Source organism: Thermococcus marinus, assembly GCF_055389025.1.
This window is the reverse complement of sequence record NZ_AP042417.1, coordinates 663,137-877,227: the sequence shown is the minus strand read 5'-3', so window position 1 is coordinate 877,227 and position 214,091 is coordinate 663,137. Positions and strand designations below refer to the sequence as shown.

Annotated in this window: 243 protein-coding genes, 13 tRNA genes and 2 pseudogenes (2 of these 258 running past the window's edge); 87 read left to right on the top strand and 171 right to left on the bottom strand. The window is 54.3% G+C overall.

Annotated features, from left to right (window positions below; genetic code table 11):
• From dnaG to ACZ5ER_RS04705, 16 genes are all read right to left on the bottom strand, one after another.
• Nucleotides 1-655 carry the 5' portion of a DNA primase DnaG gene (gene dnaG, locus ACZ5ER_RS04780; RefSeq protein WP_050002852.1) on the bottom strand. 740 nt of this gene lie to the left of the window's left edge, so only the first 655 of its 1,395 coding nucleotides appear in the window; it begins with the start codon at nucleotides 653-655; the stop codon falls past the left edge of the window.
• Complete coding sequence (locus tag ACZ5ER_RS04775; RefSeq protein WP_464934909.1) at nucleotides 652-1,053, bottom strand: toprim domain-containing protein; 402 nt, start codon at nucleotides 1,051-1,053, stop codon at nucleotides 652-654. Before ACZ5ER_RS04775 ends, dnaG begins: the two co-directional genes overlap by 4 nt.
• A 74-nt stretch (nucleotides 1,054-1,127) precedes the next feature.
• A complete protein-coding gene (locus tag ACZ5ER_RS04770; RefSeq protein ID WP_050002850.1) occupies nucleotides 1,128-2,402 on the bottom strand; it encodes a TIGR04013 family B12-binding domain/radical SAM domain-containing protein in 1,275 nt (424 codons plus the stop codon).
• 70 nt (nucleotides 2,403-2,472) lie between these two features.
• A complete protein-coding gene (hpkA, locus tag ACZ5ER_RS04765; RefSeq protein ID WP_050002849.1) occupies nucleotides 2,473-2,676 on the bottom strand; it encodes an archaeal histone HpkA in 204 nt (67 codons plus the stop codon).
• Between the two features lie 275 nt (nucleotides 2,677-2,951).
• On the bottom strand, nucleotides 2,952-3,431 hold the full coding sequence (dcd, locus tag ACZ5ER_RS04760) for a dCTP deaminase (RefSeq protein ID WP_464934908.1): 480 nt from the start codon (nucleotides 3,429-3,431) through the stop codon (nucleotides 2,952-2,954).
• A 1,118-nt stretch (nucleotides 3,432-4,549) separates the two neighbouring features.
• Nucleotides 4,550-4,627, bottom strand: a tRNA-Arg gene (locus tag ACZ5ER_RS04755).
• Nucleotides 4,628-4,809: 182 nt separating this feature from the next.
• Entirely contained in the window at nucleotides 4,810-5,130 is a 321-nt protein-coding gene (rpl12p, locus tag ACZ5ER_RS04750) for a 50S ribosomal protein P1 (RefSeq protein ID WP_050002847.1), read from the bottom strand.
• 76 nt (nucleotides 5,131-5,206) lie between these two features.
• The gene (locus ACZ5ER_RS04745; RefSeq protein ID WP_050002846.1) at nucleotides 5,207-6,226 is read right to left on the bottom strand and encodes a 50S ribosomal protein L10; all 1,020 of its coding nucleotides are present in this window, start codon (nucleotides 6,224-6,226) and stop codon (nucleotides 5,207-5,209) included.
• Nucleotides 6,227-6,231: 5 nt separating this feature from the next.
• On the bottom strand, nucleotides 6,232-6,882 hold the full coding sequence (locus tag ACZ5ER_RS04740) for a 50S ribosomal protein L1 (RefSeq protein WP_050002845.1): 651 nt from the start codon (nucleotides 6,880-6,882) through the stop codon (nucleotides 6,232-6,234).
• 79 nt (nucleotides 6,883-6,961) lie between these two features.
• A complete protein-coding gene (locus ACZ5ER_RS04735; RefSeq protein ID WP_050002844.1) occupies nucleotides 6,962-7,453 on the bottom strand; it encodes a 50S ribosomal protein L11 in 492 nt (163 codons plus the stop codon).
• A gap of 34 nt (nucleotides 7,454-7,487) precedes the next feature.
• Nucleotides 7,488-7,946 (bottom strand): transcription elongation factor Spt5, encoded by a 459-nt coding sequence (locus ACZ5ER_RS04730; protein WP_050002843.1) that lies wholly within the window; start codon nucleotides 7,944-7,946, stop codon nucleotides 7,488-7,490.
• 10 nt (nucleotides 7,947-7,956) lie between these two features.
• Nucleotides 7,957-8,142 carry a protein translocase SEC61 complex subunit gamma gene (locus tag ACZ5ER_RS04725; protein ID WP_050002842.1) on the bottom strand — a complete coding sequence of 62 codons (186 nt, stop codon included), beginning with the start codon at nucleotides 8,140-8,142 and terminating at the stop codon, nucleotides 7,957-7,959.
• A 30-nt stretch (nucleotides 8,143-8,172) separates the two neighbouring features.
• Entirely contained in the window at nucleotides 8,173-9,297 is a 1,125-nt protein-coding gene (gene ftsZ, locus ACZ5ER_RS04720; RefSeq protein ID WP_050002841.1) for a cell division protein FtsZ, read from the bottom strand.
• Between the two features lie 114 nt (nucleotides 9,298-9,411).
• Entirely contained in the window at nucleotides 9,412-10,230 is an 819-nt protein-coding gene (locus ACZ5ER_RS04715; protein ID WP_464934906.1) for a D-aminoacyl-tRNA deacylase, read from the bottom strand.
• A gap of 178 nt (nucleotides 10,231-10,408) precedes the next feature.
• Nucleotides 10,409-10,606: a class III signal peptide-containing protein gene (locus ACZ5ER_RS04710; RefSeq protein WP_227738774.1), complete on the bottom strand. Its 198-nt coding sequence runs from the start codon at nucleotides 10,604-10,606 to the stop codon at nucleotides 10,409-10,411.
• A gap of 72 nt (nucleotides 10,607-10,678) precedes the next feature.
• On the bottom strand, nucleotides 10,679-11,887 hold the full coding sequence (locus tag ACZ5ER_RS04705) for a hypothetical protein (protein ID WP_050002839.1): 1,209 nt from the start codon (nucleotides 11,885-11,887) through the stop codon (nucleotides 10,679-10,681).
• A 58-nt stretch (nucleotides 11,888-11,945) separates the two neighbouring features.
• On the opposite strand from ACZ5ER_RS04705, the gene ACZ5ER_RS04700 reads away from it, so the two are divergent.
• Together ACZ5ER_RS04700 and ACZ5ER_RS04695 are read left to right on the top strand one after the other, a co-directional pair.
• Nucleotides 11,946-12,542: an RNA ligase partner protein gene (locus ACZ5ER_RS04700; protein WP_050003942.1), complete on the top strand. Its 597-nt coding sequence runs from the start codon at nucleotides 11,946-11,948 to the stop codon at nucleotides 12,540-12,542.
• Between the two features lie 31 nt (nucleotides 12,543-12,573).
• Nucleotides 12,574-12,650 (top strand) — tRNA-Thr (locus ACZ5ER_RS04695).
• Nucleotides 12,651-13,348: 698 nt separating this feature from the next.
• On the opposite strand, the gene ACZ5ER_RS04690 is transcribed toward ACZ5ER_RS04695, so the two are convergent.
• The 6 genes from ACZ5ER_RS04690 to psmB all read right to left on the bottom strand — a co-directional run bounded on the left by ACZ5ER_RS04690 (nucleotide 13,349) and on the right by psmB (nucleotide 17,455).
• Nucleotides 13,349-13,426 (bottom strand) — tRNA-Pro (locus ACZ5ER_RS04690).
• Nucleotides 13,427-13,621: 195 nt separating this feature from the next.
• Nucleotides 13,622-13,709, bottom strand: a tRNA-Leu gene (locus ACZ5ER_RS04685).
• A 52-nt stretch (nucleotides 13,710-13,761) separates the two neighbouring features.
• The gene (gene rpiA, locus ACZ5ER_RS04680; protein WP_050002838.1) at nucleotides 13,762-14,451 is read right to left on the bottom strand and encodes a ribose-5-phosphate isomerase RpiA; all 690 of its coding nucleotides are present in this window, start codon (nucleotides 14,449-14,451) and stop codon (nucleotides 13,762-13,764) included.
• Nucleotides 14,452-14,455: 4 nt separating this feature from the next.
• A complete protein-coding gene (locus ACZ5ER_RS04675; protein WP_464934904.1) occupies nucleotides 14,456-14,839 on the bottom strand; it encodes a hypothetical protein in 384 nt (127 codons plus the stop codon).
• Between the two features lie 50 nt (nucleotides 14,840-14,889).
• Nucleotides 14,890-16,836, bottom strand: coding sequence for a beta-CASP ribonuclease aCPSF1 (locus tag ACZ5ER_RS04670; protein WP_464934902.1), 1,947 nt, complete (start codon nucleotides 16,834-16,836; stop codon nucleotides 14,890-14,892).
• A gap of 10 nt (nucleotides 16,837-16,846) precedes the next feature.
• Nucleotides 16,847-17,455: an archaeal proteasome endopeptidase complex subunit beta gene (psmB, locus tag ACZ5ER_RS04665; RefSeq protein WP_050002835.1), complete on the bottom strand. Its 609-nt coding sequence runs from the start codon at nucleotides 17,453-17,455 to the stop codon at nucleotides 16,847-16,849.
• A gap of 103 nt (nucleotides 17,456-17,558) precedes the next feature.
• Here psmB and ACZ5ER_RS04660 point away from each other — a divergent pair, with 103 nt between their 5' ends.
• Nucleotides 17,559-18,734, top strand: coding sequence for a hypothetical protein (locus ACZ5ER_RS04660; protein WP_464935102.1), 1,176 nt, complete (start codon nucleotides 17,559-17,561; stop codon nucleotides 18,732-18,734).
• On the opposite strand, the gene ACZ5ER_RS04655 is transcribed toward ACZ5ER_RS04660, so the two are convergent.
• Nucleotides 18,731-19,309, bottom strand: coding sequence for a thermonuclease family protein (locus ACZ5ER_RS04655; protein WP_464934901.1), 579 nt, complete (start codon nucleotides 19,307-19,309; stop codon nucleotides 18,731-18,733). The genes ACZ5ER_RS04660 and ACZ5ER_RS04655 overlap by 4 nt on opposite strands.
• Before the next feature lie 90 nt (nucleotides 19,310-19,399).
• Complete coding sequence (gdhA, locus tag ACZ5ER_RS04650) at nucleotides 19,400-20,665, bottom strand: glutamate dehydrogenase (protein WP_050002832.1); 1,266 nt, start codon at nucleotides 20,663-20,665, stop codon at nucleotides 19,400-19,402.
• 659 nt (nucleotides 20,666-21,324) lie between these two features.
• Between gdhA and ACZ5ER_RS04645 the strand changes: the two genes are divergently transcribed.
• Both ACZ5ER_RS04645 and ACZ5ER_RS04640 read left to right on the top strand, forming a co-directional pair.
• A complete protein-coding gene (locus ACZ5ER_RS04645; protein WP_394297637.1) occupies nucleotides 21,325-22,833 on the top strand; it encodes a sodium-dependent transporter in 1,509 nt (502 codons plus the stop codon).
• 150 nt (nucleotides 22,834-22,983) lie between these two features.
• Nucleotides 22,984-23,718, top strand: a complete 735-nt coding sequence (locus ACZ5ER_RS04640; protein WP_050002830.1) for a 30S ribosomal protein S20 — start codon at nucleotides 22,984-22,986, stop codon at nucleotides 23,716-23,718.
• 12 nt (nucleotides 23,719-23,730) lie between these two features.
• Here the strand turns inward: ACZ5ER_RS04640 and ACZ5ER_RS04635 are convergent, their stop codons facing one another.
• Both ACZ5ER_RS04635 and ACZ5ER_RS04630 read right to left on the bottom strand, forming a co-directional pair.
• A complete protein-coding gene (locus tag ACZ5ER_RS04635) occupies nucleotides 23,731-24,048 on the bottom strand; it encodes a P-II family nitrogen regulator (protein WP_050002829.1) in 318 nt (105 codons plus the stop codon).
• 60 nt (nucleotides 24,049-24,108) lie between these two features.
• Nucleotides 24,109-26,130, bottom strand: a complete 2,022-nt coding sequence (locus tag ACZ5ER_RS04630) for a 1,4-alpha-glucan branching protein (RefSeq protein WP_464934900.1) — start codon at nucleotides 26,128-26,130, stop codon at nucleotides 24,109-24,111.
• A 130-nt stretch (nucleotides 26,131-26,260) separates the two neighbouring features.
• Between ACZ5ER_RS04630 and ACZ5ER_RS04625 the strand changes: the two genes are divergently transcribed.
• Both ACZ5ER_RS04625 and rqcH read left to right on the top strand, forming a co-directional pair.
• Nucleotides 26,261-26,521, top strand: a complete 261-nt coding sequence (locus tag ACZ5ER_RS04625) for a hypothetical protein (RefSeq protein ID WP_464934898.1) — start codon at nucleotides 26,261-26,263, stop codon at nucleotides 26,519-26,521.
• A gap of 39 nt (nucleotides 26,522-26,560) precedes the next feature.
• Complete coding sequence (rqcH, locus tag ACZ5ER_RS04620; protein WP_464934897.1) at nucleotides 26,561-28,513, top strand: ribosome rescue protein RqcH; 1,953 nt, start codon at nucleotides 26,561-26,563, stop codon at nucleotides 28,511-28,513.
• Here rqcH and nikR read toward each other — a convergent pair.
• Nucleotides 28,510-28,926, bottom strand: coding sequence for a nickel-responsive transcriptional regulator NikR (gene nikR, locus ACZ5ER_RS04615; RefSeq protein WP_042693005.1), 417 nt, complete (start codon nucleotides 28,924-28,926; stop codon nucleotides 28,510-28,512). The genes rqcH and nikR overlap by 4 nt on opposite strands.
• Before the next feature lie 81 nt (nucleotides 28,927-29,007).
• On the opposite strand from nikR, the gene ACZ5ER_RS04610 reads away from it, so the two are divergent.
• The 3 genes from ACZ5ER_RS04610 (at nucleotide 29,008) to ACZ5ER_RS04600 (ending at nucleotide 30,111) form a co-directional block, all read left to right on the top strand.
• Nucleotides 29,008-29,451: a hypothetical protein gene (locus ACZ5ER_RS04610; RefSeq protein ID WP_050002825.1), complete on the top strand. Its 444-nt coding sequence runs from the start codon at nucleotides 29,008-29,010 to the stop codon at nucleotides 29,449-29,451.
• Between the two features lie 137 nt (nucleotides 29,452-29,588).
• Nucleotides 29,589-29,795: a hypothetical protein gene (locus ACZ5ER_RS04605; protein ID WP_050002824.1), complete on the top strand. Its 207-nt coding sequence runs from the start codon at nucleotides 29,589-29,591 to the stop codon at nucleotides 29,793-29,795.
• 67 nt (nucleotides 29,796-29,862) lie between these two features.
• The gene (locus ACZ5ER_RS04600; RefSeq protein ID WP_050002823.1) at nucleotides 29,863-30,111 is read left to right on the top strand and encodes a hypothetical protein; all 249 of its coding nucleotides are present in this window, start codon (nucleotides 29,863-29,865) and stop codon (nucleotides 30,109-30,111) included.
• A gap of 9 nt (nucleotides 30,112-30,120) precedes the next feature.
• Here ACZ5ER_RS04600 and ACZ5ER_RS04595 read toward each other — a convergent pair whose 3' ends face one another.
• Complete coding sequence (locus ACZ5ER_RS04595; RefSeq protein WP_464934896.1) at nucleotides 30,121-31,122, bottom strand: TIGR00341 family protein; 1,002 nt, start codon at nucleotides 31,120-31,122, stop codon at nucleotides 30,121-30,123.
• Nucleotides 31,123-31,239: 117 nt separating this feature from the next.
• Here ACZ5ER_RS04595 and ACZ5ER_RS04590 point away from each other — a divergent pair, with 117 nt between their 5' ends.
• Both ACZ5ER_RS04590 and ACZ5ER_RS04585 read left to right on the top strand, forming a co-directional pair.
• A complete protein-coding gene (locus ACZ5ER_RS04590; protein WP_464934894.1) occupies nucleotides 31,240-32,586 on the top strand; it encodes a hypothetical protein in 1,347 nt (448 codons plus the stop codon).
• A 248-nt stretch (nucleotides 32,587-32,834) separates the two neighbouring features.
• On the top strand, nucleotides 32,835-34,160 hold the full coding sequence (locus ACZ5ER_RS04585) for a TrpB-like pyridoxal phosphate-dependent enzyme (RefSeq protein ID WP_464934893.1): 1,326 nt from the start codon (nucleotides 32,835-32,837) through the stop codon (nucleotides 34,158-34,160).
• Here the strand turns inward: ACZ5ER_RS04585 and asd are convergent.
• The 12 genes from asd to ACZ5ER_RS04525 all read right to left on the bottom strand — a co-directional run bounded on the left by asd (nucleotide 34,136) and on the right by ACZ5ER_RS04525 (nucleotide 46,028).
• Entirely contained in the window at nucleotides 34,136-35,182 is a 1,047-nt protein-coding gene (asd, locus tag ACZ5ER_RS04580) for an aspartate-semialdehyde dehydrogenase (protein WP_464935101.1), read from the bottom strand. The two genes, ACZ5ER_RS04585 and asd, sit on opposite strands and share 25 nt — an antisense overlap.
• Before the next feature lie 9 nt (nucleotides 35,183-35,191).
• Complete coding sequence (locus ACZ5ER_RS04575; RefSeq protein WP_464934892.1) at nucleotides 35,192-36,067, bottom strand: homoserine kinase; 876 nt, start codon at nucleotides 36,065-36,067, stop codon at nucleotides 35,192-35,194.
• Nucleotides 36,067-37,134 carry an aspartate kinase gene (locus ACZ5ER_RS04570; RefSeq protein ID WP_464934891.1) on the bottom strand — a complete coding sequence of 356 codons (1,068 nt, stop codon included), beginning with the start codon at nucleotides 37,132-37,134 and terminating at the stop codon, nucleotides 36,067-36,069. The genes ACZ5ER_RS04575 and ACZ5ER_RS04570 overlap by 1 nt, the downstream gene beginning before the upstream one ends.
• On the bottom strand, nucleotides 37,134-38,144 hold the full coding sequence (locus ACZ5ER_RS04565; protein ID WP_050002816.1) for a methionine synthase: 1,011 nt from the start codon (nucleotides 38,142-38,144) through the stop codon (nucleotides 37,134-37,136). Before ACZ5ER_RS04565 ends, ACZ5ER_RS04570 begins: the two co-directional genes overlap by 1 nt.
• Before the next feature lies 1 nt (nucleotide 38,145).
• Nucleotides 38,146-39,075 (bottom strand): uroporphyrinogen decarboxylase/cobalamine-independent methonine synthase family protein, encoded by a 930-nt coding sequence (locus ACZ5ER_RS04560; RefSeq protein WP_050002815.1) that lies wholly within the window; start codon nucleotides 39,073-39,075, stop codon nucleotides 38,146-38,148.
• Entirely contained in the window at nucleotides 39,072-40,130 is a 1,059-nt protein-coding gene (locus ACZ5ER_RS04555) for a methylenetetrahydrofolate reductase C-terminal domain-containing protein (protein ID WP_464934890.1), read from the bottom strand. Before ACZ5ER_RS04555 ends, ACZ5ER_RS04560 begins: the two co-directional genes overlap by 4 nt.
• Complete coding sequence (locus tag ACZ5ER_RS04550) at nucleotides 40,130-41,227, bottom strand: cystathionine gamma-synthase family protein (RefSeq protein ID WP_050002813.1); 1,098 nt, start codon at nucleotides 41,225-41,227, stop codon at nucleotides 40,130-40,132. Before ACZ5ER_RS04550 ends, ACZ5ER_RS04555 begins: the two co-directional genes overlap by 1 nt.
• A 223-nt stretch (nucleotides 41,228-41,450) precedes the next feature.
• Nucleotides 41,451-42,110: a Ribonuclease P protein component 3 gene (locus ACZ5ER_RS04545; protein ID WP_050002812.1), complete on the bottom strand. Its 660-nt coding sequence runs from the start codon at nucleotides 42,108-42,110 to the stop codon at nucleotides 41,451-41,453.
• Nucleotides 42,107-42,568, bottom strand: a complete 462-nt coding sequence (locus ACZ5ER_RS04540) for an RNA-binding protein (RefSeq protein WP_464935100.1) — start codon at nucleotides 42,566-42,568, stop codon at nucleotides 42,107-42,109. Before ACZ5ER_RS04540 ends, ACZ5ER_RS04545 begins: the two co-directional genes overlap by 4 nt.
• Before the next feature lie 354 nt (nucleotides 42,569-42,922).
• The gene (locus ACZ5ER_RS04535) at nucleotides 42,923-44,362 is read right to left on the bottom strand and encodes a hypothetical protein (protein WP_464934889.1); all 1,440 of its coding nucleotides are present in this window, start codon (nucleotides 44,360-44,362) and stop codon (nucleotides 42,923-42,925) included.
• The gene (locus tag ACZ5ER_RS04530; RefSeq protein WP_464934888.1) at nucleotides 44,347-45,228 is read right to left on the bottom strand and encodes a hypothetical protein; all 882 of its coding nucleotides are present in this window, start codon (nucleotides 45,226-45,228) and stop codon (nucleotides 44,347-44,349) included. Before ACZ5ER_RS04530 ends, ACZ5ER_RS04535 begins: the two co-directional genes overlap by 16 nt.
• A gap of 215 nt (nucleotides 45,229-45,443) precedes the next feature.
• Nucleotides 45,444-46,028, bottom strand: coding sequence for a 50S ribosomal protein L15e (locus ACZ5ER_RS04525; protein WP_050002808.1), 585 nt, complete (start codon nucleotides 46,026-46,028; stop codon nucleotides 45,444-45,446).
• 119 nt (nucleotides 46,029-46,147) lie between these two features.
• Here ACZ5ER_RS04525 and ACZ5ER_RS04520 point away from each other — a divergent pair, with 119 nt between their 5' ends.
• From ACZ5ER_RS04520 to ACZ5ER_RS04500, 5 genes are all read left to right on the top strand, one after another.
• Nucleotides 46,148-46,795, top strand: a complete 648-nt coding sequence (locus ACZ5ER_RS04520; protein ID WP_464934887.1) for a phosphatase PAP2 family protein — start codon at nucleotides 46,148-46,150, stop codon at nucleotides 46,793-46,795.
• Nucleotides 46,796-46,820: 25 nt separating this feature from the next.
• Nucleotides 46,821-47,891: a M24 family metallopeptidase gene (locus ACZ5ER_RS04515; protein ID WP_050002806.1), complete on the top strand. Its 1,071-nt coding sequence runs from the start codon at nucleotides 46,821-46,823 to the stop codon at nucleotides 47,889-47,891.
• Between the two features lie 431 nt (nucleotides 47,892-48,322).
• On the top strand, nucleotides 48,323-50,038 hold the full coding sequence (locus tag ACZ5ER_RS04510; protein WP_464934886.1) for an MGH1-like glycoside hydrolase domain-containing protein: 1,716 nt from the start codon (nucleotides 48,323-48,325) through the stop codon (nucleotides 50,036-50,038).
• 373 nt (nucleotides 50,039-50,411) lie between these two features.
• The gene (leuS, locus tag ACZ5ER_RS04505; RefSeq protein WP_464934885.1) at nucleotides 50,412-53,315 is read left to right on the top strand and encodes a leucine--tRNA ligase; all 2,904 of its coding nucleotides are present in this window, start codon (nucleotides 50,412-50,414) and stop codon (nucleotides 53,313-53,315) included.
• Between the two features lie 120 nt (nucleotides 53,316-53,435).
• Nucleotides 53,436-54,239: a class I SAM-dependent methyltransferase gene (locus ACZ5ER_RS04500; RefSeq protein WP_464934884.1), complete on the top strand. Its 804-nt coding sequence runs from the start codon at nucleotides 53,436-53,438 to the stop codon at nucleotides 54,237-54,239.
• Between the two features lie 19 nt (nucleotides 54,240-54,258).
• On the opposite strand, the gene ACZ5ER_RS04495 is transcribed toward ACZ5ER_RS04500, so the two are convergent.
• The 11 genes from ACZ5ER_RS04495 to ACZ5ER_RS04445 all read right to left on the bottom strand — a co-directional run bounded on the left by ACZ5ER_RS04495 (nucleotide 54,259) and on the right by ACZ5ER_RS04445 (nucleotide 64,075).
• Nucleotides 54,259-54,678 (bottom strand): hypothetical protein, encoded by a 420-nt coding sequence (locus ACZ5ER_RS04495; RefSeq protein WP_464934882.1) that lies wholly within the window; start codon nucleotides 54,676-54,678, stop codon nucleotides 54,259-54,261.
• Nucleotides 54,679-54,714: 36 nt separating this feature from the next.
• Nucleotides 54,715-55,329 carry a DUF3267 domain-containing protein gene (locus ACZ5ER_RS04490; protein WP_464934881.1) on the bottom strand — a complete coding sequence of 205 codons (615 nt, stop codon included), beginning with the start codon at nucleotides 55,327-55,329 and terminating at the stop codon, nucleotides 54,715-54,717.
• Nucleotides 55,329-56,360: a polyprenyl synthetase family protein gene (locus ACZ5ER_RS04485; protein ID WP_464934880.1), complete on the bottom strand. Its 1,032-nt coding sequence runs from the start codon at nucleotides 56,358-56,360 to the stop codon at nucleotides 55,329-55,331. The genes ACZ5ER_RS04490 and ACZ5ER_RS04485 overlap by 1 nt, the downstream gene beginning before the upstream one ends.
• A gap of 67 nt (nucleotides 56,361-56,427) precedes the next feature.
• Nucleotides 56,428-57,774, bottom strand: a complete 1,347-nt coding sequence (locus tag ACZ5ER_RS04480; protein ID WP_050002799.1) for an RNase J family beta-CASP ribonuclease — start codon at nucleotides 57,772-57,774, stop codon at nucleotides 56,428-56,430.
• Between the two features lie 139 nt (nucleotides 57,775-57,913).
• Nucleotides 57,914-59,032 carry a type 2 isopentenyl-diphosphate Delta-isomerase gene (fni, locus tag ACZ5ER_RS04475; protein WP_050002798.1) on the bottom strand — a complete coding sequence of 373 codons (1,119 nt, stop codon included), beginning with the start codon at nucleotides 59,030-59,032 and terminating at the stop codon, nucleotides 57,914-57,916.
• A gap of 32 nt (nucleotides 59,033-59,064) precedes the next feature.
• Nucleotides 59,065-59,817, bottom strand: coding sequence for a hypothetical protein (locus tag ACZ5ER_RS04470; RefSeq protein ID WP_464934879.1), 753 nt, complete (start codon nucleotides 59,815-59,817; stop codon nucleotides 59,065-59,067).
• 41 nt (nucleotides 59,818-59,858) lie between these two features.
• Entirely contained in the window at nucleotides 59,859-60,650 is a 792-nt protein-coding gene (locus tag ACZ5ER_RS04465; RefSeq protein WP_050002796.1) for an isopentenyl phosphate kinase, read from the bottom strand.
• A complete protein-coding gene (locus tag ACZ5ER_RS04460; RefSeq protein WP_050002795.1) occupies nucleotides 60,647-61,651 on the bottom strand; it encodes a mevalonate kinase in 1,005 nt (334 codons plus the stop codon). The genes ACZ5ER_RS04465 and ACZ5ER_RS04460 overlap by 4 nt, the downstream gene beginning before the upstream one ends.
• A 49-nt stretch (nucleotides 61,652-61,700) precedes the next feature.
• Nucleotides 61,701-62,075 carry a type VII toxin-antitoxin system MntA family adenylyltransferase antitoxin gene (gene mntA / locus ACZ5ER_RS04455; RefSeq protein ID WP_464934878.1) on the bottom strand — a complete coding sequence of 125 codons (375 nt, stop codon included), beginning with the start codon at nucleotides 62,073-62,075 and terminating at the stop codon, nucleotides 61,701-61,703.
• 37 nt (nucleotides 62,076-62,112) lie between these two features.
• On the bottom strand, nucleotides 62,113-62,988 hold the full coding sequence (locus ACZ5ER_RS04450; protein ID WP_464935099.1) for an MEMO1 family protein: 876 nt from the start codon (nucleotides 62,986-62,988) through the stop codon (nucleotides 62,113-62,115).
• A gap of 34 nt (nucleotides 62,989-63,022) precedes the next feature.
• Entirely contained in the window at nucleotides 63,023-64,075 is a 1,053-nt protein-coding gene (locus ACZ5ER_RS04445) for a pyridoxal-phosphate dependent enzyme (protein WP_464934877.1), read from the bottom strand.
• Between the two features lie 62 nt (nucleotides 64,076-64,137).
• Here ACZ5ER_RS04445 and udp point away from each other — a divergent pair, with 62 nt between their 5' ends.
• Nucleotides 64,138-64,971: a uridine phosphorylase gene (gene udp / locus ACZ5ER_RS04440; protein ID WP_464934875.1), complete on the top strand. Its 834-nt coding sequence runs from the start codon at nucleotides 64,138-64,140 to the stop codon at nucleotides 64,969-64,971.
• Between the two features lies 1 nt (nucleotide 64,972).
• A complete protein-coding gene (locus ACZ5ER_RS04435) occupies nucleotides 64,973-66,040 on the top strand; it encodes a hypothetical protein (RefSeq protein WP_464934874.1) in 1,068 nt (355 codons plus the stop codon).
• 111 nt (nucleotides 66,041-66,151) lie between these two features.
• Here ACZ5ER_RS04435 and ACZ5ER_RS04430 read toward each other — a convergent pair.
• Nucleotides 66,152-66,229: transfer RNA gene (locus ACZ5ER_RS04430), tRNA-Arg, on the bottom strand.
• Nucleotides 66,230-66,340: 111 nt separating this feature from the next.
• Here ACZ5ER_RS04430 and ACZ5ER_RS04425 point away from each other — a divergent pair.
• Together ACZ5ER_RS04425 and ACZ5ER_RS04420 are read left to right on the top strand one after the other, a co-directional pair.
• A tRNA-Gly gene (locus ACZ5ER_RS04425) sits at nucleotides 66,341-66,417 on the top strand.
• A gap of 462 nt (nucleotides 66,418-66,879) precedes the next feature.
• Complete coding sequence (locus tag ACZ5ER_RS04420; protein WP_464934873.1) at nucleotides 66,880-68,361, top strand: TROVE domain-containing protein; 1,482 nt, start codon at nucleotides 66,880-66,882, stop codon at nucleotides 68,359-68,361.
• A 23-nt stretch (nucleotides 68,362-68,384) separates the two neighbouring features.
• Here the strand turns inward: ACZ5ER_RS04420 and ACZ5ER_RS04415 are convergent, their stop codons facing one another.
• From ACZ5ER_RS04415 to ACZ5ER_RS04395, 5 genes are all read right to left on the bottom strand, one after another.
• Nucleotides 68,385-69,722 (bottom strand): NAD(P)/FAD-dependent oxidoreductase, encoded by a 1,338-nt coding sequence (locus ACZ5ER_RS04415; protein WP_464934872.1) that lies wholly within the window; start codon nucleotides 69,720-69,722, stop codon nucleotides 68,385-68,387.
• 106 nt (nucleotides 69,723-69,828) lie between these two features.
• Nucleotides 69,829-70,632, bottom strand: coding sequence for an S-methyl-5'-thioadenosine phosphorylase (gene mtnP / locus ACZ5ER_RS04410; protein ID WP_050002787.1), 804 nt, complete (start codon nucleotides 70,630-70,632; stop codon nucleotides 69,829-69,831).
• Nucleotides 70,633-70,674: 42 nt separating this feature from the next.
• The gene (locus ACZ5ER_RS04405; protein ID WP_464934871.1) at nucleotides 70,675-71,976 is read right to left on the bottom strand and encodes a hypothetical protein; all 1,302 of its coding nucleotides are present in this window, start codon (nucleotides 71,974-71,976) and stop codon (nucleotides 70,675-70,677) included.
• Between the two features lie 81 nt (nucleotides 71,977-72,057).
• The gene (locus ACZ5ER_RS04400; RefSeq protein WP_050002785.1) at nucleotides 72,058-72,267 is read right to left on the bottom strand and encodes a hypothetical protein; all 210 of its coding nucleotides are present in this window, start codon (nucleotides 72,265-72,267) and stop codon (nucleotides 72,058-72,060) included.
• Nucleotides 72,268-72,345: 78 nt separating this feature from the next.
• Nucleotides 72,346-73,200, bottom strand: a complete 855-nt coding sequence (locus ACZ5ER_RS04395; protein ID WP_050002784.1) for a damage-control phosphatase — start codon at nucleotides 73,198-73,200, stop codon at nucleotides 72,346-72,348.
• A gap of 421 nt (nucleotides 73,201-73,621) precedes the next feature.
• Here ACZ5ER_RS04395 and ACZ5ER_RS04390 point away from each other — a divergent pair, with 421 nt between their 5' ends.
• Genes ACZ5ER_RS04390 through ACZ5ER_RS04370 form a run of 5 tightly spaced genes read left to right on the top strand, consistent with a single transcriptional unit; the run spans nucleotide 73,622 to nucleotide 76,801 of the window.
• Nucleotides 73,622-74,968: a signal recognition particle protein Srp54 gene (locus ACZ5ER_RS04390; protein ID WP_050002783.1), complete on the top strand. Its 1,347-nt coding sequence runs from the start codon at nucleotides 73,622-73,624 to the stop codon at nucleotides 74,966-74,968.
• A complete protein-coding gene (locus ACZ5ER_RS04385) occupies nucleotides 74,965-75,213 on the top strand; it encodes an Lrp/AsnC family transcriptional regulator (RefSeq protein WP_050002782.1) in 249 nt (82 codons plus the stop codon). Before ACZ5ER_RS04390 ends, ACZ5ER_RS04385 begins: the two co-directional genes overlap by 4 nt.
• Nucleotides 75,210-75,698: a YkgJ family cysteine cluster protein gene (locus ACZ5ER_RS04380; RefSeq protein ID WP_050002781.1), complete on the top strand. Its 489-nt coding sequence runs from the start codon at nucleotides 75,210-75,212 to the stop codon at nucleotides 75,696-75,698. Before ACZ5ER_RS04385 ends, ACZ5ER_RS04380 begins: the two co-directional genes overlap by 4 nt.
• A gap of 55 nt (nucleotides 75,699-75,753) precedes the next feature.
• A complete protein-coding gene (locus ACZ5ER_RS04375) occupies nucleotides 75,754-76,470 on the top strand; it encodes a phosphoribosyltransferase family protein (RefSeq protein WP_050002780.1) in 717 nt (238 codons plus the stop codon).
• A 1-nt stretch (nucleotide 76,471) separates the two neighbouring features.
• Nucleotides 76,472-76,801 carry a hypothetical protein gene (locus ACZ5ER_RS04370; RefSeq protein WP_050002779.1) on the top strand — a complete coding sequence of 110 codons (330 nt, stop codon included), beginning with the start codon at nucleotides 76,472-76,474 and terminating at the stop codon, nucleotides 76,799-76,801.
• Here ACZ5ER_RS04370 and ACZ5ER_RS04365 read toward each other — a convergent pair.
• On the bottom strand, nucleotides 76,784-77,233 hold the full coding sequence (locus ACZ5ER_RS04365; RefSeq protein ID WP_050002778.1) for an Lrp/AsnC family transcriptional regulator: 450 nt from the start codon (nucleotides 77,231-77,233) through the stop codon (nucleotides 76,784-76,786). The two genes, ACZ5ER_RS04370 and ACZ5ER_RS04365, sit on opposite strands and share 18 nt — an antisense overlap.
• Nucleotides 77,234-77,300: 67 nt before the next feature.
• Between ACZ5ER_RS04365 and ACZ5ER_RS04360 the strand changes: the two genes are divergently transcribed.
• The 3 genes from ACZ5ER_RS04360 (at nucleotide 77,301) to ACZ5ER_RS04350 (ending at nucleotide 78,661) form a co-directional block, all read left to right on the top strand.
• Nucleotides 77,301-77,378 (top strand) — tRNA-Arg (locus ACZ5ER_RS04360).
• Between the two features lie 294 nt (nucleotides 77,379-77,672).
• The gene (locus ACZ5ER_RS04355; protein WP_265100834.1) at nucleotides 77,673-77,795 is read left to right on the top strand and encodes a hypothetical protein; all 123 of its coding nucleotides are present in this window, start codon (nucleotides 77,673-77,675) and stop codon (nucleotides 77,793-77,795) included.
• A 104-nt stretch (nucleotides 77,796-77,899) separates the two neighbouring features.
• Nucleotides 77,900-78,661 (top strand): metallophosphoesterase, encoded by a 762-nt coding sequence (locus ACZ5ER_RS04350; protein WP_050002777.1) that lies wholly within the window; start codon nucleotides 77,900-77,902, stop codon nucleotides 78,659-78,661.
• Here the strand turns inward: ACZ5ER_RS04350 and ACZ5ER_RS04345 are convergent.
• Together ACZ5ER_RS04345 and ACZ5ER_RS04340 are read right to left on the bottom strand one after the other, a co-directional pair.
• Nucleotides 78,633-79,955: a lipopolysaccharide biosynthesis protein gene (locus ACZ5ER_RS04345; protein WP_464934870.1), complete on the bottom strand. Its 1,323-nt coding sequence runs from the start codon at nucleotides 79,953-79,955 to the stop codon at nucleotides 78,633-78,635. The genes ACZ5ER_RS04350 and ACZ5ER_RS04345 overlap by 29 nt on opposite strands.
• Before the next feature lie 25 nt (nucleotides 79,956-79,980).
• On the bottom strand, nucleotides 79,981-80,280 hold the full coding sequence (locus tag ACZ5ER_RS04340; protein ID WP_050002775.1) for an FUN14 domain-containing protein: 300 nt from the start codon (nucleotides 80,278-80,280) through the stop codon (nucleotides 79,981-79,983).
• Between the two features lie 107 nt (nucleotides 80,281-80,387).
• Between ACZ5ER_RS04340 and ACZ5ER_RS04335 the strand changes: the two genes are divergently transcribed.
• Nucleotides 80,388-80,717: a PadR family transcriptional regulator gene (locus ACZ5ER_RS04335; protein ID WP_050002774.1), complete on the top strand. Its 330-nt coding sequence runs from the start codon at nucleotides 80,388-80,390 to the stop codon at nucleotides 80,715-80,717.
• On the opposite strand, the gene ACZ5ER_RS04330 is transcribed toward ACZ5ER_RS04335, so the two are convergent.
• The 57 genes from ACZ5ER_RS04330 to dph5 form a co-directional block, all read right to left on the bottom strand.
• On the bottom strand, nucleotides 80,718-80,873 hold the full coding sequence (locus ACZ5ER_RS04330) for a 50S ribosomal protein L40e (RefSeq protein WP_014122450.1): 156 nt from the start codon (nucleotides 80,871-80,873) through the stop codon (nucleotides 80,718-80,720). It abuts the gene before it with no gap.
• A gap of 56 nt (nucleotides 80,874-80,929) precedes the next feature.
• A tRNA-Leu gene (locus tag ACZ5ER_RS04325) sits at nucleotides 80,930-81,017 on the bottom strand.
• 39 nt (nucleotides 81,018-81,056) lie between these two features.
• Nucleotides 81,057-81,662: a 30S ribosomal protein S2 gene (gene rpsB, locus ACZ5ER_RS04320; RefSeq protein WP_050002773.1), complete on the bottom strand. Its 606-nt coding sequence runs from the start codon at nucleotides 81,660-81,662 to the stop codon at nucleotides 81,057-81,059.
• A 15-nt stretch (nucleotides 81,663-81,677) separates the two neighbouring features.
• On the bottom strand, nucleotides 81,678-82,703 hold the full coding sequence (locus ACZ5ER_RS04315) for a hypothetical protein (RefSeq protein WP_050002772.1): 1,026 nt from the start codon (nucleotides 82,701-82,703) through the stop codon (nucleotides 81,678-81,680).
• A gap of 6 nt (nucleotides 82,704-82,709) precedes the next feature.
• Complete coding sequence (locus ACZ5ER_RS04310) at nucleotides 82,710-82,883, bottom strand: DNA-directed RNA polymerase subunit K (protein WP_050002771.1); 174 nt, start codon at nucleotides 82,881-82,883, stop codon at nucleotides 82,710-82,712.
• Nucleotides 82,884-82,941: 58 nt separating this feature from the next.
• A tRNA-Pro gene (locus ACZ5ER_RS04305) sits at nucleotides 82,942-83,019 on the bottom strand.
• Nucleotides 83,020-83,037: 18 nt separating this feature from the next.
• Entirely contained in the window at nucleotides 83,038-83,235 is a 198-nt protein-coding gene (locus ACZ5ER_RS04300; RefSeq protein ID WP_050002770.1) for a DNA-directed RNA polymerase subunit N, read from the bottom strand.
• 35 nt (nucleotides 83,236-83,270) lie between these two features.
• Nucleotides 83,271-83,678 (bottom strand): 30S ribosomal protein S9, encoded by a 408-nt coding sequence (locus ACZ5ER_RS04295; protein WP_050002769.1) that lies wholly within the window; start codon nucleotides 83,676-83,678, stop codon nucleotides 83,271-83,273.
• A 10-nt stretch (nucleotides 83,679-83,688) separates the two neighbouring features.
• On the bottom strand, nucleotides 83,689-84,117 hold the full coding sequence (gene rplM, locus ACZ5ER_RS04290; RefSeq protein WP_050002768.1) for a 50S ribosomal protein L13: 429 nt from the start codon (nucleotides 84,115-84,117) through the stop codon (nucleotides 83,689-83,691).
• Between the two features lie 6 nt (nucleotides 84,118-84,123).
• On the bottom strand, nucleotides 84,124-84,489 hold the full coding sequence (locus tag ACZ5ER_RS04285) for a 50S ribosomal protein L18e (RefSeq protein ID WP_050002767.1): 366 nt from the start codon (nucleotides 84,487-84,489) through the stop codon (nucleotides 84,124-84,126).
• Between the two features lie 60 nt (nucleotides 84,490-84,549).
• Nucleotides 84,550-84,637 (bottom strand) — tRNA-Leu (locus ACZ5ER_RS04280).
• A gap of 1 nt (nucleotide 84,638) precedes the next feature.
• Complete coding sequence (locus ACZ5ER_RS04275; protein WP_464934867.1) at nucleotides 84,639-85,421, bottom strand: DNA-directed RNA polymerase subunit D; 783 nt, start codon at nucleotides 85,419-85,421, stop codon at nucleotides 84,639-84,641.
• A 29-nt stretch (nucleotides 85,422-85,450) separates the two neighbouring features.
• A complete protein-coding gene (locus ACZ5ER_RS04270) occupies nucleotides 85,451-85,873 on the bottom strand; it encodes a 30S ribosomal protein S11 (protein WP_050002765.1) in 423 nt (140 codons plus the stop codon).
• Entirely contained in the window at nucleotides 85,870-86,412 is a 543-nt protein-coding gene (locus tag ACZ5ER_RS04265; protein WP_050002764.1) for a 30S ribosomal protein S4, read from the bottom strand. The genes ACZ5ER_RS04270 and ACZ5ER_RS04265 overlap by 4 nt, the downstream gene beginning before the upstream one ends.
• A 10-nt stretch (nucleotides 86,413-86,422) precedes the next feature.
• The gene (locus ACZ5ER_RS04260; RefSeq protein WP_050003941.1) at nucleotides 86,423-86,872 is read right to left on the bottom strand and encodes a 30S ribosomal protein S13; all 450 of its coding nucleotides are present in this window, start codon (nucleotides 86,870-86,872) and stop codon (nucleotides 86,423-86,425) included.
• 43 nt (nucleotides 86,873-86,915) lie between these two features.
• Nucleotides 86,916-87,002: transfer RNA gene (locus ACZ5ER_RS04255), tRNA-Ser, on the bottom strand.
• Nucleotides 86,988-87,575 (bottom strand): class I SAM-dependent methyltransferase, encoded by a 588-nt coding sequence (locus ACZ5ER_RS04250; protein WP_464934866.1) that lies wholly within the window; start codon nucleotides 87,573-87,575, stop codon nucleotides 86,988-86,990. The genes ACZ5ER_RS04255 and ACZ5ER_RS04250 overlap by 15 nt, the downstream gene beginning before the upstream one ends.
• Before the next feature lie 243 nt (nucleotides 87,576-87,818).
• Complete coding sequence (locus ACZ5ER_RS04245; RefSeq protein ID WP_050002763.1) at nucleotides 87,819-88,487, bottom strand: hypothetical protein; 669 nt, start codon at nucleotides 88,485-88,487, stop codon at nucleotides 87,819-87,821.
• Between the two features lie 96 nt (nucleotides 88,488-88,583).
• Nucleotides 88,584-89,309 (bottom strand): ABC transporter ATP-binding protein, encoded by a 726-nt coding sequence (locus tag ACZ5ER_RS04240; protein ID WP_464934865.1) that lies wholly within the window; start codon nucleotides 89,307-89,309, stop codon nucleotides 88,584-88,586.
• On the bottom strand, nucleotides 89,306-89,749 hold the full coding sequence (locus ACZ5ER_RS04235) for a hypothetical protein (protein WP_050002762.1): 444 nt from the start codon (nucleotides 89,747-89,749) through the stop codon (nucleotides 89,306-89,308). The genes ACZ5ER_RS04240 and ACZ5ER_RS04235 overlap by 4 nt, the downstream gene beginning before the upstream one ends.
• Nucleotides 89,746-90,459, bottom strand: a complete 714-nt coding sequence (locus ACZ5ER_RS04230; RefSeq protein ID WP_050002761.1) for an ABC transporter permease — start codon at nucleotides 90,457-90,459, stop codon at nucleotides 89,746-89,748. Before ACZ5ER_RS04230 ends, ACZ5ER_RS04235 begins: the two co-directional genes overlap by 4 nt.
• Nucleotides 90,456-91,526, bottom strand: a complete 1,071-nt coding sequence (locus ACZ5ER_RS04225; protein WP_464934864.1) for a hypothetical protein — start codon at nucleotides 91,524-91,526, stop codon at nucleotides 90,456-90,458. The genes ACZ5ER_RS04230 and ACZ5ER_RS04225 overlap by 4 nt, the downstream gene beginning before the upstream one ends.
• 1,081 nt (nucleotides 91,527-92,607) lie before the next feature.
• A complete protein-coding gene (locus ACZ5ER_RS04220; protein ID WP_464935098.1) occupies nucleotides 92,608-93,612 on the bottom strand; it encodes an RNA-guided pseudouridylation complex pseudouridine synthase subunit Cbf5 in 1,005 nt (334 codons plus the stop codon).
• Between the two features lie 89 nt (nucleotides 93,613-93,701).
• On the bottom strand, nucleotides 93,702-93,872 hold the full coding sequence (locus tag ACZ5ER_RS04215; RefSeq protein ID WP_144244822.1) for a type II toxin-antitoxin system HicB family antitoxin: 171 nt from the start codon (nucleotides 93,870-93,872) through the stop codon (nucleotides 93,702-93,704).
• Nucleotides 93,873-94,015: 143 nt separating this feature from the next.
• Nucleotides 94,016-94,267 carry a 50S ribosomal protein L14e gene (locus ACZ5ER_RS04210; protein ID WP_050002758.1) on the bottom strand — a complete coding sequence of 84 codons (252 nt, stop codon included), beginning with the start codon at nucleotides 94,265-94,267 and terminating at the stop codon, nucleotides 94,016-94,018.
• A 13-nt stretch (nucleotides 94,268-94,280) separates the two neighbouring features.
• Nucleotides 94,281-94,847 carry a (d)CMP kinase gene (gene cmk, locus ACZ5ER_RS04205; RefSeq protein ID WP_050002757.1) on the bottom strand — a complete coding sequence of 189 codons (567 nt, stop codon included), beginning with the start codon at nucleotides 94,845-94,847 and terminating at the stop codon, nucleotides 94,281-94,283.
• Between the two features lie 10 nt (nucleotides 94,848-94,857).
• The gene (locus tag ACZ5ER_RS04200) at nucleotides 94,858-95,130 is read right to left on the bottom strand and encodes a 50S ribosomal protein L34e (protein ID WP_050002756.1); all 273 of its coding nucleotides are present in this window, start codon (nucleotides 95,128-95,130) and stop codon (nucleotides 94,858-94,860) included.
• Between the two features lie 42 nt (nucleotides 95,131-95,172).
• Nucleotides 95,173-95,697 carry a DUF106 domain-containing protein gene (locus ACZ5ER_RS04195; RefSeq protein WP_050002755.1) on the bottom strand — a complete coding sequence of 175 codons (525 nt, stop codon included), beginning with the start codon at nucleotides 95,695-95,697 and terminating at the stop codon, nucleotides 95,173-95,175.
• Nucleotides 95,690-96,280, bottom strand: a complete 591-nt coding sequence (locus ACZ5ER_RS04190; RefSeq protein ID WP_050002754.1) for an adenylate kinase — start codon at nucleotides 96,278-96,280, stop codon at nucleotides 95,690-95,692. Before ACZ5ER_RS04190 ends, ACZ5ER_RS04195 begins: the two co-directional genes overlap by 8 nt.
• A gap of 70 nt (nucleotides 96,281-96,350) precedes the next feature.
• Entirely contained in the window at nucleotides 96,351-97,802 is a 1,452-nt protein-coding gene (gene secY / locus ACZ5ER_RS04185; protein ID WP_050002753.1) for a preprotein translocase subunit SecY, read from the bottom strand.
• Between the two features lie 29 nt (nucleotides 97,803-97,831).
• Nucleotides 97,832-98,278 carry an uL15m family ribosomal protein gene (locus ACZ5ER_RS04180; protein ID WP_464934862.1) on the bottom strand — a complete coding sequence of 149 codons (447 nt, stop codon included), beginning with the start codon at nucleotides 98,276-98,278 and terminating at the stop codon, nucleotides 97,832-97,834.
• Nucleotides 98,279-98,289: 11 nt separating this feature from the next.
• Nucleotides 98,290-98,757 carry a 50S ribosomal protein L30 gene (locus ACZ5ER_RS04175; protein WP_050002751.1) on the bottom strand — a complete coding sequence of 156 codons (468 nt, stop codon included), beginning with the start codon at nucleotides 98,755-98,757 and terminating at the stop codon, nucleotides 98,290-98,292.
• A gap of 11 nt (nucleotides 98,758-98,768) precedes the next feature.
• Nucleotides 98,769-99,476 (bottom strand): 30S ribosomal protein S5, encoded by a 708-nt coding sequence (rpsE, locus tag ACZ5ER_RS04170; protein ID WP_050002750.1) that lies wholly within the window; start codon nucleotides 99,474-99,476, stop codon nucleotides 98,769-98,771.
• Nucleotides 99,473-100,078, bottom strand: a complete 606-nt coding sequence (locus ACZ5ER_RS04165; RefSeq protein ID WP_050002749.1) for a 50S ribosomal protein L18 — start codon at nucleotides 100,076-100,078, stop codon at nucleotides 99,473-99,475. Before ACZ5ER_RS04165 ends, rpsE begins: the two co-directional genes overlap by 4 nt.
• 10 nt (nucleotides 100,079-100,088) lie before the next feature.
• A complete protein-coding gene (locus ACZ5ER_RS04160) occupies nucleotides 100,089-100,541 on the bottom strand; it encodes a 50S ribosomal protein L19e (protein ID WP_174412694.1) in 453 nt (150 codons plus the stop codon).
• Nucleotides 100,541-100,924, bottom strand: a complete 384-nt coding sequence (locus tag ACZ5ER_RS04155) for a 50S ribosomal protein L32e (RefSeq protein WP_050002747.1) — start codon at nucleotides 100,922-100,924, stop codon at nucleotides 100,541-100,543. The genes ACZ5ER_RS04160 and ACZ5ER_RS04155 overlap by 1 nt, the downstream gene beginning before the upstream one ends.
• Nucleotides 100,925-100,934: 10 nt before the next feature.
• Nucleotides 100,935-101,489, bottom strand: a complete 555-nt coding sequence (locus ACZ5ER_RS04150) for a 50S ribosomal protein L6 (RefSeq protein ID WP_050002746.1) — start codon at nucleotides 101,487-101,489, stop codon at nucleotides 100,935-100,937.
• Nucleotides 101,490-101,499: 10 nt separating this feature from the next.
• Complete coding sequence (locus tag ACZ5ER_RS04145; RefSeq protein ID WP_050002745.1) at nucleotides 101,500-101,892, bottom strand: 30S ribosomal protein S8; 393 nt, start codon at nucleotides 101,890-101,892, stop codon at nucleotides 101,500-101,502.
• An 11-nt stretch (nucleotides 101,893-101,903) separates the two neighbouring features.
• Nucleotides 101,904-102,074 carry a 30S ribosomal protein S14 gene (locus ACZ5ER_RS04140; protein ID WP_011250478.1) on the bottom strand — a complete coding sequence of 57 codons (171 nt, stop codon included), beginning with the start codon at nucleotides 102,072-102,074 and terminating at the stop codon, nucleotides 101,904-101,906.
• A 1-nt stretch (nucleotide 102,075) separates the two neighbouring features.
• Nucleotides 102,076-102,627: a 50S ribosomal protein L5 gene (locus tag ACZ5ER_RS04135; protein ID WP_050002744.1), complete on the bottom strand. Its 552-nt coding sequence runs from the start codon at nucleotides 102,625-102,627 to the stop codon at nucleotides 102,076-102,078.
• A gap of 11 nt (nucleotides 102,628-102,638) precedes the next feature.
• Nucleotides 102,639-103,370, bottom strand: a complete 732-nt coding sequence (locus ACZ5ER_RS04130) for a 30S ribosomal protein S4e (protein WP_464934860.1) — start codon at nucleotides 103,368-103,370, stop codon at nucleotides 102,639-102,641.
• On the bottom strand, nucleotides 103,370-103,735 hold the full coding sequence (gene rplX / locus ACZ5ER_RS04125) for a 50S ribosomal protein L24 (protein WP_050002742.1): 366 nt from the start codon (nucleotides 103,733-103,735) through the stop codon (nucleotides 103,370-103,372). The genes ACZ5ER_RS04130 and rplX overlap by 1 nt, the downstream gene beginning before the upstream one ends.
• Before the next feature lie 10 nt (nucleotides 103,736-103,745).
• Nucleotides 103,746-104,171 (bottom strand): 50S ribosomal protein L14, encoded by a 426-nt coding sequence (locus ACZ5ER_RS04120; RefSeq protein ID WP_011250482.1) that lies wholly within the window; start codon nucleotides 104,169-104,171, stop codon nucleotides 103,746-103,748.
• A gap of 4 nt (nucleotides 104,172-104,175) precedes the next feature.
• Nucleotides 104,176-104,520: a 30S ribosomal protein S17 gene (locus tag ACZ5ER_RS04115; RefSeq protein WP_050002741.1), complete on the bottom strand. Its 345-nt coding sequence runs from the start codon at nucleotides 104,518-104,520 to the stop codon at nucleotides 104,176-104,178.
• The gene (locus tag ACZ5ER_RS04110) at nucleotides 104,517-104,894 is read right to left on the bottom strand and encodes a ribonuclease P protein component 1 (RefSeq protein WP_464934859.1); all 378 of its coding nucleotides are present in this window, start codon (nucleotides 104,892-104,894) and stop codon (nucleotides 104,517-104,519) included. Before ACZ5ER_RS04110 ends, ACZ5ER_RS04115 begins: the two co-directional genes overlap by 4 nt.
• On the bottom strand, nucleotides 104,780-105,046 hold the full coding sequence (gene yciH, locus ACZ5ER_RS04105) for a stress response translation initiation inhibitor YciH (protein ID WP_464935097.1): 267 nt from the start codon (nucleotides 105,044-105,046) through the stop codon (nucleotides 104,780-104,782). Before yciH ends, ACZ5ER_RS04110 begins: the two co-directional genes overlap by 115 nt.
• Nucleotides 105,047-105,082: 36 nt before the next feature.
• On the bottom strand, nucleotides 105,083-105,283 hold the full coding sequence (gene rpmC, locus ACZ5ER_RS04100) for a 50S ribosomal protein L29 (protein WP_050002738.1): 201 nt from the start codon (nucleotides 105,281-105,283) through the stop codon (nucleotides 105,083-105,085).
• Nucleotides 105,270-105,899: a 30S ribosomal protein S3 gene (locus tag ACZ5ER_RS04095; protein WP_050002737.1), complete on the bottom strand. Its 630-nt coding sequence runs from the start codon at nucleotides 105,897-105,899 to the stop codon at nucleotides 105,270-105,272. Before ACZ5ER_RS04095 ends, rpmC begins: the two co-directional genes overlap by 14 nt.
• Before the next feature lie 5 nt (nucleotides 105,900-105,904).
• Nucleotides 105,905-106,375 (bottom strand): 50S ribosomal protein L22, encoded by a 471-nt coding sequence (gene rplV / locus ACZ5ER_RS04090; RefSeq protein ID WP_050002736.1) that lies wholly within the window; start codon nucleotides 106,373-106,375, stop codon nucleotides 105,905-105,907.
• A 10-nt stretch (nucleotides 106,376-106,385) separates the two neighbouring features.
• Complete coding sequence (locus ACZ5ER_RS04085; RefSeq protein ID WP_050002735.1) at nucleotides 106,386-106,787, bottom strand: 30S ribosomal protein S19; 402 nt, start codon at nucleotides 106,785-106,787, stop codon at nucleotides 106,386-106,388.
• Between the two features lie 2 nt (nucleotides 106,788-106,789).
• Nucleotides 106,790-107,509 carry a 50S ribosomal protein L2 gene (locus ACZ5ER_RS04080; RefSeq protein ID WP_042692804.1) on the bottom strand — a complete coding sequence of 240 codons (720 nt, stop codon included), beginning with the start codon at nucleotides 107,507-107,509 and terminating at the stop codon, nucleotides 106,790-106,792.
• An 11-nt stretch (nucleotides 107,510-107,520) separates the two neighbouring features.
• Nucleotides 107,521-107,781 carry a 50S ribosomal protein L23 gene (locus ACZ5ER_RS04075; RefSeq protein WP_050002734.1) on the bottom strand — a complete coding sequence of 87 codons (261 nt, stop codon included), beginning with the start codon at nucleotides 107,779-107,781 and terminating at the stop codon, nucleotides 107,521-107,523.
• 6 nt (nucleotides 107,782-107,787) lie between these two features.
• Nucleotides 107,788-108,555 carry a 50S ribosomal protein L4 gene (rpl4p, locus tag ACZ5ER_RS04070; protein ID WP_050002733.1) on the bottom strand — a complete coding sequence of 256 codons (768 nt, stop codon included), beginning with the start codon at nucleotides 108,553-108,555 and terminating at the stop codon, nucleotides 107,788-107,790.
• A gap of 10 nt (nucleotides 108,556-108,565) precedes the next feature.
• Nucleotides 108,566-109,606: a 50S ribosomal protein L3 gene (locus ACZ5ER_RS04065; RefSeq protein ID WP_050002732.1), complete on the bottom strand. Its 1,041-nt coding sequence runs from the start codon at nucleotides 109,604-109,606 to the stop codon at nucleotides 108,566-108,568.
• A gap of 1 nt (nucleotide 109,607) precedes the next feature.
• Nucleotides 109,608-110,375 (bottom strand): putative RNA uridine N3 methyltransferase, encoded by a 768-nt coding sequence (locus ACZ5ER_RS04060; RefSeq protein WP_050002731.1) that lies wholly within the window; start codon nucleotides 110,373-110,375, stop codon nucleotides 109,608-109,610.
• 437 nt (nucleotides 110,376-110,812) lie between these two features.
• Nucleotides 110,813-110,890 (bottom strand) — tRNA-Val (locus ACZ5ER_RS04055).
• 40 nt (nucleotides 110,891-110,930) lie between these two features.
• A complete protein-coding gene (gene dph5, locus ACZ5ER_RS04050; RefSeq protein WP_464935096.1) occupies nucleotides 110,931-111,725 on the bottom strand; it encodes a diphthine synthase in 795 nt (264 codons plus the stop codon).
• 140 nt (nucleotides 111,726-111,865) lie between these two features.
• Between dph5 and ACZ5ER_RS04045 the strand changes: the two genes are divergently transcribed.
• Nucleotides 111,866-112,252: a metal-dependent transcriptional regulator gene (locus ACZ5ER_RS04045; protein ID WP_050003939.1), complete on the top strand. Its 387-nt coding sequence runs from the start codon at nucleotides 111,866-111,868 to the stop codon at nucleotides 112,250-112,252.
• A 76-nt stretch (nucleotides 112,253-112,328) separates the two neighbouring features.
• On the opposite strand, the gene ACZ5ER_RS04040 is transcribed toward ACZ5ER_RS04045, so the two are convergent.
• The 3 genes from ACZ5ER_RS04040 to ACZ5ER_RS04030 form a co-directional block, all read right to left on the bottom strand.
• On the bottom strand, nucleotides 112,329-113,702 hold the full coding sequence (locus ACZ5ER_RS04040) for an NCS2 family permease (protein ID WP_050002729.1): 1,374 nt from the start codon (nucleotides 113,700-113,702) through the stop codon (nucleotides 112,329-112,331).
• An 84-nt stretch (nucleotides 113,703-113,786) separates the two neighbouring features.
• A complete protein-coding gene (locus ACZ5ER_RS04035; protein ID WP_464934858.1) occupies nucleotides 113,787-114,791 on the bottom strand; it encodes an ABC transporter ATP-binding protein in 1,005 nt (334 codons plus the stop codon).
• The gene (locus tag ACZ5ER_RS04030; RefSeq protein WP_464934857.1) at nucleotides 114,785-116,410 is read right to left on the bottom strand and encodes an ABC transporter permease; all 1,626 of its coding nucleotides are present in this window, start codon (nucleotides 116,408-116,410) and stop codon (nucleotides 114,785-114,787) included. Before ACZ5ER_RS04030 ends, ACZ5ER_RS04035 begins: the two co-directional genes overlap by 7 nt.
• Nucleotides 116,411-116,494: 84 nt before the next feature.
• On the opposite strand from ACZ5ER_RS04030, the gene ACZ5ER_RS04025 reads away from it, so the two are divergent.
• The 4 genes from ACZ5ER_RS04025 to ACZ5ER_RS04010 all read left to right on the top strand — a co-directional run bounded on the left by ACZ5ER_RS04025 (nucleotide 116,495) and on the right by ACZ5ER_RS04010 (nucleotide 120,130).
• The gene (locus tag ACZ5ER_RS04025) at nucleotides 116,495-117,550 is read left to right on the top strand and encodes a DmpA family aminopeptidase (protein WP_050002727.1); all 1,056 of its coding nucleotides are present in this window, start codon (nucleotides 116,495-116,497) and stop codon (nucleotides 117,548-117,550) included.
• Nucleotides 117,551-117,670: 120 nt separating this feature from the next.
• Nucleotides 117,671-119,278, top strand: a complete 1,608-nt coding sequence (locus ACZ5ER_RS04020; RefSeq protein WP_050002726.1) for a B12-binding domain-containing radical SAM protein — start codon at nucleotides 117,671-117,673, stop codon at nucleotides 119,276-119,278.
• An 81-nt stretch (nucleotides 119,279-119,359) separates the two neighbouring features.
• On the top strand, nucleotides 119,360-119,587 hold the full coding sequence (locus tag ACZ5ER_RS04015) for an Lrp/AsnC ligand binding domain-containing protein (protein WP_050002725.1): 228 nt from the start codon (nucleotides 119,360-119,362) through the stop codon (nucleotides 119,585-119,587).
• A gap of 3 nt (nucleotides 119,588-119,590) precedes the next feature.
• Nucleotides 119,591-120,130, top strand: coding sequence for a GbsR/MarR family transcriptional regulator (locus tag ACZ5ER_RS04010; protein ID WP_050002724.1), 540 nt, complete (start codon nucleotides 119,591-119,593; stop codon nucleotides 120,128-120,130).
• A gap of 40 nt (nucleotides 120,131-120,170) precedes the next feature.
• Here the strand turns inward: ACZ5ER_RS04010 and ACZ5ER_RS04005 are convergent, their stop codons facing one another.
• Nucleotides 120,171-121,016, bottom strand: a complete 846-nt coding sequence (locus ACZ5ER_RS04005) for a deoxyribonuclease IV (RefSeq protein WP_050002723.1) — start codon at nucleotides 121,014-121,016, stop codon at nucleotides 120,171-120,173.
• A 136-nt stretch (nucleotides 121,017-121,152) separates the two neighbouring features.
• Between ACZ5ER_RS04005 and ACZ5ER_RS04000 the strand changes: the two are divergent.
• Nucleotides 121,153-122,460 (top strand): annotated as a pseudogene (locus ACZ5ER_RS04000) (RNA-guided endonuclease InsQ/TnpB family protein).
• Between the two features lie 10 nt (nucleotides 122,461-122,470).
• Here ACZ5ER_RS04000 and ACZ5ER_RS03995 read toward each other — a convergent pair.
• The 3 genes from ACZ5ER_RS03995 to ACZ5ER_RS03985 are packed head-to-tail and all read right to left on the bottom strand — an operon-like array spanning nucleotide 122,471 to nucleotide 124,968.
• Nucleotides 122,471-123,547 carry a hypothetical protein gene (locus tag ACZ5ER_RS03995; RefSeq protein ID WP_464934856.1) on the bottom strand — a complete coding sequence of 359 codons (1,077 nt, stop codon included), beginning with the start codon at nucleotides 123,545-123,547 and terminating at the stop codon, nucleotides 122,471-122,473.
• Nucleotides 123,501-124,667: a DUF373 family protein gene (locus ACZ5ER_RS03990; RefSeq protein ID WP_464934855.1), complete on the bottom strand. Its 1,167-nt coding sequence runs from the start codon at nucleotides 124,665-124,667 to the stop codon at nucleotides 123,501-123,503. The genes ACZ5ER_RS03995 and ACZ5ER_RS03990 overlap by 47 nt, the downstream gene beginning before the upstream one ends.
• The gene (locus ACZ5ER_RS03985; RefSeq protein WP_050002720.1) at nucleotides 124,642-124,968 is read right to left on the bottom strand and encodes an MTH1187 family thiamine-binding protein; all 327 of its coding nucleotides are present in this window, start codon (nucleotides 124,966-124,968) and stop codon (nucleotides 124,642-124,644) included. Before ACZ5ER_RS03985 ends, ACZ5ER_RS03990 begins: the two co-directional genes overlap by 26 nt.
• Nucleotides 124,969-125,063: 95 nt before the next feature.
• Between ACZ5ER_RS03985 and ACZ5ER_RS03980 the strand changes: the two genes are divergently transcribed.
• The gene (locus tag ACZ5ER_RS03980; RefSeq protein WP_050002719.1) at nucleotides 125,064-125,681 is read left to right on the top strand and encodes a TIGR00296 family protein; all 618 of its coding nucleotides are present in this window, start codon (nucleotides 125,064-125,066) and stop codon (nucleotides 125,679-125,681) included.
• Here ACZ5ER_RS03980 and ACZ5ER_RS03975 read toward each other — a convergent pair.
• Complete coding sequence (locus ACZ5ER_RS03975) at nucleotides 125,678-127,033, bottom strand: RsmB/NOP family class I SAM-dependent RNA methyltransferase (RefSeq protein ID WP_464934853.1); 1,356 nt, start codon at nucleotides 127,031-127,033, stop codon at nucleotides 125,678-125,680. The genes ACZ5ER_RS03980 and ACZ5ER_RS03975 overlap by 4 nt on opposite strands.
• An 80-nt stretch (nucleotides 127,034-127,113) precedes the next feature.
• Between ACZ5ER_RS03975 and ACZ5ER_RS03970 the strand changes: the two genes are divergently transcribed.
• Both ACZ5ER_RS03970 and ACZ5ER_RS03965 read left to right on the top strand, forming a co-directional pair.
• A complete protein-coding gene (locus ACZ5ER_RS03970) occupies nucleotides 127,114-127,383 on the top strand; it encodes a hypothetical protein (RefSeq protein ID WP_050002717.1) in 270 nt (89 codons plus the stop codon).
• Entirely contained in the window at nucleotides 127,380-131,318 is a 3,939-nt protein-coding gene (locus tag ACZ5ER_RS03965) for a DNA polymerase domain-containing protein (RefSeq protein WP_464934852.1), read from the top strand. The genes ACZ5ER_RS03970 and ACZ5ER_RS03965 overlap by 4 nt, the downstream gene beginning before the upstream one ends.
• Nucleotides 131,319-131,331: 13 nt before the next feature.
• On the opposite strand, the gene ACZ5ER_RS03960 is transcribed toward ACZ5ER_RS03965, so the two are convergent.
• From ACZ5ER_RS03960 to ACZ5ER_RS03945, 4 genes are all read right to left on the bottom strand, one after another.
• Complete coding sequence (locus ACZ5ER_RS03960) at nucleotides 131,332-132,033, bottom strand: HAD family hydrolase (RefSeq protein ID WP_464935095.1); 702 nt, start codon at nucleotides 132,031-132,033, stop codon at nucleotides 131,332-131,334.
• A gap of 40 nt (nucleotides 132,034-132,073) precedes the next feature.
• Nucleotides 132,074-133,102, bottom strand: a complete 1,029-nt coding sequence (locus tag ACZ5ER_RS03955) for a DUF3226 domain-containing protein (RefSeq protein ID WP_050002714.1) — start codon at nucleotides 133,100-133,102, stop codon at nucleotides 132,074-132,076.
• The gene (locus ACZ5ER_RS03950) at nucleotides 133,103-133,642 is read right to left on the bottom strand and encodes a DUF2391 family protein (RefSeq protein WP_169741389.1); all 540 of its coding nucleotides are present in this window, start codon (nucleotides 133,640-133,642) and stop codon (nucleotides 133,103-133,105) included.
• Between the two features lie 84 nt (nucleotides 133,643-133,726).
• The gene (locus tag ACZ5ER_RS03945) at nucleotides 133,727-135,955 is read right to left on the bottom strand and encodes a methyl-accepting chemotaxis protein (protein WP_464934851.1); all 2,229 of its coding nucleotides are present in this window, start codon (nucleotides 135,953-135,955) and stop codon (nucleotides 133,727-133,729) included.
• Between the two features lie 173 nt (nucleotides 135,956-136,128).
• Here ACZ5ER_RS03945 and ACZ5ER_RS03940 point away from each other — a divergent pair, with 173 nt between their 5' ends.
• From ACZ5ER_RS03940 to ACZ5ER_RS03930, 3 genes are all read left to right on the top strand, one after another.
• The gene (locus ACZ5ER_RS03940; protein WP_464934850.1) at nucleotides 136,129-138,351 is read left to right on the top strand and encodes an OB-fold nucleic acid binding domain-containing protein; all 2,223 of its coding nucleotides are present in this window, start codon (nucleotides 136,129-136,131) and stop codon (nucleotides 138,349-138,351) included.
• Between the two features lie 47 nt (nucleotides 138,352-138,398).
• Entirely contained in the window at nucleotides 138,399-138,653 is a 255-nt protein-coding gene (locus ACZ5ER_RS03935; protein ID WP_050002710.1) for a hypothetical protein, read from the top strand.
• Nucleotides 138,654-138,761: 108 nt separating this feature from the next.
• Nucleotides 138,762-138,974: a hypothetical protein gene (locus ACZ5ER_RS03930; RefSeq protein ID WP_050002709.1), complete on the top strand. Its 213-nt coding sequence runs from the start codon at nucleotides 138,762-138,764 to the stop codon at nucleotides 138,972-138,974.
• Here ACZ5ER_RS03930 and ACZ5ER_RS03925 read toward each other — a convergent pair.
• From ACZ5ER_RS03925 to ACZ5ER_RS03910, 4 genes are all read right to left on the bottom strand, one after another.
• Entirely contained in the window at nucleotides 138,958-139,944 is a 987-nt protein-coding gene (locus ACZ5ER_RS03925; RefSeq protein WP_464935093.1) for an asparaginase, read from the bottom strand. The two genes, ACZ5ER_RS03930 and ACZ5ER_RS03925, sit on opposite strands and share 17 nt — an antisense overlap.
• 87 nt (nucleotides 139,945-140,031) lie before the next feature.
• On the bottom strand, nucleotides 140,032-141,198 hold the full coding sequence (locus tag ACZ5ER_RS03920) for an MFS transporter (RefSeq protein WP_050002707.1): 1,167 nt from the start codon (nucleotides 141,196-141,198) through the stop codon (nucleotides 140,032-140,034).
• 2 nt (nucleotides 141,199-141,200) lie between these two features.
• Nucleotides 141,201-141,488, bottom strand: a complete 288-nt coding sequence (locus ACZ5ER_RS03915; protein ID WP_050002706.1) for a PadR family transcriptional regulator — start codon at nucleotides 141,486-141,488, stop codon at nucleotides 141,201-141,203.
• Between the two features lie 49 nt (nucleotides 141,489-141,537).
• On the bottom strand, nucleotides 141,538-141,954 hold the full coding sequence (locus ACZ5ER_RS03910; protein ID WP_464935092.1) for a PaaI family thioesterase: 417 nt from the start codon (nucleotides 141,952-141,954) through the stop codon (nucleotides 141,538-141,540).
• Nucleotides 141,955-142,005: 51 nt separating this feature from the next.
• Here ACZ5ER_RS03910 and ACZ5ER_RS03905 point away from each other — a divergent pair, with 51 nt between their 5' ends.
• The gene (locus ACZ5ER_RS03905) at nucleotides 142,006-142,404 is read left to right on the top strand and encodes a DUF2240 family protein (RefSeq protein WP_464935091.1); all 399 of its coding nucleotides are present in this window, start codon (nucleotides 142,006-142,008) and stop codon (nucleotides 142,402-142,404) included.
• 49 nt (nucleotides 142,405-142,453) lie between these two features.
• A complete protein-coding gene (locus ACZ5ER_RS03900) occupies nucleotides 142,454-142,990 on the top strand; it encodes a nicotinamidase (RefSeq protein ID WP_050002703.1) in 537 nt (178 codons plus the stop codon).
• Here ACZ5ER_RS03900 and ACZ5ER_RS03895 read toward each other — a convergent pair.
• Nucleotides 142,926-143,963 carry an AI-2E family transporter gene (locus ACZ5ER_RS03895; RefSeq protein WP_464934849.1) on the bottom strand — a complete coding sequence of 346 codons (1,038 nt, stop codon included), beginning with the start codon at nucleotides 143,961-143,963 and terminating at the stop codon, nucleotides 142,926-142,928. The two genes, ACZ5ER_RS03900 and ACZ5ER_RS03895, sit on opposite strands and share 65 nt — an antisense overlap.
• Nucleotides 143,964-144,010: 47 nt before the next feature.
• On the opposite strand from ACZ5ER_RS03895, the gene ACZ5ER_RS03890 reads away from it, so the two are divergent.
• Nucleotides 144,011-144,328 (top strand): hypothetical protein, encoded by a 318-nt coding sequence (locus ACZ5ER_RS03890; protein WP_050002701.1) that lies wholly within the window; start codon nucleotides 144,011-144,013, stop codon nucleotides 144,326-144,328.
• Between the two features lie 6 nt (nucleotides 144,329-144,334).
• Here the strand turns inward: ACZ5ER_RS03890 and ACZ5ER_RS03885 are convergent, their stop codons facing one another.
• Nucleotides 144,335-144,709, bottom strand: a complete 375-nt coding sequence (locus tag ACZ5ER_RS03885) for a hypothetical protein (RefSeq protein ID WP_050002700.1) — start codon at nucleotides 144,707-144,709, stop codon at nucleotides 144,335-144,337.
• Nucleotides 144,710-144,774: 65 nt separating this feature from the next.
• On the opposite strand from ACZ5ER_RS03885, the gene ACZ5ER_RS03880 reads away from it, so the two are divergent.
• Together ACZ5ER_RS03880 and ACZ5ER_RS03875 are read left to right on the top strand one after the other, a co-directional pair.
• Nucleotides 144,775-145,458, top strand: coding sequence for a DUF4152 family protein (locus ACZ5ER_RS03880; RefSeq protein WP_464934848.1), 684 nt, complete (start codon nucleotides 144,775-144,777; stop codon nucleotides 145,456-145,458).
• Between the two features lie 21 nt (nucleotides 145,459-145,479).
• Nucleotides 145,480-145,713, top strand: a complete 234-nt coding sequence (locus ACZ5ER_RS03875; RefSeq protein WP_050002698.1) for a hypothetical protein — start codon at nucleotides 145,480-145,482, stop codon at nucleotides 145,711-145,713.
• Nucleotides 145,714-145,779: 66 nt separating this feature from the next.
• On the opposite strand, the gene ACZ5ER_RS03870 is transcribed toward ACZ5ER_RS03875, so the two are convergent.
• The 4 genes from ACZ5ER_RS03870 to ACZ5ER_RS03855 form a co-directional block, all read right to left on the bottom strand.
• Nucleotides 145,780-147,153, bottom strand: a complete 1,374-nt coding sequence (locus ACZ5ER_RS03870) for a hypothetical protein (RefSeq protein ID WP_050002697.1) — start codon at nucleotides 147,151-147,153, stop codon at nucleotides 145,780-145,782.
• 11 nt (nucleotides 147,154-147,164) lie between these two features.
• On the bottom strand, nucleotides 147,165-148,085 hold the full coding sequence (locus ACZ5ER_RS03865; RefSeq protein ID WP_050002696.1) for a DUF4855 domain-containing protein: 921 nt from the start codon (nucleotides 148,083-148,085) through the stop codon (nucleotides 147,165-147,167).
• A gap of 110 nt (nucleotides 148,086-148,195) precedes the next feature.
• Nucleotides 148,196-150,100 carry an indolepyruvate ferredoxin oxidoreductase subunit alpha gene (gene iorA / locus ACZ5ER_RS03860; RefSeq protein ID WP_464934847.1) on the bottom strand — a complete coding sequence of 635 codons (1,905 nt, stop codon included), beginning with the start codon at nucleotides 150,098-150,100 and terminating at the stop codon, nucleotides 148,196-148,198.
• 87 nt (nucleotides 150,101-150,187) lie between these two features.
• Nucleotides 150,188-150,445, bottom strand: a complete 258-nt coding sequence (locus ACZ5ER_RS03855; RefSeq protein ID WP_464935090.1) for a hypothetical protein — start codon at nucleotides 150,443-150,445, stop codon at nucleotides 150,188-150,190.
• A 92-nt stretch (nucleotides 150,446-150,537) separates the two neighbouring features.
• Here ACZ5ER_RS03855 and ACZ5ER_RS03850 point away from each other — a divergent pair, with 92 nt between their 5' ends.
• Nucleotides 150,538-150,825, top strand: a complete 288-nt coding sequence (locus tag ACZ5ER_RS03850; RefSeq protein WP_050002693.1) for a hypothetical protein — start codon at nucleotides 150,538-150,540, stop codon at nucleotides 150,823-150,825.
• A 9-nt stretch (nucleotides 150,826-150,834) separates the two neighbouring features.
• On the top strand, nucleotides 150,835-151,152 hold the full coding sequence (locus tag ACZ5ER_RS03845) for a nucleotide pyrophosphohydrolase (RefSeq protein WP_050002692.1): 318 nt from the start codon (nucleotides 150,835-150,837) through the stop codon (nucleotides 151,150-151,152).
• Here ACZ5ER_RS03845 and ACZ5ER_RS03840 read toward each other — a convergent pair.
• Complete coding sequence (locus ACZ5ER_RS03840; RefSeq protein ID WP_050002691.1) at nucleotides 151,142-151,591, bottom strand: HIT family protein; 450 nt, start codon at nucleotides 151,589-151,591, stop codon at nucleotides 151,142-151,144. The genes ACZ5ER_RS03845 and ACZ5ER_RS03840 overlap by 11 nt on opposite strands.
• A gap of 54 nt (nucleotides 151,592-151,645) precedes the next feature.
• Here ACZ5ER_RS03840 and ACZ5ER_RS03835 point away from each other — a divergent pair, with 54 nt between their 5' ends.
• From ACZ5ER_RS03835 to ACZ5ER_RS03795, 9 genes are all read left to right on the top strand, one after another.
• Entirely contained in the window at nucleotides 151,646-151,870 is a 225-nt protein-coding gene (locus ACZ5ER_RS03835) for a hypothetical protein (protein ID WP_050002690.1), read from the top strand.
• Between the two features lie 52 nt (nucleotides 151,871-151,922).
• On the top strand, nucleotides 151,923-152,705 hold the full coding sequence (psmA, locus tag ACZ5ER_RS03830) for an archaeal proteasome endopeptidase complex subunit alpha (RefSeq protein ID WP_050002689.1): 783 nt from the start codon (nucleotides 151,923-151,925) through the stop codon (nucleotides 152,703-152,705).
• Nucleotides 152,706-152,716: 11 nt separating this feature from the next.
• Entirely contained in the window at nucleotides 152,717-153,427 is a 711-nt protein-coding gene (locus ACZ5ER_RS03825) for a ribosome assembly factor SBDS (RefSeq protein WP_050002688.1), read from the top strand.
• Nucleotides 153,424-154,197 (top strand): exosome complex RNA-binding protein Rrp4, encoded by a 774-nt coding sequence (gene rrp4 / locus ACZ5ER_RS03820; RefSeq protein ID WP_050002687.1) that lies wholly within the window; start codon nucleotides 153,424-153,426, stop codon nucleotides 154,195-154,197. The genes ACZ5ER_RS03825 and rrp4 overlap by 4 nt, the downstream gene beginning before the upstream one ends.
• On the top strand, nucleotides 154,181-154,930 hold the full coding sequence (gene rrp41 / locus ACZ5ER_RS03815) for an exosome complex exonuclease Rrp41 (protein WP_050002686.1): 750 nt from the start codon (nucleotides 154,181-154,183) through the stop codon (nucleotides 154,928-154,930). Before rrp4 ends, rrp41 begins: the two co-directional genes overlap by 17 nt.
• Nucleotides 154,923-155,741 carry an exosome complex protein Rrp42 gene (gene rrp42 / locus ACZ5ER_RS03810; RefSeq protein ID WP_050002685.1) on the top strand — a complete coding sequence of 273 codons (819 nt, stop codon included), beginning with the start codon at nucleotides 154,923-154,925 and terminating at the stop codon, nucleotides 155,739-155,741. Before rrp41 ends, rrp42 begins: the two co-directional genes overlap by 8 nt.
• Before the next feature lie 21 nt (nucleotides 155,742-155,762).
• Complete coding sequence (locus ACZ5ER_RS03805; RefSeq protein WP_464934846.1) at nucleotides 155,763-156,050, top strand: hypothetical protein; 288 nt, start codon at nucleotides 155,763-155,765, stop codon at nucleotides 156,048-156,050.
• A 51-nt stretch (nucleotides 156,051-156,101) separates the two neighbouring features.
• Nucleotides 156,102-156,500: a cell division protein SepF gene (locus tag ACZ5ER_RS03800; RefSeq protein ID WP_050002683.1), complete on the top strand. Its 399-nt coding sequence runs from the start codon at nucleotides 156,102-156,104 to the stop codon at nucleotides 156,498-156,500.
• 62 nt (nucleotides 156,501-156,562) lie between these two features.
• Nucleotides 156,563-157,279 carry a ZPR1 zinc finger domain-containing protein gene (locus ACZ5ER_RS03795; protein WP_464935089.1) on the top strand — a complete coding sequence of 239 codons (717 nt, stop codon included), beginning with the start codon at nucleotides 156,563-156,565 and terminating at the stop codon, nucleotides 157,277-157,279.
• On the opposite strand, the gene ACZ5ER_RS03790 is transcribed toward ACZ5ER_RS03795, so the two are convergent.
• A complete protein-coding gene (locus ACZ5ER_RS03790; RefSeq protein ID WP_050002681.1) occupies nucleotides 157,270-157,794 on the bottom strand; it encodes an ASCH domain-containing protein in 525 nt (174 codons plus the stop codon). The two genes, ACZ5ER_RS03795 and ACZ5ER_RS03790, sit on opposite strands and share 10 nt — an antisense overlap.
• A gap of 91 nt (nucleotides 157,795-157,885) precedes the next feature.
• Between ACZ5ER_RS03790 and ACZ5ER_RS03785 the strand changes: the two genes are divergently transcribed.
• Entirely contained in the window at nucleotides 157,886-158,299 is a 414-nt protein-coding gene (locus tag ACZ5ER_RS03785; protein WP_464934845.1) for a hypothetical protein, read from the top strand.
• Here ACZ5ER_RS03785 and ACZ5ER_RS03780 read toward each other — a convergent pair.
• From ACZ5ER_RS03780 to ACZ5ER_RS03740, 9 genes are all read right to left on the bottom strand, one after another.
• Nucleotides 158,291-159,289, bottom strand: a complete 999-nt coding sequence (locus ACZ5ER_RS03780; protein ID WP_464934844.1) for a homoserine dehydrogenase — start codon at nucleotides 159,287-159,289, stop codon at nucleotides 158,291-158,293. The genes ACZ5ER_RS03785 and ACZ5ER_RS03780 overlap by 9 nt on opposite strands.
• A gap of 36 nt (nucleotides 159,290-159,325) precedes the next feature.
• A complete protein-coding gene (locus ACZ5ER_RS03775; RefSeq protein WP_050002679.1) occupies nucleotides 159,326-160,168 on the bottom strand; it encodes a CBS domain-containing protein in 843 nt (280 codons plus the stop codon).
• Between the two features lie 347 nt (nucleotides 160,169-160,515).
• Nucleotides 160,516-161,655: a sodium ion-translocating decarboxylase subunit beta gene (locus tag ACZ5ER_RS03770; protein WP_050002678.1), complete on the bottom strand. Its 1,140-nt coding sequence runs from the start codon at nucleotides 161,653-161,655 to the stop codon at nucleotides 160,516-160,518.
• Between the two features lie 6 nt (nucleotides 161,656-161,661).
• Nucleotides 161,662-162,120 carry a biotin/lipoyl-containing protein gene (locus tag ACZ5ER_RS03765; RefSeq protein ID WP_464935088.1) on the bottom strand — a complete coding sequence of 153 codons (459 nt, stop codon included), beginning with the start codon at nucleotides 162,118-162,120 and terminating at the stop codon, nucleotides 161,662-161,664.
• Nucleotides 162,121-162,122: 2 nt separating this feature from the next.
• Nucleotides 162,123-162,506: an OadG family protein gene (locus tag ACZ5ER_RS03760; protein WP_050002676.1), complete on the bottom strand. Its 384-nt coding sequence runs from the start codon at nucleotides 162,504-162,506 to the stop codon at nucleotides 162,123-162,125.
• A gap of 9 nt (nucleotides 162,507-162,515) precedes the next feature.
• Nucleotides 162,516-164,084, bottom strand: coding sequence for a carboxyl transferase domain-containing protein (locus ACZ5ER_RS03755; protein ID WP_050002675.1), 1,569 nt, complete (start codon nucleotides 164,082-164,084; stop codon nucleotides 162,516-162,518).
• Between the two features lie 122 nt (nucleotides 164,085-164,206).
• On the bottom strand, nucleotides 164,207-164,635 hold the full coding sequence (locus ACZ5ER_RS03750) for a translation initiation factor IF-2 subunit beta (protein ID WP_464934842.1): 429 nt from the start codon (nucleotides 164,633-164,635) through the stop codon (nucleotides 164,207-164,209).
• 45 nt (nucleotides 164,636-164,680) lie between these two features.
• A complete protein-coding gene (locus ACZ5ER_RS03745; RefSeq protein WP_464934841.1) occupies nucleotides 164,681-169,147 on the bottom strand; it encodes an LAGLIDADG family homing endonuclease in 4,467 nt (1,488 codons plus the stop codon).
• Nucleotides 169,147-169,641, bottom strand: a complete 495-nt coding sequence (locus ACZ5ER_RS03740; RefSeq protein WP_050002673.1) for a hypothetical protein — start codon at nucleotides 169,639-169,641, stop codon at nucleotides 169,147-169,149. Before ACZ5ER_RS03740 ends, ACZ5ER_RS03745 begins: the two co-directional genes overlap by 1 nt.
• Nucleotides 169,642-169,831: 190 nt before the next feature.
• Between ACZ5ER_RS03740 and ACZ5ER_RS03735 the strand changes: the two genes are divergently transcribed.
• Entirely contained in the window at nucleotides 169,832-170,344 is a 513-nt protein-coding gene (locus tag ACZ5ER_RS03735; protein WP_464935087.1) for a metallophosphoesterase, read from the top strand.
• A 13-nt stretch (nucleotides 170,345-170,357) separates the two neighbouring features.
• The gene (locus ACZ5ER_RS03730) at nucleotides 170,358-171,200 is read left to right on the top strand and encodes a hypothetical protein (RefSeq protein ID WP_464934840.1); all 843 of its coding nucleotides are present in this window, start codon (nucleotides 170,358-170,360) and stop codon (nucleotides 171,198-171,200) included.
• On the opposite strand, the gene ACZ5ER_RS03725 is transcribed toward ACZ5ER_RS03730, so the two are convergent.
• The gene (locus ACZ5ER_RS03725) at nucleotides 171,181-171,771 is read right to left on the bottom strand and encodes a hypothetical protein (protein ID WP_050002670.1); all 591 of its coding nucleotides are present in this window, start codon (nucleotides 171,769-171,771) and stop codon (nucleotides 171,181-171,183) included. The two genes, ACZ5ER_RS03730 and ACZ5ER_RS03725, sit on opposite strands and share 20 nt — an antisense overlap.
• Before the next feature lie 90 nt (nucleotides 171,772-171,861).
• Here ACZ5ER_RS03725 and rtcA point away from each other — a divergent pair, with 90 nt between their 5' ends.
• Nucleotides 171,862-172,890, top strand: a complete 1,029-nt coding sequence (gene rtcA, locus ACZ5ER_RS03720; RefSeq protein ID WP_464935086.1) for an RNA 3'-terminal phosphate cyclase — start codon at nucleotides 171,862-171,864, stop codon at nucleotides 172,888-172,890.
• On the opposite strand, the gene ACZ5ER_RS03715 is transcribed toward rtcA, so the two are convergent.
• The 5 genes and pseudogenes from ACZ5ER_RS03715 to ACZ5ER_RS03695 form a co-directional block, all read right to left on the bottom strand.
• Entirely contained in the window at nucleotides 172,887-173,735 is an 849-nt protein-coding gene (locus ACZ5ER_RS03715; protein WP_464934839.1) for a TatD family hydrolase, read from the bottom strand. The genes rtcA and ACZ5ER_RS03715 overlap by 4 nt on opposite strands.
• Before the next feature lie 9 nt (nucleotides 173,736-173,744).
• Nucleotides 173,745-174,059 (bottom strand): tRNA-binding protein Pbp11, encoded by a 315-nt coding sequence (gene pbp11, locus ACZ5ER_RS03710; RefSeq protein WP_227738771.1) that lies wholly within the window; start codon nucleotides 174,057-174,059, stop codon nucleotides 173,745-173,747.
• Nucleotides 174,056-174,760, bottom strand: a complete 705-nt coding sequence (locus ACZ5ER_RS03705; protein ID WP_050002667.1) for a DUF257 family protein — start codon at nucleotides 174,758-174,760, stop codon at nucleotides 174,056-174,058. Before ACZ5ER_RS03705 ends, pbp11 begins: the two co-directional genes overlap by 4 nt.
• Nucleotides 174,760-175,431: a DUF257 family protein gene (locus ACZ5ER_RS03700; RefSeq protein ID WP_050002666.1), complete on the bottom strand. Its 672-nt coding sequence runs from the start codon at nucleotides 175,429-175,431 to the stop codon at nucleotides 174,760-174,762. The genes ACZ5ER_RS03705 and ACZ5ER_RS03700 overlap by 1 nt, the downstream gene beginning before the upstream one ends.
• 82 nt (nucleotides 175,432-175,513) lie before the next feature.
• Nucleotides 175,514-176,265 (bottom strand): annotated as a pseudogene (locus ACZ5ER_RS03695) (nickel-dependent hydrogenase large subunit); the annotation flags it as partial.
• A gap of 127 nt (nucleotides 176,266-176,392) precedes the next feature.
• On the opposite strand from ACZ5ER_RS03695, the gene nuoE reads away from it, so the two are divergent.
• The 3 genes from nuoE to ACZ5ER_RS03680 are packed head-to-tail and all read left to right on the top strand — an operon-like array spanning nucleotide 176,393 to nucleotide 181,506.
• Entirely contained in the window at nucleotides 176,393-176,857 is a 465-nt protein-coding gene (gene nuoE, locus ACZ5ER_RS03690) for an NADH-quinone oxidoreductase subunit NuoE (protein WP_050002665.1), read from the top strand.
• Nucleotides 176,850-178,652, top strand: a complete 1,803-nt coding sequence (gene nuoF, locus ACZ5ER_RS03685) for an NADH-quinone oxidoreductase subunit NuoF (protein ID WP_464934838.1) — start codon at nucleotides 176,850-176,852, stop codon at nucleotides 178,650-178,652. Before nuoE ends, nuoF begins: the two co-directional genes overlap by 8 nt.
• A 1-nt stretch (nucleotide 178,653) precedes the next feature.
• A complete protein-coding gene (locus ACZ5ER_RS03680) occupies nucleotides 178,654-181,506 on the top strand; it encodes an NAD(P)-binding protein (RefSeq protein WP_464934837.1) in 2,853 nt (950 codons plus the stop codon).
• A 165-nt stretch (nucleotides 181,507-181,671) separates the two neighbouring features.
• Here ACZ5ER_RS03680 and ACZ5ER_RS03675 read toward each other — a convergent pair whose 3' ends face one another.
• The 3 genes from ACZ5ER_RS03675 to ACZ5ER_RS03665 all read right to left on the bottom strand — a co-directional run bounded on the left by ACZ5ER_RS03675 (nucleotide 181,672) and on the right by ACZ5ER_RS03665 (nucleotide 184,073).
• Nucleotides 181,672-182,367 (bottom strand): DUF257 family protein, encoded by a 696-nt coding sequence (locus ACZ5ER_RS03675; protein ID WP_464934836.1) that lies wholly within the window; start codon nucleotides 182,365-182,367, stop codon nucleotides 181,672-181,674.
• Nucleotides 182,354-183,025: a DUF257 family protein gene (locus ACZ5ER_RS03670; RefSeq protein ID WP_050002661.1), complete on the bottom strand. Its 672-nt coding sequence runs from the start codon at nucleotides 183,023-183,025 to the stop codon at nucleotides 182,354-182,356. Before ACZ5ER_RS03670 ends, ACZ5ER_RS03675 begins: the two co-directional genes overlap by 14 nt.
• A 145-nt stretch (nucleotides 183,026-183,170) precedes the next feature.
• Nucleotides 183,171-184,073, bottom strand: a complete 903-nt coding sequence (locus ACZ5ER_RS03665) for an asparagine synthetase A (protein ID WP_464934835.1) — start codon at nucleotides 184,071-184,073, stop codon at nucleotides 183,171-183,173.
• 212 nt (nucleotides 184,074-184,285) lie between these two features.
• Here ACZ5ER_RS03665 and ACZ5ER_RS03660 point away from each other — a divergent pair, with 212 nt between their 5' ends.
• On the top strand, nucleotides 184,286-185,665 hold the full coding sequence (locus ACZ5ER_RS03660) for an ATP-binding protein (protein ID WP_050002659.1): 1,380 nt from the start codon (nucleotides 184,286-184,288) through the stop codon (nucleotides 185,663-185,665).
• 32 nt (nucleotides 185,666-185,697) lie between these two features.
• A complete protein-coding gene (locus ACZ5ER_RS03655) occupies nucleotides 185,698-186,279 on the top strand; it encodes a P-loop NTPase family protein (protein WP_464934834.1) in 582 nt (193 codons plus the stop codon).
• Here the strand turns inward: ACZ5ER_RS03655 and ACZ5ER_RS03650 are convergent, their stop codons facing one another.
• Complete coding sequence (locus tag ACZ5ER_RS03650) at nucleotides 186,280-187,017, bottom strand: hypothetical protein (protein ID WP_050002657.1); 738 nt, start codon at nucleotides 187,015-187,017, stop codon at nucleotides 186,280-186,282.
• A gap of 19 nt (nucleotides 187,018-187,036) precedes the next feature.
• A complete protein-coding gene (locus ACZ5ER_RS03645) occupies nucleotides 187,037-188,191 on the bottom strand; it encodes a pyridoxal-phosphate-dependent aminotransferase family protein (protein ID WP_464934833.1) in 1,155 nt (384 codons plus the stop codon).
• A gap of 162 nt (nucleotides 188,192-188,353) precedes the next feature.
• Between ACZ5ER_RS03645 and ACZ5ER_RS03640 the strand changes: the two genes are divergently transcribed.
• The 11 genes from ACZ5ER_RS03640 (at nucleotide 188,354) to ACZ5ER_RS03590 (ending at nucleotide 196,812) form a co-directional block, all read left to right on the top strand.
• Nucleotides 188,354-189,511 (top strand): MFS transporter, encoded by a 1,158-nt coding sequence (locus ACZ5ER_RS03640; protein ID WP_464934832.1) that lies wholly within the window; start codon nucleotides 188,354-188,356, stop codon nucleotides 189,509-189,511.
• An 83-nt stretch (nucleotides 189,512-189,594) separates the two neighbouring features.
• Nucleotides 189,595-191,022: a hypothetical protein gene (locus ACZ5ER_RS03635; protein ID WP_464934831.1), complete on the top strand. Its 1,428-nt coding sequence runs from the start codon at nucleotides 189,595-189,597 to the stop codon at nucleotides 191,020-191,022.
• 7 nt (nucleotides 191,023-191,029) lie between these two features.
• On the top strand, nucleotides 191,030-192,238 hold the full coding sequence (locus ACZ5ER_RS03630; RefSeq protein ID WP_050002653.1) for a hypothetical protein: 1,209 nt from the start codon (nucleotides 191,030-191,032) through the stop codon (nucleotides 192,236-192,238).
• Nucleotides 192,239-192,341: 103 nt separating this feature from the next.
• Nucleotides 192,342-192,539 carry a hypothetical protein gene (locus ACZ5ER_RS03625; protein ID WP_227738770.1) on the top strand — a complete coding sequence of 66 codons (198 nt, stop codon included), beginning with the start codon at nucleotides 192,342-192,344 and terminating at the stop codon, nucleotides 192,537-192,539.
• Nucleotides 192,540-192,544: 5 nt separating this feature from the next.
• Nucleotides 192,545-193,141, top strand: a complete 597-nt coding sequence (locus ACZ5ER_RS03620) for a hypothetical protein (protein WP_227738769.1) — start codon at nucleotides 192,545-192,547, stop codon at nucleotides 193,139-193,141.
• A gap of 15 nt (nucleotides 193,142-193,156) precedes the next feature.
• Nucleotides 193,157-193,489 carry a hypothetical protein gene (locus tag ACZ5ER_RS03615; protein WP_050002650.1) on the top strand — a complete coding sequence of 111 codons (333 nt, stop codon included), beginning with the start codon at nucleotides 193,157-193,159 and terminating at the stop codon, nucleotides 193,487-193,489.
• A gap of 49 nt (nucleotides 193,490-193,538) precedes the next feature.
• Nucleotides 193,539-194,057 carry a hypothetical protein gene (locus ACZ5ER_RS03610; protein WP_464934830.1) on the top strand — a complete coding sequence of 173 codons (519 nt, stop codon included), beginning with the start codon at nucleotides 193,539-193,541 and terminating at the stop codon, nucleotides 194,055-194,057.
• Nucleotides 194,058-194,090: 33 nt separating this feature from the next.
• Entirely contained in the window at nucleotides 194,091-194,360 is a 270-nt protein-coding gene (locus tag ACZ5ER_RS03605) for a hypothetical protein (protein ID WP_464934829.1), read from the top strand.
• Nucleotides 194,354-194,812 (top strand): hypothetical protein, encoded by a 459-nt coding sequence (locus ACZ5ER_RS03600; RefSeq protein ID WP_464934828.1) that lies wholly within the window; start codon nucleotides 194,354-194,356, stop codon nucleotides 194,810-194,812. Before ACZ5ER_RS03605 ends, ACZ5ER_RS03600 begins: the two co-directional genes overlap by 7 nt.
• Nucleotides 194,813-195,006: 194 nt before the next feature.
• Nucleotides 195,007-195,555, top strand: coding sequence for a 50S ribosomal protein L16 (locus tag ACZ5ER_RS03595; protein WP_050002648.1), 549 nt, complete (start codon nucleotides 195,007-195,009; stop codon nucleotides 195,553-195,555).
• Nucleotides 195,556-195,669: 114 nt separating this feature from the next.
• Nucleotides 195,670-196,812, top strand: a complete 1,143-nt coding sequence (locus tag ACZ5ER_RS03590) for an RNA ligase (protein WP_050002647.1) — start codon at nucleotides 195,670-195,672, stop codon at nucleotides 196,810-196,812.
• A gap of 101 nt (nucleotides 196,813-196,913) precedes the next feature.
• Here ACZ5ER_RS03590 and ACZ5ER_RS03585 read toward each other — a convergent pair whose 3' ends face one another.
• Both ACZ5ER_RS03585 and ACZ5ER_RS03580 read right to left on the bottom strand, forming a co-directional pair.
• On the bottom strand, nucleotides 196,914-197,996 hold the full coding sequence (locus tag ACZ5ER_RS03585) for an AAA family ATPase (RefSeq protein ID WP_050002646.1): 1,083 nt from the start codon (nucleotides 197,994-197,996) through the stop codon (nucleotides 196,914-196,916).
• A 1,400-nt stretch (nucleotides 197,997-199,396) separates the two neighbouring features.
• Nucleotides 199,397-199,474 (bottom strand) — tRNA-Arg (locus tag ACZ5ER_RS03580).
• A gap of 91 nt (nucleotides 199,475-199,565) precedes the next feature.
• Here ACZ5ER_RS03580 and ACZ5ER_RS03575 point away from each other — a divergent pair.
• From ACZ5ER_RS03575 to ACZ5ER_RS03565, 3 genes are read left to right on the top strand one after another with little or no spacing between them, the layout of a single operon-like run.
• Complete coding sequence (locus tag ACZ5ER_RS03575; RefSeq protein WP_050001990.1) at nucleotides 199,566-199,934, top strand: BlaI/MecI/CopY family transcriptional regulator; 369 nt, start codon at nucleotides 199,566-199,568, stop codon at nucleotides 199,932-199,934.
• Between the two features lie 6 nt (nucleotides 199,935-199,940).
• The gene (locus tag ACZ5ER_RS03570) at nucleotides 199,941-200,723 is read left to right on the top strand and encodes a M48 family metallopeptidase (RefSeq protein ID WP_464934827.1); all 783 of its coding nucleotides are present in this window, start codon (nucleotides 199,941-199,943) and stop codon (nucleotides 200,721-200,723) included.
• Between the two features lies 1 nt (nucleotide 200,724).
• On the top strand, nucleotides 200,725-201,258 hold the full coding sequence (locus ACZ5ER_RS03565) for a deoxycytidylate deaminase (protein ID WP_464934826.1): 534 nt from the start codon (nucleotides 200,725-200,727) through the stop codon (nucleotides 201,256-201,258).
• Here ACZ5ER_RS03565 and ACZ5ER_RS03560 read toward each other — a convergent pair.
• Nucleotides 201,202-201,618, bottom strand: coding sequence for a DUF2304 family protein (locus ACZ5ER_RS03560; RefSeq protein ID WP_464935085.1), 417 nt, complete (start codon nucleotides 201,616-201,618; stop codon nucleotides 201,202-201,204). The two genes, ACZ5ER_RS03565 and ACZ5ER_RS03560, sit on opposite strands and share 57 nt — an antisense overlap.
• A 5-nt stretch (nucleotides 201,619-201,623) precedes the next feature.
• Nucleotides 201,624-202,946: a glycosyltransferase gene (locus ACZ5ER_RS03555; protein ID WP_464934825.1), complete on the bottom strand. Its 1,323-nt coding sequence runs from the start codon at nucleotides 202,944-202,946 to the stop codon at nucleotides 201,624-201,626.
• Between the two features lie 53 nt (nucleotides 202,947-202,999).
• Here ACZ5ER_RS03555 and ACZ5ER_RS03550 point away from each other — a divergent pair, with 53 nt between their 5' ends.
• Entirely contained in the window at nucleotides 203,000-203,896 is an 897-nt protein-coding gene (locus tag ACZ5ER_RS03550) for an MraY family glycosyltransferase (RefSeq protein ID WP_464935084.1), read from the top strand.
• On the opposite strand, the gene cas6 is transcribed toward ACZ5ER_RS03550, so the two are convergent.
• Nucleotides 203,853-204,602 carry a CRISPR-associated endoribonuclease Cas6 gene (gene cas6 / locus ACZ5ER_RS03545; RefSeq protein WP_050001996.1) on the bottom strand — a complete coding sequence of 250 codons (750 nt, stop codon included), beginning with the start codon at nucleotides 204,600-204,602 and terminating at the stop codon, nucleotides 203,853-203,855. The genes ACZ5ER_RS03550 and cas6 overlap by 44 nt on opposite strands.
• Before the next feature lie 209 nt (nucleotides 204,603-204,811).
• Here cas6 and ACZ5ER_RS03540 point away from each other — a divergent pair, with 209 nt between their 5' ends.
• Genes ACZ5ER_RS03540 through ACZ5ER_RS03530 form a run of 3 tightly spaced genes read left to right on the top strand, consistent with a single transcriptional unit; the run spans nucleotide 204,812 to nucleotide 207,432 of the window.
• Nucleotides 204,812-206,002 (top strand): proteasome-activating nucleotidase, encoded by a 1,191-nt coding sequence (locus ACZ5ER_RS03540; RefSeq protein ID WP_050001997.1) that lies wholly within the window; start codon nucleotides 204,812-204,814, stop codon nucleotides 206,000-206,002.
• A 34-nt stretch (nucleotides 206,003-206,036) separates the two neighbouring features.
• Complete coding sequence (locus ACZ5ER_RS03535; protein WP_464934824.1) at nucleotides 206,037-206,966, top strand: RIO1 family regulatory kinase/ATPase domain-containing protein; 930 nt, start codon at nucleotides 206,037-206,039, stop codon at nucleotides 206,964-206,966.
• Complete coding sequence (locus ACZ5ER_RS03530; protein WP_050001999.1) at nucleotides 206,959-207,432, top strand: tetratricopeptide repeat protein; 474 nt, start codon at nucleotides 206,959-206,961, stop codon at nucleotides 207,430-207,432. The genes ACZ5ER_RS03535 and ACZ5ER_RS03530 overlap by 8 nt, the downstream gene beginning before the upstream one ends.
• Here the strand turns inward: ACZ5ER_RS03530 and ACZ5ER_RS03525 are convergent.
• Genes ACZ5ER_RS03525 through ACZ5ER_RS03510 form a run of 4 tightly spaced genes read right to left on the bottom strand, consistent with a single transcriptional unit; the run spans nucleotide 207,401 to nucleotide 211,389 of the window.
• Complete coding sequence (locus ACZ5ER_RS03525) at nucleotides 207,401-208,339, bottom strand: radical SAM protein (protein WP_464934823.1); 939 nt, start codon at nucleotides 208,337-208,339, stop codon at nucleotides 207,401-207,403. The two genes, ACZ5ER_RS03530 and ACZ5ER_RS03525, sit on opposite strands and share 32 nt — an antisense overlap.
• Nucleotides 208,329-209,498, bottom strand: a complete 1,170-nt coding sequence (locus ACZ5ER_RS03520) for an MFS transporter (protein ID WP_464934822.1) — start codon at nucleotides 209,496-209,498, stop codon at nucleotides 208,329-208,331. Before ACZ5ER_RS03520 ends, ACZ5ER_RS03525 begins: the two co-directional genes overlap by 11 nt.
• Entirely contained in the window at nucleotides 209,498-210,418 is a 921-nt protein-coding gene (locus tag ACZ5ER_RS03515) for an isoaspartyl peptidase/L-asparaginase family protein (RefSeq protein ID WP_464935083.1), read from the bottom strand. Before ACZ5ER_RS03515 ends, ACZ5ER_RS03520 begins: the two co-directional genes overlap by 1 nt.
• A 59-nt stretch (nucleotides 210,419-210,477) precedes the next feature.
• Nucleotides 210,478-211,389, bottom strand: coding sequence for a PhoU domain-containing protein (locus ACZ5ER_RS03510; protein ID WP_464934820.1), 912 nt, complete (start codon nucleotides 211,387-211,389; stop codon nucleotides 210,478-210,480).
• 84 nt (nucleotides 211,390-211,473) lie between these two features.
• Here ACZ5ER_RS03510 and ACZ5ER_RS03505 point away from each other — a divergent pair, with 84 nt between their 5' ends.
• Nucleotides 211,474-212,640 carry an MFS transporter gene (locus ACZ5ER_RS03505; RefSeq protein ID WP_464934819.1) on the top strand — a complete coding sequence of 389 codons (1,167 nt, stop codon included), beginning with the start codon at nucleotides 211,474-211,476 and terminating at the stop codon, nucleotides 212,638-212,640.
• Nucleotides 212,641-212,671: 31 nt separating this feature from the next.
• On the opposite strand, the gene ACZ5ER_RS03500 is transcribed toward ACZ5ER_RS03505, so the two are convergent.
• A complete protein-coding gene (locus tag ACZ5ER_RS03500; protein WP_464935082.1) occupies nucleotides 212,672-213,256 on the bottom strand; it encodes an indolepyruvate oxidoreductase subunit beta in 585 nt (194 codons plus the stop codon).
• Nucleotides 213,257-213,441: 185 nt separating this feature from the next.
• On the opposite strand from ACZ5ER_RS03500, the gene ACZ5ER_RS03495 reads away from it, so the two are divergent.
• Nucleotides 213,442-214,091 carry the 5' portion of a class I SAM-dependent methyltransferase gene (locus ACZ5ER_RS03495; RefSeq protein WP_464934818.1) on the top strand. 37 nt of this gene lie beyond the right edge of the window, so only the first 650 of its 687 coding nucleotides appear in the window; it begins with the start codon at nucleotides 213,442-213,444; the stop codon falls past the right edge of the window.

Here is a 214,091-nt window from a genome sequence, read left to right as displayed (position 1 = left end):
TCTTTATGCCGTGCTTGAGCAGGTTCAGCACGTCGGCCCTACCCTCAACAACTATGATGGAGTCCGAGAACGGGACGTGGGGCCCAGCGGGAAGCTTTTCCGGACCGTATTCGATGAGCTCCTTGGCGCGAACGGCCTTCTTGACTTCCTCGGTGAGCTCCTGGGTCTCCGGAATCTCCTGCTCCATGAGGGTTTCGAGTATCTCCTTGGCCCTCTCGATGATGTACTTCCTCTTGGTCGCCCTGACGTCCTCTATGCGGAGAACCCTTATCTTGGCCTCGGCCGGACCAACGCGGTCGATGGTTTCAAGCGCCGCGGCGAGGATTGCCGTCTCGACCCTGTCGAGGCTCGATGGGACGGTAATGGTTCCGTAGGTCTTGCCGGCCTTGTTGTGGACTTCAACGCGTATCCTGCCGATCCTTCCGGTCTTCTGGAGCTCCCTCAGGTCGAGGTCGTCTCCTAGAAGACCCTCAGTCTGTCCAAAAATAGCACCGACAACATCAGGCCTTTCGACGATGCCGTTAGCCTCAAATTCAGCATAGATGACGTACTTGGTCGTTCCGAATTCGTCCTTTCCTGACATAAAACCACCCTCTTTAGCCTTTTTTCGTTTTTCAGCCAAAACCTGCTGGAGCACCGTCTTCTTCCTTTTCATCTAGTTCCCTCCAGCCGGGGGTCAGAAACGGAGATTACCCTCAAATAGAGGCCATAGAGATCCTCGACGCCCTTGATGTCCTTCTTCACCAGCTTCCTGAGCTCCTTCCACGTCTCTATGTCCACCCTGCAGGGATAGCCGGCCAAGTAGTTCAGGAGCTTCTTGGCCAGCTCCTCCCCCTTCCTGTCAAAGTCGGTAAGTATCTTGACTTCGCCGTAGGATGAGGCGATGAGTGCGACTTCCGCCAGAGGCAGACGGGAGAGCCTAATTATCTCCGCTCTGACCCCCAAATTTCTTAGAGCCACCTCGTCTCGCATGCCCTCAACGATGAGGGCCCCTTCAAACTCTCGCAGTTCGTCTATAAGCTCCAGGAATCTTTTATAGTTTTCGGCGTACATGACGCCCCGTCATCGGATACTCCCTGAAGTTAAAAGCTTTTGGGTTGCGGTTCCAATGCCAGAGAATTCCAGACTCAACAGACCGAAACCACGCGCCCGTGGTAGCTCATCGGCTCCTCGTAGAACTCCTCGATGAGTTTTTGGAGCCTTCTCGACAGTTCTATCTGTTTGCCCCACGAGCCCTCAATTTTGCCCTTCGCCGCCATCCGGCCGAGGAACTTCTTCATCTCTTCGCTCAGCGGGCTTGGCTTACAGCGCGCCCAGGGCGTTCCGGGTAGAGGCATGAAGTAGTGGGCGCGAACCTTGCCGCCCTTTCTCATGACCCACTTCATGAGCTCGATGCTTTTCCTCTGGCTTTCAGGGGTCTCGTTGGGCAGACCCACGATGAAATCAACCACAGGCTCGAAGCCGTACTCAACCATGTACTCCACGGCCCGCTGGACGTGCTCGACCCTGTGGAGCCTGTGCATGGCTTTGAGCATGGCATCGTCCCCGCTCTGGGCCCCTATGGCCAGCCTCCTGTTGTCTGCATAGTTGATGAGAAGCTCCAGCGTCTCCGGGATGACGAACTCCGGGCGAACCTCGCTTGGGAACGTGCCGTAGTAGAGCCTTCTGCCATCTTTCCGAAGGGACTGGAGGGCCTTGAGCAGGGCCTCGAGCTTGTTGAGCCTGAGTATCGCCCCAGGACTGCCGTAGGCGAAGGCGTTAGGGGTTATGTAGCGCATGTCCCTCATTCTGCGGGAGTACTTTACGATTTGGTCTATCGGCCTGTGCCTCATTCTGAAGCCCTTGATGTATGGCGTCTGGCAGTAGTAGCAGCGGAAAGGACAGCCCCTGCTTATCTCTATCGGAGAAATCAGCCTGACGCTCTCCGGATACGGAGGAAAACGCCAGAAGTCCTCGACTTTCGCGAAGCCGGTAAAGGTAAACTCCCCGTTGAGATAGAATGCGAGACCCTTCACCTTGGCAAGCTCGGGGGTTATTCTGTAGTTTGTCCTCTTCAGGGTCGTTAGGAGCTGGTATATTACCTCTTCCCCCTCCCCAATGACCACTATGTCAAAGCCAAGGGCGTTAAGGGTATGCTTTGGCATCGCTATGGCGTGGTATCCCCCCGCAACAAGAAGGGCACCCTTCTCCTTCAACATTTTGACTTCTTCAGGCAGAGAGCCCCATATCTCCTCAGTGAAGAATGAGTAGAGAACCGCCTTTGGCTTTGCCTTTAGAATTTCTTTAAAGTCCTTGGTGATTAAGAGCTCACTTAAATCAAAGCCCTGACTCTCAAGGGCGCCGAGAAGGTGGACGAATGCGTTGTGGTTGCGCCTTGTCATCCTGACTGCTATTTCGGGCATGTTGAAAAGCGCGAAAAGAGGCCTTAAAACGCTAACGGTCTAGAAAGGGGTAGAAAAGCCAAAAAGGCCTTCAGGCCTTGATGGCGAGCTTGATGTCCTCGGCCTTGACGGTCTTCCTGCCAGCGTGCCTGGCAAAGTCGTTGGCCCTCTTGGCAAGCTCGATAGCGTACTCCTCAAGGTACTCGGCGAGGACCTTGGCAGCCTCCTCGCTGACCCTCTCAGCGCCGGCCTTCCTTATAAGCCTGTCAATCGGAGCAATTGGAAGCTCAGCCATCCACAACACCTCCTCAATGGGTTTTTCAGTGCTTTTTAAGAGGCTCAAAATATATAAACCTTTCGGAAAAAGGGCCTATCCTGCCCCCAAATCTAGCGTGAACCTAAATATACATGCCGTTTGGACGTGGAAAATTGGAAAATAGCCACAGGGATATTAGAATTCACAACAATTGCCAAATAGAGTGAAAAAGACACCACCCAGGTCATGCCATAAAAACGCCATCGGAACTGCTCACGGAGAGCATAAATATGAAAAAAATGCCTCAGCAGAGATTACACTTTCTCCGCTTTTTTCCTCTTGGAGAGGGCAATTCTAACGCTTCCCTGGTAACTTCCCCGATAGGGATTCTTGGCAGGCCCTTCGAGACGAATAAAGGCAATCTGGACGAAGCGCTCGCCGTAATGAAGCTCTACAGGCTCATCAGAGGAGTTATAGATTGCCAGCGTCAGATTCCCGTCCCAGCCAGGGTCAACCCAGGCGAATGACCCGATGAGGCCTTCCCTGGCGAGACTGCTCCTGAGCTTCATATCGCCCATAACGTCGTCAGGAAGCTTAATTCTCTCCAGAGTCAGGACGAGAGCGTGGGTCTTGGGTGGAATCACGACTTTTCCATCTTCCTCAACGTCGATCAGCTTTCCATTCAAATAAGCCTCCTTCCCGACGCGCAGGTCATAGCCAGCCGGCTGGAGGGACTCCTCACTGAAGGGCTCGATTAAAATCTCCTTCCTTATCTTCCAGTCAGGGAGCATCATCACAGACCACCGCTGAAGATTTAAGGGGAGAGTATAAAAACAATCCTGCCGATGATGAGCGGTTGGCCCGGCACCGAGGGGTGCGGAGGGCCACCACTTCTGAGGCCAGGAAACTTTTCTGGCGAAAAGTTTCATCAAAGTTCGTGATTCCTTTTGAAATGCTGTTTGTTGAGTGGATTTCTTCCTGAGTTGTTTTCTTGGAGAGTGAATCCCTTTGAGTGCACCTTTTAAGGGGTTCAAGCCTTTTTGCGCTCCTTTGGAGTGCGGTTCAAGCAGAACCCGCGTGGAAGACTCTAATCCAATGAATTCAAACTTTCAATGGCGGGCTTGAGTTTGAAATCCCCTTACAAAGGGAGCTTTAACGAGGAATCACGAGCTTTTGGTGAAGCTTTTTTCAAAAGCCTCCTGTACTCTCAAACCCCTGGAGTGGAGCTTCGTCTCATAACCCCAAAAAGTTGCCTGTGCGACGTTGAGCTTTGCTCGACGCGGAGGGACGACAGCCCGCAGAGTTTGACTAAGGTTCGTGATTCTTCTTTGGGGGCATAATTTGGAGAGTTTGCACTCTCAAGATGTGGTATTTTCAAGAGTAAACCCGCACGAGAAAGCTTCCAAAAGTAGGGAATTAATTCACAATCTACAAAAGCCGTTAAAAGCGCAAACACTCCCAAAACGCCCCGGTAAAAGAATCACAAACTTCGATGAAACTTTGTGCAGATAAAGTTTGGGGGGTGTGGGGGAGTTAGCTCCCCGGAGGTTTGGAAGAAAACGGGGTTGTGGGGCGAAGCCCCACTCCGGGGGTTTGAGAGTACAGGAAGCTTTTGGAAAAAGCTTCACCAAAAGTTCGTAGCTCTCCCCATAAGGCCGTAATGCAGGATTTTTACCCCCTCACAATCCCCTGTTCCCAAAGAGAACACAGTTATACAGGCTTTGTCAGAGGGTTTGCTCTCCTCCCGACGCCCTTCGGGCGTCTATTCCAACGTTAAACCAACAATAAGGGAGCAATTTAAGAAGTTCTCATTTCCAAGACCACATATCCAAGAGAAAATCACTGTGAAATTTGAACTTTCAGGAAGGAGCTACGAACTTTGATGAAACTTTTGCTTGGCAAAAGTTTCTTATGGCGGGCCGGGCGGGATTCGAACCCGCGACCTTCGGCTCCGAAGGCCGACGCCCCATCCAGGCTAGGCCACCGGCCCGTCCCCCTGATTGGTTTGGCTCATCAAACATAAACCTTGCGGTCTCCAAAGTCCCGCAGGCCAGTTAAGATTATTCTACTCCAATCCACACACCCAGAAATTTTGGCATTTTTAGTCTCCAAGAACCGCGAGAAAAGTTGTAAGAACGTCCGCCCAAAGGCGGACAAAAGGAGGAAAGGGGTTCAGCCGAAGAGGGCACCGAGACCGGCGAGGGCCTCCTCCTCGCTGGCCTCTTCCTCTTCCTCCTCTTCCTCCTCCTGGGCCTGCTCGGCACCGCCCTCGGCGGGAGCCGGAGCGGCGGCAACGGCGACCGGGGCGGCGACCGGCATGGCGGCCTTCTCGATGACCTCGTCGATGTTGACGCCCTCAAGGGCGGCAACGAGAGCCTTTATCCTAGCCTCGTCCGGGGTAACTCCAGCGGCCTCAAGGACGGCCTTGAGGTTCTCCTCGGTTATCTCCTTACCAGCGGCGTGGAGCAGCAGAGCGGCATACACGTACTCCATTTTTTGCACCTCCAATCATCTTCATTTTTTATTCATTTTCACGTGGAGTTTTCAGGATACGAGGGAAATTGAAAGTTCAGCCGAAGAGGGCGCCCAGCCCAGCGAGCGCATCCTCCTCGGATGCCTCCTCTTCCTCCTCTTCTTCGGCCTCCTCAACCTTCTCCTCGGTTGGCTGAGGGGCCGCGGCAACGGCCACTTGGGCCTGAGCGTTTAAAAGTTCTTTGGTCTTCTCGTCGAGCAGGTCCTCAGGCAGCTGCTGTGCTATGAGCAGGACAGCGCGCAGAGCCCTGCCAAAGACCTCCTCGACGGTCTCTGGGGTGATGTAGCCAGCCTCCACAGCGACGTTCTTCGCGCCGAGGAAGGCCTTCTGGATGATGGCCTCGATAGTCTGCTTGGTCGGATACGCAGTGTTGACGGACAGGTTGAAGGCGTGCATGTAGGCCTTCTGGAGCATGTTGATGTATTCCTGCTCGTCTATCGCAAGGACGTCCGGAGTGTAGACGATACCGTCCTCGTAGGCGGCGAGGAGGTTGAGACCCACCTCGAGGGGCTCAATACCAAGGGCGTTAAGGATTCTCGCGAGCTGTTCGGTTATGACCTCGCCCGCCTTAAGGACAGTGTAATCCTTCTGGATGCTGACCTTACCCTTCTCAATCCTCGCCGGGATTCCAAGGGCCTGCATCTCACCGACGAGCGGGCCCGGCGGGATTGAAGTCGGCCCAGCTGGGATGACCACGTCCTTGGGAACCACAGCTCCAGGCTTGGCCGGAGCCGGAGTCTTGCTCTCCTCGAGGAACTTGTAGAGCTTGAACGGGTTCATCTCGGTGGCCAGTATGGCGGCTCCGCCTTCGATGTAGTCGGCGAGCTTTTCGAGTTCGGGCTTGTTCAGCTCCTGGGCCGCCCTCTTTATGGCCAGCTCGATGAGGGTGTTCCTGCTAACCCTGAGGAGGGCCTTCCCGCGGAGTTTGTCACGCATCTTGCTGAGCGGGTAAGCTGGGACACCGGCCACATCAACGAGGGCGATCACTGGATAGCTTTTGATAATCTTGGTGAGCTCCTCAACTTCCTTCTTCTTCCACTCGGCTACGTGGGCCATCTCCCTCACCTCTCAACCTTAACGGCCGGGCCCATTGTGGTCTTCACGTACACTGACTTCACCTGGTTCTCGCCGCGCTCAAGCTTGTTGATGATGGCGTTGAGAACTGCCTCGGCGTTCTCAGCGAGCTTCTCGTCGTCCATGTTCTCGGTTCCGATCGGAGCGTGAACCACCGGGTTGTTCTTGAGCTGTATCCTGACGGTTCTCTTGAGCCTTCCAACTATCGGCTCAAGGTTGGTCATTGTCGGCGGAACGACCTGCGGCATCTTGTTCCTCGGACCGAGGTACCTACCGAGGTACTTACCTATCTTTGGCATCAACGGTGCAGCAGCTATGAAGAAGTCGTAGCGCTTGGCCAGTTTTCTCGCTTCCCTCGGGCTCTTTGCAAGCTCCTCAAGCTGCTCTCCACTAATCACATCAAGCCCGAGCTTTTTAGCCGCTTCAGCCACGGCACCATCAGCGATGACCGCGATTTTGGGCTCCTTCCCGCGACCGTGAGGCAGTACAACCTCAAGCTTAAACCTGTTCTCCGGCTTGCGGAGGTCTATATCCTTGAGGTTGACTGCTATCTCGACGGTCTGTGTGAAGTTGCGCGGCTTAGCCCGGGCCTTCGCCTCCTTCACCGCTTCCACGAGTTTCTGCCTGTCGAAGGCCATTTACAGCCCTCCCTTTTGTTTTCGATTTGAGCCGAAAAAGTCAAAGATGCCTAAAAGGAGGGATTTTTAAAGTTTTCCCTCACTCCTCGGCTTTCTCAAAAAGCTCGTCGTAAACGCCCTCGTCAATTTCCCTCTGAACTTCCCGGGGGTCCTTGCCTTCGACGGTAACGCCCATGCTGAGGGCGGTACCGATGACTTCTTTCGCTGCAGCCTTGAGGTTCGGTGCGAGCATCTGGTCAATCTTCATCTTGGCTATCTTGATGACCTGCTCCATTGTGAGGTTTCCGACCGGGGTGTGGCCGGCCTCGCTTGAGCCCTTCGGGATTCCAAGCTCCTTCTTGATGAGCTGGCTGGTCGGCGGGATACCGACCTCAATCCTGAAGGTCTTTTTCTTGGGATCCTCAACGATAATCTTGACGGGAACCTGCATTCCCTCGAATTCCTTGGTGGCCTTGTTTATCTCGTCAACGACCTGCTTAACGTTCAGTCCAAGGGGACCGATTGCCGGACCAAGCGGGGGTCCAGGGGTAGCCTTTCCACCTTCAACGAGGACTTCGACAACCTGTGCCATTCATCTCACCACCTTCACTTTTGTCTCGAACCTGTCACTCCTTCTGGCGTTTGCTTATAAGTCTAACGTATTCGCCCCTAACCGTGACCGGTATCGGGACGATTGAGCCGATGAGCTCAACGACTATCTCGTCCTTGGCCTCATCAACTCTGACGACCTTGGCCTTCTCGCCCTTGAACGGGCCGGCTATGAGCTCAACGATGTCGCCAGGCTCGAAGCCGCTTACGGCAGGCTTCTCTTCGAGGAAGTGCTCGATCTCATGGAAGGGAATTTCCCCGGGGAGAACACGCTTGGCGTGGCGGATTCCCCTTATGGCCTCGTCCACTGTGCTCTTGTCAGGAGCCTCAACAAAGATGTAGCCCTTGACCTTGCTCGGCGCGAGTATCGCCTGAATCGGAATGTTGTACGTTTTGGCCTTACTGTACACTAGGTTTGCCGTCGTTGTTTCCTGACCAACGGTAACGCTGACTGTGAATATCTTCCCCTCAGCCATGGCGCAACCCTCACGAACCGGTGACGAAGTAGCCAACTATTCTGATGAGCATCCCAATTAGGCCTATTAAGATCATTCCAATGCCCGTAATTTTGACAGCCATCTTGAACTCCTTCATTCCAGGCTTTCTTGTAACCAGGAGCACTCTCTTCGACTCTGACAGGAAGTCCCTTATCTTCTCGACGGCACTTGCCACTTCTTTCACCCCTCTAAAAGTTTAAAGGAGTCAAAGCTCGTCAAGGTCGAGCTTGATGGTCTTCTTCTCCTCTTCCCCGAAGTACGGTCTCTCTTCTTCCTCCTCAGCAACCGAGTAGGGGGAGCTGACGCCCGTAACAACGAGGAGGATTCTAATCATCTTGCCGAGCTCCTCGTCGAGCTGGATACCCCAGATAACCTGGGCCTCCGGGTCGAGCTTGCTGGTGACTAGCTCTATAATCTGCTGGGCCTCCTCGAGCTTGACGTCGCTTCCGCTGATGCTTATCAGAGCGCCCTTGGCACCGCTGATGTCAACGTCGAGGAGCGGGCTGTTAAGGGCCTGCTGGGCGGCCTCCAAAGCCCTCTTCTCGCTGTCGCTCTCACCGATACCGATCATTGCAACGCCGCCGTCCTTCATGACTGCCCTAACGTCGTTGAAGTCGAGGTTGACGAGACCCGGCTTGGTGATGAGCTCGGTGATACCCTTGACGGCCTGGACGAGTATCTCGTCGGCGACCTTGAAGGCCATGTGGATTGGGAGGTTCGGTGCGACTTCCATGAGCTTGTCGTTCGGGATGACGATAACGGTGTCGGTGTTCTTCCTGAGCCTCTCAAGGCCGTACTCGGCGTTCTTGATGCGCCTTATTCCCTCAACGGTGAACGGGAGCGTAACAACCGCAACGGTAAGGGCACCCATCTTCTTAGCAATCTCAGCGACCACAGGGGCCGCACCGGTTCCGGTTCCACCACCGAGACCGCAGGTTATGAAGACCATGTCAGCCCCTTCGAGGGCCTCCCTTATCTCCCTCTCGCTCTCCTTTGCGGCTTCCTCACCCATCTTGGGGTTGTTGCCTGCCCCAAGGCCCCTTGTGAGCTCCTTTCCGATGAGTATCTTCTGGTGAGCCTTAATTTTCAGCAAGTCCTGAGCATCAGTATTGATTGCAATTATCTTGGCACCCTCTATTCCAACTTGCATCATTCTGTTAACGGTGTTACAGCCGGCACCGCCGACACCGACAACGTATATCTTGGCCTGAATCTGCTCAAGGAGCTTCTTAAGCTCTTCATCTATGTCCGACCGGGGCTGAACCTCTGGAGCGGCCTTGGGCTGGGCCGCAGAGGTTCTCTCAAGGGCATCTTCAATCAGCTTCAGCATCTTTTCACCCTCCGAAGAGTTTAACACCCTTGGGAGTTTGAGATGGAGAGTATATAAACTTAGCTAACCCGAAACTGAACTTAACTGACCGACTATATCTTTAAAGGTTTCGGCTCAGTCACGAATGAACTCAAGTCCAAGTTCCTCCGCCAGGGAACGGGCCAGCTGTCTGGTCTCACCTTTACTCCCCTTCCAGTCCACGTATATCGCCTCAACTTTCTCAGCGGTTCTCTCAATCGCCTTCAACAGCATCTCCCTGGAGAGAGGGTGGACGTACTTCGGTGCAATGTGACCAAAGGCCATGTCCCCTTCAAGGGCACGCTTGGTCTGCTTGGGCGCGTAATGGCCACCGCCAATTCCAATGGCTGTCTTAAACTTAGCATCTTTGTAGTTTTCAAGGACGTAAACAATCGTCTCGGCTATTATTTCACCGGCCCGGTCGTTCACCCATTCCTCCTCACTTGAGCCAATCTCGATGAAAAAGCTCGGCACATCGAGCTCACTCGGCCCGTGGTGCGTTGCTTCGTAGCAGACTGTCCAGCCGAGGTCGTTGAGCTCGTTCATCTTGAGGAGGGCAAGCTTCATCGCGCTGGGGACTGCAACGGCAAGGCTTTCGTCCTTTCCCCCGTACATAGCGCTGCCCCAGTTGCCGGTAACGTGGGTCGTCAGCGCGGGGAGCTTCTGTTTGCTGGAGTGCCGGGAGGCAAAAGCTATGAGTTCCGGCCTGAAGCCGAGCTGGGTTTCTATGGCCCTGTCGAGGTTGTCGTAGTAAATCATCTCCTCATTGGTAGTCAAGATTAAAGTATCCCCCTTCTTATAGATCTGATTGCCGTCGAAAACCAGCTCAGTCTCTTTGAACCCAAAGTTCTCGACGAGCTTTTCTTTTATGTTCATCGAGGCTTTGTCGATTTTTGTTGTCATGATGACTTTCATGACTTTCCACCAGGGCGGGGTTTTGGGGAGAAGTTTAAAACGTTGTGGAACTTAAAAGCCTGAAAAGCTTTGGTGCAGATCTAACATTCAACCATTTTAACATTGACAGAGGACGTGCATACCGTTTCGACAGAAAAGCCTCCCTGAGACAAACTGCAGGAGTGCGAACATAAGCTACTCAGCTCTGATTATTGGTCATGTTCCGAAGCAGTTCAAGCACTTCTTCACTGGCTCTGTCTATCTGCTCGGCGGCTGTTTGACTTGTCCTTCGCAGGAGTCTAATAGTGATAAGCACAACAACCAACGCAACGGCTATCATAAACAGGTACTCTATTGCGGCCTGGGCCCGCCTCATGGGTATCACCCCCTCTTCCATGCCGATTAAATAACTTAAGGTTAATAAACATTTCGAGTGCTCTAAAATAGTAGAAAAAGAGGCATTCGGATATCAGTACAGCATAACCTCAAATCCAAGCTCACTGAGCAAATCGGCCAGCTCTTCGGGGTCAACGTAGGCCAAGAGATGGTGGTTTCCGAGCGTCCCATCAAGGAACTCTGGAGCATCATCAATCTTGAGCTTAACCTGCGTCCGGCACCGGTTCTCAAGGTGCTCGTTGCCGGCGACCTCGACTCCCGCAACAACGGCACGCCTTCCGCGAATCTTGAAGAGGGCCGCCTTCCCGGTGGGGAACTCCACGTCAACACCGACGCCCATGCCGCTCTCAAAGTGGCTCCTGAGCCTGTACTTCCACAGCAGGGGCGCAGTACAGTGGGCTATTGTGATGTGGTTCTCCCCAAAGTCCGCAACGTTGCCCATGAATGCGGGCTTGTCGAAGTACTTCCTGATGATGTACATTCCGAGAAGGGAGTTTAGCTCCCCCTCGCAACCTGCGGGAATACCTTCAGCGTTGAACATGGCAAGCGCCAGACACGGGGTTGCCTTAAGCTTGCCTATGAGGTCAAAACAGCCTATTGTGAAGCCGTCGAGCCGGTAGTCGTGCAGGATTTCTTTGATAGCAAGGTACATCTTACCGGCCTTTGTTAAGGCCTCTTTCCCTGGCTCTTTTATTTCGCTTGCCCTCTCAAAGATTTCCTCAACGACCTTCCAGCCCTCTTCATCTGGCACTTTGTCGTAGTACTCGTAGAACTTCTTGAGGCTAATCTTCGTATACGGTAGGTCAAACTTCTCGTTGACCAGCCAGGGGGAAATCCTGCCGATGAGGCCGAGTCTGGCCCTGAGGAACGGCTCCAGCGTCTCAAGGGAGTCGTCATAGGCAAGGAGCGCGGCCTTGAGCTCGTCCATAGTCTTGACTAGGGTGGAGGGAACGAGCCTCTCGCGGAGGAACTCCCTGATTTCAATCCCCGCGGCGGTGGAGTTGTTGAACGGGTCGCCGAAGATGACGGTGGGTCTCCTGAAGACGAAAAACTCCTTGAGGAAGCCCTCAGTGCCTCCTGTCAGAGGATACAGAACGAGTGCATCAACTTCGTTGAAGTTGAGCTCCCCTTTGGCCTCCTTGAAGTCACCTTTTGAGCTCAAAACGAAGCCCCCAACGACCTCAAAGTCCTTCGCAAGGGCCGTCAGAAACTCTGAGACTCTCTTCTCAAAGGCCTTGGGATTTGCAAGTTCACTAACCCCAAAGACGACGCCTACTTTCATGCTTTCACCCAACCTTTTAAAGTTCAAGCCCTAAATAATCTTGTGGTGGCAGATGACCCTGAAGTTCGTCCTTGACACGAGCATATTCGTCAACCCCGAAATCCGGAAGGACTTCGGGGACAGCCCTACCGAGGCCATGAAGGGCTTCCTGAAATACGCGGAGAAGCTCTTCGGAAAAGTCGAGTTCTACATGCCCCCCGGGATCTACCGGGAAGTCATGCATTTCGTCGGTGAGGACGAGCTTCTTCCAGAGGTCGAGCTGTACATCATCAAAAAGCCCCCCAACGTCCATGACATTAAAATCCCCGCCTTTGTAGTTTACGAGCTGATAGACGACATAAGGCGCAGGATTGATAAGGGACTCCGGGTCGCCGAGAAGGCCGTGCGCGAGAGCGTCATTGAGACAGACAACGTGGACAAAATAATCCAGAAGCTCAGGAGGAACTACCGCAAGGCCCTCCGGGAGGGGATAGTGGACAGCAAGGAAGACTTCGAGCTAATCCTGCTCGCAAAGGAGCTGGACGCCACCATAGTCTCGGCCGACGTCGGAATACTGACGTGGGCGCAGAAGATGGGCATCAAGTGGATTGACGCGCCGGCATTTAAAGACGTCCTTGAAGGTCTCGTCGAGAAGTTGGGAGGGAAAAATTTATAAAGGCTGTCTCCATCGTATCAACGTCACGACTGCCCCGGTGGCTCAGCCTGGTGGAGCGGCCGCTTGGTAAGCGGCAGGTCGCGGGTTCAAACCCCGCCCGGGGCTCCATTCTCACAAACTTCGCCTGCGCGAAGTTTGATCAAGGCTCGTGATTCTTTTCTGGAGTGTTGTTCTGGAGAAAGTTTGCGCTTTCAAGGGGGACTTTTTGCAGGGAATTCCTTATTGCAAATAACAACCCGAGAATGGGGTTTCTTCTTGGAAGCGCTCCGGAGGAGCGCGAGTGAGGTAAACCCCTTACGCAGGGTCTTTGAGCATTTAATTCTAAGCTCCTAGGACACTGGGGAAGTGCAAACACTCACAAGGAACTTCTTTAGGGAATCACTAACTTTCCCCCACAAAGTTTGACCAATTCCCCAAAGGGCAACTCAAACTGAGTAATTCTAAGAAGCACCCAATCTTCCCGCCATCCGTCAAGACATTCGGACGATAGTGAGAACTGCATTGAAGCTTCTGGAGAAAGGTTCACCAAAAGTTTGTAGCTCCTTCCACAAAGGCAGTAATGCAAGATTTTACTCAAAACAAGTTCTTGCTCCAAGGAGAAGGCATTTAGGCCAGCCTTACCAGAGGGTTTACTTCCTTCATGACGCCCTTCGGGCGTCTATTCCAACGTTAAACCAACAATAAGGGAGCAATTTAAGAAGTTCTCACTTAAAGAGCAATTATCTAACGAGAAAAGCATTCAAAATTTGAACCCTCAAAAGGAGCTACGAACTTTGATGAAACTTTTGCTTGGCAAAAGTTTCTTGTGGTGGGGCCGCCGGGATTTGAACCCGGGTCACGGGCTCCCAAAGCCCGCAGGATGGGCCAAGCTACCCTACGGCCCCAGCGGTAGGTGCATCACGAGTTGCCTTATTAAGTTTTTCGCTTGGGAAATGAGATGCCCCATTTAGATGCATGGCAACCCCGAGCATACTGCAGAACCTCTGTTCAGGGGGAGTCTTGCAGGATATCTACAAAAAACCACTAAGCAAAATGCCACAATCCAGTCAGCATACAACAAACCACCACAAAACAAAAGCTGGTGCGGGGGCGGGGATTTGAACCCCGGAACCCCTACGGGAGTGGATCTTGAGTCCACCGCCTTTGACCAGGCTCGGCAACCCCCGCGCTCGCGGGACTCCCGAAGAAGTGAAAAAGGGCTGAGTTTATAAACCTTGCTTCAGCGCTCCATCCTCTTGACTCCATCCTTCGTGCCGACGAGGACAAGGTCAGCTATGTCCGCGAAGATACCGTTCTCGACGACGCCTGGAATGTTGTTGAGCTCTATCTCAAGGTCGAGCGGGTCTTCTATGCGGTGGAACTTGGCGTCAAGGATAAAGTTGCCGTTGTCGGTGACGACCGGCCCGTCCTTCTTTTCGGCCATCCTGAGCTGGGCGGTAGCGTTAAAGACTTCCAGCTCCTCCGCTATGGCGCGCCAAGCAACGGGAACCACCTCGATGGGCACGGGCATCTTCTGACCGAGCCACTCGACGAGCTTGGTCTCGTCAACGAGGACGACGAACATTCCGGCTCTGTACTCGATGATTTTCTCCATGGTCAACGCGGCACCGCGTCCCTTGATGAGGTTCATCTGCGGGTCAACCTCGTCCGCTCCGTCAACCGCTATGTCTATCGCGTCAACCTCGTCGAGGCCCACAACCGGAACGCCGGCTTCAAGGGCCAAAAGCCTCGCCTGGTATGATGTAGGGACGCCGTAGACCTCCTCAAGTTCACCGTCCATGATGAGCTTTCCGAGGTACTTAATGAAGTACGCAGTTGTTGAGCCCGTGCCGAGGCCAACGACCATTTCGTCCTCGATGAACTTGAGGGCCTCTTTAGCGACGGCCTTCTTCATTTCCTCAACGTTCATACAATCACCCCACTACGTTAAACACGCATTTTATCCCAGCGGTTCCGTTTTGAACGACCTGATAGAGGAGGCTCTGGTTTGAGTAGCAAACCGGCTGGAAGTCAGTGGCCACTGAGTAGCTGAGCATCGTGAAGTAGAGCCAGAACAACAGCCAGCCCCAGAAGGCCTTCTTGAGTATCGCCCGCTCCTCTGGAACGTCCGGCGGAAGCTCCTTGATCACTGCCATGACGAACTTGTCAACCAGGAAGTACAGCAGAAAGCCCAGTATCCATGCGCTTCTGTTGTACGATGCCAGGACTCCACTAATTATGCCGGTGATAATGCCCCACAGGTAGACTGCGAACGAGAACTTGTACTCTATCTTCACGTCCTCCCACCTAAGGGCCATCTCGGGAGAGAGATTTAAAACATTATCGAAAGCGAAAAGAAAAGAGGGCGTCACTTAAGCCTTATGGCGTCGAGGTTGTTGGGTGCGCGCGTGCTTATGCCGAACTTCCTGTGTATGCTGGAGCTGAGGTCGAGGCACTTGTGGGCCTCGCCGTGGACGGTGATTATCCTTTCCGGCCTCGGCCTGACGCGGGCGACGTAGCTTATAAGTTCTCTCCTGTCCGCGTGGCCGGAGAAGCCGTCTATCGTGTGGACCTCCATGTTGACCTGAACGACCTCCGTCCTGCCGTCCTCGCCGATGAGCGGTATCTCGCGCAGACCTCTCTGCACCTGCCTTCCGAGCGTGCCCTCAGCCTGGTAGCTGACGAAGATGATGCTATTCTTCGGGTCGGGGGCAAGCTGTTTGAAGTACTCGACGCTCGGTCCGCCGACGAGCATGCCCGAGGTGGCTATGATTATCGCGGGCTCCCCGCTGTCTATGATGTCCTGCCTCTCGCGCGAGTTGGCGACGGGTTTGAATATCGGGTTGAGGAACGGGTTGTATCCCTCGTGGAATATCTGCTCGCGGAGGCTCTTGCTGAGGTACTCCGGGTAAGCTGTGTGGATTGCGGTAGCTTCCCAAATCATTCCGTCGAGGTAAATCGGAACTTCTATTCCCCCGACGCGCGCGTACTCCTCGAGAACCATCATTATCTCCTGGGCCCTTCCAACGGCCATCGCCGGGATGAGCACCTTTCCACCGCGCTTGATGGTTTCTCTTATAACCTCTATGAGCTTCTTCTCGGCCTCCTCACGAGGCATCTGATAGTCGTTGCTTCCGCCGTAGGTGGACTCCATGACCAGGGTCTCAAGGCGCGGGAACCTGCTCACGGCGGGCTCGAAGAGCCTGGTCGGAATGAACTTGAAGTCTCCGGTTACGGCTATGTTGTGGAGTCCATTGCCTATGTGGAGGTGGACAATGGCTGAACCGAGTATGTGACCAGCGTTGTGGAGGGTCAGCCTTATGTCGGGGGCTATGTCCCTGACCTCGCCATAGTCGAGGGTTATGGTGTGCTTTATAACCTCCTTTATGTCCCTTGGTCTGTACAGGGGCTCGACGCCGTTCATGTGCTGAATCTCAATGAAGTCCTGCTGGAGGAGGGTCATCAGGTCCCTCGTCGGGGGAGTGGTGTAAATCGGCCCGTCGAAGAGCTTGTAGCGGAAGAGGTAAGGTAGCATTCCGCTGTGGTCGAGGTGGGCGTGGGTTATGATTATCGCGTCAAGAAGGCCCTCGTCAAGGACGTAGCGGAATTCTGGAGCGTCGAAGTGCGGAAACGCTTTGAGCGGGTCCCTCATAGCCGCAATGTTCACACCGAAGTCAACGAGGACGTAGCTCTCATCGGTCTGAACCAAGAGAGCGCTCCTTCCAACCTCGCGGAAGCCACCCAAACCGGTAATCCTGATCCACCTGCTCTTGTACTCGGACTTGCGGTAGATGTTCCTGCCCACCTGCCTGAGGAACTTCCTCCTGTCCTTGCTCTCGGTCTGGAGAATCTGCCTTATCGAGTAAATCGTCTGGCTCTGGAGCGGGGGCGTCCTAACGACCTTAGGCGCCCAGTGGACTTTCTGCGTGATGAGGCGAAGGGTCTCACCGTTCTTTCCGATAACGAGGCCCGGCTTCTTGGCCTCTATAAGAACCTCACCCACAGAAGGGTCAAAGCTGATGTTGGTAATCTCGGCCTCCTCGGGGACAAGTTCCTTAATCATCTCTTCAGCTTTCTCAGGCGGGATAAGGATGTCCGGATCCGGACGCACGCTTATCCTCTTCTTCAGAACCTTTGCGAGGTTCCTGATGAGCTCGCCGTCCTTCATTATTGCCTCGGGGTTCTTGGTGTATATGACGAGCTCTGGCCCTTCGAACTCAACCTCTGTAATCTTGGCGTTTGGTGGAACCATCTGTGCTATGACTTCGCGAATCTCCTTGAGTATCTCGTCAACGTATGTTTCCCTCCGAATCAAGGCCATCACCTCAGAAAAGTGCTCTAAGCTCCTCCTCGCTCCATTCACGGTAGCCTTCCCTGGTGACAGTCACGAGGGTAACGCCACCACCCGTGAAGACGTCCCTCCTCGTTGAGGCCTGGATCGCCTTAAGGGCGAGCCTTATCCCGTCTTCTAATGACACGTCATCGCGGTAGTTCTCCTCCAGGATTGAGAAGGCAAACTCCATACCCGAACCGGCGGCGGTGAACTTATCCTCTGTAACGCCACCGGCCATGTCTATCGAGTAGAGACCCGGTTTCTCGTCGTAACCGGCGACCAGAAACCAGCCGTAGTAAGGCATGAAGCGGTTCCCGTGCAGTATGTTCGACGTTAGGGTGGCGAGGGCCTTGACGCTCATCTCTTTCCCAACACGCGCCCGGTAGAGCTTCGCCTCAGCCCTTAGAAGCCTTACAAGACTCAGTATGTCCCCAACACTCCCCGCCCCTGCCAGGGCAAGGTGGTCATCTATCTGGAAGACCTTCGTAACGCTCTCTGAAAGCACCATGTTGCCGAGCGATGCCCTCCTGTCCGCCGCTAAAACTACACCGTCCTTGCAAACTACTCCGACGGTAGTGGTTCCCTTTAGTTTCTCAGTCAATTACAACACCCCTGGAGTTGGTTTTTAGAATAGAAGAACCTCTGAACCCCGCTTGGAGAAAGAGTATTTAAAGGTTTCGCCCCACGTACAATAGGTGGTTGCCATGGAAAACATAGAAAAAGAGGTAATTTTGCTGACGGGCCCGCCTCTCAACGGGCGCGACGAATACCTGAACGAGGCCCTTGAAAAGGCCAGCGGGGAGAGCTACGCCTACTACCACGTCTTCGAATACCTCAGGGAGGTAGGGAAGGAGAGAGGTGTCAAGATAACCCGCAAGAACGTCCTCGACTTCGCGATAAACCACCAGGATTTGATGAATGAGATTCGCGACGAGGCCTTCGAGAGAATCAGACGGGAGATAGACGAGAGCGACAAAAGGTTCCACCTCGTTTCGACGCCAAGTCTCTTCCGCTGGGGGAGCGGGAGCGTCATAGGGTTCACCCTCAGCAACCTCAAGCTCCTCAAACCGGACAGGGTCATCATCGTCCTCGACGACGTGCTCTCGGTCAGGAGGAGGATAATCAACGACCCGGAGTGGTTCGAGCGCTTCGGCAACGACCCGAACAACATAAAGCTTACCACTCTTGTAATGTGGCGTGAAGATGCAATAAACCACGTGAAAACATTAGTCCACGAGCTCAAGAAGGAGGGAATAAACGTCCGCTACGTCCTCCAGTTCGGCATAAGGCACCCACCGGAGGTTTTCCTCGACCTGCTGTTCAGGGAGAAAGAGAAGCCCCTCGTCTACCTCAGCTATCCGATGACCGGCCACGAGGAGGAGTACTACCACCGCGTTCGGGGCTTCTACGACAAGCTGAGTGAGCACTTTACCGTTCTCGACCCCGGAGCTTTAGACGACTGGTGGGTCGTCGCCGAGTACGACAACCAAGTGGCGAAGAACCCGAACGTGAAGAAAATCAGGATAAAGCACCTCCTTGACGGGAACGAGGTGGACGAGCTCGACAGGGAAGATATTGAGCAAGCCACAGAGATACTCAGGAGACAGCTCGTCGAGAGGGACTTTAACCTCGTAGATGTCAGCAGGGCCATAGCGGTCTACCACTACGCGGAGGGCGTCTCCGCCGGGGTCGTCAGCGAGATGGCCGAGGCCTACAGAACGCTCGCGGCGATATACCTTTACTACCCGTTCAAGAGGCGCCCGAGCCCGTTCATGGAGTTCTACGGCATGCAGAACCCGTCGAGGAGGACGATGTTCAAAAATGAAGACGAGATGATAAGGGCAATGGTTGAAGAGAGAGACTACTGGACGAAGGGCTAACCGCACGCCCCCCAGAGGCCCAGTCCGTTTTCCATTGCCTCCTGCTGGTATCTCAGATACTCTTCTTTTTTCTCAAACGTCCCCTCGACGTAAACGCGGGCGTAGCCCCTCTTTATCAGCTCGGCAGTGAAATCGGTGCCGTTTGTGAGATAGACATAGGCCAAGAGCCTCCCGTAGTATCCCCTTCTAGGGGAGATTGGGTCAAAGACTAGGTAAACGTTCTTGTGCTCTATAGCGTCTTTCGTGAACTGTTTGGCCCTCAGGCCCCATACCTTCAGACACCGCAAATCGGTTATGTTGCCGTATTCGTAGGGCCTGTTTCTTTCCTCCTCAGTCTCGGGGGTATCAACCCCCAGAAACCTCACTTTCTCTTCGGTCCCATTGGAAAACCTGACCCAGGCTGTGTCCCCATCAACCACCCTAGTGACGTAAGCGGGAACCCACGAAGAGTTCGTGGGAGTGAAACTCTGGGACGGGGACGTTGATGAGTAATCACTTGGCTGTGAGAAGATGCAGCCCGAAACAACCACGATTATTATGGACAGCAACAGGACTATCTGCCGCTTATCTTTCATACCACCACCAGAAAAGCCGAGAAAATGCCCGTTATAAAGTTTCGTCTACCATCCAAAAAGGATATGAACAGAAAAGTAAGGGAGAAGAAATCACTTCTTCACCCATCCGCGGTGTTTCATAGCCTCGTAGACCCTCTGGACGGAGACGACGTAGGCGGCGTCACGCATGTGGATGTTCTTCTCCTTGTGGGTGTTGAAGACGTCCCAGAAGGCCTTGGTCATCTTGTCGTCGAGCCTCTTCCTGGTCTCCTCGACCGTCCAGTAGAATCCGTTGACGTTCTGCACCCACTCGAAGTAGCTGACGGTGACACCACCGGCGTTACAGAGGAAGTCCGGGATCTGGAGAATACCCTTCTCGTAGAGTATCTCGTCGGCCTCCGGGGTGACCGGACCGTTGGCAACCTCGGCGACAATCTTGGCCTTGACCTTGTCGGCGTTGTCCTTGGTGATGACGCCCTCAATGGCGCTCGGGGCGAGGATGTCAACCTCGAGCTCGAGGAGCTCTTCGTTGGTGATGTTGGTGGCGCCTGGGAAGTCCTTAACTGAGCCGTGCTCCTTCTTCCACTTGAGGACCTCGTCAGCAGACGGGAGTCCGTCCGGGTTGTAGATGCCGCCCTTGCTGTCGCTTACGGCGACGACCTTCATGCCGAACTCCTCGCTCATTATCTTGTGGAGGTAGTAGCCGGCGTTACCGTAACCCTGGATGGCGATGGTCTTGCCCTTGAGGTCGTCCCAGCCGAGGGCCTTGGCGGCCTCACGGATCGTGAAGGCGGCACCACGGGCGGTAGCGTCCATCCTGGCGACGATACCGCCAACTCCCGGCGGCTTACCGGTGATAACACCGAAGGCCGGGCCCTTGCGCCTCATTATGGTCTCGTACTCGTCCATCATCCAGGCCATTATCTTCGGGTTGGTATAAACGTCCGGGGCCGGGATGTCGGTCCACGGGCCGATGACGTCGTAGACGGCCCTTATGTAGGAGCGAGCAAGCCTCTCCTGCTCCCTCTCGCTGAGCTTCTTCGGGTCAACGATGATACCACCCTTACCGCCACCGTACGGAAGGTCAACGACAGCGACCTTCCAGGTCATCCAGGTGGCGAGAGCCTTAACGGTGCTGAGGGTCTCGGCCGGGTGCCACCTTATACCACCCTTGGTCGGGCCGCGGGCCCAGTTGTGCTGAACGCGGAAACCGGTGAAAACCTTAACAGAACCATCGTCCATCTCAACGGGGACGCTGACCTCAACAATCCTCATGGGCCTCTTGAGCCACTCAAGGGCCTCGTCACTTATGTCCATGAACTGGGCAGCCCTCTCGAGCTGCTTAACGGCCATCTCAAACGGGTCAATCTCGACCATTCATATCACCTCAGGTTTCGCTAATTTGCGATATCCCCTACGACCTTTGCATATATAAACCTTTCGATAAAGGAGGCAGGAGAAGGCTTAGTTTTCAACATAAAGTTACTCTCTCAAATTTTCGGAGAAATAAAAAGAGCTCCCAAAATTTTTGGCCAAAAAGAACGATGTACATCCAAGATTTTATGAACATTGATGAACATTGGAATGCAACGAAGAAGAAAAATAAACCCTCAGCGAGAAGTCGGTCATCATCCCGTCAGCTCACTCTCGTTCCAATCATCGGGCGGGGTTTATGTCCGGGGAGACGTTATAAAAACCCTTCTATTCCCATTTCTTTTGTCACATGTTCAATTTATGCATTGACACATTGACGATATCTTATTTAAATCCCCTGCCACAATGACTCACGATGACCAGAGGTAACTCGACATCACCGAAAAAATGACGAGAGCCCTCCAAAATTATTTTACGGAAACGTAAATCGTCTTTCGTCGAAAAGCGCTCTCAAAAAGCTTTTTATACCTTGAAAGCCCTTATACATAAGTGTCCCTATTTGGGACATTCAACTGCAATTCAATACAATATGCAGTCCGAGGTGATTAAAAGTGGAGCAGGCAAGGGATCAATGGGCGACCAAGATTGGTTTGATTTTAGCGATGGCAGGAAATGCCGTCGGTCTTGGTAACTTTGTAAGGTTTCCAACTCAGGTTGCCCAGAATGGTGGCGGCGCCTTTATGGTGCCGTACTTCGTAGCACTGTTCCTCCTTGGAATTCCAGTGATGTGGATTGAATGGGTAGCTGGTCGCTATGGTGGCAAGTATGGCCACGGTACCCTCGGCCCAACCTACTACCTCATGGCCAGGGAAAGTGTCAAGCCGAAGACAGCGTTCATCTTTGGTATAATCAGCGGAATGCTGGCATTTTCACTGACGGTCCTCATGAACAGCTACTACCTCCACATCGTTGGCTGGTCAGCGGCATACTCATACTTCAGCGTGACAGGGGCCTACTTCGGCCAGAACCCGGGAGACTTCTTCAGCAGCTACCTCAGCAACTATGGCCAGGTTATGCTGTTCTGGGGCGTAACAGTTGTCCTCCTTGCAATAGCAGTCGGACAGGGTGTTAGCAAGGGTATCGAGCGCTGGGTCAAGGTTATGATGCCGTTGCTCTACGTCTTTGCGATCATAATGATCGGCTACGTTTTCGTCCTTGGCTCACCAGTAGACCCCAACTGGAGCACCATTGACGGATTCAGGTTCATCTGGACCCCCAACTGGGCGTACCTCAAAGACCACTTCGCGGCCGTTATGCTTGCCGCAACAGGACAGATATTCTTCACGCTCTCGCTCGGTATGGGTATCATCCAGAACTACGCCAGCTACCTCGGTCCGGATGACGACGTTGCTCTCAGCGGTCTTGCAACGGTTTCCCTGAACGAGTTCGCAGAGGTAGTCCTCGGTGGCTCACTAGCCATCCCCCTGGCAACGGCCTACGCCCCCAAGATCGTCCCGCCAGAGGTTCTCCAGCAGGGCAAGACTGAGGCCCTCTCATGGATAGGCGAGGAGTTCGGCCTTGGATTCTCATACACCAGCCTGCCGAACGTCTTCGTCAGCATGGGAGACATAGGAAGGATCTTCGGAGCAATGTGGTTCCTCCTCCTCTGGTTCGCTGGTTTCACCTCAGCTATAGCCATGTACAACTACCTCGCCGCCCTCCTCGAAGAGGACCTCAACATCAACAGAAAAGTCGGAACCTGGATAGTGTTCGTAATCTACCTCATAGCAGGCCTTCCCGTCGTCTTCATCGACGGCTACATGGATCAGGTCGATGCGTGGGTCAGCTTCCAGCTCACACTGCTGGCACTCTTTGACGTTATAGTTGCGGTGTGGCTCTTCAAGCCGGACAACTTCTGGGAGGAGCTCCACAAGGGAGCCTACATGAAGGTTCCAGAGTGGTACAAGCCAATAATTCTCTACATAGCCCCAATACTCCTCCTGATACCGCTCGTCGGAATGGTCACCACCCTTGTAGGGGCTACACTCGAGTGGCCGGCCAGGATTGCAATAATCATCATGTGGATCATCGGTGCAGTAGAGAGCTACTACTCCATCAAGAAGAAGTACGGCGAGGAGCTCGAGAAGAACGAGGTCATAATAAAGGTTTGAGGTGGTGACGATGGAAAGCTGGGCAATCTACATGTTGCTGGCATGGCTGGTAATATTTGCCATGATGGGCTGGAGCATCAGCAGGCTCCTCAAGGCGGAACAGGGGCAAGTATCTTAAACCTTTTTTCTTTCTCTTTTGGGGGTGTATAAGTGAAAAGCGAAAAGATACTTCTTGAAACTGCCGAAGTCCTTGAATCAACTATTGAAAGGGTTGAGAGGCTAAGCAGCTTAAACGAAAAGGAAAAGGCCAGGGTCAAAGAGGCCCTCAGAGAAGCCGCGAAGAACCTCCGCGAGCTTGCTTCCCAGGTCGAAAATGACAACGAGGAGCTCGCCGAGTTCTTCTACAAGAAGGCCAAGGAGCTAAAAGTGATGAGCACAGACAAAAACATAGAAAAGGAGGGCAAAAAGAACTACCTGAAGGCCGTAAGCAAAACCCTCCTGTATTCCCGCTCAGCGAAGTACGACTTCAAGCCGGGAGAACTAGCCGAGCTAAAGAAGGTATACAGGAAGTACATCTTCGGCATGACGTCGTTCTTCGTGCTCACCGGCGCTTACCTTAACCCGTTCCTTGCGGTAACAGCCCTAATCCTTGCAATCCCAATAATCCTCTCAATGCTCTCCCTCCAGAGGAGGGGCTACACCGGGCTTCTCTTGGCGTATTCCGCGATGCCGATTCCCATTATCGCCGGTGTTATGGTACTGCGCTACAGTCTCGCCAGCCTCATTGACCCACAGAAAGTCCAGGAAATAGCAGAGGCCCTCGGAAAGAGCACTACCTTCGCGCAAGGATACCTCACCTTTCTGATAATCCTCGCGGCGGTTGAGCTCTACCTGCTGGGAAGCGCGTTGGTAGGTCTCTACAAGCACAGGCACGCCTTCCTCTGAAAAGAAAAGCAGTCAATAGAGGGCCTCGTTCCCCCTTTCTCCCGTTCTTATCCTTATCGCGTCCTCAACGGGCAGTACGAATATCTTACCGTCGCCCGGTGTCCCGCTCCTTGCGCTCATGATGATGACGTCAATCACATTCTCAAGGTCTTCGTCCTTGACGACGAGCTCAATCTTTATCTTCGGGAGAAGGTCATAGGGCGGGACTCCACCCTGGACTCCCCTGCCCTGAACCGGATAAGCAGTTAGAGGCACGATGCCGACCTGCTTGAGGGCGTTCTTTACCCGCTCAAAATCGTTCCCCTTAATAATCGCCTCTACCTTCTTCATGGCAACCACATAAATAATTTGTTAAAAGTCCAAAAAAGACTTTCGAAAGGAAAAGAAAACTCAGGAAATCTGGGCCAGAAACTTCCTCAATCTCTTGATGGAGATGCGGGTCTTTCTGGCCAGCTCCCCAAGGTCGGCCTTAAGAAGGTCTTCGGGCGTCTTTACGCCGGCATCGTTCAGCTTTGCGAGCGTTTTGGGGCCGATGCCCTTGATGTCTATGAGACTTTTCACTTTCGGTGTCGGTTTTTCTCCAGATTCGGGCTTTTTGGTCTTTTTTGGATCCCTATCAAGTCTCTTAGTGAGCCTTGTGTCAACTCTCTCCCTCAGAGGAACCTTTGGCCTTCTCCTCTTCACAAAGGCCAAAGATGTCGCGTAGAACCTCCCACCGTCCCTCAGCACTTCAGCGTCTTCTTCCTTTTCACCGGACTCTTCCGGCGGAACTTCGGGGGGCTCCACAAACTCCTCAAGCTCGGGTGGGTTCTCGCTCACATAGTAGGAAACCACAACCGGCCTGAATGCGTTGTCCCTCTCCTCAAGTTCCTCAAGGAGCTTAACGTCGAAGCTTCCGGTCTTCACGTACTTCACGAGCTCATTTGCCAGCCTGTGGAAGTCCCTGCTGTGTATAAGGACTCTTCTCTTCCCGTATTCCTTCGCCTGCCCGGTAGTTATAAGGAACTGCCAGTCGCTTGCCTCAAGTATCAGAAGCTCCCTCGCGAGCTGTTCGAGGATTCTGTCGGCGGTTCCCTCCCTTCCGTAGTACCTGCTCGCCAGCGCCACCATTCTCTCCTCGGCGCGGTAGACGTGGTCCCAGGTCCATCTGGTCTCCTCGTTCCACCACGTCGAGTGGTCTGCGTTGGCCCCCCAAGAGCCCTCAGGAAGCTCGACCTCGTACCTCTCTCCCGCATAGTTGTCAAGGAAAGCCGAGATGGTCGTGGTGACTATTCCCCTCTCTGCCATCAGCTCAAGGACCCTGCCGAGCCACCTGACGCCCTCGAACCACCAGTGGCCGAAGAGCTCGGTGTCGTAGGGGGCGATAATTATCCCCTTCTCCCCAAACTTCTCCTCGTGGGCCTCTAGCAAAGTGCTTACCAGCCAGACGAAGTGCCTCGCGTGCTCCTCCACGCGCTCCATAGCCTTGTCAGGGTCGTAGAACTCCTTCCGGCCAAGGTCAACGTCCTTACCGGTAACGCGCCAGTACTGGCCGCCGCTCTTCGGGGCCTTCCTGTGGAACTCCCTGTACCAGAAGTCGCCGGGGTAGCCGTAGTGCGCGCTCCAGACCTGGTGGCCCGTCTCCCTGTTGCGGGCAAATACAGCAACCTTAGAGCCCTTAATCCAGTAGGGCCTCAGCGTGCTCTTCTCTCCCTTGTAGAGCGGAATCTCACCGTAGCCCCTTGTCACCGGACCCTCATCGATCAGATTGCTCTCCACGAAGAAGTATTCGAGGCTGAACTCCTCAAGGAACTTTTCTATGCCCCGCCTCTTAACCTTCCGCCCGTCGGGGAGCTCCCACTCTCCGGCCGGCCGGTAGGCGCACTCCGGCAGCCATATCCCCCTCGGCCTCCTGCCGAAGTGCTTCTCGTAAGTGGCGACTCCATTGGCGAGCTGAGCCCTTATCGCCTCGTCCCTGGCCAGGAGGGGGAGGTAGCCGTGGGTCGCGGCGGAGGTTATTACCTCTATGTAACCGGCGTCCTGAAACTCCCGGAACTTGCCGATGATGTCTCCATTTATGGCCTTCCAGTAGTCGTAAACCTTTCTGAAGTGGTCAAGGGAAGCCTTAACAGCCTTTTCATCGTACTTGCCTGATTTTAGATCCGCCTCAGTCGCCTTGATTTTCCTGAGGAGGTACTTTTCAAACTCGGCCTTGATGTAGTCGTCGGCAAGCTGTTCCGCCAGTACGGGCGTTATGTTGATTACGAGCTGGAACCGAACTCCTGCGGAGCGGAGGCGCTCAAACTCCATCAGAAGGGGCAGATAGGTCTCAGCCATTGCCTCGTAGAGCCATTCCTCCCCAAAGGGCCACTTCCCGTGCTTTCTAACGTACGGGATGTGGGTGTGGAGGACGAACGTGAAGTAGCCTTTCATTTAGTATCACCCAGAGTGTTATCAAGCGGGGAGTATTTAACTTTATCCGGAACAGGGATGTCACAATGACCAGCATTGTTCATGGAAAACGTTTTATCTTCAGGTTCTAAAAACTAAAATTGGTGGTTTTATGGCGGCGATAGATGTAAGGGAAGCCGAAAGCGGTTTCATTGCGGGTGCCCTGGCAATCGTTCTCCTCGGAACGATTTTAGAAATCCTAACTTCCTCCATGAGCGCCTTCTCAAAGCTCGCCTACGTGCTTTACAACACCGGCATCGTCGGGCTCTCCTTTGGACTGCTGAGCGAGGCCATTGAGGGTGACAAAAACGACGCAATCAGGGCGGCCTTCGCGATTGCAGGGGCGTTAGTCCTGCTGGCCCTGAGGCTTTAACCTTTTAACCCCCACCCTCTACTCTTTTCGGGTGAGAGAATGAAGGAAGAGATGAGCTCAGTCGATATTCGGTACGTCGTGAGAGAGCTCCAGTGGCTGGTCGGTTCTCGCGTTGATAAGGTCTATCACGACGGCGACGAGATAAGGATTAAGCTCCGCACGAAGGAAGGGAGGGCGGATTTAATCCTGCAGGCCGGCAAGAGGTTCCACCTCACGAGCTACGTCAAGGAGGCCCCGAAACAGCCGTCGAGCTTCACCATGCTCCTCAGGAAGCACCTAGGCGGGGGCTTCATAGACGCGATAGAACAGCACCAGTTCGACAGGATTGTCAAGATTAGGGTTGGTGATTACACGCTCATCGGCGAGCTCTTCAGGAGGGGAAACATCGTCCTCGTTGATTCCGAGAACAGAATTGTTGCCGCTCTCCGCTATGAGGAGTACAAAGACAGGGCGATAAAGCCGAAGGCGGAGTACAAGTTTCCACCTGCCAGGGAAAACCCGCTTGAGGTCTCTTTCGAGCGCTTTCTTGAACTGATGAGGGAAGATGAGGAGCTTGAGCTCGTCCGTGCTTTAGCCAGGAAGCTCAACATGGGCGGCATGTATGCGGAGGAGATTTCCCTCAGGGCGGGCTTCGAGAAGACGACGCCGGTGAAGGAGCTGAGCGATGAGGATTTGAAGACGGTTTACGAGGCTATGATGAGAACGTTCAACGACGAGCCGAGGCCGAACATCGTCTACAAGGACGGCAGCATGCACGACGTCGTTCCGATAGAGCTGAAAATCTACGAGGGCCTTGAGAAGCGCTATTTTAAAACCTTCAGCGAGGCCCTTGACGAGTACTTTGGAAAGCTCACCATCGAGAAGGCAAAAATCGAGCAGACGAAGAAGCTTGAGTCAAAGAAAAGACAACTTCTTGCAACCCTCAGAAAGCAGGAGGAGATGCTCAAGGGCTTCGAAAAGGCCATGAACGAGAACCAGGAGATAGGCGACCTGATCTACGCGAACTACGCCCTCGTAGAGAAACTTCTCGAAGAGTTCAGGAAAGCAACTGAAAAGCTCGGCTGGGACGAGTTCAAGAAGCGCATAGAGGAGGGCAAGAAGGCCGGAAACAGGGTCGCACTGATGGTAAAATCCATCGACCCGAAAGAAAAATCAGTCACGATTGAGCTGGAAGGAAAGAAGGTCAAGCTCTACCTCAACAAAAGCATAGGCGAGAACGCCGAGCTCTACTACGAGAAGGCCAAAAAGTTCCGCCACAAGTACGAGGGAGCTCTGAAGGCCTACGAGGACACGAAGAGGAAGCTCGACGAGGTCGAGAAGCTCATCGAGGAGGAGATGAAGAAGGAACTGAACGTGAAGAAAATCGAGAGGAGAAAGAAGAAGTGGTTCGAGAAGTTCCGCTGGTTTGTCTCAAGTGAGGGCTTTCTGGTTTTGGCGGGAAAGGACGCGAGCACAAACGAAACCCTGATAAAGAAGCACATGGCCGAGAACGACCTCTACTGCCACGCCGACGTTTACGGAGCGCCACACGTGGTCATCAAGGACGGACAGAAGGCAGGAGAGAAGACCATCTTCGAGGCCTGCCAGTTCGCGGTCTCGATGAGCAGGGCTTGGGGTCAGGGCCTTTACGGAGCCGACGCTTACTGGGCCCATCCAAATCAGGTTACGAAGCAGGCCCCCAGCGGTGAGTACCTCGGGAAGGGCGCCTTCATGGTCTACGGAAAGAGAAACTGGCTTCGCGGGCTTCCACTCAAGCTGGCGGTGGGAGTTATAAACTACGAAGGCGAGGATTACGTCGTTTGCGCGCCCGTTGACGCGATTAAGGCCCACACGAACAAGTACATCATTATAAGGCCGGGAAAGCTCAAGAAGGGCGAGCTCGTCAAGAAGATACGCGGAATCCTTGAGAAGTGGGGCTACAAGGTCAGGGAAGAAGACCTCAACGCAATCCTTCCTCCGGGAGGTGGAGAAATAGTTGAGGTGGTGGGTTAGACCAGCTCCTTTCCAGTTCCGGTCATCACGAGCTTGCCGTGCTTGACCCCCTTGAGGCTCAGGAGCCTGTCCGCTATCTCTTTTATTCTGCTCGCCTTTCCCTTCACTATGACGACCTCAAGGCAGTTGTGCTCGTCCATGTGGACGTGAATGCTGGAAACTATTTCATCAAGGTAGTCGTGCTGGAGGTCGAGGAGCTCTTTAACGACGTCCGCCTCGTCGTGGTTGTAGAGCATCGTTATCGTCCCGGCAACCTCCGCGTCTCCGGTTTCCCACTCGTGCCTGATTATGAAGTCTCTCATCAAGTCCCTTATAGCCTCGCTCCTGTTCACGTAGCCCTTCTCCTCGATTATCCTGTCGAACTTCTCAAGAAGCTCCTCGGGCACGGAGACGCCAAAACGGACGACCTTCATAACACCACCTCACAAAACTATAGCACGGGAGTTATAAACCTGTCCCAAAAGCCTTTTATTCGGCCGGGGATATCCCCTAGCATGAGGGACGAACTCTATTCGATAGCAAGGAGCGAGTTCGCGGAAGATTTAATCTTCGAAATCGGGGACAGGTCAGTCGTGCTATCAATAAAGGGCCTGCTGATAGCCAGGGCGGATAGAGAGGGCTACAACTTCTCGTTCTTCGAGGTGACCGAGACCGAAACCGTGCTCGCCGTCCAGGTTAAGGGGTTCATCGTCTACATAGCCATAGAGAGCGACGAAGAGCTCGACGAGGAGGAATACGCCGGGGTCGGGAAGGCGCTCCTGGAGCACCTGACGCCGAAGATCGCCCTGCTCGTGACGAAGGCCGAAAAGGAGTACCGGGGGAAGGCGGACATACTCCTCGACGACGGCATGTCTCCGGAGCTGAAGGAGTTCTTCTACTCAATCCTCGCGAAGCACCGCCAGGGCAAGAGCCCCTACGAGCAGACCGAGGTTGCATGATGCGAAGGATCAATGGCCATTTTTGTCCCACGATTCATTTTATTCCATCACGGCACACTTTAAAACAGCACTGAATTTTTTGGCACGCAGAAGCTTTTTATCTATCCTCAAACATATAAATTTTATGGTGATTCCCTATGGACGACGAACCGCCTTCGCGGTCGGTGGAGATGGAAGTTCTCAAAGCGTTTCTGACGTCGAAAGATGAAAAAGAGTTTTCCGAGAACGTGAACACTGCCCTTGAAAGCTTCTCGGCCCTTGTAGATGAGATAACAGGGGTCAAAGGAAAAGCCCCCAGGATAATCCCGGTCAGAACATGGGACGAGGCCCCCTCGGAGGGTTAACCCTTCACGACGGGGAGGAGGTCAGCAGCTCACCTTTGACGCCGTTTCACTCTGGACACTGCTAACAATGAAGACCGTGACCTACGGGATAGTCAGCGAGAAAACCCTCGCAAAAGGCGTCGCCGAGTTCCTCCTCGAAGACCCCGAGATAAACGTCGGAGTTTTCCACGCAAGGGGCACGGACATAGCCCGGCTGATTGACTACAAACGCGGAAAGGATTTGGTGGAGATGGCGTTGCAGGTCACAGATGCGGTTCTCATGGCAAGTTCATACCCAAGACTCGACGAGATGGACAGCTGGAAGATGTTCCGCTGAGCCTCTCCCTCACTTCATTATTTCCAAGAGGGCGAGTGCAACAAGCATAACTGCCAGCACCAGCATCGTCCTTTTTGTATACAGTTTTGCGGCCCTCTTCTCATAGTAGCTCCTGGGGGAGACGTTGAGGACGTAGAGTCCAATGAGCGAGCCGCTGAGGAGACCAAGGACGTTCTCAACGGTGAGACAGAGGGAGCCAAAGAAGACTCCCCGCCAGCCCATTGCGAGGGAAATTCCAATGACAGTCGTCGGCGGAACCAGCGCCGCAGCTATTGAAACACCCGCCAGAATCTCCGGGATTTTACTCACTATCGCAACTATCCCCGCGTAGCCGAGGATTATCGCAAGGACGATGTAAACGAGGCCGGAATCACCACGGGCCAGTATCTCACCGGTCGGCTCCGAGGGCATTGCTCCCGCAAACCTCAGTGCAATGGCCATAAGGAGAGCGGACAGGAATATGACACCGATAAGCTTCAGAATTGAGGCCACTGCATCGAGGGCATCTCTGCCCCTGCCCATGACGACGTTGAGCGAGAACCCGTAGAGGGGGCCGAGAATCGGCGAGAGTAGCATGGCGGAGATTATCATCACCACGTTATCGTTGATCAGACCGAAGAGAGCTATTATCGAGGCAACGGCGCCGAGCGTGAGCTGTATGGGGTCAACCCTGGCCTGCCTGTTGGCGTTCTCGATGAGGCCCTCTATCGCCGCCAGGCTCCACTGTCCCTTGAGCTTCTTGAGTGATTTAACGGAGTTTTCGTACTTCACGGACTTCCCGGTGACCGGTGCCCACGTTATCGATGAATGGGCCCGCCTCAAGTCTACCGCTTTCATGAGCTCGTCGGCGACGTCGTTAATCACAAAATCGGGCACCAGGGCGGTGAACTTGAGCACTCCCTTTCCGTTCCCCTGAACTTCTTCCGCGTAGAACTGGAGGTTCCACTTTGTCAGGACTTCCCGGACTTTCTCCCCCTCACTCCCGTCGCAGTAGAGTTCCAGCCTGAGCATAGCTCACCCTATGGACTAAGCTTCCATGGCTAATAACCCTTGTGGAACACTTCAAAATAATTTGAAGCGATTGTAAACCTTATAACTCCAGCCGTCGTAGAAAATAAAGGGGTGTGTATGAGGGAGTTCGCCGTCTCCGTAGGGGCCTCAGCCCTCATATCGTTTTTCGCCTGGATAGCGGTTCAGCTCCACCACCTCATCGGCGTCATTCTGTTCATCTCCGCCTTCCTCGTTCCACCCATTCTCTTTCGGGGATACTACACGAAACGGCCCCGCATGCTCGTGCCGTTTTTTGCGGTCTCGTTCGTTTTGGTGATTCTACTGACACCTCCCCCGGTGACGGGCCCGAACGTCGAGTTTGGTCTCCACTTTGTCACTGGTTGTTGGGGGAGAGAGGGCAATACCTGGCCACTGAGCGGTGGGGAGCTCGCTTACTCATGTAACAAGCCCTTTGCAGGCTCAACAATCAGCATCAATGGGGTCGCTTGGAAGTCGGCAATAGTCGAGCTCCCCCTCATCGGCCACTTTGTTACCCTCCACGAACCGCGGGAGAAGGCTGACAATGCCTACCGCGAGGCCACGGAACGCGTCGAATCGGAGGGATACCTCAAGCTTGTGGAGGATTACGGAACGTATTCCCACATCCTGAGAGACGCCCTCTTCGCCAAGGGCGAGGAATGCATATATCTGGTCGAAACAAGGATTCTCGGCGGCGGTCTTGCGGTAGTCTCGGCAAGAGGCCCCTGCAGGGGCGTCAAGAGGTTTGCACTCCGCTGGCACGACGACTACCTCTGGAACGCCAGCGAGCCGCCAATCCTTGAGAGATACCGCTTCAACTGGAGCTCAAGCGGGAGCGTCAGAGTTGGAAAGCTCGACCTATCTGACTGGCCCGGCGAGTGGGTTAAGAACACCTACAAGGCCATAGAAATCGAGCTCAAAGGAACCGGATACGTCAAGAGGGCGGAGGGAGAAAGCGGGGACTGCAGGTGGTCTCTCTGGACGAGGGGTGAAAAGTCGCACTACGTCTCCCTGAGGGGGAAGGAAATCCTCGTTATAAGCGGGGAAACCAGAAAAGTTGAGAACTCCGCGGAGAAGATTTCGCCCTGTGGAACGAAGAACGCCCGCGAAGTCCACGAGCCGACGCCTGAAGAGGTGCTCAACTCCGTAATTAAGGAACTCAACGGGAGCTTTGTCGTGAAACCTGTCGGAGAACCCGCGCTCTGGGCCCTCGCTGGAAAAGAGTTTTTGACATCTGTGGGTGAGAAGAACGTCAGCGTGACCCTTCTCGTGTACGGAATTCGCGGACAGTGCGACTACGCCCGCTACCTGCTCGACACTTCCAACAAGGAAACGACTTCCATTTGCCTCGAACGCGATGGATACTTTGTCGCCGTGGCAGTTAAAGGGGAAGCTAAAGACGTGAGCTTCGTCTTATCATCAATAAAACGACCGAAAAGAACTTAAGACAGTCCAATCCCCATACTTCGATGCACCATGATTGCCAGGAGTGATTGTTTTTGGCTTTGACGGGTTCCCCTTCGAGATGAGTGTTAGTCCAAAAACTTCTGGGCGGGATTGTTTTTGGCGCTGAGCTGAGGAGGGGTTGCTTTTGGCAGTTCTGAAAGTCCTCTCATCACAGGCCTAGTCCTCACGCTCTTATTCCCTCGCCTTTTGGGACTTCTCAAAACCCTAAAACCGGAGGAGGTGGTAGAATGAAAGCCGTTCTAGCCGATTCTAAGATACCAAAGAGGTGGTACAACATACTGCCCGACCTTCCGGAGCCTTTAGCACCGCCCCTCGACCCGGAGACAGACGAGCCGATGGAGCCGGAGAAGCTGTTGAGAATTTTCGCTGAGGAGCTCGTGAAGCAGGAGATGAGCACGGAAAGGCACATTGAGATTCCGAAGGAAGTCAGGGAGCTCTACGCCAAGATTGGAAGGCCGACACCACTTTTCCGCGCGACAAACCTCGAGAAGGTTCTCGGAACGCCCGCGAGGATTTACTTCAAGTACGAGGGGGCAACCGTAACCGGGAGCCACAAGATAAACACGGCCTTAGCCCAGGCCTACTACGCTAAAGAGCAGGGCATCGAAAGGCTCGTAACTGAAACTGGAGCCGGCCAGTGGGGGACTGCTTTGAGCCTCGCCGGGGCGCTTCTCGGTCTGAAAGTCCGCGTTTACATGGCGCGCGCGAGCTACCAGCAGAAACCCTACAGGAAGACGATAATGCGCCTCTATGGAGCCGAAATCTATCCAAGTCCAAGCGACAGGACGGAGATCGGGAGGAAGTTCCTCGCAGAAGACCCGAACCACCCCGGTGGGCTTGGAATAGTGATAAGCGAGGCCATTGAGGACGTTTTAAAGGACGAAAAAGCCCGCTACGCCCTCGGAAGCGTTCTCAATCATGTGCTCATGCACCAGACCGTTATAGGCCTCGAAGCCCAGGAGCAGATGAAGGAGTTCGAGGAGCCGGACGTTATAGTCGGGTGCGTCGGAGGGGGAAGCAACTTCGCGGGATTAGCATATCCCTTCGTGAGGGACGTTCTGAGCGGTAAAAAAGAGTACGAGTTCATAGCGGTCGAGCCGAGGGGCGCCCCAAGCATGACGCGCGGGGTTTACAAGTACGACTTCGGCGACTCCGGCGGTTACACTCCAAAGATGAAGATGCACACACTCGGCCACACCTACTATGTTCCGCCGATTCACGCTGGAGGGCTTCGCTACCACGGTTTAGCTCCAACGCTGAGTGTCCTGATAAATCATGGCATCGTCAAGCCAGTCGCTTACCACCAGAACGAGGTCTTCCAAGCTGCCGAGCTGTTCGCGAAGACGGAGGGAATAATCCCCGCCCCGGAGAGCTCACACGCCATAAAGGCTGCCATAGACAGGGCGTTGAAAGCGAAGGAGGAAGGAAAGGCGGAGGTAGTACTTTTCAACCTGAGCGGTCACGGTCTGCTCGACCTGAAGGGCTACGAAGATTACCTTGATGGAAGGCTCCAGGATTATGAGCCGGACTACTTTCCGGCGCTGGAAGGCTGAGCTTTTCCTTTTTTTCTCATAATGTATCCAAGCTTCACAGCCAGCTCCGCGTTGAGCAGAGAGCCTCCCGCCGCCCCGCGGACGAGGTTGTGACCGGTAACAACGTACTTGAAGACCCGGCCGCTTTTCTCCAGCCGCCCCACGGCAACGGTCAGCCCCCTGCCCCGATCCCTGTGGAGCCTCGGCTGGGGCACTTCCGTGTAGATAAGGGGCTTCTCGTAGCTCGGAAGGCCGAGCCTCCCAAGAGGGTCAAACGACTCAAAGGCTTCCCTCACGTCTTCTACGCTCCCGCGAGCAAGCTCTACAAAGACCGCCTCAGTGTGGCCGTGCAGAACCGGAACGCGCGTCGCTATTGCGGAGACTTCAAAGGGCGCCGGCTCTATCTTTCCACCCTTTATCCGCCCGAGGATTTTTCTGCTCTCGTTCTCAATCTTCCACTCCTCACCGCTTATGAATGGAATCACGTTGTCGTGAACTGCCAGCGCGGGGAGGCCCGAGAAGCCGGCACCGCTCACCGCCTGCATCGTGGCCACGTGGACTCTTCGTATCCCGAACTCCCGAAGTGGAGCGAGGGAGACCGTCAGAACCGCGGTGGAGCAGTTTGGGTTCGTCACTATGAAGCCCTCCCAGCCCCGCCTCTCGCGCTGAACCTCAACGAGCCCCAGGTGGTCGGGGTTGACCTCGGGGACGAGTATCGGCACGTCCTCATCGTAGCGGTGTGCCCTCGCGTTGGTGAAGACCGGGATTTCCTCCGCGAGCTTTTCTTCAACCTCCCGCGAGAGGGAAGCGGGAAGGGCGTTGAAGACGAGGTCAACGCCGGGGTCTTCAAGGAACTCCCCAAGGGAGACTATTTCGAGCCCCCTGAACTCGTCCGGGGAGTCCTCAACGACCTCACCGTAGGGCCTCCCCGCAGAGCGCTCCGACGCGACGAGTTTCTCGACCCTGAACCAGGGATGACCTTCAAGGAGCCTCACGAACGTTCTTCCAACCATTCCCGTCGCACCAAGGACGGCGACCTTCACGGGCATCACCTACCACACTGCTCCAACACCTGCCCTCGTAACGTAGACGTCCGAAGCAACACCCATCTCCGCAAAAGCCCCCACAACGGCCTCACCTATGTCCTCCGGATCCTCCCCAAGCGCGAACACTGCGGGGCCTGAGCCCGAGACCGAAAGCCCGTACGCCCCCGCTTCGAGGGCCGCTTCCCTAACCCGGTCGTACCACGGCATGAGCCTCTTCCGGTACGGAAGCGCCACCGGGTCGTCAAGGAGGCGGCCCACGGCGGGAAGGTCCCCCTCCCTAAGCGCCAGAACGAGGGAGCTGGCGAGTGAGATGGCCCTGACGGCGGTATCCAGCGGGACGCTCCCCGGGAGAACCTCTCTGGCCTTTCTGGTGGGGATTTTGAGGTGCGGGAGGACGATGACAACGTCGAAGTCCACGGGAACCCTCATCACTTGGAGGGGCGCGGTTGACGTTATGAGCGTGAAGTCCCCGTAGTAGGCGGGAACAACGTTGTCGGCGTGGGCGCTTCCCGCGGCGTGCCTCTCGCCTTCCATTGCCGCCCTCAGGATAAGGCGCTCGTCCTCGACGCCCAGCGTCCTGGCAGCCGCCAGGGCCCCCGCGAGGGACGAGGCCCCGGAGCTTCCAAGGCCACCGGCAGGAGGTACACCCTTCCTGAGCTCCAGTTTGAGCGCAAGCTCCTCCCCGACGAGAGAAGCCAGGGCCTTCGCGGAGACCACCGCGACGTTTCTGCCATCTGAGGGGACACTGAACCCATTAACTCTCACCTCCCACTCGTCGGACTCCCTGAAGGTGAGCTCGTCATAGGGAGCCCCAACACCGACGCCGAACACGTCGAACCCCGGCCCGAAGTTCGCTATGCTCGCGTGGACGCGGACGCGCATTACACCACCTCCAGAGGCACTGGTCTCCTCGCACCCAGCAGGTTCCAGTGGAGGGAGTTCAGGAAGCCTCCAAGGGAGCGGCCCTCAACCCAGAAGGACACGACCCTTACACCGTCAATCTCGAAGGTCTCGCCGCTGTACCCGTAAACCGCATCCGCCCCAACGACCGAGACCCTGAAAAGGCCGTCATCTCCCGTGTACGTTATAATCGGCATCCCAGAGTCGGAGGTGCCCACGATTGTGGAGAAGACCCAGTCCTCGGTTCTCCCGATAAGCAGGGGGACTCCAAACTCGGTAGCGCCTGGGTGCAGTGCCCTCATTCCAAGGGCGGAGGCCACCCTCACCTTTTCCTTCGAGACAAACGGCACTGGACGGGCAAAGGGAACCCTCCGGGGGTCGGCGGTGTAGATTCCATCAACATCGCCCATTATTAGAACAGCGTCCGCGCCTATCGCCTCCCCCAGGACGGAGGCCGTGTAGTCGCTTCCGTTCCTCCCAAGGGTAGTCCTGTAGCCGCGGTAGCCACCGACGAAACCCGGCACCACGGCCACAAACCCCTCCTCTACGGCCTCCCTCACCTGGGCGCTCCGGGACAGGGTCCCCCTCAGGCTGACCCTGGCGTTTCCGAAGTTGCCGTCCGTAGCTATGACCTCCCACGGGGCGAAAATGACAACGGGCACGCCCCTCGCGGAGAGGGCTTCTGCGAAGGCCCTCGCGGAGAGCAGCTCGCCGAATGATAGCACGTGGTCGAGAAAGGCCCTCTCGCCGGGGAACGAGCCCCTTGACCTAACGGCCTCCTTCAGCTCCCTGAAGAAGGGAGAAAAAATGGAGGGGTCAAGGCCGTGCGCCCTCGCGAATTCCCTGTGCCTCTGGATTATCCCATCGAGGCCCTCTCCGGTTTTTGCCAGCCTGATGAGGGCGTCGGTAACCCCTTTCAGAGCGGAGACGACCACGGCCACCTCTCCCGCATTCCACAGGCGGGCGGCGAAGGAGACCGCCGAGTCAAAATGACCCGCCACCGAGCTCCCACCGAACTTGACCACGAGCCTCTTTCCGGAGCAGAGCATCAGGCGGACCTCCTGAAGGGGATTGTTTCCCTCCCAGCCCTCTTAAGCTCCCGCCTGACTATCTCAACGCCCCTGACCATGTTCACGAGCTTCTGGTACGCTATCCTCCTGTCGAGGAGCTTCAGTCCGCAGTCTGGGTTTACGTACAGCCGCTCAGGCTCGACGTACCCCATGACCTTTCTGATTGCCCTCGCGACCTCTTCGGGACTCTCAACGCGCGGGTTGTGCACGTCAACGACACCGAAACCAAGCTCCCCGTGGGTGAGCTTCCTCAGGAACTCCATGTCGCGGAAGCCCCTGTTGGCGAACTCAAGGGCAAACTGGGAGACGTTAATCTCATCGAAGTAGTCGGCGAGGAGGTTGTAGTTGGAGTAGCAGACGTGGAGTCCAAACTTCATGTTAACGCCCTTCACGGCCCTGTTGATAGCCTCAACCGCTATCGGAACCTCGTCGGGGTGGTTGAGCATCGCGGGTTCGTCGAGCTGAATGAACTTCGCCCCCTCCCTCTCAAGGAGCTTGAATTCCTTGTTGAGTATCCCCGCGAGCTCAAAGGCCAGCTCTTCCTTGCTCGAATAGTACTCGTTGAAGCTCCACTCGGCTATCGTGTACGGGCCGGTTATCGGGACTTTGACGACTTCCCTCGTGGTGTTGGCCTTAATCCAGCGGAACTCGTCGAGCACAAGGGGCTCGCTGTACTCAAGCTTTGAGACGGCCGCCGCCTTGTTGAAGTAGGCGTTGCCCCAGACCCTCACCGGGCCGTAGAACTTGAAGCCCGATATCCTGGCCGTAAAGTGCTCGGTCATCTCGCTTCTGCCCATCTCACCGTCCCAGGGGATGTCTATACCGGCCCTCTCGTGCTCCCTCAGTACGGCAACGCTCGCGTCCCTTATCGCCTCCCTGAAGTCCTCCTCCTGGAGCCTGCCGAGCTCGTAGAGGCTGTATATCCTGAGGAGCCACCTCGGTTTTGGATAGCTCCCTATGACGCTTGTGGGAAGGATTGGAAGTTCCACCTCACTCACCTCCGAGCTTTCCAAGGAGCTTCAGCTTCCTCCATGCGACGCTCTCCGGGAGGAAGTCGAGGAGCGTGTTCGGAGTGACGTAAAGCTCCCGATACCTCCTGAGGAACGGTTTGAGCTTGTCCACGAGCCTGTCACGCCGCTCCATCTTCGTCTTCCTCGCGTCCACTATTCCAAGGGCGGGCCGTCCCTGGAACCTCTCCGGAACCGAGCCCTCAACGAGGTCAAAGTTTACGATTACACCCTCCGGCAGAACGCGCGGGGTTCCGAAGTAGGTAACCACCCACAGCTCCTTCCTGCGGGAGAGGTCTTCTATAAGCCTCTTCGCGGTTTCTCTGGACACGGAATCGCTCTTCTCCCTCGTGGCCCTTGAGAGCTCGGCCGCCAGGACGGGCTCCTGGAGTTCAACGAGCCCGACCGGCAGCTCCTTTATGAGCTCGGCCAGGACTCCGGCGTAGGCCTCGGCCAGCTCGTCAAGGCTCTTGTAGGCCTCGTTTATGGAGTGGTACGCCAGGGTCACTGGGCCGGGCAAAACCGCCTTGAGGGTGGCCTCAGGGTAGACCTCCTCTTTTATTCCAAGCGCCGTGTTGAGCCACTCAGGAATCGGGTTCTCCCTCAGCGAGAGCTCGCCCCTAACCACCGGGGAGCGGTAGAAGAAGTTGTTCTCGTAGAACTTGAAGAGCCCGTTGACCTCAACGCCGTCTATGAACCCTATCAGCGGGTTGAATATGTCGTCCCAGCGGTAGAGGCCGTCGGTGATTACCTTTATGCCTGCATCCTTCAGCTTTACAAACGCACGCCTTGTGTGCTCCACGTAGGCCTCCTCAAGCTTCTCCTCGCTAAGCCTGCCTATTGAGTACTGCTCTATCTTCTTTGCCAGTGAAACAGGCCTCGGAAGGCTACCAATCAGAGCGGGGACTATCATTCCAACACCTCCTTGACCAGTTCTCTTGCCTCGCCCCAGAGCTCGACCCACTCATCGGCGGTCCTCGAAACCACAATCAGGTTGATTCCCCCTTTCACGTCGAGCGCCTTGACCTCCTCAAGGAGCCCCTCAAACGTGTCGTCTCCCGTTGGAATGCCCATTCTTTCGAGGAAGGGCTTCATATCCTGCCGCAGGGGGTAGACTAGGGAGACGACGACCGGAACGTCAGATTCGTAGACCCTTCTGACTTTTTCAAGCACCTCTGAGACCGCCCAGACGCTTTCCTTCCTCGCGACCACCTGGGTGAAGAAGACCTCCACACCCGCGATTAGCTTCCTGAGGAGCCTCCTCGCCTCGACCCTCGGCCGGTAGTGCGGGTTCATCGCCCCCGCGACTATCGGACGGCCCCCCACCGGAACGCGCTCCCCTGGGGGAAGCACACCGGCAAAGACTATCCTTGCAAGCCTGATCAGGTTGGCCGAGTCCAGGTCAAAGACCGGCCTGCTGGGCATTGAAAGGCCTGGCCAGTCGCCCGTCGTGAGCAGAACCGCCTCGAAGCCGAAGACATGGGCGGTCCTGAGCTCCGACGCCAGCGCCGACAGGTTCCTGTCCTTGGCTGTTATGTGAGGCATCACGCCGAGGCAGGGGGCAACGTCCTTCAGGCGGGTGCCGAAGGCCACCGGGTCGAAGTGCGGGTAGCCGAGCGGGTTGTCGGGCACGGTAAAGAGGTCGGCCTCCACCGCGGCGGCGAGCCTGCGTATGTCCCCCTCCGAGCGTACTGCCCTGACCGGGAACTCCACCGTGAGCACCTTGCCGCGGGTGACCTTCTCCCAGAGGGACGAGTCCGCGGGCCCTGGGTCGGAGTCAACCAGCCTCTCCAGCTGGGCCAGGAGGGGGTGCTCGTCAAAGAGCATCTCCTGCTCAAGCGGGGATAGGCGCTCGATTACGCCCTTCCAAGGGCAGGGTTCCCCGGTTGCTTCGCACCTCCCCTCAACAACTCCCCCGCAGGGGCCGTTGAGGAGCTTCTTTGGACAAGTGTACACCCTGAGCTCCATCACCTCCCCAACGCTCTGTCAATGTCTTCTATCAGCTCGTCGACATCTTCAATGCCGATTGATAGACGCACAAGGTCGTCTGTGATTCCGAGAAGCTCCCTCCGCTCCGGGGGCATTGTTTTGGCCGCGCTCATGACGGGGTAGGAAGCAATGCTTTCAACGCCCCCAAGTGAGGGGGACGGGAATATCTTTCTCAGGGAGCGGAGAAAGCCCACCGCACCCCCCTTTCCGCCCGCGTGCTTGAAAGAGACCACACCACCGTAGAGGGGCCTCTCAAAGAGCCTCCGCGCGGTTTCGTGGTGGGGGTCTTCCTTAAGGCCGGGATAGTGCACCTCCCGCACCCTGGGGTGCTCGCTCAGGAACTCGGCCACTGCAAGTGCGTTTCTGCTCAGCCTCTCAAAGCGGACTTCAAGGGTCTTCATACCCCTCACGACGAGCCACGCATCCAATGGCTGGATTATTGAGCCCAGCCTCCTGCGCCAGTGCCAGAGTCCGGAGACGTCAAGGCTCCCGAGGACTATCGCCCCTCCAAGGACGTCGTTGTGGCCGGCGATGTACTTCGTGAGGCTGTGGACGACCCCGTCGGCGCCTGCCTTGAGCGGGTGGAAGACTGTAGGCGAGAATGTGTTGTCAACGACGACCTTCGCCCCAACTTCCCGCGCCCTCTTTATGACTTCGGGGACGTCTATCACCTTCAGCGTAGGGTTTGTCACCGTTTCAAGGAGCACGAGAGACGTGTTCTCCCCAATCGCCTCGGCTATGGCCTCTGCACTCGGATAGGCAAGTTTGACCCGAACCCCGAACTTGCCGAGCTCCTCCGCAAGCTGAACCGTCGTGCCGTAGGCCTCCATCGGGACGACGACCTCGCTTCCCGCTGAAAGCTGGGACAGGTAGAGGCAGCTTATTGCCCCCATTCCGCTGTTGAAAGCCAGGGCATCGCGCCCGCCCTCAAGCAGGGAGACGCTCTTTTCGAGAACCCTGACGGTGGGGTTCTCTTCCCTGCTGTACTTCAGGTCAAAGCCCCTGTCTGAGAGCTCCGTTTCACCTGCCTGCCTGAACACCGCCGTAACGTAGACCGGCTCGTGGAGGGGTCTCATGCAATCACCGACACAGAATAAGGGGCCCAATTTATATATTTTTTGACATATTCTTAGACACTAAATATTCTTGATAGTTATACAACTTTGAAAAGTCACAGAAAAGACAAGTCAAGCTTTCTTTTCCCACTGGATTTTAACACACAAATGCCAAAATTAGAAATAATTTCTGCCAAAATTGCAATTTGGTGATGAAGGCATGAGAAGCAGAATCCGCCCCGGCTCAGACCCCGGATAAAATCTTCCTCGGATGGAAGTTCAGGCTCGCCCTGGCCTCCGGAATTTCCATTCCTATGTTTATTCCAAGGCTCATCAAGTCCCTCGGCCCGCGGACTTCCCATTTGCTCTCCGCCGAGCTGGTGATGAACCGGGGCACGCGGTACTTCCTGACGAGCTCCCAGGCCTTTGCCATGAAGCGAAGCATCAGCGCCCGCTCATACGGGCCAGCCCGCAAAAGCGGGGAGAGCGAAAACCCTATGGCAACGCCCCTTCTCCCGGCCATTCCCGCTAAAGTGTGGTCGAAGCCGTAGTCCCTCCTGCCGAGCCAGGGGCTTATAAGGGCATCTGCCTTGGCCTCTATTGCCATCCTGTTGACCCTCATGTCCCCGCCCTGAACGTAGAGCAGGGCCTTCAGGTTTCTGCTCTTGAACTCGCGCACGAGGCTCGGCTTTTTGGTGACCAACAGGACGGCCACCTTCCCGTAGGCCTTCCTCAGCTCCCGGAGCTCCTCCTTGAGCGAGTCCCAGTCGGGCTCGCGGTCGAGGACGAGCTTTTTGGTGAAGACCACCTCGTCAAACCACTCGCTGGCCAGCTCGTAGGCTTCCTCGCTTCTCACGTCCATCTCGATGAAGTAGTCCCTTGAAAACGAGACTTCCTCGCTCATTCCCCGTCCTCCAGCCACTCCCTGACTGACTTAACGACGGCCTCTTTCCTCATCGGAAAGGCCTTGACCTTTATCTTGACCTGAATCGTGTCGCCGCCCTCGTCTATCTCGGGCTCGCCGAGGTACGCCTTCTGCTTGTTGAAGCGGACGTAGAGCGTCCCCTCTTCGCCAACCTTCTCCTCAAGGTTCTCAAGGATGTAGCGCTTTGCTTCCTCGTCAAGGAGCTCCTTGAAGTGCCTGAGGAAAGCCCTCACAGCTTTGCTCCTCTTTATCTCGACGTTAACGACCTTAATCGGGTTCCCGAAAAAGCCCTCCGTCTCAAGGATGTCGAAGTGAATGTCCTCGTCGTCGATTTCCTCGGGAATGAACGTCCCTATCGCCTCAAGAACCTTGTCCTCATCTTCAGTTGCCTGGATGAACGTGGTAATCCTGACGTGGTGCGCCTTTATCTTCCCCATCGCTCTCACCGGGGAGAATTGGAACGGTCGCTTTAAAAGGTAACTCCCAAAAATTGTCAGGCACCAGTTACTAAGAAAGAGAGCCTTCTCAAGAAGTCTCTCTCGTCAGAGTTGGGGAGGTATTCTCGTAATCCCCAAGCCAAACGATCCCCTAAAGGAACTCGAAGAGCCGGTAAAGAAACTCCCCAACTTAACACTCACAGAGCTAAAGAGGGAGATAACAAGCTCAGACAAAGCCTTCGACAGAGTGGAATCAAGAGGACAAAGCTCGAAAGTTCGGAATAATGACAAATCCTGATAGGGACTCCTAAGAGAGGACATTCACATACCCTTTGCACTTAAATAAGTGCAACGTTATCTTCTTTTTCTCAGGGAAACTAGCAAGACAATTATAACAGCAAGAGTGATCAGAGTAAAGGGTGTTGAAGATCCATTACTACCCGAATTTCGGGATAGCACTGAAAGCATTTCCGGGGTTATGTCGCTGAATTTGCCATTTTTAAAGAAATATGCTCTGTTTTCATTAAATACCACCACCTCCCCACAGCAAAATGATAACTTGTACCCATGATTTTTAAGGGCACTTGGAAGGTCAATATCCTCTCCTGATGTGAGATCCACCATGTCAGTGGAATTAAAAAGAAAGACTGAATTTTCCCCAGAGGCCACAAGCATGCTTCCAGACTTAACTTTTAGCGCTGGGAATCCCTTTAGCTCCCCCGTATTGACCACTCTAATGTAGTCATTTCTAACTTTTAGGGAACTGAGGGGAACGAGTGAAAAATTCTCGAATTCAAATAGAGTGAGCAGAACGCGGGTTCCCCTGTTGGCAGGGCTTCTAGAAAGGATATAACTCCTATTGAGGGCCGTTACTGGATAGAGGGTTGCATAACCTCCAAATGTATGTATCTTAATGAAATCGGTACCGTTAAATAACCAGACAATAGAAACCGAATCATTACGCGGATCTCTGTCAAAAAGTACCGGTTTTCCGATCCACACCTTGGGAGGATACGGCCCTTCCCCCAGTTCTCTTTCTCCAAATTTCTGGTTGTAGAGTAGAACCAATGAAGAGTTCCCGATGGCAAATACCCAAACCCACCCTTCATCCGCGGATACGGTAATCAAGGTTTTGCTCCCATTAATTGCCAAGCCCACCAAATATATGCCCGTTTTGCTGAAGTTGTACTTATCGAGTAGCTTCCCGCTTTCATCGACCAGGTATGCAAGAGATCCTTCCACGAGCCAAGCGTTAAGTGCTGGAATCCATGTCGCCGGCCCGGAGACGTTCAATGGGATGAGATTTTCGCCCTTCAGGAGGTAGTTCTCAGAGATGAAATAACATTCTCCAGTATTAAGGTCGTCGTTGGAGCCCTGCATTATAAACGTCAGGAAGTACTCCCTCCCATTCCACTCAATTTCTAAATCGTTATCAGTACACAGACTTCCTCCAGTGAAAGTTTTAATAAGCTTGAGCCTGCCTTCGCGATACGTGTAAAGCTCGACAGTCCCTCGTTCCCCTCTCTGGAGAATCCAGTATTCGCCGTTCCAGTGTCGCACTTGATAGCGACTTAAGGTAAAGTTAAGCCGTTCGGCTTCGAAGGAGTGACCATTGTAAACTATACTGTAGAGCTCCTCAGAGGTCCCATTAAAGACCAAAAAAGCAATCCTGTCCTCAGTAGAATAGGCATCCAGAATTTTCAGGTCGTCACCCTTACCCAATGCTGGGATAGACCCGATGAGTAGGAATAGAAACAAAACAAGTAACTTTTTAGAATCTACCACTCTGGACATTGGTCCCTCACTTCATTAATATTACTTATGTTAGCATTGTAGTAGTATGCTCTTTGAGACCATATAAATCCAGTAGCTCTTCTTTGAGCTTCGAGGTAATCACATGCTTTATTTATTAATTCTGGATATAAGTTGATGTCTCCATCAACTTCCATTTCTATATATCCATTAGGAATACTCCATATCCAATTCAAGATCTCAACTAGTGCATCAATACCGTTCTTTAAATATGGATAATCACTGGGAGATCCTTTCAAAGTTCCATTGTAATATTCCTTCCATCTCTGATAATAATGAGGCTGAACAAAAACAAATGTAAAGTACTCTGCCAATAATTTTATGTTAGTGTTATCAAGATTCAGTTTATCATGAACATATGGTATCCAAATGAATTGTTGCCATTTGTTTTTAATATAATCGGAGATTTCTTGAATATCCTCTTCATAAACAATCCCATCACTAACCTGCCAGGGATATTCAAGATACCAATAGAACCCCACTTGGTAGCCACTCGTGTTATTGTATACTCCATCAACCCATCCTTTCCAATATTGGACTCCTCTAACTCCCCGGACCTTACTCTCGTCAATGAGAACCGGAATCACAACTAGATAATCAATTCCCCTCAATATTGAATCTACCCATCTTCCAAGGGATGCTCCATCTCGATATCCATCATTGTAAGAATATCCACTATACGGGATATTACCATAGAGCAAGTTCCCATTTTCATCTTTTGCAGAAGAGTGTAATGCTACTACATAGGTGAAGCCTCTATCTTCCAACTGAGATGGTGTCCCTGCAGAGGAAAACGCTTCATAACTACCATTTTGTGGCTTAAAATACCACAGTCCATATGTTACCATAATATCACCTCAATTTATAGTTCTTAATTGTGACTATTTAAACTTATTGGTTATTTACACTATTATTAGTACTAATAAAATTTTATCTTGTTACTCTGGTTAGTTTGGCCATAATATTACTTATGATAAAATCCCACAAATAGCACACCTCCCAAAGATGCCCAATACATTAATCAGCAATCGAAGATTGACAATAACAGAAAGAAGATGGAAAATCACTTGCCCTTACCCTTGTTGGCCCTCACGCTGGGCCTGACCTTTTCGGCACCCTTACCCTTGTTCCTCAGGCCGCGGCTCTTCCTGCCGGCGCTGGTGAGTCCGCGGAAGACCCTACCCTTGTGGGGCTTGAGGGCAATCCAGGCTATCTTCGGGTCGCTCTTTATGACCGGGTGGTGCGGGTCGACCATTATGACCTCAAACCACTTGTACATTCCGTCCTCGCCAACCCAGTAGGAGTTGAGAACCTCGAGGTTCGGGAACTTTCTCGCGGCCTTCTCCTCGGCTATCCACTGGAGGCTCTTCTTCGGCGAGTACTTGACCATACCCATCTTGCTCGGCTTCCTTCCGCCCTTCCAGCGGGGCCTCTTCCTTCCCCCTCTTCTAACCCTAACGCGAACGATGACGTAGCCCTGCTTGGCCTGGTAGCCGAGCGAACGGGCGCGGTCAAGCCTCGTCGGCCTCTCAACGCGAACGACAACGGGCTCTCTCCTCCACTTAACCATCCTCTTCTTGAGGAGCTCTCCCACGTAGCTCTTCTTGGGGCTCTTCCAGGCTTCCCTAATGTACTTGTACATTCCCATCTCTTTCACCTCTTCCCTGTTTGTGGTTCTCCGCAGAGCGGAACATCCCGCGGGCGAACCCGCCCAGTCGGTCGAGTTTCGAGGGTTAGTTTTTAAGGGTTGCGGATTAACTGGATATGATGGTCAGAGAAAAACTCAGACGCCTCGTCCCGTTCATTATCGTTTATATCTCCTGGTACGCCTACGCCCTGGTTTACCCGTACATAGGTCGCTGGAGCGTTGATATACTCCCGCACTTCCTCAAGCTCCCGCTGACGTCATACCACTTCGAGTACTCCCTCGTCAGCTGGACGGTCTCACACAGGGCATTCCACGCCTTCATGAGGGCGATTTACAGGGCGGGCTTTGCAGGCAGCTTCTGGTTGCTGGCGCTCTATTTTGTCCTCACCCAGCAGGAGAAAGCCAGACGGCTCGCCACCAGGTTCGCACTCGGCTTCGGGATACTGGCAATATCCTTCCTGATATTCCACGTCCACGCCCCCCATGTCGTCTACGTCCTCCCGGAACGCTACGCGCCCAACGACTGGACGGCAAGACCGGAGTTCGTCTTCCCGTCGCCCCACTGCACACTGGCGTTCATAGGCCTGTTTTCGGTTCTGGAGACAAAAAGAAAGGACGCAATACCCCTGGCAATCTTTCTTGCGCTCGTCCCACCCTCGACGGTTTTCCTTGGGGAGCACTGGGTATGGGACGCAGTGGCAGGCCTTCTCGTGGCACTTGCCGCGGTAGAGATTGAGAAAGATGGCAGAAAATTGTTTAAGGCCTGAAGAGAAATAACTAAAAGGTGGTCGTATGCGGATCGAGAAGTTCGCAAAAGTAATGAAAGAGAGAGACTTCGATGGGGCGCTTATAAGTCCCGGCTCGAACTTTTACTATCTGACTGGCATTAGAATCCACGAAGCAGGCGAGAGGCCGACCATTCTCGCAGTAAACCCGAAAGGGGACTTCCACATCCTCGCACCGAGCCTCTACGAGAACGTTATTGAGGACGTTCCTGTTACGTTCTGGCGCGACGGGGAGAACCCCTATGCAAAGCTCGCAACGATTATGCACGACCTGAGCCTGAGCGATGGAAAACTCCTGATTGAGAACACAATGCGCGCAGACTGGCTCATAGAAATCAGCAGAACTGTCAGAATGAGGCCTTATCCCCTCAGCATCGTTATGAAGGAACTGAGAATGCGAAAAGACGACGATGAAATCAGGCTCATGGAGAGGGCGGCAAAGGTCGTAGACGAGGTTTTCAACGAAATCCTGAGCTGGGATTTGGTTGGGATGACTGAGAGAGAGCTCGCCCTAAAGATAGAGCTCGCTATAAGGGAACGCTCGGACGGAATCTCCTTCGAGCCGATAGTCGCTTCCGGTGAGAACGGTGCCAATCCCCACCACGAGCCGGGGGACAGAAAACTACGGAAAGGAGACATGGTGGTGCTCGACTACGGTGCAAAATGGAAGGGCTACTGCTCGGACATAACGAGGACGATAGCCCTCGGACAGCCAGATGAAAAGCTCATCAAGATTTACGAGGTTGTCTGGGAGGCTCAGGAAAACGCGTTTCAGACCGTAAGGGAAGGAGTAAAGGCAAAGGAAGTTGACAGGGCCGCGCGGGACACGATAGCAAGGGCCGGCTACGGCAAATACTTCACCCACAGAACCGGGCACGGTCTTGGCCTGGACGTCCACGAGGAGCCGTACATCGGCCCCACCGAGGAGACAGTCCTCGAAAACGGCATGACTTTCACAATAGAGCCCGGCATCTACGTCCCCAGTCTCGGAGGTGTCAGGATAGAGGACGACGTTGTTGTATTGAGTGGTAGGGGAAAGAGGCTAACAAAGGCGGAGCGGGAGCTAATAGTGCTTTGAACCAGTGGCCAGGAAGCGGCCGAATGCACTACTCAACACATTCTCCATTTCTCAATGCACTTTTGTATCCATTGATACTTGTTTTCAGTCACAAAAATTTAAGAAGCGATAGCCCTCCCCGCCGGAGAGGTGAGAGCAATGGTGAGTCTCAGAGAGGTCGTCAGGAAAAAGATCATCGAGGGCAAAATCGGTCTTGAGGACGTCCCGATACTGCTCCTGTGCGGGCTGGGCTCGTGCATGGACAGGAAGAGATGAGGGATTTCTTTATTTTTTTATCCCTTAAAGCCTGAAAACGGCTGTTTTGGTATCGCATCAGTGCCTTTCTGCACCTACTTAAGAAGCCGTGAGCATGCTGTTTAACAGCCTCACGACGGCCATGGTGCCGAAAAACCTTTTATACTCCCCAAGATACACACTACGGGTGAAACGGCGTGCTCACGGCTTCTTATAGCCACGAAATCGCGATTCTAAACGAAATTTCGGGGGAAGCGGACTACATAGCCTACGATACAATTTTTCTGCGGGGCGTCGGGGTTTCCATTGAGGGGGCAAAGCTCCTTGACGTGTCAGGAGGGGAGGGCATAACCGCAGTTTACCGGGCCGGAAAGTGCTACGTCATCAGGAGAATAACAACCGGAAACGGCTACCATGAGGGGGTGCTCGTCTTCAACCCCACCCATTCCCCGGTTGAACTGGACGTAGCGTTCAGCTACTCCACGCCTTTTGAGGACATCCTTGAAGCTGACTGGGGGAGAGTCGAGAGGCACCCGCTCCAGGAGGGCAACACCCTAGTCTGGAAGGGGGCCGACGGCAGGGTGCGGCGGCTGAAGATAGAGGAGAAGAGCGGAAAGATAGCCGTCGCGCCGAGGAGCACCGAGACATGCTTCCTGCGGGCAACACCTTCGGTCGAGGGCGGCTACCCCATAGCCCCTCCGCTCCCGGCTGGTATAAAGCTCGACTTCCTCGTTCCAAGGGCAGAACCCTACATCGGGGGCATGGCGGCGAGAGACCTTGAGCGCCTCCTCGTGAGGGTGGACGGGAACCTCTTTCCGCTTGCCGGAATCCCGTACTTCGCCGCCATCTTCGGCAGGGACAGCCTGTGGACTTCGTTATTCCTCCTCGATGTATTCCCAGAGCTTGCGCGCGGCGTCCTCCTGACCCTGACCAGACTCCAGGGAAGGAAATGGGACGAGAGGAGCGAGGAGGAGCCCGGAAAGATACCCCACGAGTACAGGTTCGGGGAGCTGTGCCAGGCCGGCAGAATCCCGTTCTCCCCCTATTACGGGAGCGTTGACTCCACCCCCCTCTACGTAGCCCTGGCCGGCGAGTACCTGACAAGGACAGGGGACAGGGGGACAGTACGCACGCTCAGGGAGAGCCTGACCTCGGCGGTTGGCTGGATACTCCGCAGGCTTGGGGAGGGGGAAGGCTACATACGCTACGGGAGGGGCCTCCTTGAGAACCAGGGCTGGAAGGACTGGAAGGGGAGCATACCGGACGAGAGCGGGGAGCAGGCAGTCCACCCAATCGCGCTCGTGGAGGTGCAGGCCTACGCATACTGGGCGCTCAGGCTCGCGGGGGAGCTTGAGCTCACCGACCTTGATGGGGAGATGCTCCTGAAGACGGCCAGGGAGCTGAGGGAGAGGTTCAACAGGGACTTCTGGACGGGTGAATACTACGCACTCGCCATAGACGGGAGGGGCAGGGCCATAGGGGTCGCCTCCTCAAACATGGGACACGTCCTCATAACCGGGATAGCAGACCGCATAGACGAGACCGCGGAGAGGCTGTTCAGGCCGAACCTGTTTTCTGGCCTTGGGGTGCGGACGCTCGGCACGGAGGAGAGGGCCTACAACCCGATGAGCTACCACAACGGGAGCGTGTGGCCCCACGACAACGCCATTATATGCCTCGGCCTCCTCAGGGCAGGAAAGGTGGGGGAGGCCAAGGCGCTCGCCAGGGCGCAGGTGAAGGCCTTCCGGGCGCTCGGAAAGATACCCGAGCTTTTTGCAGGCTTCAGCGAACCGGTGCCAGTTCCGTACGCAAACTGCCCGCAGGCGTGGAGCGCCGCCGGTGCGCTCGCGATGCTGAGGGTACTGGGAGGTGGAAGAAAGGTAAAATTCAGAGAACAGCGGGTTCGAGCCTAAGTTCGGGCTGGTGGAAGTAGGGGCGAACTTCCGGAGAATCCCCAGGGAGAGCGCCCGCTTCTACGGCACAGTCGCGCGGGAGAAGAGGTTGAAGCTGAACCCCGTGGAAGAGCCCACCTTTTAGGCTCGGCCTCTGTTTTTGGATTTCTTCTGCTTCTTCTTTATACTTTACCTCAACATGCCCCGATGCAGCCCGCTCCGCCCAGCCAGGATTCCAAAAGATTTAAATATCAAAAACCCTACTCGCTCCGATGCCAATGAGGGGGGAGTGTCTTCTCCACCGCTGGTTGCAAAGCGCCTGATTTCCTGAAAGACTCCCCTATTCTGGAGTATCGCTCATGCTCTTTTGAAAAAATTCTGAGGAGGTATGGCCATGGCTGAGCTTAACTTCAAGGCCATTGAGGAGAAGTGGCAGAAGCGCTGGCTTGAGGAGAGGGTTTTCGAGCCCGACAGAAACGCGAAGCCCAAGGAGAAGAAATTCTACATAACGGTAGCGTTTCCCTACCTTTCGGGACACCTCCACGTCGGCCACGCGAGGACCTACACGATTCCCGACGTCATAGCGCGCTTCAAGAGGATGCAGGGCTACAACGTGCTGTTTCCAATGGCGTGGCACATCACGGGAGCTCCAATAGTGGGCATAGCAGAGCGCATAAAGAACCGCGACCCGAAGACCATACACATCTACCGCGACGTCTACAAGGTTCCCGAGGATATTCTCTGGAAGTTCGAGGACCCGAAGGAAATCGTCAAGTACTTCATGAAGGCCGCGAAGGAGACCTTCATCAGGGCAGGCTTCTCCGTTGACTGGACGCGCGAGTTCCACACCACCTCACTCTTCCCGCCCTTCAGCAAGTTCGTGGAGTGGCAGTTCTGGACGCTAAAGGACATGGGGCTGGTCGTTAAGGGTGCCCACCGCGTCCGCTGGGACCCCGTTGTTGGAACCCCCCTCGGCGACCACGACATAATGGAGGGTGAGGACGTCCAGATTCTCGAATACGTGATAATCAAGTTCATCCTGGAGGAGAACGGCGAGAAAATCTACCTCCCGGCCGCGACGCTCAGGCCCGAGACGGTTTACGGCGTAACCAACATGTGGCTGAATCCAAACGCCACGTACGTCAAGGCAAAGGTCAAGCGCGGCGATAAAGTTGAGACATGGATAATCAGCAAGGAGGCCGCTTACAAGCTCTCCTTCCAGGACAGGGAGATTGAGGTCATAGAGGAGTTCAAGGGCGAGAAGCTCATCGGCAAGTACGTTAAGAACCCAGTAACGGGCGACGAGGTCATTATCCTTCCTGCAGAGTTCATTGACCCGGACAACGCGACGGGAGTAGTCATGAGTGTTCCAGCGCATGCTCCCTTTGACCACATAGCCCTCGAAGACCTGAAGAAGGAAACCGAACTGCTCCTCAAGTTCGACATCGACCCGCGCGTCTTAGAGGACATCACTTACATCTCGCTGATAGAGCTTGAGGGCTACGGCGAGTTTCCAGCTGTTGAGGAGGCTGAGAAACTCGGCGTGAAGAGCCAGAGGGACAAGGAGAAGCTCGAAGAGGCCACAAAGAACATCTACAAGGCCGAGTACCACAAGGGAGTATTCAAGATTGAGCCCTACAAAGGCAAGCCCGTCCAGGAGGTCAAAGAGCTCATTGCAAAGGAGCTCCAGGAAAAGGGAATAGCGGAGATAATGTACGAGTTCGCGGAGAAGCCCGTCATCTCGCGCTTCGGCAACCAGGCCGTCATCAAGATAATCCACGACCAGTGGTTCATAGACTACGGGAACCCCGAGTGGAAGGAGAAGGCGAGGGAAGCGCTCGCCAGCATGACGATTTACCCTGAGAGCAGGCGCGCGCAGTTCGAGGCCGTTATAGACTGGCTCGACAAGAAGGCCTGTGCCAGAAAGGTCGGCCTCGGAACGCCCCTGCCCTGGGACCCGGAGTGGGTAATCGAGAGCCTGAGCGACTCGACAATCTACATGGCCTACTACACGATAAGCAGGCACATAAACAAGCTCCGCGAGGAGGGCAGACTCGATCCCGAGAAGCTCACGAGGGAGTTCTTCGACTACATCTTCCGCGAGGACTTCAGCGAGGAGAAGGAGAAGGAGCTTGCCGAGAAGACTGGAATTCCAGCCGAGATAATCCACGAGATGAAGGAGGAGTTCGAGTACTGGTACCCGCTCGATTGGCGCTGTTCAGCTAAAGACCTCATTCCGAACCACCTGACGTTCTTCATATTCAACCACACGGCCATATTCAAGAGGGAGCACTGGCCGAAGGGCATAGCTGTGAACGGCTTCGGAACGCTCGAGGGCCAGAAGATGAGCAAGAGCAAGGGCAACGTGCTGAACTTCATAGATGCCATAGAGGAGAATGGGGCAGATGTTGTGAGGCTCTACATAATGGGCCTTGCCGAGCACGACAGCGACTTCGACTGGCGCAGGAAGGAGGTCGGAAAGCTCCGCAGACAGGTCGAGCGCTTCTACGAGCTGATAAGCGAGTTCTCAAGCTATGAAGCCAAAGAGGGCGTCGAGCTCAAAGCCATTGACCGCTGGATGCTCCACCGCCTTAACAAGGCCATCGAGGGAACCACCAAGGCCCTTGAGGAGTTCAGGACGAGGACTGCCGTCCAGTGGGCGTTCTACACGGTTCTCAACGACCTGCGCTGGTACATGCGCAGAACCGAGGGCAGGGACGACGAGGCAAAGCGCTTCGTCCTTAGAAAACTCGCCGACGTCTGGGTCAGGCTGATGGCACCGTTCACACCGCACATCAGCGAGGAGCTCTGGGAGAAGCTTGGAGGAGAGGGCTTCGTGAGCCTGGCGAAGTGGCCAGAGCCAGTCCCCGAGTGGTGGGACGAGACTGTTGAAGCGGAGGAAGAGTTCGTCAAGGCCTTCATCGAGGACGTCAAGGAGATAATCCGCGTTGCGAAGATAGAGAACCCGAGCAGGGTTTACGTCTACACAGCCCCCGAGTGGAAGTGGAAGGTCGTTGAGGTCGTTGCCGAGAAGAGGGACTTCAAGTCGGCGATGGCGGAGCTCATGAAGGACCCGGAGATGAGGAAGCACGGCAAGGAGATAAGCAAGCTGATACAGAGGCTCATCAAGGAGAGGGCCTTCGAGGTCAAGAGAATAGACGAGGAAAAGGCGCTGAGGGAGGCCAAGGACTTCATAGAGAAGGAGCTCGGCGTCGAGCTGATAATCAACCCCGAGGAGGACAGGGGAGGAAAGAAGAAGCAGGCGATGCCGCTGAAGCCCGCTGTGTTTGTGGAGTGAGGGACTATTCTCTTTTCATTTTAAAAATTCAGTCCAGCTATCAATTCGTCCTCGACTTATAAGACCTTTTCTCCGAAAACGCCTTAAATAGAAGGCCTTTAACCATTTTTGGTGTTTTCCATGCCCGTTAGCGAAGAAACTTTCAAGAAAGGCGTCCTTTCAAAAATCCCACCCCGGAACGAGCCACCTTTACCACCCGACTGGCTTCACACGGAGATGCTCGAACGCCTCCGCGTCCTCAGGTTCGCTCCCATCAGGGAGGGAATGAACGTCCTCGAAGTTGGCTGCGGTGCCCACGCGCTAACCACAGTACCTCTGGCGTATTTGGTCGGAGAAACCGGGAGGGTAGTCACGATTGACCGCTCCCGCTGGAGCTTCTTCGAGGAGATAACAGCTTCAGCAGGCTTAAAGCACAGGATAATCCCGCTCAAGGTTGATGCAAGGGAGCTTCCGTTCCCGTTCAGAGCCTTCGACTTGGCGGTTCTCGTCCATGGGGTCAGGAGCTTAAAGAGTGAAGAAACCATGGTGAAGGTCATCTCGGAGATGCTCCGAGTCTCGGAGCTAGTATTTATCGCGGAGAGCCTCCCTGTGGCGAACAACGAGCGACAGAGGGCGCACCTCGAACTCTACAACCTGCGCGAGGAAATCTTTGAGGCGCTGTTCGGCGAGAAGGACGACCTCCACTACCCGACGCTTGAAAAGCTCATCGAACTCGTTGAGCAGGCTGGAGGGAGAGTAATCAAGAGCGGGACCTTCGAGCCTAAGTTGCCTCACTACCTCGCATATATTCCTCGCGAGTACGTAGAGAGGGTAGAAGACGAGGAAAAGCGCGCCGAGCTTTTGAGAAGGTGGGAAAAAGCCTATGGAAAGTGGAAGGCCGGAGCAGATCACCCGCCGGTTGGATGGCTGATTGCAAAGCGCTGAAAAGAGAAAACCAGAAACATCAGGCCGAGAGGTTGCCGTCCCGCCCCCACAGGGATAGCTCGAAAAGACTTCCAAGTAGGCCGAGAAGAATAGCCGGTAGCAGGAGGAAGAGCAGCACTATCATAAACCCGTCGCCATCGGTGGGGCCCGATGCAGGCGCTTCAATGAAGGAAGCCACGAACCTTATCAGTACCAGCAGGGCAGCGAGAACGACTGGAACCGCAATTAGAGAAGTCTTTGCGAGTTCTCTCGGCTTAACGCCGAGCCTAAAGGCAACGAATGCAACAAACAGTGAGCCCAGCAGGAGTCCTGTTAAGTAGAGTGCAAGCGGAAGGAGCCCCCTAGCATCAATCCCGAGGAGGAAGCCTGCCAAAAACGACAGGAGCACTATCAAAAAGGACAATTCAGTAACTTTTAAGACGTCGCGCATATTCCCCACCAAGCGAAGTATGAATGTCCACCTATTTAAAAGTATCTACGGACTGTTCTCGACAACGACCTCGACCCGGGCGCGGGCGATGACTACGAGCAGTACCGCAAGGAAGACAACCTTGAGGGCCTTTGAAAACCATCGAGGATAGGGCTTCAGCGTGCCCGAGTTAGAAACGAGCGTATCACCGCGGTCAAAGACCTCAGCATCTGGGGGAAGTCCGAGGAGCGCGAGGGTAACGATGAAGTCCCCTGCCATTCCCACGGTGTTGAAGATGTAAACGAGGGCCCAGAAGTCGGAGCGGAGTAGCCACGCGAGGGCGAGCAATATGAGAGATAAGGAAAGCGGCGCAAGGGTAACTGCAATAGAGCGTCTCGCAGTTAGAGGTGTTTCAACCACGGTGTAGGGCGCGACGATGAGCTTTCCAAAGGTCGTGACGCCGAACCTCACCCTCGCACTGAAGAGCCTGGCAACGAGCGCGTGAAGGCCCTCGTGGAAAGGTATTACGACGACCCAGGGAAGGACGAGGTAGTAGACAAAATCCCAGAGCGAGCCTACCGAAACTTCAACCCATGGAACCGTAAAGGCAGAACCTATGAGGAGCAGAAGAGAGAAGGTAAGGAAGTCAGAGGAATAATCGGAGAGCCGGAACTCTCCCATTAGAACTCCCTCTCGACGAGGAACTCGGCGAGGAGTTCAAGGTCTTTCCTCGCCTCGCTCTCGGGGAGGACTTTCAGGGCCTCGTTGGCCTCCCTCACGAGGTTCTTTGCGTAGTTGGCCGCGTAGTCTATGCTGCCGTACTTCCTGAGGAGTTCGATGGCCCTCTCGACTTCCTCCTTGACTTTCTCGTCGTGAATGAGAGCGTCACCCTTAGCATCGCCCGCGTACTTGCCGAAGACCTTTAGGAACTCGGCCTTGTCCTCCTCGCTCGCGTGCTGGAAGAAGTGGCTGACTATGAGCGTCTTCTTGCCCTTCCTTATGTCGCTCCCGACGGGCTTTCCAAGCTTCTCCTCGTCGGCTATCAAATCGAGCACGTCGTCCCATATCTGGAAGGCAATCCCAACGTTCCTTCCCCACTTCGAGAGAGCCTGAATGTACTCCTCATTGTCAGTCCCGACTATTGCACCTATCGTTGCCGAGCCGTCGAAGAGGGCGCCCGTCTTCCCGCTGATCATCTTGAGGTATTCCTCAACGGTGACTTCTTCCCTCGTCTCGAACTCTATGTCAAGGGCCTGTCCCTCGCAGAGCTCGTTGGAGGTCTTCACGAGGACATCTAGGATTCTCGCCTTCTTCTCTGGGCTTACTTCTGCCCTGGCTACCGCCTCGAAGGCCTTACTGAAGAGCAGGTCGCCGGCCAGAATTGCCATGTTGACGCCCCATAGCTTGTGGACGGTGGGCCTTCCGCGCCTGAGCTCGTCCATGTCCATGATGTCGTCGTGAACCAGCGAATAGTTGTGGATGAACTCGACCGCGGCAGCCGGATAGAGGGCTTTCTCTGGGTCGCCGCCGACGGCCTCGGCCGCGCGGAGAACAACAAAAGGCCTGACGCGCTTTCCGCCGGCGAGAGGGTAGTGCCTCGCCGCCTCGTAGAGCGTCTTCGGCTCCTTCTCAGGGATAAGTTCAAAGATAACGGCATCAACGTCCTTGGCCTTGGCTTTAACCCGTGCAAACAGCTCATCGTACTTGCCCATCTTATCACCCCGTGAGCGATGAAAGCAACCAAAGGGAAAAAGTGGTAAGTCTTTATCAGCTTTGCCCTCACGGAATCTCGACGACGTAGCCGTTCCTCGAAACGAAGACGTCCTTTCCAATCATGTAGCCCTCTTCTTCTGCGAGCTCCGCGTAGTGGGTGAGCATCCTGAACTCGCCGTGGGCGGGGACGATGTTTTCCGGGTTGAGGAGCCTTATGAGGTAGCGGTGGTCTTCCCTGCTGGCGTGACCGGACACGTGGAGGTCCTTAATCATTCTCACACCGCGCATCTTGAGCTTCGTTTCGAGCTTGTAGCGCTGGGCGTAGTTGAGCGGGTTCGGTATCGTTCCAGCGGAGAACACTACCGTGTCGTCCTTGCCGATGTCGTAGAGCTCGCCGTCCGCCATTCTGGTTAGAACAGCCCCTGGCTCACCCTGATGGCCCGTAACGATGAGCAGGTAGTTCTCCCTTGCCTGGGAAACCTCCTTGAGGACTTTTCTGACGGCGTTGGGGCTCCTAACTGCCCTTGCCCCTTTCATCTTTATGAGTCCAAGCTGTTTGGCTATGCCAGTGTACTTCGCCAGGGAGCGACCGACCAAAACGGCCTGCCTGCCCATCTTATTGGCTATCCATATCAGCTCCTGGAGGCGGAAGATGTGGCTCGCGAAGGTGGTTGCTATCAATCCCTTCTCGTCCATGCCCTCGTAGAGGAAGAAGTCCTCGAGGAGCATTTGAGCCACTGCCTCGCTTGGTGTTTTTGTTGGCTCGGAGACGCGCGTTGATTCCGCGATGAGAACCTTAACGCCCTCTTTTCCAAGTTCCCTGAGCCTCTTGTAGTCGGGCCTTTCACCGAGCGGGTTGTTGTTGTCGAACTTGAAGTCGCCGGTGTGGATGACAACACCCTCCGGGGTGTGGATTGCCACCATAGAAGCCTGGGGAATAGAGTGAGTGATGCGTATGAACTCGATGGCGAGGTTTTCGCTAACCTGGACGATTTCGCCGAACTGGGTCTCGTACATCGGGTTCTTGACCTCAAAGTACTCCTCGCTCTTGACTTCACCCTTGGCGAGCCTAATAGTGTAGGGAGTCCCGTAAATGGGTGTATCGGGATAGTGGGGGGCCAGCTTCGCTATAGCCCCAATGTGGTCGAGGTGGCCGTGGGTGAGGGTAATCGCAACGACCTTCCGGTTGCCCTTATTCTTCCAGAGAATCCTGTCGTCGGGAATCGCGCCGAGCCTCTGAAGCTCCTTGTCGGAGAACTTCTGGATGCTCGTGTCCTCGTGAATCATTACCCTGTCGAGCATTATACCCATATCTATTATCACAACTTCCTCACGCTTGCCGTCGGAGTAGGCAACGGCGGTCATGTTCTTACCGACTTCTTCGTAACCGCTGATTGTGTAGACCTTTATCATCTCAATCAACCTCCCGCCCCGGGCCCCTCCTGAGGCGCGGGGCTGCGTTGGGCATTACTCTGAACGAGGGTTTAAAAAGGTGTGCATTTGCTTAGAGAAAAAGAAACATAGAAAGGTGGCAAAGAAACGGCCGAGAATGTCACCTCCTCCTGAGGTATGCTGGCAGGTCAATCCTCTGCTCAAGCCACTCCCTCGTGAAGCCCGTTATAACGAGCGGGACCCTTCTCAGCTCCTCGACGTTTCTTGCCCCAACGAGGAACATGGCGTTCCTTATCTCCTCGATGTAGCGCCTCAGGACTTTTATCACGCCCTCGACGTCGCCCTTGACGGCGGGCTTGAGGAGCGGCAGGGCTACGCCCGCGAAGGTAGCGCCCATTGCAAGGGCCTTGGCCATTGTTATCCCGTCGCGCATTCCGCCAGTGGCTATAATCGGCAGGTCGGTGGCGTAGCGAACCTCTGCGACGCTTATCGCGGTCTTTATGCCCCAGTCCCAAAACTTGAGCGCGAGGTTTCGTCCCATTTCGTCCTTTGCGCGATAGTACTCGACGGCGCTCCAGCTCGTCCCGCCGAGACCGCCGACGTCTATTGCATCAATCCCAATGCTCTCAAGCCTCACAGCGACTTCTTTGGAAACCCCCGCACCGGTCTCCTTCGCTATTAGCGGGTAGGGGAACTCGGCCTTGAGCTCTGCCAGAGCTTTTAAAACGCCCCGGTACTGGGTGTCACCCTCGGGCTGGACGCTCTCCTGGAGCGGGTTGAGGTGTATGGCAAGGGCATCGGCCTGAATCGTCTCGACGGCCTTCAGCGCCTCCTCAATGCCATAGCGGTCGGGCATTGTCTCGGCGAACTGAGGTGCACCGAGGTTGCCGACGAGAAAGACGTCCGGGGCAACATCGCGAACGTAGTAGCTCTCCCAGGTCTCCGGGTTCCTTATCATGGCCCTCTGGCTGCCGACACCCATCGGGATGTTCAGCTCCTGGGCAGCCTTAGCAAGGGTCTTGTTTATCTTTCCGGCCAGCTGTGAACCCCTCGTCCCACCGGTCATTCCGGCTATGAAAATCGGGTAATCAAACTTCCGACCAAGGAACTCGACGCTCATGTCAATTTCGCCCTTGTCTATCTCGGGAAGGCTCATGTGGACGAGGTGCACGTCCTCAAAACCGTTTGAAACGTGGGCCTGAACGTTCCTCTTCAGGCAGTGTTCGATGTGCTCAAACTTTCGAATGATGGTGAGCTCCTCCTTGTCAAAAACCTTCATTAAGACCACCGGGAAAGAGAAGACGAAAAAAGTTAAGAGGTTTTGGGTGGGCAGACGGTGACGTTCACGGTTTTCACGACCAGCCACCCCTTCGGTTCATCAATCCAGTTGCCCAGGTAGCGGGCGTTCACGGCCGAGCTGAGGAAGTTCGGCACTTCAGATGCCCCGATTGTGAGGTTAAACCTCGACCTGAAACCGGGAAGTATGGGGAATCCTTTGCCAAAGTCAACTGAGAGGGGGAGCACGAGGTCCCGGTAGTCCCCTTTACCCATACTGTGGAAGTAAATTACATCGAGGGTGATGTTGTTGCAGGTTCCGTAGTAGGTTACCAGTTTAAGTTCGATTTTTCCGGACTGAACCGTTGACGGAAAATCGATGGGAACTACAAAGACTCTCAATTTAGCCTGAGCGCTCCCATTGGAAGCTAAGACCTGGAACGGGTGGTAAATAATCGTGAGATTCCTCGGGCTTTCACCGTTCAATGCCACGGACAGGTTTTCGGCATCACCCAGCACAAGCCACGAGCCCTCGCCGTCCTCCACCCAGCCTGGATAAACCAGAATAACCGCGTCCCTTCCGCCGGCGAGAGTTCTAACTATGCTTCCACCTTGGAGTTCCCATTCAACAATAACGGTGTTGTTCTCCGACTGAACGCTTAGGTTCAGGTTCTCAGGAGATGCATCGAAAGCACTCAGGTAGCCACTGGAAGATGCCTTCTGAAGCCCCCAGAGAGCGAGGATAAAGAGCACTACGAAGGCTAAAGTCTTACGCAACATAGTTATCAAAGTTACCAATGTCAAAGAAAAATAAAAAGATTTTGTCCCTGCTAAGGCACAATCCTCGTCCCGAAGCCATCTCCCCTAATCGCTCCGCTCAGCCTCCCGGGAACGAGGCCGTTGACGAACCAGACCTCGGAAAAGCGCGCTATCTCTTTTGCTTCCTTCAGCTTGTTTATTATCCCGCCGGTCACGTCAGTCCCGGCTGAACCGGAGATGCGCTTTATGATGTGGTCAATGTTGTCCGCAGGAATCTCCTGGAGGAGTGTGCCCTCCCCGGGAACCCCGTCGTAAATCCCGTCAACGCTCATCAGGAAAACAACCTTTTTCGGGGTAAAGAGCTTGGTGAGGTACGTGACTATCTGGTCCCCGGATAGTATGTCTATTCCTTTCATGAGGTCAACGGCCACGTCGCCGAAGAGGACGGGAATAAAGTCGGTCTCGATAAGCTTCCGTATGGGCTCAACGTCCCCGTAAACAACCCTGTCCGAGTCCATGAGGAAAACGGAGGAGCTTGAGACGGAAACCGCCGGAAGACCGGCATTAATGAACGTCTCGACGATTTTCATGTTCGCCCTGAGCATGGCGTGGTGGGTGAGAGAGAACCCCTTCTTGCGCCAGAACAGGGCCGCCTCCGAAAGCCCGGTAAGGCCCTCCCTTATGCGGTACTCCTTGGCATAGGGGTGCCCGAAGCTCCCGCCGCCGTGGACGATTATAAAGTCCTCCTCGGGGTAAAAATCCTTAATCTCCCCTGCTATTGAGCGGACGACGTTCTCCCTGAAGTTCTCGGGCTCGCCCCTTTTGTCGCTGAAGACACTGCCACCAATCTTGACGATTATCACGGAATCACCTCCTCTATCCTGAGGCCCTCCCTGCTTATCTCGGTTATCATCGGCGTCCCGCCGGCTATGGTTATGGCGGTCGCGACTTCCCTCTGCCTGCCGGGCGCGAGGGCGTACATACAGCCTCCGCCACCTGCACCAGTTATCTTTGCCCCGAGGGCCCCCGCAGTCCTGGCCGCATAGACGAGCTCGCTGAGCTTCTTGGTCGAGACGCCGAGCGCGTCGAGGAGGCCGTGGTTGATGTTCATCAGCTTCCCGAGCCTCTCGAAGCGCACCTCCTCGTCGAGGTCGGAGAGCAGGATTTCCCTGGCCTTCTCAACGACCTTGCCCATCGAGAGGAGTATCGGCTCTATTATCTCAGGAATTTCTTCCTTCGTCTTCCTCACCATCGCAACGAGCTCCTTCGTCGAACCGCTAGAACCGGTGTAGCCAACAACTATTGGGAGCTCCATAAAGGGCAGGTGCTCGAACTTCCCCTTCTCGTAGTGGATAAAGCCGCCTATTGCTGAGACGGTTGGGTCAATGCCACTCGAAGCGCCCTGGACGAGGAGCTCAACCCTGTGGCCGAGCTTCCCTATCTCCTCCCTTGTCAGCTCAAGGCCGAGGAGCTTTGAGACTGCGCCAATTGTAGCGACGGCTACGGCTGCTGATGAACCGAGGCCCGCCCCGACGGGAATCTGGGATGTTATCGAGACGGTTATTCCCCTGTCTCTCCTGTCTGCCTCCTCCCTAACCAGCTCTATTGCCTGACGGACGTAGCTCAGAACCTCTGCGGCCTTTCCGTAGTCGCTCTCAAAGTAAATCTCGTCCTCGGAGAAGGACACAGTAAGACCGGGAACGCGTATGTCCTTGGCCTCTATCTTTATCGCACCTTTCTCGTTGAACTCTGCCCAGACATAGGTTCTGAGATTTATTGCGGCCGCTATAGCGGGCTTTCCGTAGACCACGCTGTGCTCGCCGAAGAGGATAATTTTAGCCGGGGCAGATGCTAAAACCCTCATCTTCGACCCTCCAGGAATTTTTCGATTTTGGAGCGTATAAGCTCGACCCTCATTCTATCGCCTCCAGACCGAGGTAGTCGTAATAATAGCGTTTGAAGTCCTCCCACTCCTTTAGCGTTTCATAGGCAAGGTCGTAGAGAACAGTCCCGTCCCTGCAGAAGAGAACCTTCCCCCTGAGGCACTCCCTCTTTAAATAAACTGGGAGGAGCTGGAACACCTGAACGTCGTATTTGTCGGACAGATACCCAAGAACGAGTTCCCTGAACCTAAAGGCCTCTTTGGGGCTTCCCTCGTAGTAAACGCACAGGTCTATATCGCTGTCCTTCCCCGCCTCACCACGCGCCTGGGAGCCGAAGAGAATGATGAACTTAACCCTCTCCCCGCCGAGCTCAAGGATTTTTCTCACGGCCTCTTCCAGTTTCATGTATAAAAATGGAAAAATCCCCTTATGGCCTTTTCGTTCACTTCCTCATCACGATGCTCGCGTAGCCAACTATAGCCTCAGTGCTCCTGCTTACCTCAAAGCTCGTCGTGTAGTGGAGGAGCTCCGCTTCAAGAGCCCCGGCAAGGCGAGAGTAAACTATCGCCGTCCCAACAGCCCCGGGCCCGCACATCGTATGGTTCATCTCGCGGAGCTCTCTAAACAGGCCGTCAACGTCGAAGTCGAGGATTCTCCTTATCAGCCTGAAGTCCCACTCCTTTATCCTGTGCGGAAGCTCATCGGCCTTCGCCCTGAACGGAACGTAGCCGTAGACCGGCCCGTAGTGCATGAAGTCCGTGCTCGCTACGACGACTACATCCCTGCCGAGCTCTTCACTGGCCTCGAAGATAGCCTTTCCGAGGGCCTTCGAAACGTCCTCGTCCTGGATTCCAAGGGTTATGGGGACTATCCTAACGTCTTTGCCGGCCAGCTCGCTGAGGTACTGAATGAAGGGCATCTGCACCTCAATGGAGTGCTCGTATTTGTGGGCGAGCTCATCGAGGTCGGCTATTCCGGAAAGCTTCGCTATTGCCTTGGCCATTTCAGCGTCAACTTCTATGCTCCCGAGCGGTGTCAGCCACTCGCCCTCAGGATAGACAGCTATCGGCGAACCGCGGCCCGTGTGGTTCGGCCCGAGTATTACAAAGGTCTCAGGAAGGCCGTCCTCAAAGATGGCCTTGTATGTCCTCGACGCGGTGTAGCCCGAGAAGACGTAGCCAGCGTGAGGCGCTACTCCGGCAGTTATCCTCCTCTCGCTCCCCTCTTCTCCAAGGTCACTGAAGAACTCCTCCAGCATCTCGATGAGCGCCTCGTCAGATGGATAGAAGCTTCCCGCGGCTGCCGGATACCTTATCACCGCCACCACCTCCAAAATTAGTTGGTGCAGGAGTTTAAATACCTTGGGTTAGTTTAAGCCCCGACCCCGTCAGGGGCAGGACTGCCCTTTCACCCCGCTTGATTTCGCCCATTTCAATGAGCTTCCAGAGGGCCGAGAGCACAACCGCTGAGGTCGGCTCAACGAGGAAGCCGTGCCTCTTGAGCCAGTTGAGCGCACCCATCGTTTCGAGCTCGTTGATGCTCACGCAGAGCCCGTCCGTTTCCCGGAGTACCCGCTTCATCTCATCAAGCCTCGGCGGTTCTGGAATCGCTATCCCCTCCGCGAGGGCGTTTCTGGCATGGGAGCGCCCGCAGAGGCTCTCGTAGCCGGAGGCCTGAACCGCAACGAGTCTCGGAAGTCCCTCAATTTCGCCCGTGGCCTTCAGCTCGGAAAAGCCCTTCCAGAGGCCGAGGAAGAGGGTTCCACTCCCGGCAGGAGACAAGACCCAGTCCGGGACGCCGACCTGCTCGTAAATTTCAAAGGCTATCGTCTTGGTGCCCTCCAGGAAGTAGGGGTTGAGCCAGTGGGAAACGTAGGTGATTCCGCTCCGCTCGGAGAACTCGGCCGTGCGCTCGTGGACGGTCATCCTGTCGCCTTCGACGTAGTGAACCACGGCACCGAGTTGCTGAAGGAGCGAGAGCTTGCCGGGGCTCGTGTCGTAGGAGACGAAGGTGTGCACCTTGATTCCCGCGGAGAGGCCGTAGAGGGCAAGGCTCAGAGCGGCGTTACCGGAGCTGTCGAGCACAACTTCACTGATGCCTTCTTCGAGTAGCTTTGAGACCGTGACCCACGCCCCCCTGTCCTTGAAGGAACCGCTCGGCTGGAGGTATTCCAGCTTGAAAATCGCTTTAACGCCGTTTATTTCCATCTCACTGACTGGAGTTATCGTTGGGACGGGGATTACATAGTTCTCGATGGGCAGATGGGTGAGGTAGCGCCTTGCATCGAGAAACGGCTCCGGAGTGAAGGTCTCTGGAGGTCTCTCGACGAGAAGTGTCCCACCGCACTCGCAGGTTAAGCGAAATGCCTCAGGATATGTCCTTCCACACCGGGAACAGCGCAGCATACCATCACCTTTTTTAGGGCTGGTATTGAACATATGACACCGGACTTAAAAAGGTGGTCGCCATGGGAGAGAAGTTCGTATCCGCTGAGAGGCCCCAGACTGAGGAGGGTTACCAGTACCACATAGCCTGCAAGCCCGGCGACGTTGCGCGCTACGTCCTCCTGCCGGGCGACCCCGAGAGGGTGCCCAAGATAAGCTCTCTCTGGGACGAGGCCAGGGAAATAGCCTTCCACCGCGAGTACAGGACGCACACCGGGAAGTACAAGGGCGTGCCGATAAGCGTCACCTCAACCGGAATAGGCGGGCCTTCAACCGCCATAGCGATAGAGGAGCTCGCCGCCATCGGGGCTGACACGTTCATAAGGGTCGGCTCCACCGGTGCAATCCAGCCGGGAATAGAAATCGGCGACCTGATAATAGCCAAGGCGGCTGTGAGGCTTGAGGGCACCTCAAAGCAGTATGTGCGCGTCGAGTACCCAGCTAGCGCAGACCTCGAGGTCACCCTCGCGTTGATCGAGGCCGCCGAGACCCTCGGCGTGCGCTACCACCTCGGAATCACGGCCTCGACGGACAGCTTCTACCTCGGCCAGGGCAGGCCGGGTCTTAACGGATACTTCCCGAGCTTCGCGAGGAACATAATAGACGACCTGAGGCAGGCCAGGGTCACCAACTTCGAGATGGAGGCCGCTACCCTATACACGCTCGCCAACATCTACGGACTCAGAGCCGGCTGTGTCTGTGCGGTCTTCGCTAACCGCATCACCAACGAGTTCGGCAAGGCCGGAGAGAAGGAAGCGGCCCTGGTTGCCAGCGAGGCCGTGAAAATACTCGCCGAGTGGGACGAGGAGAAGGAGAAAGCCGGTAAGAAGGTCTGGTTCCCCGGGCTGAGGGGTTGAAATGGACGAGAGGCTCCTGCTCGTCAGAAAACTCCTCAGCGAGGGGGACGTTGCCGGGGCGCGGAAAGAGGCGGAGCGCATAGACGACCCCTACTGGCGCTCCTATGCGCTGAGGTGGGTCGCCGAGGCGCTGGCCGGTGAGCCCGAGAGGGCCCTTGAAGTCGCCCAGTCCATAGAGGAGCCGTCAATCCAGGACGAAACGCTCCGCTCCCTCGCCTATATTTTTTCCAAGAACGAAAAGTTCAAAGAGGCTATCGAAACCGCGCGGAAAATCAAAAACCAGTTTTTGAGAAAGAAGGCGCTTAGAGCCGTCAGCAACTTTCTGGCGAAGGCAATAGCCATGAAAGGCGTCGAGCTCCGCCTGAGCGACCTAAGGCTCGATGAAAGGGACCTCGAGGACCTCAAACCTCTCCCCTACGGTATCGTTTACAAGGACGGCAAGCTGATGCCAGGCTCAGTTCTCCACAGAATTAAAGGGGAAGTCGCAGGTGGGGTGCTCGACAGGTCGGAGGAAGGACCAAAAAGAGGACCTCCAAAGCCCAAGTTCGAAATAAAGGACTCCAGACCCGAAGAGTACGTTGTAGACTACATAGAGAAGCTCCTTGAAAAGGGTGAGCTGGAGGATGCCGAGAGGCTTGCTAGGGGGCTTCCGGAGCCGTTCAGGAGCTATTACCTGGAGGAAATCGGCGTGAGGCTCCTCGAAGCCGGGGACGAGGTCAGGGCGGAGGAGATGTTCCGGGAGCTCGAAGTCTCCGACGTTTTGGGGGCGTTGCTCGCAAGGAGACACCTTGACAGCCCGGAGAGGGTACTAAAGTACCTCGAAAAGACCCACAACCCGGCGACAAGGTTGATGGTCGCATACGAGGTTACTAAGAAGAGGGGCATTGACCCCGATTTTCTGCGGAACGTCCTGATATGGGCGGCGGACGAGTGGAAGAGGGGAAGGATACTGAAGTTTCTCGCCTTTGAGATGCTGAGGGAAGCCAAGAAGACGGGGAACGATGAGCTAAGAAAGACTGCCAGAAACCTCTTCGAGCTGGGGAAGCAGCTGGAATGGAGCTCCGCCTGAGGCACCACCAAAATTTCTGCTGGCTTCTGGAAACTCACTGGCTTAAGAAGGCACTACCCACCTTTGGACAAAGTGCCACTAAAAGCCATGAGAAAAGCCTGATAAAAATTTTGGCGCCCCGGCGGGGATTTGAACCCCGGACCTCGAGGTCCGCAGCCTCGCGCCCTATCCAGACTAGGCCACCGGGGCACTGCCCGCTAACCCTTCTCGAAAACGCTTTATAAATTTAACCGTTGTCCAGAACCGAAAAATTTATAAAGGGTCCGCAGTTGAGTTAGTAACGGGTCTGATGGGGCGGATGCGGTGGTAGTCTAGCCTGGCTAGGACAGCGGCCTGCCACGCCGCTGGCCCGGGTTCAAATCCCGGCCACCGCACCAAACTTCGTTTTTGGACGGGGTTTCACCACACCTTTCTTAAGACGCCGATGCCTCAAAGATGCAATGTTTGTATAAATGTTTGTCCTACAGGAAGTTCCGCCTGGGCGTCTGGAAGCACGAGGGGAAATTCTACCCAGCCAAAAGCTCCGCATAGTGTACCGTGCCTGCAACTGACTCCCCCAGCCCCGAAGGGTGAGGTTTTCAAAAGAAAAATGCAACTTTTAGATTCAACCCACGAAGGAATATTTGTTCGACAAATTAACACTTAAAATTTCAAAGCGTGAATGCTGTTCGTCTATTGCCTTATTACTTTTCGACACAGTAAAACTTATAAAGTCCGCGACCAAAGGCACTACGGCGGGAGTGCAGGCGGGGGATACTTCGCTTAGCTCGTGGCGCCGGTCAGGGGCCGGTGGGGGACGTTCCCCCTCCCCCGCCGATTTTCTCCGCCGAGGTGATACTGTGAAGTTCAACACCCGTGCCAATGTTCTCAACTTCGAAGGGGGAAGAAGTTACCGCCCAAGCCCGGAGCTTGAGCTCTTCCTCAGGGTCGCAAGCAACTTCGTCAGGGAACCAAAATTCTACACCGAGCCAGACGAGGATTTCAGGGGTCTTCTCAAGGCGTTTGAGCGCGCAATAACGACAAATCCCGAATACGTCGCCAAGCTCATAGTCTACGCCCGCGAAGAAATGTTTCTCCGCTCCCTCCCGGCACTCGGAACCGTCCTCCTCGCCAACCACGAAAAGTACAAAGGCACGGGCATACCAAGAAAAGTCGGTGAGAGAGTCCTCACGAGGCCGGATATGCTCACGGAAGTCCTAGCCATACAGTTCGCCCTCTACGGGAAGCCGATCCCCAACAGCCTCAAGAAGGCCATAAGGAACAGCTTCACCCACTTCGACACATACCAGCTCGCCAAGTACCGTTGCGACAACTGCAAGGTCAAACTCAAGGACGCCCTCCTGCTCACCCACCCAAAGCCGAAGAACAAGGAGCAGGAAGAGGCCTTCAAGGCGCTAATCGAGGGCAGGCTCAAGAACACCCGCACGTGGGAAGCCGAAGTCTCCACCCAGGGCTCTACAACCGAGACCTGGAACGAAGTGCTCGACGAGTTCATCAAGTATAAGCAGGTCTTCGCCCTCCTCAGGAACCTCCGCAACCTCATAAAAAACGAGGTAGACAAAGAGAAGTTCAAGAAGGCAATGGAAATACTCGCCGACCCGAGGGAAATGCGCAGGGCAAAAGTCTACCCGTACAGGTATCTCACTGCGTATCAAATACTCAGAAAAATGAAAGTAAGCTCCCCAACCCAGGCCGAACTCAGGGATACCGCGCTCAATGCAATAAGGAAGGCCATAGAAGAAAGTACCGCAATGCTCCCGGACTTTGATGGAAGAAACCTAGTCCTCGTGGACGTGAGCGGTTCAATGGACTTCTGGCTCAGCAGGAGGAGTGCGGTGACTCTGAAGATGTTGGCGGCGTTCTACGGCGCAATACTCGCCAAGAAATACGACACGATCATAGGCGTCTTCGCCGACGACTATCGCTGGATACCCAATGGGGGAAGTGTCTTCGAGACGGCGGATACCATACTCAAGAGCAACGTCGGCTATGCGACCTACGCCTACAGGCCAGTGAGAAGTATCCTTGAGAGGGGAGAGTACTTCGACAGAATGTTCGTGTTCACGGACATGGTCGTCTATTCCGATAGATGGGGCGCTAACGACTTCCAGAGGGCCGTTGCCGAATACAGAAAAAGAATAAACCCCGAACTCAGGGTAATCACGTGGGACCTCGCAGGCTATGGCCAGGTTTATCTAGAAGACAGTGACATAAGGAACATATACATCGGCGGCTTCACGGAGAAGGTCTTTGACCTCGTGAAGTACCTAGAAAACGGAAATAGAATAGCAGAAGTAATAAACGAAAGGGTGTCCCTCTGAGGCCCCCTCGGATATTTTTATCATTATGTCCTCAACTTCGCCAGCGCGTCCTCTGCAGCCTTGAGTATCTGGTAGCCGACGGGTGAAGCCGTGAGGAGCGGGTGCGTCGCTATCTGGAGGGTGTAGAGTTCGCTGGCCGTGAGGCGCTTCTGTATCGCAAGGGCCAAGATGTTTATCATCTCGCCGACGCTCTTGCCTCCCGCTATCTGCGCCCCGAGTATCGCGCCCCTGTCGCGGGAGAATATGAGCTTCACCGTGACCATTGAAGTGTCCGGGAACTTCGCGGGGTGCCTGTCTGGGCCTGATGCCCTGCCGACTATGACCTCAAAGCCCTCTTTCTTCGCGGTTTCTTCGGTCATACCCGCCGCGGCCAGGGTGAGGCCAGCCACGTGAGTCGAGTAGGCACCTATCGTCCTCCTGTTCTCCCTGACGATCTGGAGCTTGAAGAGGTTCGCACCGGCTATCCTTGCTTCGAAGGTGGCGGTTGAGGCGAGCATGAGCGGGTAGGGCTTGCCTGTGAAGAAGTCCCTGTGCTCTACACAGTCGCCGACCGCGAATATGTCGGGGTGGGAAGTCCTCATGTACTCGTCAGTCCAGATGCCGTAGCGGGTGACCTTCAGGCCTGCCTTGACTGCAAGATCGACGTTCGGCCTGTAGCCGGTTGAGAGGATTACAAGGTCCGCTGGAATCTCGCTCCCGTCGAGGAGCCTGACCTTCTCGACCTTTCCATCGCCGAGGAACCTCTCGACCTGCCCGTAAACGACATTGATGCCGACCTCTCTCAGCCTCTTTTCAATCATCTCGCTGAACTCGGGGTCAAAGGAGCTCCTCAGCAGTCTGCTCCTGACAACGAGGGTAACGTCCTTGCCGAGCTTCCTTATCTCGTCGCCGACCTCAAGGGCTATGAAGCCTCCTCCAACGATGACGATTTTCTCGGCCTCTTTCACCCTCTCGCGGAGCTTCTTCAGGTATTCGTAGTCCTTGGGGACGGTGTATATCCCATCGAGGTCAACGCCCGGAAAGTCCGGTTTGGCCGGCCTCGAACCGGTCGCCAGAACCAGCTTCTCCCAGGCTATTTCCTTTCCGGACTTGGTCCTAACGACCTTTTTCGTGGGGTCAATCTCGGTGACCTCGTCCACAAGTATGTCCACACCGAGGGGCTCCAGGAACTTCTCGACGGGGAGGATGTCATCATCAACGCTCTTCAGAGTCCCGAAGATGTAGGGGATTCCGCAGGGAATCATTCCCACTTTTTCCTTCTTGATGACGAGGACGCTCTTGTCGGGGTAGAACTTCTTGGCCGCCATGGCCGCTGTGAGTCCTCCCGCGGAGGCACCAATAATTACGACATCGTACCTCATTTTGCACCACCACAAGAATTAGAGGCATTTGACTATTAAACGCTTTCTTTAACCCTTGGTTTTAAACATAGGCACTTTTGGGGCGAGAAATGGAGAAAAAAGGGCATCACTCACCGGTTGCGCCCTTGAGAGCGTCCTTACATGGGCAGCGGCGCTCCTTTGGAATGTGCTCGACTGCCTTCATAAGGAGGAGCTTTATCTCCTCGCTCTTCTGCGCCATCAGCTCTACGACCTCGGTGTGAGTCAGCTTTTCCCTGCTTATTCCGGCGGCGTAGTTGGTCACGATGGCAACGCTGGCGTAGCACATCTCAAGCTCCCTCGCGAGAGCGGCTTCCGGGCACTGGGTCATGCCAACGACGTCCGCACCGAGTATCTTGAGCGCCCTTATCTCCGCCCTCGTCTCGAAGCGCGGTCCCTCCATGCAGGCGTAGGTTCCGGTCGGGTGGTAGGTGAAGCCGAGCTCCTTGGCAGCTGTGATGAGGGCCTTCCTGAGCTCCGGGCAGTAGGGGTCGGTGAAGTCAACGTGGGCGACGAACTTCCTGTCGTGGGGGCTATCTTCACCGTCGTAGAATGTGTAGTGCCGGGTCTTCGTGAAGTCCATGAGCTGGTCGAGGACAACGAAGTCGCCCGGCTTCATGTCGAGGTTGAGGGAACCGACTGCAGAAGTCGAAAGAATCCTCTCGACGCCGAGCTCGTGGAGCGCCCAGATGTTGGCGTGATAGTTTATCTTGTGGGGCGGGACGCTGTGCTTTTCCCCGTGCCTCGGCAGGAACGCTATCTCCTCCCCCTTGTAGGTGCCTATCTTGACCTTGACGCTCCCGTAGGGTGTCTCCACCGTCTCTTCCCTGATGTTCTCAAGCAGTTTCGGGTCGTAGACACCTGAACCGCCAATAATTGCTATCCTCGGCATGGTATCACCTGAAAAGAAAAATCAAGAGGGGTTTTAAAAACGTTAGCTACCCTCCCAGAGCTTCCGCTGTGCCTCGGCACGTTCCTCAATGTCCTCTTTGACCTCCCCTCCAACGTGAATCTCAAGGATTTTGGCGAGGATTTCACTGAGGAGCCACGAGCCCCAGCGCGGGTCTTTTACTTCAAGCGCCGCATCTATGGCCCCGTCAATGTCGCTCTCCTTAAGCTTCTCCACCGCTATACTTCCAAACGCCAGGGAGCGGAGGTATGGGTCAAGGACTTTTGAGGCAAACTCCGCGGCGTCCTCATATGCATGGAGCTTTGAGAGGTAGCGAACCACCTTGACGATTAGCTTTTCGCTATCGGTTTCTGAGCCAATCCTCTTTACCAGCTCACGGCACTCGCGATCAGGCCGTCTCTCGAGAAGGGCATCGAGAATGAAGTTCATGGCGAGCTCCTTCTCGTCCCCTACAAGGCCGTCGAGCAACCTCTCCAGAAGCTCCGGCCTGTCCAGAATCGCCAGGACTATGGACTCAAGGAGTTCGGGATGAAGTTCGCGGGGGACTCTTGAGAGGACTTCCACCACAAAGTCTATTTCCCCCTGAGACGCCACACCCACGAGGAAAGACGTTAGCGCCTCAAAGCCAACACTCGATGAGATGCTCAGGGCCACGTCCACGAACTTCTCGTAAGTCCCCTCAGGAACCTCGGCCTTCTTCAGGTGGACAGCAACGGTTTTCATAGCTTCTCCGAGCCAGTAATCGCTCTTGAACTCTGAGAGCACGCGGATTGCAGTGCCAAACTCCTCACGCTTGAGGTGCTCCTTCAAAACTTCGTACGCCGCTATCGAGTGCCAGGGCTCGTCCTCAATAAGCTCAAGTATAAGCCGTGCCTTTCTCAGGCTGTCCTTTTCTATGTAGCGGTGAAGGATTTTAAGAAGAGCGTCGTTCCGCTTTATGCTGTTCTCTATCTCCTTCGCATAAAAGAAAGCGTCGTCGGTTCTACCGAGCTCAAGGAGCCTGCGGACGAGTTCTCCGAGCATGTCGTCTTTCAGAGGCTGGGGGAATGTTTTAATGGACTCATACGCCTGGACGAACGTCTTGCTGGCACTCCTTGACCCGGTTTTTCCGAGGTACGTGGCAACTTCAATGAGAGCCCTCACGAGGAGGAGCGGGTTATCTATTGAAGCAACTGCCTTGAGGGCCCGGGTAAACGCGTCCTTGTAACGGGGGTTCTTGGCCCTGTGCATGTAGTACCCGATTCTAGCGTACGTTATTGCCCTGAGATAGGGGTCTTTAATACTCCTTGTCAGGTAAAGAACCTCGTTATACAGCTCAGCCGACATACTCCCACCCGGTTGAATAAAAGCGAACTCATATTTATGACTTCCGGCCAAAGTTAGAAACGGTTAAGGCAAAAAACGAAATCATCCCATTTCATCGTAGACGATGCCAACAACCTCTCCGTCGTCAAGGGACACGAAGCTTACCTTAGTCTTCTTGCCAGTTTTGGGGTCCACAACAACAAAATCGGGGCTTACTAGGTACTTGCTCGACGGTATCTTCCAGACGTCACCGTAGTGGACCTTCATCTCCTTCAAAAACCTATCAACGTCACGCTTCAGCACAGTTGTCATAGCTATCACCATTATTACCTACAACTTCAAAGTATAAAAAGCTTTCTGATAGACATTCGTTAAAAATAATATCGACAATCAGCGAAGAAGAGGGTTGAAACAGAGGAGAGAGCCAATGGGGACTCCAATTTCCCTCGCTATAGGGGGACACTTTGCCTTGAGGAGGAAGAAAATCCTGGGGTCACCAGTCTCGCTAAGGGTCTCGAAGTTTGCCTGTCCCTTGGCTATGATGACATCGGCAGAACGGAAGATTTCAAGGAACGTCTCCGAGACGTGGTCCAAGGGGGCACCGGGCAGTCTTGAGCCCGTTGAGACAACCTCGGCAACCTCACCGAAACCAGCCTCAACCAGGTCGTCAACTGTGGCGTCGTTTATTATTGGTTCCTCTTTACCCGCAACGATAATCCGGAGGTTCGGAAAGTTCTCCCTCAGCTTCTCAATGAACAGCCTGTCGAAATATATCTCACCGCAGTTGTCCACGAGGTAGAGAAGGGTTTTAGCACACTTTAATCTATCAAAGAGCTCATTGCTGTGGTCTATTGCAAGAGATTCACTCACAACTTGCTTTATGTCGTCCTCAAGCTTTTGGGGGTCGTATCCGACAGAAAAGTCCACGACGTTCCCTGCTATCGCGAGCTTCAGCGCAGTCCCGAGGTCTGAATCCCTGAAGTGCCCCACGAGTTCTCTGGCAATCTCGTTTGAGAGCCGCTTGTACTTCTGAAACGGATCGTCGTTTCCGATTGCTTTGTAAAGGTCGAGGAAAAGCAGTCCCCCGGCAACTGCTGGAATCGAGTCCTTTGAAAACAGCTCTGAGGCCCGCCTCAGCGAAAACAGCATTGCGTCCCTGCGGGAATACTCTTCAAAAAGACCCATCTCCACAATCTTCTGGCACTGGTTTATTGCACAAGCAATGCACTCGTGGTGAATCCTCATAGCATCACCAGGAAAAATAAGGAGGGCATTTAAAAATATTCACTGAGGCCTCTCGAGGTAGTCAAACTCGTCCGGAACGGACCTGACCTTCTTCTTTTTCTCGCGCGTGAGCAGGTACTCATAGATGGTGAACATTGACATCGGCCACATCATCTCTCTCACCTCCTTTTTGTCATCTCCATGATGTTCTGGGTTTTTTTGGGTTTAAAAAGATTTTCAGCGCCGATTTCAGCAGGAATGACCTCATCAGAGCCATACTCTCGCAAAAAATGCCGGAGGGCTTTCTTTGGGCTTCAATGAACAACACTGTTCAAAGAAAAATGGTTAAATCGGAGTTCTTTTGAAAAATGGACACATTAATACGCTGAATTCACACCCAACCGTTTATAAACTCCCCTGTCCTCATAGTAACGGTGGTGAGATGGCGCTAGAAAAACTTGGAAAGGCCCTTAACAACGCCCTCAGAAAGCTGGCACGCGCGGGGACCGTTGATGAAGCGATGATTAAGGAGATAGTTAGAGACATACAGAGGGCGCTCCTCCAGGCAGATGTAAACGTCAAGCTCGTCCTCCAGCTCACAAAGGCAATACAGAAGAGGGCCCTTGAGGAAGAGCCCCCCGCCGGGGTCAGCAGGAAGGAGCACATAATCAAGATAGTCTATGAAGAGCTCACAAAGTTCCTCGGAACCGAGGCAAAGCCCCTTGAGATAAAGGAGAAGCCAACCATCATTCTAACCGTCGGTATCCAGGGTTCTGGAAAGACCACGAGCGTTGCGAAGCTGGCGAGACACCTCCAGAAGAGGGGCTACAAGGTAGGCGTCGTGTGTTCAGACACGTGGCGTCCCGGTGCATACCACCAGCTCAGACAGCTCCTCGACCCCTATGGAATAGAGGTCTTTGGAGACCCCGAGGAGAAAGACGCCGTCAAGCTTGCCCGCGAGGGAGTTGAGCACTTCCGCGAGAGGGGCGTTGATGTAATCATCGTTGACTCTGCCGGAAGGCACAAGGAAGAGAAAGGACTCATCGAGGAGATGAGGCAGATAAGCGAGGCCATAAAGCCCCACGAGGTCATTCTCGTAATAGACGGAACCATCGGCCAGCAGGCTTACAACCAGGCGCTGGCCTTCAAGGAGGCAACGCCGATAGGCTCGATAATCGTTACGAAGCTCGACGGAAGCGCCAAGGGCGGTGGAGCCCTCTCGGCCGTTGCCGCGACGGGGGCCCCGATAAAGTTCATCGGTGTCGGTGAGAGGATAGACGACCTTGAGCCATTCGACCCCAAGCGCTTTGTGTCGAGGCTCCTTGGGCTTGGGGACATCCAGGGCCTCCTTGAGAAGATAGAAGAGCTCCAGAAACAGCAGGAGTTCAAGGAAGAGGACGTCGAGAAGTTCCTCAGGGGCAAGTTCAACCTCAAGGACATGTACGCCCAGCTGGAGGCCATGCAGAAGATGGGCCCACTGAAGCAGATACTCCAGATGATTCCTGGACTCGGCTACTCCCTGCCCGACGACGTCGTAAAGGTGGGAGAGGAGAAGCTCAAGCGCTACCGTGTCATAATGGACTCGATGACTGAGGAAGAACTTGAGAACCCGGATATAATCAACTATTCCCGCATAAAGAGGATTGCCCGCGGTTCCGGAACCAGCACGGCTGAAGTCAGGGAGCTGCTGAATCAGTACAATCAAATGAAGAAGATGTTCAAGAGCATGAACAAGAGGAAGCTGGCCAAGATGGCCAGGAAGTTCAACCTCGGGGGGTTTGGGGTATGATCGAGGCCTTCGTCCTCGTTGTTGTTAAGCCCGGAAACGAGGAAAAAGTCTACGAGCAGGTTAAGAAGAACCCGCGCGTCAAGGAGGTATACCGCGTCTACGGGGAGTACGACATAATCCTCCGCGTCGAGGTTCCCACAATGGAGGAGCTTGACAGATTCCACGACGAGACCCTCAGGAGAATTCCCGACATAGAGATGACCGAGACGCTGATAGCGAGCACTTACCGGGGGGTGAATGGGTGAAGAAGTGGGTCGCGACTATAGACCTCGAAACCCTCGAGGTCGAGTCCGACCCCTCCTTCAAATTTAAGTGCGTTGAAGGGTGCGGGATCTGTTGTGAAAGGCTCGAAATTCCCCTGAGGGACGAGGACATTGTGGCAATCGAGGAGCTCGGCTACAACGTCTGGGAATTCGTGGACTACGAGAAGCTTTTCTACCGGGGGGACAAGTTCCTCGGCTACGCCCTCAAGAAGAGGTCCTTCGATGACGCGTGTGTCTTCCTCGACCCAGAGACAAAGAGGTGCCGTATTTACGGCCACCGCCCCCTCGCATGCAGGCTCTACCCCTTCATCTTTGTCAAGCACGGAAAGAAGATGGAAATCTACGTCAAAGAGGACTCCTTCTGTCCAGGGTTAAACCACCCCGAGGGCCAGCCTATAACTAAGGAATTCCTCCTGCAAGAATACGGCGATGTGATACAAAGTTACAGACAGAAAGTCCTGGGATGACCGAAACTTATTTATACATTTTTTTGTTAAACAGGGGGCACGCGGAGGTGATAAGATGAGCCAGCTAAAGTCCGTCCAGGAGAAGCTTAGACTCATCAGGGTGCTGAGGCTCCTCAAGAAGAGCTACACCTACGAAGAGTTATCCAAAATAACCGGACTGCCCATAACCGTCCTGAACAGGTACGTCAGGGGCAAGGTTCTGCCCAGCGCCGAGAGGACAAGGGAACTGCTAAAGCTCCTCACGCCGTACATAAACATTGAGGAAGAAGTCAAGAAGAGGATAAAGTTCGACGAGAGGGGCTTCTTCGACAACATGCCCGTGCTCAGCGACACAGCCCTGATGAGCCTCATAGCTGAGGAAGTGGCGGGGAGGTACTTCGACAGGGACGTTGACAAGGTGCTGACAGCCGCAACCGACGGTATTGCCCTCGGCGTCCACATAGCGAGAGAGCTCGGCGTTGACGTAGTCTACGCCAAGAAGAAGAAGGAAGTCGGTGTCGAGAAGTTCTACGAGGTCAGCTACGTTCCGAGCGCGTCTGGAACCGTCATGACCCTCTACCTGCCCCAGTGGGCGCTCAGGAAGGGGGAGAACGTCCTCATCGTTGACGACGTTATAAGGAGCGGAGAGACACAGAGGGCGCTCGTGGAGATGGCCCACCAGGCGGGGGCAAAGCCCGTGGGAATGTTCTTCCTCGTGAGCGTCGGGGACATCGTTGAGAAGCTCCGGGAGGAGTATGATTTCCCTGTTGAAAGCCTCATAAGGTTGGGTTGATATGAAGGGCTTCGTATACAACGCCGAGGGGCTGAGCCTACCGATAGAGTTCACCCCCGGCGTTCCTTTCAAATTTGAGTGCACGGAAGAGGAGTGCGGCAAGAAAATCGTTCTGGAAGGGACAGTCGTTGAAGTCGAGAGCACCGAGTTCAGCAGGGTTCTCGAAGAGGTCGTCAGGGACAATCCCGAATTCAAAAAGATTGAGGAAATAACTGCCAGAAAGTACGTTTTCAGGGGAAAGGTAAACGGAAGGGAAGTGGAGCTCCCGGTCGAGAGCTTCGAGGACTTTGCAAGGCGCTTTCTCGAAGAGGTCTTAGTCTTCAAGGGCTAACCTCGGTTCTTCCTTTACGACCTGCATTGCAACGCTCGTGTTCGTTTTTTCCACGCCGTCGAGGGAAAGGAGCCACTTGACGAAGCGGTTCATGTCCTCCCTGTCCCGGAACTTTGCGATAACGAAGATATCAAACTCACCGGTTATGTCGTAGACCATCATCGCCCGGCTCTTCTCGGCGATTTTCCGCTCTATCTCCTGTATCTTCTTGCCCTGCGCCTTGACCCCAATGAGGGCAGTCAGCCCAAAGCCGAGCTTCTCGTAGTCTAGGACGGGGGCATAGCCTTTTATGACCCCGTTCTCTTCCAGCTTTTTGATGCGGTTGTAAACGGTGCCGACGGCAACGTCAAGCTCCCTGGCTATCTCCCTGAACGAGAGGCGGGCATTCTTCTGGAGTAGCGAGATTATCTTGATGTCCAGCTCATCGACCATGCACCTCACCACCCAAAGTAAACCGTAAACTTTAAATACCCTTCTCCGCGATGGAATAGCGGGCAGTGGACCGGTAGCCTAGCCAGGATAGGGCGGCGGCCTCCTAAGCCGCAGGTCCGGGGTTCGAAGCCCCGCCGGTCCGCCATTACAGCCCTTGCTTGCGCAAGCGCTGGCGGAAAAGATGTGCCTTTCTCGAGCGTGTCCTTGTTTCAAGCAAGTTTCCCTCTATTTGCTCCCTTGATTAGTTTTTCACTTAAGAATGCGCGCCCTTCGGGCGCCGAAAACAAAGTCGAAACTACTCAAGAGGGCTTCATTTAGTGTCAAACCCCAGTCAAATTGCACTCGAACAGTGCACAACTGACCTTCTGCCTAAAAGAGAAAGAGTATTTTCGCCAGCATTTCCCAAAGGCTGAGCGCGAAGTTTGACAAACGAGTTCCATTGAGCAGGTACATCAAGATTCAAAAACAAAAGGAGGTGATAGAGGACGCACTCCTGCTCTACCTTGAGAGCATGCACAGAGAGAGGAAGGCCAAGAAAAAGAAAAAGCTCCTCTCCCTCTGACCAAACCTTTTCTCACGTCCACTTTGGTCGGCTGACCCCCGAAACATTTAAATACCTTGAAGTTTTTAGTTTCTTTAGGTAAGAAAAAATGGGGGTGGTGGATTATGGTGTACGTGGCGGTTCTTGCTAACATAAACGGGAACCTTCCAGCACTTGCGAAAGCCCTTGAGAAAATCGAAGAGCTCAAAGAGGAGGGTTATGAGATTGAGAAGTACTACGTCCTTGGAAACGTCGTCGGTCTGTTCCCGTACCCGAAGGAGGTTCTCGACACGCTTGACGACCTCATCAGGAACAACGTCGTTAAAGTCATCCGCGGTGAGTTCGACCAGGCCATAGCCGCGAGCGACCCGCACGCCGAGGGACCTGACTACATTGACAGGCTCAACTACCTGGACTACACCAAGAAGGCCCTCAAGTACACCTGGAAGAAGCTCGGTCACGAGGGCAGGGAGTTCATAAGGGACCTGCCGATTTACCTCGTGGACAGGATTGGCAAAAACGACATCTTCGGCGTCTACGGAAGCCCACTCAATCCGTTCGAGGGCCAGGTTCTTCCTGACCAGCCAACCAGCTACTACGAGGCCATAATGAGGCCGGTTAAGGAGTACGAGATACTCTTCGTCGCATCACCCAGGTATCCGGTCAACGCGATGACGAGGTACGGAAGGGTAATCTGCCCCGGAAGCATAGGCTACCCGCCCGGCAAGAACCACAAGGCGACCTTTGCCCTGGTGGACGTGGACACCCTCCACACCAAGTTCATCGAAGTTGACTACGAGGACGAGAAGAAGCTCATAGAGGAGAAAATCAGAAGTGAGGGCCTCCCGGAGGAGCTCATTAAGGTTCTCTACCACGGGAAGGTCTGATAAGCCCCACAATTTCTTTTATCGTTTTCCACTCGTAGGCGAGGAAGGCTGCAAAGCCAGGGAGCAGAGCGTAGCTTGACACAAAGACAGAGGACTGGAGGAGGAGCCCCACAACAAGGTGCGCATAGATGCGTGGGGACACGTTCAAGAGTCTAGAAGCGTTGATTGCAGTCCCAACTAAAATCGCCCCATAGCCCATGAGAAGGCCGACCATTACTCCTTCTGCACCCGTTTTTGGGATTAATGCATACCACGAAGCTAGGGCAACGAGGGCGCCCAGTGTAGATATTACAGTCCCGGTTTTGACGTAAGCTGTCGAGTTCAAAGCGACTATGCTCGGGTTGTAGGCGATGTAAACTTCCACGGCCATCAGGGCGATGTAAAAAGAGGGCCCAACGTCAAAATTGAAGACCAGCTCCAGCAGTTTTCTGCCGACAATCATCAGGACAAAAACCGCCGAAACCGTCACAAAGGACAGGAAAACGGTTGTCTTTTCGGCGAGCTCTTTAACGTATGACTCATCACCTTCCCCATGCTTGTATGAGAACAGGGGCATTATAGCAGACTGGAGAACCTGCGGGAGGTAAGTAAGCAGAAAAGCCGTGGAGAGAACCGCGGAAACGACTCCAGCCACTTCAGCATTTCCGAGAATCTCCGCCATGAAATACGGGCCCTGGACAAGAAAAATCCCCGAGAGAGTCCCCAAGAAAGAGTACGCGGAATACGATGCCAGAAGCAACAGGTGGCTTAAATCAGGTTTTCCAAAGTAGCCGAAATGCAGCAGGTATGCGAAGGCTATAACCGTAACAGTGCCCAGGAACAGCAGGTAAGGAGCAAAGAGGTCAGGTAAGAAGAGCCCAACGATGAACCCTACAAATGCGACCAGGATTGCATAGGCGTAGTGTTCTCCCCTGTGGATGCCGTAGAGGAAGCTCCTAAGGGTAAGCTGGACCGCCCTAAACGTTGAGAGTAGGGCGAGGTGCGGGCTGTATGGAAGGAGGGTTAGACCCGCGAGAGGTAAGAGAAAAGAAGGCAAAGCCAGCGAGCGAACTTCATTTTCCCTGCCACTTCCCAGGAACTCCGACGCATACTTCCCCAGAGCAACGGCGAAGAAGCTGAGCGGGATAGCCACTAAGAAAGCCTTGGAAATCAGGGCGTTCGCAAGGCCGAGCTCCTCAACACCAAAACGCCGTGAAACCACAGCGCTGTACAGAAACCTAGTTATTCCCATAATCCCGAGGGCAATGACCGACGCCACCGAATGCCTCACGAGAATCCTTTTTTCGTATTTCATGGAAATAGAGAAAAGCTAAGGCATTTTAACCTTTTTTGAAGCCGAGGTAAAACCCCGCAACAAACGCACTGGTGCCCGGGAGTATACCAAGAACCTTCTGGCCAAGGCTCGTTACCTGCTGAGTGACGTCCCCCGCTAGGTTAAAGAGCTTATCGGTGTTTATCGTTATGACGCCCTTCTGCTGGAGGTAGAACAGGCTCACGATGTAGGCACCGATTATAGCAATCACTAGCTTCATGAACTTTTTGAGCGCATAGCCCGTGATAAAGCCGACAAGTGCCCCAATGCCCATATCACCAAACATGGCACCCGTGTTGAACTCCATAGTCATCCCCTGAGAAGTTCTTAGAACAGTATAGTAAAAAAACCTTTCCCAAAAGACTTAAATTATACGCCTTCAAAATATTTACAGGACATAAAACAGGTGGGAACATGACGACGCCGATAGAGAGGTTGAAGAATAAGATAACGAAAGAAGTCCTCTGGCTATACATCCTCCGCCTCCTCCAGGAGAGGCCCATGTACGCCTACGAGCTCAAGGAAAGGATAAAGGAGGCCTTTGAGTTCGAGCCCGCAACGGTCAGCTCCTACGTCGTGCTCTACAAGCTTGAGAAGGAGGGCTACGTCACCGCTGAGTGGCAGGAGAGCGAAACGGGGAAGCCTGCGAGAAAGTACTACAAGCTAACGCCGAAGGGAGAGGAGCTCCTAAAAGAGGGAATAGAGTTTTTAGAAAAAACGCTGAAAAAGTTGAAGAAAACCTAATCAGCGTCCGCCACCGCGCGGTTCTCTGGCCTTGGGGCGGAGCCCCTTGTATCCGCACTTTCTGCACTTCTTTGCGCCCCACGGGTTGGTGGCGCCGCAACGCATGCAGATAAGCTTCCTGAAGATTCTTGCTTCAGCTTCGGGGAATCTCGCCATCTCAACCACCTCAATGACATTGACGGGTTTGGTTCATCAGGGAACTTTTAAAGGTTTGGTGCGGGGGACGGGATTCGAACCCGCGAAGCCCTACGGCACCGGATCTTAAGTCCGGCCCCTTTGGCCAGGCTCGGGCACCCCCGCGCGAGGGGAAATACAGGGGGAAAGTTAAAAACCTTCCCCTCAGGTCCTCACAATCCTCATCTCGAAGTCCTCAACCGGAATCTTGAAGTCCTCCCTGCTCTCGATTTCCTTCCTGTTGTAGAGTATCTCCCTGGCGAGTATCCAGTAGATAAGCGCGAGGGCCTTCCTACCCTTGTTGTTGGTCGGGATAGCGACGTCAACGTAGCTGAGGAAGTTCTCGGTGTCAACGAGGGCAACTATCGGTATTCCAATCTCAACGGCCTCCTTCATGGCCTGGTGGTCGGCCCTCGGGTCGGTGACTATGATGACGTCGGGCTCGAAGAAGTTCTTGACCTGCGGGTTGGTCATGGTTCCGGGAAGGAAACGGCCGGGGATCGCCTTTGCACCGGTAACCTCGCCGAACTTCTTAACCGGCTTCTGGCCGTAGAGCCTGACGCTAACGGCGAGGATGCTCTCCGGGTCGAACTTGGCAAGGAACTTGCCGGCAACGCGGAGCCTCTCATCGGTCTTCCTAACGTCGAGGACGTAGAGGCCGTCCTGCCTGACGCGGTAGATAAACTTCTTCATGTCCTGGGTCTTCTGCTGGGTGCCGATGTGGACACCCGCTGCCAGATACTGGTCGAGTGGAACGAGATACTCCTCCATTTCCTTCACACCTCCTCATCCTTCAAAGGTTATTATCCTACCCCTTTCACCCAAATCTTCGGCTATTCTTATCAGCTCGTTAAGCCTGGCGATGGAGTTTGAGTGGAGTACCATCGCCGGGCAACGGAAGCCCACCGCGAGGTGGGCGAGGGCCTCATCGGAGGACTCGTAGCGAGCCTCCGAGAGGATTGGGACTATTCTCTCCGACTTGGCGTCATTTATAAGGTTGTATAAGTCGGTGAGCGTACCCAGGTTTATGGGCTTTATGGACAGCGCGTTGTAGTAGCGCCTGTCGAGTATGTCCTTCTCGCGGAAGAGGTATTCTCCATCAACGAAGACGCCATGAGTCCCAGCTATGAGCTCAAGGAAGAGCTCCTCACTTCCGATGGGCTTTATGTAGGCGACGTTGTTGTCCTCGACCGTTGAGAGGACAGTTTCCATGTCGAGCTCCTTTTTCTGGACGAGCCCGAGGGCAACCTCAAGGCCGAGCTCGTCAGTGGCCTTTTCGGTGGCCTTCGAGTAGGCCTCAACGGTGTTGCCCTCAACGTTCTCAAGGACGCTGTTGAATGCGTCAACGACGTCGGTAATCTCCATCAAGTCGCGAACCATGACGTAGTAGTCGAACTCCTCACCGCGACCGAGCTCGAGGATTGGAACTGGCAACTCGGTGGTGAAGGTTCCCCCGAGGTAGCTGTAGAGGGGGAGGTTCTTCTCGCTGGCGGCGGCCTTTGCAGTCGCTATCGAAACCGCCAGCGCGGTGTTTGCTCCAATGTGACCGAAGTTCTCGGTCCCGTCTATCTCCCACAGGTAGCTGTCTATTAACTCCTGCTCGGTGGCGTCGAACCCTATCAGCTCGGGCCCGATAATCTCGTCAACCTCGCTCACAGCCCTGTGTGCCTCGGCTATGTAGAGGCTCGGGTTCTCGTCTATCGGTGAGGCAAACCGCCCAAAGCCCGAGCTGGTTATGACGTCCACCTCAACCGAATACTTGCCCCCCTTGAGGACAGCAACCCTGCCGATTACGTTCTCTATCACCGTCATCTTTCATCAGCTCGGCCTTATTACGGTGAGCGGGATTATTCCCTTCTCAAACTCCATGAGGGCCGCCTGGAGGGGAGTTATTCCCTCGGGAACGTCTATCAGCACGGGAGCTCCCATGGCTATCTGCAGCGCTCTCGCACCGATGATACGGGCCTTCTCAAAGCGGGTGTACTGGAACATACTCTACCACCCCTTCTTCCATACCTTCAAGAGAGGTTTTTTCAGTGAGATTAAATGTTGGTGGGGCCGCCGGGATTTGAACCCGGGTCTCCGGCACCCCAAGCCGGGAGGATAGACCAAGCTACCCCACGGCCCCGCCCAGAATTGCGGTTTTTTAGTAGACTCTATACACCATTACCTGGTCGATGAGCTCCACGTGGCTGAGGAGCGTTCTCCTGCAGCAGTACCTCTCGACGCCGAGGTCGTCGAGGACCTTGGCGGGGTCTTCCCCGGCCTCAACCCTCTTCTTGAACTCGTAGTACTTGTCGGCCAGCACCTTTCCGCAGGTGAAGCACCTGACGGGGACTATCATCTTTCATACACCCCAAATTGTTAAAGGGAGAGAGTTCAACGGTAGGACTTCTGCCTCTTGGCCCTTGGGCCCTTGGTGGAGCGATTGGGCTTGTGGGGCTCGGTCCTCCTGCTGTCGCCAACGAGCATAGTCCTGTCGTACTTCATAAACTTTTCCTTCAGGTTCATGTCGTTGGTCCACTCAACGAGGGCCCTGGCTATGGCGACGCGCGCGGCCTCGGCCTGGCCCATGAAGCCTCCGCCCTCGACCTTGACGTCGATGTCAACCTTGCCCACAATCTCCTCACCAGCAAGGATGAGCGGCTCCATGATGGTGAAGCGCGCTATCTCGGGCTCGATTATCTCGACGGGCTTGTGGTTGATTCTCACCCTTCCCTTTCCTTCCCTTATGGTGGCCCTCGCTATAGCGGTTTTCCTCTTTCCAGCAGTCTGGATGACCCTCATCTTTCTCACCTCAGAACTTTCCACCGAGGAACTTAGCCACTTCACCAACGGTGACGTACTTCGGCGTGGCAAGCCTCGACATGTGGGCCTCGCTTATGGTCTCAAGCTCCTTGCCCTCGAACTCCTTGGGAACGCCGACGTAGACCTTAAGCCTCTTGAAGGCCTTCCTCCCGCGGTCGGTCTTCCAGGGGAGCATGCCCCTGACGGTTCTCCTGACTATCTCGTCGCTCCTCTTCGGGTAGAACGGACCCCTCCTCGGGTTGGTCCTGGTTCTGAGCTCGGTCCTCTGCTTGTACTTGGCGAAGATGTCCTCACGGTTTCCGGTGATGACGGCCTTCTCGGCGTTGACTATGACGACCTCTTCGCCCTCGAGGAGCATCTTGGCAACCTTCGAGGCGAGCCTTCCGAGTATGAGTCCTTCAGCGTTAATAATCCTCATGGCCCATCACTCCATTATGATTACTCCACTACCCTTCGGGTTTCTCTCCATAAGCTCCTCGATGGTGATGGCCTCGCCACCGGCCTCGACAATCTTCTTCCTGGCGGTCTCGCTGAACTTCCAGGCGGCAACGGTGACCTTGTGCTCAAGCCTTCCTGCACCGAGGACGCTTCCCGGAACGATGACGGTGTCGCCCTCTTTGGTGTAGCGGTTTATCTTGCTGACGTTAACTTCGGCCCTCTGCCTCCTCGGCCTCTCAAGGCGCCAGGCGATGTCCTTCCAAATCTTAACTCCTTCCTCGTTCGACTTCTTCCTGAGTGCCCGAATGAGCCTTCTCAGGTTGATGTCAGTAGGACCGGTTCTCTTGACCATGAACATACCTCCTCTCAACGCTCTCGCAGGGAAACCGACAGGTGGACGGGGTGAGCATTATGGTGCGGGGGCGGGGATTTGAACCCCGGAACCCCTACGGGACGGGACCCTGAATCCCGCGCCTTTGGCCAGGCTCGGCTACCCCCGCGTCAGTCGGCTAATTTATGGAGTTCGTTTATAAATCTATCGCTCTTCCTCATGAGTATCTTGAGCGCTATGCTAACGATTTCCTCAACGGGGAGTTCTCCGTTTGTCTCCACCGTAAAGACAAATGCCCCGGGCACTACCTCTTCGCGGATCTTGTCGCCCTCGTAGGCCTCGAACTTCCTCGGCAGATAGAAAGCCTTCGTGGTGGTTATGACCAGCTCGTCCTCGGTCTCTTCAACGGGAAGGCCGCGCCTCTCTGCGAGCTCCTTGAGCTCCCCCCAGTCGGGAACTTCCTTGCTGACGTGGATTTTCGTGAGGTACTTGTAGTAGACAAAGCCCGGCTGCCACTTGGCATGGTCCTTACCGCGGCCGAGTCTGGCGTAGGCGTTGAGCGTAAGCCGCTGCCCCTCAGCAAGCTTGACTATCGGTATGTTCGGGTTCGCGGGCTTTACCCCCTCGTCACTGCTCTTAAGGTCGCCGGAGTAGACCATACCCGGCCCCTCAATTTCGAGGGAGAGCGTGACAGTGTAGTCGTCAAGTTCAAGCGAATCGAGCGAAAACCTCTCGACGGGCGTTGTGAGCGGAACCATAGCCAGCCTGTGGGCGATTATCTCGTCGAAAAGGGCGGAATCGTTCTCAAAGAACTCGACCTCGTCAACCGCAAAGGTCGGAACCTCCGCCAAAATAGTCCTCCTGAGGGCGTTGGCGAAGGCAACATCTATGCCTCTGACGATGAACTTTATCGAGTCCTCCCTCTTTTCAAGAATTTCAAACTTCGGCTCCATTTGCATCACCAAAAAAGAAGTTGTAGGGGTCAGACGCGCCTTCCGCGCCTACCGCCCTTGGGCCTGGTTCCGTCGTGCGGTATGGGCGTGACGTCCTCGACGCGCCCAATCTTAAGGCCAGCCCTGGCGAGGGCCCTAATGGCAGCCTGGGCACCCGGACCGGGGCTCTTGCTCTTGCTTCCTCCGGGGGCGCGGACCTTGATGTGGACTCCAACGAAGCCCTTCTCCATGGCCTCCTCGGCGGCCCTCCTGGCGGCAATCATAGCCGCGTAGGGAGAGGGCTCGTCCCTGTCGGCCTTGACGACCATACCACCGCTCCAGCGGGAGACGGTTTCCGCGCCGGTTATGTCGGTGATGTGGATGATGGTGTTGTTGTAAGAGGAGTAAATGTGGGCAACTCCCCACTTCTCCTTCTTCTTAAGGCTAACCTGCTGGGTCTGCTCCTCGCTCATGCCTCACCACCCTGCTTGGCCTGTTCAATAACAACCCTCTCCGGGTGGGACTCCTTAGCGAAGGGTGAGTTCTTAGCGTAGGTTATCGTGTCCTCCTCCTCGCGGAGGACGAGGTAGCCAGGTGAGCGGATTATCTGGCCGTTGACCTCGATGTGGCCGTGGACTATGAGCTGCCTGGCCTGCTTGATGGTCCTGGCGAGCCCCTTCTTGTAGACGATGGTCTGGAGGCGCCTCTCAAGGACGTCCTCGACGGTGAGTGAGAGAACGTCATCAAGAACGGCGTCGGCCGGGAGAAGGCCGAGCCTGTGGAGCCTCTGGAGGAGCTGCTGCCTCTCGATTTCGGCCTGCTTACCGCGGGCGGCGAGAAGGCGCCTCGCCCTACGCCTGAACTCCTTGAGCTGGGTCTCGTGGCGCCAGAGCTCCTTCTTGTTCTTGAGGGCGTACTTCCTCTTCAGAACCCTCTCGCGGTCAAGCCTCTCCTTAATCCACGGGTGAGAGGGAGTCTCATACTTCTTTCTCTGCCTCTTCGGGTCTCCCATTTACACCACCTCACTTCTTCCTCCTGCTAACACCGACCGTAGTTCCGTGCCTGAAGTTCGACCTGGTTCTCTGACCGCGAACCGGCAGTCCGAGCTCGTGCCTTATACCGCGGTAAGCCCTGATGCGCCTGAGCCTGTTGACGTCCTCACGCCAGGCCATAACGAGCTTGGCGGTAATGAGGTGCATGTCCTTACCGGTCTCGTAGTCCTTCGGCCTGTTGACGGCCCAAGCCGGGATTCCGTGGGCAACGGGATCCTCAAGTATCTTCTCGATCAGCTTGACCTGCTCGTCGGTGAGGTATCCGGCCTTCATGTAGGGGTCGAGTCCTGCAACCCTGAGCACCATCGTTGCGAAGTTTATCCCTATTCCCTTAATCCCTGTCAGTGCCCATCTCAACTGCTTGTGTCCATCCAAATCAACGCCCGCAACGCGGACTATGTGCCTGAAGTTCTCGGTCATTATCAACACACCTCCCAATCCCTCTTGGGAATCAAAGGGATTTTGGCGCCGGGACGGGGATTTGAACCCCGGCGGGCAAACGCCCACGGGCTCTCAAGGCCCGCGCCTTCCCAGGCTAGGCAATCCCGGCGTACACGCGGTAACCGCTCCCCTTGGCGAGTTCTCTCACTTCGGTGAAGGTCTCCTCCATGAGGGCCTTAATATACTTTGCCCCCTGCTTCGTCTTAATCACCAGCTGCAGGAGGCCACCATCGTTGAGATGCAGGGGAGCGTTTATAACTATTTCCCTCAGCACATCCTTTCCCGCGTGCACGGGGGGATTGGTGATGATTGCCTCAAATTTCTCGCCTTTAACGGGCTCGTAGAGACTGCCCCATCTAACTTCGGCGTTTCTAACGCCGTTGATTTTTAAGTTTTTCCTCGCTATGCTAACTGCGCGCCTGTTCACGTCGGTCATGACGACGTAGTCGACGAAGCGCGATGCAACTATCCCGATTGCCCCGTATCCACAGCCTAAATCCAGAACGCGCCAGTTCCTATCGAGAACCATGTTCTCTATGAGAAGTTCCGTGCCCCTGTCGAGCTTCCCGAAGGAGAAGACACCGCTCGCTGTAATGAACTTGAAGCAGTAACCCCTAATGCAGACCTCTATCGTCTTCGTCTTCAGCGGAACGTTTGGCTCCTCGGAGTAGTAGTGGCTCATGTGCGGTGCTTCGTTGAGGGGTTTATCAACCTTTGCTTGCGCAAAGCTTGACCAAAGAGTGTCCTCCTTATTAATGGGCAAAAGGTCAATTGTGCACTAACAAAAGAGCAATCTGAGAGGGTTAAATCAAACTAGTTACCCTGAGATACACAGAAAACCCCAATAAAAATCAGCAAAAAATTCTAAAAAGACACTAACTCTTCCGCCGGCGCTGAAGCTTTTGGAAAGCTTCCATGGGATCTCTCACTTAGAGGAAACCAGCCAGTCCTCCCACCATGAACCCTTCACGTCTTTGGAAACCCCGTAATCCCACAGGAGCAGGCGAGTCTTGGAGTCGATGAGAAGTTTGAGAGTGGCATCTTCAGTTTCCGCTTTCACTATGATACATTCTCTCCCGTTTATAGTCCTCACATCCTCCACAGTGAGATTGGCACAGCATAGCCTTAGGGTGTAGCCCTTTTCAGCCTTTAGTCGCTCGAATACGGGAGAGTAGGGGTATCCAATCCTAAAGAGCTCGACCTCAGCCCGTTCCCCTTCAACGAAGATTGAACCATCAGATTGATAGACAATGGAGTTTGAGCCAACTATCTCAGCTCGGTTTTCTCCTTTAGAAATCGAGTAATCGGGCGCCCGCCATTCGATTTTAAACCTCTCAAGGATTTTAGTAGTGTTTCCCTCCCGGGTTATGATGAAGGTTCTCGTCGAGTTCTGGACGAGTGTCTTCCCAGAGTATTCTCGGGCTTTGTATACGAGAGTCATGTTCGGACCTATTGAGTCAAGACCCGTTGCATTGAACTTTATCTGGGGTTCCATCGTATTACCAGAATCTCGAACATGGAGGTAATAAGTTCCACCAGCAATTAACAGAAAAACAAGAAGAAGGGCAGAGTATAGAGTCTTAGAGCGCTTCACGCTAACCACCTCAGCATTTATCGTGCCAGCGCTTCAGACAGCACCTTAATTAATCGTTATCAAGAATTTTACTACACACAGATTTTTCTGCTGCTACTAAAGATCCGAACCGGGTGATTTCGAGAAATGCCTAATAGAGAAGTTGCTAGATTTAAATAGGTTTTCCAAACCTTCTTTCACATCCCCCACCCTTCCTGCTAGATAAACCCTGCCCGCGCTTAGCACCACCGCGTAATCCGCCAGTGGCAGCAGGGGCTCCCATATATGGGAAATTACCACGAAGCTCGTCCCTTTTTCCTTTTCTTGGGCGATAACTGAGACAATCTGCGCAACACTGTCAAAGTCTATGTTGGCCAGAGGTTCGTCGAGAAAAACCACCCTGGGATCTCCGATAAAGGCCTGGGCTATGCTCAGACGCTTGAGCATCCCTGAGGAGTACCTATCTATCCTCCTGTTCAGGAAGGCTTCCAGATTGAACATTTCAGAGACTTTGGCTATCTCTTCTTCGGCATCAACGCCTTTGCCCTCCGCAAGAAAAGACAGCCACTCCCTGCCGCTCACAAACTTTGGGAGTGCGGGAGGATCAAAAGAGGCGCCCACATTTTTTCGTACGTTCGCGTCTTTCCACGGGTTCCTTCCTAGGAGCTTTATCTCTCCCCTGGTCGGTTTGTAAAGACCCAGGGCAAGCTTCATGAACGTTGATTTCCCTCCCCCATTGGGCCCCAAGAGCAGGGTTAGGCCCTTGGGGACTTTAATATTCACATCATCGAGAGCTACGATTGGGCCGAACCTTTTCTGGAGGTTTTTTGCTTCAATTATCATCGTCCATCCCTCCAGATCAGGAAGGCCAGCGAAAGGGCAGTTAGCGAGCCCAAAATAAAGTGAGCGTTCCAGTTTTCAGTAGGGAACCCGACCTCTATGGGTTTTATAATTATTGAGCAGTGTGTCTCGGTGGAATTCAAAGAAAACTCATAGTGACCGGGATGTGGAAAAATCATGGGGACTAAATCGCTCCCATAAACCGTTATGGTATAAATGGGGATATTCTCTTCTACGTCCCTGACAAATACCTGAGTTTTATTGGAGCAGGACAGAGACACCTCAACCGAGGCTGCGGAGGGGGAGTAAACGCCCCCGTATTCACTTCCCCCTATACCGATTGAGTGATACACGAGGTCATCGGTGGAAAACCTCACTTGGAATAGCAGGGAGACAAAAATCAGGATTAAGACTGACGAAAGGAAGAATTTCAGAGTCCTCATCTAACATCCCTCCGCTCCCCTATGATGATATAGGCAATGAAAAGCACGGTGGAGAGAAAAATCAGGGTCTTGAAGGACGTTGCATAGGTGCTAAGCCCTGCTTCCCACCATTCAGTGAGGGCTGGCATCAGCCATTTAATGTTAGCCAGAACAGGGAAATATAGGGCCAAAAATGATACCATGATTGCCACGTATGTGTTTGGAGATGAAATGGCGACGAAAGATGACAGTGACACGACATAGAACGTAACGATGATGTAGAAGATGATTACAAAAGGAATACCTTCACGCAAGGCATTCAAGACACCTTCAAGAGTCCCGGAGAAGTGAAGGACAAACACAACAACATGAAGTGCCAGAGAATACACAAAAATCAGGAGGAAATTCGAAAAGAACTTGGCCGTCAAAATGGCCTTCCTTGAATACGGGAGGGCATAGATGCTCAGTGCAACTCCAGTGTCCCTCTCAGTTCTCGTGGATATTCCTACAATAGATGAGGCCATAAGAGTTGCAAAAAGGTAAAAGGTCATATTAGAGTGGCCCATTTCCACGAAAACCCTGTGTAAGTGGAAGTGAGGATAAGTGGAGGAGAAGCTACTCTTGTAACCAATGAGAAATGCTTTATATGCGGCTGAGATAAGGACGCTAAAAAGGAGGAGGACTGAGAGTTTAGTGGGCTCCTGGAGTTCATGCTTAACGAGCGCTCTCATGCATCCCACCTCCTGATTTTTACCGCCCCACAAACGGCGAGCAGAAACACGGAAAGGATAAAGACGATGAAAGAGAGCTTCGGGATTTCCACCCCGGTCAGACGTTTTGTCAGGACTAACTCCGCGTTTGTGTCTGCCAGAACCATTCCAAACCCTCCCATCTCCCCCCTGCTTCTTTTGGAGTCTTCATCAAATAGGGCCACCGATGAGAACCCAAAAGCTTCCCAGAGCGGTGATACTGGCATAAAACCCGTCACCAGAATTCCACTCGACATATCGTAGTAGATGCCGCTCATACCTTGCCACCCATTGCCAGCCACCATATTTGTCCGAATAAACAGTATGGGAGGTTTGAATGTCCTGAAAGGTGTATGAATTACGGTATCGTTAAGGATTATGCTCTTTGTAACTTTCACTTCCTGACCAAGAACACTAAACAGAACCTCTCCTTCCTGTGGAATTTTATCGGGAAGTATAAAAAGAAGGTTTTTTCCCAGAGGAGTTCCATTGTAGACTAAGACGTTATCTCTCAGGTCAATCTCAAAGACTGTCCTTCTCACAATTTTTGGAACGGCCCTTCTGATGAACTCTAAACCTTTATCTCGCTCAACCAAAACCGCATATGTATAGTTCGAGAATTCGATGGAAGCCGTTTCGTTGCAGATCCTTGCTATGCCCTTTCCCCACGTCTCGTTTTCCACGGGATACAGCCTGCAGGAGCCCATAGTTGTTGAGGGCTCTTTTCCTTCGTAAAGAGAGATTAGCTCATTTAATCTTTTGAGGGCTTCTTCGTGTGGGAGCTCAGTATAGCGCTCTTCAGTCAGGTTCTCCGCTTTTAAAACAGCCTCAACGGTGACAAGGCCATTTTCAACTTTCACCACCCTCCAGAACAGCTCACCATAGGAGCCCCTGTAAGTGGATGAATCCTGGGTTATAGCCACGGAATGCTCTCCTTCAGCCACATACTTAAAATAAACGCCCTCTTTGAGCCAGTAAGGCTGAGCGGATGTTAGTGGGGACAGCAGTATCAAAAGGAAAAACAGAAAGAGGAGGGTAGGCCGCCTCATGTTCTCACCTTTTCATCCAATTAATATCCCTCTATCCAATTAATCATTGCATTTAACTTTCCACAATCAGAGTATGCCGTTACTTCAACGTAGAGATACGCCTTACTGGGTACTGGAGACACATAGTATATGCCACAACTACCTGTCGTCCATGCATCAACATTTATGGCATAAAGCCAGGGTGGATTACTCTAACTGGCTTTTCCACAAAGAGTCAAGTGGGGGGTACCAATACCATTAGAGACATAATCATGATCACAGACTACTGGATCCCTTATTAGGGCTTCTTCTATCTCTGCCGAGGATTCCTCTTCCATACTCCGACCTGCTCCCCATGCCATGCCCATTGCTGCGGTACTCAGCACCACCCAAAGAGACACCAACAATACAACTACTCGGCGCACTTTATCACCTCTCGAAGGGTTTTCAAAAAAACTTCGCAATTATTATATATAAATTTTAGTGCTTATGTGGTAAATACAAATAAGAACAGCTTAAGATGGGTAGAGATTTAAAACAGTATTTAGGAAAGGCTGGCGAAAAGAACGCTATCCCCTCCAAAGAAGCAAAAACAATAGCAGGTGCCCGATAAGGATGCACTCTCAAACAGGGGGTTACATTTATTAAAAAATCCAAAGCGGTTCCGAGTCATTATTGGCGTCCTTCGGACGCCGTTTAAAAAGCGGAACACTCACCAAAAAGCAAAGTTGAGAACAAAACCCACTGAGAAACTTAGCGCAAGTTAAAAAAGCACTAAATCTCCCGCCGGCGCTTGCGGAGGAAGCTTTTGGAAAAAGCTTCACCAAAAGTTAGTAGCTCTTTACCCAACGGCTCAGGTAGGGTAGATTTTGTCTGTAAAATCGCACTTTTCAAAGGAGAACTCCCTTAAACAGCCCTTACAAAAGGTTTACTCTCTTTTGACGCCCTTCGGGCGTCGATTCCAAAGTTAAACCCCCACTTAAGAAGCAACTAGGAGAATTCTCATACTCAAAACTGAATCAGTAAATAAGGAAAATCCCTCAAAAGTTAACTCTGAAGTAAGGAGCTACCAACTTTGATGAAACTTTGCTTGGCAAAGTTTCTACCAGAGCTTTGGATACCAGTCCCTCGGCATGAAGACCTTGTCAACGTCAACCGCTATGCCCTTGCTCCGCTGGAGCATCTCACCGCTCGTCATCGTGGCCTTTCCGAGGGCAACCAGCTCGTCCTTGAGGGTCATTATCGCAACGAGGTCACCCTTCTTTATGCCCTTGTGGAGCTTGACTATTCCGGGGACGGCCAGGTCCGCGCCGTGCGTTACCGCCGCAACGGCGGAATCCCTAATCCAAACCTTGGGCAGGTGTTCAACCGCCTTCTCCATCGGCTGTATCGCCTTCCTGAAGTACTCCTCGATGCCGTCCTCCTTCCAGAAGTGGTAGTAGTCCACCAAATCGTGAAGCGTCACCAGCGTCTCGTCCTCCTTGAAGGGACCGCTTCTGGTACGGCGCAACTCGGCCATATGCGCTCCAACGCCCAAGGCCAGGCCTATGTGGTGGATGAGCGAACGGATGTAGGTTCCGGCCTCGACACCAACGCGGAAGAGCACGTCCCTGCCCTCAATCTCAAGCACGTCGATGTAGTAGACCTTCCTCGTCCTCAAGCGTCTCTTGACGGCACTCCTCAGAGGTGGTCTCTGGATTATCTCCCCCTGGAACTCCTTCATAACGGCGAAGATTTTGTCCTCGGGAACGTCACCGTGGAGGTGCATCAGGGCCACGTACTCCTTACCGGCAGGGAGGAGCGCCTGGACTACTCTGGTAGCCCTCTCCAGCGCCACCGGGAGGACACCGCTGACCTTGGGGTCGAGGGTTCCGCCGTGGCCGGCCTTGCTGAGGTTGAAGAGCTTCTTAATCCACGCGACAACTTCGTGGCTCGTCGGTCCGGGGGGCTTGTCGAGGTTGATTATGCCGAACTGCATGTGCATCTCAATGGACCTCTTCTCAGGGGGAAAGCCCCACTTCGGGTTCGTCTCGGCCTTCTCGTCCTTAACCAGAACCTCTCGCTTTATGTCAGCGGGAAGGATTCTCCTCACTTCGTCCCTCGCCATGAGCATCACCTACGGGTCTTCCAGCGCTTTGATAAAGTCCTCCTTGCTTATCTGAGCAAGTCTCAGGACTCCCATCAACGTACCGGCTTTTAACTCTTTGTGAAGCTCAGCTCTGGAAACTCCTCAAGGTACAGCTCAACGGCCTCTTTGAGGTTCTCAATTGCCTCTTCTATCGTCTCTCCCTGAGTGGTAACCCCTGTGAAGACCTCCCGGATGACGTAAACGCCCTCTTCCTCCCAGATGACGGCGTGGAGTTGCATCTCATCACCCCCATGGAGTTCGAGTCCAGACTTAATAAATCCACCTAATGAAGGAGTAGCTGAAAACTAACCAAACCGACGACCTCCAGAAAAGGGGAAAACGCCGTCAAGAAACTTATTGGAAGAAGAGTGAGGGAAAGCCCTCACTCAAGGCTTACGCCGGCCTCTTCGAGGGCCTTCTTTATCTCCTCGTCGGAGGCACCGCGCTCAATGTTAATCTTCTCCGGAAGGGGCTCGAGGTGCTTGACGTTCATCCTCCTGCGCTTGACCTTGTTGAGGCCAGCGCCGGTAACGAGGACGAAGTTCTTGTCGATTATGTCAGCAACGACAACCTTCTGACCGGCCCTCCTTCCGGCTATAACGACGGCAATCCTTCCGACCTCAATAGCTGGCATTCATCCCACCTCCTTAATTTTTGTTTGACCCCGCGTCACCGTCGGGGTAAAGGTGGTCGATGGCGGCCTTCACAATCGCGAAGACCCCATCGGGACCCCATTTGGCAGTGTTTATAATCAAGTCGTAAATGGACTTGTCCTCGATGTCGATACCGTAGAGGTTTAAATACCTTTTCCTGTTCTGCTTTTCCCTCTCGGCAATCTGGATGTAGGCCTCCTCAACGGAGATGCCTTCTCTCTGGGCGACCCTCTTGGCGCGCTCCATCATGGGAGCGCCGAGCCATATCTTGAGGTCAGCGTTTTTGACCATCCACCCAGCGAGGCGACCCTCAATAACGACGTTACACTCATTGGCTGCCTCGACCTGTCTCCTGTCAACCTCGCGGTCTATCTCAGGGTGGAGCTCCGCATACTTCTGGAACTCCTGGAGGGTCATACCCATTTCCTCGGCCATCTGCCGGAATATCAGTCCGGCGTAGATATGCTTGAAGCCGTAGTGCCTGGCCAGGTTCCTGCAGAGGGTGGTGGTTCCGGAACCGGCCAGACCGCTGACGGTTATTACGAGGCAGCCCTTCGGCATAGGCACACCTTCAGAGGGCTATGGCGGATCTTACCTGAGCCTTCATGACCTTCCTCATGCAGCTCGGGCAGAGGTGCGGCATCGGCCTCTCGGGCCTCTTTGCGGTCTTCGGAAGCTTCCTGAGCTCGCTCGGCCTTCCGCGCGGAACGCCGTTGAGGGGCCTTCCGCACATAGCACAGTGGGCAACCTTGGGCTTCCTCCTCTCAAAGTGGACTACAGTCCTTCCTCCCGGAGTCCTGACGTACTTCCTCCTCCATGACCTTGAGCGGTACATCGGCTTCATATCTCTCACCTCGGAACCCTTTTTAGCGGAGCGTTTTTAAATTTATCCCATGTCAAGGAGCTTTCTAAGTATCATACCCACAGCGTAGCTGGTAAGGAAGTACCATCCAACGTAACCGAGCTCGCTCGGGGGAAGGGCGGAGTGCTGCCACCTGTGGAAGAGGTCAAAGACGAAGAAGTCAAACGGTGCCTTAGCTATTGCCACTTCCACATACCATCTCCTGAGCCAGCCAAAGAATATCATGAAGAGTGGCATCGTGAGGAACATCGGCACCATCTGTTGCTTCATCAGCTCACTCTGCATTCTCATGAGCTCCAGCTGTTTCTGCTGGGCCTTCCTAATCTTCTTCTCGTCACCGCTCTTCTGGGCCTCTCTCATCTCCTTCTGGACTTCCTTGGCAAGCTCCTGGAGCTTCTTGTGCTTTTCGATGTCCGTGAAGAAGTAGTAGATCAGCGTATAGAAACCACCGATTATTGCGCCAGCTACCGTGATTACCCAGATTGGGTGGTAGTTCAGTATGAACGGCCCAAAAATGCTGTCAAGGAACTGGTATATCCCCTCAATCATACTCGCTCACCGCCAGGTCAAGTACTTGGACGAGCTCATTAACGGCCTCCTCCAGACCCTTATCCTCATGGTTCTCAATTATCTTTATGAGGGCGTTAGAGTGCATCGCATAGCTTATCGCCGCCGCCCTGTTGAGGTCCTGATGCCTCTCAATCTGCTCCTCGGTCTCGACGTCCCTGTCCCTCTTGAGGTCGCGGAGACGCCTTCCGAGTATCTCGCTCGGCGTCGCCTCAATTATCACGATAAAGTTGGGGTTTATAACCTCAATAACCTCCCTGGGGAAACCAAGGAGATAACCAACTGGCGTTTTGATTGTCGCGTGGGTGTCGAGCAAAACGGGCTCTTCGCGGGCTATTTCAACGACCTTCTGCGCGGCCTTGAGCTGGAGCTCCTTCTGGGTCGCTGGGTCAAGCTTCCTCATCTCATCTCTGTGCTTGACAAGGCCCGCCCTAACCGCCTCCTCGAACATTAGGTCTCCGAAGTTGACGAGCCTGAACTTGGCCCTGGTTCTCTTGAGGGCAAGCTTTGTGATGGTGCTCTTACCAACTCCTGGAATGCCTGTGATCATGACTACAAAGGGCATAGCTCTCACCCAGGGAGTTCTGGTAAGGTAAGGAAAAGCGGGCTTAAAAGGTTTTGCAAAAAAGAAAGGGTCACTTGGCAAAGAACCTTCTCAGGGCCGGGAACATCTCAGTCGCCTGCTCCCTGGCTACTTCCTCGTAGAACCTGTAGAGTATACCGACGGTAAGGAGGATTCCGGTTCCGGTACCCAAGGCCCCAAGGAAGTCCGCGAGCACTGCGACCAGTGCGAGAGTAAACGAACCCCAGAATGTAACGTACGGGATGTAGCGCTGAAGGACCCTCTCAAGTATCCTCGGGTCGCGCCTGAAGCCCGGAATCTGGAGTCCCGCGCGCTGGAGCTGTCTGGCAATGCTCCTGGCATCGAGGCCGGTCAGCTCAACCCAGAGAAAACCGAAGATGAGTGCCCAGAATATCGTCATCACTGCGTAGACAATGGCCCTTACGGGGTCGTTTACGACGTGGAAGATGTCCCTCGGCGGGTAGAGGTAGGTCACGAAACCGCTTACCGGGTAGCCGTTCTCACCGAAAGTTCCCAGTACGGTTATGCCGTAGTTGTTGAGGAGCCTGGCCCAGAGCTGGATGTTTGCGTAGAGTGCCATGGTGAGGATAATCGGGATGTTGCTGACGTACATGAACCTTATCGGGTACCTCCCGCGGACGGTGACGCGACCGTAGCTGAGCGGTATCTCAACGCGCATGCTCTCCAGGTAAACGACCACGAGGAACACCACTATAGTGCCAAGTAGCCTGACGATATCGGGAAGGGTTCCTCCGCGGTATATTGCACCGGTTATGTCGCCGTGGATCAAGTGCTGGATGAAGGCGGGAATTGCACCGACCAGTGCAGGCTCACCGGTGAGCGGGTCAATGTACTCAGTGCTCGGTATAGGAGCGAGAGCCTTGTAAATGACGGTCTGGGAAACTCCAGCGGCGATGAAGAGGCTGATACCGCTGCCTATTCCCCACTTGCTAACGAGCTCGTCAAGGAGTATGAGCATGGTGGACGCAAAGCCAAGCTGGAGGATTATCAGGATTGCAAGGCCCAGCCCAATGTAGACTAACCCGCTGGGAGTGGTAACGGTCTGGAACGCACCTATCCCGGTGTTGACCTTACCAAATGCACCGGCGAAGACGTAGATAGCCGCCTCGAAAAAGCTCATGAACACAGCGAACAGCTTCTGGGCGGCCTGGTAAAACCTCCTGTCCTCAGGATTTGAGAGGTCGAGCCTAACTATCTCAGAACCAACGAGAAGCTGCATGATTATACTCGCGGTAACGATTGGACCGATACCCAGCGTTAAAAGCGAACCGCTCTTACCGGCGAGAACGAAGCGGAGCGTTGCGAAGTAATCCTGAACCCTGGGTGGGATTCCATACAGCGGGATTTCAGCAAGTATGAAGTACAACAGCAGTGCTATTCCAGTCCACATGAACTTCTCTTTGAGCGGAACGTGCCTCTTCGGCCTTTCAACCTCGGGGAAATAGCGCTCAATAGCGTATACAATGTCCCTTACCTTTCCCATAGCCGACACCCGCCAAAAGTTGAAAGAAATCAGGCGAGGAGAACCTCGCCGCCAGCGGCCTTAATCTTCTCCTCGGCCTTGGGAGTCACGTAGTGGGCCTTGACGACTATGGCCCTAGTGAGCTTTCCGGTACCGAGAACCTTATCAACGCCGAGCTGGGTGGCGTCGAAGACGAGCTTTCCTTCCTCCTCGTAGATGACGCCCATGTCCTTGAAGAGCTCGAAGTTCTCGTCGATGTCGCTCAGGTTGATGACCTTGGGGATGTACTGAACGGCCTTGGGCCTGTGGAAGCCGCGCTTGCCGAGGTGGTCGGGGGCGTACTTGATGGTCCAGGTGAACTTCTGGTCCTTCCTTTTACCCGTGCCCGCCATACCGCGGCCGCCCTTGCTTCCGCCGCCGCGGTGCTTCTTCTTGCACCCCCATCCGTGAGTGTGACTCCCGCGAAGCTTCCTAACCTTCTTCCTCCTCCTAATCATCTCTCGCCACCTCAGAGCATTCTCTCAATGAGCTCGTTAATCTTCTCGCCCCTGTAGCCGAGGGCACCGCCCTCCTTGAAGGAGCGCTTCTTGCTTCCCTTGAGACCTCCCCTCGGCGGGTGGAGCCTGAAGACGGGCTTGATGTTTGGCAAATCCCTGAGCTTCATCTCGCCGTTGATGACCTTCTCGGCGAACTCCTCAAGGCTAATTCCAAGCTTCTCCTGGACGTACTCATCGGTAATCGGCTTGTTGCCGACGAGCCTGCCCCTCTTCCTGAGGAGCTTGACGAGGGTCTCTTTGTCTATCTCGCCCCAGGTGATGTAGTCCTTGACCTTCTGTATCATTCCGCGGTAGCTCGGGGTGTCGTCGACTATGACGAGGTGGTTAATCCTGTGAAGGCGAAGCATGGCGAGGGTGTCCCTAACCTCGCCCCTCGCCCTAATCCCGCTCCTAAGCCTTATGAGTGCAAGCTTTGCCATCTTCTCTCACCTCACTCAAGGGTGAAGCTCTGGGGCATCGCCCTGCCAACGACGATACCGTACTTCTCCTCCATACCTGGCTGTATGGCAACGCGGTTGGTGTTGTAGAGCGCGTTGAAAACTGCCTTGGCGAAGTTAACGGTGGTTCTCGTCTCACCGAGGGTCTGGGACCAGACATCCTGAACGCCAGCGAGGGTGAGTATCTTCTTGCCGACGTCACCGATAACGAGACCAAGTCCACGCGGTCCGGGCATGAGCTTGACGCGGACGCTACCTTCCTTGCCCTCGACGGCGAACGGGATTGAGTGCGGCCTCCTGCACCTGCACTCCCAGCTTCCACAGCCGCGCTTGATCTCGATGATGTTCATCTTGGCGTAGTTGATGGCCTTCCTGATGGCGGTACCAACCTCCCTCCCGTGGCCGATTCCGAGGCCAACGTAACCGTCCCTGTTGCCGACGGCAGCCAAAACCCTGAAGCGAATCCTCCTACCGCTGTCGGTCATTCTGACGGTGAGAGCGATGTCAAGGACTTCCTGGTTCTCCCTGAGGTTGACCTCCGGAAGGAGGACGTCAACTATCTCCGGCTCCTTTATCTGGTAACCCTTCCTGAATATCTCGTGAATGTCAGTTATCTGGCCCTCCTTGACGAGCCTGCCGAGCTTGGTCCTCGGCTCCCACTCCTCAAGAACCCTCTGGGCAATCTCTCTCGGGTCGCTCATTCTCTCGCCCCCTCAAACTTCTTGATTATCTTGGCCTTAACCTCTTCAAAGTGTTCCGGCAGTTTCTCGGGCTCAAGGCCCCTGACGAGGTAGCCACCAAACTGCTTCCTATAGAGCGTCTCGTCCTCCTCCTTGAGGGCCTTGGCGTAGTTAGCCACGTGCTCGCCCCTTATCCTGTAGTCCTCTGGGAATATCTCCTCGCTGTGCGGGACGTTGAGGCCCGCATCAACCGCACCCTTGAGGACTGCGAAGACGCTTGAACCCCTGGTCGGCGGGTGAAGGCCTATGTCGAGGATGGCTTCCTCGATGCCGGCCTGCTTGGCCTTGTAACCGATGAGCAGGCCAAGTAAGTAAGCGCTTGGGGTGTTTCCACAGTGCCCCTTCCAGCCGAAGTCCCTGATGAGCTCCCTGGTGTGGGCTGAAACCACAGTCCTGTCGCCCTTCGGGTCGTAGACGATGATCTGGGCGATGTGGTGGTTGAGGGTCTTCCTCACGACAAGCCTCGGCTTCTTGCCCTTGAGGAGCTTGAGCCTCTTGTGGTAGTTGGTCTTACCCTCTCTCCTCCTCCTGAAGGGAACCCTATACCTCGGTCCTCTCGCCATTTATCTCACCTCACTCCTTCAAGATGCCGTGCTCCTGCATGAACAGGTAGAGCTGCCTCTTGTTCTTGAACTGACCGCCCTTGGCCCTGATGTATAGCCTCCTGTAGGTGTGGGCGTCGAGCTTGCCCTCGGCCTTGAGCTTCCTAAGTTCTTTCCGGAGGGCCCTTATGGTCATCATCCAGCGCTCCTTCTTGCCCATCCTGGCGGTCTTCTTACCCTTCCTGCTTCCGGGGCCCCTGTGGCGTCCCTTCTTCCTCGCCTCGTGGAAAGCCCTCGCGCGGGCCCTGCTCTGGCCCTTGATGGGCTTCTTCTTGATGACGCCGTCGTGGATGAGCCTCTTTACGTCCTCCCTGGTGATAGCGGCGGCAACATCATCAATCCTCTCGGGGTCAATCCAGACCCTGTTCTCACCGCACTTCAAAATCTCAGCGGCAATCCTTCTCTGCATCTTAAGCATGAGCATCACCTCGCGTTGAGGACCTTAATACCGAGCTCCTTGGCCCTCGCGATTATGAGTTCCCTCTTTCTCGCACCGACAGTCCTCGCTATCCTCGCTGCCTGCCTAGTCGGGTCGATTGCCTCAAGCTCCTTGACGTTGTGGACAAGGACTTCCTCGTACCCGCTCGGGTGGAGCCCCCTAACGAGCCTCGGTGAGCTCCATCCGATGCTCGGTGAGCGTGGCTTGCCCTTCTTCTTGAGCCTCATCTTGCTGTCTATTCCCTTCGGCCTGCGCCACTTCGGGTCGTTCTTGAACTTTGGATACCTCCACCACTCCTGCCTAAGGAAGCGGGGCTTCTTCCTCTTGAGCCTGGCCCTCACCCTAAGGAGTCTCGCCTTCTCGTCCATTGCTCACACCTCAGAACTTTATCGGCTTGCCAGCCTTCTCAACTATGTAAATACCATCCTGGAAGACACGCCTGTCCCACTTCGTTATCCTCGTGGCCTGCTCGATGTTGGCCGCGGTCTGGCCAACGGCCTCCTTGTCTATGCCCTCGACGAGGATTTCCTGCCCCCTAACCTTCACGGTAACGCCGGGCAGTATCTTGGCCCTCCTCGGGTTCTTCTCACCGAGGAAGTTCTCGATGACGACCTCGTCGCCCTGGACCTTGACGGTGACCGGGAAGTGGCTGTAGACGACCTTGAGCTTGTAAGTGAAGCCCTCGGTGACGCCCTTGATCATGTTGCTGATGTGGGCCTTGAACGTCCTGGCTATGGCAACGTCCTTCCTCCTCGGGAACTCCTTGTAGATGACGACCTTACCGTCGTCGGTGAAGATCTGAACGCCGGGGTACTTGAACTCCCTCTCAAGCTCGCCCTTGGGGCCCTTGACCTTGACGGTGTTCCCCTCAACGGTGACCTCGACTCCCTCTGGAATCTCAACCTCTTCCCTTACCCACGCGTCTATCGGCATCGTTCTCACCTCAGTAGACGTAGGCTATCAGTCTTCCGCCGATTCCCTTCTCGATGGCCTCTTTGTGGGTCATGACACCCTGGGAGGTCGAGACGATAAGGATACCGAACTCGTATGCCGGGAGGAACCTCTTCTCCCAGTACTCGTAGTCCCTGGCCTTGACCGGGAACCTCGGCTTAATAGCTCCAGCCTTGTTGATCTTTCCTATGAGCTGAACCCTGTAGATGCCGGCCCTCCCGTCGTCTATGAACTCGAACTCCCCGATGTAGCCGTTCTCCTGCATAACTCTAAGGACCTCACCGATGAGTTTTGAGGCCGGCTTTATGTAAACCTCCTTCTTTCCAACCCTCTCGCTGTTGGTCATGTGGGAAAGAGCGTTCGCAAGCGGGTCAAGCAGAGTCATCGCTTCTCACCTCACTCATACTTCTTGAAGCCGAGTTTTGGAGCGACCTCGCGGAAGCAGTGCCTGCAGAGCATAAGGCCGTGTATCCTGATTATCGGGCCGTACTGGCCGCAGCGCATGCACCTTCTCGCGCCCTTACCAAACTTCCTCGGCTTCCTCTTGTTGTAATCAGCCTTCGCCATCTCACAATCCCTCCACGTTGACCTTGAACTCCTCAATAGCGAAGACTATACCCTCCTCCTTCGTCAGCTTGTGCCTGGTCGGTATCTTCCTCCTCTGCCTCTTCCTCTTGGCAACCCTAAAGCCAGGCCTCTCAAGGGTGACACAGACGTCCATACCGAAGATACCTATCTCAGGGTCGTACTCGACGCCCGGGATGTTTATGTGCTCCTGGATTCCAAAGCAGAAGTTCCCGTGCTCGTCGAAGTTGCCGACGTGGAGCTTCCTATCAACGGCCTCAAGGAGCCTGTCAAGCATCTCGTAGGCCTTCTTTCCACGGAGGGTGACCTTGACGGCTATGGGTTCGCCACGCCTGATTCCAAAGTCCCTGTTGGTCTGCTTGGCCCTTCTCCTTATCGGCTTCTGGCCGACGAGGTCCTGGAGCATCTTCTCGGCCTTGGTAAGCCTCTCACCGCTCTCGCCAACACCGATGTTTATGGTGACCTTCGCGATCCTGGGCTTCCTCATTGGGTGAGCTTCCCAGTCTGCGAGGATAGCCTCCCTGTTAATCTGCATCTCATCTCACCTCACGGAAGGGAAATCTCCGGCTTGTCCTTACCAATCACGAAGGCGTACTCCTTCAGGGTGTCGAAGAGCTCGCCGTTCTCGTCCTCGATGGTAACGACGTCGGGCCAGCCCATCGGGAAGTGCCTGACCTCGACTATCTTACCCTTCCTGGCGACGTTCTTACCCTGGGTAACGAAGACGTAGGCGCCGACCTCGAAGGGCAGTATCTTGACTATCTGCCTCTCCGGAACCTGCATGATGACGGTATAGGAGGTCTTGTAGGCGTCCTTCTCGGCAAGGCTGACGAGGTGGTTGCTTCCGTCGTGGAGGTTGAGCTGAACCTTCGCACCCTTGACCATCCTCTTGTTGTCAATCCTGAAGGGCTTGATCTTGGCCTCTTCCTCGCTTATCGGGTGGAGGATGAGCTTGCCAATCCTGTTTGGAAGGACCCTGTAGTGCTCTCCGGTGTCCGGGATGGAGATAACGTCCATGATTCCGACCGGGAACTTGTAGTCCTTCCTGACCCTGCCGTCAACGAGTATCTTGCCCTCGTTGAGTATCTTCCTGGCTTCTCTCGCGGTCCTCGCGTAGCCAAGGTAGTCCCTGACTATGTAGAGGAGCGGTATGGAAGTCCTCATGCTGTGCGGGCCGGGGCTCGGGCGGACGGCCCACTTGTACTCCTTCCTGTGGATGTACCAGGAAGTTGGGGCGGCAAGCCTCTTAAGGTGCCTCTTCGGACCCTTTCTCGCCATTACTCAGCCCTCCTCTCGATTATTTTCTTTCTCTCCTCATCTTCAAGGTTGAGTTCGACAATCATAACGTTCGACGGGTGGAGCGGGTAGAAGACCTCGGTTCCGTCGGTCTTCTTCTGGGTAACGCCCTCAACGTAAATCCTGTACCTCTTAAGGTCGACCTCAACGACCTTGCCCTCGGTGCCCTTGAAGTCTCCACGCATGACCTTGACCTTGTCCCCCACCCTGATGGGGAGGTTCCTAACGTTGTACTTCTCCCTAAGCTCCTTGCTCAGGGTGGCGCTCATTATCTTGCCCCTGAGGTGAAGGGGAGCGTTGTAGAGGAACTTCCTCTGCTTCCTCGGCTGCTTCATATCAAGCTTCATTACTCTCACCTCACAACACAATGCTCGCTATGCTACCGAGCCTGACCCACCTCTCGGCGGCCTCTCTGGCTATGGCACCCCTAATCTCGGTTCCCCTCGGGACGCCTTCCGGAGTGACTATCGCGGCGGCGTTGTCCTCGAACTTGACGCGCATGCCGTCGAGCCTTCTGTACTCCTTCCTCTGCCTGACGACGACGGCCCTAACGACCTGGTGCCTCATGTCAGGCCTTCCCTTCTTGACGGTGGCAACGACCATGTCGCCGACACCGGCGGCGGCGAGCCTTCTCCTGGTTCCCTTGTAGCCAACGACACCAATTATCTGGATGACCTTGGCACCGCTGTTGTCAGCAACCTTGAGGTAAGCACCGATCGGAAGAGCGCGAGTTGGCCTGACGGGGCTTATACCCCTGGTCGCACCGGCACCCTTCTTGGCCATTGCCTCACACCTCCTCCTTCCTCTCGGCCCTCTCAAGGACTGCAACAACCACCCAGCTCTTGGTCTTGCTTATCGGCCTGGTCTCGGCTATGAGAACCTTGTCACCGGTCTTGGCGTTGATGCACTCCGGGTTGTGAGCGTGGACCTTGCTCCTCCTGAGCTCGTAACGCTCGTATTTCTTGAGGTAGTGGTAGTACTGCCTCTCGACAACTACTGTCTTCTTACCCTTATCGCTGACGACGATACCCTCAAAGTATCTCCCGTGTATCTTGAGGTTCCCGTGCCAGGGGCACTTGGGGTCGTCACACACCTCAGCGGGAGGCTGAACCCTCAATCCAATCTCTCTCATTTCCTCCACCTCTTCTTGAGTCTCATCTCAGGCCTTCCAATCAAATCACTACCATGGATCCGGATTTTCTCATCGCCGAGGTCGAACTCAATCTCGACCACGTCCTTTGGAACGACCCAAACCTTCTCCCCACCTATGGTGAGGGTGTTCCTCGTCTCATCAAGGACGTAGCCCTCGATGCCGACCAGCTCTGGATGAGATGCCCTTATAATCTTTGCTTTGAGGCCTATGAGCTCGTGCCAGATTATGTTCTTCCGCGTCACTCGACCTCTATGAGCTCCTCTGAAAATCCAAGCTCTGCCAGCAACTTCTTGATACGGTCCCTGTGGTCTCCCTGAAGCTCTATCCTTCCTTTCTTTGCGGTTCCGCCACATGCCAGCTTCGCCTTCAGCTTCTTTGCTATATCTTCGAGGTCGAATTCCTTCTCGTCTATGCCCTCGATTATGGTCTTAAGCTTTCCGTAGCGGGCCCTTTCAACGTAGACCCTAATCCTCTGCTGCTCCTTGAGGACCTCCTTAAAGAGCATCTCATCCAGAGGGTTCACAATCCTCGGCACCTAACCTCACCTTTTCTCCCTAAGCTTCTCATTCCTTATGGTAAGCAGGCGCGCTATGTCGCGCCTGAGGTTGCGGATGACCATGGGGTTCTCTATGGAAGCCCCCATGGTAAGCATACCCCTCTCCTTGGCGAGCTGAAGTCTGAGCTCCTTTATCTTCTGCTCGATCTCCTCAATGCTCATCTCCCTAATCTCACTGGGCTTCATTGGCGCTCACCTCTTCCTCGACTACCTCCTTAACCTCAATCTCATCTGGCAACCTCGCGTCGGGCGGCATGATGGAGACCTTAACACCGATAACACCGAGCTTGAGCAGGGCCTGGGCGTATCCCCTGCTGACGAGGGTCTCGGCAGGGTTTCCGACCTTTGCAAGGTAGCCCTGGTAGAACCTGACGCTCTTGGCCCTCTCACCGGTGAGCTTTCCGCTGAGCCTTATCTCGACACCCCTTGCTCCGTTCCTCATGATGGCCTTGATAGCTGAGTAAGCGGCCCTCCTGAAGTGGACGCCCCTCTCAAGGGCCTGGGCGAGCCTGACGGCCTGAACCTTGGCGTTGAGGTAGGGGTTCTTGATCTCCTCGACCTCAATCTGCGGGTTCTCAAGGCCGAACTGCCTCTCAAGGATCCTGGTGAGCTCCCTTATCTTCCTGCCGCCCCTTCCGATGACATAGCCGGGCCTCGCCGCGAAGATGATGACCTTGGTTCCAAGGGGGGTCTTCTTTATGTCAAGGCCGCCATAGCCGGCCCTCCTAAGCTCCTTTTCAAGGTATTCGTCAATGAGCATTTCCCTAACGCCTTCCCTGATGAAGTACCTCTCAATGGCCAAGGGTCTCACCTCCTAATCTCCTCGACAACTATCTCTATGTGGGTGGTCTGCTCGTTGAACGGTGTGGCCCTTCCGAAGGCCCTCGGGATGTATCCCCTGAGGACCGGGCCCCTGTGGGCAGCAGCGTGGATTATCTTGAGCCTGTCGACGTCGAGGCCCTTCTGCTCGGCGTTGTTCTTGGCGTTGAGGAGTATCTTCTTGACGGCCTTGGCGACCTTGACCGGGTAGCGACCTGGACCGAAGCCCTTACCCGGCTTGTGGCCCTGGCTGTCGTTGAAGCGCTTCATTGGAACCGGCCTCTTCTTGGCTATGACGTCGTCGAGGTAGCGGAGGGCGTCGTTGAGCATCATGCCCTTAATCTCCCTGAGGAGCTCGACGCTGTGCTTGGGTGAAATCCTGAGGTCCCTTCCGCTCGCGCGAGCCATCCTCTCGGGGTCAAAATTTTGGAATGAGTAGGAAAACCTGCCCCTGCTCATCTAAACCACCTCACTTGATTGCCACGAACATTGATGACCTCGTAGCACCGACACCAGGTGAGCCGTGCTGGACTATCTTCCTCGTGAGGGCGAACTCACCGAGGTAGTGGCCTATCATCTCCTCCTTTATCTCAATCGGGACGAACTCCTTGCCGTTGTAGACGTGGATGGTCATGCCAACCATCTCGGGGAGGACTATCATGTCCCTGCTGTGGGTCCTTATGGGCTTGTTGTACTTGCCCTTCTTGGCAAGCCTTATCTTCCTGAGGAGCTTCTTCTGCTCCGGGGAGAGACCCCTCTTGAGGCTCCTCCTCTGCCTGGCCGGGAGGAGCTTGGCGAACTCCTCAAGGGACATATTGAGCAGTTCGTCGAGCGTGTAACCCCTATACCTAAACTCCTTCTTTCTCGCCATCTTCACTTCCTCCTACCGGTTCTTCTCGCGGCTATGTGACCGACCTTCCTTCCGGGCGGAGCTCTACGGGAAACGGTCGAGGGCCTACCTATGTGGTGCTCCTTACCACCGTGCGGGTGGTTGACGGCGTTCATCTTGACACCTCTCGGCTTCGGCCAGAACCTGTTCCTGGCCTTGGCGATGTAGTAGGCCTTACCGGCCTTGACTATTGGCTTCTCGAGCCTTCCACCGCCCGCAACGACACCTATTGTTGCCCTGCACTCGGGCTTGAACTGCTTGAGCTCACCGCTCGGGAGCTGAACGATGACCTTGTCCTTCTCCCTGCTGACGACGAGGGCGTAGGTTCCTCCAGCCCTGACGTACTTTCCGCCGTCGCCCGGAACGCCCTCGATGTTGTAGACGTAGGTTCCCTCTGGTATCTTGGCAAGCGGGAGGGTGTTGCCTATGGCTATCGGGGCCTCGGGTCCGATGTAGACCTCCTGGCCGACGAGAACTCCTTCGGGGGCGAGGATGAGCTTCTTGGTTCCGTCCTCGAACTTAACGCGAGCGACGGGGGCAGTCCTTCCAGGGTCGTGGAGGATTTCCTCAACGACTCCCCTGAGGGTCTTCTCCTTCACGACGTTGAGAGGAACGTACTTAACAGCGCCCCTGTACCTGTGGGAAGGAGCGCGGAAGGTCGTGGTTCCCTTACCCCTCCTCTGCTGTATAAGACTCTTTCCCATCTCACATCACCTCAGAACAATCCCAACCTTGCGGCAACCTCACTCGCATCGTATTCGGGCTTGAGCTTGACGTAGGCCTTCTTTTCGCCCTTCATGGTGATGAGGGTGTTGACCTTCTCGACCTTGACGTTGAACATCTCTTCCACGGCCCTCTTGATGTCCTGCTTGGTGGCCTTCCTGTCCACTATGAAGGTGAGCTTGTTCTCCTTCTCAATGAGCGAGACGGCCTTTTCGGTAACGAGCGGCCTTATGATAACCTTATATGGGTCCATCTCTCATCACCCGTAGAGCTCCCTAAGCCTCTCTATAGCGCCCTTCGTCCAGATGGTAAGCCTTCCAGGGTGGGTACCCGGAGCGAGGAGCTCAACACCGAGGTTGTCGACGGTAACGACGTCAACGCCCGGGTGGTTCCTCGCTCCCTGGACGATTCCCTCGTTCTTGGCAACGACGATGAGCGGGCCCTTGGCCTTCTTATACCTCCTTCCGCGCATCTTGCCCTTACCGGCCCTTATCTTGGTGTTCCTCTTGGCCCTCTCAATGTCGTCCCAGACACCGAGCTTCTTGAATATCTCCCTGGTCTGGGCAGTCTTGAAGACCTTCTCGAGGTCGTCAACGACGACGAGCGGGAAGGCTGGAACGTTGTCGGTGACGTGTCCCCTCGCCTTCACGAGGTCAGGGTTGGCGGTGGCAGCGATGGCGCTCATTATGGCAAGCCTGCGCTCCTTCTTGTTGATGTCCTCCCAGATTATCTTCTCGACCTTCGGCGGGTGGGTTCTCCTTCCACCCCTCGCGAAGGGAACGAAGGCCGCGAACCTCGGCGGGGTCTTTATCCTCTCGACCCTCGCCATTCCATGGCCCTTACCGATGTTCTCAGTAACGCGCCTCTTTCCAGCGAGCGGGTCCCTTCCCTGGGGCTGTATCCTGTGGGTCCAGGAAGCGATGACAGCTCTCCTGATGAGGTCGGGCCTGAAAGGAGTGCTGAACACCTTGGGGAGCTCTATCTCCTCAACGGGCTCGCCTTCGAGGTTGAAGACCTTAACCTTCATCTATCTCACCTCACTGCTTGGACTCCCTACTGACGTAGGTTATCTGGGGCCTCTCAACGGGCGGCTTCTTCTTGGGCGGCCTTATAGCGGGCCTAACACGAATTATCCTCTTGAAGGAACCCGGAACGCTACCCTCAATCATGAGGAAGTCGCTCCTGACGATTCCGTAGTGCGGGAAGCCACCCTTCGGAGTTATCTCAATCTCGTTGCCGTCGAGCACGAGCTTTCCGTTCTCGCCTATGGCGATGAGCCTCTTGTTGAACTCGGTCCTGTGGTGGAAGCCCATCTGACCGGCCTGCGGAACGGTCCACATGACGCGGGCCGGGTGCCAGGGACCGAGGTTACCGATGTGCCTGCCCTTTCCAGCCCTCTGGGCCTTGTGGAACTGAACCTTGACGCCCCAGCGCTTAACCGGGCCCTGAGTGCCCTTACCCTTGGTGACGGCTATGACGTCGAGGAGCTCTCCCTCGTGGAGAACCTCGCTAGCGCGGAGCTCCTTGCCTATCTTCTCCTTGGCGTAGTCGAACTTGGCCTTGACGTCGTCGCCACCGATGGCGTACTCCATGACCTCGGGCTTCTTCTTGAGCTTGATGAGCCAGGGCTGGGTGTGGACGAGAAGCCTGACGTCAACAATCTCGCCGTCGTTAACGAGGTCCTCAAGCTGGCCGAGCTTGGCCTGGAACGCCTCCTCGTTATAGTCCTTCGGCAGGGTCTTTATGCGCCTCTTGACGTTGTCGTTGAGCTCGTGGAACCAGACCTCAGTGGCGGTCTCGAGGCCAAGATAGCCCTGCTTGTAAGCCCTGATTCCGTAGACAAAGAGCGGCGGAACCTCAACTATGGTCACGGGCACGAATATCTCCTTGCCCTTGGTGAGCCCGGGGCTGTCGTCTATCATGAGGATGTGGGTCATGCCGGCCTTGTAACCAGCGAATCCCAGCATCCTGACCTCACTGTCCTTTGGCCACTTCTTGATTCTCGGGACTACACTCCTAGCCCTTTTTCTCGGGCTGAAGGCGAGTGAACCTCTCCTTGGTCTGTGAACCTTTCCCATCTCAATCCCTCCTCATGAGATTGAATATCGCCAGCGTGGCGAGGAGCGCCTCCTCGGTGCGGACGGTTTTAGTTTTTTGATTTGGAATCGTGTTGAGCACGAAATCAAACTCGTACTCGCCGCCGAGGAGCTCCATAACGCCCTTCCTCGGCGAGCCAAAGGCGATACCAACCTCCCCCTCCAGCGGGGGAAGGCTGACCTCTCTCACGTCGCGACCCTTCCGCGAGGTCGCGATTGCCAAATCCAGGTGAGCCTTTTTAAGTGTTTTCGCCAGGGGCTTTCTGCTCAGGTGAACCCTGTAGCCCCAGTACCCTTCTGGCTTCGCTGGAATGACTTTGAGAGGCTTCGTCGAGACAATCCTAAACGTTGCGCGCCCTTCAACGTCCCCCTCAACCAGGGCCAGCTCGTCGAGCCCGATGTCAGCGTACACCCGTCTTCCCTTCCGGAAGGCATAGCCCTCGCGGATTTCGCTGACCTTGGGTTTCCCTTTGAGCTTGTGGTGGGGCGTCCTGAGCGGGGGGACGACACCGACGTGGCGGAGCTCTGGCATTATCGGAAACAGCCTCTTCCTGAGGTACTGCGGGGTTTCCATGTACTCAAGGACCGTTTTGATGAACTTCCCGTCCCTTCCGCCTGCCCTGTAAATCCAGATGTGCTCGACGCCGAAGATTGCGCAGGCCCTCGCAACCTGCCCAACCTTGTACGTCCGGATTTTTGGGTCGTCGGTCTCTTCAAGGAGGGAATCGGGAATGAAGACATGCCAAGCCATTTTCCCTCATCCTGCCCCCACTGTCTCCCCTAAGCTGAAGGGAGCTTGTGGAGACTATTTAAAAGGCTTTCGAACCTTGCAACCCTTTTTCATGCTGAGAAGTGTGTAAAATTTTTGCAAAGCGAACTTCGCGGAAGCTTTTGGAAAAAGCTTCACCAAAAGTTCGTAGCTCTTTACATAACGGCCCAAGTAGAGTAGATTTTACCTGTAAAATCCCACTTTACAAAAGAGAAACCAGCCAAAACAACACATATAAAGGGGGTTTACTCTCTTTTGACGCCCTTCGGGCGTCGATTCAAAAAGTAAACCTATACAAAAGGAGCAATTATAGAGATTCTCACACTCAAAACGACAATTCAATGAGAAAACCACTTAAAATTTAGCTTTCCAAAAGGAGCTACCAACTTTGATGAAACTTTGCGAAGGCAAAGTTTCGATGGTGGGCCCGCGGGGCTTCGAACCCCGGACCTCCGCCTCGTGAGGGCGGCGTCATAACCAGACTAGACCACGGGCCCGCCCAAAGTATGGGGAACGGGGGGAAATATAAAGCTTTCGCTAAACTTCCTCCAGGAGTTCCTTGGGTGCACCGGCGAACTCAACCAGGTACTCCGCCTCGACGATGTGGAGCCTACCCGGCACGATGAGAACGTGAGGCTGTCTTCCGAAGTCCTCGTCTATCAGCTCCTTAACGTAGCCCGCCCTTATCGTCGGGTTCAGAGAACCGGCCCTGGCGAGGACAACGACGAGCGTCTCCGGCGTGAACACTCCCGCTTTTTTCATGCCCTCAACCTGGAGGAGTATCTCCATCGCCTCGTTGGCGGTCATGTATCGGTTCTGGTCAGCCTTTATGTCAAGGAACAGGAGTGTATGAAGGCCGCGCTCCCTGTTTTCCTTGATTACGTCGTAGTGGCTCGTCGGGAACCAGTTTCCCTCTGGATAAGCTACGGTGGCGCTCTTCCCGAACTTGTAAATCTGGAGACCCGTAATCGCCACGGCAGAGTAGATGCTGGGCGCATGGATGACGTAGCTCTCGACGCCCGCTTTTTTTGCCCGGATTCTTAAGTCCGAGTGGGTTGTCGCCACCATCGGGTCTCCTGCAGTGAGGAACGCGACGTCCTTTTCTTTGGCCTCCGGGAGGACTATCCTCTCAAAATTGAGCTCGACCTCTTCCCGGCTTAGCCTCATGATGGGCTTGCCTATGAGCTCCTCAATTTTATCTATCGTTGTTCCCGCGAGGAGTGACGTATAAAACTCGGCAAATACCTTGTCGCACTTTCTGGCTGTTTCAAGACCTTTGAGCGTTATGTCCTTCTCATCATAGAGCCCAAGTCCTATGAAATAGAGCGCCATCTCAACCACCGATAGGGGGTTCTCCTAAAACTTTTAAGTTTTGGGAAAACTACTTAAAGGTTTTTGGCCAACCTAACCCGGTGAGGAGTGTGAAAGTCAGCAAGAGAGTCAGTAAGAGAGAGGAAGAGTACCTTGAGACAATGTACCTCCTTCACAAGAACAAGGGTGTAATCCGCGTTAAGGACATAGCGAAGATAATGAACGTCAAGCCGCCAAGCGTCGTTGACGCCCTCAAGAAGCTCGCCGAGAAGGGACTCGTCGAGTACGAGAAGTACGACAGAATTCTGCTCACCGAGGAAGGAGAGAGAATAGCAAAGGAGACCTACTCAAAGCACCTGGCCCTCACAAAGTTCTTCGTTGACATCCTCGGCATACCCGAGGAGATAGCCGAGCAGGACGCCTGCCAGTTCGAGCACTACGTCAGCGAAATAACCGTGGAGAGGATGAAGGAGTTCGCGAAGTTTATCCAAGAGCAGTGCCCCTACGTCCTCAAGCAGTTCCTCAAAGAGAAACGTGAGAAGAAATGAATTCTTTCCCATCATTAACTCTGTTCTGAACTGTCTTTCCCGAGAAAAAACTAGCTGAAATGAGAAAAGAGAAGAATCAGAAGAGGCCTCCGAGGTAGGCAAAATAAACCACGAAGACCATCGCGAGTATGTACATGAGCGGGTGAACTTCCCTCCAGCGGCCGCTGAAGACCTTGAGGACGGTGTAGCTTATAAAGCCCGCGCCGATTCCGTCGGCTATCGAGTAAGTGTATGGTATCGTGACGAGGACGAGGAACGCGGGCAGTGCCTCGGTGTGGTCGCTGAAGTCGACTTCCTTGAGGGCACTGAGCATGTAATATCCGACCACGACGAGGGCAGGGGCGGTTGCGAAGGCCGGTATTGCCTGGGCAAGCGGGGCTATGAAGAGTCCAATGGCGAGGAAGAGGAATCCTGTGACGAGGGCAGTCATTCCAGTCCTGCCGCCCTCCTCTATTCCCGCCGCACTCTCTATGTAGGTGGTGACTGTTGAGGTTCCAAGGACAGCTCCGACGGTCGTACCAATAGCGTCCGTCAGGAGCACCTTCTCGGCGTCGGGAACCCTGCCGTCCTCTGTGAGGAAGCCGGCCTTGGCGCTCAGACCGGTTATCGTTCCAAGGGTGTCAAAGAAGTCCACCATGAAGAACGCAAAGACGACTCCAAGGGCTCCAGCACTTATGAGGCCGTGGAGGTCCATCTGCATGAAAGTGTAGCTTATGGTTGGAGTCGAGAACAGCTTCTCGGGCCAGGGCGCCGCTCCGGTGACCCAGCCGAGGACGCTCGTAGTCAGTATGGAAATCAGAAGAGCACCCTTTATGCGCAGGGAGATGAGGATACCAGTGAGGAGAACTCCAAAAAAGAAAAGTAGTATCTGCTTTGATAATAGAACATTCGTGTTCAGACCGGTTAATTTGAGAGTTCCACTCAGGAGAACTGTCTTGCCGAGGGATATGACGGCATCTTTGGAACCTTCAACCTGCGCAGAGAGGAGCCCGACATCGTTGAGCCCTATGAGCGTGAGGAACAGCCCGATTCCGGCACCGATTGCATACTTCTGGCTCCTGGGAATCGCGTGGATTACCGCGCTCCTGACCTTTGTGATTGTGAGGGCTATAAAGATGAGGCCCTCAACAAAAACCGCCGCGAGGGCCACTTTCCAGCCGTACTTCGGGGCCACTGTGTAGGCGAAGTAGGCGTTGAGGCCCATACCGGGCGCGAGGGCGAAGGGCTTCTTGGCGTAGATACCCATGAGTATCGTTGTAAAACCAGCTGCAAGGGCTGTGACGGCGACGAGCGAGTCAAAGGCTTCAGGGCCCATCGCATCGCTGAGGATTTTAGGGTTAATGAAGAGGATATAAGCCATAGTCAGAAATGTCGTCACTCCAGCGAGCACTTCGGTTTTCATATCGGTTCCATACTTCTCGAACTCGAAGTACCTTTCGAACCAACCCATGAGCGTCCCCCCAGTAACTGACATTTAGTTGACATAGAAACGGCGATAAAAGCAATTTATAAAACTTTTTTTGACATAAACATGTTATAAAGTGAGGAGTGAGAAAGACCTTACCACAAGGCCTACCTTATGAGGGACGCTGTGAGGCTCAAAGGGCAAATCCGGAAGTGGGCGCTCCGCTATGATTGTGTGGCCTTCAACGTCGAGGTAAAGCCTAATCCGCCCCGGAAGGAGCTCATATCCCGTAACACGGGCATCACCACCGGGAGTCACGAGGACGCTCTCCGGCCTGAAGAACACCCTGACCTTCCCATCAACCCCAACGTTGAATTCAATGCCCCCCAGCCTTGCCACACCGTTCTCCGCATCGAGCTCCAGTATGTTGCTTATTCCAAGGAACCTGGCCACGAACTCCGTCTTTGGGTGGTAGTAAAGCTCCAGGGGCTCACCTATCTGCTCAACCCTGCCGACGTTCATGACGGCAATCCTGTCGCTCACTGCCATCGCCTCCTCCTGGTCGTGGGTAACGTATATCGTCGTTATGCCGAGCTCCCGCTGAATGCGCCGTATCTCAGCGCGGAGGCGCTCCCTTATCTTGGCGTCGAGGTTGCTGAGGGGCTCGTCGAGGAGAAGGACTTCGGGCTCCACAACAAGGGCCCTTGCGAGGGCCACCCTCTGCTGCTGTCCACCGCTCAGCTGTTCCGGATAGCGGTTTTCAAAGCCTTCCAGACCCACGAGTTCAAGCGCCCACCTGACCTTCCGCTCTATCTCCACCTTAGATACCTTCCTCATCTCCAGCCCAAAAGCGACGTTCTTGAACACCGTCATGTGCGGGAAAAGGGCGTAGTCCTGAAAGACGATGCCGATGTTCCTCTCGTAGGGCTCAAGGTCAGTGACGTCCTTCCCGTCGAAGAAGACCCTCCCAGAGTCGGGCCTTTCGAGGCCGGCTATTATCCTGAGGGTCGTCGTTTTTCCGCACCCGCTCGGACCGAGAAGCGTCAGGAACTCGCCGTCCCGGGCTGAGAGATCAACCTGAAGCTCGAAGTTGTCCCAGCGCTTGCTCACGCCCCGTAACTCAACACTCACCATACGTCCTCACCGACCTTTTCTATCACTAGGAATCCTATAACCGAGACAGCCATCAAAATTACGGAGAGGGCAGACGCACTACCGAACTGCCTCGACCCGATAAACTTGTAGACGGCCAGGCTCATGGTCGTGTACTCTGGCGGGGCGAGCATATAGGTCGCACCGAGCTCGGCTATGCTCATCGCAAAGGCGAATATCGCCCCGACTATGAAGCTACCGACCGCGAGGGGCAGTTCGACCTTCACAAACGCCTTCCACTCGTTTGCCCCCAGCGCCAGCGCGGCCTCGCGGAGGTTCCGCTTTATCTTGCCGAGCCCTGTGGAGAGGGAGCGGAAGACAAACGGATACGCTATGATGGAGTGCGCTATGGCGATAATCCAGAACGTGTAGTAGAGGGGTGTGGACTGGAATACCATGATGTACCCCAAGGCCACCGTAACAGGGGAGCTAGCCAGGGGGAGCATGACGAGGACGTCGAGGAGTCTCTTGCCCTTAAAGTCCCAGCGGTTGAGGAGGTACGCGAGGGGGAGTGCTATGAGCGTCGAGACCACGACCGTCGTGAAGCCAAAGAGGATTGAGTTCCGAACCGCCCCAAACGTCGAGATGCCGAACATGGGGTTGTATTCAGGTGAGAAGACCCTCCTGTAGTTCTCAAGGCTGAGGTGGCCGTTGAAGAGAAGGGAGTCGTAGACCACAGCAAGGAGGGGCGCAACTATAAAGACGAACACGAGGAGGGAGTAGAGGACTATTCCGAGCCCCTTGAGGCTCAAAAGGTCGCGGAGTCCAAGCTTCGCCGGCGTCTGGAGCACTTTCTGCTCTTCCCTCTTTGAATAGGTATCTAGAGAGCGGAGGTAGATGTACATGAAGAGCGCACTAAGGGTTATCTGTATGACCGCTAGCGCCGAGCCCGTCCTGAAGTCAAGGAGCGTCATGACGGTCGAGAAGATATCAACCTCTATTGTAACGTATCTGTATCCCCCAAGGACGAGCGGGATTGAGAAGCTCAGGAAGCAGAATATAAAGGTCAGCATCGCGGAAGCAAAAATGGCAGGCGATATCAGGGGCAGGGTGACCTTCCAGAAGAGTCTGAAGCCCTTCGCACCGAGGGTCTTGGCCATCTCCTCGTAGTGGGGATTGACCCTCTCCCAGAGGGACGAGACCATTCTGACAACGATGGGGAAGTTGTAAAAGGCGTGGGCAAGCAGTATGGCCTTCCAGGTGTAGACTATGCCGGGGTCACGCCCGATTATGCCGGCTATGAACCCGTCCCTGCCGAACAGCAGGAGGAAACCAAGGGTCACCATTATGCTCGGCATGACGAACGGGACGGTCAGAAGGGCTCTGATTGCCCTCTTCCCTGGAAAATCATAGCGGGCAAAAATATACGCCCCTGGGAGCCCTATGAGGAGCGTCAGGGCCGTCGAGGCGAGGGCCTGGCCTATCGTAAACCCTATGACCCAGCGGTGGTAAGAGTTCCCCAAGACGGCAGAAAGAAACTTCAGGGTCGGGCCGTTTTCCCACAGGCCGAGCCTCATGATATTCACCATAGGCAGGTAGAAGAAAACGAACAGGAACGCCAGTGGGAGGGTGAAAGCGAGGTAGCTGACCTTAAACCTCATGGCCAAAACTCGGTTTTTGCCCTTTATAAGCCTTGATTGGGCAAGGTTGTTAAGCCCGGCATACAATTTATCACCGGTGATACCATGAAGGCCCCGGAGCTGGGCATAAAGATAGGCGTTTTCGAGCACGGAAAGAGGAACTCGATAGCCGACCTGGGAGTCAGGGTCGGCCACGTAACCCTCATCGAGGGCGACGACGTGAGGACTGGGGTTACTGTCCTGCTCCCGCCGGTGAAGAACCCCTTCAAGGAAAAGCTCTTTGCCTCGACCTTCGTCATGAACGGCTTCTCAAAGCCAATAGGCTTCGTCCAGGTCGATGAGCTCGGCTACATTGAGACGCCGATAGCCCTAACCAACACGCTGAGCGTCTACACGGTCGCAAGCGCGATGGTAAAGCACATGATTGAGCTCAACCCAGACCTGAAGAGCGTCTCTCCGGTCGTGATGGAGTGCAACGACTCCTACCTCAACAACATCAGGAAGATGGCCGTCAGGGAGGAGCACTACTTCGAGGCCGTCAAAAACGCGAGCCTTGACTTTGAGGAAGGTGCCGTTGGTGCTGGAACCGGAATGAGCGCCTTCGAGTTCAAGGGCGGAATAGGCTCTTCCTCACGGGTCGTCGAAATCGGCGGCGAGGAGTACACGGTCGCGTCGCTCGTCCTGGCGAACTTCGGCAGGAGGGAAGACCTCACAATAGCCGGCGTCCCCGTCGGCCTTGAGCTGAAGGACTACCCCGGAAGGGGGCCCTCCGCGAAGGGCAGCATCTCGATGGTGGTGGCAACGGACGCGCCCCTGACCGCGAGGGGGCTGAAGAGGGTCGCGAAAAGGGCAGTTGTCGGCCTCGCGAGAACCGGCGGCTACGCGTACCACGGGAGCGGGGACGTAGTCCTTGCCTTCTCAACGGCGCAGACGGCCCCGCTGGATAAAGAGCCCCACCTGCTCAGTTTCCTGCCCGACAACGCCCTCAGCAGGCTCTTCAAGGCAACCGCCGAGGCGACTGAGGAGGCCATAATCAACGCGCTTCTCCAGGCGAGAACGGTTGAGGGCAACGGACACGTGAGGTACGCTTTGCCCATTGACAATGTCAAGGAGATACTATCAAAATATAACCGGATTCAGTTGGACACCCAGGCGGTTTAGACGTTTTCTTACTTTTTTATGTAGTTTGATACCGACATATTCCAAATTGGCACTTTGGGTATTAAAGAAAATGGAAACTCTTAAATATGCAGTTTTTCTTTCATACCTATGGTGACCAAAATGACTCGAATCGTGCTGACGACCGACGAAACGCTGACGAGCACGTACCACGACGTCCCCCTGCTGGACTTCCTGGGCTGTGCACCCTACGACAAGCTTCCAAAGTGGGTCTTCAGGCTCCTTGACACCCAGCTTCCAGACGAGAACGGCGTTTTAACGCAGGCTCCCTACGGTCTCAGGAAGGTCGAGGCGGCACTCCTCAGAGACGGCTTTAGGCGGGACGAAGTTGTCGTCGCCCACCCGCGCAGGATAGAGAAGTTCATCGGCAGGGACACAACCGTTGTGGCCCTATACGAGATGGACCCCCTCGGACTCGGCCCCGTGAGCATGATGTTCACGAACGGCGGGAAATGGACGAACTACACCAAGGTCAAGTTCAGGGAGCTCGTCGAGAGGATAAACCGCATCAGGGACGCGAAGGGGCTGGACTTCAAGCTCGTCGTCGGAGGCCCGGGAGCCTGGCAGGTGGACTTCAGAAGGGAAGAGCGGGAAAAGCTCAGGATTGACCACGTCGTTATAGGCGAGGTCGACCACGTTGCCGGCGACCTCTTCAGGGACATCGAATCCGGGAGCGCCGACGAAACGATATTCATAAAGGGCTGGCCGAGGGTCGAGCAGATTCCCACTATAGTTGCCCCCTCGTACAAGGGCCTCATCGAGGTCATGCGCGGCTGCGGAAGGGGCTGCCGCTTCTGCGAGCCGAACCTGAGGGTGGCCCGCTACATACCCCTTGAAAACATCGAGGCCGAGATAAGGCTCAACGTAAAAGCGGGCATAGACCACGCATGGCTCCACAGCGAGGACATCTTCCTCTACAAGGTCGAGGACAAGAGGAACTTCTATCCGAACGCCGAAGCTGTTGTAGAGCTCTTCGAGATGGCCAGGAGATACACAAGGAACGTCAACCCGACCCACGGCGCGGTGGCAGGCGCTTTAGCGAACCCGGGGATGATAGAACGCATATCAGAAATAGTCGAGGCAGGGCCGAACCACTGGATTGGCATACAGGTGGGCTTTGAGACGGCCTCGCCGAGGCTCATTGGAAAGTACATGAACAACAAGATGAAGCCATTCTCACCCGAGGAGTGGCCCTGGGTTCTGCTCAACGGAACCTACGTCCTCAACAAGAACTACTGGTTCCCGGCCTACACGACGATATTGGGCCTTCCTGGAGACACCGATGAGGACGAGATAATGACTGCCCAGCTGATAATCACGATGGAGGAGGAGCTCAAGGCGAAGCTCGGCAACAGAGCGCACTTTACCGTGACCCCGCTGGCCTTCATTCCAATGGGGCTCCTCAGAGACCAGGAGTTCTACCGCATAGACGAGATGATAACCTACGGACAGTTCCTGCACCTGTACTACGCATGGAAACACATGATGGACGAGGTAATACGCGGGCTACCGATGGTCATGAAGGGCAACCCGTTCCTGATTCCGTTCTACCCGCTCGCCCGCATCGGGACGAGGGTCGTGCTGAGGCAGATAGAGAAGTGGGGCAGGAGTAAGGGATACGAGGTAAAGCCCCTCGAACCCCTGGAGGTCCGCATCGAGGTTGAGGAGCACAGGTGGCACGGCCAGCCGAGCCTCGTCGAGGCCTACTGATAGCATTTTTGTTTTTCACAACTTTCGGAAATTTCCGAAAGTTTTATATGTTGAGACTTCCTACATAAACCGGTGACCCCTATGGAAGCTTTCATGCTCCTCGTGACAGATTCGAGGCACGATTTTGAAGTTCTGGAGTCCCTAAAAAGCCTCCCCCAGACCCTTGAGGTGCACCGGCTCTATGGAGAATACGACATGCTCCTTAAAGTTCGGGTAAACGACCTTGAGGAGCTCTCGTCCCTCGAAAGAGAACTTTTAAACGGCGGCCAGATTCTTTCCATTGACACCCTGGTCATCGCGGGGGAATGATGCGTGGGTGTAAAGGAAGCCAAGCGCATAATGATGGAGCACTTCGCGAGAACCGCGCGAAAGTTTGGCCTTAGCGAGCTTTACGGCTACATCTACGGTCTGCTATTCTTTGAGGAAGAACCCATGAGCCTTAGAGAAATAGCGGAGAGAACGGGATACTCCATTTCCCACGTCAGCAGCGCCCTCAAGTTTCTTGAGAGCATCGGGCTCGTGACGAGAATAAAAAAGCCTGGAGACAGGAAGGCCTACTACACCGCCACAAAGAACATTCAGGACTGGCGTCGCGAGGCCTATTACCGGAAAATCGAGGAAGACGTAAAGGAGATGAGGGCAAGCCTCTTGAAGGCCCTTGAGAAGCTTGAAGGGGACGAGAGCGAGGAAGCGGAAAAAATCAAAAGGAGAATAGAGGCCATTCTTCAGAAGAACCTTATAGCCGAGAGAATCGCCGAAATCCTTTCAGAGGGTGACGATGAGATTCTAAAGGCCCTAATCGAATGCCTCAAAACAAGAGGCCAGAAAAGGGCGCAAAAAAGCTCCAGGTAAACAGAGCTTTTCCCGAAGGTCTGACTTCTGGAATTGGGCTTTAGACCTTTATCTCCTCGTACTTCTTCTTCATCAAGAGCGCATCACCCTCGATGTTGGGACTCTCGCTTATGACGACACCCCTAACTCGGAACTCCTTGAGGACTCCGAGCAGGTCTTCCCAGTTCATGTCGCTCTCCTGGAGGTTCAGGTGCCTCTTCTCGCCCTTATCCGTGTACTCGATGCCGCTCACGTGGATGTGCATGTTGTCGAGGGCTTCCCTGCCCAGCCTGTCTTCCATAAAGCTCAGCATTTCGCGCCACTCCTCGGCCGAGTTGCACTTGCCCTTGTTCCTCGCGTGGGCGTGGGCAAAGTCTATCGTGGGCAGAACCATCTCCAGCTCTTCACTCAGCTTCACTATCTCCTTCAGGTCACCGAACTGCGTCGGCTTCCCTGTCAGCTCGGGCCGTATCCACACCTCTATCCCCCTGTCCATGAGCTCCTTTTCTATTTCCTTCAACGCGTCCTTAATCCTGTTGTAGACCTTCGCGGGGTCCTGCTTCAGGTAGTAGCCGGCGTGGAAAACGACGCTCCAGCCCCCCGCCTGATGAAGCCTCTCCGCACTTTGGATTATCCTCCTCTTGCTGGCTTCGACCTTGGCCTTCTCGCTCGCGTTGAGGTTGATGTAGTAGGGCGCGTGAGCTGTGAGCAGGACGTCGTGCTTTTTGGCGACGTACTTTATTTTCTTGGCAAGCTCGGGCTTGATGTTCACACCGCGGACGAACTCCAGCTCCATTGCATCGAGCCCGAGGTTCCTCACGTGGATGATGCCGTCTATCGTTGAGCGCTTCGGGGCAGAAAGGGGAATCCCCGCGGTTCCAAAGCGGAGCCTGTCAACCTTGAACATCTCCACCACCAAAAGGAATTAGGTAAACCTATTTTATTACATTTTTCTTTTGAGAGCCTTGCCGTTCACGGCGGGGAAGTGGTAAACCCAACGAGCGAAACTAGTTTAAAGCCTAAAATTCATACTATCAATTGAAATGAAGCGTTCAATAACCTTCAAACTCCAGCCCTCAAAAGAACAGGAGAAGACACTCTTTGAGTTAGCCAACATTGGGGCCAAGGCTTGGAACCGAGTAAACTACTTGAGGCGCCAACAATACTTCCAAAACAAAATCGTGGACTTTAACAAGACTGAGAAAACCGTTTATGGGGAGTTTAAGCACGAAATCGGCTCTGCAACAGTCCAGCAAATAGCGAGGAAAAACGCCGAAGCTTGGTGGAGTTTCTTCTCCCTCCTCCGAAAAAAGCGGAACGGAGAACTCCCCAACTGACTTAAGCCAAAACCACCAAACTACTTGAAGGAAGATGGGAGAAGAAAGCCCTTAATCGTCCTCCGGAACGACCAGTACAGAATCGAGGGAAACAAGCTGATTCTGAAAGGCCTTGGCAAATTCAAAAAGCTGGAAGTTCAGTTTAAGGGCAGGATACACTTGAAGGGTAAGCAAGGACGCTTGGAAATAACCTATGACGACGTGAAAAGGAAGTGGTATGCTCACATCAGCCTTACTGTCAAGGAAAAACTTGAGGGTAGGGAATGGGTTAAACTCCCAAGAAAGCCGAAAGGAAATCTTTCAGCGGGGATTGACTTGGGCGTAAACAACCTAATGGCCGTTTACGTTGAAAACGGGAAAAGCTTCCTCGTTAACGGTAGGCCGTTGAAGAGTATTGACTTTTACTGGCAAAAGCGGATTGCCGATTACCAGTCAAGACTCAACAAGTCTGGAGCTAAAGCGAGCAGAAAACTCAAAAGAATGCACGGGAAGGCTAAACTTCAGGCGAAACACTACATCAACACGGCAGTAAGACAAACGGTTAGGAAACTCTACGACTTAGGAGTTTCAAGAATTGTCGTTGGCTACCCGAGGGGGATTGCCAGAAACTCCGACAGAGGTAAAAAGCAGAATTTCATCATCTCCCACGTTTGGCGGTTTAATCACGTGATTAAACGTTTGACTGAGGTTGCTGAAGAATATGGTATTGAGGTTGTGGTTGTTGATGAGGCTTTCACTTCTCGGACTTGCCCTGCTTGCGGGAGGCCTCACGAAGGGGCTCGCTTCGTCCGCGGTTTGTTTGAGTGTCCCGCAACGGGGCTTGTTTTTAACGCTGACTTGGTTGGAGCTTTCAACATTTTAAAGAAGGTTGTGAAAACTATAACCCTAAGCCTGCAGGGTTTAACGGCAGGTAGGGGTAATTGGCCGGAGGCCCGGCCAGAGGGGCTGAAAGCCCGCTTTGAATTGGGCCTGAATGAGGCCCCTCGAACCTCTCCGTCCATGGCGAGGGACTGACCCTCGTCCTTCAGGGCGGGGAGGAGGTCAGCTCGATGCGCTCCCCCAGGTAAGCCTCAAGCTTTTCCAGTTCCGCCTTCAGCTCATTTTCAAGCCTCAGCAGTTTTTTCTCAAGTTTCTTGACGTCCTCTGCCAGAATGGACAGCTCCCGCTCTATGGCCTGGAACTCGGCCTGAACCTGCGCGGTGTCCCCCAAAATTTCTTCCCGCCTTTTGCTGAGCTCTTCCAGCTTTGAACGAAGGGCTGACATCTCGGAGAGCCTTTCTTCAAAGTTTTCCATCAGCCACTTGGCGGATTTTTGGGCTTTGCCGTCGAGCTTTGGGTACACCGCCTTGAGAAGCGAAAGGAACTCGTCCGGCCTTTCAAGGGCAACCCCGCTGTCCCTGGCGACCTCGTCTGCTATCCCGCCGAGACGCATTCTCTTCAGAGGCTTCTGGAGCTTCGAGACTTTTGAGCGGAGCTCAAGTTCAACCGAGCGGATTTCTTTGGAGATATCTTGGATTTCCCTGTTTGTTTCCACGAACTCCTCGGACGATACAACATACTCAAGATTGCTCCTCAGCTCCTCGAGCTTGCGTGCGAGCCTAGAAATGGCCTCCCTTTTCTCCAGGAATTCCCTGTGGGTCTCTCTGAGCTCCTCAAGTTTTGCAACGACATCAATCTTTGGCGGAATGCTTTCTTCAAGCTCGCTCCTAAACTTGGCGTAGCCCTCAGTGAGCTCCTTCAAAAGGGAGTTGATGGCGTAAACCTCTTTTTCAAAAAGGATTATGACGTGCTTCCCGTAGTCGAAGTGGACTTTCGCCAGATCCTGGAGCCGCTTTCCGAGGTCGTCTATCGTCTGTATGCCCTCAAGGGCGTGCCTTATCGCGTTTACGTAGTTCCTTCTGTCCGTCTCAACTATCTGAAGGAGCTTCTCATCAACTTTCTTTGGGGGCCTGGCCTTTTCGAGCTTCTCAACGGCCTTGAGGAGCTCTTTCTTCTTTTTGCCGAGCCATTTGTCGTACTTTTTCCGGAGCTTTTCGGCCTCTTTCAGGCCCTCTTCACGCCTTAGCTCGTACTCGCGTATTGCTTCGTTTAGCTTCAACATCCATCCATCCCTTAACTTTTCCACGGAGGTATACGCCGACCACAACCGCCAGCGCGACGTCAAATATCGCAAACAGCAGTTTCTGGAAGACGTCTATGTCCGATATCGTCAGTATCGCCAGCGCGTAGCGTGTGGTGAGGTCTACGGTCACCCACAGCGCGGGGGTCATGAGCAGGGCCGAGACGTAGTACCAGATGTGGCGATCCCTCTTGAGGTATGCGTGGATAACCTTGCCACTCACCATCACGGCGATGCCTATGGCAATTGAAGATGAGAGAGCGTTCAGGTAAATCAGCGTCGCCAAGAGGGACGTCCCCGGGTAACTACCAATCAGCTTGAGCGAATAGCTCTCCAGGTTGAGGTACGCGTTAATTGCACCGCTGACGATAATGAGCAGGCCGGAGACAAATGACAGCACTACAATAAACTGCTCAACGACAGCTTGTCTGAGGGCTGTAAATATGTGCCCGGGACTGATATTGAACCCCTTTGAGAAGAATATCCCGCCAATTATCAGAAGGATAGTTCCCCATATCACGGTTGAGACTATCTTTTCGCTCTCGGGGTACCATACACCAACGAGCTTTGCCATTCCGTAGAGCAGAGCCATCAGGCCCGGAATACCGAAGACAACGCGCGCGACCTCGGGGTCGCTCAGGATTTCTTTCATATACTTGGCGATGATGTACCACGTCGTCTCGATGCCGGGGCTCTGCTTGACGACGACGCGGTGGGAGGTTATTATCGGGACTTTGGACGAGATTATCGGGAAAATCTGCTCGTCCTCAGCGCCATCGGTGACAGGAATGACCCCGTCAGCCGGGAAGACCTTAAGGACTTCATCAAGCTGCCTTGCAAGCTCCATGTCGCTCTTCAGGCCGACCTTCGGGTGGCCGGTGATTATCGCAACCTCAACCTCGTCGAACTCCCCCTTCTCCTCAAGCTCGTCCCTCAGCTTAACGGCCGCATAGACGACGTTCGCGTCGCTGTCCTCCGGGTCGGCCAGGCTGAGCTTTAGGGCGGCGTCTAAGCAGGCGTCTCGCCCTATGACGGGCCCCTTAACGCCCGCCTTTTTGCCGAAATCGTCATCACGGTCAATGGCCAGAACGAGAACCCTCATCCTCACCCCTCACCTTGGCCATTACGGATTTGACCTTGTCCTCCATGTGCCTCTCCTTGTCGCGTCTGTCGTCAATCCGCACGGTCGTCGAGACCCTCTCGGCGCCGAGCCTGAACATGAGCTCGTGGGCCTCCTCGATTATTGCGAATGCCTCCTTCACGGTTGGAACCTCTATGATGGTCGCCATCGGCGTCAATTGATACTTAACTCCCTTCCTCTCTAAAAGCTTTACTACCTCTGCAACGTACCGGCTCAGGCTTTTTTCGCCGAGGGGCACGATGACGAACTCGACTATCACCACTTTCGACACCCGACTTATCTTTTTTCGGCAATTTTTTAAACTTTGCGGGAAAGTTAAATAACTCTTTACGCCAAATACCAGTTAGGGTGGTGCTGATGTACAGGATTAAGGACGAGTGGGGCGAGTTCCTCGTCAGGCTCGCGAGGAAAGCCATCGAGGAGTACGTGAGGAACGGAAGAGTAATCGAACCTCCAGAGGACACACCGCCGGAGCTCTGGGAGAAGATGGGAGTCTTCGTGACCCTCAACCGCCACAACGTCCCGCCACAGATGGCGCTCCGCGGGTGCATAGGCTTCCCACTGCCGGTTTATCCGCTGGTCGAGGCGACGATTAAAGCGGCCATTCATGCCGCCGTCGAAGACCCCCGGTTCCCGCCGGTTAGGCCTGAGGAGCTCGACGAGCTGACGGTGGAAGTCAGTGTTTTAACACCACCGGAGCCGGTGGAAGGGCCCCCGGAGGAGAGGCCGAGGAAGATACAGGTCGGCAGGGACGGCCTGATAATCGAGAAGGGTATTTACTCCGGCCTACTTCTCCCGCAGGTGCCGGTGGAGTGGGGCTGGGACGAGGAGGAGTTCTTAGCTCAGACCTGCTGGAAGGCCGGTCTACCGCCCGACTGCTGGCTCGATCCAGATACAAAGGTCTACCGCTTCACCGCGGAGATTTTTGAGGAGGAGTACCCGAGGGGGCAGGTGAGGAGGAAGCCGGTGGTTTAACCCTTTCCCATCTTCGCTATGAAGAAGCTGTTGCAGTCGTGCCTGTGCGTCCACGCGCGGAAGACTTTATCGCCGATTTCGAGGAAGCCCCTATCGCCCCAGCTGAAATCGTAGTCCAGCAGTTCAAGCCCAACTTTTTCAATTGCAAAGAGCACGTTCTCCTCGTCTTCATCAACCCTAATCGAGCACGTCGAGTAGGTCATCTCACCGCCATCGCGGAGGTTCTCGTACGCGTTGCGGAGCATGTTCCTCTGGACGCTTATTATGCGCTTAATTTTCCTCTCGTCAAAGCGCCACTTGACCTCGGGGAACTGCCTGTAGGTTCCGGAGCTTGAGCACGGCGCGTCGAGGATTATCCTATCGAACTTGGCCTTATCCCTGAAGCTCTGGCCGTCCGCGTGAACCAGCTTGACGTTTTTGATGCCCAGAATCTTCATCTTCTCCTTCATGCGCATCAACCTGTCGTAGGAGTAGTCCACCGCGACTATCTCGCCCTTGTTCTCCATCAATGCGGCGGCATGGAAGGTCTTGCTCCCCGGCGCGGCCGCCAGGTCGAGAACCCTCTCGCCTGGTTCCGGGGCCAGAACGTGGGCAACGTAGGCAGAGGCCAAATCTTGAATGACGAACTTCCCCTCTTTGTACCAGTCGAGCCTCGTCACCGGCGTCTTATAGTCAAGAACCTTCAGAACGTCCGGAACGGGTGTTAGGGCTGTTCTCACGCCGTTCTCCTCAAGGTAATCTCGGAGGGAGTCCACGTCGGTCTTGAGGGTGTTCGCGCGGACGTAGTACCTCTGCGGTCGGTTGTTGCTGAGGAGAAGCCTTACCGCTTCGTCATAGCCTAAAAGCTCTATCACGTATTCGACGTACCAGCGCGGGTGGGAGAAGCGAACCGAGAGCCACTCAACTCTATCCCTCTCCTTGAGCCGTTTTAAGGCCCTCCCCACGTCGAACTTCTCTATCGAGTGCATCAGCGCGTTGACGAACTTGGCGCGGGAGAAGTCGAAGCGCTCCTTGACGACGCGGATTATCGAGTCGGTGGCTATGGCCGGAGGGACTTTCCGGAAGTGGATTTCAAATGTCCCTATGCGGAGGAGATTAGCAAGGTAGGGGTCAAGGTCTTCCACCTTCGAACCCTTCAGCACGGAGTTGATTATGAAGTCTATCTTGGCCCTCCACTTCTCAATCTCGAATACGTAGGCGTGAGCCAATCCCCTCGCCTTCTCCCTGTCCTTTCCGGCAACCTTCCGGAAGACCCGCTCAAGGGCGTGCTTCGATGAAAGCTCGCGCTCCTCAACTAAGCTTAGAGCATCGGCCACGACTTCCTGAAAGCTCACCCTGTAAAACAGCTCCATGCTCGGCCCTTCGCGGGGCGCTTTAAAAAGGTGGCGGTGAGGTTTATTAGTCCCGAGTGCAATTTCATAACGGTGGGAGCATGGAAGAGGTTGACAGGCTGGTCTTTAACTTTCCCCTGTTCAAAGACTACCGTGAGAAAGAGCGCTTCCTAAAGGTGATTGGACTGCTCGTAAGCCACCAGATAACGTTTGAGAAAGCCGCAGAGTTGCTCGATATGAGGTTAGATGAACTTGCGTTTCTCCTTGACAAGCTTGGCGTTGAGTACTCCCTTCTCGATGAGGAGGAGGCGAGGCTTGAGAGTGAGAGCGCCCACCGGATTTTGAACAACCTGCGTGGTGAGTTGTCATGATTCTCGATACCGACTACATCACCGAGAACGGGAAGCCTGTGATAAGGGTCTTCAAGAAGGAGAACGGCGAGTTTAAAATCGAGTACGACAGAACCTTCGAGCCCTACTTCTACGCCCTCCTGAAGGACGATTCAGCAATAGAAGACGTGAAGAAAGTAACCGCCAAAAGGCATGGGACGGTCGTGAAGGTGAAGCGCGCCGAGAAGGTGCAGAGGAAGTTCCTCGGCAGGCCGATAGAGGTCTGGAAGCTCTACTTCACGCACCCTCAGGACGTTCCAGCGATTCGAGACAAGATTAGGGAGCATCCGGCCGTTGTGGACATCTACGAGTACGACATACCCTTCGCCAAGCGCTACCTCATCGACAAGGGCCTGATTCCGATGGAGGGCGACGAGGAGCTCACGATGCTCGCCTTCGACATCGAGACGCTCTACCATGAGGGTGAGGAGTTTGGAACCGGACCGATTCTCATGATAAGCTACGCCGACGAGAACGAGGCAAGGGTGATAACCTGGAAGAGGATTGACCTTCCGTACGTTGAGGTCGTTTCGACCGAGAAGGAGATGATTAAGCGCTTCCTCCGCGTCGTCAAGGAGAAGGACCCCGACGTGCTCATCACCTACAACGGCGACAACTTCGACTTCGCTTATCTAAAAAAGCGCTGTGAGAAACTCGGGATAAAGTTCACGCTCGGGAGAGACGGAAGCGAGCCGAAAATCCAGCGCATGGGCGACCGCTTTGCCGTCGAGGTAAAGGGCAGGATTCACTTTGACCTCTATCCAGTCATAAGGCGCACGATAAACCTCCCGACTTACACCCTTGAGGCAGTGTACGAGGCCGTCTTTGGAAAGCCTAAGGAGAAGGTTTACGCCGAGGAGATAACAGAGGCCTGGGAGAGCGGGGAGGGCCTTGAAAGGGTTGCCCGCTACTCGATGGAGGACGCGAAGGTGACCTACGAGCTCGGAAGGGAGTTCTTTCCGATGGAGGCCCAGCTTTCAAGGCTCATAGGCCAGAGCCTCTGGGACGTCTCGCGCTCGAGCACGGGCAACCTGGTTGAGTGGTTCCTTCTGCGGAAGGCCTACGAGAGGAACGAACTGGCCCCAAACAAGCCCGACGAGAGGGAGCTCGCGAGACGGCGCGAGAGCTACGCGGGTGGGTACGTTAAGGAGCCCGAGCGCGGGCTGTGGGAGAACATTGTCTACCTAGATTTCATGAGCCTATACCCCTCAATCATCATAACCCACAACGTCTCGCCGGACACCCTCAACCGCGAGGGCTGTAAAGAGTACGACGTCGCCCCAGAGGTTGGGCACCGCTTTTGTAAGGACTTTCCAGGCTTCATACCAAGTCTCCTCGGCGACCTGCTTGAGGAGAGACAGAAGATAAAGAAAAAGATGAAGGCCACAATAGACCCGCTGGAGAAGAAAATCCTCGATTACAGGCAGAGGGCTATCAAAATCCTGGCGAACAGCCTCCTGCCAGAGGAATGGATTCCGGTAGTTGAGAACGGAAAAGTCAAGCTCGTCAGGATTGGCGAGTTCGTGGATGGACTCATGAAGGACGAAAAGGGAAGGGCCAAAAGGGACGGAAACACTGAGGTTCTTGAAGTCAGCGGAATTCGCGCGGTCTCCTTTGACAGGAAGACGAAGAAAGCCCGCTTAATGCCCGTGAAGGCCGTGATAAGGCACCGCTATTCAGGAGATGTCTACAAAATAACCCTGAGTTCAGGAAGGAAGATAACAGTAACCAAAGGCCACAGCCTTTTCGCGTACAGAAATGGAGAGCTCGTCGAAGTGCCTGGTGAAGAAATTAAGGCTGGAGACCTCCTCGCGGTTCCAAGACGCGTGCACCTGCCCGAGAGGTATGAACGGCTGGACCTTGTTGAACTCCTCCTAAAACTGCCTGAGGAAGAAACGGAGGACATAATCCTTACGATTCCAGCAAAGGGCAGAAAGAATTTCTTCAAGGGAATGCTGAGAACCCTTCGCTGGATTTTTGGGGAGGAAAAGAGACCGAGAACTGCGAGGCGCTACCTGAGACACCTCGAAGGCCTCGGCTACGTAAAGCTGAGAAAAATCGGCTATGAGATCATTGATAGAGAAGGACTCAAAAGGTACAGGAAACTTTACGAGCGCTTAGCTGAGGTCGTTCGTTACAATGGCAACAAAAGAGAATACCTTATAGAATTCAACGCCGTTCGCGATGTTATTTCCCTTATGCCAGAGGAAGAACTCAATGAGTGGCAGGTGGGGACGAGGAACGGCTTCAGAATAAAGCCACTCATTGAGGTTGACGAAGACTTTGCAAAGCTCCTCGGCTACTACGTGAGCGAGGGCTACGCGGGCAAGCAGAGGAACCAGAAAAACGGGTGGAGCTACACCGTGAAGCTCTACAACGAGGACGAGAGAGTTCTTGATGACATGGAGAACCTCGCGAGGGAGTTCTTTGGAAAGGCCCGGCGCGGAAGGAACTACGTTGAAATCCCAAGGAAGATGGCTTATATAATCTTTGAGAGCCTCTGCGGCACCTTGGCCGAGAACAAGAGGGTTCCAGAGGTAATTTTCACGTCGCCGGAAGACGTCAGGTGGGCGTTCCTTGAGGGGTACTTCATAGGAGACGGGGACGTCCACCCGAGCAAGAGGGTCAGGCTCTCAACGAAAAGCGAGCTCCTTGCAAACGGTCTCGTCCTTCTCCTCAATTCGCTCGGCGTTTCAGCGGTTAAGCTCGGGCACGACAGCGGAGTTTACAGGGTCTACGTGAACGAGGAACTTCCTTTCACGGGGTACAAAAAGAAGAAAAACGCCTACTACTCCCACGTTATTCCAAAGGAAGTGCTTGAGGAAACGTTCGGTAAGGTCTTCCAAAGGAATATGAGCTACGAAAAGTTCCAAGAGCTCGTTGAGAGTGAAAAACTCGAGGGGGAGAAGGCCAAGAGAATAGAATGGCTTATCAGTGGGGACATCATCCTCGATAAGGTCGTGGAAGTCAAAAAGATGAACTATGAAGGCTACGTCTACGACCTGAGCGTTGAGGAGGACGAGAACTTTCTGGCGGGCTTTGGATTCCTCTACGCGCACAACAGTTACTACGGCTACTACGGCTACGCCAAGGCCCGCTGGTACTGCAGGGAGTGCGCCGAGAGCGTGACCGCGTGGGGAAGGGAGTACATAGAGACCACAATTCATGAAATAGAGGAAAAGTTTGGCTTCAAAGTGCTTTACGCAGACACTGATGGATTTTTTGCCACAATACCAGGAGCAGATGCAGAAACTGTGAAAAAGAAGGCCAAGGAGTTCCTCAAGTACATCAACGCCAAACTGCCCGGCCTGCTCGAACTTGAGTACGAGGGCTTCTACGTGAGGGGGTTCTTCGTCACGAAGAAGAAGTACGCGGTCATAGACGAGGAGGGCAAGATAACCACGCGCGGGCTGGAGATTGTGAGGCGTGACTGGAGCGAGATAGCGAAGGAGACGCAGGCGAGGGTTCTTGAGGCGATACTTAAGCACGGTGACGTCGAAAAAGCAGTCAGGATAGTCAAGGAGGTGACCGAAAAGCTGAGCAAGTATGAAGTCCCGCCCGAGAAGCTCGTAATCCACGAGCAGATAACACGCGATTTGAAGGATTACAAAGCCACAGGTCCACACGTTGCAGTAGCAAAGCGCCTCGCGGCGAGGGGAGTGAAAATCCGTCCTGGAACGGTGATAAGCTACATCGTCCTAAAGGGCTCTGGTAGGATAGGCGACAGGGCGATTCCGGCTGACGAGTTCGACCCGACGAAGCACAAGTACGACGCCGAATACTACATCGAAAACCAGGTTCTTCCCGCCGTTGAGAGGATTCTCAGGGCCTTCGGCTACAGGAAGGAGGATTTGCGCTACCAGAAGACGAAGCAGGTGGGTTTGAGCGCGTGGCTGAAGCCGAAGGGAAAGAAGTGAAAGCAAACCACTATCAACCTTTTTCATTTATTTTTTCCAGCACCTTTAGAATCCCCTCAACGCTCGGCACCTCAAAGCCCCTCTCGTGGATTTTCCTGGGCTCTTCAGCCTCAGGATTAATCCAGACCCCCCACATTCCTGCCCTCAGCGCACCCTCGAAGTCCTCGGCGTAGGTGTCCCCGATGTGAATCGCCTCCCCCGGCTTCACGCCGAAGGTCTCCAGCGGCTTTCCGAACATCTCCGGCATCGGTTTGTAGGCGAAAACCTCGTCGGCGAAGAAAGTCCTGTCTATGAAGCCCATCAGCCCGAAGCGCTCCAGCAGGAGGCGCGTGTATGAGCCCGGCCAGAACATCACGTTGCCGGTAACCGTGACCGTTAGGCCCTTCTTCTTGACACCCTCAAGGGCCTTCTTCGCCCCCGGAAGGACTATCTCATCGCCGACGTTGAGGGTAGCCCTCGCAGCAGCCCTTCTCACAATCTCGATGTCCGTTCCTAGAAGCTCAGCCAGCATCTCTTGGCTCTCCTCAAGGGCCCTTGCCGGGTCTCCAGTGGTCTCTGCCCTCATGCGCTTTATCCTCTCGCGGGTGGCAATCATCCCCTCGACGACGTCGACGATGCACGTCCCCATAAGCTTGGACAGCTCAACGGCCATCGCGTCGAGCATGACGTTGATGTCCAAGAGGGTGTTCCAGACGTCGAATGAAACGAGCTTCATCTCCACCACCGGTCTGAATTCCCCGCCGGAAATTAAAAACTCAACGGCCCCTCTCCCTCCATGCGAGGTATGTGAGACCCTCCATGAGGCCCGCCTCTCTCAAAACTGCCTTGAGGTTCCTGAAGCGGGAGCGCATGACGAACAGCTCGTAGAAGCCCTCAAGGTTGCCCCAGTGGCCGTAGGCAGAGAGTGCGAGGTACATTACCTCCTTCGGCCTGAGCTTCCTCCCGAGGCTCTCATTTAGGGCCCTGAGCCCCGGTTTTATCTTCTCAAGCAGACCCTCCCTCGATATGAGGTGGAGCATCAAGTCCTCGACTGTGGGCTTTTTCCACTCTATCAGCTCGTCCTCAAAGGGGAGACCGATTATCAGCGGAATCACTTCGGTTTTTCCGACGAGGTAGCCGAGGGGAGTTTTCTGATGCTCGAACCCGGAGAGCTTTCCGGCTATGGACGCCAGGGCCGCCTCCCTGTCCTCATCTATGTCTATCGCCACGCCGAGCCTCTCGACCGTGAAATCAAAGACCTCCATAGCCCTGAGGAAGTTGCCGAGGTTCCTTATCACCCCGGAGTTGCCCTCACTGGGGATAACCGCGAGAAAAACACCGTCCTCGCGCCCCAGCAGGTCGAAGTTGTCGCGCTCAAAGACCCGCTCAATAAAGCGCAGGCTGTAGGGGACTTCCCGGCTCTCTCTGAACTCGAAGAGCTTCTTGAAGACGGCCTTGAAGAACTTGGAGTCGGTCTTTCCCTCGACGAAGAGGACGCCCGTCCGGGCGTTTTCTCCGGAAAAACCGCCGCGGACGTCGAAGTCGAGGTACTTCCTCAGCTCATAGACCTCTTTGAGGGTCAGGCTTTTGCTCGTGTCGGAGTATATCAGAACGTTTTCATCGCCCTTCCTGAACTTCCAGGCGATTAAGTCAACCAGCTCAAGGCTCGCTGTAACGACGGTCTCATCTCCCGTAAGGGAGTTCACGAAATCGGCGAGCTCGTCCCTGTTCTTTTGGTATTCGGGGAACAGAACGGCGTTTTCACCAGCAAAGCCTTCCCACTTTTTTCCGGTTATTAACTTCATTCACTTCACCATATCCACTGTTATTGCTCCTATCACGGCGAAGGTGCTTACGAGTATGGTCGCGTTGATGTACTGGCCGGGAGTGAAGTGCGCCAGGCCGTTTATCCCATAAATGTATATCAGAACGGCGGATATGAAATATGATATCCCCGTGACAGTCAGGAGCCTCTTGGGGATGTGGAAGAGCTCCTCCTTCTTCAGGTTCCCTATCCTGGATTTAACTATGAACAGGTATGCCAGGCCGAGAGTCATAAGGAATACCAGAAAGGAGCGCTCGATTGATATATCCTTGGCTATGTCCCAGAGCTCCGCCGTGAAGAGGAACGGGAGGGCGAAGGTAACGGCACCGACTATCTCCTGCGCAATGTCGTCCCAGCCGAGCTTATCCGGGGCATTCCTGGCTTCGTTTTCTCTCTTTAGCTCCTCGATACTCGAGTACAACTCCTCAAGACGCATCTCCATTCTCGCCTGCCGCTCTTCGTCAATCCAGTGCTCAGGTTTGGGGCTCATCATCTCATCAGCATTGGATTCACTCATCATCGCGAGAATCACTTCACGGGGGAGGTTATAAAGGTTAACAATACGGAAAACAAAACCAGGACTCCAAAGGGAAAACATAAAGAATCAAAGGCGGAACTGCTCCACGTTCTCGCGGAGCTCCCGCGCTATCTCCTTGAGCTTCCTGGCCTCTTCGCTCAGGGCCTCTATCTCAGCCCTCTGCTCCTGCATCGCCGAGCTGACCTCCTCGGCAGAGGCGGTTGTCTCTTCGGCGCTCGCGGCGAGGTTCTCAAGGGCCCTAAGGGCCTTCTCGACTTCCTCCTTCGTCCTCTCGGCCTGCTCCTTTACCTCAGAGACCCTTTCGCCTATCGAGCCAATCATCTCCGCTACGTATCCGAGGTAGCCGAGGCTCTCCTTGAGGGTCTCGGTCGAGTTTGAAACCGTGTCAACGCCTTTCTTCGTTTCCTCAACGGCCCTCCTGACCTTCTCGTCCATCTCGGCTATGATTTCGCGTATTTTCTCGGCGGCCTCCTTGCTCTCCTCGGCCAGACCGCGGATTTCCTGGGCAACTACCGCAAAGCCCTTTCCTGCGTCCCCAGCACGTGCCGCCTCTATCGCGGCATTCAAAGCCAGAAGGTTCGTCTGCTCGGCGATGTTCCCTATCGTCTGGGTTATCTCACCTATCCTCTTGCTCATCTCACTTACAGCCCTCACCGCCTCGTCAATGAAGTCCATCGAGCGCTTGATGCTCTCAACGTCCCGTATGGCCTCGTCACCCTTCCGTCCACCCTCAGATGCCGTCCTCGTTACATCCTCCACGGCCTTCTCGAACTCCTCCATTATGCTCGAAGTTTCTTCGGTAACCTGGGCAACGAGGCGCATTCCCTCGGTAATCTCGTTGATGCTCTCCTGCTGTCTCTGGGCTTCGACGCTGACCTGCTCTATGGCCTCGCCAACCTGCTCCATCGAACCGCGAACGTTTTCAGCAATCTGCGCCAGTTCGCTTGCCTGCTGGTCGAGTAACAAACCGATGTGGCGGATGTTGCCTATCAGCGTCCTCATCTTAGCCGATGTCTCGCGCAGAGCCGTTATTATTTCCATCAAATCCCCCTTGGCCTCGACACTCAAGCCGTTGCTCAGGTCACCCTCAGCGAGGCGTTCGAGCTTCTGGATGACGCCGTTGAGGGTTCCAATAACGTCGCGCGAGATTGCCTCAAACGCGGTAAGGAGCTTTCCAATCTCATCGTCGCGGTAGGGGTAGTCAATGGAACCAACGAGCTCCTTTGCCTCCTCGAGCCTGCCCTGGGCTATCAGCTCCGCTGCGTTCGTGAGCTCTTCTATTGGCTTCAACGCTTTTCTGAGGTACTGAACGCCCGCGAGCACGAGGCCGAAGGCTATAAGCGAGGCAAGGCCGATGCTGAAAATGAGGTTCTTCGAGGCCTCGGACTTAGCGTTGTCAAGGGATGTCACCAGTGCACCGATAAGCTCGTCTTCTGGGGCAACTGCAACTATCGTCCAGCCGGTAACCTCGCTCCTCGCGAAGGCCATCACCATGGTCTTTCCGTCGAGTTCAGCCTCAACGACGCCCTTCTCATTGCCCTTCACCGCACTGGCGAGCCCGGAATACTTTTCATCGGTAAAGATGTTCACACTGCCAATAAGCTCAGCGTTGGGGTGAATTACAACGGTTCCGTTGTGACTTATGACAAAAAGATAACCGGTCTCGCCGATTCTGGTGGAAGTCATTTCCTTGTGGAGGGCTGAGAAGTCAATATCAACACCCAGAACGCCCTTCAAATCACCGTTGTAGTAGACGGGTGTTATGTAGCTTATGACAGTCTTGTTCGTGATTATGTCTGTGTACGGCTCCATCCAGAACTGGCCCTCCTCTGCGGCCCGCTGATACCAAACAGATTTCGTCGCGTCGAAATCCTGAGGAAGCTCTGCTGGAGGGACTATCTCCAGCCTCCCATTCCTATCGGCGTAATAAGCATTTATTATGGAATCGTCCGAGGCCTTGAGTTCATTCAGCTTCTTCTTAACGATGTTCCAGAAATTATCCGTCTGCGAGTAGTGGGGTATGTATTCCTCCATCATATACTCGGTTCCTATTGCACTGGCATAAGAATCCGCCACAAGCTTAAGGGGGTGGAGCCTTTCGTCTATCATGAGGGCGTACTTCTCGCTCTCAAGGAGGGCAATCTTCCTGGCCTGCTCCCTCATCGTCGGTCCCATTGTTTTCTCCATCGAGGCCCCCATCGCTTCGATTCCCCGAATTTGTGCAAGTGCCATGATGAGCATTATGACTATGGCAGTCCCAAAAACGACCAGGTACAACTTTTGTCTGAACCTCAAAGCCAATCACCCCACGGGCACACTGTCACCACCTAATGAGAAATAATACATGAAATTTTTTAAGCGATTTGTGTAGGACATTGTGTAGGTTCGAACCACCAAACAAAGATGAAAACAGTCCGAACCTGCTTAACGTTTTTAAGCTGAAACCTCAACCTTAGCCGGGTGAGAAGATGGCGGTTAAGGACTGTCCTGAGTGCCACGGGACTGGAAAGGTAAAAGCAGGCGAGAAGGAGTGCCCCGTTTGTGAGGGATGGGGCTACGTTCCGGCTGATTTCAAGATAGGAGACAAGCTGAAGGGTTACAGGAACCTGGACTACCTTGGTGTTGAGGACGAGGTAGATGAAATACCCTGCCCTGAATGTCACGGCAAAGGCACCGTCCCGGTTTACGAGACCTGTCCGACGTGCGGTGGGACAGGCAAAGTGCTCGTCTGTGACATCTGCGGCAAGATAAAGGAGCCCTGGGAGCCCGGAATGGAGACCACATGGGTCTGCCCGGACTGCCTGAGGAAGTACAAGGTCGTTTACATCCTCGACAAGACCTGTGATTACGAGGACGTTGAGGTCGGAAGCCTCTACAAGGGAACAATTGACAGGGTAGAGCGCTTTGGCGTCTTCGTCAAGCTTAACCCACACGTCGTTGGCCTGATAAAGAGAAAGGACCTCCTCGGCGGGAGAGAGTACAAGCCCGGCGACGAAATCATCGTCCAGGTCCTTGACGTGAGACCAGACAAGAGGGAGATAGACCTCATCGAGTCCCCGCAGAGGCACTACAAGACAGTTGTCGTTAAGAAGGAGCTCCCGGTTACCCCGATAGCCGAGCTCAGCAAGGACATGGCCGGCAAGACCGTGAGGGTGCAGGGTAGGGTTACCCAGATACAGGTCACCGGCGGACCGACGGTCTTCACGATAACCGACGGAACCGGAATAACCTGGGCGGCCGCCTTTGAGGCGCCGGGCGTTAGGGCGTACCCGAACATAAACGTCGGCGACATCGTGGAAGTGGTAGGGAAGATAGCGTTCCACTCCGGCGAAATCCAGATAGAAGTCAGCGACATGGCGAGGCTCTGGGGCCCCGATGCGGCGAGGGTTAAGCAGCAGATAGAGGCCGAGCTCGACAAGCGCGCCCAGCCGCAGGACGTTGGCTTCCTCGTCCAGAGCGAGGTCTTAGAGAAGCTCAAGCCGAAGATTATGAAGGCCGCCTTCATGATAAGGCGCGCCATCTACGAGGGCAGGCCAATCCTTTTAAGGCACCACGCCGATGCCGACGGCTACACCGCAGGGCTTGCCCTCGAATATGCGATAGTCCCGCTGATAGAGAGCATCTCCCCAGACCCGCAGGCCAGGTGGAAGCTCTTCAAGCGCAGGCCCAGCAGGGCGCCGTTCTACGAACTGGAGGACGTTCTCAAGGACATAATCTTCATGGTCGAAGACCACGAGAAGTTCGGCGACCCTCTCCCCCTCGTCGTGATAGTGGACAACGGAGGAACGAGCGAGGACATTCCTGCCTACAAGAGAATAAAGGCCTACGGCGTCCCGATAGTTGTCATAGACCACCACGACCCGCGCGAGTGGGTTAGCGAGGACAAGGCCAAGGTCGATGACTACGTTGACGTCCACGTCAACCCGCACCACATAAAGCGCGGCTACTACGAACTCACCGCGGGAATGCTTGCAACTGAAGTGGCCCGCTTCATCAACCCAGGGGTCGAGGACAGGATAAAGCACCTGCCAGCGATAGCCGGGACCGGCGACAGGAGCAAAGCTCCAGAGTTCTACCAGTACCTTGAGATAGCGAAGAAGGCTAAGGGCCTTACCGAGGAAGACCTGAAGAAGATCGCCGAGGTCATAGACCACGAGGCCTTCTACTGGAAGTTCATGGACGGACACGGCATAATAGACGAGATTCTGCTCCTCACGGGCAACCTGCAGAGGCACCGCCAGCTGATAAACGCGATTTACCCGGAGGTCAAGGAGAAGCAGGAGAAGGCCCTGAAGGCGTCCCTGCCGCACGTCAAGAGCGTCGTCCTGCCGAACGGGGTAAGGTTCAACACAATAGACGTGGAGCTCTTCGCACCGAAGTTCAGCTACCCGAGCCCGGGCAAGCTCTCCGGCCTCATCCACGACCACTTCAAGGAGAAGTACGGTGAGGACTCGCCGATACTCACGCTCGCCTACGGGCCGGACTTCGCGGTTGTCAGGGCCAGCGACGGGATGGCAGCATACAACTTCGACCTCAACGCCATAATCCCGAGGCTCCAGGAGAAGCTACCCTCTGCTGGAATCGAGGGTGGCGGCCACAGCTACGCAGGCTCGATAAAGTTCTTCGAGGGCATGAGGAAGGAAGTCCTTGAGGAGTTCGCCAAGGAGATAGTGAAGCTGAAGAAGGCCTGAGGCCAACCTTTTTAACCCCCTCTTTCATATTCCACTCGGTGAAGGCTTTGAAAGTGGTTCTTGAAGTAACTTTTAGGATGGGTGGAGTCAGCTTCCGCGGTACAAGGTGGGATGGCGAAAACCTCGTTTTCGAGTTTGAAAGGCTTGGAGATGCGTTCATTCAAGTTTTAAGCGACCAGAGGGTCGAAGCCGATGTCGAAAAGACTCCGAAGAAAGTCCTCATCGAGCTGAAGACGAAAGAAGGGGACAAGGTCTTCGAGGCCTTCGAGAGGGACGGAAGGTACATGGCGGCCGAGCTTTGAATTTAGAGCTTTGAGACGAACCCGTTTTGTTTTTCCACCGTTCATGTTTACCCGCAGAACTTGGCCAACGTTTTAAAAGGCATTGCCCAATATCCTACGGTGATGCCCATGTTCATGGCCGAGTTCAAGCTCAGGTTTGGAGACAGAAAGTGGTACGTCAGGAGGATTATAGAGGCCTCTTCTCTCCAGGAGGCCGAGGAGAAGGCCAGGCGCTACGCCGAGCTTATGAACAGGGGAGAAGTAAAGTGGGAGTTCAGCTACGTCATAGAGGCAAAGAGGCCCCTCATAGTCGGCGACGAGGAGCTCAAAAAGCTGAGCTGAGTTCTCCGGCCAGGTTTCTTCCCATTATTCTTCTCACTTCTTCAACGTCCTTTGTGTGACCGAGGACATACATCAGCTTTACGAGCGTCGCTTCCTTCGTCATGTCCCCCGCTGGTATGACGCCTGCCTCAAGGGCCCTTCTTCCGACCTCGTAGCGAGTGAGGTCAACGCCTCCGTAGAGGGCCTGCGTCGTCATCACAACCGGCTTCTCGCCGGCGACCCTTGAGACGGCCTCGAAGAGGTTCCTTCCGCGGTAGGGGATTCCTCCCGCACCGTAGCCCTCAAGGACTACCCCGTGAGCCTTCTCCGCAACCGCCAGGAAGACTTCTGGGGAAAGGCCTGGTGTTAGGCGTATGTGGACAACGTTCGGGTCTATCCTAGGGTCAAAGGAAGGCTCTCCCTCTGGTAGCTCAGGCCTGTGTCTTACCACGACTTCCTCGTCCTTGACGTAGGCGATGTCCGGGTAGTTGATGCTCTGGAAGGCGTTTAGGCCGAGAGAGTGCACCTTTGAGACCCTCGTGCCCAGCATAATTTTGTCCATGAAGGCGACGTATATCCCAGGAAAGCCCTTCATGGCGAAGGTCAGGGCCGTTTTCAGGTTTCTGGGAGCGTCGCTGTTGGGCTCCGTAATTGGGAGCATCGAGCCCGTCAAGACGACTGGAATTGGGACGTGCCTGAGCATGAAGCTCAGAGCGGAAGAGGTGTAGGCGAGCGTGTCGGTCCCGTGGGTTATGACGATGCCATCGTAGTCGCCAAGGCTCTCAAAAACAGCTTTTCCAATCGTCACCCAGTCCTCTGGCTGGATGAGCGTGCTGTCGAGGTTGAGTATGTCACGCGTCTCGATTTTAACGCCGTTTCCGCTTATCCCAGCGAGCTCAAGTATCTCTCTCGCGGTAAGCTTGGCCTTGTAGCCCTTCTCGGTTCTCGCGCTCGCGATGGTGCCGCCGGTACCGATGATGAGGATTCTCACTCCGACCACCGGAAGAGATACGCTCAGCAGTTTTTAGTCTTTTTGACGGGAAATGAACAAAAATAGACGGGAAAAATTGACAGAATGTCAATCAAACTGGAGAAGAATGAAGGCAAGGAAGGCCATAGCGGAAGCGAAGAGGAAGCTGTACGTTAGGGAGTAGGTGTTCCAGAGGTAGCCGGCTATAAGGGACGCTGGAAAGGCAAAGACGCCGACAACGGTGTGGTAAGCGCCTATGACAGTCCCCTTCTCACCCTCCCCCGCCAGCTCCGCCATGTAAGCCCTGGGCACTGTGTCCATCACCGCCATGTGGAGGCCATAGAGAATGAAAGCGACTACGAGGAGGGGCAAGCTCTGGGCAAAGGCGAAACATATGCTTGCAAGGGCAGACAGCAGGAAGCCAGCGCCGATTAGCGCCTTCTTGCTGACCCTGTCAGAGTAAACGCCTATCGGGTACGCGGAGAGGGCGTAGATGAGGTTGAAGAGGGCGTAAAACGCCGAACCCTGCAGAACCGTGTAGCCGAGCTCCTCGGCCTTCCAGAGGGTGAAGGCGTAGCTGTACCTGCCGAGGGTTCCTAAGGCAACAACAGCGAGAAAGAGCTGGAGGGAACGGCTCCTCAGTGATGAAACACCCGCTATTTTCTTTTTTACCTCACCGCCCCTGTCCTTCACGAAGAGGGCGATTATGATAAGTGAGATAATCCCGGGAACGGCCGAAATCAAGAAAATCCTGCGGTAGAGCACCTCCTTGGGCAGATATGAGAGAAGGCCGAGCAGAAGGACGGCAATGAGAGGGCCGGCGACTGCTCCGAGTGTGTCCATCATCCTGTGAAAGCCGAAGGATTTGCCTGTCTTCCCGTTGCTGGACTCCGCGATGAGCGCGTCGCGGGGGGCGGTTCTTATCCCCTTTCCCGTCCTGTCGAGGAGCCTCAGCGCGAGGAAGTCAAGCCAGCCCTGTGTGAATGCGAGAGCGCCCTTGGCGACCGTAGAGAGCGCATAACCCGTGAAGACGAAGACCTTCCTCTTCCTGAAGCGGTCGCTGAAGTAGCCGAAGACGACCTTGAAGAGCGAGCTCGCGCTCTCGATGAGGCCCATTATAGAACCGCCCGCGAGCTTCCCGACCTTGAGAACCTCGGTCAGATAAGCGGGAACGATTGGCGCTATCATTTCACTGCTCATGTCGTTGAGGAAGCTGACGAGGCCAAGGAGAAAGACGTTCCAGCTGATTCCGAAAACCTTCCGCTCCTTCTCCATATTTACTCCCCCAGAAGTTCCTCGCAGAGCTCCCTTAACTTTTCTTTCCCTTCTTCCAGAGCAGTTAAGCCCGCGTCGGTTATCGTGTAGACCTTAACCCTTCTCCCGTTCCTGATTTCTTCCCTGCTCTCCAGAAGCCCCTTTTTCTCCAGCTCGTGCAAGAGGGGGTAAATCGTGCCGGGACTAAGTTTGTAACCGTGTCTTCCCAATTCCTTCATCATGAAGCTACCGGTAATGCCCTCCCTGGCATGGTGGAGGACATGAAGGGTCAGGAAGTCGCGGTACTTCATATCGAACACCGATATCGAACTTTGATATTTGAGTTTAAAAATTTTTAGTTCACTCGAGCACGTGCTTTTCGAGGACGTAGCAGTGGAAAGTCCCCTCAAAGACTTTCTCGTTCTTCTCGTTGAAGACCTCGGCTTTAACGAGCTTCTTCCTCCGGGAGGACGCTCCGTCCCCCACACCCCCTTCAGATTCCTCCATTATTTTGGCCCTGGCCACAAGCTTTTCGCCTGCCCTCACGGGCTTGAGGAACTTCACTTCGGCCTTTCCGAGCACAACTGTGGGCTCGTTTACCGCGAGCATCGCCGCGTAGTCGGCCAGCCCGAACGTGAAGCCGCCGTGGACGAGGCCGTACTCGTCAACGGCCATCTCCTCCGTTGTCAGGAGCTCAACTTCGGCTTTTCCGGGCTCTATCTTTACCGGCTTTCCGACGAGCCTCTCCGAGGTGCGCCTGTGAGTCCTCTGCTCCATTTCCAACACCAAAAGTTTATCTATCCCCGTGACATAAAAAGATTGATGGCCATGCACCCGCTGGAGGAAGCAGTCCAGGTCAAGGGCTCAACAGAGTTCACGAGGAGCGAGCTGGTCGGGATACTCACCTTCAGGCTGAGGCGCTTCTCGGTTAGTGAGGCGAAGGAACTCATAGAGGAGTGGCTGGAGGAGGGCCTGCTCGAGGAGCGCGAGGGGAAGCTACACGTGAAAATCGAGGCCCTCGAAAAAACGGAAAAGCCCGAAGACCTTCTGGGAGAGATGGTTGTCCATATAGCTAGGGCCCTCGGGTGGAGCGAGCTCGAGGTAATGGAGGGAATAAAGGCACTCCGCGAGCGCTACGGAGACCTTGATGAACGGATTTTGGCTTACCTCTTCGGCCTTGAGAAGGGCGTCGACATGTCAAAGTTCAAGGACAGGCTTGACGTCTGAACTCTAAACTTATTAACACCTTTCACGGTTCTCAATATGGGGGATGCCCATGTCCGAGGAGGCACTAATCGTTGTTGACATGCAGCGGGACTTTATGCCAGGGGGAGCCCTGCCCGTTCCCGAGGGAGACAAGATAATCCCGAAGGTCAACGAGTACATACGGAAGTTCAGGGAAAAGGGAGCGCTCATCGTGGCGACGCGCGACTGGCACCCGGAAAACCACATCAGCTTCAAGGAACAGGGCGGGCCGTGGCCGAAGCACTGCGTTCAGGGGACGGAGGGAGCTGAGTTCGTCGTCGAGCTACCCGAGGACGCGGTGATAATCTCCAAGGCCACCGAGCCGGACAAGGAAGCCTACTCCGGCTTCGAGGGAACGAATCTCGCCGAGATTCTGAAGGAGAAGGGCGTCAAGCGCGTCTACATCTGCGGTGTTGCGACTGAGTACTGCGTTAAGGCCACCGCCCTCGACGCGGTGAAGCACGGCTTTGAAGTCTACCTTTTGAGCGACGCGGTCAAGGGAATTAACCCAAAGGACGAGAAGAAGGCCCTTGAGGAGCTTGAGAAGGCCGGCGTGAAGATTCTGTGAACCTTTTCCATTCTTTCAGGAGGACAAGGAGGACGTTGAGGACTATCGGGCCGATTATGAGACCCTTCAGGCCCATTGCCCACGTGCCCCCAAGCATTCCTACGAACACGAGGGTCTCGTCGAGCTCCGTGTCCCTCGCGACCATCATCGGCCTTATCGTGTAGTCCGGCATCGGGGAGACGAGGAAGAAGCCGTAGAGCGCTATGCCAACGGCGTGGAAGTAAGCCCCGTTGATTGCAAAATATATCGCTCCGGCCAGCCAAATCATCCAGCCCTCAAAGAGCGGGACAAATGAGAAGGCAAACGTCAAGAAGCCGGCGACTATGGCGGTGTAGAGGTCTGAGACGCGAAAGATTATGAAGCCGATTGTCATCAGGATTCCCTTGGCCACGTTGAGGAGAAGCCATGCCCTGATGAGCGCTGAGAGCGTTTTGTTCACGCTCGTCAGAATTTCCTCACCGAGCTCGCGGTTCTTCTCGGGCAGGAGGGCGTATATCTGGGCCCGGATTTCCTCCCCGTAGGCAAGGGCGTAGTAGTAGGTGAAGAAGAACACGAGGAGCTGGAGCAGGTAGGAGGGCAGGGAGAACGCCTGCTCGGAGAGGTAGTCCGCTATTTTCGGAACGACCTGGCCCTGGAAGTTCTGGAGGAACTGGAGAACGTCCTCCGGGAGCGGAAGGGTAAGGAGCCAGTTGAAAGCCCCTACAACGCTGTCATAGAAGGACATGGCGACTTGGACTGATACAAGGAGGAGATAAAGCGTCAGAAATCCCCCAACGAGAAGAACCGAGAGACTTATCAGGAGGGCGGAGCGCTTATTTCCGAGCCTCGGCGAGAGCCTCCGCTGAAGCGGGTAGAAGGCGTAGGCAAGAACGAACCCGAAGAACAGGGGCGTCACAAGAGGGTGGACTACCCTCCACGCAACGTACAGAATAACTGCCACGACCGCGCCCCAGACCAGTTCCTCTGCCCTCATTTCAGAACGTTTATTAAAACGTCCTATAAAAACCCGTCGGTGGGAACATGGAGGAGGCACTCATCGAAAGGTTCAACTCCTACATTGAGAGGGGCGAGAGGCTGATGGGCGAGAGCAGGTACGACGAGGCCTTTGAGGCCTTCCTCGACGCCCTGAAGGCCCTCGGCGTCCTGATAGTCTACAGGGAGACGGGGATGCTCGTCCCGGCCGAGAGGCTGGTGGGCTTCCTTGGAAAGTACCCGGAGCTTGAAGAAGCGGTGAAAAAGTATTCATCGCTGACGGGAAATGAGGAGACGGCAAGGTCTTTAAGGGAGGAGCTGGAGAAACTGAAGGGGATGATGAGTTTGCCGAGTTCCGAGCGGTGACGAGACTCAGCCTCTGACCCAGAGCGAGCCAATACCGCCAACGCAGAGGGAGGCCGTGTTTGCTAGAACCCTGGCAAAGCCCTTCCCTGCCCTGAGCCGGACGAGAACCCTGCCCTTTCTCGTCAGGAAAAGCAGCTCAACACGGCCAGAATGGAAGCTCACCTCTGGAGAGCCCCTCAGGTAGAGCGCCCCGTGCTCCCGCTTCCCCCAGAGGGAGCTTACCTCTATTGATTTTCCAGAGAAGAACAGGGAGAGCTTCACACCGTCGGGGGTTATGGGTCTGCCGTCGAGATAGACCCTGCCCCGCGCCGTCCCGAGGTACAGGGAGTTTGAGAGGCTGTCCACGTACTTCCCCAAAGCTTCATAAATCGTGTCGTCCATTGGCCCACACCAAGAGAGTTAAAGCGGGGTCGTATATTGGTAATTGGTCGTTACCGGTGATCACCATGAGGATTGTTGCGGCTGACACTGGCGGAGCACTCTTAACGGAGGAGTATGAGCCTATTGGCCTGATAGCAACTGCGGTGGTGCTCGTCGAGAAGCCCTACAGGACGGCGACACTCAGCAGGGTGAGGTACGCCAACCCCTTCGATTACGACATGAGCGGCAGACAGGCGATAAGGGACGAGGCCTTCCTTGCAGTGGAGTTCGCGAGGGAAGTCAAGCCCGACGTCGTCCACCTCGACTCCACCATAGGAGGGGTGGAAGTCAGAAAGCTCGATGAGCCCACCATTGATGCTTTGACAATAACGGACAGGGGAAAGGAAGTCTGGAAGGACCTTGCCAAAGACCTGCAACCCCTCGCCAAGAAGTTCTGGGAGGAAACCGGGATAGAAATAATCGCCATCGGCAAGTCCAGCGTCCCGGTCAGGATAGCGGAAATTTACGCAGGCCTGTACACCGCCAAGTGGGCCATTGAGTACGCTAGGAAGGAGGGAAAAGCCATCGTCGGTCTCCCCCGCTACATGAAGGTGGACATTCACCCCGGAAAAATCTACGGAGAAAGCTTAGACCCGCGCGAAGGCGGCCTCTACGGGGAGATTGAAGCGGAGACGGAAGGGGTTGGCTGGGAGCTATACCCGAACCCGCTCGTTAGGCGCTTCATGGTTCTTGAGGTGTGGAAGGAGTAAGGGCTTTAACTTCCCCCTCCAATGTTTATTGGGTGGTCATATGCCAGTCATTACTATCAGGGTGAATGTCCCCAAAACACTGACCCCGAAGAACTGAAGAGGCTCTTGGAGCTTGAACTGCCTCGCAAAGAGCTTGTAAAGGAGAAAAAACGACCAAAGGGCGACTTCAGAAAACTTAGGAGGATTTTGGGAAAGGCGGAGTTTGGGGAGCTTAAGGCATACGAGCTGGAGGCTGAGTTCAGTGATCTATATTGACGCGAACGTCATGTACAGCTACCTCTTTGAAACGCCGATTAGCGAAAGTGCTGAGCGAATAAACCGTCACCTTCTTCTCCAAATTGTTGCTCCTATAAACCCTGCCAGGAATCCGATGGAAGCGTACATCACCGCAGGGGCGGTTTGAGAGTTCTTCCCGGAGTTATAGGAGATGCATGTTGTGTTGCTCCCCCGTGTGGCGTTGATGGTTGATTTTCCACATTCAACGGGTGAGAATACTGTGAAGTTCTCTGCAGGTTTAACGTTCAGTTTGTCCCATGCCTCGGGGTTGTAGGTGTATCTGAGGAGCTTAATGACTCGGTAATCTCTGACATTGCCGGTGTAGATGAGTTCCGGTTCATGGCGTGTCCAGCCGGTCATGTTGAGAAGCAAAATGCTGTACGGAGGTATATCACGGGTATCTGTGGTGTTGTACAGAAATTGGGCGGCATAAGTGCCATTTTCCCTCTGAACCACTGTGGTCACGTAGTAGTGGAAACTGCATGTGTCTCCGCTCTTTTCTGGAATTGCCCAGATCTGCAGGTTTCCCAGGTATGCTACGGTCAGGTTGGGGACGACGGGACGGCAGAAGCTCGCACCCTTTTCGAGATCGGGATAGCAGTATTCAACAGGCGCCGTGACAAATTCAACTTCCCCTGGCGAATATCCAAGCCCACCTTGGATAATTGCTTCTGAAACGTTCCACGAGAATGCTACCCAGGACGGGTTCTGAACGCTGACGCTCACCCATGCAAATCCCGTGTTAAAGTTATAAACACTTCCATTTAACATGGCAGATTCCATGGGCTCCCCTATGTATGGGTTTAAGGGGTGAAGGGCGAGCTTGTTAGCCGGTTCTATACACGACCGGTTTAGGATATAAAAGCTGTATTGGTAGGGATATGCAGTGCCTTCATCCCATTGTATGCTCGGAATAGGGGCTGGTAGCCCCAGATACCACAGATCCTCGCCCTCATAGATGATTCTATCTCCCTCGGAGTACTGGATGAACGGATACGAAAAGGGATACGCAAACCGGTGAGGATACACGAGATAAACGCCACTCACGTTGATGTAAAACAGATACGTGTTCTCAAACAGACTCTCGTACGCTCCGTAGTCTGGGTCGTAGGAGTAGGGACTTTTCAGTTTTTCCAGCCCTCTGGAGGTGTAGTTTTCCAGCATCTCGGTGGCGTTCATGTAGTAGCTGAGTACGAACTCCCTGGTTAAAGTCAGATTCATTGGGAGAGGTGGTATGTAACCGGCAACGCCTACGATGACGAAGGCATCGTCTTCCCCCACCACTGCAGCTGACTTTATGAACAGGACGTCCGGGGGGCCACAATCCTTTGAGGCGACGACATCCGGGGTTGGCAGGGTATATTCGAGGAGCACAATGAAAATGATAAGAAAACCAAAGACGTTGTTCCTTTTTGCCATGGTAGGCACCTCTATACGTACCCTGGACATTTATCCCTGAGCACGTATAAATTACTTACATTGACATCAAAGTAATATGCTCTATCTTGAAGTTTATTGGCGTACTTGGTATATTCACAAGCCTTTTTGAGGCTTTCCGAGCTTCCCTTTACTGCTCCGTCACATTCCAGTTCCATGTAGATATTATTCATCTTGTGGTACTCCCTGAGGTACTCGATGACGCCTTCAAACCAAACTCGAAGACTAACCTTGCCATTATCGTCTCTCAGTATAGTCTTTTTCTGATAATAATTTGGTTGAATGAAAATTTTGGTGAAGTGCTTGGAGAGTTTGGGGATGTCAGTGTGATCAACTATGTAGTGTATGCACTTTATCTTGTTTTCATACATGCTCATAAGTTTTTGGAAATCTTCACTGTTTTCTGAGATGTGGAGATATGGAATCCATATAAGTTGGAGGCCCCATGTTTTTACTTGGTCTGAAATCTCCTTAACATAATTCATTGGGGTGATGCCATTTGAAACCTGCCAGGGATACTCGTAATACCAATAGAAACCCCTTAACAGCCCGCTTGTATTGAGATACACTCCTTCAATCCATCCGAGGAGATAATCCAATGGGGGAATCTCTTTATGTTTTACAGGAATCTCTGCGATGTATGGTATGGGGGCGTACCCATCGGCTCTTAATCTTTCAGATATTTTTGTCCCGACGTGTTCTTCAAGCCACTTCCCAAAGTTACCTCCATTCTTTAATCCCTCAGTAAAAGTTGTGCCGTATGGCATGTTGCCGTACCTATTGTTCTTCCCACTTGTATGCAATGCTATCAGGTAATCGAACCCAAGCTCACAAAGAGCGCCCGTTTTATTGGTTGGGAACGTTTGGTAATTCCCACCATATGGCATATAATACCATAGACCATATTTCGACATAATATCACCCTGTCGTTTGTATAATATACTACTTAAAAAATTTTCCACTAGCGTACTAATATAAATGGAAAATAATATACCAGGCAACATATAGCATTCATGAATAGTCTTTACTTAAGCTCGCTCGGGAACTTTATCGCGTCGAAGGGGCAGAGCTGGTTGCAGAGGCCGCAGCCGGTACATATAAGGCCGTCTATGCTGACCTTCTTCGTCTCCGGGTCGTAAACGAGCGCCGGACAGCCGGTCAGGAGTATGCACGCCTTACAGCCGGTGCACTTGTCTTCGATGACTACGGGGATTTCACCTATTTCACCACGCCTTATGACGGGTATGACGCACTCGCGCCTTGCTATTATGACTGCCGGCCCCTCAACCCCCATTGCCTCCTTTATTGCCTCCCTCGTAGCCTTGAGGTCGTATGGGTCAACGGTCTTCACGTACTTCACTCCGAGCGCCTTGACGAGCGCCTCGATGTCAATCTCATTGAACTTCCTGCCAGTCTCGCTTCCGCCGGTTCCGGGGTGGGGCTGGTGGCCTGTCATCGCCGTCGTCCTGTTGTCGAGTATCATAACCAGGACGTTCAGATTCTTGTAGACTGCATCAATCAGCGGCTGGATTCCGTTGTGAAAGAACGTGGAGTCTCCTATGGTGGCTATTATCTTCTTGTTCATCACGACGCTCTGGCCGTTGGCGAGGCTTATACTGGCGCCCATCACGTACTCAGTCCAGATGGCTTCAAGCGGCGGGAGGAGCGAGAGGGCGTAGCAACCTATGTCGCCATGTATCGGGATTTTGTAACGGCCGAGCTTGAGGTCGCGGAGGGCGTCCAAAGCGGCCCTATAGCTTCCCCTGTGCGGACAGCCGGGGCACATCACGGGTGGTCTCTTCGGTGCGAGGCTCTCGGCGAACTTCACTTCTTCCGGCTTCTCGTAGGTCTCTCCCTCCTCGCCGAGGAGCTTCAGAAGGGCGTTCCTCACGAGGCTTGGGGTAAGCTCGCCTTCAAGCGGGAGATGTCCGGTCCTCTTGCCGTAGATCGGGACGTTGAGGCCCGCCTCATAGGCGGCTATCTTGACCTCCTCCTCAAGGAACGGCGCGCCGTCCTCGACCACAATCGCGTAGTCAACGGTCTTGAGGAAGTCAGTGACCAGCTTCTTCGGGAGCGGGTGCGGCGTGGAGAGCTTGAGAATCTTGAACTCAGCGTTTAGCTTAGGAACGACCTCGCGCACGTAGTTGTAGGGCGCACCCTCGACGATTATACCGATTTTAGCGTCATCTTTGCCTTCAATCCAGTTGAAGGGCATCGTGTTGAACTCCTCCTCAATCTTTCTCAGCGTCTCGTTCAGCCACCTGTGGCGCTTCCTGTTGCCCTCCATGCTCGCGCGCACATACCTCTCAATGTCCTTCTTGAAGACGGGCTCCCTGTCGAGCTCGACGAACTCACCGACCTCAACGTCGCTCGTCGTGTGGTTCACCCTCGTGGTCGTCCTGAATATGACAGGGACTTTGTACTTCTCGCTCAGCTCGTAGGCGTACTTGATGAGGTCGTGGGCCTCCTGCGGGTCGGCTGGCTCAAGAACGGGCAAAAGCGAGAGCTTGCCGTAGTAGCGGTCGTCCTGCTCGGTCTGGCTGGTGTGCGGCCCTGGGTCGTCCGCCACGAGGATTACAAGGCCGCCTTCAACGCCAGAATAGGCAAGGCTCATGAGGGGGTCGGCGGCGACGTTGAGGCCGACACACTTCATCGTGACGAGCGCCCTGAGGCCGGCGTAGGCAACTCCGGCCGCTTCCTCAAGGGCGACCTTCTCGTTGGGGGCCCACTCGGCAAAAACTTCTGGCTTGAGCCTTGCTATGGTCTCTACAACCTCGGTCGAAGGCGTTCCGGGGTAACCGGTGGCAAAAACGACACCGCTCTCAAGGGCGCCGTATGCTATCGCTTCGTTTCCCATGAGAAGCTTCTTCTCGCGCTTTTCGGTCTTCACTCCAGCCGAGTCAGAAGGGTAAGCCTTAGCCGCTTCCATACCACCACCAGAAAAGCATCGTTTTGTCGGTATAAAACTTGTGGCTCGGAAGAAAGCTGAAAAAGTCAAAGAATTTTCATAAAACTCTCAAGGTTTCTTTCCGTATTTCGGGTCGTAGAAGTATTTCCCGAGGGCTTCTCCGTAAGCGTTGAGGTATCTGCGCTTGGCAAAGAACGCGTACACCGCTATGCTGATGAGGAACAGCCCCCCGAGCAGGAGCCCGTAGAGCTTCAGGAACGAGTACACGGAGAGCAGAACAACCCCGAATATCAGCAGAACAATGCCCCCAAATATCGCGAAGAGTATCTTGTACCCGTACCTCTCCATAAAGAGGGCAAAGTCCATTGAGACCACCGCATACTGCCTTAGCAACTGTAACATAAAAACTTTTCGAGAACTTTAAATACGTATTCGCACATAATAAGGGCGTGGTAATAATGAAAGTCCGCGAGCTTTTGGATATTCTGGACGAGACAATAGCAGAAGTGAAGATAGCCATAGTTTCCAACCAGCAGAGGGCCCTTGAGAGCCCCTACACGAGCTACGAATTTACTCAAAGGGCCATTGAGCTCCAGGAAGACCTCGATGACCTTTTGAAGGTCCGGGAGTTTCTGGCGGGGCTTGACCCTGAAGACGACGTTGAGAACCACTTCCCCAGGGAGGAGCTTGAGAAGTTTCTGAAGCTCCTGGAGCTCCTGAGGAAAGCCGATGCCCACGCCTACTGAGGTGGTACCATGCACTTCCGGGAGCTTGAGGAAAAGCTCGTTGCCTTCCGCGACGCGAGGGGCTGGATGAAATACCACACGCCGAAGAACCTGGCCATATCCGCCGCCGTGGAGATGGGGGAACTGCTTGAGCACTTCCAGTGGGAGAGCGACGAGGAAATACTGGAGTCGATTAAAGACCCGGCCAAGAAGGAGGCCATAGCCGACGAGATAGCCGACGTCATCATCTACCTCACGCTCCTCGCCCACGAGCTGGGCATAGACCTTGACAGGGCCGTTGAAGAAAAAATCGAGAAGAACGGGAAAAAGTACCCGCTCAGGACTTGAAGGCCTTCCCCAGCGCTTCGATTTCTTTTTCGCCCATTCTGTTCTTCTCCCACCGGCTTTCTGCACTGAGGTTTTCGTCCTCCACGTCGAGGACTGCCTTCCTGACGCCGCCCCTTGGGCGGGCGCAGTCTCCGGTATAGCGGGGAATCACGTGCAGGTGGAGGTGCGGGACGGTCTGACCGGCCGCTCTTCCGAGGTTCATTCCCACGTTGAAGCCATCAGGCTTAAGGACTTCAGTCAGCTTTTCCATCGCCAGCTCCATCCCCCGGATTAAGGCCGATTTTTCTTCCCGGCTCAGCTCTCCCCAGCTCTCCACGTGCCTCCTAGGAACGACGAGGAGGTGACCCCTGCTTGCGGGATACGAATCAATGAGGATTCTGATGAGCCCGTCCTCGTAGAGTAGTTGTTCTTTTGGAGGTCTGCAGAATGGGCACTCCATAGCAAACACCAAAGGCTTAAAATCCCCCCGCCTAAAAAATCTCCCGGTGATGGTATGGGAGAACTTGAAGAGATGGGGAAAATCTACAAAAAGTTCCTTTCAGTCGGACTGATCATGCTCCTGCTTGGCTTCGCACTCCTGATATTCAAGCCCATTGGCCAGGCGTCCCTCTACGTTGGGCTCGCTGTTTTTGCAGTGGCCTTCATACCCCTAGAAATCGCAAAGAGAACCGCAAGGAAGATGGCGGTTATAGCCCTCAAGGGAGATAGAAAAGCTTAATAGAAAACCCGGCAACTATCCAAAAGGAAGTGAGAAAGAGAGGTGATGTAAGATGGCGTTTGTACCACCACAGGCCGGTTACGACCGGGCGATAACCGTTTTCAGCCCGGACGGAAGGCTGTTCCAGGTGAACTATGCGAGGGAGGCTGTAAAAAGAGGTGCAACGGCCGTAGGAGTAAAATGGAAGGACGGCGTTGTCCTGGCCGTTGAGAAGAGGATTACCAGCAAGCTTATCGAGCCGAGAAGTTATGAGAAGATTTTCCAGATTGACGACCACATAGCCGCCGCCCCGAGCGGTATAATAGCCGACGCCCGCGTTCTGGTGGACAGGGCCAGGCTGGAGGCCCAGGTTTACAGGCTCACCTACGGCGAACCCGTCCCGCTCACCGTTCTGGTGAAGAAAATATGCGACCTCAAGCAGGCCCACACCCAGTACGGCGGTGTGAGGCCCTTTGGTGCCGCCCTGCTCATGGCGGGCATAAACGACAAGCCCGAGCTCTACGAGACCGACCCCAGCGGTGCCTACTTCGAGTGGAAGGCAGTCGCGATAGGAAGCGGAAGGAACGTGGCGATGGCCATCTTCGAGGAGCACTACGACGACAACCTCGACAGGGACGGGGCGATAAAGCTCGCCATACTCGCCCTGGCAAAGACCCTCGAGGAGCCAACCGCCGATTCGATAGAAGTAGCTTACATAACCACCGAGGACAAGCGCTGGAAGAAGCTCCCGAGGGAGGAGCTTGAGAAGTTCCTCTCCGAGGTTCTTGAGGAGATTAAAGAGGAAGAAGTCGAGGAGAAGTCCGAGGACTACTCCGAGCTCGACCAGAACTACTGAGGTGACGGGCGATGCCGATAAGCGTTGACAAGGCAGTCATCGCCCGTCTCAAGACCCACGGCGAGACCTTCGAGATACTCGTTGACCCGTACCTGGCGAGGGACTTCAAGGAGGGCAAGGACGTCCCCATAGAGGAGATCCTCGCCACTCCCTATGTTTTTAAGGACGCCCACAAGGGCGACAAGGCGAGCGAACACGAAATGGAGAAAATATTTGGAACCAGCGACCCCTATGAGGTTGCGAAGATAATCCTCCGAAAGGGCGACGTCCAGCTCACAGCGGAGCAGAGGAGACAGATGCTTGAGGAGAAGAAGCGCTACATAGCGACGGTAATCCACAGGCACGCTGTTGACCCGAGGACGGGCTATCCTCACCCCGTTGACAGGATTTTGAGGGCAATGGAAGAGGCTGGAGTCCACGTTGATATCTTCAAGGACGCGGAAGAACAGGTTCCAAAGGTCATCAAGGCGATTAGGCCTTTGCTCCCGATAAAGCTTGAAGTCAAGGTCATAGCGGTGAAGATACCAAGCGACTACGTCGGAAAGGCCTACGGTGAGGTCAGAAGGTTCGGCAACATAAAGAGGGAAGAGTGGGCCAGCGACGGCTCCTGGATGTTCCTCATCGAGATACCCGGAGGAGTAGAGGAAGAGTTTTATGAGAAGCTCAACGCCCTCACAAAGGGCACCGCCCTTACTAAACTTGTAGAGAGGAAGGGACTATGAGGCGGATTTTTGTAAAACCAAGGGAACTCGTCGTCCCTGGGACCCTGCTCGCCCAGGGGCCGTTTAAGAACGGAAGAGGAACCTTTAGAGAAGGCAACAGGATTTACTCGACAGTGATAGGCCTTGTGGAGATAAGGGGCGACCTCATAAGGGTCATACCGCTTGAAGGGCCCTACATCCCCGAGGTTGGAGACAACGTCCTCGGAAAGATAGTGGACGTCAAGTTCTCGAACTGGACAGTGGACATCGGCGCACCGTACCAGGCAAACCTCCGCGTCCAGGACGCAGTCGAGGAGCGCATAGACCTGCTCAAGACGGACCTGAGGAAGATATACGACATAGGCGACATAATCTACGCCAAGGTCAAGGCGTTCAACGAGATAAACCAGATTGACCTGACGACGAAAGGGATGCCCTTCAAGGGAGGCCCGCTCAGAGGCGGACAGCTCGTCACGATAACGCCCTCAAAGGTGCCGAGGCTCATCGGTAAGGGCGGCTCAATGATCAACATGATTAAGACGCTGACGGGAACGAGGATTATAGTCGGCCAGAACGGATGGGTCTGGGTGAGCGGAAAGAACGACGAGCTTGAGAAGCTCGCGATAGAGGCCATCCTCAAGGTGGACCGCGAGAGCCACACCCAGGGCCTAACCGACAGGGTCAAGGAGTATCTGCTCTCAAGGCTCAGGGAGCTAAAGGAGCAGGGAGTTATTGCCGAAATCCCCCAGCTTGGGGAGAAGGAAGGTGAGAATGATGATGGGCAGGCCTGAGGGTTTAAAGCTCATCGACGAGAACGGTAGAAGGGTTGACGGCAGAAAGAAGTACGAGCTTAGGCCCATTAAAATGGAAGTCGGCGTCCTGAAGAACGCTGACGGTTCGGCCTACGTCGAGTGGGGCAAGAACAAGATAATGGCGGCCGTTTACGGCCCGAGGGAGATACACCCCAAGCACCTCCAGAGGCCGGACAGGGCAATCCTGCGCGTCCGCTACAACATGGCTCCCTTCAGCGTTGAGGAGCGCAAGAAGCCCGGACCGGACAGGAGGAGCGTCGAGATAAGCAAGGTCATAAGGGGCGCGCTTGAGCCGGCCCTTATCCTTCAGATGTTTCCCAGAACCGCCATAGACGTATTTATAGAGGTTCTCCAGGCCGACGCCGGAACCCGTGTGGCGGGCATCACGGCCGCTTCCCTCGCCCTCGCAGATGCGGGAATACCCATGAGGGACCTGGTAGCGGCTTGTGCCGCGGGAAAGATTGACGGTGAGATAGTCCTCGACCTCAACAAGGACGAGGACAACTACGGTGAGGCCGACGTTCCGGTCGCCATAATGCCCCTCAAGAACGACATAACGCTCCTCCAGATGGACGGCTACCTGACCAGGGAAGAGTTCATGGAGGCGGTAAAGCTCGCAATCAAGGGTGCCAAGGCCGTCTATCAGAAGCAGAGGGAAGCCCTCAAAGAAAAATACCTCCGCATAGCCCAGGAGGTGGCGGGAAATGAGTGATATGGAAGTAATGGCCAGCATAATGCGCGATCACATCATAAACCTCCTCAGAGAGGGTAAGAGGACCGACGGTCGTTCCTTCGAGGACTACCGCGACCTCGAGATAAAGGTCAACGTGATTGAGAAGGCGGAGGGCTCCGCCTGGGTCCGGCTCGGGAACACGCAGGTTCTCGTCGGCATAAAAGCCGATCTCGGTGAGCCGTTCCCGGACTTGCCCGACAAGGGCGTCATGACGACCAACGTCGAGCTCGTTCCCCTTGCCTCGCCGACCTTTGAACCCGGCCCGCCCGACGAGAACGCCATAGAACTCGCCCGTGTCGTGGACAGAGGAATCAGAGAGAGCGGGGCCGTCGAGCTTGAGAAGCTCGTCATTGTCCCGGGCAAGCTCGTCAGGGTAATCTTCATTGACGTCCACGTGCTCGACCACGACGGAAACCTCCTTGACGCGAGCGGAATCGGAGCGATAGCGGCACTGCTGAGCACCAAGATTCCGAAGATTGAGTACGATGAGGAGAGCGGAGAGGTGAAGGTACTCGACGAGTACGAGCCTCTTCCAGTCAGAAGCGTTCCGATACCGGTCACCTTCGCCAAGATAGGCAACACCATAGTGGTTGACCCCAACCTCGACGAGGAGCGCGTCATGGACGGCAGGCTGACCATAACCACCGACGAGACGGGGCACATCTCCGCGGTTCAGAAGGGTGAGGGCGGAAGCTTCAAGCTCGAGGAAGTCATGTACGCCGTTGAGACCGCCTTCAAGAAGGCGGAAGAGATAAGGAAGATAGTCTTAGAGGCCGTTGGAAGGGCCTGAGCTTTCATTTCTTTTTCGGTGATGGCTATGGACTTCATGACGGTCATTGCGGCAGTGATTTTCGCAGGCTTCGCGGTGAGAACCGTCTACCTGCTCACCAGGGAAGACAGCAAGAAAGACCTGCTCCTCACAACCGCGCTGTGGGGTCTGGCGCTGTTTGTGTGGGGCCTGTACCTCTCGGGAAGGAAAGGGTGGAACGTCTCAAACGGCATCGTAATCTTCTCAGGCATCGTAGCATTTGCCCTGTCTTTCTTTGGCCTGTTCAAGCTCCGTGAGGAAAGCCCCAAAGAGTTTGGGAAAGAGCTATAAAGGATAAGGGATAAGACTAAACAGCTTTACGATTAATCGGGGGGAACCGTTATGGGACTGTTTGACAGCCTCAAAAAGAAGGAAAGCAAACCTAAAATGAAGCCTCCCTCAAGCGTTAAGAAGGAGGCCGCCGCTCCGAGGCATGACATCGATGTTGTACCGATTGAGGAGGATGTTCTTGCTAAGGAGCTTCTCAAGCCTCAAATTCGCTACCTGAAAAAGATATCGGTGACCAGCTACTCAGACCTCGAGAGGATTTCCAGCGAGCTTCAGGAGGGCAACATAGTCATAGTTGACCTGACTCCCCTTTTCAAGCGGCCGGACGTCCTTGAAAAGGTCGCCGAGCAGATTAAGGGTATGGTCAACGCCTTCGGCGGGCAGGCCGCGAAGATATGCAAAGATGAGGTTAAGCTCATTATACTCCCCGAGGACATAAAGATTGCCAAGTGATTTCTTTTTCTACCTACCATGCCTTTATAAAGGCAACACAGGTTCTTTTCTCGGTGATGCTCATGAGTGAGATTAAGAAGAATGGCGAGAGAGTTAATGCTGACCCTGAAGTTGGCGACGTCCAGGTCATAAGCCTCGGGGACTGTCCCATCTGCGGTGGAAAAGGGACGCTCAAGGCCATACAGCACATTCACGAAATACCTTACTTCGGCAAGGTCATGGAGAGCACCATCATCTGCGAGAAGTGCGGCTACCGCAATGCCGACGTCATGATACTTGAGGACAGACCGCCAAAGCTCTACACTGTGAAGGTCGAGGGGGAGAAGGACCTCTTCACCCGCGTCGTGAGGAGCAAGAGCGGAACCATTGAGCTAGAGGAGATGGGCGTCAAGATTGAGCCAGGGCCTGCAGCAGAGGGCTTCATCACCAACGTCGAGGGCGTCCTTGAGCGCGTCCGCGAGACGCTCCTCATGGCCAGGGAGTTCAGAAGGCAGGAGGGCGACGAGGAGGCCGTGAAGAGGGCCGACGAGATACTCAGCTACATAGAAGACGTCAAAGAAGGGAAGAAACCGCTGACGGTGAAGATAGCTGACCCCCTTGGCAACAGCGCGCTCATAGGCGAGAAAGTCAAGAGCAGACTGCTGACCGAGGAAGAGATAAAGAAGCTCAGCCTTGGGCCGTACCAGATAATCAACCCGGAAGAGCTTGAGGGCTCTGGAAACGGGTCAGAAGAAGCCAGCTCAGAGAAGACCAACGAAAACAAAGAGGCTCAGGGGTAAAAGTACTCCCTCGCCAGCAGGTCTTCGATTAGGGCCCTAACCCACGGCTTTCTCGTTTTTCTCGATAGGTGGATTATGCCTTCTACATGGATTCCGTACCGTTCTTTCATCTCTTCCCTGCTCATCGGCTCCTTGAATAGGAACGGCCTCTCTATCGTGAATACGTAGCCGTAGTCCTTGATGTAGTTGCCCAGCCACTTCTTCCCGTTCTCGCCGTGGACGAGGGTCAGCCCGCTGGTGTCCTTTGCCATCTCCCACAGCGTCTCAAGGTCTGCCTTTATGACCTCTCCGACCTCAAAGCCGCCAGCTATCGTCCCCCTCTGGGTCAGCGTCTGCTCCTCGTGAAGGTTAAGCCTCCTGAGCGTGTCCCTCAGCTCGTATGGGTTGCCCCTCGCTATATAGAGGAAAACCAGGTCGCCCTCCTCAAATGCCCTCCTCTTCCTAACCTCAACGGTCTTAAGTCCGCGGAATATGAGCTCCGCATACACCTGGTGGAGCGCTATGACGTGCTCCATGGTTCCACCTGGCAAATGCTTGGAGGAGGGAATAAAAAGGTTTGGGCAAAGCTTTTTAACTCATCGAGGTTGAATTTTAATAGGGGATCTGATGGTAACGGTTAAAAAAGCCCGGCGCAGGGAGCTCAAAACATCACTCCTCAGGATTATTCTTGGACTCGCAATCTTTGTTTTTGCCCTGTTCCTTATGATTCTTGGGGTTGATTCTACCCCCCCTTATTTGCTCCTGGGAAGCTTTGTTGTGGGGCCGCTCATAGGCCAGGCGGTATGGGGAACTCCCGTCCTGAGGGTAGAAAACAACGGCAAGGTCTGCGAGATTTTGGCATACGACGACCTGAAGAGAGTCGCAATCATCGAGGACGGGTACACCTCACGGGAAGTTCGATTAGATGAGCCCGCCGAAACTGTAGTCTGCGGACTCCATGTTAGGTTTTACCACAAACCGCACTGGCTCGGAGCGGTACTGATAGTGGAAATTGAGGGAAAGAAGTACAGACTACCTTAACTTCAACGAGGCCTTCACCAGATCGCTGACAACTCCGCTCGCGGTCTCCTTCAGCCCGGCGCCGGCCCCTTTAATGAGGAGCTCGCCGAGGAGGTCGCTCTCAACCACTGCAACGTTCTCGTTGCTTGAAACTGCCAATGGCCCAGATACCTCCTCAGGGGCGACCCTCACGTTCCCATCTTCCACGGTCGCGACGAGCCGAATCCTCTTCCCCTTCGAGAGGGCCCTCTTAACCTCATCAACCGTGACCTCGGCAATACCTTTCACTGAAATCTCATCAAAGGTAATCGGCTTGAAGGCCACGCAGTGAAGAATCGTGGCCTTGTAGCCCGCGTCAATTCCAAGAACGTCTCCACTCGGGTCCCTCTCGGCTATTCCCAGCTCCTGGGCCTGCTTCACGGCACCATCGAAGTCAATCCCCTGCTCCATTCTGCTGAGTATGAAAGTTGTCGTCGCGTTCAGAACTGCCTTAATCCGCTTCATCGAGTCGCCGAGCAGGTTCTCGCGGAGGAGCCCGATGACCGGCGTCCCGGCCATCACTGTCGCCTCAAAGAGATAGGGAAGGCCCTTTCTCTCGGCCTCGCCGATGAGCTCCGCGTAGTGGAATGCCAGCGGCGGCTTGTTGCTCGTAACGACCGCCTTACCCTCGTTGAGTGCTTTCATGTGCCACTCGTAGGCGCCCCTGTCGTTCGTCACATCTATCACAACGTCCGCCTCAACTTCTTTCACGGTCTCGGCAGGGGAAAAGCTGTAGACCTCGTAGTCGTTCGTCCAGGCGGAAAGCTTTCCAAAGGTCTCCTTGACGAGGAGGGCCTCCCTAAGGTCTATACCTTCAGGAAGCCACACTGTCCCGGTCGTATCTGCTATGCTCACGACCCTGAACTCCACCCCGTATTTTTCCCTGAAGAAGCGCTCCTTTTCGAGGAGAACGCGGGCAACGGCCCTCCCAACGTTACCAAAGCCGAAAAGCTGAACCTTGACCTCCCGCATGCCACCACCAGAAGAAAGGGGAAGAAAGGCCTTAAATCACTTGTTGAGGATAACCTTGATTATGTCCATATCCCTTACGATGCCGACGAGGTCCCCCTCACCCTTTATCACCGGCAGCTGCTCGATGTGGTACTTCACCATCTTCTGGGCAACGTCGTAGACGCTCATGTGGGGCGTTGCAACGATAAGGTCTGTGTTCATGATGTCCCTGACGGGCTTCTTGGGAAGCTGGAGCTCGGCCTTCTCAAAGAGGAGCGTTGGGTGGCTCTCAAGAATCCAGTCTTCCTCGCTTGAGACTGCCAGATCCGTACTCTTCATGACCCTTATGACCTCGCTGTCCTTGAGGATATCGGTTTCGTCCACCATGCCAACAAGGTTTCCGTCGTCGTCTATGACAGGGATTGCCATCGCGTTGCACAGGAGGAGCGCTTTGAGCGCGGCCTTCAGTGGGGTGCCCTGCCACACAACACCGACGTTCCTCTGATAGTATGGCTCAATCGTTACGTCCCTGAGCTTCTCGTTCTTTGCCAAGTAGCGCCTCACAATATCGCCAACGGTGAGTATGCCAACGACCTTTCCCTCATCGTCCACGACGACAACGCGGCGGTATTCCATCTCAAGCATCTTCCTGACGGCCTTCTTCAGGTCGTCGTCCGGCCTGACAACGGGGACTTCTCTACGTATGAGCATGGCGAGCTGATCCTCGTCAGGGTGGAGGAGGACACGTTTGATGCTTATTATCCCAACAAGATTTCCTTCTTTGTTTACAACAGGGAACGCCCTTACGTTGTGTTTTCTGAAGAGCTCAAGGGCGTACTCCCTCGTGGCGGGGAGCTGTATGACCACCGGGTCTTTGGTCATCAAGGTTTTCACACGCATTTCCTTCACCACCGCTTTACATTAAGGCGCCCTACTCCTATTTTAAGCTTTTCATTATTGCATAGGACTCAAATACCTAGCAATTGAAAACGGTTCAAAAGGTTCTTCAAGTTCGTCTCAACCATACGCGACCACGCAATACTGGCCGGTTTGATAGTCCTGATAGCCACGACTCCTGACGGGTGGAAAAAGGCGAGTGGGCGGCACTGACTAGAGAACTAACAGTAATCTAACGGTAGAGGCCACTGCTTTTCTCTTTTCGGGCCATTCATGACGATGAGAAAGTCCAATTCGTTCTATCTTAGCCCAGCTACCAAAAGCAAGAGGGTAAGATTAAAAAGAGGGCATCAGCCCAGCAGGGCGAGGAAAACGCCCGCGACGACGGCAGTTCCTATAACTCCTGCCACGTTCGGCCCCATCGCGTGCATGAGGATGAAGTTTCCTGGGTCTTCCTCGCTCGCTATTCTCTGGACGACCCTGGCCGACATCGGAACCGCCGAAACTCCAGCCGCTCCTATCATAGGATTTATCCTGCCTCCCGAGAGCTTCATCATGAGCTTCCCAAAGAGCACTCCTCCAGCTGTTGCGCTGGCGAAGGCGACGACACCGAGGGCGAGTATCTTGAGGGTCTCAGGGGTCAGGAAGCTCTCAGCCCTCATGGTGGAGCCGACACCGAGGCCGAGGAAGATGGTGACGATGTTCATGAGCTCTTCCTGAGCCGCCTTCGTGAGCCTCGGCACGACACCGCTCTCGCGGAAGAGGTTGCCCATCATGAGCATTCCGATAAGGGGCGCTGCGCTGGGGACGAGAAGGCCGATGACAATCATGCTGACAATCGGGAAGAGAATCTTCTCCCTTTTTGACACAGGCCTGAGCTGCTCCATCCTGATTTTCCTTTCCTCTGGGGTCGTTAGGGCCTTGATAATCGGCGGCTGAATCAGCGGGACGAGGCTCATATAGCTGTAAGCGGCGACGGCGGTGGCGGCGAGGATTTCTGGAGCGAGCTTTGTGGTCAAGTATATCGTCGTCGGCCCGTCGGCACCGCCGATGATTCCTATCGAGGCCGCCTGGTGGAGGTTGAAGCCGAGGGCAAGAGCCGTGAGCATCGCTATGAACACACCAATCTGCGCCGCCGCGCCGAGTAGGGCAGTCTTGGGGTCGGCGATGAGAGGTCCGAAGTCGGTCATTGCACCTAGACCGAAGAATATGAGGAGCGGCACTATCTCCGTTTTGATGAGATAGTGATAGACTATGTCAAGCAGTCCCGGGTGTTCGCAGAGGCCCCCAATGGTCGAACAGTTCGCTATACCGTTGAGGGGGAGGTTGACGAGCACGGCCGTAACGCCTATCGGAAGGAGGAGCAGGGGCTCCATCTCGTAGCGTATCGCGAGGTAGACGAGCGTCAGGCCCACTGCAATCATGATGAGGTTCCCTACCGTGAGGTGGAGCAGGCCCATGGTGTTGATGAAGTCCACGAAGCTTGTCATGTTCCATCACCCAAGCTCTATCAGTGGGTCGCCGGTGTTTACGGCGTCGCCTTCTTTTACGTAGATTTTCTTTACGACGCCGTCTTTTGGTGCTGGGATTTCGTTCTCCATTTTCATGGCTTCGAGCACGAGGAGTCCCTGACCGGTCTTGACTTCCTGCCCCTCACTCACGAGTATCCTAACAACCTTGCCAGGCATCGGGGCCGTAACAGTATTCGGCGAAGCCTGCGCAGGGGCCGGCGAAGGGGCGCTTGGAACTGGTGTTGGGGCAGGCGCTGGAGCAGGCGCAGGAACAGGAGCCGGAGCACTTGCAGGCGCTTCAGGAAGGCTCGGAAGCGGTATCCCCAGCCCCTCTGCCTTGACCTCGTAGCTTTTGCCATCGAAGCTGACCCTGAACTTTCCACCACCGAGCTCCTCAACCTCGACCTCGTATTCCCTACCCTCAACGATGACCTTAACCTTCATCTTCACCACTTCCTGAGTTCGTAGTTGAAGTTCTCAACTTCATTCATGTAGGTCTGGACGCCGTAAAGGCGCCAGGCATCGGAGACCTTCCTCCTAAACGGGACGGGTCTGGCGACTTCCGCCTTCTTCGCGATGTAGGCCAAAATTGAGGCAGTAATAATGGCCAAATCCCTCGGGGGGATTTCCTCATTCGGAGCCCCAGTCTCTTTCTTCTCCTCAACGGGTGCCTCCTTAGCTTCGCTCTTGGGTTTGCCCTCTGCTTTCCTTGTCATTCCACGCTCGAAGGCGCCTATGGCGTACATGACGATGGCGAGTATGCTCAGTATCGCGAAGACTATCGTGACGCCGATTACAGTAATCCATCCGCCTTCGGCAAACTGGCTCATGCTTTCACCTCACAGCGGTATGTTGCCGTGCTTCTTCGGCGGGAGCTTGACGCGCTTGCTCTCAAGGGCTTCGAGCGCCATAATCACCTTCGCCCTCGTCTCTGCAGGGTCGATGACGTCGTCGATGTAACCTCTCGCGGCCGCGACGTACGGGTTGGCGAACTTCTCGCGGTATTCGGCTATCTTCTGCCCTCTAATTTCCTCAGGGTTCTCCGCCTGGGCGATTTCCTTCCTGAATATGATGTTCGCCGCTCCCTCAGGACCCATAACGGCTATTTCCGCAATGGGCCAGGCGAAGACGAAGTCGGCACCGAGGTGCTTGCTTCCCATAGCGAGGTAGGCACCACCGTAGGCCTTCCTCAGAATCACGGTTACCATCGGGACGGTCGCCTCTGCGTAGGCGTAGAGAACCTTTGCACCGTGCCTGATGATTCCCCTGCTCTCCTGGTCAACGCCCGGTAAATAGCCGGGAACGTCCACGAGGGTAACTATCGGGATGTTGAAGGCGTCACAGGTTCTAACGAAGCGCGCTATCTTGTCGCTTGAGTCTATGTCGAGAACGCCTGCGAAGTACTTGGGGTTGTTGGCGACTATACCGACGGTCTGGCCGTTCATCCTTCCAAAGCCGACGACGGCGTTCGGGGCGAAGTAGGGCAGAATCTCCAGGAAGTCCGGGTTGCCGTTCTCGTCGCGGTCAACTATCTCGTAGATGACCTCCCTGACGTCGTAGGGCTTGTTCGGGTCGTCCGGGACAATCTCGTAGAGCCTCTCGCTCTTCCTGAAGGGCGGGTCGTTCCTCTTGACGCGCGGGGGCTTCTCCATGTTGTTCGACGGCAGGTAGCTCACGAGGCGCCTTATTAGCGCCAAGACTTCCTCGTCGCTTTTCCCTATGAGGTGGGCCTGCCCGGCCTTCTGAGCGTGAACCATCGCTCCGCCGAGCTGGGTCGGTGTAACCTCGACACCGGTGACGGCCTTAACGACCTGCGGGCCGGTGATGAACATGAAGCTCGCGGGGTTGTCCACCATGAGGATGAAGTCTCCTATCGCCGGGCTGTAAACGGCTCCACCGGCGCAGGGGCCCATTATCGCGGTGATCTGCGGAACAACACCGCTGAGAATCGTGTTCATCTTGAAGATATCACCGTAGCCCTTGAGGGAGTCAACGCCCTCCTGGATTCTGGCACCGCCGGAGTCGTTGAGGCCTATAACCGGCGCCCCTGCTTCAAGGGCCAGCTCCATAACGCGTTTAATCTTCATCGCGTGCATCTCGCCGAGGGAACCGCCCATGACGGTGAAGTCCTGGGCGTAGACGAAGACGAGCCTTCCATCGATAGTTCCATAGCCAGTGATGACACCGTCGGCGGGGAGTTCCTTTTTGTCGAGGCCAAACTCCGTTCCGCGGTGCTTGACGAACATTCCTATTTCCACGAAGCTTCCGGGGTCGAGGAGCTTCTCAATCCTCTCGCGGGCGGTGAGCTTGCCCTTGGCGTGCTGTTTTTCTACCGCCTTTTCACCGCCCATTGCGAGAATTTTTTCCTTCCTCTCATAGAGTTCTTTGAGCTTTTCCTCCATGCTCATAAGAGTAACCCCCTTGAGTTCTCGGGGGTTGTAATTTGTAAAGTTTAAAAGGATTTTTGAGAGAATAGTTTCATTCAAAAATGGATAATTTATCCACAACTGGAGAAAAAAGAATAAGGGCCTCAGAGGTGCTGGATAGGCGTCTCGGCACCACATGCTTCACACTTGAGGAAGTGGAAGCGGCCCTTCTTGAGTATCTTGGTGTCAGGCGAGCCACAGACAGGACAGATGACGTACTCCTTGAGGTACTTCTTCATCTTGTTGCCTATGAGGTACGGTGTAAAGCGCCCCTGGAGGATTACGCGCTTGCCCTCGAGGGTTCCAGCCGTAGCCACCTCGCGCAGAATGAACTTGAGCAGGTGGTTCGGGTCGCGGTTCATCGCTTCCGCTATGTCAACGAAGTTCTCAATGATGGTTCTGTTACCGGCAATCGTGACAACTGCCGCAGGCACCTCGAAACGGGACTTGTGGGACTTTATGTTCTCGGGCAACTCCTCATAAGCCTTATCGAGGAGCTTCTCAAAGTCGTAAAAGTCAATGTTCTCACTCATTTTCTCACCCCCTCATGGGTTTTTACTTTCGCTTTATAACCTTTGTTAGAGCACCTTGTAGAACCCCGCCCTCGGCTCATAGATTCTGCCATCTGCCTTGAGCTCCTCGATTATCTTCTCAACCTCGCGCTTGTTCCCGACCCCTGCCTGCTTCGCCGCCTCGATTACCTTATCGGCCGGAGCGCCGTAGTCGCCCTCGCTTTCGAGGTTCTTGATTATATCGACCAGCTTCTCTATCTTGTTGAGCTTCTTCGAGCTCTTTCCTACCTCCAGTATCGAGACGTCGATGTTGCCCTCCTCATCAACGGCTATTGTCCTCATCATTGCCTCGATGAGCTCTATCGCCGCCCTCGCGTCCTCCCTCGTTACCGTCTCGCTCAATCTCATCCTCGCGTGGGCCTCGCTCAGTCTGATAAGGGCCTCAAGCTGTCTCGCCGTGATTGGAATCGGCTGGACGCCCTCTTCGTCGCCCCTCCTGAGTCCCTTTCTCATCTTGACGTAGTATCGCTTGATTTCTTCCATGGCTTCCTTGCTGAGGACGGGGTGGACGTTCTTCCTCGCGTAGGCTATGTACTTCTTGAGCAGGTCGTAGGGTATCTTTGGAGTGACAACTTCTGCCTCACCCCTCCTCACCTTAAGGATGTGCTCTGCTATGCTCGCGTCTATCTTCTCGTCGGGCTCGTCAAGGAGCAGGAATATCAGGTCAAAACGGCTCAGCAGGGTCGGTGGGAGGTCGAGCTGCTCCGGAAGGCTCTTGTGTCTGTTGAAGCGGCCAAACTTTGGGTTTGCAGCGGCTATGACGGTTGTCCTCGCGTTTAGAGTCGCGGTTATACCAGCTTTGGAGATGCTTATCGTGTTGTGGAGAACCAGCCCGTGGGAAACGAAGAGGTGGTGGGGCTCGACGGTTATGTCGTAGACCCACTCCCAGCCGTCGTTGGAGATTTCTTCAACCCCTGTTACGCCAAGGAAGTTTACGTTGGCGTTTATAAGGTCTTCCACACGTCTTATGGCCCTCTCAATTCTTCCAGCAGCCATCTCCACTTCGTTCTTTACTATTGAGATGGCGAGCGGCTCTCCCCTCGCCACCCGGTGTTCAAGGGTCTGGGGAGTGAGCCCGTACTTGGAGGCGACCCTCGATTTGATGAGATAGTTGAAGGCCTCAAGGGGGTCTTTCTCTGCGATTTCCCTGACGTGCTTGATGTGGCCCTTAAGCCTCTCTATCTCCTCTCTCAGGAGGTTTTCTGAAACGAGGGGTTTTCTCGCGTGGTACCACTTGGAGAGCTTGAAACGCAGTTCTTTTCCTGCGTCCCTTAGAGTCCTCAGGAGCTCCCCTGGGAAGGTTCTCTCCGTGGGAAGAACCTCGTAGCCGGCTGAACCCTTTCTTATTCTCGACACAATACCACGGGAGTAGAGGTAATCCTGCATGAGCCACGCGCTTACAGGGTCTTTAAAGACTCTGCCCTCGGGGGGCTGGAGCTCTACCGGGTACCTGGAGACCCCAAGCGCCACATCGTTCACTGTGACCTTCTCGGCCGGTTTCTCCCTTATCTCGCCGTTTTCCCACACCATTATCGGGTGCTCCGGCGTTACTGTTATCTCCCTGCCGTTCGAGAATCTCAGCCTTATGAACTTCTCCGGGGCCTTGTGCCTGCTCACACGGTCCGCCTTGACCTTGACCACTTCCTTCTTCTCAAGGTCGTAGGCGAGCAACTCTATGTCGTCAACCGGCAGGATTTCGGTGTCCTTGCCGATTATCACCTTATCGCGGTTGGCCTCGATGAGCGAATCCACCAGCTCGCCTATCTTCACCTTCCTGCCGTCAGCTAGGAGGATCTCAAAGTCGTGGTGGTAGCTCTGCTGTTCCAGCGCTTCGTGAATCGCGCTCCTGTCCCTGTCGCTCATCTTGTCGAACTCGTCGATTAACGCGAACCCACCGTCGGCGAGAACAAGAACACCCGCTTCCAGAACCCAAGAGCCTGTGAACTCGTCGCGCACGGCCGCTGCGGTCAAACCAGCGGCGCTTGAACTCTTACCGCTCGTATAAATCGCCCTCGGCGCCAGGTTGGCCACGTAGCGGAGGAGCTGGCTGTTGTGAACGAAGATATCGTTGGCTATGAAGTTGTGGTGCTCTGGAACCTGGAGGTCGTAAACCCACTCGTGCTCGGGTTTGTACTCTTCGATTTCAATAATCCGGTCCCAGAAGATGTCAGAGTCCGCCAGGGTCGCCAGAAGGCCAACCTCGGGGGATACAGGCAATTTAGCTTTGAGAATATCAACAACGACTTTGAGCTTCTCCCTGCTAGGCAGGCGATCCCCTCTCTCGTAGTGAAGATAAGTCGAGCGCGGTATGTCCATCTGGGCTTGGGTTAGTCCAGCCTTGGTGCGGAGGTTCTTCAGTAGTGAACCAACACCCGGAACAACGTCCACGTTGGTGTTTGTCTTTTCGTTGGAGGTTACACGCTCAAGAATATCCATTTTAGCACGTAGGCCAAACCCAATCGTTTCCCTGAACCTAATGGCGTCCTCTCCAGTGATGAACAGCCGGTAGTAAGTTCTTGGAGCCTTCATCTTGCCGTTGGTCGCACGGCCCTTTGTTTCGTGGAGCTGTGACTTTATTCCAAAGCGGAGAAGGAGGTGCTGGACGCCTTTGAGAAGCCCCTCTGACGCCGAAACAACCGTTATTTTAGCCCTCCCTCTATCTACTGTGGACTCTGCATCAAAATACCCTCTCAGGAAGCCCCTGATATCCTCCAAGCGCGCTTTGAAAAGCTGTGGTGGAACTTTCTTGTCCCTTGAGTTTGTCGCGAGACCCAACCACTCCAGCAGGCGGTAGAACTCAACGCTACTCACGTAGACCTCCCGCGCGCTCTTACCTTTATGGCTCTCACGAATGGTAGGATTGAGACCCAGACCCTTGAGATACTCGTAAACGAACCGCACCAGTTGCTCATCGTTGTTAGTAAAGTACACCGTTGCACTGCCACCCCTGTTTTGGGAGTATCCTTCTCCGACCAACAGTCCGATTAGATACCAGAACTTCTCGTCGGCAGTCTTTGGAAGTTTAAGCCTCGCTTTTGCTGTTCTCGGTTTCTCAACGGGAACCTCCGAGAGCCTAACGGCTTCTCCATCAACTGGGACCACTCTTGGCACGGCCACAAAGTCGCCAATCTTAAGCTCTTTCGCTTTCCTTGTTTTGAACTGCCCGTTTTCAAAGGTGAAGAATGGGTGAGTCGGAGTTACTCGGATTTCGCGCCCGCTCGCAGTCTTTATTCTAAACATCTTGTCCGGAGCTTTTCTCTTCCAGGCGATATCTGCCTTGACCTTCCTAACTTTCAGCGTCTTTGCGTCTAGAGCATACAGTTCGAGGTTAATTGGGGCATAGAATCCGTCGTCAACCCTTCCGAGCTCCCCTTTGGCCTTTGCCTTCTCGATGGCGTCGTCAACTATCTCGCCAATCTCCTTTAGGCTTCCATCGGCCAAGAGAACCTTCGTGTGATAATCAACGCACTTGGCAACACCGGGGTCACCAACCAGTAAAACATGGCTCTCACCGCGAAGCTTCGTCCCATCTGGCAAAACCCTCTGGACGCCGCCGAAGAGAGCTAGGGCTATGCCCTTCTTGACCGTCTTGTGGCCCCAGATCGCGGGGGCTATCGAATCCACTATCGCGTCCACGATGTCCTTCCTCTTGGCCAGCTCACGTATCTTCTGCTCGTCCTCGGGGGTAATCTCAAGCTCCTCTATCTCCTTGCTGAGCTGTTCGATGTGGTTGACCTCGAGGACTTTCTTGAAAATCGGCCTCTTGTCCTTCTGCTCGAGGATAACGCGCAGGATTCCGGTTACAAGAACGCGGTCGCCTGGGAGGGCCGTATCAACGAGGTCGTCGAGGAGTATTGCGTCAACAAACCTCGGCATCTGACCTCCCTTGAGGCTCTCGGGCCTGTCCTGGAGGCGGAAGCTCTGGAAGTTTATGAACCGACTCTTCTCGACGTCGAGCTCGACATTTCTTGAGCCACAGGCGTCGCACTTGGCTGGCTTAACAAGGTTCTCGTAGGGCCTCTGAAGGCGCACCATCTCGTTTCCGCAGTCCTTACAGACGAAAACTGCCCTCTGGACGAAGGGCTTGACCTCGCTGACGCGCGTGATGATTCCCTCGACCTGAATCAGCCTGTTTATGTGCTCGCTCCCCAGTTCCTTGACGAGGAGCGTGTGGGGCAGGTTGTAAAAGCGCGCGTGAACCTTCAAATCCCTCTCCACGAGAAGCGGGGGCTCGCGGAGGATAATCTGGATGGCATCTTCACAGCTCGCTATCGCTTCCTCGGGGTTGTTGATGAGCTCATCTGCCAGCTCTGGGTCGAATGAGTTAAGGTGTGCCCAGTCTATGGCCAGAGAGCGCCTCGGTGTGACCGTCAGCAAGTCCTTGAGGCGGTTAATGTAGACTTCATTGCCGTCATCATCAACGTACTCGCGAAGGAACTTTGCAAAGCGTGAAATCATCTCCTCCCTGTCCATCAGGCATCACCGAGCCATTCATTCCTTATTTTGGACATCTGGAGGTAGAGCATTCTCTCCTCAGGCGATAGGCGTGAGAGGAGCTCAAGGCTGTTGGGCCTCAGCATGACCGCTTTGAGTATCTTGTTAAAGCGTATCATCTTCAAGTCCCTCAGCTTCTTCTTGAGGTTGGCGAGCTTCGTGAGCTTGACGTTTATGGTTTCAACGCTCTCGCTAGGGTTGAGGCGGACGTAGTTCTCAAGGTAATACTGGTAGAACTCGGCCCTCTCATAGAGTCCAGCAGGAAGGGCCGTCAGGGGCTCGCTTTCCATCTCTCCGGCGATGGCCTTGTCTATCTCACCGATTATCTTGTCGGTCTCGTCCACAATCTCGACGATACCGGCTTCCCACAGCTCTCTCGCCTTCCAGTCCTCAACCAGGACTATGTCGCCCTGATTCCAGTCCGAAAACGGCTTTAATACCTTGACCGCTATGAGCGCCCTGCCTGTGAACATGCCACCACCTTGAACGACCTAACGGTCTCAAGCTAATAAACCTTGTCGGAACACGTTAGGACGATGTTGAGCGGACCCGTGCCAGTTCTATTTCCACTCGAAGGCATTCATGAATACAAATGGACGCGGGGACGGTTTTGGTCTCGATAACCCTTTAAACTTGAACGGACAGTTGGATACGGTGAGCGTAATGCTGATTGGTATAATGAGTGACACACACGACAACCTCCCGGCTATAAGGAAGGCAGTCGATTTCTTCAACGAGAGGAACGTTGAGCTTGTAGTCCATGCCGGAGACTACGTTGCACCATTTGTTGCAAGGGAGTTGGAAAGGCTCAGGGCCCCGCTCAAGGGGGTTTTCGGTAACAACGACGGCGAGAGGAAAGGCCTATACGAGGCCCTTGGCATATACGATGACATACTCGAAATCGAGGCCGACGGGATGAAGATTGCCGTTACCCACGGAACAGATGAGAGAATCGTCCGCGCGCTGGCTCGCAGCAGGCTCTACGACGTCGTCGTGGTCGGCCACACCCACAGGTACGAGATAAGGGAAGAGGGCAGGACGATAGTCGTAAACCCCGGCGAGGTCTGCGGCTACATAACCGGCATCAAGAGCGTCGCCCTGCTGGACACGAGGAAGAGGGTTGTCGAGATTTTCAACATAGAGACCGGGGAGCTTCTCGGAGCCATGAGCCTCTGATGAGGCAAGGGCCATGGACGATATACTCCTTCCACGGGAACGCCGGGACGCGGTCGTCTTCATCGGTGTGGATTCCACAGATAACGTTGAGTTCGTCAAGGTGTACGCCGTCAGCGAAGAGACGGCGAGAGAGGCCCTTGAGAAGTTTTTTAACGCCCAGGGCCTCTTTCCCGCCGATTACCGCCTCGTGAGCAGTGGAACTGAGAGCGTCAGGGGCAAAAGCGCCATAACAACCCGGACAGAATTATCACTCAGCTCGGCCCTCGCACGGCTCGGGCTGAAGCTCCTCTCAAACGGCGTCCTCCACCTTGAAGGCAGGGAAACGGTTTACCAGCTCACGCTCGTGAGCGAGTCCCTCTACGAGAAGCTGGTCGTCAGAGGGGGAGGAGCTGAAGAGAATGAAGAGCCGTCCATTGAACTCAACGAAGTCCTCTCGCTCGGTGTAGACGTCCTCGTTGAAAACCTGAGGGGCGTTGACCTTTCTGAGTACCTCCCCCCAAATGCAAAGCTCCTAAGGGAACCGGAGCCCCCAGAGCTCCTCGGTATCATGGAAAATCCAGAGCGAGACTTCCAGCTAATCGTTGAGACGAAGCGCGCCTCAAAATATGTAGGTTTCGACTTCCCCGTTACCTTACGACTCCCCCCGCTCTCGCCGGAGGAGTTCGCGGCGGAGCTCTCAGAAAGAGTTGGGTTCCAGGTAAGTCCATCTCTTTTTAGGAAGTATCCCCCCGAAAAGCTCAGCCTCAGAAACGTCGAGGCCTTGGCAAGGCTCGTTAAGGCCCTGATGGAGAAAAAAGGACTGGACGAAAAAGACGCCCTGCCCTTGGCAGTCCGCCTCAACCTCGGAGAGCTCTGAAGTGCCTGAGCGCCATAGCCCTGAACTCGGGGTTGTGCTTTCCCAACGCCGCGTTTATCAGCGCCTTGAGGTTCTCATCTTCGGCGAGGTAGATTAGCAGGAGTCCCCGGTCGGGGCTGAGTTCGCCGAGAAATCCCGCTTCTCTCAGCAAAGAATCCCTGCTCCCAACGGTCTCTTTCAGCTCCAGAAACCTTTTGAGATAGGGCTCAACTGCCTCCATCCTCGCCTCGAACTCAAGCCAGTCAACCGCCAGTCTCTCCCCGGGAGATACGTAAAGTCCGGGACTTTCCAGGTAGGGCCTTAGCCTATCCCCTAGCTTTGAGCCCAGGAGCTTCGCCCGGAACCGCTCAAGGGCCTCGTAGTCGTTCTGGAGGCGCTTTTTGTCCACCAAGTCGAGAGAGTCGTAGAGTGCTATCCCCGTCAGGTAGCAAAGCGCGGCGAAGGGAACGTCGGGGAGTGTGATGCGGTTCTTTGTTACCCGGACGGATTTCCCAGGTGCTCTCTCCATTCCTTCAAGGAGCATGCCGAGGGGATAGCTCAGGCTTTTCACGCAGAACTCAAGCTCGTCCATACTCTCACCGTTGTAACTTAGGACTTGAGGGTAAAAGCATTTGGGCGAAGCTTTTTAGTCCGTGCCGGGAACTTAGTTCCGGTGAGAGGAATGATAGTCATAGACGGCTCCTACGGCGAGGGCGGTGGTCAGATACTGAGGACGAGCGTGGCCCTCTCGGTGATCACCGGAAAACCTGTCAAGATAATTAAAATCCGCGCCAACAGGCCGAATCCGGGTTTAAGGCCCCAGCATCTACACGGGATTCTAGCCCTAAAGGAGCTGAGCAACGCGAAGGTCAAGGGCGCGGAGGTCGGCTCCACGGCCCTTGAGTTCATACCCGGAAAGGCCGAGCCCAAGCACGTCCGCGTGCCGGTAAAGACCGCCGGGAGCATAACCCTCGTCCTTCAGGCCCTTCTTCCGGCGATGGCATTCACGGGCGGGAGCTTTGAGATAACTGGTGGAACAGACGTCCCCTGGAGCCCGCCGGTGGACTACCTGAAGAACGTGACCCTCTTTGCACTCGAAAAGATGGGTCTGAAGGTCGAGCTCGAGCTAAAGCGCAGGGGGCACTACCCCAAGGGCGGTGGCCTCGTCACTGGAAGGGTCGAGCCCTGGGAGGAGAGGAAGCCCCTCGTGGCGCTTGAGTGGGGAAGAATAGAGCGCTTTGGCGGGATAAGCCACGCCACCAACTTGCCCGCCCACGTTGCTGAGAGGCAGGCTAAGGCTGCCAAAGAGAGGCTGGAGGATCTCTACAGCGCCCCGGCGGAGATAGAGACAGAAGTGTCCCGCTCCCTCGGGCCAGGAAGCGGTATCGTAGTTTGGGCCGAGACGGACTCGCTGAGGCTCGGCGGGGACGCCCTCGGAAAGCGCGGAAAACCTGCAGAGGCCGTTGGCAGGGAAGCGGCTGATGAGCTAATTGAAGCACTGACGCTGAGAAAGGCCACCGACAAGTTCTTAGGCGACCAGCTGATACCGTTTTTAGCTTTTGCTGGCGGAGAAATCGGTGTTACCGAGATAACCAACCACCTCGTCACGAACGTCTGGGTCGTGGAGCAGTTCTTGGGCAAAACCTTCGAGGTGGAGGGAGAAGTCGGAGAGCCTGGTGTTGTGAAGGTGGTGAAGAGGGTGGAGATTTAATCCTCCTCCACCTCTACCCCATAGACCTTCCTCGGGTTCTCCACGTGTATCTTGTAAACGTCCTCCTCGGTGAATATGCCGTTCTGAAGGAAGGCCTTCGTCCTCTTTGGCACGGTCTTCGGCCCGAGAACCGCTCCCGGCCTCCGTTTGTCGTCTATGTAGTCCGTCTCCATCATGAAGCGGTTGCCCTGCTTTATGGCTTCCTGGATGTTCTTCCTGCTCGCTATGATGCTTGGGAAGACTCCCACCTCCTCGGCGACTTTCACGAGGGGTGGGGAGAAGTGTTTGACGACGCGGTGGGGCTTTATTCCAACTTCCCTCACGTACTCGCCGAGCTCCCTGAACTTGGCCTCGTCGAAGCTCTCCGTGTGGAGCTGAACCGCGCAGTCGGCTTCCTTCGCTAAGCTCATCCCGTACTTCATCAGCTCGATGCTCGCATCCCAGATTTCCGGCGGAACTTCGTAGTGCGGTCTGCCTATCTCGCCTATGGCTATGGCCTTTCCCTCAAGGCAGAGCCTCTGGGCGTATTCGAGGGCTTTCATGACTTCGTTTCTGGCGTATTCAAGGCCCTTCTGCTCCGCGAGGTAAACGAACTCCGCCGGATGCACACCGACGACGGCGTAGGCCCTAACGGGCGTCTCCTTGTTTATTTTCTCAACCAGTTCGATGTGGAAGTCCATCGCCTTCATGAAGTCCTCCGCATTCAGTCCCGGGAAGCCGTAGTCGTGGGCCGTCTTGTAGACCACGACGAGGTGCGTTCCGCCGGCGCGGTGGAACTGCTTAACCGCCTCGAGGAAGAGGCCTTTGAAGGGGTCAACGTGGAAGTGGTCGTCGAGAATTATCATACCACCACCTCACGACTGGTAGACCTCAAGGACGTCTCCTTTTTTAGCGTTTGTCTTCCCCTCAAGAACAAGCGCGACTCTATCACCGTCAACAGCGAAGTCGACTTTTTTCCTGTCCCTCTGGATTTCTCGGATTATGGCAACGCTTTCCCCCTTGACCTTGTATCCGGGGTACATTATGCCCTCAACCTCTCCAATCAGCATCTCCTTTCCGAGAACGTTGAGGCTTTGCTCGACCCTAAACTTTCCGACAGGGTTTCTGGATACTATTTTGATTTCCTCCGCCTTCCCCTGCCTCCCAAAGAACTTTTTCAGGAAGCTCACTCCCACCACCCAACGACATCCCGAGGGGAGATTAGGAGACGCTGGGTGTTCATCAGCAGAGCCAGACGGGACTTCTTTAGATAGACTCCGATAATCCCAGCTCCCTCATCCACCAGCTCTATGACAGAGGTAGCGAGGTCCTCCAGCATAGGAAGTGGATTAAAGAGTGGGTTTTTGGCCAAAGGCTTTTCCAGGATATAAACGCTCATTCCGTCTTTCTCACCTAATTTCTGCCGTATCGAAGACAAGACAGCGCGGATCATGTGGGGGTTGTTTTGGATGGAGAGAAGCCTTTCCAGGCCGAGCACGAGGTGTATGTATTTCCCGTCTGGGATTATCTTTTGCAACTTTTGGTCGATTTTCCTCTGATAAATCAATGGGTCTGTCTCAAAACGAACCCTCGCGACCACGTTGCCGGCATCTTGGCTTCCACCAACTTTTATGACTTTCATGTCCAGGTCTTCAAAGTTAACTCCCAAGAATCTCAAGTGAGTGAGATACACAGGTAGGGTATCGAAGATATCTTCCACTATCAAGGGAACGCCCCGACGCTTGGAGTACTCCATGAACATGTGAAGGGCAAATTCTACCCCGAGAATGGCACTGTTTTCTATCACTTCAACGTCTCCGGACAGTAAGTAATCAAATATGATGTCAATGTTCTCCTTTGTTATCATAACTCGCCGCTCCAGAGAGTTCATCAGTCCCACCCCCTTATGTCTATCCCAGCTTCCACCCCCATTAAGTGCGGGTTTATACTCTTCAGAACCTGGACGCGGGCACCTGTGTGGTACGGGATGAGTCTTATGACTGTGGTAGCAATCCTTTCGAGCTCTCCTAGAATTTTCACAGGAAGGCTCTCCATGACTTCCTCATTTACTATGTAGAAAGCTTTCCTTTTCTCGTTTCCTAGGAACTTTTGCACGCGGAGCACCATCTGATACACATCGAGGGGACTTTCCATGGATAGAAACAGGTCTTCCAGGCCGAGAACCAGGTTTATTGATGTCGAAGGTATCTCCTGAAAGACTTTAGAGCTTGCTGCAGCATAATTGGCTAGGTATACCCTAGAGTCCGTGTTGAAGGGGACGTTTGCCACAACGTTTCCGACCTTGAATTTTCCACCGGTTTTGAGGACATAAACATTGTCCCTGTTCAGGTCTATCGTTAGGCCAATGCACTCCGCATGGGTGAGTATCTTGTAAAGGGCATCAAAGTCATCATCTATAACCAAGGATATGTTCCGCTCTGAAGTGTGCTCTACAAAGAACCTCAGGAGAAACTCTGGGATATATGAAGTCGAATATTTCACGAGAACAGTCTCCCCTGGAAAGATGGCATCAACTATCTCGGCCACCTTTTTCCATTCCATACCTCTCACCTTGCTATAGAGTTGTCGTGAGCGGATATAAATGTTTTCCAAGAATTTGTAAAAATTTGCAAAATATCCCCCATCAAAGCCGTACCAGGTGCACAGAACAGGAGATGCACGGGTCAAAGGCTCTTATAGTCTCCTCAAGGCGATGCATCATGGCCTGCTCATCGACTTCTCCGTAGAGCTTACTCGCCTCCTCCAGCAGGCTGGCCTCCATCATCGCGTGGTTTAGGGCGGTGGGCGTTATGATGTTTGAGTACGCTATTTTGCCGTCCGAGTCGGTGCGGTAGTGGTGTATGAGGACTCCACTCGGTGCCTCAACGTAGCCGATACCCTCGCCTTCCCTGGGTTCAACGGGGACGTTCTCCCCTTCGATGCCTCTATCCAGGAGAGTCTTCGCTATCTCCTAGCCCGCTCAAGGGCATAGACCAGCTCTATCGCCGGGGCCAGGTTGTTGTAGCTGACGTATCCAGTGGTAAGCTTCTCCCTGTGCTCCTCGAATAGCCTTTTGCTTCAGGGGTGAGCATCTCCGACTTGAGGAGTAGTCTTGCCAGTGAACCGACCATAAAGCACGAGTCGTAGCACCTCCCCCTGGCGGAGCTGTACGCGTCAACCAGCGGTCGCAGACCTCGTAGCAGCGGCACGTCGGACAGACCATGTTGCCGTTGTCGCGGGCAGGCATACCTCGGCGTACTTCTTTCACACCTGGCTGTTGTACGCTAAATCGAGCATGTCGGCGGGGCCTTCCTGCGGGAGCTCCTTCTGGAAGGCTTTCGCGCGCTTCTCCTCGAACTTCTTGAGGTGTCTCAAGCCTTCGTCCCTGACCTCCTCTCCGCCGTGAAAGGCGAAGCTTCTAAACAGATGGTTGCCAACCATTTGTTACAAACTTGTACTTTGATGCACCCTTATAAACATTGAAGTCGAAGTTTTTTCCGACTAAAGCTCCGTGGTGATGCAGATGGGTGATGACCTTAGCTACATCCACTCATATCCCCCGGAACCGAGCTCCCTCATTCCTCTTCTCCAGCGAACGCAGGAAAAGTTCGGCTACCTTCCCAGGAAGGCCCTTGAGGAGATTGCGAACTACCTCGGTGTCCCGCTCAGCAGGGTGTACGGCGTCGCCACCTTCTACGCCCAGTTCCGCTTCGAGCCCCTCGGGAAGTACGTCGTCAAAATCTGTCACGGGACGGCCTGCCACGTAAACGGCGCCGTGAACATATCCCAGGCCATAACCGAGGAGCTTGGGATTGAGGAAGGGCAAACGACGGAGGACGGTCTCGTAACGCTGGAGCGCGTCGCCTGTCTCGGATGCTGCAGTTTAGCGCCGGTCATAATGATAAACGACAAGGTCTTCGGCAAGCTCACGCCCGAGAAGGTCAGGAAGCTGATGAGAAAGCTCAGGGAGGGGAAGCTCGATGTCTGAAATTAAGGCCATTGCAGTCGGCATGAACTCCTGCGGAATAGCGGCGGGCGCGAGGGAAACCTACGCTGCCATAAAGGCCGAGCTTGAGGAGAGAAACCTCGACGTGGAGCTCAAGATAGTCGGCTGCATCGGCATGTGCTACCGCGAGCCCCTCGTGGACATCATCACCGATGAGGAGATAATCACCTACGGCCACGTTGACCCCAAGAAGGTCCCCAGGATCATAGAGGAGCACGTTATCAACGGAAAGCCCATAGAAGAGTGGATTGTCAAGCGCGACTGGTGGGAGAACGGCGAGAGGAAGACGTGGGACGTTGACGGCTACTTCGCCAAACAGAAAAAGATAGTGCTCGAAAACTCCGGCTACATCGACCCCGAGAACATAGACGAGTACATCGCTGTTGGAGGCTATGAAGCCCTCAAAAAGGCCCTCAAGATGAAGCCGGAGGAGATTATAGACATCATTACGAAGTCCGGCCTCAGGGGAAGGGGCGGTGCAGGGTTCCCGACCGGGCTGAAGTGGAAGTTCACGAGGGAAGCTCCAGGAGACGAGAAGTACGTCATCTGCAACGCCGACGAAGGCGACCCCGGAGCCTTCATGGACAGGAACGTCCTTGAGGGCGACCCGCACCGCGTCATTGAGGGTATGATAATCGGTGCATACGCGATTGGAGCGACGAAGGGCTTCATCTACGTCCGTGCCGAGTACCCGCTGGCCATAAGGAGGCTGAAGATAGCGCTGAAGCAGGCGCGCGAGAGGGGTTTCCTCGGTGAGAACATCCTTGGTTCTGGCTTCTCTTTCGACATCGTCATTAAGGAAGGTGCTGGAGCGTTCGTCTGCGGTGAGGAAACAGCTTTGATAGCTTCCATAGAGGGCAAGCGCGGGATGCCGAGGCCGAGGCCGCCCTATCCGGCCCAGAAGGGCCTCTGGGGCAAGCCCACCAACATCAACAACGTGGAAACGTGGGCGAACGTGCCGTGGATAATCAAGCACGGCTGGGAGGCCTACGCCTCGATAGGAACCGAGAAGAGCAAGGGAACGAAGGTCTTTGCCCTGTCGGGCAAGATAAAGCACGGCGGAAACGTCGAAGTTCCGATGGGAATGACGCTGAGGGAGATACTCTACGAAATAGGCGGTGGGACGAAGACGGGTAAGAAGATTAAGGCCGTCCAGCTCGGCGGCCCCTCCGGAGGCTGCATTCCCGAATATCTCTTCGACACGCCCGTTGACTACGAGAGCGTTACGGCGACAGGTGCGATAATGGGGAGCGGTGGAATGGTCGTCATGGACGAGGACACCTGTATGGTGGACGTTGCCAAGTTCTTCCTCGACTTCACGGTGAAGGAATCCTGCGGAAAGTGCACCTTCTGCCGTCTTGGCACCAAGAGGATGTGGGAAATCCTTGACAAGTTCACGAGGGGCGAGGCAACTGAAGAAGATCTTGAGAAGCTCGAACGGCTCGCCTATCAGGTCAAAGCCGGCTCTCTCTGCGGTCTCGGGCAGACTGCTCCAAACCCCGTCCTCACGACGCTCCGCTACTTCAGGGACGAATACCTGGCGCACATCGAAGGGAAGTGCCCGGCCAAGGTCTGTAAGCCGCTCATCAAGTACGTCATCATCGCAGACAGGTGCACCGGCTGTACTGCATGTGCCATATTCTGCCCGGTGAAAGCTATCAAAGGCGAGAAGCTCAAGCCCCACGTTATCAACCAGGAGGAGTGCATCAAGTGCGGGACGTGCTACGAGGTTTGCCGGTTCAACGCCATAGAGATAGTCGATGCAGGGGGTGAGTGAGATGGTCAAAATCAAGGTCAACGGAAAGGAAGTCGAGGCCCCTGAAGGGAGGCCGCTCATAGAGCTCCTCCGCGAGATGGGCCACGTGCCCGGCTTCTGCTACAATGAAGAGCTTGACCCTTACGGCTCCTGCAGGCTCTGCCTCATCTCCACTAAGAGAGGGGTTACCACCTCGTGCACCCTCAAGCCAGTGGAGGGGCTTGAGGTAGAGACACTCACCGATGAAGTCGTTTCGATGAGGAAGACGGCGCTTGAACTCATCTTATCCAACCACTACGGCGACTGTATCGGTCCCTGTCAGGATGCCTGTCCGGCCCACAGCGACGTTCAGGGATACCTCGCACTCATAGCGATGGGCAAGTACCACGAGACGGTCAAGCTGATGAAGGAGAAGTACATCCTGCCGGCTGTTCTCGGAAGGGTCTGCCCGGCCTTCTGTGAGGACGCCTGCCGGAGGAACCTCGTTGATGAACCGCTGGCGATAAGGCAGCTCAAGCGTTTTGCCGCTGACTACGACCTCGAGCACGGCCCGTGGATGCCTGAGATTCCACCCTCAACCGGAAAGAGGATTGCCGTCGTCGGAGGAGGGCCCGCTGGATTAGCGTGCGCCTACTACCTCCGCCTTAAGGGCCACGAGGTCACGATAATCGAGGCGATGCCGGAACTTGGAGGAATGATGCGCTACGGCATTCCGCCCTACAGGCTCCCGAAGGACGTCTTAGACAGGGACATTGCGACAGTGATAAACACAGGCATAGAGGTGAAGACCAACACCGCCCTCGGAAGGGACGTAAGCCTTGAGGAGCTCCGCGAGAGGTACGATGCCGTCTTCCTCGGCGTCGGGGCCTGGAGAAGCAGGAAAATGGGGATTCCGGGCGAGGAGCTTGAAGGTGTCATGCACGGAATAGAGTTCCTCAGGAAGGTTAACATGGGCGAAAAGGTCGAGCTCGGGGAGCGCGTCATAGTCGTCGGCGGCGGAAACACGGCCATGGACGTTGCGAGGACGGCTCTGAGGCTCGGTGCAAAGGTCACAGTCGTCTACCGCCGTTCGAAGGCAGAGATGCCCGCCAACGAGAGGGAAGTCGAGGAGGCCATGGAAGAGGGCGTCGAGTTCATGTTCCTGACCAATCCGGTGAAGATTATCGGAGACGGGAAGGTCGAGGAGGTAGAGCTAGTCAAGATGCGCCTCGGCGAGCCAGATTCAAGCGGAAGGAGGAGGCCGATACCGGTTGAGGGCTCGGAGTTCAAAGTCAAAGCGGACAACGTGATCTTAGCTATAGGTCAGTACTGCGACGAGGAGTTCCTGAAGAGCCTCGGCATTGAGGCGAGGCGCGGAAAGGCCCTCGTTGATGAGGTGACGCTCCAGACGAGCGTTCCCGGTGTCTTCGCCGGCGGCGACCTCGTCCTCGGGCCGTCAACGGTTATCGAGAGCATAGCCACCGGAAGAAGGGCCGCGATAATGATAAACTTGTATCTTAAAGGCAAGCTGGAAAAGGCTAAAGCCGTTCTCACCGAGCCCGAGAAGCACATAGAGGAAGTCCTAAGCGACGACGACCTCTATAACGTTCTCTTTGACCTTAGACCCTACAACCACTGGAAGAAAGTAACCGAGAAGGACTATGAGCATGTCGAAAGAAAGCCGAGGGCGAAGGTGAAGCTCCTCGATCCGGAAAAGAGGAAGAGAACCTTCGAGGAGGTCGAGCCGGCCCTAACCGAGGAGCAGGTCCTTGAAGAAGCGAAGCGCTGTATGAGCTGCGGCTGTATGGAGGTCTTCCGCTGCAAGCTGAGGGAGTACGCCACGCTCTACAACGCCAGGCAGGACGCCTTCGAGGGCGAGGGGAACAAGTTCGAGATAGACGAGAGCCACCCGTGGGTAACGCTCGACAACAACAAGTGCGTCCTCTGCGGCCAGTGCGTCAACTTCACCCATGAGGTGGCGGGAGAAGGAGTGCTGGACTACCTCTTCCGCGGATTTAAGACGAGAATCTCGCCGCCGCTCGGGGAGAGCCTCGGAGAGGTGGAGGGTAAGTTCATCGGCGAGATGATAGACCTCTGTCCTGTCGGGGCGATAACTGAGAAGCTTCCGTTCGTCAAGCCAGGGCCCTGGAAGACAAAAACCGTAAAGACGGTCTGCAACGGTTGTTCCTTCGCATGTGAAATGGGGATAGAGGTCTACGACGGTATGCTCGTGAGGGCTTCGAGGGTGGAGAACTCATGGAACGGCCACCTCTGCGACTACTGCCGCTTCGCCAGGCCATGGGCCGAAGACCTTGCCGGCCCGCTCCTCAACGGCGAGCCGGTGAGCTGGGAGGAGGCGAAGCAGTTCATTGAGAAGGGCGACTATGCCTTAATCCTGACACCAGAGCTGACGAACGAGGAAATCGCCCGGCTCAAGGCCTTTGCAGAGGGGAAGGGCATTCCAATAGGCTCGACTGTGAGCGGAGGCATCTCCACGGCCACGCTTGAGGACATCAGGAAGGCAAAGCGCGTCCTCCTGAAGGCAGACCCGAAGAAGTTCCCGCTGCTCAAGATACTCCTGAGGGGCAAGGAAATCGTTGAGGAGGGCTACGAGGTTGCAATCCTCGAAGGGGGAGAACCTCTCGACGTCCCAACGCTAATCCTCCACGAGGGCGTCAATGCTGTCGGACTTCTAAAGGCAGGGGTAACTGGAATCCCGGAGAGCAAAGCCTACGTCGTGGTGGGGAGGACAAAGCTGGAGCTCGACGGGGACGTGCTGGTAGTCCCGACCGGCCTCTGGGCTGAGAGGAGCGGGACGGTAACCAACGCCTTTGGAATGGAGCTGAAGGTGGAGAAGGCGCGCGAGGGCCGTTCGCCGCTGGAAGTCTTTTTGTAGCGCTTTTGATTTTCCTTTTCTCCTCAAAACCCAACAACGCCGGAAGAAACCGTGGGAATCTCTTTAGATGGCTTGAAAAGAATGCATTGGGACGACAACACAGAAAACTCGAGAAGACTTTACTTTTTTCTTTTGAAAGCCTCGCCGTTCACGGCGGGGAGGAGGTCAGCACCAGCCAACAACGTCTGCGGGCCTTACAAATAGTTTGTTCGTCCCCCCGAGGATGTTAAATACGGACTTTTTGAGGTCAAGACAGACTAAGTCTTCACGGTCGTGGAGTTCGATGACCGAAGTGGCAACACCTTCAAGCAGGGGAAGCGGGTTCATGGGAAAGCCCTCAATAACGTGCCCCTCGACTATGCTGATTACCAGCCTCTTCTCGTTCCCCAGCTCCTCGCGCATGTGGCTGGCAATGGCATAGACGCTCTTGATATCACGCTGGAACCCAAGAAGTCTCTCAAATCCCGTGATAATGTACACGTGGGGATCGTCCCCTATCGCCTCTTTTACTGCCCTCTCCTTTTTCTTGATATAAAGCAAGGGGTCTGCCTCAAACTGGAGCTTACCAAAGACGTTCCCAACCTCATCAATACCGCCAACCTTCAGAACCCCAACGTGGTCCATCGGAGGGGCAAGCCCCATGACATCAAAGTGCCTCACGTAGCCAGCAAAGGCATCGAATATGTCCTCCACAATGACCGGCAAACTGTGCCCGTAGGTGTAGTTGAGGAGAGCGTAGAGCATGAGCTCAGCACCCACCATTGAGTAGTTCTTGACCAGCGTGAAGCCCCCGAACCTGACTTCGTCGAGGATCCTCTCGATGTCCTTTGCCGTTGCAACGGCAAGTTTAGCGTCTTTCACTGAGGTCACCCCCAAGCTCTACCTCAAACTTCATGCCAGTTAAAGTCAGGTCAGAGCTCTTCCGAATCGACACGGAAAGACCCATGGGGAGAGTTTCAGCGGCCCAGAGTCCAGTGGCTATCCTCCGTAGCTCGGGGAGAATGTAGCGGGGCAGGTTTGCGAAGAACCCTGATGGAAGAAGATACAATGTCTTTCTCTGGTTATTGCCCACGTAGCGCTGGATACCGAGGAGCAGACGGTAGAAGTCCCGGACGTCCCGCACGAAGTAAAGGACGTTTTCAAAACCAAGAACCAGGTGCAAAGCCGGGCCATCTATCCCCCCCAACTGGGGAGACGCCCCATCGTAGTTTCTGAGGAAAACCCTCGGGTCCGGGTGGAACTCCACCTGCCTGACGGTGCCCCCCACCTTATGTCTGCCCCCAACCTTCAGGACGTAAGAGTGGCCGATATCAACATCAAGACCGAGGATATCACTGTGAACAAGCAATGTGTAAAGACTATCAAAATAATCCTCAATCACGAAGGGAACCCCGCTTTCCCGTGTGTAGTCCGCAAGGAGCTTGAGTAAAAACTCCGAAACGTAAGACGTCTCGTGTTCAACTATTACCATTTCTCCATGCTTTACTAACTCAAGGAGTTCTGAAACTTCTGCTTTCATCACAACCCCCTATTCAGGGCTGTAATGAGGAGAATAAAACCTTTTCTACCGATTTCTACCAAGAACCCGCACAAGACTGCACAACAGCAGGGAGGACAAAAAACTGCCACAGAACTAATAGGTGCCGTTAAAGAAATAACGGAGGTTAAATAACCGCAGGAACACCCGGAATCCTTGGGAAGGGCTGGACTTCGACTATGTGCTTCGCCCCGACTATGTAGCGGATTAGCCTCTCGACGCCGATTCCCGCTCCAGCACTCGGCCTAAGGAGACCGGCCTTGGCCACCTCAAGGTACGGCCTGAAGGCCTCCTCGCTCAGGCCAGAGGCGCGTATTTTCGCCAGTATCTTCTCGTACTCCCACTCCCGCTCGCCACCGCTCGAGACCTCGCCGTAGCCTTCAGGCAAATAGAGGTCGTAGTTTCTCCAGATTCCGTCAACTTCCCTGTCGTAGAACTCCCTCGGGATTCCAGTTATCCAGAAGGGCTCTCCCATTTCTCTGCTCGCCTCCTCCTCGCTCCCGAACTCTTCGAGGATTTCCTCAAGGGTGAAGCGTTTGAATGGCCTCCTCGGCTTTGGAAGCTCCCTCTCGAAGGACTCCCAGACGACAGGTCTGAGCTCGCGGAAGAGGCCGACGATGAGCTCCTCTATCAGACTCATAACGTCGTCCATGCTCGCGCGGGCAATTTCGAAGTCGAGCTGGGTGAACTCGTAGGCGTGCCTTCCGTCGTCTGATTCCCTGCCCTCGAGCCGTATGTTGGGCGAGAGGACGAAGAGCTTATCTATCCCCATCGCGACGGCCATCTGCTTGTGGAGTATCATACTATGCATCAGCCTGAGCTTTTCCCCGTAGACCTCGACCTCCGGCGGTCTCAGGGCCTCCTCGGAGGAAGGCTCGGGCCAGAGCGGGTCGGTTATCGAGCTGAGCATCACCGGTAGCAACCAGCGGAAGCCTTTCCTCGACAGCTCGCCTGTGAGATAAGTTATGGCCCTCGTCTGAACCTCTGCAATCGGGTCAATTTTCCTGCTTACGATTTGGAGAGCGTTCATATCAATCACCCAATTTTCGTCAGAGTGCCTTCGGGTTTATTGCATTTGTGCAGAAAATTTTGAACGGAAGTCAAATTTTAACATGAATTTTTGAGATTCTTTGAAAATTGGACCAAATTTTTAGAGAATTTTAACATCCTGAAAAAAGTAGGACATGGAAAACAGCGCGTGGAGCGAAAACCTTTAAGTGGTATAATAGCGATTATATAATCATGATTACGCAAAAGTTCGTTGACAGGAAGGAAGAATTAACGACCCTGAGGAGGGCCTTCAAAAAGGGCGCACTGATTATCGTCTACGGTAGGAGAAGGGTTGGGAAGACGAGACTCCTCGTTGAGGCTTCCAGGGGGTTCAGAACCCTCTACCACCTCTGCAAGGAGGAAGAAGTTAGCGAGACCCTGAGAACGCTCAACGCGAAGCTCTTCTCGCTCACAAGTGATGAATCACTGCTGAGGCATCCAGTACACTCGTTCGATGAATTCTTCGAGAGACTGCCTGAAGACGTCGTGGTCATCTTTGACGAATTCCAGATTTTGGCCAAAAATCACCCCAGAATCCTCGGCGTCCTTCAGGAGCACCTTGACTTCCGGGGAAGCGGGAGCATCGTCCTCTGCGGTTCGAGCGTCTCGATGATGGAAGAGCTCGTTTCCTACGGCAGTCCAATCTATGGGAGGAGAACCCTCTCGCTCAGGGTCGAACCCCTGAAGTTCCGTCACATCGGCGAGTTTTTTCCGAATTACAGCCTCGAAGACCTCGTCAAGGTCTACGGCATGGTGGATGGAATCCCGGAGTACCTGCTCCGCCTCGACCCGTCACTCTCGCCCGAGGAGAACGCGCGGGAGGAGTTCTTCGGAAGGGGCGTCCTCTATGACGAAGCAGAATACCTGCTCCGCTACGAGCTCCGCGATTTAAGCACCTACAACACGATTCTTGAGGCCATAAGCTACGGCCACCGCTCGTTCAACGAGCTGAGGAACATTACAGGACTCGACGGGTCAAAGCTGACACGCTACCTCAGCATACTCATAAACCTAGGAATAGTCGGCAGGGAAGCCTCCGTTACGGAAAAGCCGAAAAAACGGGCAAGAAACTCGCGGTATTTCATACGGGACAACTACTTCGCCTTCTACTACACGTTCGTTTATCCGTTCAGGGAAGGGATAGAGATTGGAATGCCGGATGAGGCGCTGGAGCACTTTGAAAGGAACTTCAACCGCTACCTCGGGTGGGTCTTTGAGAATATTGCCAAGCAGTTCCTCATCGAGCTGAACCAGGTTGGACAGTTGCCGTTTAAGTTCACGAAAATCGGCAGGTGGTGGCGCAGGGGTGAGGAGATTGATTTAGTCGCTTTGAACGAGAGGGAGAAGAAGGCGCTCTTCGTCGAGGTGAAGTGGAAGGACTTAAGCGAGCGGGAAGCGCAGAGAGTTTTGAAGGACTTGGAGCGGAAAGCAGAGTTGGTGGGGCTTGAAGGCTGGGAGAAAAACTACGGGTTTATAGCTAAGAGTCTGGAAGGGAAAGAGGAGCTGAAAAAGGAGGGTTGGTTTGCCTGGGACTTAAACGACTTTGAGACCCAGCAAAAGATACCGTTATAACCCCCGGCGAGAACTACCTAATGGTGAACCGAATGGGCGTCTACATCTTTAAGCCCGAGGACTTGATACGGTACGGCTCGGCAAGGCCCGAGCAGATGGAGCTCCTGAAGGAAAAGATTCTCGGAAAGAAGGACATCCTCATAGTCGGAACGAGCAGGAGCGGAAAGACGAAGCTGGTCGAGGCACTGCTCCACTACGTCCCCGACGACTGGAGGATAGCGGTCGTAACTGCCTACGGCGAGTTCAAGCCCTTCAAGCCTAACATCGAGGTCATTGATACGGCCTTTGACCAGCGCTCGACGGAGGAGAGAACCAACGAGGTTATCAAGGAGCTCAGAAGGCTCCACCCGGACTACGTGGTGATAGACACCCTCCACACGGTCAGCGTCCCGAGAATTCTGGACAGGTTGATAGACGACTACGCCTTTATCATCACTTCCCTTGTGATGACCAATGACCTGAAGGCTGAAGTCATGCACTGGCTTGGAATAGACGAGAAGACCTTCGACCGCTTTGATATCCTCGTCGAGCTGAGCAGGGACTGGAGAACCGGAATGAAGAAGATAAACAGGATTTACAGGATTAAGAACGGGGAGCTCGAACCGATAGTTTAGCTACCAGCGGTTTCTCACGTTTCTTCTTCCTCCCCTCAGGAGAAGCTTTCTCTTCCAGAGGGCGAAGAGTATGAGATTCAGGAGAACCGTAACGACGAGGGAAGCCGTTAGCGAGCCGAAGGTTATGCCCGCGATGCTGTACTTCGTCCTCTTCACCATACCGAGGGCCACGTAGTCCTCGGGGGTCATGTGCCTCATCTCTGGCGAAACCCGAACCGTGCCGTTCTCTGGGAGGAGTGAGAGCATGTGGTTCCACGTGACCACGTAGAGCTTCACATGGGTTCCGTTGACGGTGCAGTTGGGAACAGTCAGCCCGCGTTCGAGCCACAGGCACGAGCCGTCCGGAAATATTTTTCCGTGAACGGGCGAGTGGTCGTAGGTCTGGAAGTAGAAGGAGCCGTTTTCGGGGTCTATCTCGAAGACCTCTATGTCCTCTGTGGTGCCGTAGATTAAACCCCTCATGACGCGGTAGAGCTTGTCCAAGAGGGCATTGCCAAAATGCTCGTCGTGCCAGACGATGTAGTAGTACAGCTCGCCGTTCCGCCCGACCATGTAGAGGATTTCAGTCGGCTCGTCACCGGGCTTGGAGTGAAGAACCGGAGAATAAGTAAAAACCTTGGAGCTCTCCCAGGGAAGGTAACCCTCCAGGGAGTAACCGCTCGCGGTTAAGGCAATCGCCCAGAAGACGAAGACGTTTCCGATGAGCCACAGGACTACCAGAACCGTTCTCCTTCGCATAGTTGAAAAGAAAGAGAAATCAGGCCTTAAGCTTTTCTATGACTTCCCTGAGGTTGTCGAGCATCTCGCGGATGTCGTCGAAGGTCATGTAACCCATGTTTCCAATCCTGAAGGTCTTCTCGGCGACGCTTCCGTAGCCCTTGGCAAGCTCGAAGCCGCGCTCGCGCATGGCGTTGTAGACGTCGACGCCCTTCATTCCCTCGGGGACGACGACGGCTGTAATCGTTGGGCTCTCGTAGCCAGGCTCCGCAAGGATTCCAAGGCCCATCTCCTTGACGCCCTCGCGTATCATTTCGCTCCTCTTCCTGTACATGTCGAGCCAGGCCTCTTTGCCACCCATCTTCTCAATAATCCTCAGGACGACGTTGAGGCCGAATATCTGCGGAAGTGGAGGCGTTGAGGGCGTTCCCTTCTTCTTCGCATTGAACTTCTTGTAGAGCGGAAGGTCGAAGTACCAGCCGCGCTCCGGCATCTTCTCGGCTATCTCGAAGACGCGCTCGCTCACAGCGGCGACTGCCAGTCCCGGCGGGACGCCGAAGGCCTTCTGACTGCTCGCAAAGACGAGGTCAATGCCCCACTCGTCGAACTTGATGTCAGCGCCGCCCATGGCTGAAACGGCGTCAACGAAGAGGAGCTTGTCGTGCTCGTGGACGACCTTGGCCAGCTCCGGGAGCGGGTTGAGGACACCGGTCGAGGTCTCATTGTAGGTTATCGTGACAGCTTGAACGTCGGGGTTCTTCCTGAGGGCGTCGTCGAGCTCCTCAGGCTTTATGGCATAGCCGGGCTCCTTCTCAAGGATGATGGCCTTCCTTCCGTTGGCCTCGACGACTTCAGCAAAGCGCTTTCCGAAGGCCCCGATAACGGTCACGAGGACCTTTCCGCCGTGCGGTACGGCGTTTCTAACTGCCGCCTCCATGAAGCCGGTTCCAGAGCTCGGGAAGAGAATTATCTCGCCTTTGTCGGCCTCAAGGAAGGCCTTGAGCCTGTTGAGGGTGTCAACGTGAACGGCCTTGGCCTCGGCCGAGCGGTGGCTGAACATCTGGACGCTCATTATCGCGAGGACTTCCGGGAAGCAGGCGACCGGGCCGGCGGTGAAGAGCTTGTACTTCGGCTTCACCATCTCGTAGACTTCCCTATAAGCGTCCTCGTACTGCATGTCGAAGTGGAGCTCCATTCCAATCACCTCGAAGCGGGTTGATGCGAGGGGTAATAAATCCTTCGCTCGAAAATTCTCGAAAAAATTTGAAACTAAATGCATATGTTGGTTCGATTTTTGAAAGACTTTCGGGGAACAAAGCCTTTTAAGTAGACCGCATAGCGTTCAGAAGGTGGTTCAATGGAACGCAGAAGGCTCATTGGAATCATACTCCTCATAATATCCGCCTTTACAGGCACGATTGCTTTCCGCCTCGCGACTCCTGCCATAGCTTTCTACACGAGGGACGTGCTCAAGGCGAGCATGTTCGCGGTCTCCCTCGTCTCGATGTCGTTTGTCCTTGCAAGGGCATTCTCCTCAGTCCTCGGCGGTTTAGTCCTTGAGAGGGGAAAGAAGCTCGTCTACCTCGGAGCAATAGCGATGATGGGAAACGCCCTGGCGGTTCATCTCTATCCTCTCACATCAAACTGGCTCCAGGTAGTCGGGATAAAGCTTCTGAACGGCTTTCTCAACGGTCTAAGCTGGCCGATGGCCCAGTTCGTCATTGCGGTGGCGACGCCGGGGGAGATAAGGGCGAGGGTTACGGCAGTGTACTTCTTCTTTGGGAGTATCGCATCCCTCCTTGGAAACTACGTCTACGCCTACACGGTTAAGCTCGGCCTCGCCGGCCAGATGTGGATTGCATCGGCGTTCTTCGTTCTGACCGGCCTCATAATGCTCCTCAGCTACTACCTCCTCTACGACGAAATAACACCGAAGAGGAAGAAAACGCCGGACGGTGAGAGGCCGAGCCTGAACCCGAAAAGAGTTCTAACGATTGCCTCGCTGATGGCGGTTATAGTGGCCTTCACCTCGGGCGAGATAACCTACGTCTACGTCTCGGAGGCGCTGAGGATAAGCAAGGAAAGGACTGCGGTTCTCCTCGGCTGGACGGGCTTCCTATCTTCCCTGCTGAGCTACTTCGTCTCATGGGCGGCGGACGTGAGGAGCGAGGCCAAGATGGTGAAGCTGACTTCCATGATGGCCGCAGTTTCACCCATCCTTGCCGCAATAAAGACTGCCCCTACGGTTTTCTTCGGGATTTTCCTGGCACTCTTTGCCTTCCAGAGCTTCCGGCCAATTTCCAGAAAGGTGCTGGCGAGCTACCACCGCTCATCGCTCGCGATAGGTGGGGTAAACGCGGTGCAGAACCTCTCGACCTTCATCGGGGGGATGCTCTTCGGTGTGGCGTATTCCCTCGGCGAGATTCACTCGCTTCTTACCCTCAATCTGGCTCTTTTGGCGTTCCTGCCGTTTTCGATTGGGTTAATCCTGGAAGGGGCCCGCCTGAAGAGCTGAGGGTTTTACTTTTTGTTTTCAACTTCGTGTTTACGAAACTTTTTTAAGTCTGGATTATTCAGCCTAATTGAAACCCTCCGGAGGTGGTAACGTTGAACCGCCGGTGGGTTGGAGTTCTGGTGTTCCTACTCATGTTGACACTGCCCGGGGCCTCTGCCCTTTCTTTCCCCTGGTCGGGAACCCAAATCCTCGGGACGAGCGTCGGAGCGTACCCGATTCACATCAGCAGGGTTGAACAGGAGGACAACATTGCAGTCGTCACGTGGGATGTTCCACCGAACTGCTTCTCCGGCTATGGGACTGTCCTTATAAGCAAAGACGGCAGGAGTGTCAGCGAGCGCGTGAACCTCGGGCGCTTAAAACCCTGGGGCAAGAAGGTTGCGGTCTTCTTCAACGTTAGAGAGCCGATTTACGTCAAGCTGCGCATTACCTCGGGAAACGGCGTTTTCATGAGCTCGTGGGTAAAGCTTGAACCGGCTTTCAAGTTTCCAGTTCTCCCCAAGGCCTACGGAACCAAGCGGGACACCACCAATGGGGAAGAGATAAAGCCCCAGTTCGTTCCGGCGATTATAGGAACTATAGTTATTGTGGGGACTACTCTAAAGGATGCTTATGATGCGTACAATGCGTGCAAGAATTACGGCATAGGGTCTATGGAGTGTAAAGTTCAGAGTACGCTCCTCATCGTTGGAGTTGCTATTCCTGGCGCGAGTGATAAGGGGATAAGGCTTGTCTCAAAGCTCGGCAAGAAGTTTGGAGTGTCCGAGAAAATTTACAGCGTTCTCAAGAGGGCACGGGTTATAGATAGGGCAAAGCGTGTCGTTAAGAAGTTCTTTGGAATCTTCGACGATATTGTAAGGCACGGTGATGACGCCGCGAAGGCCCTAGACAACCTCGTCAGTGCTGGAGTTTCAACGGAGGCAATTGAGGAGGCCGTCAAGCACGGGGCAACGGTAAAAGCCGTGAAGGAAGGGATTGAGAAGTTTGCAGAGAAGGAAATTAAAACGAAATTTTCAGTCAGAGTTGGAAGCACTACTAAGAGCATAGAAGTTGTTTTTGAGAAAGGCTCTGAAAGAGATGGTGGTCTTATTCACACATGGCTAAGACACGTACTTGGAGTGTCTATGGAAGACATGTCTAATAAACCGGTCACTAATTTCTGGCCGATGGGTCAAGAGATAATAGTCAATGGTCAAAAGAAAAAGTTGCCGAAGGTCTTTGACAGTCCAAAAGAACTGAGAGAGTTCATTGATGAAGTTCTAAAACGTGTAAGCAATGATGAAGACTTAATACGGGAGCAACTAATTAACAAATGGGGAGCTTGGAAAAGTAACGTGCCCCTAAAAATCGACCTGAAAAAATACGGTATCAACGTTGATGGCATTGAAGAGATAGTCATAGAACTCAGGCTTGAAAACGGGAAATACGTTGCTAAAACAGCGTACCCAACAAAAGGGTGGGCCGTTTGGCAGTATAGAAGCACGACAGGAGAATGGATTTGGCTGGGGTGATTAACTCATGAAGAAGGGGAGCATTAACGATATATCCAAACACGATAAAGCAGGCCTTAGTGAGGACTTTATTTCTTTCTTTTCCTTCTTGTTGCGTGATACTAACATTCTTCTCTTAAGTAAAAAGGGCGCAAAAGTTGAGAAGCAACAGTATGAAAATCTGCTAAGGATAATTGACGTTTTGCTTACTGGAACTTCTTGGTTAATGTTGTCAGAGCGCGTTGAAATACCCGTGGGATCTATAGAATTAGCCAGAGAGCTTGGATTTGAAATTCAAAAAGAAAGCTCAGTATATCACGCGAAAATACCCGCCGGAATTAATCTGTTCCTTGAACGCTCGGGCAGGAGGTTGAGAATCCACTACTACGCCGAATTCCAAAACTCACGAGTGTCCAAAGGTACGATTGAATTCGAATTCGACAAATTTGTTAATGAATTGCTCAGGATAGCAAAGAAACATTTGATTGAACATGCATCAAAAGAAAATATGCTACATTCCCATCTCAATGAGGCCTCGGTGGTACTCGAATTTTATAAGTGGATCTCGCGAAAATGGAATAACGAAACTCTGAGGGACATTCACGATAAAGTCTCTATTACAACCACCCACCTGCACTTTGAGATATGCCTAAATAAGTTCAATGTGGGCGAAACGTTTAATCCCTTTCCTGTGGCAATCTGGCTTGACAATTATCTTTTGGTAGGGGCATGCCAAGAGACTAACGGGGAGAAGAAGGTTATGGGAATACCAATGGAGCCTTTGTATGTATTCAATGAACTTCTTTATGCGGTCTCATGGATTATGGAGCCGGACTCCTCAGAAGGGGGTTTATACGCTGGCGAATTAAGAAAATATGTTCAAAAACTCGGCTTTTCAGTTGGGAATAAGAATCCACTCTACTTAGTTTCCTTTGGTTGTTGTAGCACTATAGTTTTTGAGCGTGAAAATGATAATCTGTTGATTCACTACCATAACTCGCTGAGGAACTGTGATGAGTTGCCCAATGGGACAATTGAGGTTCCCCTCAAGGAATTCATTGAAGATTTGCTGAAATGTGTATTTGCATACCTGACAAGGTACATGGACATTGTGGAGAAAATCAGAGCCAGTCACGGTCAAAAACCGGAAGAATATGCGTGCAATGAATTGTGGAGTAACTACAAATATACCCTAAGGAAATATCTGAGACTTACTGGAGCTATATCAGCTCTTTAAGGCTTTCAGGAACGAGAAAGAGCTCAGAGAGTTCCTTGATGAAGTACTGGAGAGGGCACTTCAGAAGGAGACGTACTACACAGAATTTAGGGGACAGAGCTTTGTGAAGCTAAGGGTTAACCTTAATGAACTCGGCATGCACATAGATGGAATAGATGTGGTGGAGTTCCAGTTCTCATACAACCAAGCTACTAAGGGTGCCTACGAGATCATTACAGCGTATCCCTCAAAAGGCAGGAAAGTTTTAGGGTACGTGTGGGACAGAGAAAAACAATCTGGTAAATGGATACGTATGGGGTGACTTCAATGAGGTGCAGACTTCGTGGAGAATTCATTGAGGTTGAAATAGATTTGGAATCCTTTGAGCCAGATCCATTTCCTGGTCGTTTTCCCATTCTTTTTTTGGTGGCTGGGCATGAAGTGGGTGGGTACCACAATGAGGGATGGCTTGGTGACTTATATGCCCTCTTTCAGGATCTACTTCTCTGTACGAGAGATCTCCTAAAGTACCCTGAAAGTTGTTTTAACAAAAGGAAAAACGCTGAGAATGACGGTTTTGATTTATTGCCTGATAGTTATGTCTGCGGGCCAATACTTGACCTTGATTTTAACACGTATTATCTCGAAAGAAAAGGGGAATTGTTGCGTTTTCATTTCATAAATGAGGCTCCCAGGTACATTTCCTCAAAGAACCCTCTTCAGGGCACCATTGAGTTACCGTTTGAGGCCTTTGTCGCTGATATTCTCAAAATAAGCGAGGAGTATCTTGAAAAATGCTTCCCAATAGAAATGGAGATTAAAGCCATGCAATATGACGGGTTTGTAGAGGAAATTTCTCGGCTTAGGCGATACTTAGAGAACCTCATACACGAAATTAAAACAGAGCTGGATTTTAAGCATTAATAAATCTTCTGGCCGTTGGGTCAGAAGATTGTCGTGAACGGTCAGGCGAAGCAATTGCCGAGGGTCTTCAGGGATGAGCGTGAGCTCAGGGAGTTCCTTGATGAGGTGGTGAAGAGGGCGCTTAAAGACCCTGACTATGCGAGAAAGTTCAATGGTGGTGGCAAGGTTGTACTGACAGTCGACCTTAAAAAGCTCGGCATAAATGTGGAAGGAATCGATGAGGTCGAATTAGTGTTCCTGAAGAAGAAGGGCTCCTCCAACTACTACCTTAAAACGGCGTATCCCACGAGAGGTAACAAAGTTCTCGAATACAGGGAATGGAGTGGTGAATGGATAGTGGCCGGATAATCCCATTTCAATTTCATTTTTTCTATTGAGTAAGTGAGGGGGTGATAGCATGGACACGCTTAAGTTATCGAGCAAACACTTTCATGTAGAAGCGGATTTAAGGAAATTTTACGGAGGAGCGTATCCGTTTCCTGTTGTTATGTTACTGGATGGTCACGTTGTTGTAGGTATGTGCTGGGAAAAATGGAGCTCTGGAAAGCTGACTGGAGCACCCGGGGATCCTTACGGGATTGTGCAGGACTTGCTTGACAGCATTAGATTCTTTATGAGTGCAAGGCCGGGGGAGCTTGCAGGTGTAAAGAGGGACACAGTTAGGGAATACGGCTTTCAGATTAAGGAAGATTTACCAATCTACTCCGCAACATCCATAGCGGACTCCGTCCACATTTTCCTCGAAAGAACGAAGGATATCGTAAGGGTGCATTACTACAACAGACTGCTTGACGAAACTGACTGTCCAGAATTCAAGGGAAGGCAAAAGGGCACCATTGAATTACCCCTCGTTGAGTTTGTCAGGGATGTGCTCAGGATTTCAGGGGAATACCTCAAAACTACGCGAGTATCATAGAGCGTATTATGATGGAGTATGGAGAGGAGCCTTATGACCATGATGTCCTATGGAAATGGTACCGAGAAATCAAAGAGATTTTTATCCCTGGTAGGGGTGGCTGGCAGTGAGGTGGTGGGAATGTGGGTTACAATGAAGGGAAAACACTTGACTGTTAAGGTGGATCTTGAGAGATATATCAACACTCCCTCTCCTTTCTTTTTGATTTTTATGATAGATGAGCACTTACTCTTGGGAGCCTGCTGGGAAGGAGAATTTGAAGGAGCCAACGTGGACGTTTACGGGTTTTTGAGAGTTTGTTAACTGCCTGTTATTACTTTCTACAGCCAGAACACCCGCACGTTCGGGACTTAACAGAATACGGCAGAAAAAACGCGGAAGAACATGGATTTGAATTGAGAAATGAAGTTGTTGTGTACCAAACTACTCTTGTTGCAGAGGCAGCTGGAACGTATTACTTTTGCTCTACAAGAGACCTTACAAGGATTTACTATGAGAATGATTTTCTCAAATTCACGGACTGTCCTGAATACAAGGGCAAGCACAAGGGTGTTGTTGAAGTTCCTCTCAAAGAGTTCGTTGAGGATGTTTTGAAAATCAGCAGGGAGTACTTGGAGAAGTATGCTCCAGTCATCGAGAAAATCAGGTTTGAGCACGGGGAAGAGCCTAATAATTACGATAGCCTCTGGGAACTCTACAGGGAAGTGGAGGAACTGTACGAGAAGAAGTTCAGGCCAGAAAATCGTCGAGCCTAAAACCGGGAGGGTCATCCAGCTCCCCAAGGTCTTCAGGGACGAGCGCGAGCTGAGGCTTCACTATCCGGCGCTGGGGATATACCGGGAGAGCATGCGCCGAGACCCATCATCCCACGTTGGCATTCCAAAACTTTTATAAGGAACTCAACTCGCCTAAGTTTAGGCTTAGCTTACGCTCATTTGGAGGTGAGAGTATGGGACTCAGACCAGCGAAGATTGATAGGGACGTTGACAAGCCCGCTTACACGAGGAGGGAATACATACGCGGTGCCCCAGGACCGAAGATAACGATATTCGACATGGGCAACCTCTCCGCCGAGTTCCAGTACGAGGTCAGCCTTCACGCTGAGCAGGCTATGCAGATAAGGCAGAACGCCCTTGAGGCCATCCGTATCCAGGTTAACAGGTACCTCCAGAAGAACGTCGGAAGGAGCAACTACCACTTCAAGATTCGCGTTTACCCGTTCCAGGTGCTCCGTGAGAACCCGATGGCTACCGGAAGGAAGGCCGACCGTTACGGAAACGGTATGCGCAGGCCCTTCGGAAAGCCAATCGGGCTCGCCGCCCGTGTCAGGAAGGACCAGAAGATACTCACCGTCTGGGTGAACGAGCAGCACCTTAAGTTCGCTCTCGGCGCCATGCACAGGGCCAAAATGAAGCTCCCCTACAGCGCCTATTACAGGATTTACGACAAGGACGGCAACGACGTTACCACCAAGGTTCTCTCCACGATGAAGCGCTGAAGCTCCCCGTTTTTCACATTTTCTAATTGCTTCTGCTATGCTTCTAATGTACAGTGTTTCTCAGGAATCATAATAATTATTAACAATGCCGCCCAACTCTATGCTGGTGGGACAATGGTAAGTTCGGGCTTTAGGGCGATGCTTCTCAAACTCGGCGTCCCGGAGGACAGGCTGGCGGTTCTTGAGGGCAAGGGCGGGATTACGGAGGACGAGTTTGAGGGCATCAGATACGTCCGCTTTAGGGACTCGGCCAGAAACTTCCGGCGGGGGACGGTTGTCTTCGAGACCGGTGATGTCGTTCTGGGCTTCCCCCACATAAAACGCATCGTCCAGCTGAGGAACGGGATAAACAGGGTCTTCAAAAGCCGGCCTTTCTACGTCGAGGAGAAGGTGGACGGCTACAACGTCCGCGCCGTCAAGGTTAAGGACAGGATTCTCGCCCTTACAAGGGGCGGCTTTGTGTGTCCATTTACGACCGAAAGGATTCTGGACTTCATAAACGAGGAGTTCTTTAAGGACTATCCCAACCTCGTCCTTGCGGGCGAGATGGCGGGCCCTGAGAGCCCCTACCTCGTTGAGGGGCCGCCATACGTGAAAGAAGATATTGAGTTCTTCCTCTTTGATATCCAGGAGAAAGGCACCGGGAGAAGCCTCCCAGTTGATGAAAGGCTCACACTGGCCGAGGAGTATGGAATCCCCCACGTTGAGACCTTCGGCATCTACGACCGCTCGAAAATCGATGAGCTCTACGAGCTTATAGAGAGGCTCAGCCGGGAGAGGAGAGAGGGCATCGTCATGAAGACGCCCGATATGAAAAGGGTAGCGAAGTACGTGACGCCCTACGCCAACATCAACGACATCAAAATAGGCTCGCACATATTCTTCGACCTGCCGCACGGCTACTTCATGGGGAGGATTAAACGCCTCGCGTTCTACTTGGCCGAAAAGCACGTTAAAGGGGAAGAGTTCGACGAGTACGCGAAAGCCCTCGGCAAGGCCCTCCTCCGGCCGTTCGTTGAGAGCATCCACGAGGTCGCCAACGGCGGCGAGGTCGAGGAGGTCTTCACGGTGAGGGTGAAGAACATAAGCACGGCACACAAAATGGTCACCCACTTCGAGAGACTCGGCGTGAAGATACACATAGAGGACATAGAAGACCTGAAGAACGGCTACTGGAGGGTGACCTTCAAGAGGGTTTACCCCAACGCGACGCGCGAGATAAGAGAGCTTTGGAACGGGCTGGCGTTTGTGGACTGAGGTTAATTCTAGTCTCCCAACATTCTTCATTCTTATCAAACCATTAAGGGGCATATGGAAATGTGAAGGGACTAAAGAGACCTAACTTGCGCCCCTGCAAGTTAAAGTTCTCTAAAGATTCTCTGGAGCACGGGGTCTGGAATCTTGTATTCTCCCCCTTCTTTCTCCACGTAGCCAGACTTCACGAGGTTTTCGAGGAGCTTTGAAAAGTTCGAGTCGTTGATGTAGCCAAGCTTGAGGGTGAGGTAGTCTTTGATATCCTTCCACTTTGAATATCCAAGGGCTATTCCTTTCAAGATAACCCTGTACCTTGGGCTGTACGCAAAGAGTCTCGACAGTTCGGTCTGGATCATGCTCTTGGCTTCCCTCAAGACTTCGTTTATTGCCTCGTTGTGTCCGAGGTTCCTTGTGGCCCTTATATATCCGTAGAGGGCCAACCAGCCAGGGATTCCGTCGAGCTCTCGCACGGCATCATCTATCTCCCTTTCAGTCACTGGGAAGCTGGCTTCCTCAAACCCTTTCCTTAAGAATTCGGCACTCATATCTGGACTGAACCTGTTGAGAACCACGTCATGGTGATAGCGGCCGAAGAGGGGGGCTTCGGGGTCATTGAACTTGAGAAAGTCAAAGAGCAGACCCACCTCAGAGCCAGTGAGAATGAACGTCAGGTTCTCAAGATTGTCAACGGCGTAGGCCAAGATCCCATCGTACCTTGTCGCACCGCCGAAGCGGAGATACTGGGCCTCATCGAATGCTATTACGACCCGACCGGCGTTTTCTCCGTAGTCGTTGAGGGCCTCAAGGAGCTCCGTTATCGAGAATTCCTTTGAAGTTATCTCCACTCTAAACCCAGAGATTGATATTCCCCTGACCCTTTTGAGAAAAATTTTGGCCTCTTCGAGCAGTTTTCTCTTCGCACCCATCGCCGACAGGAGCATTTTTCCGATTACGTACCTGTTGACCGAGGAGAACTCTGAGTACGTTTTTCGCACGTCCACTTTGATGGACGGGTTGGGAAGTTCGCTCAGCGCAACGTTTAGGAGTGAGCTTTTTCCCAATCTCCTGAGGCCAAGAAGGAGGATCAGCCTCTCTCCACGCCTAACCGCGTCCTCAATCTCTTTTAGCTCGTTCTCCCTATCAAACAGTTCTTCCCTCCTGGTCTTCGGGTAAGGTGAGAACAGCATTAACTTGCACCCCCACAAGTAACTTGCACCCCTGCAAGTTAAAAGGCTTTCCCAAAATTTTTCTTGCGAAAAGCTCTCATCTAACTGGCAGAAAGTCAATCGTGCGCTAAAAAAGTCATAAACCTTCAAGCGAGTTTATTCTTTAAACAAGCACTCTCAAACAGTTTCCAACCCCATTATTGGCGTCCAAAGGACGCCGTGAGGAAGTGAAACACTCGCAAAAGAGCACTTCGAGTAAAACCCCCTAAGTTTTAAACCTTCAAAAAAGCACAACACTTTTCCGCCAGCGCTGAAACTTTGCTAGGCAAAGTTTCATCAAAGTTAGTGACTCCTGTAGAGGGCTCTTGCGAGTGTTTGCGCTTTCAAGGGGGCTTTCTGCAGAGAATTCCTTATTCAATAATAACTCGAAAAAGGTTTCTCTTTGAAAGCGCTCCGGAGGAGCGCGAGTAATGATAAACCCTCATGCAGGTGTCTTTGAACGTTGGAATTCCAAACTTCCAGAACCCTAAGAAAGTGCAAACATTCCCAGAGTGAACACTTCAGAAAAGAATCACAAACCTTGATCAAACTTCGCGAAGGCGAACAAGCTTTAAGAAAGCTTGACCAAAAGATTGCCCCCTCATCAACGAGCAAAAATCAGCTGTGCACCAATAGGTTTTGGCAGTTCTCAAGTGAGTTTACTTCCCAGGCAAACACCTTCAGGCAGTTTCAAATTCATTTTGGCGCCCGAAGGGCGCTTTCCTACAGTGAAACACTAGCAAATGAGCAGGCTAAACAGAAACCCACATTAAAAGCCTAGCAATTTTAAAATGGCACTCGCTTTTCCGCCAGCGCTTGCGCAGGAAGCTTTTGGAAAAAGCTTCACCAAAAGCTCGTGATTCCCCTTCAAAGCTCCTATGTAACATAATTTCAAAACCAAGCTGGTCGGTAGAAGCCTGAATTCACTTGATGACTTAGACTTTCTTCTTAAGTTCTACTTAAACCGCGCTCCAAAGGAGCGCCTAAAAGCTTGAACCCCTTGTTAAAAGACGCCCTTAGAGAAATTCACCTTTCCACAGGAGCAATCAATGAGAAATCCACTCAAAGAACAGCAACTCAAAAGAGAATCACAAACCTTGATGAAACTTTGCAACAGCCTTTAAGAAAGGCTGGCGAAATGAGCGTCCTTCTCACCAAAGAACAGAAAACAGCCGTGCACTAATGGAAAAGCAAGTTCATACTGGGTTTAACACTACGATAAAACCCCTTGAAGTCGTTTCAGCATCCTATCAGCGCCCAAAGGGCGCCTCCTTAGAGCGAAACACTCTGAAGTGAAACAACCCTAATAAAAACCCACTCTAAACCTTGCACTCTTAAAAAGGCACATCATCTTCCGCCAGCGCTTGCGAAGCAAGGGCTGATGGCGGGCCGGGCGGGATTCGAACCCGCGACCTTCGGCTCCGGAGGCCGACGCCCCATCCAGGCTAGGCCACCGGCCCACCCGGGGTAAATACATAACAGGGCTTAAAAAGCTTAACCCACGACAAAGCTTTTTAGGTTTGTTTAGAAAGATAAATCTAGGTGATGAGTATGGAGCCGCAGGAGTTTAAGCTCACCGAGGAAGGCATTAAAGCTGTTCTCCCCCCACTTGAGGCCGAGATAATGGAGCACATGTGGAAAGTGAAAGTGGCGACGGCAGGCCAAGTTTATGAGCATATGAAGCAGAAGCATCCCGATATAAGACGCTCCACGGTAAGCATACTGATGAACCGTCTCTGTGAGAAGGGACTCCTCCAGAGAGGCATCGATAGGGGCAGGGGCGGAATGAGATACGTATACTCAATAACAACGACAAGAGAAGAGTTCGAGCAAAAAGTTGTCCAGAAGATCCTTGACGCACTGATGACAAACTTTAGAGAAGCGACCTACGCATATTTATCCAAGATGAAAAAGAAGTGATGCAAGATGCTCTATCTCATCCTTGCACTTGAGGTCTTCCTGATAGTCTGGACTCTAGGAGACCTCGGGCTTGCAATGGTGGCAGGGATACTTGCATCCCTGGGGATCCTTTACGTATGGGTAAATAGGCATAAGTTCGGTGAAAGGTTAATTCCCCTTGATAAGGAGGAAATGCCGTGGCTCTACGAGGGCATAGCTGAGCTGGCCAGAAGAGCGGGAGTCCCAATGCCAAAGATCTACCTGCTGGACGACTATATACCAAACGCGTACTCATTTGGAGACACAATTGTTCTTTCACTCGGCCTTTTTGAAGTTCTTGATGAGGACGAAATAATAGCGGTAGCCGCTCATGAACTCGGCCATATAAAAAACAGGGACACTACATGGTTCCCGGTGATAACCTACGGAAGGTTTCTGATGATAATAAGCACGCTGGTACTCGTTATTGCAGGCAACATTGCAGTTAAAGGCCTTGCACCCCTGCTTTACTTGGTATACGAGCTTTCAAGGAGCGACTTCATGAAGGCGAGAGAGTTCTTGGCAGACGAGACTGCACTGGCATTGCTCCCGGTGCCAATGAGCCTCAAAAGGGCCCTTGAGGAGTTAAAATACTACGAAGACCTCAGGACGAACGTAAAGATTAAAGGCGTCCCAAGCATCGAGCCAGGGATAGAGAGGGAAAAGCGCTTCACGTTTTTCATGGAGACACACCCCAGCTACGAGGAGAGAATCCTAAGGATAACGTTTGAAATTAACAATCTGATAGAAATCAAGCAGAGGGTGCGGTGATATGGGCGTGGAGATTTTCCTCGACCGGGAAAAAGCCGAGAGGATAAAGCGGATACGACCAACGAAGGACGAGTACTTCATGCTGATAGCTAAGCTGGTCTCCCTCAGGGCCACGTGCCCCAGGCTCAGGGTCGGCGCTGTTGCAGTAAAGGACGGCTACATTCTGGCGACCGGTTACAACGGCGCGCCAAGGGGAATGAACCACTGCATTGACGTGGGCTGTCTTATCGTCGATGGCCACTGCCACAGGGCCGTTCACGCGGAGCAGAACGTTATAGCGATGGCGGCAAGAAAGGGGATAAGCCTTGAGGGAGCAACGCTCTACGTGACCCACTTCCCCTGCGACACCTGCTTTAAACTCGTCGTCAACGCGGGGATTAGGGAGATAGTCTACGAGGAGATGTACCCCAACGAAGCCACCGAGATACTGCTGAAAGAGGCCCAGGAGAAGGGAATAGTGAAGATACGGCAGTTCAAACTACCGAAAGAGCGCGTCAGGGCGTTTCTCGAGGAGCTCTTCGGGGAGTTCATTTGAGCTTTTTTCGATTTCTTCAAGCCTTCTGTTGAGCTCTTCCAGCTCTATGGCGACTTTTCTGGTCAGCTCGGTTATCTCACGCTCAGTTCTGTCCACCGCGAGGTAGACCTTGAATATCAGCAGATATGCAATCCCTATGGCGACAACAAAGAGGGCATCCAAACCCCTGCCCAGGCCGAGAATATCCTTAATTTCAATGGCAATCCTCAGGGGGAACAAGGCAACGATGAGCAAACCTATGAGGAGAGCCTCCCAAAACAGGAAGTCACCCCATTCAAAATCTCCCCTGCGGTACTTGCCGAGAACGTAGACCACAAGGACAAGCACGATTGCAAGGGTAATCATCTGAACCGCATACATAGCCATCACCTCAGTTTGTCAAAGAGAAGGTTCAGGGCTATCTTAACACCCTCTAAAACGTTTGTCCCCTTCTTCATAGAGTACTCAGTGTAGACAGCCTTGATAGGGACTTCGACGATTCTACAGCCTGCTTTGGAGGCCTCTATTATAATCTCACTCGACACGGCATAGCGGTCGCAGGTTATCCTGATTTTCCTCAGACAGTCGCCGCTTAGACACCTTAACCCGCTCTGACTGTCGCTGACGTATTTACCAGCAAAAACCGCGGTCACGGCATCTAGAACGAAGTTGCCGAACTTCTTCACGAGGGGCATCTGGCTCGTGTCGCCTTTGAGCCTTGAGCCGACCGCGAAGTCCGCCCTGCCCTCCGCAACTGGCCTCATGACGCGGAGAGCGTCACTTATCAGGTGCTGGCCGTCGGCATCAAATGTGAGGACAAGTTTGGCGTTTTTTCTGATGGCATAGGCAAAGCCCGTTCCGAGGGCCCCACCAAGCCCCCTGTTGACGAGATGCGTAAGAACGTGGACTCCGTAAGAACGAGCTATCTCCTCCGTTCTATCCCTGGAGCCGTCGTTCACGACGATTATCTCGTCCTTTTTGAAATACCTGAGAAGATTCTCTATTACCCCCTTGATGGTCTTCTCCTCGTTGTAAGCGGGAACAACAACGTAGCTCGACAGGAGCCTCTCGAAGAGCTTCCTGAGGTGAATGAGGTTCTCGACCTCAAAGTTTGGCTCGGCTTCAATCTGAAAGCTCATTCTACCAGCCTCGTGGCCGGTGACAAGGACGCTCAGAGTGCCGAGCTCCCGGGCAGGGATGACATCGTAGCCGTGGTCTCCAACGACGATGGCTTTCTCTGGTTGAACGTTGAGCTCACCGAGGATTCTCCTCAGCTGGCCAGGATTCGGTTTCAGCTCCTCGGGAGGGACATCATCCCTCGTTGAAATAATCTCAAAGTAGTCCTTAATGCCGTGAAGCTCCAGGGCCTCAAGGGCAGCCATTCTGGAGCTCCGAGTCATGAGGGCAAGCTTTATTCCCTCCCCCACAAGAAAGTCGAGGAGCTCCCTTGCCCCCTCGAAGAGAAAGCTGTCCCTTATCCTTTCAACTTCAAGATTGACGAGAATTGAGTACATATCTTCGAAAGGCCTGCTCGTTTTTCTGGACAGCTCGATAAGGCCCTCATACATCGGCGTTAGCTCTCCAACGAGCTCCCTGGGAATCCCTAAGGAAATCAGCCGTTCTTTAAGCTCGGACTTTATCTCGCTGAAAGTCTTCTCAGCACCCACAAGCGTCCCGTCGAGGTCAAAAACAACGGCCCTGATGTCCATGATATCACCGAAGGATTTATTTTTGCCCCAGTGTACTGGAGCCGGTGTCCGAGATGATAGCGTTACTCACGCTTATATCTTTAATCCTTTCGCTCGTCCTCACCGGATACATCGGGGGGCTTATGGGAAAGGCCGGAATAGTTGGCAGAGATATTCACAAACCGGAGAAGCCCGAAGTCCCGGAGATGGGCGGCACAGCGATAGTTCTCACCGTGGGGCTTCTGGGGGCGCTGGTGAAGCCAGAGATACTCCCGGTTTTCCTCCTCTTTGGACTGGTGGGAGTTATAGATGACCTAGTCGCCCTCAAGCAGTCCCACAAAGTTATTCTTTCGCTCCTCGTGTCGGTTCCAGTTGCATTCATGGACATAGAGGGGAGCATCGATTTATTTGGACACACACTGAACCTCGGAATACTCTACCCTATCTTCGCAGTCCTGTTCGTTACCGGCTCGGCGAACCTCGTCAACATGCTGGCCGGGTTCAACGGGTTAGAGGTTGGTACGAGCGCGATAGTCCTTGGCTTTCTCGCCCTGATGACAGAAGGCACCGCGAGGGAAGTTGCCCTCATAGGGCTCGGTTCATCTTTGGGGTTCCTCTGGTGGAACAGGTATCCCGCCAGGGTCTTCCCCGGCGATACAGGGACGTTGAGCCTGGGGGCGCTTATAGGACTCGTCGGAATCCTAGGCAAGGTTGAGACCTACACTGCAATCCTGCTGGTGCCCCACTTTTTCGACTTCGCGATAAAGGCCCTTGGTGTCCGCTTTGGGGTCAGGAGGTACGGAAGGACAGAAGTCCTGCCAGACGGAACCCTCAAGGCCCCACCATACCCAAGCTTCCTCGGAACAATAATGAGAAGGGTCAGGGTTACCGAACCCAGGCTCGTTGCAATAGTCTGGGGGATTGAGTTCACCCTTGGTGTTCTTGCGTGGGCTCTGAGTCAATTACTTTGACCATTCCAAAGCCGTACCTCGTTTTTTCTCCAAACCCCGTCTCGTAGCCAAACTTTGCCAGTTCATGCGATCCGGTGTACCTGAACACCATGAGGGAGCTCCTGAAGTAGGTGTCCCTAACGAGTATCCTTACGGGCTTGAACTTGAGGACTTCAATCTTAAAGTCCTTGTCCTCGGGCATGTGTCCGTAGATGGCGGAGTAGCGCATCAGCATTACCTTTCTGAGCTTGTCAAAGAACATATCGTCGCTGGGATACAAGTCCCAAATCTTCATCCTGCCGTCCACGAACTTGACGGTTCTGACCATGATTGGGCTGAGGGTGGAGAACAGCATTTCATCTTTGATCTCTGGCTCTCTGAGAACTTTAACATCGTCTGCTATGAAGGTCGCGTCCTTAATCTTAAGGGCAGGGTCGTCAAGAAAGCCCTCGGCAACGGCCTTGATGAGCTCTGCCGAATGCGACGAGACGTAGAGAGACACGTCATCAGACAGAACCCTGATCCCCGCCTCCGGGATAAGCTCCCTTTTGCGAACCATTATGCGCGAGAACGTGAAATAATCGGTGTGACTTGTTTCCACTCCCCTGGCCAGCTCTGGGGATATCAGGTATATCTTTTCCAAGATTTGTGTGTAGACCTCGTAGTTATAGTTGAAAGGCAGTATTGTTCCTTCCACCGCCGGCCTCAGCTTTATTTCTATTCTCATTCTACCCACCCCGGTTTCAGCTAAGAATATATTGGGATTTAAGATTAATAAGAATTTTGCATAGAACGTGCCAATAAGTGCACATATTTACAACTTTAAAGTGTCGGCAACGACAGTTGGAAAACCTGCAAGATAACTCCAGAGCCCACAAGGTTAAAAAGGCTCTTAATTAATGACATGTAGAGAGAACGTATGAGAGGTGAGAGAGTATGAGTGTTGAAGACGCAAACATTCACGAAAATTACGATGATTACATAACGTTCCTCAAGAGGAGGATCAGGCAGCTTGAATTGCAGGTAAGAACGCTCGAGGCCGACAAGGAGAGGCTTGAGAGGGAGCTCTCAAGGCTCAGGATGGAGATGTCACGGCTTAGGCAGCCACCCGCATTCGCCGGCAACGTTATCGAAGTCCTCGACGACGAGAGGGCTATAGTCCAGAACTACAACGGGCCGCGTTTCGTCGTCAGGATAGCGCCGTGGATAGAGAGGGACAAGCTGAAGCCCGGCTCCAGGGTGGCTCTAGACCAGAGGACGATGGCAATAGTTGAGCTCCTGCCAAGCGAAAAGGACCCCAGCGTGCTCGGCTTTGAGGTCATAGAGAGACCCAGAGTCAGCTACAACGACATAGGTGGCCTCGACAAACAGCTCCAGGAGCTCAGAGAGGCGATAGAGCTGCCGCTCAAGCACCCGGAGCTCTTCGAGAAAGTCGGAATCGAGCCTCCGAAGGGAGTGCTCCTCTACGGCCCGCCCGGCTGTGGAAAGACCCTCATGGCGAAGGCCATCGCAAGGGAGGTCAACGCCACCTTCATCCGCGTCGTCGGCAGCGAGCTCGTCAGGAAGTTCATAGGAGAAGGCGCGAGGCTCGTCCACGAGCTCTTCGAGCTGGCCAAGGAGAAGGCGCCGACCATAATCTTCATTGACGAGATTGATGCAATAGGAGCAAAGAGGATGGACGAGACCACCGGCGGTGAGAGAGAAGTGAACAGAACCCTTATGCAGCTCCTCGCCGAGATGGACGGCTTCGATCCAAGGGGCAACGTCAAGGTCATAGCGGCCACCAACAGGCCCGACATCCTCGACCCAGCACTCTTGAGGCCGGGCAGGTTCGACAGGCTCATAGAAGTCCCGCTCCCGGACTTCCGCGGCAGGCTTGAGATACTCAAGGTCCACACCAGGAAGATGAACCTCAGGAACGTTGACCTCAGGGTCATAGCTGAGATGACGGAGGGAGCAAGCGGAGCCGACCTGAAGGCCATAGCGACCGAGGCCGGAATGTTCGCCATAAGGGACAGGCGCGAATACGTTACACAGGACGACTTCCTGAAGGCCATCGAGAAAGTCCTCGGCTCGGAGAAGAGGCTTGCCCAGACGATTGCGATGCACGAGGTTATGTACGGCTGACCTTTCTTTTCTCATTCATCGGAGGAGAGAGTGAATGGTCAGCAGGCTACTGGCACTCGAGGCATATCCACAGCTCCGCGACCTGGACTTCAGAATCCTCAGGGGAGTAGAGCTCAACATGAGGCACCACAAGTGGGTGCCCTTAGAGGACATAGCGCGCTTCGCGAGGGTAGATGTAGAGACCGCATCGTTCAGGCTCGGCAAGCTCGACGACCTCTCGCTGGTCAGGCGGAGGAGCGACATAGGCTACATCGGCTACCAGCTCACGATACACGGCTACGACGCCCTGGCGATAAGGGCCCTCGCCAAGAAGGGCGTTGTCGAGGCCATCAGCGCCACCCAGATAGGTGTCGGAAAGGACGCGGACGTTTACGTCGGGATAACGCCGGGCGGTGAGCAGGTCGCGGTGAAGTTCAACAGGATAGGGGGCAGAACCGCGTCCAGGAGGGCGGGCTACCACTCCCACGTCTTCGCGGACAAGCACCACACGAGCTGGCTCTACGTCTCAAGGCTCATTGCAAAGAAGGAGTACGACGCCCTTGTTTTGCTCAGCCCGATTGCGAGGGTTCCAAAGCCCATAGCCTGGAACAGGCACGTTCTCGTTATGGAGTTCATCGAGGGGACGGAGCTCGCGGAGCTGAGGGACGATGACCTGATGAAGGAGGAAGCAAAGAACATTTTGGATAGAATACTTGAGGAGTACCTCAAGATAGTGCGCTTTGGAATAGTCCACTCCGACCTGAGCGAGTTCAACGTCGTCCTGACGGGCGACGACATTCTGATAATAGACTGGGCCCAGCACATAACCACAGCCAACCCCGAGAGCTACGGGCTGCTGAAGAGGGACCTCCAGGTCATTCTTAACGCCTTCAGGAGAAGGTGGCGCGTTGAGAAGAGGTTTGAGGATGTCTGGCCGGAGTTTGAGAAAGCCTGGCACGAGAGCAGGGGTGAGAGGCATGAGTGAGGGACGCGAGAGGATTGCCGCGCTCTTCCGCGAGGCCCTTGAGGCCGAGAACCGGAACGACTTTGAAACCGCCAAGAGGAAGCTCGATGAAATACTCCATGAGACCATTGAAGCTGAACCGGAGCTGTATTTTGAGGCATGCTTCCGTCTCGTTGATATATTCCTCCAGGAGGACAACTACAGGGGAGCTGTCAAGTGCGCCCTCCGCGCAGTTGTGCGCGCTCCAAGTGAAGAACACTACAGGCTCGGCCTGAAGAGACTCGGCGACGTCCTGACGATAATCAAAAAAGAGGGCAAGCTCTCCGAACTCGCGGAGAACATGGAACAAGCGCTCAAGCTCGTCGAAGGCGACGAGGAGCTGTACCGCTTTACAATGGCCCTCATAAGGCTCGCGAGGGGAGAAGAGGTCGGGGAGAAGTTCACGCTCCCCGAACTCAACGAGGCCTTCGAGAGCCTAACCGGGTGAGGAACTCCTCAACGTACTCTTTTTTCGGTGGAAACGGGAAGTTGTAGGGCTCCTTCTTTGGCCTTTCATTGTAGTACGGCCTGTTGCAGGCCGGACAGCCGTGGGTGGAAAACACTGACGGCGGAACGTCTATACCGTCCAGGTCAAAGCCCGCTATGGAGTCTCCCTCCATGATGATTCTGTCCCCGAGGCCGTTCTCAATGAGCCACCTGGCCAGCTGGACTTTCCGGTAGCGCTCAAGGCTTGGTGGAGAAGAGTTCTCAAGCCTCGTTCCCTTCAGGGGAGTGAAGGCGAAGAGCGAAACGTCAGCCCCTATTGAGTATGCCCTTTCAAACGTCTCGACCAGCTCCCTGTCGGTCTCCCCAAGCCCCACTATGACGTGAACCAGCGCCCTTCCGGCCCCGAAGACGTCAACGATTCTCTTAGCGAAGTCCCACATCTCCCCCCACTCGAAGTCGGGTTTAATCTCACTGAACAGCCTCTTGCTTGCCACGTCCAGGCCAACGCCAATGTAGTCAACGCCAAGGCCATTGAACTCATCAAGAGTTGCCCTATCAACGGGAGTTATCGAGACCGAGATTGGCAGGTTGAGGGGCTTAAACGCCTCAAGCAGGGTGAAAACATCATCAAGCATTCCGGGGTAGTCTATCGTCTGGAGACATATCCTCCCGAAGCGGCCGTTGGGAAACGCATCGAGAACTTCTTCAAGCTCGAACGCAGGCCAGGTGACGCGGGAGAGCCTGTTGAAGTCCGCACTGCTTGAACGGGCCTGGGCACAGAAGGCGCAGTCGTTGGCGCATTTGCCAGGCCAGTACGTCATTAGGTAGGCAGTCGTTGGCCGGGCCATCAGCTTCGCCCTGATAAGCCCCATCGCGATTGCGGTGCCGTAGGAGACCCTAACGAGCATTCAACTTCCCCCAGATAACGGGCGCGTAGAGGGTTATAAACCCAACCCCAAGGATTAAAGGAAGAACCGGAAAGACGCCCCAGTAGTCCCTCACCTGGGCGACGTAGCCGAGGGCCACCTGGCCTGCTAAAGTCCCGAGGTCGAAGAACATGGTGTATATCCCAGAGCCCATCGTCCTTATTCTCTGTGGCAGGTTTCCGAGGGCCATCAGCTGCATCGCCGGAACCGCCAGACCAAAGCCCGCTCCGATGAGGGCGGCGCTGACGTAAGCGTAGGGCGGAAGGGTGTATACGTTCAGCAAGATGTAGCCCATGAGGAGAAGGGCGAGGCCAAGGGTCGTCACCGGGAGAGGCCCTCTTCTGTCGGCGCTCCTGCCCCCGATAAGGCGCGTCATAAAGGAAAATGTCCCGATGACCATCATATAATAACCGAAGAGGCTCTGGGGTAGGGATAGGGACTTGTAGAGGGCGGGGAGGTAAGTGGTAACCCCCGCATAGCTCATCGAGAAGAGGAAGAGCGTCAGCGAGGCGGAAACGAAGGTTACCCTCAACAGCTCGCGGTAGCTGGCCTTCTCGTGCTCCCTGTGTCCTGCAACATCCCCGACTTCACGCCAGGCCATGAAAGCCAGCAATGCCCCGACTGTCGAGAACACTGCCGTCAGCGCAAAAGCCCCTCCAAACCCGATTAAATCTGAGGCGTAGCCGCCTATCGCAGGCCCGACTATGTTGCCCAGGGAAAACATCATGCCGCGCCAGCCGAGGGTCTCTCCCACCCTGCCGGCGGGGGCCAGGTCTACTGCGGTTGAAAGGCTGGAGGGGAAGAACAGCCCCATTGAGAATCCGTGAATTGCCCTGGCAAATGCGAAGAGGTAGACGTTGGAAGTCAGGGCAGACACGACGTAAAGAACCCCCGCAAGGAGGCCCAACAGATTACCGCCGACGAGGGCGTGGAAGCGGTAGCCTTTATCCCCAACGGCACCGCCTAGGGGCTTGGAGATGAGGGAGAGGAAAGATGTGACCCCCGCCACGAGTCCGACCAGGAAGGGCTCGGCGTTAAGGCTGACGAGAAACGGAGAGACCACTGGCGTGACGACGCTTATCCCGAGGAAGAAAAAGAACGTTGAGAAGTTAAGGAGCCAGACGTCCCTCAGTGAGGCCACTAAACACCAGCCTCCGGCCCTTTCATGCCCTCCTTCATGAAGGCGTAGCTCATGTGCTTGGTATTCTTGGCAAAGCCGACGTTGCCCTTTGCATCTACCATAATGATGCCCATCGTGTCGGGACCGAAGTACCGAGTGGCAAGGCTTATTGCCGCGTCGCTTGCCGCCTGGGCGTCCATACCGAGCCTGACGAAATCGGTGGCACTCTTTGCCAGGGCGAGCTTTATCGCCACCTCGCCGAGGCCTGTACAGGAAGCACCTGCAACCTCGTTGGCGTATGTTCCACCGCCGACTATGGGGGTGTCGCCGACCCTGCCAAACATCTTGAGGAAGACACCGCCGGTTGAAGTCCCCGCAACGACCTCCTCGCCGTCAAAGGCAACTGCCCCGACCGTGCTCCTGAGGACTTCTGGGTATTCTTTGATCAGCTCGTTGAGCTTCTTCCAGTGCCTCGTTTCCCCCTTCTCGATGAGCTTTTTCCTGAGCTCCTCCCACTGCTTGAGCCTCTCATCTGTAACCGGGTCGTACTCCTCGAAGCCCATGAGCCTGGCAAACTTGACGGCCCCCTCACCTATGAGGAGCACGTGGTCGGTCTTCTCCATGACCTTCCTCGCGACGCTTATCGGGTTCTTGACGCCCCAGATGCCAGCAACTGCCCCCGCTTCCAGCGTCTTCCCGCGCATTATCGCCGCGTCCATCTCGACCTTTCCGTCGAGGGTCAGGACGGAACCGGTGCCGGCGTTGAAGAGCGGGTTGTCTTCAAGGGCCTTGACGGCCTCCTCGACGGCGTCCAGTGCGGAACCCCTCTTGAGCTCGCGCCAGCCCGCCAGAACAGCCTCCCTAACGCCCTCAATGACCTTTGGAATGCGCTCCTCTTTCCTTATTGTGCCGGCACCGCCGTGGACTATTATCGCGACCATGAGAACCACCGGGGAAAGTTCCCTCGAAGGGTTAAAAGGGTTGTGGAAACGAAAAGAAATCAGCTGATCGCCATGTTGATTATAGTCTCCCCGATGTTCTCAAGGTACTCAAGTATCCTCCTGAAGCTCTCCTTGGCAATGGACTGCCTGTAGTCGGTCGCTTTAATCATGGCGCGGAGCTCTAGCATGAGCTTGTCTATCGCCTTGAGGTCGCGCTTCTCTATCTGCGCAACCATGGCCTCGAACTTCTCCCGGAGGTACTGGACGTCAATATCATCGGGGTTCTCCGCGATTCTGATTATGTGGTCGCCTATCCTCTCGATGTTCCTGGCGATGAATAGAATCCCCATGAGGTCAAACGTCCTCCTGGCGATTCCACTCTCCTCCACAACCGTGTGCTTGCTCAGCAGCCTGTTCACGGTGCGGACTATCAGAAAGTAGAACCTGTCAAGCTCGTTTTCGAGGTCGTTCATGTCACGCCTTATCTCGCCGTCCCCGGTGCCGATGAGGAGCTCAAGGTCGCCGAGCATCGAGAGGATAATGGACCTGATTCTCCACAGGAGCTCAGCCAGGTTGACCTCGTCCTCGTCGAGAAGGCTCTTTGCAACAATCCTCATCGGCTCGTCGAGGATTATCTCGACACCGGGAAGGCTCTGAAGCACCTTTCTTATTTTGACCTTGTAGATCGGCATCTCCCCAGGGAGCCTTATCTCAAGGACATCGTAGCCCTGGATGTAGGCGGAGATAACGAGCCTTATCGCCATATCGGGCGAGAACTCCTCGGAGAGCGCCAGGACTTTTTTCTCGCTCACATCTTTAGGCTCGCTAGGGAAGATTGTTATACTGCCGTCCGGGTTTATAGTCAGCGGTACGGTATCACCCTGCTTTAGGTTGTGCTCCTTCACCCATTTCTTTGGAAGGGAAATTATGTATGAGCTTCGTCCGGTAAACTGTATCTTGCGGAACTCCATATCAAGCCACCCACGCTATATAGAGGTAGCCCGTTAAAGGCTTCACTTCGATAAACTTATAAGCGCTATGAGGGACGTTTCACTATGCTCTCCAAGTACGGCAGGGACGCGAAGATACTCATCGGGGCAAACGCGCTTGGACAGACGTTCCTCTGGTTCTCGTTCTTCATAATGCCGTTTTACCTGACCGCCCTTGGCTACAACGAGAAAGAAATGGGAGCGTTCTTCTCGACCCAGACAACTGTAGGAGGGCTCTTTTTCCTTCTGGCAGGATATGTCTCCCTAAGGCTCGGATACAAGAAGACTCTCATCCTGAGCGCGTTCGCCGGGCTCATCGGGAGGCTCCTGCAGGTTCTCGCGCCGAACACGTTTATCCTGTTCCTCGGGTTCGTCCTCGTGGGGGTGAACATGGGGCTAAGGCAGCCGAACTACAACGCCTACCTGAGCGAGCTCGTTCCAGGCGAGATGAGGCACGAGGCGTTCTCCAAGAGCTTCGGCCTTGGAACGCTCTTCAACTCGCTTGGAGTACTCCTAGCGGGCTTTCTACCGGAATATCTAATGGGACTATCCTTCGCAGAGGAAACGGCCTACAGAATAACGTTCTCCCTCTCAGTCCTCCAGTTCGTCTTTGTTATCCCTGCCCTGCTCCTCGTCCATGACGTCGAGGTCAGGGAGAGAAAGATAAGGTGGGAAAGAGACCTGGTAATAAAAATCCTCAAGTTTTCACTGCCCAGCGCCCTCATAGGCCTCGGTGCGGGGATAACCATACCCTTCATGAGCATCTACTTCAAGAAGCGCTTCGGGGAAACCCTCCAGGCGATAAGCTGGGTCTTCTTCTTCCAGCAGCTGGCGATGGGCCTCGGCTCGTTTGGACTGCCCGAGCTCGTCAGGAGGTACGGGCCCGTCAGGGTCATAACGTCATTCCAGGGGCTTGCAACGCTCCTCTTCGTCGTGTTTCCGTCCCTAGAGACGTTCGCACTGGCGGGAGCGGTTTATGTGCTCAGGGCAATACTCATGAACATAATCTGGCCGATAAACGACTCGTTCATGATGGGCTTTTTCAGGGCCGAGGAAAAGGCAACGGCCAACGGGATAAGGCAGGCATTCTCGACGTTCATGCGCGGAATAGGAAACTCCATCGGCGGGACGCTCTTTGCAGTCTCCCTCGCTTACCCGTTCTACGCCACAGCCATCCTGTACGCCGTAGCAACGGTCATGTTCTATGTCCTCTTCATAAAACACAACGAGTGAAGTGTCCCAAAGGAAGAAGAGAGGGAAAAGTTCACTCCTCTGCGAGCTCGACTCCCCTATCGAAGGCCCTGAAGTTCACTTCCCAGAGCTTCTCGCGCAGGGTGAGCTTTATCCCCTCGAGGAGGCTCTCGCGCTTGAGCGGAATGAGGCCCTTGCCATAGGCATAGCCGAGCATCAGGACGCCAAGGGTCCTGGGGTTTATCCCGTCAGCCTCGCGCTGGAAGTCCAACATGTGGACGGGGCAGATTCTTCCAAGGGCCTCGTTTATCTCTTCAAGCTCAGGGTAGCGCTCCTTTCCGACAAGGGTCGTCGCGGTGTGAATCGGATAAGCATTGACGATTGCCACGCTCTCCTTTCCCAAAAACCGCGCGTTCCTCAGAGCCTCTGCGGGCTCAAGGGCGAGCATTAGGTCCGCTTCCCCCTCCTCGATGAGAGGAGAATAAACCTCCTCGCCAAAGCGGAGGTAACTGAGGACGCTTCCGTAGCGCTGGCTCATTCCAAGGGTCTCGCCGATGCGAACGTTGTAGCCCTCTACCATCGCCGCGTTCCCGACTATCCTCGAAAGGGTCAGACCACCCTGGCCGCCGACCCCGGTAATTATAAGGTTAAACTCCATAAACACCACCTACATGGGTTGGAGCGAGACAATAAAAAGCTAAGCTCAAAAAAATTCGCTGAAACAAGGGGTTTTCTGAAAATTATGAGCCTTCCATCCTTAGTTCGAGAATTCCATTCAATTTCCAAGACACCTCCAGCCGGGGCCTAGGATACATATTTAAGGGATTGCGAGAACCCAAAAATATGACGTTCGAGGAGTACTACTCGGCTTTCAAGACATACAGCGATGTCCATTCAGAAGAGTACAGGAGAAGAATCGAAAACCTTGAGCCCCTCCTCATGAAGTTCATGACGAAAAAGGGAAGAGTCCTCGACCTCGGATGCGGTGCAGGGGGCTTTTCCTTCCTTCTCGAAGACTTAGGCTTTACAGTTATCGGAGCCGACAACAGCGACTACATGCTCTCCCTCGCGAGGGGTTTTGCCAAAGAGAAGGGCTCAAAGGTAGAGTTTATCAAAGCCGACGCCAAGGAGCTTCCCTTTGAGGACGACTCATTCGACTACGTCCTCTTCATAGACAACCTCGTGCACTTTGAGCCTCTTGACCTTGGAAAGGCCTTCCGCGAGATAGCAAGGGTCCTGAAGCCCGGCGGAAAGCTAATCCTCCAGTTCACAGACCTCAGAGCCCTGCTCCCAGTCCTCATGAACGGACAGGTGGTCGGGGCAGAGTACTGGATAAGCAAAGTCCTGCCGGATAGAGAGGAGAAGACCGTCCTGATAGAGTTTCAGAGCGAGGAGAAGTCCTTCAGGGTTCGCTTCAACGTCTGGGGAAAGACTGCGGTGGAGCTCCTGACAAAGCTCTACTTCAGAAAGATTGGAGAGGAGCAGATAAACGA

Excerpts from the sequence above, each read along its gene's own strand:
- ACZ5ER_RS04775 (WP_464934909.1), bottom strand. The coding sequence starts at position 1,053 with ATGTACGCCGAAAACTATAAAAGATTCCTGGAGCTTATAGACGAACTG.
- ACZ5ER_RS04770 (WP_050002850.1), bottom strand. The coding sequence starts at position 2,402 with ATGCCCGAAATAGCAGTCAGGATGACAAGGCGCAACCACAACGCATTC.
- hpkA (WP_050002849.1), bottom strand. The coding sequence starts at position 2,676 with ATGGCTGAGCTTCCAATTGCTCCGATTGACAGGCTTATAAGGAAGGCC.
- dcd (WP_464934908.1), bottom strand. The coding sequence starts at position 3,431 with ATGATGCTCCCTGACTGGAAGATAAGGAAGGAGATTTTAATCGAGCCC.
- rpl12p (WP_050002847.1), bottom strand. The coding sequence starts at position 5,130 with ATGGAGTACGTGTATGCCGCTCTGCTGCTCCACGCCGCTGGTAAGGAG.
- ACZ5ER_RS04745 (WP_050002846.1), bottom strand. The coding sequence starts at position 6,226 with ATGGCCCACGTAGCCGAGTGGAAGAAGAAGGAAGTTGAGGAGCTCACC.
- ACZ5ER_RS04740 (WP_050002845.1), bottom strand. The coding sequence starts at position 6,882 with ATGGCCTTCGACAGGCAGAAACTCGTGGAAGCGGTGAAGGAGGCGAAG.
- ACZ5ER_RS04735 (WP_050002844.1), bottom strand. The coding sequence starts at position 7,453 with ATGGCACAGGTTGTCGAAGTCCTCGTTGAAGGTGGAAAGGCTACCCCT.
- ACZ5ER_RS04730 (WP_050002843.1), bottom strand. The coding sequence starts at position 7,946 with ATGGCTGAGGGGAAGATATTCACAGTCAGCGTTACCGTTGGTCAGGAA.
- ftsZ (WP_050002841.1), bottom strand. The coding sequence starts at position 9,297 with ATGCTGAAGCTGATTGAAGATGCCCTTGAGAGAACCTCTGCGGCCCAG.
- ACZ5ER_RS04715 (WP_464934906.1), bottom strand. The coding sequence starts at position 10,230 with ATGAAAGTCATCATGACAACAAAAATCGACAAAGCCTCGATGAACATA.
- ACZ5ER_RS04710 (WP_227738774.1), bottom strand. The coding sequence starts at position 10,606 with ATGGAAGAGGGGGTGATACCCATGAGGCGGGCCCAGGCCGCAATAGAG.
- ACZ5ER_RS04705 (WP_050002839.1), bottom strand. The coding sequence starts at position 11,887 with ATGAAAGTAGGCGTCGTCTTTGGGGTTAGTGAACTTGCAAATCCCAAG.
- rpiA (WP_050002838.1), bottom strand. The coding sequence starts at position 14,451 with ATGAACGTTGAGGAAATGAAGAAGGCCGTCGCTAAAGAGGCCCTCAAG.
- ACZ5ER_RS04675 (WP_464934904.1), bottom strand. The coding sequence starts at position 14,839 with ATGGCCCTTAGGTGGGAGGACGTGAAGATAGAGTACAAGTTCTCGTTC.
- ACZ5ER_RS04660 (WP_464935102.1), top strand. The coding sequence starts at position 17,559 with ATGGAAAACATAGAAAAAGAGGTAATTTTGCTGACGGGCCCGCCTCTC.
- ACZ5ER_RS04655 (WP_464934901.1), bottom strand. The coding sequence starts at position 19,309 with ATGAAAGATAAGCGGCAGATAGTCCTGTTGCTGTCCATAATAATCGTG.
- gdhA (WP_050002832.1), bottom strand. The coding sequence starts at position 20,665 with ATGGTCGAGATTGACCCGTTTGAGATGGCCGTTAAGCAGCTCGAGAGG.
- ACZ5ER_RS04645 (WP_394297637.1), top strand. The coding sequence starts at position 21,325 with ATGGCAGGAAATGCCGTCGGTCTTGGTAACTTTGTAAGGTTTCCAACT.
- ACZ5ER_RS04635 (WP_050002829.1), bottom strand. The coding sequence starts at position 24,048 with ATGAAGAAGGTAGAGGCGATTATTAAGGGGAACGATTTTGAGCGGGTA.
- ACZ5ER_RS04630 (WP_464934900.1), bottom strand. The coding sequence starts at position 26,130 with ATGAAAGGCTACTTCACGTTCGTCCTCCACACCCACATCCCGTACGTT.
- ACZ5ER_RS04625 (WP_464934898.1), top strand. The coding sequence starts at position 26,261 with ATGGCGGCGATAGATGTAAGGGAAGCCGAAAGCGGTTTCATTGCGGGT.
- rqcH (WP_464934897.1), top strand. The coding sequence starts at position 26,561 with ATGAAGGAAGAGATGAGCTCAGTCGATATTCGGTACGTCGTGAGAGAG.
- nikR (WP_042693005.1), bottom strand. The coding sequence starts at position 28,926 with ATGAAGGTCGTCCGTTTTGGCGTCTCCGTGCCCGAGGAGCTTCTTGAG.
- ACZ5ER_RS04610 (WP_050002825.1), top strand. The coding sequence starts at position 29,008 with ATGAGGGACGAACTCTATTCGATAGCAAGGAGCGAGTTCGCGGAAGAT.
- ACZ5ER_RS04605 (WP_050002824.1), top strand. The coding sequence starts at position 29,589 with ATGGACGACGAACCGCCTTCGCGGTCGGTGGAGATGGAAGTTCTCAAA.
- ACZ5ER_RS04600 (WP_050002823.1), top strand. The coding sequence starts at position 29,863 with ATGAAGACCGTGACCTACGGGATAGTCAGCGAGAAAACCCTCGCAAAA.
- ACZ5ER_RS04595 (WP_464934896.1), bottom strand. The coding sequence starts at position 31,122 with ATGCTCAGGCTGGAACTCTACTGCGACGGGAGTGAGGGGGAGAAAGTC.
- ACZ5ER_RS04590 (WP_464934894.1), top strand. The coding sequence starts at position 31,240 with ATGAGGGAGTTCGCCGTCTCCGTAGGGGCCTCAGCCCTCATATCGTTT.
- ACZ5ER_RS04585 (WP_464934893.1), top strand. The coding sequence starts at position 32,835 with ATGAAAGCCGTTCTAGCCGATTCTAAGATACCAAAGAGGTGGTACAAC.
- ACZ5ER_RS04575 (WP_464934892.1), bottom strand. The coding sequence starts at position 36,067 with ATGCGCGTCCGCGTCCACGCGAGCATAGCGAACTTCGGGCCGGGGTTC.
- ACZ5ER_RS04570 (WP_464934891.1), bottom strand. The coding sequence starts at position 37,134 with ATGCTCTGCTCCGGAAAGAGGCTCGTGGTCAAGTTCGGTGGGAGCTCG.
- ACZ5ER_RS04560 (WP_050002815.1), bottom strand. The coding sequence starts at position 39,075 with ATGATAGTCCCCGCTCTGATTGGTAGCCTTCCGAGGCCTGTTTCACTG.
- ACZ5ER_RS04555 (WP_464934890.1), bottom strand. The coding sequence starts at position 40,130 with ATGGAGCTCAGGGTGTACACTTGTCCAAAGAAGCTCCTCAACGGCCCC.
- ACZ5ER_RS04550 (WP_050002813.1), bottom strand. The coding sequence starts at position 41,227 with ATGAGACCCCTCCACGAGCCGGTCTACGTTACGGCGGTGTTCAGGCAG.
- ACZ5ER_RS04545 (WP_050002812.1), bottom strand. The coding sequence starts at position 42,110 with ATGAGCGAGGAAGTCTCGTTTTCAAGGGACTACTTCATCGAGATGGAC.
- ACZ5ER_RS04540 (WP_464935100.1), bottom strand. The coding sequence starts at position 42,568 with ATGGGGAAGATAAAGGCGCACCACGTCAGGATTACCACGTTCATCCAG.
- ACZ5ER_RS04535 (WP_464934889.1), bottom strand. The coding sequence starts at position 44,362 with ATGTCCAGAGTGGTAGATTCTAAAAAGTTACTTGTTTTGTTTCTATTC.
- ACZ5ER_RS04530 (WP_464934888.1), bottom strand. The coding sequence starts at position 45,228 with ATGGTAACATATGGACTGTGGTATTTTAAGCCACAAAATGGTAGTTAT.
- ACZ5ER_RS04525 (WP_050002808.1), bottom strand. The coding sequence starts at position 46,028 with ATGGGAATGTACAAGTACATTAGGGAAGCCTGGAAGAGCCCCAAGAAG.
- ACZ5ER_RS04520 (WP_464934887.1), top strand. The coding sequence starts at position 46,148 with ATGGTCAGAGAAAAACTCAGACGCCTCGTCCCGTTCATTATCGTTTAT.
- ACZ5ER_RS04515 (WP_050002806.1), top strand. The coding sequence starts at position 46,821 with ATGCGGATCGAGAAGTTCGCAAAAGTAATGAAAGAGAGAGACTTCGAT.
- leuS (WP_464934885.1), top strand. The coding sequence starts at position 50,412 with ATGGCTGAGCTTAACTTCAAGGCCATTGAGGAGAAGTGGCAGAAGCGC.
- ACZ5ER_RS04500 (WP_464934884.1), top strand. The coding sequence starts at position 53,436 with ATGCCCGTTAGCGAAGAAACTTTCAAGAAAGGCGTCCTTTCAAAAATC.
- ACZ5ER_RS04490 (WP_464934881.1), bottom strand. The coding sequence starts at position 55,329 with ATGGGAGAGTTCCGGCTCTCCGATTATTCCTCTGACTTCCTTACCTTC.
- ACZ5ER_RS04485 (WP_464934880.1), bottom strand. The coding sequence starts at position 56,360 with ATGGGCAAGTACGATGAGCTGTTTGCACGGGTTAAAGCCAAGGCCAAG.
- ACZ5ER_RS04480 (WP_050002799.1), bottom strand. The coding sequence starts at position 57,774 with ATGATAAAGGTCTACACAATCAGCGGTTACGAAGAAGTCGGTAAGAAC.
- fni (WP_050002798.1), bottom strand. The coding sequence starts at position 59,032 with ATGAAGGTTTTTGACAAGGAGGAGCTCACCATCATTCGAAAGTTTGAG.
- ACZ5ER_RS04460 (WP_050002795.1), bottom strand. The coding sequence starts at position 61,651 with ATGAGGGTTTTAGCATCTGCCCCGGCTAAAATTATCCTCTTCGGCGAG.
- mntA (WP_464934878.1), bottom strand. The coding sequence starts at position 62,075 with ATGAAACTGGAAGAGGCCGTGAGAAAAATCCTTGAGCTCGGCGGGGAG.
- ACZ5ER_RS04445 (WP_464934877.1), bottom strand. The coding sequence starts at position 64,075 with ATGCTGCGCTGTTCCCGGTGTGGAAGGACATATCCTGAGGCATTTCGC.
- udp (WP_464934875.1), top strand. The coding sequence starts at position 64,138 with ATGGGAGAGAAGTTCGTATCCGCTGAGAGGCCCCAGACTGAGGAGGGT.
- ACZ5ER_RS04435 (WP_464934874.1), top strand. The coding sequence starts at position 64,973 with ATGGACGAGAGGCTCCTGCTCGTCAGAAAACTCCTCAGCGAGGGGGAC.
- ACZ5ER_RS04415 (WP_464934872.1), bottom strand. The coding sequence starts at position 69,722 with ATGAGGTACGATGTCGTAATTATTGGTGCCTCCGCGGGAGGACTCACA.
- mtnP (WP_050002787.1), bottom strand. The coding sequence starts at position 70,632 with ATGCCGAGGATAGCAATTATTGGCGGTTCAGGTGTCTACGACCCGAAA.
- ACZ5ER_RS04405 (WP_464934871.1), bottom strand. The coding sequence starts at position 71,976 with ATGTCGGCTGAGCTGTATAACGAGGTTCTTTACCTGACAAGGAGTATT.
- ACZ5ER_RS04400 (WP_050002785.1), bottom strand. The coding sequence starts at position 72,267 with ATGACAACTGTGCTGAAGCGTGACGTTGATAGGTTTTTGAAGGAGATG.
- ACZ5ER_RS04395 (WP_050002784.1), bottom strand. The coding sequence starts at position 73,200 with ATGAGGATTCACCACGAGTGCATTGCTTGTGCAATAAACCAGTGCCAG.
- ACZ5ER_RS04390 (WP_050002783.1), top strand. The coding sequence starts at position 73,622 with ATGGCGCTAGAAAAACTTGGAAAGGCCCTTAACAACGCCCTCAGAAAG.
- ACZ5ER_RS04385 (WP_050002782.1), top strand. The coding sequence starts at position 74,965 with ATGATCGAGGCCTTCGTCCTCGTTGTTGTTAAGCCCGGAAACGAGGAA.
- ACZ5ER_RS04375 (WP_050002780.1), top strand. The coding sequence starts at position 75,754 with ATGAGCCAGCTAAAGTCCGTCCAGGAGAAGCTTAGACTCATCAGGGTG.
- ACZ5ER_RS04370 (WP_050002779.1), top strand. The coding sequence starts at position 76,472 with ATGAAGGGCTTCGTATACAACGCCGAGGGGCTGAGCCTACCGATAGAG.
- ACZ5ER_RS04365 (WP_050002778.1), bottom strand. The coding sequence starts at position 77,233 with ATGGTCGATGAGCTGGACATCAAGATAATCTCGCTACTCCAGAAGAAT.
- ACZ5ER_RS04350 (WP_050002777.1), top strand. The coding sequence starts at position 77,900 with ATGGTGTACGTGGCGGTTCTTGCTAACATAAACGGGAACCTTCCAGCA.
- ACZ5ER_RS04345 (WP_464934870.1), bottom strand. The coding sequence starts at position 79,955 with ATGAAATACGAAAAAAGGATTCTCGTGAGGCATTCGGTGGCGTCGGTC.
- ACZ5ER_RS04340 (WP_050002775.1), bottom strand. The coding sequence starts at position 80,280 with ATGGAGTTCAACACGGGTGCCATGTTTGGTGATATGGGCATTGGGGCA.
- ACZ5ER_RS04335 (WP_050002774.1), top strand. The coding sequence starts at position 80,388 with ATGACGACGCCGATAGAGAGGTTGAAGAATAAGATAACGAAAGAAGTC.
- ACZ5ER_RS04330 (WP_014122450.1), bottom strand. The coding sequence starts at position 80,873 with ATGGCGAGATTCCCCGAAGCTGAAGCAAGAATCTTCAGGAAGCTTATC.
- rpsB (WP_050002773.1), bottom strand. The coding sequence starts at position 81,662 with ATGGAGGAGTATCTCGTTCCACTCGACCAGTATCTGGCAGCGGGTGTC.
- ACZ5ER_RS04315 (WP_050002772.1), bottom strand. The coding sequence starts at position 82,703 with ATGACGGTGATAGAGAACGTAATCGGCAGGGTTGCTGTCCTCAAGGGG.
- ACZ5ER_RS04310 (WP_050002771.1), bottom strand. The coding sequence starts at position 82,883 with ATGTTCCAGTACACCCGCTTTGAGAAGGCCCGTATCATCGGTGCGAGA.
- ACZ5ER_RS04300 (WP_050002770.1), bottom strand. The coding sequence starts at position 83,235 with ATGATAGTCCCCGTCAGGTGCTTCACCTGCGGAAAGGTGCTGGCCGAC.
- ACZ5ER_RS04295 (WP_050002769.1), bottom strand. The coding sequence starts at position 83,678 with ATGAGGGTCATCCAGACTGCTGGAAAGAGGAAAACCGCTATAGCGAGG.
- rplM (WP_050002768.1), bottom strand. The coding sequence starts at position 84,117 with ATGAGGATTATTAACGCTGAAGGACTCATACTCGGAAGGCTCGCCTCG.
- ACZ5ER_RS04285 (WP_050002767.1), bottom strand. The coding sequence starts at position 84,489 with ATGGTCAAGAGAACCGGTCCTACTGACATCAACCTGAGAAGGCTCATT.
- ACZ5ER_RS04275 (WP_464934867.1), bottom strand. The coding sequence starts at position 85,421 with ATGGAGCCGAAGTTTGAAATTCTTGAAAAGAGGGAGGACTCGATAAAG.
- ACZ5ER_RS04270 (WP_050002765.1), bottom strand. The coding sequence starts at position 85,873 with ATGAGCGAGGAGCAGACCCAGCAGGTTAGCCTTAAGAAGAAGGAGAAG.
- ACZ5ER_RS04265 (WP_050002764.1), bottom strand. The coding sequence starts at position 86,412 with ATGGGAGACCCGAAGAGGCAGAGAAAGAAGTATGAGACTCCCTCTCAC.
- ACZ5ER_RS04260 (WP_050003941.1), bottom strand. The coding sequence starts at position 86,872 with ATGACCGAGAACTTCAGGCACATAGTCCGCGTTGCGGGCGTTGATTTG.
- ACZ5ER_RS04250 (WP_464934866.1), bottom strand. The coding sequence starts at position 87,575 with ATGAGCCACTACTACTCCGAGGAGCCAAACGTTCCGCTGAAGACGAAG.
- ACZ5ER_RS04240 (WP_464934865.1), bottom strand. The coding sequence starts at position 89,309 with ATGATAATTGAAGCAAAAAACCTCCAGAAAAGGTTCGGCCCAATCGTA.
- ACZ5ER_RS04235 (WP_050002762.1), bottom strand. The coding sequence starts at position 89,749 with ATGAGGACTCTGAAATTCTTCCTTTCGTCAGTCTTAATCCTGATTTTT.
- ACZ5ER_RS04230 (WP_050002761.1), bottom strand. The coding sequence starts at position 90,459 with ATGAGAGCGCTCGTTAAGCATGAACTCCAGGAGCCCACTAAACTCTCA.
- ACZ5ER_RS04225 (WP_464934864.1), bottom strand. The coding sequence starts at position 91,526 with ATGAGGCGGCCTACCCTCCTCTTTCTGTTTTTCCTTTTGATACTGCTG.
- ACZ5ER_RS04220 (WP_464935098.1), bottom strand. The coding sequence starts at position 93,612 with ATGGCGAGGGACGAAGTGAGGAGAATCCTTCCCGCTGACATAAAGCGA.
- ACZ5ER_RS04215 (WP_144244822.1), bottom strand. The coding sequence starts at position 93,872 with ATGCAACTCCACGCCGTCATCTGGGAGGAAGAGGGCGTTTACGTCATC.
- ACZ5ER_RS04210 (WP_050002758.1), bottom strand. The coding sequence starts at position 94,267 with ATGCCAGCTATTGAGGTCGGAAGGATTGCCGTCGTTATAGCCGGAAGG.
- cmk (WP_050002757.1), bottom strand. The coding sequence starts at position 94,847 with ATGCCGAAGGGCTGCCTCGTAATAACCGTCAGCGGTCTGGCCGGTTCC.
- ACZ5ER_RS04200 (WP_050002756.1), bottom strand. The coding sequence starts at position 95,130 with ATGAAGCCGATGTACCGCTCAAGGTCATGGAGGAGGAAGTACGTCAGG.
- ACZ5ER_RS04195 (WP_050002755.1), bottom strand. The coding sequence starts at position 95,697 with ATGATTGAGGGGATATACCAGTTCCTTGACAGCATTTTTGGGCCGTTC.
- ACZ5ER_RS04190 (WP_050002754.1), bottom strand. The coding sequence starts at position 96,280 with ATGCCCTTTGTAGTCATGATCACAGGCATTCCAGGAGTTGGTAAGAGC.
- secY (WP_050002753.1), bottom strand. The coding sequence starts at position 97,802 with ATGGGAAAGGTAAGGGACATTGTATACGCTATTGAGCGCTATTTCCCC.
- ACZ5ER_RS04180 (WP_464934862.1), bottom strand. The coding sequence starts at position 98,278 with ATGATTAGGAGGAGGAAGAAGGTTAGGAAGCTTCGCGGGAGTCACACT.
- ACZ5ER_RS04175 (WP_050002751.1), bottom strand. The coding sequence starts at position 98,757 with ATGGCAAAGCTTGCACTCATAAGGCTTAGGAGCGGGATTAGGGCGAGG.
- rpsE (WP_050002750.1), bottom strand. The coding sequence starts at position 99,476 with ATGAGCGACCCGAGAGAGATTGCCCAGAGGGTTCTTGAGGAGTGGGAG.
- ACZ5ER_RS04165 (WP_050002749.1), bottom strand. The coding sequence starts at position 100,078 with ATGGCGAGAGGACCGAGGTATAGGGTTCCCTTCAGGAGGAGGAGAGAG.
- ACZ5ER_RS04160 (WP_174412694.1), bottom strand. The coding sequence starts at position 100,541 with ATGCTCATGCTTAAGATGCAGAGAAGGATTGCCGCTGAGATTTTGAAG.
- ACZ5ER_RS04155 (WP_050002747.1), bottom strand. The coding sequence starts at position 100,924 with ATGGACGAGAAGGCGAGACTCCTTAGGGTGAGGGCCAGGCTCAAGAGG.
- ACZ5ER_RS04150 (WP_050002746.1), bottom strand. The coding sequence starts at position 101,489 with ATGCCGATAGACGCGTGGGTAAGGGAAGAGGTTGAGATTCCAGAGGGA.
- ACZ5ER_RS04145 (WP_050002745.1), bottom strand. The coding sequence starts at position 101,892 with ATGACTCTGCTTGACCCGCTTGCGAACGCTCTTTCCCACATGACCAAC.
- ACZ5ER_RS04140 (WP_011250478.1), bottom strand. The coding sequence starts at position 102,074 with ATGGCGAAGGCTGATTACAACAAGAGGAAGCCGAGGAAGTTTGGTAAG.
- ACZ5ER_RS04135 (WP_050002744.1), bottom strand. The coding sequence starts at position 102,627 with ATGCAGATTAACAGGGAGGCTATCCTCGCAGACTGGGAAGCTCACCCA.
- ACZ5ER_RS04130 (WP_464934860.1), bottom strand. The coding sequence starts at position 103,370 with ATGGCGAGAAAGGGTCCGAAGAGGCACCTTAAGAGGCTTGCCGCCCCA.
- rplX (WP_050002742.1), bottom strand. The coding sequence starts at position 103,735 with ATGAAGCTTGATATGAAGCAGCCGAGGAAGCAGAGGAAGTTCCTCTAC.
- ACZ5ER_RS04120 (WP_011250482.1), bottom strand. The coding sequence starts at position 104,171 with ATGGCCAAGAAGGGTGCCGGTGCGACCAGGGGTATAAGCCCCGTCAGG.
- ACZ5ER_RS04115 (WP_050002741.1), bottom strand. The coding sequence starts at position 104,520 with ATGAGAGAGATTGGATTGAGGGTTCAGCCTCCCGCTGAGGTGTGTGAC.
- ACZ5ER_RS04110 (WP_464934859.1), bottom strand. The coding sequence starts at position 104,894 with ATGTGGCGGAACCGCAAAGAAAGGAAGGATAGAGCTTCAGGGAGACCA.
- yciH (WP_464935097.1), bottom strand. The coding sequence starts at position 105,046 with ATGCTCTTTAAGGAGGTCCTCAAGGAGCAGCAGAGGATTAGGGTCTAC.
- rpmC (WP_050002738.1), bottom strand. The coding sequence starts at position 105,283 with ATGAAGCCCAGTGAGATTAGGGAGATGAGCATTGAGGAGATCGAGCAG.
- rplV (WP_050002736.1), bottom strand. The coding sequence starts at position 106,375 with ATGAGCAGGGGCAGGTTTTCCTACTCATTCCAAAATTTTGACCCCGAG.
- ACZ5ER_RS04085 (WP_050002735.1), bottom strand. The coding sequence starts at position 106,787 with ATGGCGAGAAAGAAGGAGTTTAGGTATAGGGGTTACACGCTCGACGAA.
- ACZ5ER_RS04080 (WP_042692804.1), bottom strand. The coding sequence starts at position 107,509 with ATGGGAAAGAGTCTTATACAGCAGAGGAGGGGTAAGGGAACCACGACC.
- ACZ5ER_RS04075 (WP_050002734.1), bottom strand. The coding sequence starts at position 107,781 with ATGGACCCATATAAGGTTATCATAAGGCCGCTCGTTACCGAAAAGGCC.
- rpl4p (WP_050002733.1), bottom strand. The coding sequence starts at position 108,555 with ATGAAGGTTAAGGTCTTCAACCTCGAAGGCGAGCCCGTTGAGGAGATA.
- ACZ5ER_RS04065 (WP_050002732.1), bottom strand. The coding sequence starts at position 109,606 with ATGGGAAAGGTTCACAGACCAAGGAGAGGTTCACTCGCCTTCAGCCCG.
- ACZ5ER_RS04060 (WP_050002731.1), bottom strand. The coding sequence starts at position 110,375 with ATGGCTTGGCATGTCTTCATTCCCGATTCCCTCCTTGAAGAGACCGAC.
- dph5 (WP_464935096.1), bottom strand. The coding sequence starts at position 111,725 with ATGGCGCTCTATTTCATAGGACTTGGGCTCTATGATGAGAAGGACATA.
- ACZ5ER_RS04045 (WP_050003939.1), top strand. The coding sequence starts at position 111,866 with ATGTACCTCCTTCACAAGAACAAGGGTGTAATCCGCGTTAAGGACATA.
- ACZ5ER_RS04040 (WP_050002729.1), bottom strand. The coding sequence starts at position 113,702 with ATGGGTTGGTTCGAAAGGTACTTCGAGTTCGAGAAGTATGGAACCGAT.
- ACZ5ER_RS04035 (WP_464934858.1), bottom strand. The coding sequence starts at position 114,791 with ATGGTGAGTGTTGAGTTACGGGGCGTGAGCAAGCGCTGGGACAACTTC.
- ACZ5ER_RS04030 (WP_464934857.1), bottom strand. The coding sequence starts at position 116,410 with ATGAGGTTTAAGGTCAGCTACCTCGCTTTCACCCTCCCACTGGCGTTC.
- ACZ5ER_RS04025 (WP_050002727.1), top strand. The coding sequence starts at position 116,495 with ATGAAGGCCCCGGAGCTGGGCATAAAGATAGGCGTTTTCGAGCACGGA.
- ACZ5ER_RS04020 (WP_050002726.1), top strand. The coding sequence starts at position 117,671 with ATGACTCGAATCGTGCTGACGACCGACGAAACGCTGACGAGCACGTAC.
- ACZ5ER_RS04015 (WP_050002725.1), top strand. The coding sequence starts at position 119,360 with ATGGAAGCTTTCATGCTCCTCGTGACAGATTCGAGGCACGATTTTGAA.
- ACZ5ER_RS04005 (WP_050002723.1), bottom strand. The coding sequence starts at position 121,016 with ATGTTCAAGGTTGACAGGCTCCGCTTTGGAACCGCGGGGATTCCCCTT.
- ACZ5ER_RS03995 (WP_464934856.1), bottom strand. The coding sequence starts at position 123,547 with ATGTTGAAGCTAAACGAAGCAATACGCGAGTACGAGCTAAGGCGTGAA.
- ACZ5ER_RS03990 (WP_464934855.1), bottom strand. The coding sequence starts at position 124,667 with ATGAGGGTTCTCGTTCTGGCCATTGACCGTGATGACGATTTCGGCAAA.
- ACZ5ER_RS03980 (WP_050002719.1), top strand. The coding sequence starts at position 125,064 with ATGTACAGGATTAAGGACGAGTGGGGCGAGTTCCTCGTCAGGCTCGCG.
- ACZ5ER_RS03975 (WP_464934853.1), bottom strand. The coding sequence starts at position 127,033 with ATGGAGCTGTTTTACAGGGTGAGCTTTCAGGAAGTCGTGGCCGATGCT.
- ACZ5ER_RS03970 (WP_050002717.1), top strand. The coding sequence starts at position 127,114 with ATGGAAGAGGTTGACAGGCTGGTCTTTAACTTTCCCCTGTTCAAAGAC.
- ACZ5ER_RS03965 (WP_464934852.1), top strand. The coding sequence starts at position 127,380 with ATGATTCTCGATACCGACTACATCACCGAGAACGGGAAGCCTGTGATA.
- ACZ5ER_RS03960 (WP_464935095.1), bottom strand. The coding sequence starts at position 132,033 with ATGAAGCTCGTTTCATTCGACGTCTGGAACACCCTCTTGGACATCAAC.
- ACZ5ER_RS03955 (WP_050002714.1), bottom strand. The coding sequence starts at position 133,102 with ATGAAGTTAATAACCGGAAAAAAGTGGGAAGGCTTTGCTGGTGAAAAC.
- ACZ5ER_RS03950 (WP_169741389.1), bottom strand. The coding sequence starts at position 133,642 with ATGATGAGTGAATCCAATGCTGATGAGATGATGAGCCCCAAACCTGAG.
- ACZ5ER_RS03940 (WP_464934850.1), top strand. The coding sequence starts at position 136,129 with ATGGCGGTTAAGGACTGTCCTGAGTGCCACGGGACTGGAAAGGTAAAA.
- ACZ5ER_RS03930 (WP_050002709.1), top strand. The coding sequence starts at position 138,762 with ATGTTCATGGCCGAGTTCAAGCTCAGGTTTGGAGACAGAAAGTGGTAC.
- ACZ5ER_RS03920 (WP_050002707.1), bottom strand. The coding sequence starts at position 141,198 with ATGGAGAAGGAGCGGAAGGTTTTCGGAATCAGCTGGAACGTCTTTCTC.
- ACZ5ER_RS03915 (WP_050002706.1), bottom strand. The coding sequence starts at position 141,488 with ATGAAGTACCGCGACTTCCTGACCCTTCATGTCCTCCACCATGCCAGG.
- ACZ5ER_RS03910 (WP_464935092.1), bottom strand. The coding sequence starts at position 141,954 with ATGGAGCAGAGGACTCACAGGCGCACCTCGGAGAGGCTCGTCGGAAAG.
- ACZ5ER_RS03905 (WP_464935091.1), top strand. The coding sequence starts at position 142,006 with ATGCACCCGCTGGAGGAAGCAGTCCAGGTCAAGGGCTCAACAGAGTTC.
- ACZ5ER_RS03900 (WP_050002703.1), top strand. The coding sequence starts at position 142,454 with ATGTCCGAGGAGGCACTAATCGTTGTTGACATGCAGCGGGACTTTATG.
- ACZ5ER_RS03895 (WP_464934849.1), bottom strand. The coding sequence starts at position 143,963 with ATGAGGGCAGAGGAACTGGTCTGGGGCGCGGTCGTGGCAGTTATTCTG.
- ACZ5ER_RS03890 (WP_050002701.1), top strand. The coding sequence starts at position 144,011 with ATGGAGGAGGCACTCATCGAAAGGTTCAACTCCTACATTGAGAGGGGC.
- ACZ5ER_RS03885 (WP_050002700.1), bottom strand. The coding sequence starts at position 144,709 with ATGGACGACACGATTTATGAAGCTTTGGGGAAGTACGTGGACAGCCTC.
- ACZ5ER_RS03880 (WP_464934848.1), top strand. The coding sequence starts at position 144,775 with ATGAGGATTGTTGCGGCTGACACTGGCGGAGCACTCTTAACGGAGGAG.
- ACZ5ER_RS03875 (WP_050002698.1), top strand. The coding sequence starts at position 145,480 with ATGTTTATTGGGTGGTCATATGCCAGTCATTACTATCAGGGTGAATGT.
- ACZ5ER_RS03870 (WP_050002697.1), bottom strand. The coding sequence starts at position 147,153 with ATGGCAAAAAGGAACAACGTCTTTGGTTTTCTTATCATTTTCATTGTG.
- ACZ5ER_RS03865 (WP_050002696.1), bottom strand. The coding sequence starts at position 148,085 with ATGTCGAAATATGGTCTATGGTATTATATGCCATATGGTGGGAATTAC.
- iorA (WP_464934847.1), bottom strand. The coding sequence starts at position 150,100 with ATGGAAGCGGCTAAGGCTTACCCTTCTGACTCGGCTGGAGTGAAGACC.
- ACZ5ER_RS03855 (WP_464935090.1), bottom strand. The coding sequence starts at position 150,445 with ATGGACTTTGCCCTCTTTATGGAGAGGTACGGGTACAAGATACTCTTC.
- ACZ5ER_RS03850 (WP_050002693.1), top strand. The coding sequence starts at position 150,538 with ATGAAAGTCCGCGAGCTTTTGGATATTCTGGACGAGACAATAGCAGAA.
- ACZ5ER_RS03845 (WP_050002692.1), top strand. The coding sequence starts at position 150,835 with ATGCACTTCCGGGAGCTTGAGGAAAAGCTCGTTGCCTTCCGCGACGCG.
- ACZ5ER_RS03840 (WP_050002691.1), bottom strand. The coding sequence starts at position 151,591 with ATGGAGTGCCCATTCTGCAGACCTCCAAAAGAACAACTACTCTACGAG.
- ACZ5ER_RS03835 (WP_050002690.1), top strand. The coding sequence starts at position 151,646 with ATGGGAGAACTTGAAGAGATGGGGAAAATCTACAAAAAGTTCCTTTCA.
- psmA (WP_050002689.1), top strand. The coding sequence starts at position 151,923 with ATGGCGTTTGTACCACCACAGGCCGGTTACGACCGGGCGATAACCGTT.
- ACZ5ER_RS03825 (WP_050002688.1), top strand. The coding sequence starts at position 152,717 with ATGCCGATAAGCGTTGACAAGGCAGTCATCGCCCGTCTCAAGACCCAC.
- rrp4 (WP_050002687.1), top strand. The coding sequence starts at position 153,424 with ATGAGGCGGATTTTTGTAAAACCAAGGGAACTCGTCGTCCCTGGGACC.
- rrp41 (WP_050002686.1), top strand. The coding sequence starts at position 154,181 with ATGATGGGCAGGCCTGAGGGTTTAAAGCTCATCGACGAGAACGGTAGA.
- rrp42 (WP_050002685.1), top strand. The coding sequence starts at position 154,923 with ATGAGTGATATGGAAGTAATGGCCAGCATAATGCGCGATCACATCATA.
- ACZ5ER_RS03805 (WP_464934846.1), top strand. The coding sequence starts at position 155,763 with ATGGCTATGGACTTCATGACGGTCATTGCGGCAGTGATTTTCGCAGGC.
- ACZ5ER_RS03800 (WP_050002683.1), top strand. The coding sequence starts at position 156,102 with ATGGGACTGTTTGACAGCCTCAAAAAGAAGGAAAGCAAACCTAAAATG.
- ACZ5ER_RS03795 (WP_464935089.1), top strand. The coding sequence starts at position 156,563 with ATGAGTGAGATTAAGAAGAATGGCGAGAGAGTTAATGCTGACCCTGAA.
- ACZ5ER_RS03790 (WP_050002681.1), bottom strand. The coding sequence starts at position 157,794 with ATGGAGCACGTCATAGCGCTCCACCAGGTGTATGCGGAGCTCATATTC.
- ACZ5ER_RS03785 (WP_464934845.1), top strand. The coding sequence starts at position 157,886 with ATGGTAACGGTTAAAAAAGCCCGGCGCAGGGAGCTCAAAACATCACTC.
- ACZ5ER_RS03780 (WP_464934844.1), bottom strand. The coding sequence starts at position 159,289 with ATGCGGGAGGTCAAGGTTCAGCTTTTCGGCTTTGGTAACGTTGGGAGG.
- ACZ5ER_RS03775 (WP_050002679.1), bottom strand. The coding sequence starts at position 160,168 with ATGCGTGTGAAAACCTTGATGACCAAAGACCCGGTGGTCATACAGCTC.
- ACZ5ER_RS03770 (WP_050002678.1), bottom strand. The coding sequence starts at position 161,655 with ATGACAAGCTTCGTGGACTTCATCAACACCATGGGCCTGCTCCACCTC.
- ACZ5ER_RS03765 (WP_464935088.1), bottom strand. The coding sequence starts at position 162,120 with ATGAAGGTTAAGGTCATCGTTGAGGGTAGGGAATACGAGGTCGAGGTT.
- ACZ5ER_RS03760 (WP_050002676.1), bottom strand. The coding sequence starts at position 162,506 with ATGAGCCAGTTTGCCGAAGGCGGATGGATTACTGTAATCGGCGTCACG.
- ACZ5ER_RS03755 (WP_050002675.1), bottom strand. The coding sequence starts at position 164,084 with ATGAGCATGGAGGAAAAGCTCAAAGAACTCTATGAGAGGAAGGAAAAA.
- ACZ5ER_RS03750 (WP_464934842.1), bottom strand. The coding sequence starts at position 164,635 with ATGAGTGAGAACATTGACTTTTACGACTTTGAGAAGCTCCTCGATAAG.
- ACZ5ER_RS03745 (WP_464934841.1), bottom strand. The coding sequence starts at position 169,147 with ATGGACAGGGAGGAGATGATTTCACGCTTTGCAAAGTTCCTTCGCGAG.
- ACZ5ER_RS03740 (WP_050002673.1), bottom strand. The coding sequence starts at position 169,641 with ATGTTCACAGGCAGGGCGCTCATAGCGGTCAAGGTATTAAAGCCGTTT.
- ACZ5ER_RS03735 (WP_464935087.1), top strand. The coding sequence starts at position 169,832 with ATGCTGATTGGTATAATGAGTGACACACACGACAACCTCCCGGCTATA.
- ACZ5ER_RS03730 (WP_464934840.1), top strand. The coding sequence starts at position 170,358 with ATGGACGATATACTCCTTCCACGGGAACGCCGGGACGCGGTCGTCTTC.
- ACZ5ER_RS03725 (WP_050002670.1), bottom strand. The coding sequence starts at position 171,771 with ATGGACGAGCTTGAGTTCTGCGTGAAAAGCCTGAGCTATCCCCTCGGC.
- rtcA (WP_464935086.1), top strand. The coding sequence starts at position 171,862 with ATGATAGTCATAGACGGCTCCTACGGCGAGGGCGGTGGTCAGATACTG.
- ACZ5ER_RS03715 (WP_464934839.1), bottom strand. The coding sequence starts at position 173,735 with ATGATAATTCTCGACGACCACTTCCACGTTGACCCCTTCAAAGGCCTC.
- ACZ5ER_RS03705 (WP_050002667.1), bottom strand. The coding sequence starts at position 174,760 with ATGAACTCTCTGGAGCGGCGAGTTATGATAACAAAGGAGAACATTGAC.
- ACZ5ER_RS03700 (WP_050002666.1), bottom strand. The coding sequence starts at position 175,431 with ATGGAATGGAAAAAGGTGGCCGAGATAGTTGATGCCATCTTTCCAGGG.
- nuoE (WP_050002665.1), top strand. The coding sequence starts at position 176,393 with ATGGGTGATGACCTTAGCTACATCCACTCATATCCCCCGGAACCGAGC.
- nuoF (WP_464934838.1), top strand. The coding sequence starts at position 176,850 with ATGTCTGAAATTAAGGCCATTGCAGTCGGCATGAACTCCTGCGGAATA.
- ACZ5ER_RS03680 (WP_464934837.1), top strand. The coding sequence starts at position 178,654 with ATGGTCAAAATCAAGGTCAACGGAAAGGAAGTCGAGGCCCCTGAAGGG.
- ACZ5ER_RS03670 (WP_050002661.1), bottom strand. The coding sequence starts at position 183,025 with ATGAAAGCAGAAGTTTCAGAACTCCTTGAGTTAGTAAAGCATGGAGAA.
- ACZ5ER_RS03665 (WP_464934835.1), bottom strand. The coding sequence starts at position 184,073 with ATGAACGCTCTCCAAATCGTAAGCAGGAAAATTGACCCGATTGCAGAG.
- ACZ5ER_RS03660 (WP_050002659.1), top strand. The coding sequence starts at position 184,286 with ATGATTACGCAAAAGTTCGTTGACAGGAAGGAAGAATTAACGACCCTG.
- ACZ5ER_RS03655 (WP_464934834.1), top strand. The coding sequence starts at position 185,698 with ATGGGCGTCTACATCTTTAAGCCCGAGGACTTGATACGGTACGGCTCG.
- ACZ5ER_RS03650 (WP_050002657.1), bottom strand. The coding sequence starts at position 187,017 with ATGCGAAGGAGAACGGTTCTGGTAGTCCTGTGGCTCATCGGAAACGTC.
- ACZ5ER_RS03645 (WP_464934833.1), bottom strand. The coding sequence starts at position 188,191 with ATGGAGCTCCACTTCGACATGCAGTACGAGGACGCTTATAGGGAAGTC.
- ACZ5ER_RS03640 (WP_464934832.1), top strand. The coding sequence starts at position 188,354 with ATGGAACGCAGAAGGCTCATTGGAATCATACTCCTCATAATATCCGCC.
- ACZ5ER_RS03630 (WP_050002653.1), top strand. The coding sequence starts at position 191,030 with ATGAAGAAGGGGAGCATTAACGATATATCCAAACACGATAAAGCAGGC.
- ACZ5ER_RS03620 (WP_227738769.1), top strand. The coding sequence starts at position 192,545 with ATGAGGTGCAGACTTCGTGGAGAATTCATTGAGGTTGAAATAGATTTG.
- ACZ5ER_RS03610 (WP_464934830.1), top strand. The coding sequence starts at position 193,539 with ATGGACACGCTTAAGTTATCGAGCAAACACTTTCATGTAGAAGCGGAT.
- ACZ5ER_RS03605 (WP_464934829.1), top strand. The coding sequence starts at position 194,091 with ATGACCATGATGTCCTATGGAAATGGTACCGAGAAATCAAAGAGATTT.
- ACZ5ER_RS03595 (WP_050002648.1), top strand. The coding sequence starts at position 195,007 with ATGGGACTCAGACCAGCGAAGATTGATAGGGACGTTGACAAGCCCGCT.
- ACZ5ER_RS03590 (WP_050002647.1), top strand. The coding sequence starts at position 195,670 with ATGGTAAGTTCGGGCTTTAGGGCGATGCTTCTCAAACTCGGCGTCCCG.
- ACZ5ER_RS03585 (WP_050002646.1), bottom strand. The coding sequence starts at position 197,996 with ATGCTGTTCTCACCTTACCCGAAGACCAGGAGGGAAGAACTGTTTGAT.
- ACZ5ER_RS03575 (WP_050001990.1), top strand. The coding sequence starts at position 199,566 with ATGGAGCCGCAGGAGTTTAAGCTCACCGAGGAAGGCATTAAAGCTGTT.
- ACZ5ER_RS03570 (WP_464934827.1), top strand. The coding sequence starts at position 199,941 with ATGCTCTATCTCATCCTTGCACTTGAGGTCTTCCTGATAGTCTGGACT.
- ACZ5ER_RS03565 (WP_464934826.1), top strand. The coding sequence starts at position 200,725 with ATGGGCGTGGAGATTTTCCTCGACCGGGAAAAAGCCGAGAGGATAAAG.
- ACZ5ER_RS03560 (WP_464935085.1), bottom strand. The coding sequence starts at position 201,618 with ATGTATGCGGTTCAGATGATTACCCTTGCAATCGTGCTTGTCCTTGTG.
- ACZ5ER_RS03555 (WP_464934825.1), bottom strand. The coding sequence starts at position 202,946 with ATGGACATCAGGGCCGTTGTTTTTGACCTCGACGGGACGCTTGTGGGT.
- ACZ5ER_RS03550 (WP_464935084.1), top strand. The coding sequence starts at position 203,000 with ATGATAGCGTTACTCACGCTTATATCTTTAATCCTTTCGCTCGTCCTC.
- cas6 (WP_050001996.1), bottom strand. The coding sequence starts at position 204,602 with ATGAGAATAGAAATAAAGCTGAGGCCGGCGGTGGAAGGAACAATACTG.
- ACZ5ER_RS03540 (WP_050001997.1), top strand. The coding sequence starts at position 204,812 with ATGAGTGTTGAAGACGCAAACATTCACGAAAATTACGATGATTACATA.
- ACZ5ER_RS03535 (WP_464934824.1), top strand. The coding sequence starts at position 206,037 with ATGGTCAGCAGGCTACTGGCACTCGAGGCATATCCACAGCTCCGCGAC.
- ACZ5ER_RS03530 (WP_050001999.1), top strand. The coding sequence starts at position 206,959 with ATGAGTGAGGGACGCGAGAGGATTGCCGCGCTCTTCCGCGAGGCCCTT.
- ACZ5ER_RS03525 (WP_464934823.1), bottom strand. The coding sequence starts at position 208,339 with ATGCTCGTTAGGGTCTCCTACGGCACCGCAATCGCGATGGGGCTTATC.
- ACZ5ER_RS03515 (WP_464935083.1), bottom strand. The coding sequence starts at position 210,418 with ATGGTCGCGATAATAGTCCACGGCGGTGCCGGCACAATAAGGAAAGAG.
- ACZ5ER_RS03510 (WP_464934820.1), bottom strand. The coding sequence starts at position 211,389 with ATGGAGTTCCGCAAGATACAGTTTACCGGACGAAGCTCATACATAATT.
- ACZ5ER_RS03505 (WP_464934819.1), top strand. The coding sequence starts at position 211,474 with ATGCTCTCCAAGTACGGCAGGGACGCGAAGATACTCATCGGGGCAAAC.
- ACZ5ER_RS03500 (WP_464935082.1), bottom strand. The coding sequence starts at position 213,256 with ATGGAGTTTAACCTTATAATTACCGGGGTCGGCGGCCAGGGTGGTCTG.